Here is a 161667-nt window from a genome sequence, read left to right as displayed (position 1 = left end):
AGCTCAGTTGGTAGAGCAGTTGACTTTTAATCAATTGGTCGCAGGTTCGAATCCTGCACGACCCACCAATGTAAAAAGGCGCCCTAAAGGCGCCTTTTTGCTATCCATTTTCTGTGACTTTTCCTCGCAAATTCGCTATCTTGTTTAGTATACAAAACACAATTGCCGTGCGTTTTGCTATGTCATGCAAAAGAAAGGCAATATTGTTAAGCCAGTAAAACGAGAAGCCATAATGAGTGTGATGTTTGATCCAGAAAGCGCCATCTATCCTTTCCCACCGAAGCCTGTTCCGTTGAGCCTCGACGAAAAGCATTTTTACCGTGAGAAGATCAAACGTCTTCTAAAAGAGCGTGATGCGATGATGGTGGCGCACTACTACACCGATCCAGAAATCCAGCAACTGGCAGAAGAGACTGGCGGCTGCATCTCTGACTCACTGGAGATGGCGCGCTTCGGTGCAAAACATCCCGCCTCGACGCTCCTGGTCGCCGGCGTACGTTTTATGGGGGAAACCGCAAAAATCCTCAGCCCTGAAAAAACCATTCTGATGCCGACGCTCAATGCAGAATGTTCGCTTGATCTCGGTTGCCCGATTAACGAGTTCGGGGCCTTCTGTGATGCCCATCCAGATCGTACCGTTGTGGTTTACGCCAATACCTCAGCGGCGGTGAAAGCGCGTGCAGATTGGGTGGTAACGTCCAGCATCGCGGTTGAGCTGATTGAGCACCTGGACAGCCTGGGCGAAAAAATCATCTGGGCTCCCGATCGGCATCTGGGCAACTATGTCCAGAAGCAGACTGGCGCAGACGTTCTCTGTTGGCAGGGAGCCTGCATCGTTCATGATGAATTCAAGATGCAGGCACTTGCGCGTATGAAATCTCTCTACCCTGACGCCGCCATCCTGGTTCACCCTGAATCGCCGCAATCCATTGTCGACATGGCCGATGCCGTCGGTTCAACAAGCCAGCTCATTAATGCCGCCAGGACGCTGCCGCATAAGCAGCTTATCGTGGCGACCGATCGCGGTATCTTCTACAAAATGCAGCAGGCGGTGCCTGAAAAAGAGCTGCTCGAAGCGCCAACGGCAGGCGAGGGGGCCACGTGCCGCAGCTGCGCCCACTGTCCATGGATGGCGATGAACGGCCTGAAAGCCATTGCTGAGGGATTAGAAAACGGCGGCGCGGCACATGAAATTCATGTGGATGCCGCGCTGCGCGAAGGCGCGTTACTGCCGCTTAACCGCATGTTGGATTTTGCGGCTACACTACGTACTTAATTCAATACGCTCCGAGGAAAAGATGGATTTTTTTAGCACACAGAACATCCTGGTCCATATACCGATTGGTGCAGGTGGCTATGACCTTTCATGGATAGAAGCCGTTGGCACGGTGGCGGGTTTACTCTGCATCTGGCTGGCAAGCCTTGAGAAGATCGGCAATTACGCGTTCGGGTTACTTAACGTGACGCTGTTTGCGATTATCTTCTTCCAGATCCAGCTTTACGCCAGCCTGCTTTTGCAGCTTTTCTTCTTTGCGGCGAATATTTACGGCTGGTACGCGTGGTCCCGCCAGAACAGCCAGCAGGAGGCGGAGCTGCAAATCCGTTGGTTGCCTCTACCGAAAGCTATCGCCTGGCTGGTCGCGTGCGTCGTTGCCATCGGTTTAATGACCTTCTACATCAACCCGGTATTTGCCTTCCTGACTCGCCTGGCGGTCGCAGTGATGTCCGGTATCGGCCTCAACGTGACCCTGCCCGTTCTACAGCCGGATGCTTTCCCGTTCTGGGATTCCTGCATGATGGTGCTGTCGATTGCTGCGATGATTTTAATGACCCGCAAGTACGTAGAGAACTGGCTGCTGTGGGTCATTATTAACGTCATTAGCGTGGTGATTTTTGCGCTGCAGGGCGTTTACGCAATGTCGCTGGAATATCTCCTGTTAACCTTCATCGCCTTGAACGGCAGCCGTATGTGGATTAATAGCGCGCGTGAGCGAGGCTCTCACGCGCTTTCCCGCTAATGGTGATGATGGTGTGAGTCACCGGACTGCGCCTCGTTCAGGTGGCAGTCCGGTCCGCTACACGGCTGATACTCCATCTGAATGGTTGCGTGTGCTATTTCGTAGTGATGCTCAAGAAAGTGTTGAACGCGTTTAAGTAAAGCATCGTGGTCATGGGGGGGAACCACCTGGACGTGCAGGGTCATGATCGGTTTCTCACCCACCATCCAGACGTGAACATGGTGAACGTTTCGCACTTCAGGTATTGAACGACAGAGGTTCCGTTTCAGATCGCCGATGTTCAGTGACGTCGGTGCGCCCTCCAGCAACTCATTGACACTCTCTTTCAACAGATGCCAGGCGCTGCGTAAGACCAGACAGGAAACCAGCACCGAGAGAATCGGGTCGATAGGCGTCCAGCCGGTGCCCATGATGATGAGCGCAGCCACGATTGCACCGACAGAGCCCAGCAGATCGCCTAAAACATGAAGGGCGGCCGCGCGCACGTTTAAGTTCTTTTCACCGCTGCCGCGATGCAAAATCCAGAACGCCAGAATATTCGCAACCAGACCGGCGATGGCGATGACCATCATGGTTCCCCCGGCAACGGGCTGCGGGTGTCTAAAGCGCTGAATGGCCTCCCAGACGATAAGAATGGTGATCACCACCAGCGCAATCGCGTTAACAAACGCGGCAAGCGTGGTGAGTCTGAGCCAGCCAAACGTGTGGCGAGCATTGGGGGGGCGGTGGGCGAACTGAACGGCCAGAAGGGCAAAAAGCAGGGCGGCGGCATCGGTTAGCATATGCCCCGCGTCTGCCAGAAGCGCCAGAGAGCCAGACACTATCCCGCCAATGACCTCGATAACCATAAAGGTTGCCGTAACGCCGAAAGCCAGCATGAGCCGTTTTGCGTTGTCATCGCCGGAAGCGTGGGAATGGGGGTGGGAGTGCGCCATGTCATCTTTCCTGAAAGGTTATTATTTTTAGTGTAGCGTTTTTAAGCGCTTAAATAAAAAAGGAGAGCATAAGCTCTCCTTTAAATATATCAACAGTCTTTACTGGGTGGTGCCATCGGTTTTGGTATCGGCATCGCTACCCACTTTGTCGTTCGGATCCGGGCAACGACCGTCTTTACACATCGTGTTTTTATGAACCTCGTCGGTGGTCATACCGTCATGACTCATCGTGCCAGAATCGGTACCGTTCGGATGGAGCATCGTGCTGCCTGTAGCCGTATTGGTACTTCCGTTGTTGATCTGGTTATTATCAACGTTATTCGGGGCTACGTTCTGTTTCGCATCCGGGGCGACCTGGCCTGCGGCTGCGGCCGCATTTGCGTCACCGTTGCTATCAGATGTGCCCGTCTGCGCAGCAAGGACACTGCCGCTTGCCAGAGTCAGGGTGGCCGTCAGAAAGAGGGTTGCCAGTTTCGTCATTTTCATCATGCTGCTCCTGTTCTTATCGTTACGCTGGATAACATTCCAACAGTGCATCTCATTAGAAGGCGAAAGATTCCAGCATACGGACTTGCGTCAGTATGGAATCGCGTTTAATCACACAAAAATGGTTGTTACAGTTAAAAAGCTTAGTGTGGATCTCATTTTTCGCTATTTTGTGGCGATTTTTAGGCTAATTCCAGGAATTATCTGCGTGAAGTGTAAAAGCCCGTTTACACTTCCAGGCCGACAAGTTAGATTGAAAGCATTGCATTCATTACTAAAGATATGGCAGAGCTGGAACGAAAATGAATTATCAGAACGACGATTTACGCATTAAAGAGATCAATGAGTTATTACCTCCTGTAGCGCTCCTTGAAAAATTCCCCGCCACTGAAAATGCTGCAAATACGGTGTCCCATGCCCGCAAAGCGATCCATAAGATCCTGAAAGGCAGTGACGATCGTTTGCTGGTGGTGATTGGGCCGTGCTCTATTCACGATCCTGCGGCGGCGAAAGAGTATGCGGCCCGTCTGCTAAGCCTGCGTGAAGAGTTGCAAGGCGAGCTGGAAATTGTGATGCGCGTTTATTTTGAAAAACCGCGTACGACGGTTGGCTGGAAAGGGTTAATTAACGATCCGCACATGGATAACAGCTTCCAGATCAACGACGGCCTGCGCATTGCGCGCAAACTGCTGCTGGAGATCAACGACAGCGGTCTGCCCGCTGCCGGTGAGTTCCTCGACATGATCACCCCACAGTACCTGGCGGACCTGATGAGCTGGGGCGCAATCGGCGCACGTACCACTGAATCTCAGGTTCACCGCGAGCTGGCCTCTGGCCTTTCATGCCCGGTTGGATTTAAAAACGGTACAGATGGCACCATCAAGGTGGCCATTGATGCTATCAATGCCGCGGGCGCACCACATTGCTTCTTGTCCGTGACCAAATGGGGTCACTCTGCCATCGTGAACACCAGCGGTAACGGCGACTGCCATATCATTCTGCGCGGCGGTAAAGAGCCAAACTACAGTGCAAAACACGTTGCAGAAGTGAAAACCGGCCTGGAAAAAGCGGGTCTGTCACCGCAGGTAATGATTGACTTCAGCCACGCCAACTCCAGCAAGCAATTCAAAAAGCAGATGGAAGTGGGTGACGATGTCTGTCAGCAGATTGCCAACGGCGAAAACGCGATAATCGGTGTGATGATCGAAAGTCATCTGGTTGAAGGTAATCAGAATCTGGAAGGCAGCGAGCCGCTGGTTTACGGTAAAAGCGTTACCGATGCCTGCATTGGCTGGGAAGACACTGACACGATCTTGCGTCAGCTGGCGAATGCGGTAAAAGCGCGTCGCGGTTAAGACCGAATCAGGTAATAAAAAAAAGCGTGGATTGTTCCACGCTTTTTTATGGCTGGCGAAAATTATTTCGCTTTACCCTGGTTCGCTACTGCCGCCGCTTTCGCCGCGATTTCATCAGCGTTACCCAGGTAGTAGTGTTTGATAGGTTTGAAGTTTTCGTCAAACTCATAAACCAGCGGAACGCCCGTAGGGATGTTCAGCTCAAGGATCTCGTCTTCACCCATGTTGTCCAGGTATTTCACCAGCGCACGCAGGGAGTTACCGTGAGCCGCGACGATCACGCGCTCACCGCTTTTCAGGCGTGGCAGAATGGTTTCGTTCCAGTAAGGCACAACGCGATCGATGGTCAGCGCCAGGCTTTCAGTCTGCGGCAGTTCTGCCTCGGTCAGTTTCGCGTAACGCGGATCGTGGCCAGGATAACGTTCGTCATCTTTAGTCAGTTCTGGTGGGGTGACCGCGAAGCCGCGACGCCATTGCTTAACCTGCTCATCACCGTATTTTTCTGCGGTTTCCGCTTTGTTCAGACCCTGCAGCGCACCGTAGTGACGCTCGTTCAGTTTCCAGGATTTCTCAACCGGTAACCAGGCCTGATCCAGCTCGTCCAGAACGTTCCACAGAGTGTGGATGGCACGTTTCAGCACAGAGGTGTAAGCAAAATCAAAGCTGAAGCCTTCATCCTTCAGCAGTTTACCTGCTGCTTTAGCTTCGCTTACGCCTTTCTCGGACAGATCAACGTCGTACCAACCGGTGAAGCGGTTTTCGTTGTTCCACTGACTTTCGCCGTGGCGCACCAGAACCAGCTTAGTAATAGCCATCTCTTACTCCTCAAGCATTTTTAGAATGATAACAATTCTCATTATATTGCTGTGGCCGTGCCATCAGCAACGCTTAACCCTAACCATAGCGAAAATAGTCCCGGAGTGTAAGATGCATGTGAATGCGTGGTTATGATTTTGTCTGCGATCGGCGGTATTTTCAGCAAGGCGAGGAGAAAAAACCCTCCGAAAGGAGGGCTGGATGTTAACGAGGAATAAAATGATATTCCGTCACGCTAATGTACTCTTCACCTGGGCGCAGCACGCAGTCCGGCTGTGGCCATTCAGAATGGTTAGGGCTGTCAGGCAGGAATTCGCTTTCCAACGCCAGACCTTGCCAGTCGCTGTACGCGTCATGTTCGCGAGCCGCCGTGCCGCCAAGATAATTGCCTGAATAGAACTGCAGGGCAGGGGCGGTGGTGTAGACCGTCATCTGCAGCTTTTCATCCGCAGACCAAACCTTCGCGGCAGGTTGCGTGACATCCCCTTTGGCTTGCAGAAGGAACGCATGGTCATAGCCTTTCACCTTGCGCTGATCGTCATCGCTCAGGAAATCCCGGGCGATGGTTTTTGCCTCGCGAAAATCGAAGCTGTTGCCGCTTACGGATTTCAGCCCCTGATAAGGAATGCCCATTTCATCCACCGGCAGATACGCATCTGCGAGGATCTGAAGCTTGTGATTACGCACGTCGCACAGATTACCGTCCAGGTTGAAATACGCGTGGTTGGTCAGGTTGACCGGACACGGCTTATCGACCGTTGCACGGTATTCAATGGCAATGCGGTTATCGTCGGTCAGCGTAAAGCGAGCGGTGGCGGTAAGATTACCTGGGAACCCCTGATCGCCATCGCGCGAATCCAGCGAGAAAAGCACTTCCACGTCATTTTGCTGAACTATCTTCCAGCGACGTTTATCAAACCCTTCCGGGCCACCGTGCAGCTGGTTTTCACCCTGGCTCGAAAGCAGGGAATAGCGGACGCCGTCGAGTTCAAAACGGCTTTTCGCGATGCGGTTTGCATAACGCCCTACAGACGCGCCCAGGTAGGCGGCCTGAGTAACATATTGCTCAGGCGACGCGCAACCGAGCAGGGTTTCACGGACGCTGCCGTCAGGCATAGGGATACGTGCGGAAAGCAGCGTTGCGCCCCAGTCCATTAGCGTAACCACCATCCCGGCGCTGTTACGCAGGGTCAACAGGCGATACGGCAAACCATCCGGTGCAAGGGTTGGCGTTTCGTTTAGCACTGTCCGGCTCCTTGTGACGCTTTACAAACATAGAAGGTTTCTTTGATGCCGGTTTTGGCTTCGTACTGTTTCGCGACCGCATCCTGTACGGCCGGGACGAGCTCTTCAGGAACCAGCGCGACGATACAGCCGCCAAAGCCTCCACCCGTCATACGAACACCGCCTTTATCACCGATGGTCGCTTTGACGATGTCGACCAGCGCGTCAATGTGCGGAACGGTGATTTCAAAGTCGTCGCGCATGGACGCATGAGATTCCGCCATCAGCTCGCCCATCCGTTGCAGGTCACCTTCTGCCAGAGCCGCAGCCGCTTCTACGGTACGCGCGTTCTCTGTCAGCACATGACGAACGCGTTTCGCCACTACCGGATCCAGCTCGTGGGCGACGTTGTTAAATTCATCGAGCGTGACGTCGCGAAGCGCCGGTTGCTGGAAGAAACGAGCGCCGGTTTCGCACTGCTCGCGGCGCGTGTTGTACTCGCTGCCCACGAGCGTACGCTTGAAGTTACTGTTGATGATAATCACCGCCGCGCCTTTTGGCAGAGGAACAGCTTTGGTGCCCAGCGTACGGCAGTCAATCAGCAGGGCATGCTCTTTTTTACCGAGCGCGGAGATCAGCTGGTCCATGATGCCGCAGTTGCAGCCCACGAACTGGTTTTCCGCTTCCTGACCGTTAAGCGCGATTTGCGCGCCGTCCAGCGGCAAATGATACAGCTGCTGGAAAACGGTACCCACCGCCACTTCAAGGGACGCCGACGAGCTTAAGCCTGCCCCCTGCGGTACGTTGCCGCTAATCACCAAATCGGCACCGCCGACGTTCTTATTACGCTTCTGCAGATGCTTTACCACGCCGCGGACATAGTTGGCCCACTGCTGGCTGTCGTGAGTGACAATCGGCGCATCAAGGGAAAATTCGTCAGTTTCGTTGCCGTAATCGGCGGCAATCACGCGGACTTTACGATCATCGCGCTTTGCGCAGCTGATGACGGTTTGATAGTCAATGGCGCAGGGCAGCACGAAGCCGTCGTTATAGTCAGTATGTTCACCGATCAGATTAACGCGGCCTGGCGCCTGAATAACGTGGGTGGCAGGGTAGCCGAATTTTTCAGCAAACAGGGATTGTGTTTTATCTTTCAGACGCATTTATTAGACTCCTGATTCGCGATAATGGACGTCGCTAACGGCACGCAGGCGTTCTGCCGCCTGTTCTGCCGTCAGGTCACGCTGGGTTTCGGCCAGCATTTCATAGCCCACCATAAATTTACGTACCGTCGCGGAACGCAGCAGCGGCGGATAGAAATGGGCATGCAGCTGCCAGTGTTGATTTTCTTCCCCGTTAAACGGTGCACCGTGCCAGCCCATCGAATAGGGGAAGGAGCACTGGAACAGGTTGTCGTAACGGCTGGTCAGCTTTTTCAGCGCCAGAGCAAGGTCGTCTCGCAGCGCATCGCTAAGGTCGGTAATGCGCAGCACGTGCGCCTTCGGCAGCAGCAGCGTTTCGAACGGCCAGGCTGCCCAGTACGGCACAACTGCCAGCCAGTGTTCTGTTTCAACTACGGTACGGCTGCCATCGGCCAGCTCGCGGCGGGTGTAATCTACCAGCATCGGTGATCCGTTCTGCGCGAAATAGTCTTGTTGCAGGCGGTCTTCACGCTCGGCTTCGTTTGGCAGGAAGCTGTTCGCCCAGATCTGCCCGTGCGGATGCGGATTAGAGCAGCCCATCGCTGCGCCTTTATTTTCAAACACCTGTACCCACGGGTAGGTCTGGCCCAGCTCCGCGGTTTGTGCCTGCCAGGTGCTGACCACCTCTTTCAGCGCCTCAACGCTCAGCTCCGGTAGCGTTTTGCTGTGGTCGGGCGAGAAGCAGATAACACGGCTGGTGCCGCGCGCGCTTTCGCAGCGCATCAGCGGATCATGGCTGTCCGGCGCGTCCGGCGCGTCCGGCGTATCGGTCATCAGGGCGGCAAAATCGTTTGTGAAAACGTAGGTGCCCGCGTAGTCCGGATTGGTATCGCCGGTGACGCGGGTGTTGCCCGGGCACAGGAAACAGTCCGGATCGTGCTGTGGAAGCGTCTGCTTGGCAGGCGTCTCCTGCGCGCCCTGCCAGGGGCGCTTGGCGCGATGCGGAGAGACCAAAATCCACTGCCCGCTTAACGGGTTAAAACGACGATGTGGGTGATCGACAGGGTTAAATGGAGTCATGACAGATCCTTAGTCCGGATAACCTTGCGGATGGCGTGACTGCCAGTGCCAGGTATCCTGTGCCATTTCATCAAGCGTGCGGGTGACACGCCAGTTAAGCTCTTTATCGGCTTTGGTTGCGTCGGCCCAGTAAGCAGGAAGATCGCCGTCACGGCGTGGTGCAAAGTGATAGTTCACCGGCTTACCGCAGGCTTTGCTGAAGGCATTCACCACGTCCAGCACGCTGCTGCCGATACCGGCACCGAGGTTGTAAATATGAACGCCCGGTTTTTCTGCTAGCTGCTGCATGGCGGCCACATGACCGTCGGCCAAGTCCATGACGTGGATGTAGTCACGCACGCCGGTGCCATCTTCGGTCGGGTAGTCGTTACCAAAAATCGCCAGCGAATCACGACGACCCACCGCTACCTGAGCAATATACGGCATCAGGTTATTTGGAATACCCTGCGGGTCTTCCCCCATATCACCGGATGGATGCGCGCCGACCGGGTTGAAGTAGCGCAGCAATGCGATGCTCCACTCAGGCTGTGCTTTTTGCAGATCGGTCAGGATCTGTTCCACCATCAGCTTGCTTTTGCCGTACGGGCTTTGCGGCGTACCGGTTGGGAAGCTTTCAACATAAGGGATTTTAGGCTGGTCGCCATAAACGGTCGCAGATGAGCTGAAGATAAAGTTTTTGACGTTTGCCGCACGCATTGCGGAAATCAACCGCAAGGTACCGTTGACGTTGTTGTCGTAATACTCAAGCGGCTTTGCCACCGATTCGCCGACGGCCTTTAGGCCCGCGAAGTGGATAACCGTCTCGATGGCGTGGTCATGGAGGATCTCGGTCATCAACGCTTCATTGCGGATGTCGCCTTCCACAAAAGTCGGCTGTTTACCGCCAAGACGTTCAATCACAGGCAGCACGCTGCGCTTACTATTGCACAGGTTGTCGAGGATGATGACATCATGACCGTTTTTCAGTAGCTGCACGCAGGTATGACTACCAATGTAACCGCTACCACCTGTTACCAGAACTCGCATATTTCGCTCCATTGGGCTTATGGTATGTAATAACCATAGCATAACAGAGACGCGAAAAGTGTGACATGGGATAAATTAGTGGAATCGCTTACACTGATTTTCAAACGCCGTTTTGGACTGCCTATGAGCATTCTAGATCAAAGAGATAGGGAAGTAATGCTGCAGGTTATCTGAAAAAAGGAGGGTAGCGCCCTCCAGGGTTAATCGATTTTGCTCAGCAGGTAACGGTAGCGTTCGCCGTCAGGGACGAATTCAAGCCGATGGGTGATACAGGAAGGGGCATCTTCAGCATGATGTGAAACGAACAGCAGCTGCGTTTCGCCTTCGCCGATCAGAACATCCACAAAGCGGCGAATCAGCTGGCGGTTAAGGGGATCCAGGCCCTGAAGGGGTTCATCGAGAATCAGCAGCGTCGGGTGTTTTACCAGCGCACGAACGATCAGCGCCAGGCGTTGTTGTCCCCATGACAAACTGTGAAACGGCGCATCGGCAATCCGGTTGTCCATCCCCAGAATATCCAGCCACCGCTGTGCAAGCTTGTGCTGTTTATCCGATACCGCCTGATAAATGCCGATGGAATCAAAATATCCGGACAAGATCACGTTGCGCACCGTGGTGCTGACCCGATAGTCCAGATGCAGGCTGCTGCTGACGTAGCCAATATGCTTTTTAATATCCCAGATGGTTTCGCCACTTCCTCGACGACGGCCAAAAAGCGTCAGATCGTTACTGTAACCCTGCGGATGATCGCCGGTGATCAGGCTCAGCAGCGTTGATTTCCCCGCCCCGTTGGGCCCCGTGATTTGCCAGTGTTCGCTCGAGTTTACCGTCCAGCTCAGCTGGTTAAGGATTGGAAGATCGTTATAAGACACCACGCCGTTACGCAGCACAATCCGCGGCTGATGGGGATCTAAACCGTGGCGAGCAGAAGGGCCGTCGGGTTCCGGGAGGGTAATCCCGTCGAGCTTTTCGCTGTGCGCCAGCTGGGCAATGAGCGCCTGGTTCAGCAATACCGCTTTCTCACCGGTTTCGGTCAGGCTGCAGTCGGCAAGCACGCCTGCGTTCTGGACAAAATCCGGGATTTCATCAAAGCGGTTAAGCACCAGCACGATAGTGTATCCCTGCTGGTTGAGGGTGCCTAGCAGCGCAGCGAGCTGGGCGCGAGACTGTACATCAAGCCCGTCGAAGGGCTCATCCAGGATCAGCAGTTCCGGCTGGTTCATCAGCGCCTGACACAACAGCGTTTTTCGCGTCTCGCCGGTTGAAAGGTATTTGAAGCGCCGCTCGAGCAGGGCGGTGATGCCGAACTGTTCAGCCAGATGCTGGCAGCGGACGGGATCTTTCACGTCGTCCTGAATAATGTCGGCCGTGGTGCGGCCGGTATCTTCTTCGCCCGGGCTGAGTAAATCGGTGTTGTTGCGTTGCCACTCTTCGCTTACCAGCTTTTGCAGCTGTTCGAACGAGAGGCGCGTCAGGCGAGTAAACCCGCACTGGCGTTTACCTTTAAGCTGGATGAGTTCCCCGGCCAGCGCGCGGGCCAGCGCGGACTTGCCGCTCCCGTTGGTTCCTACGAATGCCCAGCTTTCCCCGGCGCGTAATGTAAGATCGGGCAGGGCCAGCGTTCGGGTATCGCTAAGACGAAACGTGCCTTGCGAAATATGCAATGATGACATGACGTATCCCATTTTTTGCAGCAATAGATCTCAGGAATACGCACAGTTGGCACGCTTGTCAATGCACTTAGCACAATGTGGCGATGATGACCCGGTCTGCATTGAAATATGCGGTAACGACAGTGCCTTTTTCTAATGTGCGCGCCTCGCTAACCGGAACGGTCGCGCACAGGTGTTGCCCATCCGGCAGCGTCATCAGGACTTCGCACTGCTCATCACCGCGCTCAATATGGCAGATGGCGCCGTGCAGCTGGTTATCGGCTGCTTTAGCAACCTCGGGATTCGCGGTGACGTTAACCCATGGCGCTTTCAACAAAACCAGCACCTCTTTGCCCTCGTCCAAGCCGAGACGCTGCCCGCTCTGTGCGGTAATGGCCGCTTTCAGGCGGGTGGTGCCATCGGCAAGCAGGATCTCAATATGTTGCTGTACCTGAGAATTATCGCGTGCGGTTACCGTACCAAACCACTGATTGCGCGCGCTGGTCTGTAGAGAGAAGCGAGAAATGGCGGCCAATAGGCTGTCCAGCGGGACATTGTCGTCATCACTCAGCACGTCAAAGGCTTTTTGCTGAATCTGGGCCAGCAGATCGTAAAGCTGAATCAGGCGTTGACCGTAACGCGTCAGGAGCGCGCCGCCGCCGCCTTTACCGCCTGTAGCCCGCTCAACAAGCGTTTGCTCGCTCAGGGTGTTCATTTCGTTGATGGCATCCCAGGCGCTTTTATAGCTAATGCCGGCATTTTTTGCCCCCTGGCTAATTGAGCCAGTTTGTTCTATCTGTTTAAGCAGGGCAATACGGCGTGGATCGGCGAAAAGCTTCTGCTGAAGTCGTAAGGTGAGGAGAATTTCGGCCTGCATAACAGTGTCCTGGCAAAAAGTGTATTGTGGCCCAAATGGCGCAGGGCGCAAAGTGTACCGCACAAAAGGGGATGTTTTTCTCACTTTTCAGGGTAGAATAAGCCGTTCACAAAATCTGGAGAAAGCCATGTTAGAGTTGTTGAAAAGTCTGGTATTCGCCGTAATCATGGTACCAGTAGTGATGGCTATCATCCTCGGTGCCATCTACGGCCTGGGTGAAGTGTTTAACGTCTTTTCGAACATTGGTCACAGAGACCAGCCTAAAAAGCAGCAATGATTCCCTACAAAACGCCCGGCTTGCCCGGGCGTTTTGCTCTCAAGTTTTTCTTCCTTTCGCCGATATCTCATTCTGTAGCAGGTATATTTAATCATTAATCGGTACGATTAATCGCTAGGATATCCTTACAGGTTTCGTTATATTTATTTTTATATAACGGTACTTACAGGAGCTACAGATGGCACGTACATGGTTACGCCTTTTCGCAGGAGCAACGTTGACGCTTTCTTTCGTCGGCCACGCGCTGGCAGATGAAGGTAAAATCACGGTTTTTGCGGCAGCATCGCTGACCAATGCGATGCAGGATATCGCAGCGGCGTATAAGAAAGAGAAGAATGTTAATGTTGTCTCCTCTTTTGCCTCTTCTTCAACGCTGGCGCGCCAGATTGAAGCGGGCGCACCTGCGGATCTGTTTATTTCTGCAGACCAGAAGTGGATGGATTACGCGGTCGAGAAGAAATCGATTGATACGTCAACCCGCGACACGCTGCTGGGTAATAGCCTGGTTGTCGTGGCACCCAAAGCCAGTGCGCAGGGCGATATCACCCTCAGCAAAGCGACAAACTGGACCCGCCTGCTTAACGGTGGGCGTCTGGCGGTAGGCGACCCAGAGCACGTTCCGGCAGGGATTTACGCCAAAGAAGCGCTGCAAAAGCTGGGGGCGTGGGAGACATTGTCGCCAAAACTGGCTCCAGCTGAGGACGTTCGCGGCGCGCTTGCCCTGGTTGAACGTAACGAAGCCCCGCTGGGGATTGTCTACGGCTCGGATGCCGTTGCCAGTAAAGGCGTCAAAGTGGTTGGTACGTTCCCGGAGGATTCCCACAAGAAAGTGGAATATCCTGCCGCGATTGTTGATGGACATAAAAATGCGACCGTGACGGCCTTCTATGACTACCTGAAGGGGCCAGAAGCGTCTGCAATCTTTAAACGTTACGGATTCACGACTCACTAATGATATTGACCGAACCCGAATGGCAGGCAGTGCTGCTGAGCCTTAAAGTCTCTTCCCTGGCGGTAGTGCTGAGTTTACCTTTTGGGATCTTCTTTGCCTGGCTACTGGTTCGCTGTAAGTTTCCAGGCAAAGCCCTTCTGGACAGTGTGCTTCATCTTCCCCTCGTTTTACCACCCGTGGTCGTTGGCTATCTGCTGTTGATTGCGATGGGCAGGCGCGGTTTTATCGGCGAAAAGCTGTATGACTGGTTTGGCCTGACGTTTGCGTTTAGCTGGCGCGGCGCGGTGCTGGCGGCAGCGGTGATGTCATTTCCGCTGATGGTGAGAGCAATCCGCCTGGCGCTAGAAGGCGTCGATATAAAGCTAGAACAGGCGGCCCGTACGCTGGGTGCCGGCCGTTGGCGCGTCTTTTTTACCATCACCTTGCCGCTGACCCTGCCGGGCATTATTGTCGGCACGGTACTGGCCTTCGCCCGTTCGCTCGGCGAATTTGGTGCCACCATTACCTTTGTGTCTAACATTCCCGGCGAAACGCGGACGATCCCGTCAGCCATGTATACCCTGATTCAGACGCCGGGCGGTGAAGGCGCGGCGGCACGGTTGTGCATTATTTCGATTGTATTGGCGCTGGCATCGCTGCTGGTGTCCGAGTGGCTGGCGCGAATCAGCCGCGAGCGAATGGGGAAATAGTTATGCTGGAACTCAATTTCACCCAGACGCTGGGGAACCACTGCCTGACGCTCAATGAAGCGCTGCCTGCGAGCGGCATTACCGCCATCTTTGGCGTGTCCGGTGCGGGAAAAACGTCTCTCATAAATGCCATAAGCGGCCTGACGCGACCGCAGTCGGGCCGCATCGTACTGAATAATCGCGTCTTACATGACGTGGAGAACAAGATTTACCTGTCGCCGGACAAACGGCGTATTGGCTACGTGTTTCAGGATGCGAGACTATTTCCACACTACAGCGTGCGCGGCAATCTGCGCTACGGTATGGCTAAAAGCATGGTCGCCCAGTTTGACAAGCTGGTGGCGCTTCTGGGGATAGAATCGCTCCTTGACCGACTGCCATCCTCCCTTTCCGGCGGTGAAAAACAGCGTGTGGCGATAGGTCGTGCGCTGCTGACCGCGCCGGAACTGTTACTGCTCGACGAGCCGCTGGCCTCGCTGGATATCCCACGTAAACGTGAGCTGCTGCCGTATCTGCAGCGCCTGGCGCGTGAAATCCATGTCCCGATGCTCTACGTCAGCCATTCGCTGGATGAGATTTTGCATTTGGCAGACAACGTGCTGGTGCTAGAAGAGGGCAGTGTAAAGGCGTTTGGCCCGCTGGAAGAGGTGTGGGGCAGCAGCGTGATGCACCCGTGGCTACCCCAAGAACAGCAAAGCAGCATTCTGAAGGTCAGCGTGCTGGAGCACCATCCTCACTACGCGATGACGGCGCTGGCGCTGGGGGATCAGCACCTGTGGGTCAATAAGATCGACAAGCCGCTGCAGTCCGCGCTGCGGATACGCATTCAGGCGTCGGACGTCTCTCTGGTCTTGCAGCCGCCGCTACAGACCAGCATCCGAAATATTCTGCGCGCCAAAGTGGCGGAGTGTTTGGATGATAACGGCCAGGTTGAAGTAAGGCTGGAGGTGGGCAGCAAAACGCTCTGGGCGCGCATCAGCCCGTGGGCCAGAGATGAGTTAGGTATCAAACCTGGCCTGTGGCTTTACGCTCAAATCAAGAGCGTCTCGATATCGACCTGATTACAGCAGGTGGGTATAAATGTACTGCGCGATGCTGTCGGTGGTGTTATCACCAATGACCACGTTGGCGCGCGCTTTTACGGCATCATCGGCATTGCCCATCGCTACGCCCGTTCCGGCAGCTTCCAGCATGCTGATGTCGTTATAGTTGTCGCCAAAGGCAATCACGTCCTGCATCGATCCGCCCTGAGATTCGACAAACTGCGTCAGGCGTTTGCCTTTGCTGTTTCCTTTGCGCGCGATATCGACCTGGTCATGCCAGGACCATTCACATTCCAGGCCCAGCGTTTGCTCTACGTGCTTAGCAAAGGTATTCAGTTTGGCGGTGTCTTCATCGGTCAGGGCAAATTTCCAGACAGCCTCAACGTCCCGTGCCGCCTGGCGCAGGGATGATACCTGCGTAAAGACCGGACGTTGCGCTTCGGGCAAAGAGAGCGCCCAGTTGCTGGTGCGGGTCACATGGCCGGTGGGGCGTTCGTAGACCATCGCGTTATCGACATACATCAGGCCGTGAATGTCATGCTCATCCAGCAAATCAATTAATTGCAGCGCCTGAGGAACCGGCAACGGATCGGATTCTAAAACCTTTTTTGCATGATAATCATACAAATAAGTGCCATTACAACAAATTGCAGGTGTATCTAACGCCAGTGCCTGATAAAAAGGATGAATGGCAACGTGATGTCGACCCGTTACGATAAGGAGTTGATATCCCACTTCCTGCGCACGTTTAAGTGCTTCAAGGGAAGAGGGAAGCAGGGTTTTTTGCGGGGTAAGTAAGGTACCGTCTAAATCCAGAGCAATCACACGCGAGGTCATTTGTTTTTCCGGTTAAGATTGAATTTATGTTCTGATGGGATGGTACACCGAGAGGCGGATGCTTCAAAACTCCCGTCGACAATTCAGCATTCACCGTCAAAAGTTAACTACTTTCATGCGCAGTGAGGAGTGAGTATTCATGAAACAAACCGTTTATACCGCCAGTCCTGAGAGCCAACAGATCCACGTCTGGCGTTTAAATACCGAGGGTACACTCACGCTGGTTCAGGTTGTTGATGTGCCGGGACAGGTTCAGCCGATGGTGATCAGCCCGGATAAACGTTTCTTGTACGTTGGCGTGCGCCCGGAATTCCGCGTACTTGCCTACCGCATTTCTCCGGATGACGGCGCCCTGACTTACACAGCAGAAGCCCCGTTGCCGGGAAGTCCAACCCATATTTCAACCGATCGCAAAGGTCACTTCGTCTTCAGCGGCTCTTATAACGCGGGCAGCGTGAGCGTGACGCGTCTGGAAGACGGCATTCCCGTTGAAACCGTGGACGTGGTCGAAGGGCTTGACGGCTGCCACTCGGCAAATATCTCCCCGGATAACCGTACGCTATGGGTACCTGCGCTGAAGCAGGATCGTATCTGCCTGTTTACCCTGAGCGATGATGGACACCTGGTGGCGCAAAATCCGGCTGAAATTACCACCGTAGAGGGTGCAGGGCCACGTCATATGGTCTTCCATCCAAACCAGCAGTACGCCTATGTAGTGAATGAACTCAATAGCTCTGTGGACGTCTGGGAGCTGAACGATCCTAACGGTCAGATTGAATGTGTGCAGACGCTGGATATGATGCCGTCTGACTTCTCTGACACCCGATGGGCAGCGGATATTCATATTACGCCGGACGGCCGTCACCTGTACGCCTGCGATCGCACTTCCAGTCTGATTACTGTGTTCAGCGTTTCTGAAGACGGCAGCGTGCTGGCGATCGAAGGCTTCCAGCCAACGGAAACCCAGCCGCGCGGCTTCAATATCGATCACAGCGGTAAATACCTGATTGCGGCGGGGCAGAAATCCCACCACATCGCGCTGTACGAAATTAAAGGCGAGCAGGGGCTGCTGGAAGAAAAAGGGCGCTATGCCGTTGGTCAGGGCCCAATGTGGGTGGTGGTTAACGCACACTAAGCGGCTGAAAACAAAAAACCTCGCCAATGCGAGGTTTTTTTATGCCCTGAGACACTGCGTTTAGCGGGATCTGGGGCGAATAGGCCGGGTAAGGCGAAGCCGCTACCCGGCACAAGAGCACATTACTGCTTCGGTTCAGCGACCACTTTGCTGCCCAGACCGCGGTTGTTGAACTCCCACATGCGGTTGAAGTTAGCGTCGTTCAGGTTGCGCTGCACGTTGCCTTTATCATCCACCGCACCGGTATTGCCGGAGAACGGACGTTTGGAGACGGCGGCATCCGCCCACGGTTTCGCCATGTTGAAACCTTCGTTGATCACGCTGTCGCGGATCACCACCTGGCCGTTGGTGGTAGAGTCGACATCCAGAGAGCGGCCCAACTGCGCAACGCCGTCACCGGCAGCATTAAAGCGGCTGTTTACGGCCAGGAAGCCGTAGAACAGGTTGGACTGAGTTGCCGGCGCAAATACGTAGCCTTCCTGCTGGGTACGTGAGTTCACCACGCGGAAATCGGTGTTATCAAACACCACAGCACCACGACCGGACACCAGATCCACGTCGCCTTCAACGTAGCTGTTCGTCACCAGAGTACGGGTCAGACGGTTGTTTTGCAGGGTGTTCTGCACGCCGCTGTTGGTCACGAAGAAGGTGTTCTGGCGGCCGAGGATGTTCACGTTGTTAATCTGAACCTGGTCGCCATCGCTACGCAGCGCTACCGCCTGATGGTTACCTGCATCCACGCTGTCACCCAGGGTGTTCTGGATAGTTAGATTCTGCAACTGCAGACCGTTGTTCTGAGACCAGAACACCGCGGAGCACATCACGCCAATGGTCGCGGTACGTTTGCTCTGGCAGTTATCAAACATATACCAGGCTGGTTTACCCGGCATGTATTTACCCGCCGGATTCACCAGGTGACGCCAGGTGGTGCTGTCGATTTCAGAATCAATCGCCAGACCAATTTTCACGTCGATCGCTTTTTCGCCCAGACCGTACAGGGTAATGCTTCCCGGCGCCGCCGGCACGTAAACGGTACCTTCATATTCACCAGGCAGGATCGCGATGTACTGACGTGACGCGCTGTGCTTGGTGATAGCGGCGTCAACGGCAGCCTGAATAGATGTATGGGTTACGCCCTGCGCGCCTGCCGGGCCAACAACGAAGTTTGGCTGTTGCGGCAGGTTAATAGAAGAAGGGGTCCATGGCGCAGCGTTCGGATCCATTGTTGTGAAGTAACGCGCCTGGCTGAAGTTCTTCGCTTCATCGGCTGACAAAATTGGACGGGAGGCGGTACCCGGCGCAACCTGCTCAGAAGGGCGCTGATCCGGTGGTGTTGAACTGCATGCGGATAATGTCACGCCAAAGGCAAGTGCTAACGCCAGACGGGAAATCCTGGAAATGTTCAAGGTGAAGCTCCTGGGTATGCAAGTCTTAACGAGAGAGACGAAATAGCCTGCTTTTTTATACTAAGTTGAGCGAAACGGGAAGATAAAAAGGGTAAAAGTTGCATTTTTCACCCAGGGACGGCGGGGAAGCGATCACAAAAAAATAACATTTTCTACAAAGTCGGTTGACAGTAGAGAACAGATGAAAATAAATGTCTATACAACCCATGACAAGTGGAATGCCCATGCAGCAGCTTCATCCCGACGATGTACTCTGGCGAAATGCGCGCCTGGCGACAATGGTTACAGACGCACCTGAGCCTTATGGCCTGACAGAACGCAGCGCCATCGTGGTGCGCGGCCAGGCGATCCTGGCCGTCGTGCCTGAGTCAGCGCTCCCTTCCGGGCATCGCAATAGCGTTGATCTTGGCGGTCGCCTGGTAACCCCCGGCCTTATCGATTGTCATACTCACCTGGTGTTTGGCGGCAATCGCGCGGCCGAGTGGGAGCAACGGCTGAAGGGGGTATCCTATCAGGCAATTAGCGCGCAGGGCGGTGGGATAAATGCCACCGTAACCGCCACTCGCAACAGTTCAGCGGAGGCGTTGCTTCAGTTGGCGCAGCAACGCCTCCAGCGTCTGATGAATGAAGGGGTGACCACAATTGAAATCAAATCGGGATACGGGCTTAACGCCGAGACCGAAGAGAAGATGCTCCACGTCGCGCGTCAGCTCGGTCTTAACAATCCAATCGACATCAGCCCTACGCTGCTGGCGGCGCACGCCGTACCCGTGGAATATCGACAAGACCCGGATGCTTACCTTTCGCTGGTCTGCGAGGAGATCATGCCTTCTCTGTGGCAAAAAGAATTTTTCGAAGCTGTAGATGTGTTCTGCGAAAACGTCGGCTTTACGCCAGCACAGGCTGAGCGCCTTTTCCTGGCGGCGACTGCGCTGGGTATTCCTGTGAAAGGGCACGTGGAGCAGCTTTCTAACCTGGGCGGCGCGGCGCTGGTCAGCCGCTTTAACGGGCTATCTGCCGATCATATCGAATATCTCGACGAAGCGGGCATTCAGGCGATGGCGCAAAACGGCACCGTTGCCGTGCTGCTGCCCGGCGCATTCTATTTTCTGCAGGAGCGCCAGCGTCCACCGGTTGAACACCTCAGAAAGCAGGGCGTCCCGATGGCGGTGGCCACCGATTACAATCCCGGCACCAGCCCGTTTGCGAGCCTTCATCTGGCGATGAACATGGCCTGCGTGCAGTTTGGCCTGACGCCTGAAGAGGCCTGGGCTGGCGTGACGCGACATGCCGCCCAGGCGCTGGGCCGTGGCGCGACGCACGGACAGTTACGGGCCGGGTACGTGGCTGACTTTATCGTCTGGGATGCGGACCATCCGGTCGAAATGGTCTACGAACCGGGCCGTAATCCGCTGTATCAGCGTATTTTCCGTGGAGAAGCAGCATGAGGTTATGGCATCCCGTTGCAGAGACGGTCTGGCAGGGGCGCGACGACAGCGCCGAGGCCAGCAACGCTAAGCGTATTTTTCAGACCCTGCGGCAGCAGGCTCAGTTTGTCCCCGCGTCATCAGGCATTGCCCTGATCGGATTTGCCTGCGATGAAGGGGTAAAACGTAATCATGGCCGGCCGGGGGCGGGGCAGGCGCCGGACGTGCTGCGCAAGGCGCTGGCGAATATGGCCAGCCATCAGGGGCATGAACGGCTTGTCGACATGGGTACGGTTCACGTTGAGGGCGACGACCTTGAGGCTGCCCAGCAGGCCCTAAGCGATGCCGTGGCGTCGTGCCAGCAGTCCGGCATGCGTACGCTGGTGTTTGGCGGCGGGCACGAGACCGCATGGGCGCACGGTCGCGGTATACTGGACACGTTCCCCAACGAGCGGGTAGCGGTCATCAATCTTGATGCACACCTGGACCTGCGTAAAGCTGACCGCGGGACGTCTGGCACCCCGTTTCGCCAGCTGGCACACTATTGCAGCGAAAGTGCGCGAGAATTCCACTACGCCTGTTTTGGCGTAAGCCGTGCGGCCAACACGCAGGCGCTGTGGGATGAAGCCGAGCGGCTGAACGTCACGCTGGTGGACGATCTTCACTTCCGTCGCGATGCGTTAGCTTCGCTGGAAAAGGTGCTGGCCCTGGCCGATCGTATCTACCTCACTATCGACCTGGACGTCTTGCCTGCCGGGGAAATGCCCGCCGTTTCTGCGCCCGCGGCGTTAGGCGTACCGGCGCTGGATCTGCTGGCGATAATTGAACGAATTTGTCGCAGCGGAAAACTGCAGGCGGCCGATCTGGTCGAATTTAACCCGCATTACGATCGGGACGGACAAGGTGCGAAGCTTGCTGCCCGTCTGGCCTGGCAAATTGCTCACTGGTGGGCATAACAAAAATGAAGGAGTCATGATGTTTTCACGCTCACCCCAGCCACAATCCAGTCCGCCAGCCCCTTTTTATGAAAAGGTGAAGCAGGCGATCGGTGAAAAAATTGCTAGCGGCGTCTGGCGACCGCACGACCGCATTCCGTCGGAAGCCGAGCTGGTCGCACAGTTTGGCTTTAGCCGGATGACCATCAATCGCGCCCTGCGGGAGTTAACTGATGAAGGACTTCTGGTGCGTCTGCAGGGGGTTGGGACGTTCGTGGCGGAACCAAAGGGACAGTCGGCGCTGTTTGAAATCCGCAGCATTGCCGACGAGATAGCGGCGCGTAACCATCAGCACCGCTGCGACGTGCTGGTGCTCGAAGAAACGCAGGCCAGCGCCGAGCAGGCTGTTGAGCTAAACGTCAAAGAAGGCACTCGGATTTTCCATTCCGTCATGGTGCATTTTGAGAACGACGTTCCGGTGCAGATTGAAGATCGCTGCGTCAACGCGATAAGCGTGCCGGAGTATCTATGCCAGGATTACACCCAAACCACCCCACACGCCTATCTCTCGCTTGTCGCACCGTTGACGGAAGGGGAGCACATCGTGGAAGCGGTGCGCGCCACGCCTCAGGAGTGCGAGCTGTTGCGCATTAAAGAGCACGATCCCTGCCTGCTGATCCGCCGCCGCACGTGGTCATCGTCGCAAATTGTGTCACATGCAAAGCTGCTGTTCCCGGGTAACCGCTACCGGCTGCAGGGCCACTTTATGTCATAAGTTTTAAAAGCGTGATAGCTAACGCAATATAACAAAATTGTATCTTTTTTGTTAAATATGACCTTGTGTGTGCTTGTCTATACAAGTATATCTTAATGCACTATCTGTCCCGTATGAGGAGCACACAATGTCGTCAGGTAAATACCGCCAGCAGGATGTTCGCGCCGCGCGCGGCACCATGCTTACCGCTAAAAGCTGGCTCACCGAAGCACCGCTGCGCATGTTGATGAATAACCTTGATCCTGAGGTGGCGGAAAATCCCCACGAGCTGGTGGTCTACGGCGGCATTGGCCGCGCCGCGCGCAACTGGGAGTGCTATGACGCCATTGTCGAATCCCTCACCAACCTGGAACATGACGAAACCCTGCTGGTGCAATCCGGCAAACCGGTTGGCGTGTTCAAAACCCATAAAAACGCACCGCGCGTGCTGATTGCCAACTCTAACCTGGTTCCGCACTGGGCGACGTGGGAGCACTTCAACGAGCTGGATGCCAAAGGGCTGGCGATGTACGGCCAGATGACGGCGGGAAGCTGGATTTACATCGGCAGTCAGGGGATTGTGCAGGGCACGTATGAAACTTTTGTGGAAGCCGGTCGTCAGCACTATAACGGTTCGCTGAAAGGCCGCTGGGTTCTCACCGCAGGTCTGGGCGGAATGGGCGGCGCGCAGCCGCTGGCCGCGACCCTGGCGGGTGCCTGCTCGCTGAACATTGAATGCCAGCAGAGCCGCATCGATTTCCGTCTGCGTACCCGCTACGTTGACGAGCAGGCCGGCAGCCTGGATGACGCGCTCGCGCGTATCAAAAAGTACACGGCAGAGGGGAAAGCGATGTCGATTGCCCTGTGCGGTAACGCGGCGGATATTCTTCCTGAGCTGGTTGCCCGTGGCGTGCGCCCGGATCTCGTCACCGATCAGACCAGCGCCCATGACCCGCTGCATGGCTATCTGCCAACGGGCTGGACGTGGGAAGACTACCAGCAACGCGCTGAAACCGATCCGGAAGGCACGGTGCTCGCGGCAAAACGTTCGATGGCCGATCACGTCTCTGCCATGCTGGCCTTCAGCCAGATGGGGGTTCCGACCTTCGATTATGGCAACAATATTCGTCAGATGGCGAAAGAGATGGGCGTAAGCAATGCCTTTGACTTCCCCGGCTTTGTGCCCGCCTACATTCGTCCTCTGTTCTGTCGCGGCATTGGCCCGTTCCGCTGGGTGGCCTTGTCCGGCGACCCGGAAGATATCTACAAAACCGATGCCAAAGTGAAAGAAATTGTCGCGGACGACGAACACCTGCACCGCTGGCTGGATATGGCGCGAGAGCGCATTAACTTCCAGGGCTTGCCGGCGCGTATCTGTTGGGTAGGGCTGGAGTGGCGACAAAAGCTCGGCCTGGCCTTCAACGAAATGGTGCGCAGCGGTGAAGTCTCGGCCCCGATTGTGATTGGCCGAGACCACCTTGACTCCGGCTCCGTTGCCAGCCCGAACCGTGAAACGGAAGCCATGCGCGACGGCTCTGATGCAGTGTCCGACTGGCCGTTACTGAACGCGTTGCTGAATACCGCCAGCGGCGCGACCTGGGTGTCGTTGCACCACGGCGGCGGCGTGGGGATGGGCTTCTCCCAGCATTCGGGCATGGTTATCGTGTGTGATGGTACCGATGAAGCGGCTGCGCGTATCGCTCGTGTGCTGCATAACGATCCGGCAACCGGCGTGATGCGTCACGCGGATGCTGGTTACGAGATTGCGATTGACTGTGCTAAAGAGCAGGGACTTAACCTGCCGATGATCCCTGCCACGCAAGGAAAGCAATAATGAACGCATTAACACTTATGCCTGGCTCACTGACGCTAAAACAGTTACGCAGCGTCTGGCGTCAACCGGTCACGCTAGCGCTGGATGAAAGTGCGCATAGCGCAATTAACGACAGCGTTGCCTGCGTTGAGGCCATCGTGGCAGAAGGGCGTACCGCCTACGGTATCAACACCGGGTTTGGCCTGCTGGCGCAGACCCGCATCGCGACGCACGATCTTGAAAATTTACAACGTTCGCTGGTGCTGTCGCACGCGGCGGGCGTAGGTCAGCCGCTGGATGATGAGATTGTCCGTCTGATGATGGTGCTCAAAATTAACAGTCTGGCGCGCGGTTTCTCCGGTATTCGCCTGAGCGTGATCCAGGCGCTGATGGCGCTGGTGAATGCGCAAGTCTATCCGTGGATCCCGGCGAAAGGATCTGTCGGCGCATCCGGAGATTTGGCTCCGCTGGCGCACATGTCGCTGCTGCTCCTCGGCGAAGGGCAGGCGCGCTGGCAGGGCGAGTGGCTCCCGGCGAAAGAGGCGCTGAAAAAAGCCGGGCTATCGCCCATCACGCTGGCGGCGAAAGAGGGGCTTGCACTGCTCAATGGCACTCAGGCCTCAACCGCCTTTGCGCTGCGCGGCCTGTTTGAGGCCGAAGATCTGTTTGCGTCAGCGGTCGTGTGCGGTGCGTTGACGACCGAGGCCGTGCTGGGCTCACGTCGTCCGTTCGATGCCCGTATTCATGCCGTGCGCGGTCAGCGCGGGCAGATAGACGCAGCGGCGATGTACCGCCATTTGCTGACGGAGACCAGCGGTATTGCTGACTCTCATCACAACTGCGAGAAAGTGCAGGATCCGTATTCGCTGCGCTGTCAGCCGCAGGTGATGGGCGCATGCCTGACGCAGCTGCGCCAGGCCGCAGACGTGCTGCTGGTTGAAGCTAACGCGGTGTCCGATAACCCGCTGGTGTTTGCCGTGGAGAATGACGTGGTTTCCGGCGGTAACTTCCACGCCGAACCGGTAGCCATGGCGGCGGATAATCTCGCGCTGGCGATTGCCGAAGTGGGGGCGCTGTCCGAGCGACGCATCGCGTTGATGATGGATAAGCATATGTCTCAGCTGCCGCCGTTCCTGGTGCGTAACGGCGGGGTGAACTCAGGATTTATGATTGCGCAGGTCACCGCGGCGGCGCTGGCGAGCGAGAACAAAGCGCTGTCGCATCCGCACAGCGTGGACAGCCTGCCAACGTCCGCAAACCAGGAAGATCACGTCTCAATGGCACCGGCCGCCGGGCGTCGCCTGTGGGAGATGGCCTCTAACACCCGCGGCGTGCTGGCGGTGGAATGGCTGGCGGCGTGTCAGGGCATCGATTTACGTGAAGGACTGAAATCCAGCCCGCTGCTGGAGCAGGCGCGACATGCGCTGCGTGAGCATGTTACCCATTACGATGACGACCGCTTCTTTGCGCCGGATATTGATAAGGCGATGCAGCTACTGGACGAAGGGCGTTTGGTAGGGTTGTTGCCTTCGGTGCTGTGATTTGTTTGCCCTCACCCTCACCTTCTCCCACCGGAGAGGTTCGGGCGAGGGCATCAGCCCGCACTATTATGAATACATCGCGGTAATCGACGCGCTGCCAAGCGAATGGAAATGCACGTTAAAGCCCACCATCGCGCCGCTGGCCCCTTCATCCACCTCAATCTTATCCACATCCAGCGCATGCACCGTGAAGATATAGCGGTGAGTTTCCCCTTTTGGCGGAGCAGCACCGCCATAGCCGGCTTTACCAAAATCGGTTCGGGTCTGGATGGCACCGTCAGGCAGGGCGACCAAATTGGAGCCTGAGCCCTGCGGCAGAACGCGGGTATCTGCTGGCAGGTTGGCAACAATCCAGTGCCACCAGCCGGAGCCGGTTGGTGCATCCGGATCGTAGCAGGTCACGACAAAGCTCTTGGTTCCGGCGGGAACGTCGTCCCACGCCAGATGCGGAGAGAGATTATCCCCCTGATAGCCCATGCCGTTGAATACGTGACGTTCTGGCAGTTTTTCGCCGTCGCGCAGATCTTTACTGATGATTTTCATACGGTTTCCCCTTGTTAATCACGCGTACGGAAAGTGTAACCCATGGGGTTAAATCGTGAAATGCGCGGGAATATTCACGGCTTTCACAACCGCGGCAGTGAGCTTACGTAGCTGAGCCTGGCTAATCATGTACGGCGGCATCAGGTAAATAAGCTTGCCGAAGGGACGTACCCACACCCCTTGTTCAACAAAGAAGCGCTGCAGCGCGGCCATGTTTACCGGATGGGTGGTCTCAATCACGCCGATCGCGCCGAGCACGCGCACGTCCGCCACGAATTCAGCCCCCGACGCTACGTTCAACTCGTGCCTGAGCTGCGTTTCAATCGCCGCAACCTGCGTTTGCCATTCCCCGCTTTCCAGAATGGCGAGGCTTTCGCTCGCGACCGCACAGGCCAGCGGATTGCCCATGAACGTCGGACCGTGCATAAAACAGCCCGCCTCGCCGTCGCTGATCGTGTCGGCGACGTGGCGCGTCGTCAGCGTCGCCGAGAGCGTCATGGTGCCGCCGGTCAGCGCTTTGCCCAGGCACAGAATATCCGGCGTAATACCCGCATGTTCACAGGCGAACAGCTTTCCGGTACGGCCAAAGCCGGTCGCGATCTCATCGGCAATCAGCAAGATCCCCTCGCGGTCGCACATCTTACGAATGCGCTTGAGCCACTCCGGGTGATACAGGCGCATTCCGCCAGCGCCCTGCACGATGGGCTCGAGGATCACCGCGGCAATCTCGTGACGATGCGCCGCCATCAGCCGCGCGAAGCCCACCATATCCATTTCGTTCCACTCGCCGTCGAAGCGGCTTTGCGGGGCCGGGGCAAACAGGTTGTCCGGCAGATAGCCTTTCCACAGGCTGTGCATCGAATTGTCTGGATCGCACACCGACATCGCGCCGAAGGTGTCACCGTGATAGCCGTTGCGGAAGGTGAGGAATCGCTGACGGGAATCTCCCTTTGCATGCCAGTACTGCAGTGCCATTTTCATCGCTACTTCTACGGCCACGGAACCGGAGTCGGCGAGAAACACGCACTCCAGCGCCTCAGGCGTCATCGCCACCAGACGGCGGCACAACTCCACCGCGGGCTGATGCGTAATGCCGCCGAACATGACATGCGACATTTGGTCAATCTGCGCTTTCATCGCCGCGTTCAGCCGCGGGTGGTTGTAACCGTGGATGGCCGCCCACCAGGAAGACATTCCGTCTACCAGCGCTTCGCCGTTGGCGAGATGCAGCTCGCATCCATGTGCTGATGCGACCGGATAGACGGGCAGGGGATGGGTCGTGGAGGTGTAGGGGTGCCAGATATGCTGCTTGTCGAAGGCGAGATCGTCCTGGGTCATAATCGACTTGTAAACCATTTTGAAAAGATTTAGGTTTACAAGTATAAACCGAACCGACAATTAACAAAACCCTTTGGAGAAGCCCGATGGCTCACCACGCACGCTGGACAATGTCGCAAGTCACTGAATTATTCAACAAACCTTTCCTGGAACTGATGTTTGAGGCCCAACAGATACACCGTCAGCACTTCGATCCGCGCCACGTTCAGGTCAGCACGCTGCTGTCGATCAAGACCGGTGCCTGCCCGGAGGACTGCAAATACTGTCCGCAGAGCGCGCGCTATAAAACCGGGCTTGAAGCCGAACGCCTGATGGAGGTCGAGCAGGTGCTCGACTCCGCGCGCAAGGCGAAGAACGCCGGCTCGACCCGCTTCTGCATGGGGGCGGCGTGGAAGAACCCACACGATCGCGACATGCCGTATCTGGAGCAGATGGTTAAAGGCGTGAAGGAGATGGGCCTCGAAGCCTGCATGACGCTGGGTACGCTAAACGAGGAGCAGGCGCAGCGCCTCTCGTCGGCAGGGCTGGACTACTACAACCATAACCTCGATACCTCGCCGGAGTTTTACGGCAATATCATCACTACGCGTACCTACCAGGAGCGTCTGGACACGCTGGATAAAGTCCGCGAGGCCGGGATCAAGGTCTGCTCGGGCGGGATTGTCGGCCTGGGCGAAACGGTGAAAGATCGCGCCGGACTGCTGCTTCAGCTGGCCAACCTGCCGACCCCGCCGGAAAGCGTGCCGATCAATATGCTGGTGAAGGTGAAGGGGACGCCAATGGCCGATAACGACGATGTGGATCCGTTTGACTTCATCCGCACCATCTCCGTTGCGCGCATCATGATGCCAACGTCCTTTGTTCGCCTGTCTGCCGGCCGCGAGCAGATGAACGAGCAAACGCAGGCCATGTGCTTTATGGCCGGGGCCAACTCCATCTTCTACGGCTGCAAATTGCTGACCACGCCAAACCCGGAAGAGGACAAAGACGTCCAGCTGTTCCGCAAGCTGGGGCTGAATCCGCACCAGACCGAGGTATTGACGGGCGATAATGAGCAACAGCAGCAGCTGGAGCAGCAGATTTTTAACGCTGACACCGAACAGTTCTACAACGCGGCGTCCGTATGACCTGGCAGGCACGTATCCATTCCGCCCTCGACGCGCGTCGGGCGCTCGATGCTTATCGCGAGCGCAGGGTTGTAGAAAACGGCGCGGGCCGTTTTCTCACCCGTGAGGGGCAGCAGTTTTGTAATTTCTCCAGCAATGATTATCTCGGTCTGAGCCAGCACCCGCAGATTGTGCATGCCTGGCAGCAGGGCGCTGAGCGTTACGGTGTGGGGAGCGGGGGTTCCGGGCACGTCAGCGGCTACACAACGGCGCACCAGGCGCTGGAAGAGTCGCTTGCCGACTGGCTGGGCTATCCGCGTGCGCTGCTGTTTATTTCCGGTTTTGCCGCCAACCAGGCGGTCATCGCCGCGATGATGGGCAAAGACGACCGTATCGTCGCCGACCGCTTAAGCCACGCCTCTCTGCTGGAAGCGGCAAATCTGAGTCCGGCTCAGCTGCGTCGCTTTGCCCATAACGAGGCCGCCCAGCTTTCAGCGTTGCTGGACAAACCCTGCGCCGGGCAACAGCTGGTGGTGACGGAAGGGGTGTTCAGCATGGACGGTGACAGCGCGCCGCTCCGTGCGATCTACGATGCGGCGACGCAGCATAATGCCTGGCTGATGGTGGATGATGCCCACGGTATAGGTGCGTTGGGTGACGAAGGGCGCGGGAGCGCGCATGAGCAAAAGGTAAAGCCCGAACTGCTGGTGGTCACCTTCGGCAAAGGGTTTGGCGCGAGCGGTGCGGCCGTGCTGTGCAGCGATGCTGTCGCCGAGTATCTGCTGCAATTTACGCGACATCTGATTTACAGCACTAGCATGCCACCGGCCCAGGCCGTAGCGCTGTCAGCGTCACTGGCGGTGATTCGCAGCGCAGATGGCGCGGAACGTCGCGCCCGTCTTGCCCATCATGTGCACCGTTTTCGTCAGGGCCTGCATCATCTTCCATTCCAGAGCACCGATTCCCTCAGTGCGATTCAACCGGTAATCGTGGGTGAAAACGGCCGGGCGCTTGCGCTGGCGCAGAGTCTGCGCGACAGGGGAATATGGGTCACTGCTATTCGTCCGCCAACCGTGCCTGCGGGTACCGCGCGGCTACGCTTGACGCTCACCGCAGCGCACGAAGACCAGGATATCGATGCACTTCTGGAGGCACTGCATGTTGCCAGTCAATAAGCAGGCCATCGCGGCCGCGTTTGGCCGGGCGGCGCAGAGCTATTCCCGGCACGATGAATTGCAGCGCCAAAGCGCGCAGGGGCTGCTTGCCACGCTTGGCGAGAACACGTTTTCCAGGGTGCTGGACGCGGGCTGCGGGCCGGGAAGTAACAGCCGCTACTGGCGAGGAACAGGGAGCCACGTTACGGCGATGGACCTCTCAGACCTGATGCTTGAGGAGGCGCGTCAGCAGCAGGTTGCGGATGGCTATCTTCTGGGGGATATCGAAGCAATACCGCTGACGGATGCGCAGTTCGACCTGGTCTGGAGCCACCTGGCGGTGCAGTGGTGCAACAGCCTGCCGCTCGCGCTGGGCGAGCTTTATCGCGTGGCGCGTCCGGGTGGCAAAGTGGCGTTTACCACTTTGCTTGAAAGTTCTCTGCCAGAGCTTAATCAGGCGTGGCAAGCGGTAGATACACAGCCGCATGCCAACCGATTTTTATCGTATGACCAGGTCACGCAGGCGCTGGCCGGCTTTCGTTATCGCAGCGCGGTACAGACCATCACGATCGGCTTTAACGATGCGTTAAGCGCCATGCGCTCCTTGAAGGGCATTGGGGCCACGCATCTGCATACGGGGCGGGAGAAAAGACCGCTCACCCGTGGGCAGCTGCAGCGTCTGGAGCTGGCCTGGCCTCAGCAGCGAGGCGACTACCCGCTCTCTTATCAACTTTTTCATGGGATTATCGAACGTGACTGAACGTTATTTTGTCACCGGAACAGATACTGAAGTCGGTAAAACGGTGTCCAGCGCTGCGCTATTGCAGGCTGCGCGTTTAAAGGGAAAAACCACCGCCGGGTATAAACCTGTCGCCTCGGGCAGCGAGATGACGCCGGAAGGATTACGCAATACCGACGCGCTGGCGCTGCAGCGAAACAGCACGCTTGAGCTGGCCTATTGCGCAGTGAATCCATACACCTTTGCCGAGCCGACCTCACCGCACATCATCAGCGCAGACGAAAGGCGTCCCATTGATTTTAGCGTACTGTCAGCCGGGTTGCGGGATCTTGAAAGGCAGGCTGAGTGGGTGCTGGTGGAAGGGGCAGGCGGCTGGTTCACACCGCTTTCAGATGAGCTGACGTTTGCTGACTGGGTGCAAGCCGAGCAGCTGCCGGTCATTCTGGTGGTCGGCGTGAAGCTGGGCTGTATCAACCACGCCATGTTAACCGCGCAGGCTATTCAACAGGCCGGGCTACGCCTGGCGGGCTGGATAGCGAACGACGTGGTTGCGCCGGGTAAACGTCATCCCGAGTATCTGGCAACGCTTAAGCGCATGCTTTCTGCGCCGTTCCTTGGGGAGATCCCGTGGCTTGCCGACGATGCAGAACGGGCTGAAACCGGGCAGTACCTGGATCTTAGCGCCATGCATCCCGCGACATCCAGTGCGCGATAAGCTCATCGTCCAGCGCGTTAACGTGGCCCTGCGCCACGTTGCGCCCGCGGTACAGCATGCAGAAGCGGTCCGCGACCCTGCGGATAAACGACAGCTGCTGCTCGGCTAACAGTACCGTCATCCCTAGCTCCCGATTTAGCCGCACCAGCAGTTGCCCCAGCTTCTGGGCGAAGCTGTGCCCTGCACCGTACAACGGTTCATCAAGGATCAGCACGCGCGGGCGATTGACCAGCGCGCTGGCTAATGCCAGCTGATACTGGTCGTCTGTCGACAGTCCGTTAGCACGGTTTTTTCGCAACATGTAGAGTTGCGGAAACAGGTCATAAACGTCGCTTTTCGCCGCCGCATCCGACGTTCCCATCGCCCGCATCGCGACATGCAGGTTCTCTTCAATGGTCAACTGGGAAAAGATCCGTCTGTCCTGTGGAACATAGCCAATACCCAGCGGAGAGTGCTGTTCAGGGCTCTTGCTCAGAAGATTGCGCGGCGGGGCGCCAGCTTCATGCCAGACGATTGTCCCGCTTTCTACCGGCAAAACACCGGTGATGCAGTTCATGAGGGTGGTTTTGCCCATGCCTGGCAGACCAATTACCCCTGTGCACAAGCCCTGTGGTAAATCCAAGTCGACATTCCATAGCGTATGTTGGCTTCCGTAAAACTGATTGACTGCACGCAGACTCAACATCTTTCTCTCCTTAAAAATGTATTGGGGTGATGCCCATTCTCGAGTGTGCAAATCTCCTGCCAGAACCATTAAGCCGATAAAAAAAGCGTCTTTTTAGGATTTGGCTGGAGAAAAACGGCGACATTCTGGCTTGAATGCACATTCGCAGTGCTGGCGGTGGTGGGTTGTGGTGCAGGGGAGAAGGGGGAAATCGTGAGCAAGGTCTCACCAATGGGTTATGAATAGCTCAACTGATGATCATCAAAAAAGAGCTATAAAAATTTTTTACTGCCGCTTTGTGGGAAAAACCGGGAATTTGCCGAGTGGCGGTCTGCACGGGCTGGAAGCAGTTATCCACTATTCCTGTGGATAACCATGTGCATTAGAGTTAGAAAACACGCGATAAGCGAGAGAATACGCGGGTTACGACCAAATTGGTGCGAAACGCGGCTTTTGAAAATATCGCTTATTTATTAATTTGTTAGATAAAAGCAATTGCTGTCATGAAACGGTCATCCGTTGCCACAAAACTATCATGACCTGACTTGACAAATGTTAAATAAGAAAAAGTTCTGGGGATAACCCGAGGTTGCTGGTGTTTTATTTTGTTACCGTCTACGTTTTGACCCGAATTACGCTAATCTTCCGCGCGCTACGCTGAATATCCTGATGCGCCACTGGTTTTACATCCAGTGTTTTTTACTGGCAATCCTGGCCACAACGAGTAAAATTACTCACCTGCCGCTTTTTACGTCATCAGGTTGTCGCCCATGAGTAAACCGTTCAAATTGAATTCTGCTTTCCGTCCTTCAGGGGATCAACCTGAGGCGATCCGCCGTCTCGAAGAAGGGCTGAAGGACGGTCTGGCGCACCAGACGCTGCTGGGCGTGACCGGCTCGGGTAAAACGTTTACCGTCGCCAACGTGATTGCCGACCTGCAACGCCCGACGATGGTGCTGGCCCCGAATAAAACCCTGGCCGCGCAGCTGTACGGGGAGATGAAAGAATTTTTCCCGGATAACGCGGTGGAGTATTTCGTCTCTTACTACGACTACTACCAGCCTGAAGCCTATGTCCCGAGCTCTGACACCTTCATCGAGAAAGACGCCTCGGTGAACGAACACATTGAGCAGATGCGTCTGTCGGCGACCAAGGCGCTTCTCGAGCGTCGCGACGTGGTGGTGGTCGCTTCTGTTTCTGCCATCTACGGTCTGGGCGATCCGGATCTGTACCTGAAGATGATGCTCCACCTGACGCAGGGGATGATCATCGATCAGCGCGCCATTGTGCGCCGTTTGGCCGAACTGCAGTACGCCCGTAACGATCAGGCATTCCAGCGCGGTACGTTCCGCGTGCGCGGCGAAGTCATCGACATCTTCCCGGCAGAATCGGACGACATGGCGCTGCGCGTTGAGCTGTTTGACGAAGAGGTTGAGCGCCTGTCGCTGTTTGATCCGCTTACCGGGCATATCGAGTCGGTGATTCAGCGTTTCACTATCTACCCTAAAACGCACTACGTGACGCCACGCGAGCGCATCGTGCAGGCGATGGAAGAGATCAAAGTGGAGCTGGCCGATCGCCGTAAGGTGCTTCTGGCGAACAATAAGCTGCTCGAAGAGCAGCGCCTAAGCCAGCGTACCCAGTTCGATCTGGAAATGATGAACGAGCTGGGTTACTGCTCCGGTATTGAAAACTACTCGCGCTATCTCTCCGGGCGTGGCCCCGGCGAGCCGCCTCCGACGCTGTTTGACTATCTCCCGGCGGATGGTTTGCTGGTGATTGATGAATCCCACGTCACCATCCCGCAGATCGGCGGGATGTACCGCGGTGACCGGGCGCGTAAGGAGACGCTCGTGGAGTACGGCTTCCGGCTGCCGTCGGCGCTGGACAACCGTCCGATGAAGTTTGAAGAGTTTGAGGCGCTGGCGCCGCAAACCATCTACGTCTCGGCGACGCCGGGCAACTACGAGCTGGAGAAATCCGGCGATGACGTTGTGGACCAGGTGGTGCGCCCAACCGGATTGCTTGACCCGATTATCGAGGTGCGTCCGGTCGCCACTCAGGTGGATGATTTACTTTCTGAAATCCGTACCCGTGCCGCCATCAACGAGCGCGTGCTTGTCACGACGCTGACCAAGCGTATGGCGGAAGACCTGACGGAATATCTTGAAGAGCACGGCGAGAAGGTGCGTTACCTGCACTCCGATATCGACACCGTAGAGCGTATGGAAATTATCCGCGATCTGCGTCTCGGCGAGTTTGACGTGCTGGTCGGGATTAACCTTCTGCGAGAGGGTCTGGACATGCCGGAAGTTTCGCTGGTCGCCATTCTGGATGCCGACAAAGAGGGCTTCTTGCGTTCTGAACGCTCGCTGATCCAGACTATTGGCCGCGCCGCGCGTAACGTTAACGGCAAAGCCATTCTCTACGGCGATAAGATTACGCCGTCAATGGCGAGAGCCATTAGCGAAACGGAGCGCCGTCGGGAGAAACAGCAGGCTTACAACGAAGAACACGGCATTACGCCGCAGGGTCTGAACAAGAAGGTGGTGGATATCCTGGCGCTGGGGCAGAACATCGCCAAAACCAAAGCGAAAGGCCGCGGCAAGGCGCGTTCAATAGTGGAAGAAGATACCGTAGTGCTGACGCCGAAAGCCCTGCAGCAGAAGATCCACGAACTGGAAGGGCAGATGATGCAGCACGCGCAAAATCTGGAGTTCGAAGAGGCGGCGCAGATCCGCGACCAGCTTCATCAGCTGAGGGATCTTTTCATCGCCGCATCCTAGGTATCCTGGTAAAAGCAAAATGGCAGCCAGAGCTGCCATTTTGAGAATTTGCGCCCTTTCCTCCAGGAGAGGGCATCAGGCCGCACTAAACAACCCTAACCCAGCTCCTGAATCGCTTTTTCCAGCGCCTCACGCAACAGATGGCGGTCGTGGCGATATTTAATGTCTGTCGCTTCCAGCGGCTCCTGAATCACCACCCGATCGCCAATACCGGACACATCCACTTTTGGCCCCACGACCACGCCGTCGATGATCTTCTTGCCGACGTACTGTTCCATCAGCATCAGTTTGTCCGCAAGCGACAGGCTTGCCGCCGCCGGGCTCAATTCACGCCCTAAATTCCCGATATACACCATTGGCGCAGGCGTTCTGCGCAGCGCCTGCGCCAGCTCTTTCACCAGCAGAATCGGCATCAGGCTGGTATAAAAACTGCCCGGTCCAATCAGGATAAGATCTGCTTCTCCGATCGCTTCCACCGCTTCTCGCGTGGCAGGGACACTCGGATAGGTCATCAACTCTGTCGGAGGTAAAATGAGCTGGTCAATATTCACTTCACCGTAAACTTCATGCCCTTCGGCATCAATTGCCATCAGGTCAACCGGTTGTTCGGACATGGGGATCAGGAATGCATCCACCTTAAGCAGATTACGGATTAAATTTATGGCCTCCAGAGGCCGCACGCTCAGGTGATCCAGCGCCTTCAACATCAGATTACCGAGGTTATGGCCGGAAAGCTCACCGTTACCGCCAAAACGATATTCAAACATCGCGGAAGCAACGCTCGGTTCGGTGATGAGCTGGTTGAGACAGTTGCGCATATCACCCCAGGCGATGCCGCCTTCGGCACGCCGGATCCGCCCCGTCGAGCCTCCGTTATCGGTCGTTGTGACTATCCCTGTTAATCTGGACCCCAGGGACGATAATGACGACATTACCCGTCCCAGGCCGTGGCCTCCGCCAAGAGCGACCACACGGTCAAGATCCGCAAAAGTGCGACTGCGCATACCCATTCCTTATTTCATTCGAACTGCGTAACAGTAACCTAACTACCCCTAAAAGACGATGCCTCACCCGGCGCAAAATGACGTATATCAATGCGAAAGTGTGGTTTTTGCGTATTCTGTTGTGAAACTGCACGATTAGCTCGTTATGTATCTAATTATATAGCGGAAAGCGGTAATGGCGAAGTGATGAGTTACGCGCTACTATCGCCTTAACCACGTTTTCGAAACTGAAAACATACACTCTAGCCTTTGTGCCTGTGTCGAAAGATATGGCGCTCTGGCCGTGGCGGATTTGCCACCAGGGTACAGAAAGAAATGACTGTGCCTCCCGTATCTGGAAAGGTGTACATGGCTTCACAACTTACTGATGCTTTCGCGCGTAAGTTTTTTTACTTACGTCTGTCGATTACCGATGTGTGCAATTTCCGTTGCACCTATTGCCTGCCTGAGGGCTACAAGCCGGGCAGCGTCACCAATAACGGCTTTCTTTCCGTCGATGAAGTGCGCCGCGTCACGCGTGCCTTTGCTGAGCTCGGAACAGAAAAGATCCGCCTGACCGGCGGTGAACCCTCTTTGCGCCGGGACTTCCCGGACATCATTGCGGCTGTCCGCGAAAACCCACGTATTCGTCAAATAGCGGTCACCACCAACGGCTACCGTATGGCCCGTGACGTGGCAAACTGGCGCGAGGCTGGCTTAACCGCGATCAACGTCAGCGTGGACAGTCTCGATGCTCGCCAGTTTCACGCCATCACCGGGCAGGACAAGTTCCAGCAGGTGATGGACGGTATCGATGCGGCATTTGCTGCCGGTTTCGACAAAGTCAAAGTGAATACTGTGCTGATGCGCGATGTGAATCATCATCAGCTCGACACCTTCCTGGCGTGGATCAAGCCCCGCCGCATTCAGCTGCGTTTTATCGAACTGATGGAAACCGGCGAGGGCAGTGAGCTGTTCCGTCGTCACCATATCTCCGGCATGGTGCTGCGCGACGCGCTGCTGAAACGCGGCTGGATCCATCAGATTCGTCAGCGCAGCGACGGCCCGGCTCAGGTCTTTTGCCACCCGGATTACGAAGGGGAAATTGGGCTGATCATGCCCTATGAGAAAGACTTCTGCGCCAGCTGTAACCGCCTGCGCGTCTCCTCCGTCGGCAAGCTGCATCTGTGCCTGTTTGGCGATGGCGGCGTGGATCTTCGCGATCTGCTGGAAGACGACGCGCAACAGGACGCCCTTGAAGCGCGCATTTCCGAAGCGCTGACGCATAAAAAACAGACCCACTTCCTGCATCAGGGCAATACTGGCATCACTCAAAACCTGTCCTACATTGGCGGGTAATCAGTCTTAAGAAGGAATCAGAAGATGAGTCAGGTAAGTGCAGAATTTATCCCGACACGAATCGCTATTCTTACCGTTTCAGACCGCCGTGATGAAGAGGATGATACCTCCGGCCACTGGCTGCGCGATGCGGCACATGACGCTGGGCACCAGATAGTTGATAAAGCTATTGTTAAAGAGAACCGCTACGCCATTCGCGCTCAGGTCTCTCAGTGGATTGCCAGTGATGAGGTACAGGTGGTGTTGATTACCGGTGGCACCGGCTTTACCGTAGGCGATCAGGCGCCAGAGGCGCTTATCCCGCTGTTCGATCGCGAGGTGGAAGGCTTCGGCGAAGTGTTCCGTATGCTCTCCTTTGAAGAGATTGCTACCTCCACGCTGCAGTCTCGCGCGGTGGCTGGCGTGGCAAACAACACGCTGATTTTCGCCATGCCTGGCTCGACGAAAGCCTGCCGCACCGCATGGGACAATATTATTGCCCCGCAGTTGGACGCCCGTACCCGTCCCTGTAATTTCCATCCCCATTTAAAGAAATAAGCTATGTCACAACTGACCCACATTAATGCCGCTGGCGAAGCCCATATGGTTGATGTTTCGGCTAAAGCGGAAACGGTGCGCGAGGCGCGTGCCGAAGCGTTCGTCACCATGCTGCCGGAAACCCTGGCGATGATTATCGACGGCAGTCACCACAAGGGTGATGTGTTTGCTACCGCGCGCATTGCAGGGATTCAGGCCGCGAAACGCACCTGGGACTTAATTCCCCTTTGCCATCCGCTGATGCTCAGCAAGGTGGAAGTGAATTTGCAGGCGCAGCCCGAGCATAATCGCGTGCGTATCGAGTCGCTGTGTCGCTTAACCGGTAAAACCGGCGTGGAGATGGAAGCCCTGACGGCGGCATCCGTCGCGGCGCTGACCATCTACGATATGTGCAAAGCCGTGCAAAAAGATATGGTGATTGGCCCGGTGCGTCTGCTGGCTAAAAGCGGCGGCAAATCGGGTGATTTTAAGGTGGAAAGCCATGATTAAGGTTCTCTTCTTTGCACAGGTTCGCGAGCTGGTCGGGACTGACAGCCTGACGCTGGACGCCTCCTTTGAAAACGTTGCCGCGCTGCGCACCCATCTGGCAGCACGAGGCGACCGCTGGGCGCTGGCGCTGGAGGAAGGCAAGCTGCTGGCCGCCGTGAACCAGACGCTGGTCGAGCTGACGCATCCGCTGGTGGCAGGGGATGAAGTGGCTTTCTTCCCGCCTGTGACAGGGGGCTAAGATGGCTGACACGCGAATTCTGGTCGGTCACGAACGCTTCAGTGTCGGTACAGAATATGATTGGTTGGCCGAGCGCGATGAAGACGGTGCCGTGGTCACCTTCACCGGCAAAGTACGAAATCACAATCTTGGCGACAGCGTGAAGGCATTAACGCTGGAGCACTATCCGGGGATGACCGAGAAATCGCTTTCGGCGATTGTCGAAGAGGCGCGGAGCCGCTGGCCGCTCGGCAGGGTAACGATTGTTCACCGCATCGGTGAAATGTGGCCGGGCGACGAGATTGTGTTTGTCGGGGTGACCAGCGCGCACCGTGGCAGCGCGTTTGCGGCAGGGGAATTCATTATGGATTACCTCAAGACCAAAGCGCCTTTCTGGAAACGTGAAGCGACGCCGGAAGGCGAGCGGTGGGTTGAGTCGCGCGACAGCGACAAACAAGCTGCCAGTCGTTGGTAGTCGGTTTACGTGGATGTGTTAGTCTTAACGTGTGTGTCAACTTAACCAGGAGTGAATCATGGACCGATTTCCGCGTTCCGATTCGATAGTACAGCAGACCCGTAGCGGCCTGCAGACGTATATGGCTCAGGTGTATGGCTGGATGACGGTCGGCCTGTTGCTTACCGCGTTTATTGCGTGGTATGCCGCAAATACCCCTGAACTGATGATGTTTATCTTCTCCAGCAAAATCACCTTCTATGGGCTGATCATTGCTCAGCTCGCGCTGGTGTTTGTCCTGTCCGGAATGGTGCAAAAGCTCAGTGCAGGCATGGCGACCACGCTGTTTATGCTCTATTCGGCGCTTACCGGGCTGACCCTTTCCAGCATTTTCATCGTCTATACCTATTCCTCTATCGCTAGCACCTTCGTGGTGGCGGGCGGGATGTTTGGTGCAATGAGCCTGTACGGCTACACCACCAAGCGTGACCTCAGCGGTTTAGGCAGCATGCTGTTTATGGGGCTGATTGGGATAGTGCTGGCTTCGCTGGTGAACCTGTGGCTGAAGAGTGAAGCGCTGATGTGGGCTGTGACCTATATCGGTGTGGTGGTCTTCGTCGGGTTGACGGCGTATGACACGCAGAAGCTGAAAAATATCGGCGAGCAGATTGATGTACGCGACAGCTCAACGCTGCGCAAATACTCCATCCTGGGCGCCCTGACGCTGTATCTGGACTTTATCAACCTGTTCCTGATGCTGCTGCGCATTATGGGCAACCGTCGTTAAGGTCGTTTTGCCGGGTGGCGGTGCGGTCTGACACCCTCACCCTGACCTTCTCCCACGGGAAAGGGAACAAACATTAAAAACGGCAACGAGGTTGCCGTTTTGCTTTTATTTTGCCATCGCCTTCTCATTCTTTGCCCGCAGCTTCTTCGCCCGACTCTCCAGCACCAGATAACACACCGTTGCCAGCGCCAGCGGCAGGAAGTAATAAATCATGCGGTACGCGAGCAGGGCGGCGATAATTGTGCCCTGAGAAACGTGCTCACCGGCAAGCAGCGCAATAAACACGGCCTCCAGCACGCCTATCCCGGCCGGAATATGCACAATGACCCCGGCAATACTGCTTACCAGCAGCACGCCGAGCACGAAGAAGTAATTCACCTCCTCGCCAATCAACAGCCAGATAATCGCCCCCATCGCCATCCAGTTGGCGCTGGAAACCGCCATCTGCAGAAGGGCGAATTTCCACGTGGGCAGCACCAGCTTTTGCCCTTTGATGGTCATATGGCGACGTTTGGCAAAGGCGCAGGCCCACAGATAAACGGCGATAATCAACAGCAGCGCGATACCCAACAGCCGTAACGTGGTTTCATCGATATACCAGTGCGCGGGCAACTGCACGACGCCAACGGTAAATATCACCCCGCCGAGCAGAATATAACCCAGCCAGTTGGTGGTGATGCTTAACGAGAAAATACGTGTGATTGTCCCGCTCGGCAGGCCAAGGCGGGAATAGAGCCGGTAGCGCATGCCTATTCCGCCAACCCAGGTACTGAGCGTCAGGTTAAAGGCGTAGCAAATAAACGACACCAGCATCACCTGGCGCTTTGCCAGCTTATGCCCGCAGTAAGCACGCCCCAGCAGGTCGTAGCAGCCGTAAATCAGGTAGCTCACAATAACCAGCCCAACGGCACCCAACAGCACCGTTCGGTTGTAATTGCGGATAACCTTCCACACCTCTTCCCAGTCGACTTTCTGCGCGTAAACCACCAGCAGGACCGCGACGGCAATAAAGAACAGCCAGGTGAGGATTTTCTTTGCCAGCCGCCAGCGGGAATGCGATTTTGACATCAGGTTTTCCCTCCATCTTGCGCTTCAACGCGATCCTGGGTTTCCATTTCGGGTTGCACCGGGGGTTCCACCTGCGCCAGCTTCGGCGTATGGGCGGGCAGCCAGCCGACCATGGCCGGGAAATGGCGCAGGAAGTGGAACACCACCACGCCGATGCCCAGGTTCCACCAGGTGCGTTTTGGCACCATGGATTCGTCTACTCGCACGCAGTCGTTGACGATGAGTCCCTGAAGGTTGTCGCGCAGGGTCTGGTTAAACTGGCGATCGTGGATGATAAGGTTCGCTTCCAGATTGAGCGACAAGCTCAGCGGATCGAGATTGCTTGAACCCACGGTCGCCCAGTGATCGTCCATCAGAGCGACTTTTCCGTGCAGCGGTCGACGGCGATATTCATATATCTGTACGCCGCCCTTCACGAGATAGTTATAGAGCAGGCGCGCACCGACTTTGACAATCGGCATATCCGGCTCGCCCTGCACGATCAGTTTTACGCGCACGCCGCGCCGGGCAGCATTACGCATCGCGTGCAGGATGCGATAGCCGGGGAAGAAGTAGGCGTTGGCGATAATCACCTCGCGCTTCGCGTTTGCCAGCATCTTCAGATAATGACGTTCAATATCGTCACGGTGTTCACCGTTATCGCGCCAGACGAACAGCGCCTGCGCTTCCCCCGGCTTTCGGTTCTCTTCCGGACGATGGCGACGCTTCCACCAGCGACGGGCGGCCTCTTTGCCCGGCAGATTTTCCAGTTCAAAGAGTAAAATATCCTGAACGACCGGCCCTTCAATGCGAATGGCGTAATCCTGTTTGGCTTCTGGCCCGTAATCCGACATATGTTCGGCGGAATAGTTAATGCCACCGACGAAGGCCACCTTCTCGTCCACCACCACAATTTTGCGGTGCATCCGACGGAAGAGGTTAGTGCGCATGCCGAACAGGCGAGGACCGGGATCGTAATAGCGGAACACCACGCCTGCAGAGGTAAGCGCATTGACGAACTCATCGCTTAAATCGGGCGAGCCGTAGCCGTCGAGCAACACTTCTATCGTTATGCCACGCTGCGCTGCCCGCAGCAGCACGCTGTGCAACTGCTTGCCTACCTCATCGTCGAACCAGATAAAGGTCTCAAGGATGACTTTCTGCTGTGCGTGGTCAATTGCGTCAAACACGGCTGGATAATACTCATCGCCATTTTCCAGCAGCGTAATGTGGTTACCTTCCTGCCATGAACATTTCATAAGTGAATCTCCGCGCTCAGCGGGGCATGGTCTGAGAGATGTCGCCAGTTAAGCAGCGCCAGCGCGGTTGGGCTGCTGGCGTGGGCATTTTTTACGTAGATGCGGTCGAGACGCAGCAGCGGAAAGCGCACCGGAAACGTCCGCGCCGGTCTACCGTGGGCGCGAGTGAATATCTCCTCCAGCCCGGCTTTCATCTTCAGGGGATGATTGGCCCGCTGTCGCCAGTCGTTGAAATCGCCGGCTACCACCACGGGTTCGCCTTCGGGCAAGGCATTACTCCATTCAGCCAACATCTGCAGCTGCGCCTGCCTGTGTGCTTCACGCAGGCCGAGATGCACGCAGCCTACATGAATGGGTATGTTGAGGTCAGGCGGGGCGATGCGACAGTAAAGCAGTCCGCGCTTTTCGCTTTCACCGACGGACACGTCGCGGTTCTCGTAGTGTTCAATGGGAAAACGCGACAACACCGCATTGCCGTGATGCCCTTCCGGATAGACCGCGTTGCGACCGTAGGCATAGTCGCTCCACATGGTATCGGCCAGGAATTCGTAGTGGGGCGTGTCGGGCCAGTTTTCGACGTGCATCGGATGTACCTCGTGCGCGCCCATGACCTCCTGCAGACAGACGATGTCTGCGCTGACGGTACGCACGGCGTCGCGCAGCTCGGGTAAAATGAAGCGGCGATTAAATGCTGTGAAGCCTTTGTGAATGTTAATTGTCAGCACTTTTAGCGAGAAATGCTGCGTTTTATGGGTCATAAGCACCTTCCAGGGTCACTATCCTGATGAAAATAAAGTGTAGTAGGCGTCACAAAAAGATGCGGTGTTACGGAATTTTCCGTAAAGTGCGGTAGTCTGAACTAGCAGATAAAAATCCTTCAGGAGAGAAGCCATGAAGTGGCAACAACGTGTTCGTGTCGCAACGGGTCTTAGTTGCTGGCAGATAATGTTGCATTTACTGGTCGTGGCCGTACTGGTGATGGGCTGGATGAGCGGTACGCTGGTGCGTGTCGGCTTAGGGCTGTGTGTCCTCTACGGCGTCACCGTACTGGCGATGTTGTTCTTACAGCGCCATCATGAAGCGCGCTGGCGTGAGGTGGGTGATGTGCTCGAAGAGCTCACCACCACCTGGTATTTTGGTGCAGCGATGATCGTTCTGTGGCTGTTGTCACGCGTGCTGCAAAATAACCTGCTGCTGGCCCTGGCCGGTTTGGTCATTCTTGCAGGGCCTGCGGTTGTCTCGTTGCTAACCAAAGAGAAAAAACTACGCAATGTTGCGTCTAAACATCGCGTAGGCCACTGACCCTGTCGTGGCCGCGATGACCAGTAGCGGCCACAAACTTCCCCAGACAATATCCAGACTCGCATCCTTCAGATAGATTTGCTTGGTGATATCCGTAAAGTGACGAATCGGGTTTATCCATGTCAGATCCTGTAACCACACCGGCATGTTCTCCACGGGTGAAACATATCCCGAGAGCAAAATTGCCGGCATCATAAACACAAATACCCCGATAAACGCCTGCTGTTGCGTGGAGCAGAGCGCCGAGATTAGCAGCCCGAAGCCGACCAGCGATAATCCGTAAATCACCATCGTGAAATAAAACAGCGCCAGCGATCCGGCAAAGGGGATCTGATAGGCCCAAATCCCTATCCCCAGGACGATGGTGGCCTGGAAGGAGGCGACAATGAGTGCCGGAACCGCCTTGCCGACGAAAATCTGCCAGGTGGCGAGCGGGGAGACCAGAAGCTGATCGAGCGTGCCTTGTTCGCGCTCCCGCGCCACCGACAGCGAGGTGACGATCATAACGCCGATGGTGGTGATCATGGCGATCAGCGACGGCACCACAAACCATTTGTAGTCCAGATTCGGGTTGTACCAGTTCCGCACCACCAGCTCGCTGTTGTTGGGCTTAGGTTTGCCCTCCATCAGCTCCTGCTGATAATCCTTCACTACCTGTTGCAGGTAGTTGGCCGCGATCTGCGCGCTGTTAGAGTTACGTCCGTCAAGGATCAGCTGCATGGGCGCGGTCTGGAAGGTGTCCAGATTACGGGAAAAATCTGCCGGAAAGCGCACCAGCAGCAGCGCCTTTTGCGTGTCGATGGTGGGCTGGATCGCCTGCGGGCTTTTCAGCAGCAAAATGTGGGTAAAGGCCTTTGCGCGGGCAAAACGCTGCGTCAGTTCGACGGAATGCTTGCCGTTGTCTTCGTTATAGATGGCAATGGTGGCGTTGGTCACCTCAAGCGTGGCGGCAAACGGGAACAGCAGCACCTGGATCAGCACCGGCAATACCAGAATGGCGCGGGTTTGCGGTTCGCGCAGCAGCGATTGCAACTCCTTGCGTATCAATGTCCATAAACGGTGAAACATGTGCGCTCCTTAATCTAACCGCCGTTTGGTCTTCATCCACGTCAACCCAATAAACATCACCGCCGACGCCATCAAAAACAGGGTATTGACGATCAGCACCACCGGAATATTCCCCGCAAGAAAGAGGCTTTGCAGCGTGCTCACAAAATACCGTGCCGGAATAATGTACGTTACGGCGCGGATCACCGCGGGCATGCTGTCGATCTGGAAGATAAACCCGGAGAGCATGATCGAGGGTAAAAAGGCGGCGTTAAGCGCGACCTGAGCAGCGTTAAACTGGTTTCGGGTAATGGTGGAGATAAGCAGCCCCATACCCAGCGTGCTCAGCAGAAACAGGCTGGTGATAAAGAACAGCACCAGCAGCGAGCCACGGTAAGGAACGCCAAGGATAAACACCGACACCAGCATACACAGCAGCATGGCCAGCATGCCGAGGAAGTAATAGGGGATCAGCTTGCAGAGCAACAGCTCAACGCGCGTCACTTCGGTAGAGAGCAGCGCCTCCATGGTGCCGCGCTCCCACTCGCGGGCAATCACCAGCGAGGTCAGGATTGCGCCAATCACCGTCATGATGATGGTTACCGCGCCCGGAATAATAAAATGCTGGCTGATGGCCGCAGGGTTGAACCAGTAGCGCGTTTGAACGTCGATCAGCGGCTCGAACGTTTCTCCCCGATCATCCGCTCGCTGCATTTGCCAGAGCTGCCAAATGCCTTCTACGTAGCCCTGGACAAAGTTTGCTGTGTTAGGCTCGCTGCCGTCTGTGATGACCTGAAGGGGGGCATCGGTTTCAGCACGCGCCATATTGGCCGCGAAATCTACCGGGATCACCACCAGCCCGCGAATTTGCCCGGCCTGCATTTTTTGAATCAGCGCCTGCCGGTTGTCGCTGATAGTGGCATCAATGTAAGGCGAGCCGGTCATCGCATGGGTAAAGTCCAGCGCCTCTTCGCTCTGCTGTTCCAGCAAAATGCCTATCCTGAGCTTGCTGGAGTCGAGGTTAATCCCGTAGCCGAAGATAAACAGCAGCAGAAGGGGGATCACCACGGCAATCAACCAGCTGCTGGGGTCGCGCACGATCTGGCGCGTCTCTTTGATACACAGCGCGCGCACCCGGCGCCACGAGATGACACTATTTCGCATGCGCATTCTCCTTATCCCAGTCGTGGATGAGGGTGATAAAGGCCTGCTCCATGGTCGGGTCCGGAACCTCTTCGTCAGCGGCCTGCTCTTTCAGGTCATCCGGCGTGCCGTGGGCAATCAGCTTGCCGCGATAAACCAGGCCGATACGATCGCAATACTCTGCCTCGTCCATAAAGTGGGTGGTCACCATCACCGTCACCCCTTTTTCCACCATGCTGTTGATATGCAGCCAGAACTCACGACGGGTGAGGGGATCAACGCCCGACGTGGGTTCATCCAGAAACAGAATATCGGGCTCGTGCATCAGCGAGCAGGCCAGCGCCAGGCGCTGCTTAAAGCCGAGCGGCAGTTCATCGGTGGCGTGGGACGCAATTGCGGTTAAGCCGAACGCGTCGCTCATGCGGCTGATTTTCTCGTTCTGGGCCCGCCCGCGAAGGCCGTAGACGCCGGAGAAAAAGCGCAGGTTCTGCTCGACCGTCAGGTTGCCGTACAGCGAGAATTTTTGCGCCATATAGCCCAGATGCTGACGCGCTTTGCCGGAACTGACCTTCAGATCCATATCCAGCACCAGCGCTTTGCCGGAGGTGGGCACCAGCAGGCCGCACATCATTTTAAAGGTGGTGGATTTCCCCGCACCGTTCGGCCCGAGCAGGCCAAATATCTCACCGCGCTTCACGGCGAAGTTGACGTTATCGGTCGCGGCGAAATCACCAAACTTTTTGGTCAGGGATTTTGCTTCAATCACCGTTTCGCCCGGCGTGCCTTCTACCGTGTGCAGAATGGCCGCCAGCGGAGATTCCGAGGTGCCCGCGCCGCCCAGCAGGTCGATAAACGCATCTTCAAAACGGGGCGCGGTCTCTTGCATCTCAATCTCAGGCATGCCGGGTGTGCGACGGATGTCATCGAGGTTGGCCTCTTTTTTAAGGATAACCCGCACCGAACGCCCCTGAATCATGCCGTCACTGACCTGCGGAAGCTTCAGCACGCGCTGCAAGAGCTTGCGGTTGGACTCCTGCGGGCTGTGGAGCAGAAAGCTGCGCCCGGCCATGCTTTGCGTCAATTTGGTCGGTTCACCCTGATAGAGCAGTTCGCCCTCGTTCATCAGCAACACGTCGCGGCACTGTTCTGCCTCGTCGAGGTAGGAGGTGCTCCAGAGGATCAGCATCCCGTCACCCGCAAGCTCGTGCACCATCTGCCACAGTTCGCGGCGCGAAATGGGGTCAACGCCGACGCCGGGTTCATCCAGCAGCAGCACGTTTGGCTCGCCGACCAGCGTACAGGCCAACCCCAGCTTCTGCTTCATCCCGCCTGAGAGCTTGCCCGCCAGCCGGTTGGTGAAGGGGCCAAGCGAGGTGAACGCCAGCAAACGCGCGAAGGTTTGCTGGCGGGTTTCGCCGGTGACGCTGCGCAGATCGGCATACAGATTCAGGTTCTCCATTACCGTCAGATCTTCATACAGGCCAAACTTCTGCGGCATGTAGCCGAGCATGGCGTGCAGCGCGCCGTCGTCTTTGATGGGATCGAGGCCAAGCACGCTGGCAGTGCCTTCATCTGGCTTGAGCAAGCCTGCCAGCATTCGCATCAGCGTGGTTTTACCCGCGCCGTCCGGGCCAACCAGCCCGGTCACGTAGCCTTTCTGAATGGTACAGTTCAGCGGGGCGACGGCGGGTTTGTCCATCCCCGAAAAGCGTTTTACCAAATTGGTGAGCTGGATAACCGCATCATTCATGTCGTTCCCCATTGCTGACGGTGACGGTAACCGGCATGCCCTGACGCAGCGCGTCGTCCGCATCGGTCACGATGATGCGCAGGCGGTAAACCAGGTCGGTACGCAGATCCGGCGTTTCAACCGTTTTGGGGGTGAATTCGGCGGTCGGAGATACAAAGCCCACTTTGCCGTGATACGGCTTGTCCGGGCGGCCGTCGGTATAGAGCAACAGCTCACGACCGGGCTGCATCTGGCCAAGATTGGGTTCGTCGATGTAGGCGCGTACCCACACCGGACGGGTCAGGGAGAGCGTGAGAACGGTACTGCCCGCGCTTAACATGGTGCCCGGCTCCACGGCGCGGGTCATCAGCGTGCCGTCAGACGGCGCAATCAGCGTGGTGTCATGCAGATCCAGCTCCGCCTGCGCCAGCTGCGCCTGCGCCTGTTCAAGGCTGGCTTTTGCCTGCGCAATGTCCTGCGGGCGGTTACCGGTGCGATACTGGCTTAATTTATCCTGTGCCGATTTCAGCGTCGCCTGGGCCTGGTCACGCGATGAACGCGCATTTTCCAGGTCGTTCGCGGATAGGGTGCGGCTTTTCCACAATCCCTGTTGGCGATTATAGAAATTCTGCGCATAGTCATAGGCTGCTTTTGCCTGTTTAACCGCGGCGGCTGCCTGCGCGATCTCTTCGTCGCGGTAGCCCGCACGCATCAGGTCATACTGCGCCTGTGCAACGGAAACGCCGGCCTTGGCCTGCATGAGCGCGTTCTCATACGGAGCTTTATCCAGCATCCCCAGCGTCTGCCCGGTTTTAATAGCATCGCCTTCGTCTACGGTCAGCGATGCCAGACGGCCGCCGACGCGGAAGCTCATATTAACGGTACGAATATCAACGTTGCCGTACAGCGTCAGGCCTTTGTCCTGATGGCTTTGATACCACAGCCAGCCGCCGATTCCCGCAGCAAGCAACACAACAACCACCAGAACGATGGCGACAGGTTTTTTCATGACTTCAGGCTCCTTTGCGTTAAGCCTTGCAGGATCAAATCAACGTGACAGGTGATGACCTGGCTAATTTGCGCGGCTTTATCCTCATCGAATTGTGTCCAGCCGGTGCGTAACAGGATGGTTTCCCGGCCCAGACGGAAGGCGAGCACTTCACCCAGCAGGGCATGGGTATGCAAAATACTTTCCGTGTCGTTTCCCTCGCGCCCGGTATAGGCAGCGATAAGCCGGGTCAGGTGGGTATGCATCGGGTCAATCACCTGATCGTGCACCAGCTGGTAGGCGGCAGTGGGGGAGAGCTGCTCGCGAGAGATAAACTTGCTCAGGTTCAGCGTATCGTCGTGCGTCAGCAGACGGATCATATTGTGGCAGGCGTTGAGGATTAGCTGGCGGATTTCGGTCCTGTCAGGTGACGGCTGGCTTAACAGGGCAGTGGCCTCTTCAACGTGTGGGCGAAAATTCGTGCCAATAAAATCCGCAATCCACTGTGCACACGCGAGATATAAATCTTCTTTTGAGCCAAAATAGTAAGTGATGGCCGCAATGTTTTGCCCGGCCTGTGCGGCGATGTCCCGCGTGGTGGCATGCAGCCCATACTCGCCAAACTGCGCCAGCGCAGCGGCAATAAGCTGGCTTTTTGCCTGTTCTCCTTTAGACGTGGTTGGGATGGTATTCATGGCAGCTCTAAAAATTAATCAATCGATTGATTAAGATTATGCTTCATTCACGCGTTCGTCGAGGGATGACTGAGGGATATTTTATGCGCCACGTCACAAAAGCTGCTACACTCCGCTGCTTCGCGACATTGTGGTTTTTGTCCTCCCCTATTCGTTATATCTCCCTGAAAACTACACCTGTGATGGTCGGGGCGGTTCGGAGTTTTTATGTCTTTTGATTCCCTTGGCCTGAACCCAGAAATTCTGCGTGCGATCGCAGAACAGGGCTACGTTGAGCCAACCCCAATCCAGCAGCAGGCGATCCCCGCTGTCCTGCAGGGCCGTGACCTGATGGCTAGCGCCCAGACCGGCACCGGTAAAACCGCGGGCTTTACGCTGCCGCTGTTAGAGCTGCTGGTAAAAAACCAGCCGCATGCGAAAGGCCGTCGTCCGGTCCGTGCGCTGATCCTGACCCCAACCCGTGAGCTGGCAGCGCAGATTGGCGAGAACGTGCGTGAGTACAGCCGCTATCTCAACATTCGCTCTCTGGTGGTCTTCGGCGGGGTCAGCATCAACCCGCAGATGATGAAGCTGCGCAGCGGCGTCGACGTTTTGGTTGCTACCCCGGGACGCTTGCTGGACCTGGAACATCAGAACGCGGTTAAGCTGGATCAGGTTGAAATCCTGGTGCTGGACGAAGCCGACCGTATGCTGGATATGGGCTTTATCCATGATATTCGCCGCGTGCTGGCGAAGCTGCCGTCACGTCGCCAGAACCTGCTGTTCTCCGCGACCTTCTCTGACGAGATCAAGGCGCTTGCTGAAAAGCTGCTGCATAACCCGCTGGAAGTGGAAGTGGCGCGCCGCAACACCGCGTCCGAGCAAGTGACGCAGCACGTGCACTTCGTTGATAAGAAGCGTAAGCGGGAACTGCTCTCCCACATGATTGGACAGGGCAACTGGCAGCAGGTGCTGGTCTTTACCCGTACTAAGCATGGCGCTAACCATCTGGCGGAACAGCTGAATAAAGACGGCATCCGCAGTGCGGCCATCCACGGCAACAAGAGCCAGGGCGCACGTACCCGCGCGCTGGCTGAATTCAAGTCCGGTGATATCCGCGTGCTGGTGGCAACCGACATTGCTGCGCGTGGCCTGGACATTGAAGAGCTGCCGCACGTAGTGAACTACGAGCTGCCAAACGTGCCGGAAGACTATGTTCACCGTATCGGCCGTACCGGTCGCGCGGCGGCCACCGGTGAAGCGCTTTCACTGGTCTGTGTGGATGAACACAAACTGCTGCGCGATATCGAACGTCTGCTGAAAAAAGAGATCCCACGCATCGAAGTCCCGGGCTATGAAGTGGATCCGTCCATCAAAGCCGAGCCGATTCAGAACGGCCGTCAGGGCGGCGGCGGTGGTCGTGGTCAAGGAGGCGGCGGCCGCGGTCAGCAACCGCGTCGTGCTGAAGGTGGCGCGCCAAAATTATCAGGCAAACCGCCGCGTCGTAACAACGACGCAAAACCGGCGGGTGAAAACCCGTGGCGCAGCGGCGAAGGGAAACCGGCAGGGGAAGGCCAACGCCGACGCCGCCCGCGTAAACCTGCCAGCGCGCAGTAATCTGGAAGCCCGGTCGTAAAGCCGGGCTTTTCTTTTTGCGACAACCCAAAGAAAGTGCCACAATAGTGGCTGTTTATACAGTATTTCAGGTTTTCCGATGGCTTTAACCGCAGCGCTCAAAGCGCAAATTGGTGCCTGGTATAAGGCACTGCAACAGCAGATCCCCGACTTTATCCCCCGAGCGCCGCAGCGGCAGATGATTGCCGACGTGGCTAAAACGCTTGCCGGGGACGACGGGCGACATCTGGCGATTGAAGCGCCAACGGGCGTCGGTAAAACCCTTTCGTACCTGATCCCGGGCATTGCCATTGCGCGGGAAGAACAAAAGACGCTGGTGGTCAGCACCGCGAACGTGGCGCTGCAGGATCAAATCTTCAGCAAAGACCTGCCGCTGCTGCGCAAAATCATCCCCGACCTGCGGTTTACGGCGGCCTTTGGTCGCGGGCGTTACGTCTGCCCGCGCAACCTGGCGGCGCTTGCCAGCAGTGAACCCACTCAGCAGGATCTGCTGGCCTTTCTGGATGATGAACTGACGCCCAATAATAAGGCCGAGCAGGAGCAGTGCGCGAAGCTAAAGGTCGATCTCGACGGCTACAAATGGGATGGCCTGCGCGATCACACCGGTCACGCAATCAGCGATGACCTGTGGCGCAGGCTCAGCACCGACAAAGCGAGCTGCCTGAACCGCAACTGCCACTACTATCGCGAGTGTCCGTTTTTCGTCGCGCGGCGTGAAATTCAGGAAGCCGAAGTGGTCGTCGCCAACCATGCGCTGGTGATGGCGGCGCTGGAGAGCGAGGCCGTACTTCCTGAGCCTAAAAACCTGCTGCTGGTGCTGGATGAAGGACATCATCTACCCGACGTGGCGCGGGATGCGCTGGAGATGAGCGCGGAAATTACCGCCCCGTGGTTCCGCCTGCAGCTGGATCTGTTCTGCAAGCTGGTGGCGACCTGCATGGATCAATTCCGCCCGAAAACGCCACCGCCGCTGGCCGTGCCCGAGCGCCTGAGCGAGCACTGCGAAGAAGTCTATAGTCTCATTTCGTCGCTGAATAACATTCTGAATCTCTATCTTCCTGCCACTCAGGAGGCAGAACACCGATTCGCGATGGGGGAACTGCCGGGCGAGGTGATGGAAATATGCCAGCAGCTGGCGAAGCTTCTCGAAAAGTTGCGCGGGCTGGCGGAGATGTTCTTAAACGATCTCAGTGAAAAAACCGGCGCTCATGACGTGGTGCGTCTGCACCGTATCCTGCTGCAAATGAACCGCGCGCTGGGCATGTTTGAATCGCAAAGCAAGCTCTGGCGTCTGGCGTCCATGGCGCAGGCTTCCGGCGCGCCGGTGACCAAATGGGCGACCCGTGAAGTGAAGGATGGGCAGGTGCACTTGTTCTTCCACTGCGTGGGGATTCGCGTCGCTGACCAGTTAGAAAAGCTGATCTGGCGCAGCGTGCCGCACGTGGTGGTGACGTCTGCCACGTTGCGATCCCTGAACAGTTTCTCAAGGCTACAGGAGATGAGCGGCCTGAGGGATAAAGCCGGGGATCGTTTCGTCTCCCTTGACTCACCGTTTAACCACTGCGAGCAGGGCAAGCTGGTGATCCCGCGGATGAAGTATGAGCCGCTGATGGAAAACGAAGAGCAGCACATTGCTGAAATGGCGGCCTATTTCCGGGAGCAGCTAGAGAGTAAAAAATATCCCGGCATGCTGGTGCTGTTTGCCAGCGGGCGCGCGATGCAGCGTTTTCTGGAGCATGTAACCGATCTGCGTTTATTGCTGCTGGTGCAGGGCGATCAGCCGCGGTATCGGCTGGTGGAGCTGCATCGTAAACGTATCGACAGCGGCGAGCGCAGCGTGCTGGTGGGGCTACAGTCGTTTGCGGAAGGTCTGGATCTGAAAGGGGATTACCTCACGCAGGTGCATATCCATAAAATTGCCTTCCCGCCGATCGACAGCCCGGTGGTGATCACCGAAGGGGAGTGGCTAAAAAGCCTGAATCGCTATCCGTTTGAGGTGCAGAGTTTGCCTGCTGCGTCGTTTAACCTGATTCAACAGGTTGGACGTTTGATTCGTAGCCACGGCTGCTGGGGCGAGATTGTCATTTATGATAAACGTCTGCTGACCAAGAATTACGGCCAGCGGTTGCTGAATGCGCTGCCGGTGTTCCCGATTGAACAGCCAGAAGTGCCAGAAGTGAAAAAACGCCCGGCAAAACTGGCCGCTGGGCGTAAAAAAAGCCTCCGTACTAAGGGACGCGGTCCTACTGGTAAGTAAAAGTGGCCTGCACAACGCTGCTGAAGGTGCCCGCCGTGACCGGCATGGAGGTGGCGTAGTAGCGCGCGGCCATCGGGAAATCTGCCGTGTGGGTTTGGGTATCAATCACAGCGTTAAAGCTCGCCTGTGGCGCAAGGACGATCGTATCTGTACGGTCTGCCAACTCTAACGCCACGCCTGTTGCTGTTCCCGTATTGGCGAATTTGAAGGGGTGAAGCGTATCGCGCTGGCCGTCAACGGTGATGGTGGCGAGCGAGAGCGTAGGCGGACAGTTTGACAGCTTCAAATCGAAATTGACCCAGGAGCCGGTATCCCCCACTGATTTAAAATCGCCTGAAATTGCCTGCCCTAAATTCACGACCATATTCTGGCTGGCACTGTCTACCTGACAGGTAGTGTCATAAATATTGCCTTGGATATTTAGCGTCACGTTGGTCGCATGCGCGAGTCCGCAGGCCATCAGCAGTATGCATATCAGTATTCGTTGCATGGGGTTATTCATATTCCATATCGATAGTCATGATGGTGTTGGCCTTTCCCGCCGTAACGACGGCATCGGTTTGGTAATACTGCACAGAAAAAGGGATCGCCATCGGGATATTGGCTTCTAACGGTGCGCCAATAGGGATTGGGTAATCGTATTTCAGGTCAACCCCGTCAATCAGCATCCTGACGCCAACGCCGTTTGCGCTGTCGCTTCCTGGCGTGAGGTTGATGACATCAGCATAGTGGCCATTCACGCCGTTAGCGCTGGTGACGGTTGCCGTTAGTCTGGCGCTACTGTCACAGGTGGCATTGATGTTGAATGACTTCCAGCCAGTATGGCTCCCCACGTTTGTGAACTGACTCACCGGAAAGTCGCCCAGCGTGACGGTCAGACTCAGCGGGTCGATAGCGCAGGTGGTGGCCGTGGCGGCTATCGTGGCGCTGTAGGTACTGGTATTGCTTGTAGCCAGCGCCGTGCCGTTTACCACGGCAAAGCCAAATCGCGTTTTTGCTTGCGTCAGCGAACCGCTGTTCACCTGCGTCGCCGTTTTCACTAACTGCACCGCGTAGGTGAAGTTCAGGTTGCCGCTACCCTCTATGGCCCCCATTGGGGAAGAAGAGGAGTCACAGCTGCTGGATGTCCCTCTTATCACCTGCCCGTTGCGGTTCAACACTTCTATGCCTACGCCGGCAATCCCCGTTTCATATACGCCAGGGTAGCCTGGCACTTCTGAACCTGAACCGGTGTAGCAGGCGGTGATGGCGGTATTGGCTGGCACATCGGTGCACGTGCCTTTCACGCTATGCGTCTGCGTTGAGCCGGGTATGACGCTTCCGACGGAGAGGCTTGATGAAACGGCTAGATTCCCTGCATTCATGGTGTAGGGCAGATCGCTGGTGCTACAGCTTGCGGCCTCAGCCTGAGGCATAAACAGGGCGCCTGCCGAGAGTAAAATCAGTAAAAATGGATAGCGTAAGGTATTCATGCCGCTCTCTTGTGTGGTGGTCAGACGCACTGGGCGGTGACGTTAATGATGTGGTCATCACTCGCCGACGGCAGGTGATATGAGGCGGAGCAGCGGCTGTTCGCTTCTTTGCCCCAGCTGACAGTGACCGTTCCATTAGCATGCATCCCGGTCAGATAGACCTCTCCACCGTCGCCAACGATAAATTCACCATCTTCATGCGCTTGCGAAGCGGTTGCGCCAAACGGGATTGGACGTCCGTCGGCGCGCTGCAAGGTCATCAGGACGCGGCTGCCCACATGGGTAGCGTAACGCGCGCGCACTACCGCTCCGCGTGTGGGCGTGACGGTTTTTGCCGCCTGGTCTATGTCGGCGTTACCCGGCAAGGTTTCGGTATTCAGGGCGAGCGTGTTGTGGCGATAGGGCGAGACGTAGGGCACGATGGCGTAGCCGCGAAAATCGGTACTCACCCCGGTCTGGTTGGTGATGCGGGTGCCGCTTGCACCCGGTGCCTCAACCAACGACACGGTTTCGCCCATTGGCTGTCCGAGGGTGATGCCGTGAGCGTGGACGAGCGCGCTGCCCTGCAGGCCGACGTTAACCTGCTGCTGGGTGTTGTCCTGCGAGTATCCGGCATTCACTTCCCCGTAGGTGCCTTTGTAATCGGCATTCAAATTCGTGCTGTATCCGCTGCTCTGGCTATGTCCTTGCTGCACGCCCCAACTGAGGTTGTTGCCTGCCAGCGCCGTTCCGTTCAGGCCCACGCTTTGCGTGGTGTCGTGTTTAGAGGTGTTAAGGCTATAGTTGGCCCAGGTATTGCTGAGCCAGCGATCCAGAGGCACCGAGACGTTGAAGGCGATGGTCTGCTCGCTGGTTTTTTCGTTATCGCTGTCGCTACCGTCACGGGTATTTTTATCGAGGCCGTAGCTCAGGCCATAGCTGATGCCGTGCCACGAGTTGGTATAGCCCAAATTCATGGAGGTCATGCTTTGATTGGTGTTCCAGTAGTCCTCTTTCACCAGGCTTAAGGTCAAGGAACCGAAAACATTGCCCAGAGACTGATCGAGGGTGGCTTCTTCACGGCTGCGGCGGGTATCGGGCGCTTCCCAGTCATCATTATGCGTGTGCGAATCCAGGGTGTCCTGTAGGGTATAAAACCCTTTGCTGTTATAGCGATAACCGGCAATCGCAAAATGGGTTCCCGTGGTGGCGAAATCTTTGCTATAGCGAACGCGCCACGATTGCCCCTGGGTTGTGTCCCGAGCCTGCATTTGCGATTTAGCGTTGGTCACGTCAACGGAGAAGGCACCGAAATCGCCAATGTTTTTACCTACCCCGAGCGCCAGCGCATCATAATACTGGCTGGCCTGAATACCGCCGTAGGCCGTAAAACCATTAGGCAGCCCGTAGATGGCGGTACCTTGCATGAAGGGCGTTTTTTTAACGTCATTATCGTAGCTCCGATAACGCCCGGCCGTCAGGCTATACTTGAGGCGGCCTTCGCGCTGCAGCACCGGTACGGAGGCGTAGGGCACCACGAAATGCTGCTCGCTGCCGTCCGTCTCTTTCACGGTGACGTCTAAATCGCCGCTGCCGCCAGTAGGGTAGAGATCGTTAATCTCGAACGGGCCGGGGGCGACATAATTCTGGTAAATCACATACCCATTTTGACGCGCAATAACCTGCGCGTTGCTGTGCGCGGTGCCGCGTATCACAGGTGCAAAACCTTTCATGCTGTCCGGCAGCATGTCGTCATCCGAAGCAAGCTGCGCGCCAGTGTAGGAAATGCTGTCGAACACATCAGAAGGCGACGAGCTTTGTCCGAAGGTCAGCTCTCCACCTAAAGGCGCGATATCGCGTTGGGCGTAGGTATACACCGAGGAGAAATCGCTTTGGGTATCGCTATTGCTGCTGGTCTTGCTCCAGGTTGAATAGTTGCGAAAGCGCCACGCGCCGAGGTTAAGCCCCGGACGAAGATTGAGAAACTCGCTGCGCTGATTGGCGCCATTTTCTCCTTTCCCGCGGTTGTCTCCGGCAGTAAAGCTGTAGTTCAGCAGTAAGGCGGTAATGCCCTCGTCGAACTCCTGCGAGTCGACGTAATCTCGCGGCACCTGCGTAATGGCAGACTGAGGAATACTGAGCAGCAATTGCTGCGGGTTCACGTGGAACGTTGCGCTGGCCGAGGGGATGACGCTCAGGTCGACACACTGCGCGTTTTTATCCTGCGTAAATTTTTCGCTTTGAATGCCAAAGCTTTTTAGCTGTGCACTACTCAGACAGGGCTGAAGGCTCGATTTCCCGTTGGCGTCTTTTTGTAGCGTAAATTCAATTTCTTTATTGGCCACTTTATTATTGTTTACATAGACATCGACATGATATTTACCCGGGGCCTGGCCTGGGCCAATCTCATAAATACTGAGATCGGTTTTTCCCTGCTGCGGATTATCAATATCCAGGAGCGCCGGGTTAAAATAGTCTTCGGCAAGAACCTTTTGTACACAAATACCCAGCAGGGTACAGCCCAGTGCAATAAGCATTGAGCGTCCGTGCTGCTTTGGCGGTTTTGTTGTGTATTCCCAGGCCATACTGAATTCCGTTCTTTATTGCAGGATTATTTAATCTGTGCAGACCATGACTGAGTGATACCGCCGAAGTCATTAATGATCTTCCAGCTAACGGTATGTGCGGAGATATTGCCTGGCAGGGCAAAATGGGTCTCTTTTTTAGGACTGGCGTAGGTGACGTTATCGATTTTTTTACCGTCCAGCTTAACTTCCTGGAAATTCATATAAAACGGCGTTGGGTTATCGACGAACAGTTGATTCCCCTGCGTATGCCAGGTTAATTGTGAGGCGACATCTTCTGGCTTACCGGTAATACTCTCTGGGCGATACAGTAATTTAATTCGAGTCTTGATCGCGATTTGCAGAGTATTGCTATTCTCATTGCGGCTGGATGAAGGAATCGATTTAATATTTAGCCAGAATAATGATTCACGATCTGCAGGTAAGTTACCGCCGGTGCGGATGATGCGCAGAACGTTATCCTGTTTCGCATCAAGGCGGAACAGAGGCGGTGTCATCAGAAACGGTGCTTTCTCGCGCACGTTATCTTCGGTTTCGACCCAGGACTGGACCAGGTAATCGAGGTTGTCCGGGTTAGTGATACCAATGGAGGATTCTTTTTTATTTTCCGGATATACCACGCGCGTACCGCCAATAGTAATACCCGCATGGGCGAAAGAGGTAATAAATAATAATGAAGAGACCAAGAGGCATTTGCGCATAGCGTTACCGTAATAATGAGATAACAGATATTAGCCACGCAGATGACTAATATCCGTTTTATTAGTTATAAACGATCGTGAATGTGGATACCGCATTTGCAGGACCAGCCGTAATGCTGCTACCGGTCTGAATATAACGGGCACCAAATTGCAAATCATTGGTCGTGGTTCCCGAGGTAAGCGTATACGCAGCAGACGCCGTATATAAGCTCAACGGGCTTTCTGTTTTATCGAGTAACTGAATGCCGACACCAGTTGCAGTGCCCGAACCCGATGTGACAGCCAGGACATCGCTGTCGTTACCATCCGGATTACCGCCAAAGGTCACCGCTGCGCTGGTGACCGTTTCAGGACAATCCTTAAGTTGGATGCTAAAACGGGTGGTTGATGTGGTCGATCCAGATCCTGTAAATGCCGATTTCGATACCTTACCTAATGAAACATCAAGTGGGTTACTCAATCCATTCACCACGGTGCAGGCTGAATCAATAATTTCACCCGTGAAATTGATTTGGCCTTCACCGCCTGAAGCAAATACAGAAACGGACGCACATGCCATCCCGGCAGCGATACCCGCAATAATACATTTTTTCATTGTGTTCCTCTGAATGAAATTGTGTGACAAGTGGCTTTAATCATCACTGGGGGTGATTAATTCGAGAGGAACTATCGCTGATAGCTATTTTTTGTTCAATTTAACTCCCGACCATTTTTATTCTCTAAGAAGATATACACACGCAGTCAGGGAAGGCGGGAAAATGATTACCCGCTCGACATTTAACAGGGCTATAGTATTTGCAAAGAGCCGCAAGGAGAGACGTCGTGGATTATCGTAAAATTATCAAAGAGGTAGGGCGGGGTAAAAACCATGCCCGCGACCTTGATCAGGAGACAGCTCGCGCGCTGTATACCCATATGCTCAACGGTGATGTACCCGAACTTGAGATGGGCGGTATTCTGATTGCGCTGCGTATTAAAGGTGAAGGCGAAGCGGAGATGCGCGGCTTTTATGACGCGATGCAGGCGGAAACGCTGCGCTTAACGCCACCCGTCGCCAAACCTATGCCAATTGTTATCCCTTCCTACAACGGCGCGCGAAAGCAGGCTAACCTCACGCCGCTACTGGCGATTTTGCTGCATAAGCTTGGCTTCCCGGTAGTGGTGCACGGCGTGAGTGAGGATCCCACGCGCGTGTTGACGGAAACGATCTTCGAGCTGCTGGGCATTGAGCCAACGCTGCATGCCGGGCAGGCGCAGGCGAAGCTGGACGGGCACCAGCCGGTCTATATTCCGGTGAAGGCGCTGTGTCCACCGCTCGAAAAGCAGCTTGATATGCGCTGGCGCATGGGCGTGCGCAATAGTGCGCATACGCTCGCAAAACTGGCGACCCCCTTTGCGGAAGATGCCGCACTGCGTCTTTCCAGCGTCTCTCACCCGGAATACGTATCGCGAGTCGGGACGTTTTTTGCAGAGATTGGCGGGCGGGCGCTGCTGATGCACGGGACGGAAGGGGAAGTTTACGCAAATCCTCAGCGCTGCCCGCAGATAACGCTGATTGATGCTTCCGGCACGCGCGTTGTGCTTGAGCGCGGAGAAGAAAACGGTGATGTGAACCTGCCGCTGGCAAAAGATCCGCCGACAACCGCGCGCTGGATTGAACAGTGCCTTGCCGGGAATGTGCCCGTGCCGCATTCCCTTAAGCTGCAGATGGCCTGCTGCTTACTGGCCACAGGTGAGGTAGAGACGCTGGATGCCGGACTGGAGCGCGTCGCGCAGACGTTTTAGGCAAAAAAAAGCCCGTCCAGTGGCGGACGGGCAAACAAAGGGTAACAACAACAGGGTCAATGAGGGTTGGAGCATCTCACCAGAGGGGGTGGCGAGGGTGGAGCATAATTCGTTTGGTTATTTGTAGATAACCGCGGTACCGCTCAGCTTGTTATTGCCGTTTGCAGAGGTGATGGTGTATCCGCTTGCACCGGCAGCTGCCGCTTTCTCAGCCAGTTTGGCTTCCAGACCGTCCAGGGTGGTTGCGCCGTCAGCACTTACCACACCCATTTTGTTCATGTTTTGTGCTTGTGCAGAAGAAACAGACTCTGCGGCGAATGCGCCAAAAGACAGAGCAGTAAGGGCAACAGCAGCAACAGCATATTTAATGGTTTTCATCGTTAATCTCTCGCAGGTAATGTTGTTAGGAAGACGATGTTCCGTCGATGTGATGAGTATCACGTTTTTTTACGCGAGATAAAATCGAAGAGAATTGACGTGGTTAATCAAAAAAATTGAATGACAAATAACTTATTGAATATTAATAAATTCAAAGTGCCGATTTACACTTCTTGTCGCTTCACTTTACAGAGCGTTAGCGAAGCGCACATTTTGCAACGTGCGGGTCAAAAAATCGTGAGCGTAAAGGAAAGCGCTTGCGCGGTTATCTTAGGTAAAGGAAAGTCAACGTAACTGGCTATCTTTCGATCCTCTACGATTATATCCCGAATGTGAAGCATTTTTTGAATCTTTATCCTGCTGGCAGGTGATGCATAACCGCACGCCGGAAATGGCTTTACGCCGCGCTTCAGGAATAGCCTCACCGCACTCCTCGCAATCATGCAGGCTTTCGCCGCGCGGAATTTCACCGCGAGCGCGGGCAACGGCATCTTCAATTGTACTGTTGATCTGTTCATTAACGGCGTCATCATTCGCCCAGCCGGAAGCCATTTCACCCTCCTGAGAGATAGTCGGACCCTACTATGAATATGGGGTTAAAAATCGTACAGTCAAGGCGGGGGAGATCAACTGCATCTGTCAGACAGATGCAGTCTGGTGGTCGTAAGAAAGGTTATTTGTAGATGGTGGCTGTGCCATACATGTGGTTATCCCCGCCGGCAGCGTTCACCACAAATCCTTTTGCACCTTCCTGGCGGGCTTTTTCAGCCAGTTTATCCTGTAGGTCGTCAAGGTTGCTTGCACGGCTAACCGACACAGTACCGGCAGGACGCAGCTGGCCTGTATCTGTGCCGTTAGTCAGGGGCTCAACCGACCAGGCTGAGAATGAGGCGGTTGCGACTGCACCCGCAAAGACAGCAAGGGCTAGATATTTCTTCATAATCACATCCTCTGGAGGAACAACGGGTCATACCCCTTAAGTTTAGAAGCTAACGGAGTGTGATTTAGCGCAAAAATTTGATGATGATCTGCTTATTTTTTGAACGATAAAAGTTGACAATTTGCTGACAGATCATAGACATAAAGGTTGTTGATTTGTGACGTTTTTTTGAGCATCGAAGAGAGATATTTACCGTAGCGCCTGCAAAGGGTATCTTACGCCGCTGTTTAAAGGAGAACGCCATGACTTCCCAAAAGCCGGGATTGCACCCACGAAATCGCCACCGCAGCCGCTATGATATGGATGTGCTGTGCCTTAGCTGTCCAGAGTTACAGCATTTTATCGTCCAGACGCCCGCCGGTGAACCCTCGGTTAATTTTGCCGATCCTCAGGCTGTCAAAACGCTGAACAAGGCGCTGCTGGCCCATTTCTATGGTGTGGCACACTGGGACATCCCTGAAGGTTTTCTCTGCCCACCGGTGCCTGGCCGCGCGGATTACGTCCATCATCTCGCAGACTTACTGGCTGAAGATAATAATGGCGTGGTTCCAAAGCAGGCGACCATTCTGGATATTGGCACCGGAGCGAACCTGATTTATCCGTTAATTGGTGCCCATGAATATCAGTGGCGCTTTACCGGGAGTGAAATTGGTGCAGAGGCGTTTTCCAGCGCGCAGGCGATTATTAACGCAAACCCGGGCTTAAGCAGGGCGATCCGCTTGCGTCGTCAAAAAGACGAAGCCTCTATCTTCAACGGTATCATCCACAAAAATGAGCAGTACGATGCCACCCTGTGTAACCCGCCGTTCCACGATTCTGCGGCCGCAGCGCGTGCCGGGAGCGAGCGTAAGCGTCGTAACCTGGGCCAGGCTGAAGATGCTGCGCTGAACTTTGGCGGTCAGCAACACGAGCTGTGGTGCGAGGGCGGCGAAGTGGCGTTTATTCTGCGCATGATTGCGGAAAGTAAAGCGTTTGATCGTCAGGTTAAATGGTTCTCAACCCTGGTGTCTCGTGGTGATAATCTGCCGCCGCTGTATCGTGCCCTAACCGAGGTTGGCGCCGTAAAAGTGGTGAAAAAAGAGATGGCGCAAGGCCAGAAGCAGAGTCGCTTTATCGCCTGGTCGTTTATGGACGACGTAAAGCGTCAAAAGCCGGTCAGATAAACCGCAGGCCCGGCAGGCGCAGCGCCGCCGGGCAAAAGACTACAGCGTCGGTTCCTGAGGCGGCAATGGCGCTGCTGGCCCAGGCAACACCTGGTACGTTTGTACCGGCATCCTCACATCCGCTAAATCAAAGTGCTTTTTCACCATGCTGTCGAGGGCAAAGCGCACCGTCCATTGCTTAAGCGGCTGGGTGGTGAATGACACGCGCAGGGTAAAGGCGGTGTTCGTCAGCCCGACGATCCCGGCAAAGGACGGTTCGCCAATCACCAGCCCGCGAATATCCTCCATCGCCATCAGCTCTTCTACTGCATCCCGCAGCGCCTTCTTCGCTTTATCCGCATCCTCGTGGCGATCGACATCATAATTTGCCACCACCGAACCTATCCCCCTGACAAAGTTGGCAAAGGTCGTAATCGATGACCACGGGATAATATGGTACGCCCCGGTGTCCTGGCGCACGCCGACGGAGCGGATAGACATCCGCTCGACCGTTCCGGTGAGCGGTCCTATGGTCACCAGATCCCCCGTGTTCATGCCGTTTTCAAACTGGATAAAAATACCGGTGATGATGTCCTTCACCAGGGTTTGCGAGCCGAAGGAGATCGCCAGCCCCAGGGCACCCGCACCCGCCAGCAGCGGGGCGATATTCACGCCGATCTCTGAGAGGACAATCATGATGGTAATGGTGCTAATAATGACCGCCAGCGCGTTACGAAACAGGGTTAACAGCGTTCTTGCCCGCGCGCTGGGCAGCGGCCTGCCGTGAATATCAGACACCAGACGATTTTCAATCAGGCTTGCCAGCAGCGTCCAGCCCACGGCGGAGAAGAACAGAATCAGCGCAATACGAATCAGAATATCAACGGTCTTTTCCCCCGTACCGTTGTGCAGCCAGTTCCAGAAGTCGAACAGCCCCCAGGCGTTAAGCAGCAGCATAATTGCCACGCAGACGGTGAGAATGCGCGCCACTTTTAGTGACGCTGACATCCAGCCGTTGACCCGTTTTTGCAGCTCCGGATAGCTGCGCTGGGTTTGGGGCGATAGGGTGATAGTTTTCGAAATCCAGCGCGAAAGCAGGCCTGAGACAAAGGCCGCGATGCCGATAATGGCCAGGCTTTTGAACGTCGCCCCCATCATAAACTTGAGGCTATTACCCGGATCGAACAGCGAGAAGAAGCAGAGCACAATAAAGTAAGCGCTCGCCAGCCAGTGCCACACCAGCGCGAACGCGCGAATAAACAGGCTGAAGAATGAAAGGGAGCGGTCGGCCAGATGCAGCAAACTGTCGGTGATAGCCCTTTTATTGTGGAAAATAAGGTACAGCGCCCAGACGGTGATGCAGAGCATAATCAGCACGTTTGCCAGCGCGCCAAACTGCACGTTAACCTGGTTAGAAATAATCGGTACGGCAACCAGCAAACCGTAACCAATCAGGCTGCTGAGCACGCTTAAGCGCAAGGCCCAATACTTAGCACGGTTATCTTTGATCGCGAAGGGGCGAAGCTCGGGCACGCGCGGGCAAAAGATGAGGCGCAGGAGTGCCTTAAAGAATTCAATCAACGCAAAAGCGTTCAGGAACAGCGCCTGCTGAAAGGCGATCGTTTTATTGCCCGCGTTGAGAGTGTCGGCCAGCACCTGCCCGACAAACAGCGTCAGGGCCAGCAGCAGTAAATCAATGATAAAAGCCCCGGCAATCATTGCGGGGAGATGCAGCCAGCTGCTTTTTAGCTGATTTTTTTTGCGTCCCCAGTGGCCCATTTTTCGGTACAGCGGCCAGGCGCACAGGCGTACTAGCCAGTAAAAAATAAAAACGGCCCCCGCCAGCATTAAAAACTGCGTAGCGGCAGCGGAGAAGGTTTGCGGATTAAAGGATTTGTGTGGTGAACCAATCAGATTGCGATAAAGCTGGGCAAATCGAGAGGAGAGGGCTTCGCCATACTGGCGGCTCACGTTGGTGACATTCTCCAGCACCGTTTTTTGCTCTTCCACGTCCGGTGGGGTAATCGTAGGGACCGGTTCCTGCGGCGGCGTGGCTGCGACTTTGCGCAGTTGGCCAATCAACTCCTGCCGTGAGGTGTCGTTTTCAAGCACATCGGCAAGAGCGCTGTAGGCCGCTTTTTTTTGCTCGACGTCGGGTTCGGGAGGCGGCGTTTTTTCCTGCGTCGACGTGGTTCCGGTGGTGACGCCGGGGATCGCGACGGCAAACGATGGTGCACTAAACAGGCTCAGCAACAGCAACAGGATCCACGGCACGGCGCCCTCCGATAAAAATGTCTAACAAAATGATAAGTATAGAGGGCGAGGAGCGCAGGGGGATTTTTGGGAACAATCTGGCGTAAAAAAGCCGGGCGTACCCGGCTTCGCGTTGAGTCGTTTATCAGGAGACGTGCTGCAGGAACTCCTGCAGGCGCTGGCTCGGCGGGTTGGCGATCAGCGACTGCGGGTTACCGTCTTCAGCGATACGGCCTTTATCAATGAAGATCAGGCGTGATGCCACTTTCTCGGCAAAGCCGATTTCATGGGTCACGATCACCATCGTCATCCCTTCTTCTGCCAGATCCTGCATCACTTTCAGCACTTCATGACGCAGCTCCGGATCCAGGGCAGAGGTTGGCTCATCAAACAGCATCATTTTCGGTTTAACGGCCAGCGCGCGGGCGATAGCCACACGCTGTTGTTGACCGCCCGACAGCTCGGAGGGGTAGTGATGCGCGCGTTCAGCCAGACCGACCTTCGCCAGCAGATCTTTTGCCAGCGTCTCAGCCGCCGCTTTGCTTGCGCCGCGCACGCGCAGCGGACCAAACATCACATTTTCCAGCGCCGTCAGGTGCGGGAAGAGGTAAAACTGCTGGAACACCATGCCCGCTTCCTGACGAATCAGGCGCTCATCCACCTTTGGATCGTTCACTTTCAGACCATCGACGATCAAATCGCCGCTGGTTATCTCTTCCAGCTTGTTAATGCAGCGCAGCAGGGTGGATTTACCAGAACCGGATGGCCCGATAATGACCACCACTTCACCCTGTTTGATGTTCAAATCGATATTGTGCAGCACCTGGGTTGGACCAAAGTGCTTGGAAACGTTTTTAAATTCAATCACAGGATTTTCATCCTTCTTTCAAGACGACGCAGAACGAAGCTCAGAACCAGAGTGATGATCAGGTAGACAACGGCTACCGCACTCCAGATTTCCAGCGCGCGGAAGTTGCCAGCAATGATCTCCTGGCCCTGGCGGGTCAGTTCAGCAACGCCGATCACAATGAACAGCGACGTATCTTTAATACTGATGATCCACTGGTTGCCCAGCGGCGGCAGCATGCGGCGCAGCGCCAGCGGTAGGATCACATGGCGGATCGTTTCGCGACGAGACAGGCCTAACGCCAGGCCGGCTTCACTGAAGCCTTTATGAATTGACAGGACCGCACCACGGGTAATTTCCGCGATGTAAGCACCTGAGTTAATCATAATGGTCACGACGGCCGCGCTGAATGGGTCAATGCGCAGGTCGTTGAAGGCCATTGGCAGGGCAAAGTAGATGAACATGACCTGTACGACAATGGGGGTGCCGCGGATCACTTCGATGAAAACCAGTGCGACGTGGTTTGCAATCCAGCCACCGTAGGTGCGAGCGAAACCGGCGACAAGACCGATAATCAACCCGCCAACCAGACCGAGGACCGAAATCCACAGGGTCATTTTGGCGCCTTCAAGCAAGAGAGGAATGGCAGGCCAAATGGCGCTCCAGTCAAACTGCATGATGTATTCCTGTATACCGTGGTGAAAAACTAAAAATGTAAGCCCGGTAATCGCAAGCGCCACCGGGCGTTACAAACCTGAATTCAGGCTGAATTATTTTGGTTCAGTACCGAACCATTTTTTGTAGATTTCGTTATAGGTGCCGTTTTCTTTCAACGTTTTCAGCGCACCGTTGACCTTATTACGCAGCTCGTCGCTGCCTTTCGGGAACGCAATACCGTACTGCTGTGCTTCCAGAGAGTCACCTACGGCCTTGAACTTGCCGTTGCCCGCCGTTTTGATGAAGTACAGGATATTTGGCGTATCGTGAAGCACGGCATCAGCACGGTTGGTGCCGAGTTCCATATACGCGTTATCGATATTCGGGAACTGACGCAGGTCTTTCGTTTTGATGTTTGCTTTAGCGTAATCAACGGAACCGGTGCCGCCTTTAACCGCTAGCACTTTGCCGTCAAGATCTTTCACGCTTTTTACGTCGTTATTGTCGGCTTTGACCATCACCAGCAGGCCGCTTTTGTAGTAACCGTCTGAGAAGTCGATGGCCTTTTTACGTTCTTCGGTAATGGTGATCCCCGCTAGCGCCAGGTCAACGTTTTTGGTCTGCAGTGCCGGGATGATCCCGCTGAAGTCCATAGGCTTCAGGGTGTAGTCCAGTTTGAGTTCTTTTGCGACAGCAGCCCACAGATCCACGTCAAAACCAACGTATTTATCACCCTGTTTGAATTCAAACGGAACGAACGCCGTGTCGGTCGCCACAACCAGTTTATCGGCGGCCTGAGAAGACACCGCAAAAGCCAGGGTAAGTGCAGCCAGTGAAACTTTTAATACAGACTTCATAGCATTTCCTTTTATATCCACGGGGCGATCCCCTGCGAGAACGTCAGGCACAATGAAAAAATCATGCCAACTTTTCAAGTTGTTGTTTTGCAAAGGGGATGATGTCATGCGTTGCACAATAAACGTGGCAATAGCGTTTTGTTGCACCATGATGAAGCACCGTTTTGGTGCGCTTCATTAAGGTCCGCTGACGGGGTGATATTTAGCGCAGATTCTGACGAAAAAACAATCTCCCATTAACGGTTGTGTGAGGTGATTATTACATTTTGTTTACTTTTGCAGGTGTGCAGACAAAAACTGTGCACCATAAATGTGCAAAACCCCCGCCAATGGCGAGGGTATCATAGACAATCGTAGGGATTACTCGATGTTAGATTCGATAAACCACAGGAATTGATCCAGGTCGCGAGACGCGGCGGTAAGAATATCCGCGGTGTCTTCGTCTTTGGCTTCACCGATCGCTTTGCGTACGTCGTTTGCCACAATGGCGTAACGGTCCGCCAGTTCTTTCAGATGATCCTGAACGGTATGGATATCCAGCGGATAGCTTTTAAGCGGAGTTTTGCTGTTGATCACCTGCGTGGTACCCAGTGCCACTCCCCCTAACTGCACGGCACGTTCGGCCATAGTGTCAAGGTGGGTAACCAGTGCTGTGCGGAAGCCATCCAGCATTTCATGAACGGCAATAAAGTTTGCACCGCGCATATTCCAGTGGGCCTGTTTGGTGATCAGCGAAAGATCGATGAACTGGATCACCTGGCGATTCAGCAACTCAATGGTCGCTTTTTTGTCGCTATCCGATACATCGTTACGGGTATAAAGCAGATTAGACGCTTTCGTTTTCACCAGTTTAGCGGTACTCATAATCTCATATCCTCTTGATGTTAGTGTCCCAGGTAATTACGAAACTAAGTATAGCACCGGTTTTTTTGTTTGCGGTTTGGTGCTGCCTATCGGTTTAATAGCAAGAAGGAGGTTGAATGTGTAATGACCTGAAAAACAAAGTATTTTTAAAAATTGATGTGGATCAATCTTAATTGTGACGTGCGTGTGAAATATCGGGGAAATAGGGCGGAGGAATGATAAAGATTGTAAGAGAGTATTTTAAGAAAATATATGGCCTTTATTCTGCATGGCAGTAACGCCATGCAGAATATACCGCATTAATTGATGTCAACTTTCTCGACTTTGGGTTCTGGGCGCATCGTGAGCGTTGAACCCATAGAGGCTGCAATGATCGAGCACAGCGCAAGCGTCTGGGTGAACGTCAGCGTCTCACCGAGAAACACCATGCCGGAAATCGCAGCCAGCGCTGGCTCCATGCTCATTAACGTGCCAAAGATACGCGTTGGCAGGCGCGTCAGAGCAATCATTTCAAGCGAATACGGAAGGGCGGTTGAGAGAATAGCGACGCCCAGACCAACCGGTAAGATTGACCATTGCCATATTGATTCCGTGGCCTGTGCCATGCCGAGCGGAACGAAAATGACGGCGGCAATCAGTGAGCCCAACGCAACGGTTGCCGGGCCGTGCTCTTCGCCTGCCCGCTGTCCGGTCAGAATATAAACTGCCCAACAGGCTCCCGCCCCCAGCGCCAATGCCGCCCCCGTTAAATCAACCTGCGCAACGCTTTGGCCCAGCGGTAGCAGGAACCATAACCCCAGAACGGCTAATATTACCCAGATAAAGTCTACCGGACGGCGGGAAGAGAATAGCGCTACGGCCAGCGGGCCGGTGAATTCAAGTGCGACGGCAATCCCCAGAGGAATGGTCTGGATAGAGAGATAGAACAGATAGTTCATCGCTCCGAGCGACAGCCCATAAAAAAGCAGAGGTAAACGCTGCTCTTTTTTGAAGCGCAGACGCCAGGGTTTGAAAATGATGACTAGAATTGCGGTGCCCAGCGCGATGCGCAGAGCGGTGACGCCAGGCGCGCCTACCAGCGGGAAAAGCGTTTTTGCCAGCGACGCGCCACTTTGTATGGACAGCATGGCGATAAGTATTACAGCAACCGGCATCCAGACCGACGCTTTGCGGGATAGCCCAGGCATCCTTTCTCCTGTCAATTTCTGTCAAAGGGGGTAAAGTTCGCAGTGTAATGGAAATAAGCTGCTACGGTTGAGGCTCCGTTGAAAAAAAACCAGGGAAATTCCGTAAAATAGTTAAGGAGTGGTGCATTTATCGCCAGTCAGATTAGGAATAATCTGGATGAATGTCGCTGCGTTGACGCGCAAAATTAGCGTTAATAAGTGGAAAATCTGCGGGATTTGAACGAGATAGCGTAGTCTGGAAACGTTCTGTTACAGGAAAGGCTTCATTAGACATTACGAATCTCAAAGAGTTTCACAATAATTTTTGATATATTTAAAACTTACGGACTTACTTGAAGCACATTTGAGGTGGTTATGAAAAAAATTGCATGTCTTTCAGCACTGGCTGTTGTTATGGCCGTTTCCGCAGGTACTGCAGTAGCTGCGACTTCTACCGTTACCGGTGGTTACGCTCAGAGCGATTATCAGGGCGTGATGAACAAAGCTAACGGTTTCAACCTGAAGTATCGTTACGAGCAGGATAACAACCCACTGGGCGTGATCGGTTCTTTCACCTACACCGAAAAAGATAGCTCTGAAAACGGCCTGTACAACAAAGGTCAATACTACGGCATCACCGCAGGTCCAGCTTACCGTCTGAACGACTGGGCAAGCATCTACGGTGTTGTAGGTGTGGGCTACGGTAAATTCCAGCAGACTGCAAACGACTCTGCTGACCGTACTGCAAGCAACAGCGACTATGGTTTCTCTTACGGCGCTGGTCTGCAGTTCAACCCAATCGAAAACGTTGCTCTGGACTTCTCCTATGAGCAGAGCCGTATCCGCAACGTTGACGTTGGCACCTGGATTGCAGGCGTAGGTTACCGCTTCTAATCACTTCGGTGAGCCAGTAAAAAATCCGCCCAATGTGGCGGATTTTTTTTGTCTGTGCTCTCTGGTCGCACCCATCACTGACTTTTGATATCAAAAATATCCGTGCCCAGATGGGTATAGTCAACTTTCTGCAACTTGAAGTTGGTAATGTACACTGGTGGCCCTTTCTTACCGGAGACAAACGGGTAATCATTTTTTATCTGCTGTGCCGCAATCCCCGTCCACTGTGAGAAGAATTCCAGAAAATCATTCGCGGAGCGACGCGCTTTAATAATGCGATGCTTTTTGTCGTCACTTGAGAGCACCATAAACGGCACCTGGAAATTCTGCTGAAACTTATCATCGTGCGCCAGGTACTGCACCGCTTTACCGCGCTCTTTAAACGCCAGCCCGTGATCCGAGAAGTAGACCATCGAGAAACTGTCGCCCGTATTGCGTAGCTGCGTGTACAGCTTGCTGAGCAGTTCATCAGTTTGCGTCATGGTGTAGAGATAGCAGGAGGTTTCCTTAGACTGCACAAACTCTGCGTATTTTCCCTGTGTACGATCGCAGGCCTGCGGATGCGAGCCCATCAGATGCAGAACAATCAGCTGAGGTTCGGTACGCCGCGTGGCAAAAACCTGAGCGGTCATTTTCAGCAGCGCATCATCTTTAGTGTTTTTATCGGCTTCAAAGTCGCCGCTTTTCAAGAACTGAACCTCGTCGGCACGTTTTGCGATGCTGGCGATGGCCGTATCGTATTCGCCAATTTGACCCTGATTAGAGAACCACCATGTCTGGAAGCCCGCGCGATTGGCCAGGGTAACAAAGTTATCCTGATACTGAGGTTTACCGTCTACCACGCGGTTGAGCGTCAGGCCGAGTGATTTCTGCGTGGAACCGCTTGCGGCAACGTAGTCGGTAAACAACGTGCCGTTAACCGTGCTGGCAAACGGCGTGTTATCCCAGTGGCCACCAAAAGCGCCCAGCGCGTCGCGGCGCGCGCTTTCACCGATGACCACCACGTAGGTGTGATACTTCGGCTTCACGGCCAGCACGTTCCAGGTGTCTTTCATATTCGAAAGTTCAGCCATGCGTGCCTGCTCGTCGAGTACTTCCTTGTTATTGACCACCACGTCTTTCACAAATCGGAACACCGGATAGCCGGTATCCTTCAGCTTAAACACACCGCCCCAGGCCAGGTTTTGTACCGGCGCAACGAAAAAGGTGACGATACTGAATGCCAGACACAGGCTTTCAATCCTGCCCCACATTTTTTTCGCTTCCACTTTACGGCGAACCGCAATCACGCCAAGCGCAAAGATAAAGAGACCGACCACATAGCTGTACCATGGGAAGATCGTCATGATCTCCGTCGACTCTTCCATATTGGTCGAGTGCATCGCCAGTAGGGTATTAAAGTTTGGCGAGCCGTAGGCCTGACCAAACGGGAAATAGAGGGCAGCGACTAACGAACAGATTCCCACCAAGACTTTCTGCGCGCGCGGTGCGCTGCGCCACAGTAAATGGAGAATGCAGGTAAAGGCGACGGCATAAAGCAGGCTAAAAGGATAGCCAAGCGCGTAGTTAATCAGCAGCGATTGCAAAAAGTAGAACCCCGTCCACGGGCTTAAGGCCCGACTGCGGGTTACAACGGTGTCTAACAGGGTTAAATTCATAGGTCACTATCATGCATGAAAACGCCATGTGCTCACCCTGGCGCCAAGGGTCAAAGCCTGCCTGACAGTGCGTGGAGAGGGAATGAGGGTCCGCTTCAGCGAGCCGCAAATTGTGCAGGGCTGCAAGAAGATAGTGCGAGCGCGTAATAAGGTCAACAGTTGCTAAACAGATGTTTTGCGAAGGGGATTACAAATCCGCGAAAAAGATCGGGAATTAGGCGGCCGTAGGCCAGTTTACAGGGGGAATGTGACGAAAAAAAGAAGCGGCGTACCGCGACGCCGCTTAGTGGGAGGGTTTGTCGTCCTGGTGCGGTTTGTTGCTAAACATATCGCAGAGCATGTTCAACAGCATCAAGCGTACTTTAAAGGGAGAGTGGGTAAACACGTTCATACACCTCTTGAATTCGTTCATGTGACCTCCTGATACTTGATCCCTTCGATCCGTGAAGGGTGACTGCATTGTATACAGATATAGCACAGGCTATATTTTATAGCTATGGCTAATTCGTTAATTTTTTGTGCTTGTAGAGCTATGGTTTACAATGTGCGCTCCGTTACAGGGCGCTGGAAGCGTCATCCCCATTGAGGAAGCACAATGAACCGTCGCGCAGGTAAGCCAACAACTAAAAAAACGACGCAACTGGTGAATGTTGAAGAGCATGTCGAGGGTTTTCGCCAGGTTCGTGAAGCGCACCGGCGTGAACTGATTGATGATTATGTCGAACTGATTTCCGATTTGATTCGGGAAGTTGGGGAAGCGCGTCAGGTTGATATGGCCGCCAGGTTGGGCGTTTCGCAGCCTACGGTAGCCAAAATGTTAAAGCGTCTGGCTTCTGTGGGGCTGATCGAAATGATCCCGTGGCGCGGCGTTTTCCTTACCCCTGAAGGCGAAAAACTGGCGCAGGAGAGCCGCGAGCGCCATCAGATTGTCGAAAACTTTTTACTGGTGTTGGGCGTGAGCCCTGAGATTGCTCGCCGGGATGCGGAAGGAATGGAGCATCATGTCAGCGAAGAGACGCTGGTGAGATTCCGTGAATTTACCCTGAAGTACGGTACCTCCGCTGAATGAAAATCCCTGGACTGCAGGCCCTGGCACGCGATCGTTTCTTTCATCTCTTATTAATCATTGGCGCAGGATTAAGCTGTTTTGTGCCGTTTGCACCGAAGACCTGGCCCGCAGCTATCGACTGGCGCACCATCATTACCCTGAGCGGCTTAATGATGCTCACCAAAGGGGTTGAGCTCAGCGGCTACTTTGACGTGCTGGGGCGCAAAATGGTGCGTCGTTTTGCCACCGAGCGAAAGCTGTCCCTGTTTATGGTGTTCTCCGCCGCCGTGCTGTCGACCTTTCTCACCAACGATGTGGCGTTGTTTATTATCGTGCCGCTGACGCTGACGCTGCGTAAGCTTTGTGAGATCCCGGTCAGTCGACTGATCATCTTTGAAGCGCTGGCCGTCAACGCGGGTTCCCTCTTGACCCCTATCGGCAACCCGCAAAATATCCTTCTTTGGGGGCGTTCCGGGCTGTCCTTTGCCGCATTTACCTGGCAGATGGCACCGTTGGCGCTGGTGATGATGGCATCGCTGCTGGCGGTTTGCTGGTTCGCTTTCCCCGATAAAAAACTGCAGTACCACAGTGGCGTAACAGGCCCGCAGTGGCAGCCTCGCCTGGTCTGGAGTTGCCTGGCGTTTTATATCGTTTTTCTCGTGGCGCTGGAGCTCAAGCTCGAGATAGCAGGCGTGCTGCTGGTTGCCGCCGGCTTTTTAGTGCTGGCGAGACGCGTGCTGGTGAGCGTCGACTGGACGCTGCTGCTGGTCTTTATGGCGATGTTTATCGATGTGCATTTGCTAATCCAGCTTCCTGTTCTGCAAAACGTCCTGCATGGCGTCAGCGGCCTCTCCGAACCGGGCTTGTGGCTGACAGCCATTGGCCTCTCGCAGTTTATCAGCAATGTGCCTTCTACGATTTTGCTGCTCAACTATGTTCCCCCCACGGCGCTCCTGGCCTGGGCGGTCAACGTGGGGGGATTTGGCTTGCTTCCCGGCTCGCTGGCAAACCTGATTGCCCTGCGAATGGCCAACGAACGCCGCATCTGGTGGCGCTTCCATTTATGGTCTATCCCGATGCTGGTTTGGGCCGCGGCAGTAGGTTTCGGATTATTCCTTCTCATATAGTGCGCTATTTGTCAGTTTTTCCTGGTAAATGTATAGCAACGTCCTAGCTTTAGTGAACGGCATAGTGTGATGCCGCTCACTGACAGGACCGTTGCTGACCTATGGCTGAAGATCAAAATCCGCCTGCTGACGAGCAGGAAACCAACAAGAAAGAACGTAAACGCCCGGGTAAAAAACCGTTAATTATCCTGGGCATTGTCGTGGTGGTGATGGTCATCGTAGCGCTGGTCTGGTGGTTTTTAACCCGCAATGAAGAGACCACCGACGATGCCTTCACCGATGGCGACGTGGTGACGATTGCCCCCAAGGCGGCGGGCTATGTCACCGAGCTGCGCGTGCGTGACAATCAGCGTGTTAAAAAGGGCGACCTGCTGGTGGTGATCGATCCACGCGATAGCGCAGCGCAGCGCGACCAGGCCAAGGCGCAACTTGGCCTGGCCATCGCTCAGCTGCACCAGGCGCAGGCGCAGCTGGCGCTCTCGAAAGTGCAATATCCCGCTCAACGCGACGAAGCCAAAGCCCAGGTATTAAAGGCGCAGGCGGATATGGCTAACGCGCAGGCAGAGTATCGCCGCCAGCGCGGCGTTGACCCTCGTGCAACCACGCAGCAAAGTATTGATTCCGCGAATGCTCAGCTCCGCAGCGCCCAGGCCGGACTGGCAAGCGCTCAGGCGCAGCTGGAAGTGGCGGAGCAGGTTCAGTTACAGATCCGCCAGCAGGAGACGAACGTTGAAGCGCGCGAACGTCAGGTCGACCAGGCCAAAGCTCAGCTGGAAACCGCGAACCTGAATTTCGCCTATACGGAAGTGCGCGCCCCCTTCGACGGCTTTGTCACCAAACGCAACGTTCATCCCGGCACGCTGGTGCAGGCAGGGACGGCGCTGTTCTCGCTGGTCTCGCCTAACGTATGGGTGGTGGCGAACTTTAAAGAGTCGCAGCTTGAGCGCATGAAGCCCGGCAATAAGGTCACGGTCTCCGTCGATGCCTGGCCTGATATGACGCTGGAAGGGCATGTCGACAGCATCCAGCAGGGCAGCGGCTCGCGCTTCTCTGCATTCCCGTCAGAAAATGCCACCGGTAACTTTGTCAAAATTGTGCAGCGCGTGCCGGTAAAAATTGTGATTGATAAGGGGCTGGATCCCAACCATCCGTTGCCTCTGGGGCTGTCGGTTGAGCCGAAGGTCACGCTGGAATGACGGATCACAGCCACGATAACTGGAAGCCTGCCAGCAATCCGTGGGCGGTGGCGATTGTGGTCACGCTGGCGGTATTTATGGAGATCCTCGATACCACTATCGTCAACGTGGCGCTGCCGCACGTGGCCGGGTCGCTCTCGGCCAGCTACGACGAATCCACCTGGGTATTAACCAGCTATCTGGTGGCGAACGGGATAGTGTTACCTATCTCAGCCTTTCTGAGCCGGGTGTTTGGTCGCAAGCAGTTCTTCCTGATTTGTATTGTGATGTTCACCATCTGTTCGTTCCTGTGCGGGATTGCCACCGAGCTGTGGCAAATCATTCTGTTCCGTGTGATGCAGGGCTTTTTTGGCGGCGGGCTGCAGCCGACGCAGCAGTCGGTCCTGCTCGACTACTTTAAGCCGGAGGACAGGGGTAAAGCCTTTGGGCTTTCGTCCATTGCCATTATTGTGGCCCCCGTGCTTGGCCCGACGCTGGGCGGCTGGATCACCGATAACTACTCCTGGCGCTGGGTATTTTTTATCAATATTCCAGTGGGGATAGTGACGGTGCTGGCGATCTATCAGCTGCTTGAAGATCCGCCGTGGGAAAGTAAATCAAAAGAGACGCTCTCTATTGACTGGACGGGGATCGGCCTGATCGCGCTGGGCTTGGGCTGTCTGCAGGTTATGCTCGACCGGGGAGAGGACGAGGACTGGTTTAATTCGAACTTCACTCGTACCTTCGCGGTACTCACGCTGGTCGGGATTATCGGCGCGATATACTGGCTGTTATACGCCAAAAAGCCGGTGGTGGATCTGCACTGCATGAAGGATCGTAACTTCGCCGTATCCAGTCTGCTGATGGCGGGCATGGCGATGATCCTCTACGGCAGTTCCGTGGTTATCCCTCAGCTTGCGCAGCAGGATCTGGGCTATACCGCCACCTGGTCGGGGCTGGTGCTTTCACCCGGCGCGGTGTTGATCGTGTTAACCATTCCGCTGGTTCTAAAGCTGATGCCCGTTGTCCAGACTCGCTGGATTATTGCGTTCGGGTTTAGCTGCCTGGCGGTGTCCTTCTTCTGGTCGCGCACGCTGACGCCGGATATCGATTTTGAAACGCTGGTGCTGTTCCGCAGCGCCCAGTCGATAGGCCTGGGGTTCCTGTTTGTGCCGCTGACCACTATCGCGTTTATTTCTATTCCGAGGCGGCTGAATGCCGATGCTGCGGCGTTGTTCACGATGTTCCGCAACGTCGCGGGTTCAATCGGAATTTCGCTTTCCACCGCGGCAATCACGGAACGCTCGCAGGCGCACAGCGCTCATCTGGCCTACCACGCCTCGCCGTTTAACGAACAGTTCCAGCGAGCAATACGCGAAAGCGCCCAGGCGATTCAGAACTTCACCACCCAGGTAGGCGACCCCACCGGTATTGCTACCGGGCGTATGTACCAGACCATGATTGAGCAATCGCGCTTTCTCGCCTACATCGACGTATTCACCCTCCTGAGCGCGGTGGCCTTTTTACTGATTCCGTTTTGTTTGTTGCTCTCGCCGGTTAAGAGCGAGGGGAGTGCAGGAGCACACTGATGATACACAGACGTTTACACCCTCTGATGATAATGATGCTGCTGGTGGGCTGCGCCGTGGGGCCGGATTATCAACAGCCCACGCAGCAGACCCCGGCCCGCTGGAACGACCCGGGGGACGGCAGCGTGAAGTCAAAAACGGCCTCCGCGGCGATCAACACGCGCTGGTGGACAACATTCGGCTCGCCGCAGCTTGATAGCCTGGTCGAGCGCGCTATTGCGGGAAACTTGTCCTTGCAGCAAACGGTGCTGCGTATTGCCGGCGCGCGCGAGCAAATTAACCAGGCTGGCGGGGCATTTTATCCCTCGGTTAACGGCAATCTCCAGGCAACGCGCCAGCAGCTTGGGCTGGAAGGTGAACTGAAATCACACGGTGTGTATGACCAGCTTGATAACGTCGATCCTCAACTTAAGGGGGCGTTAGGTTCGCTCACTCAGCCGATCAATCTTTACCAGGGCAGCTTTGATGCGCAGTGGGAAATTGATTTGTGGGGCAAGGTTCGCCGTCAGGTTGAAGCCGCCGAAGCGCAGCAGAAAGCGGCCATTGAACAACGTAACGACGCGCTGGTGTCGCTGGAGGCGGAAGTGGCCCGCGCCTGGCTACAGCTGCGCGGTGCTCAGAGCGTTATCGCAACGCTGAAAACACAGATTGAGAGCGCGCAGCAGACGCTGGCGTTGACGGAAAGCCGTCAGCGTGGCGGGCTTTCACCGCAGATGGACGTGGAGAATGCCCGCGCACAGCTGGGCAATCTTGAAGCGCAGCTGCCGCAGTATCAGGCGCAGGCGCGTCAGGCGATGAATGGCCTCGCAATTCTGCTCGGCAAGCCGCCGGGGGCGCTGGATGCAGAACTCCAGTCCGCGCAGCCGATGCCTGCGCTGCCGGATGTCGTGCAAACGGGTATACCGTCCACGCTGGCGCGCCGCCGTCCGGACGTGCGCGAAGCGGAGGCAAATCTCCATGCCGCGACGGCGCAAATCGGCGTTTCAGTGGCTGAGCTATTCCCGAGCTTCACCCTTTCGGGGCAATTTGGCCTGCGCAACAGCGAAACCAACTGGCTCACCGACTGGAGCAGCCACTTCTACAGCGTTGGTCCCCAGGTCTCCATCCCAATTTTCCAGGGGGGAAGGCTGGTCTCCAGCGTGAAGGTCGCGCGTGCGCAGCAGGGGGCGGCGGTGCTGGACTATCGCCAGACGGTACTGACGGCGCTCGGTGATGTCGAAAACGCGCTGGTCAGCTATCGCACCGACCAGCAGCGCGAAGCGGGGCTGGCGAAAACCATCGATGCGCTGCAAAACGCGTTTGATCTGGCAAGCGACAGCTACCGGCAGGGGATCGCCAGCTTTATCGATGTGCTGGACGCCCAGCGACAGCTCGCGCAGGCCGAGCAACAGCGTGCCCAGGCGCAGGTGCAAAGTGCGCTCGATCTTGTGGCGCTCTACAAAGCGCTCGGCGGCGGCTGGGAGCCTTATCAACAGGTGCAGTTGCCGGATTACAAGGTCTTTGGCGATGCCCCGCGCGGGTAATGTTCAGAGGATTGGGCAAGAAACGGACAGGAACACCCCATTCACGATGGCTTTAGGGCAGGTATAACTATTGGGTACCCCATCGACATGCGAGGATTAACTTATGCGTTATCAAAAACTGGGCAATACCGGACTGTTTGTTTCTGAACTCTGCCTCGGCACCATGACGTTCGGTGGTGAAGGCGGCATGTGGGGCAAGATTGGCCAGCTCCAGCAAAATGAAGCCGAGCAGCTGGTGGGCCGCGCGCTAGACGCGGGCATCAACTTCATCGATACCGCCGACGTCTACTCTGAAGGCCGCTCGGAAGAGATCACCGGGCAGGCGCTGAAAAACCTGAAAATCCCGCGTGAGAATGTGGTGGTTGCCACCAAAGTGTTCGGCGAAACGGGAACGGCAGGAGTGAATTCGCGCGGCAGCTCGCGCTATCACATCATTAGCAGCGTGAAGGAGAGCCTGCGCCGCCTGCAGCTCGATCATATCGATCTCTATCAGCTGCACGGTTTCGACCCCGCAACGCCGATTGAAGAGATGCTGTATGCCCTGGATAACCTGGTGCAGCACGGCCACGTGCGCTATATCGGCGTTTCAAACTGGGCGGCGTGGCAAATCACCAAAGCGCTCGGTATTTCTGAACGTCTCGGCCTTGCGCGTTTCGCATCACTCCAGGCGTATTACACCATCGCCGGACGCGATCTGGAGCGCGAACTGGTGCCGATGATGCAGAACGAAGGCGTCGGGCTGATGGTTTGGAGCCCGCTGGCGGGTGGCCTGCTGAGCGGAAAATATGGCCGCGACGGGCAGGGCGAAGCCGGTGGTCGTCGTCTGGAGTTTGACTTCCCACCGGTGGATAAAGAACGTGCCTTCGACTGTGTGGATGTGATGCGCATCATTGCCGAGCGTAAAGGCGTCTCCGTGGCGCAAATCGCGCTGGCGTGGCTGCTGCATCAAAAAGCGGTAACCAGCGTGATCGTTGGCGCGAAGCGCGTCGATCAGCTAGATGACAACATTGCCTCAACTGAGATTCGTTTAAGCGAAGACGAGCTGAAACAGCTTGATGCCGTAAGCGCGCTGCCGCGCGAATATCCGGGCTGGATGCTGGAGCGGCAGGGCGAGTACCGCCGTAATCAGCTCGCGCAACAATAACCTTCCTTTCCCCGGAGGCGCTTCGCTTACCGGGGCTTTTTTCCCGCGCTGCTCACAAAAAACGATCCTTCTCTTTGATTGATTTTTCATCTTCACCTATATGACTAGTCATAAAATTTAAATGACTAGTCATATAGGGAGAGAGCATGAATCAATCATTACCGACCAACTTTTTGTGGGGTAACTCGGTTTCCAGCATGCAGACGGAAGGTGCATGGAATGAGGGCGGGAAGGGGATGACGGTATACGACATTCGTGAAGCAGGGGAGAACATCTCTGACTGGAAAGTCGCGACCGATTCTTATCATCGCTATCGGGAAGATTTCGACCTGATGCAGGATCTGGGCATGAACTGCTACCGCTTCCAGATTGCCTGGAGCCGCGTGTGCCCGCAGGGTGACGGCGATTTCAACGACGAGGGGATTGCCTTTTACGATCGCTTTATTGACGACCTGATCGCCCGTGGCATTGAGCCGATGATCTGCCTCTATCACTTCGATATGCCGCTGGCGCTGGCGCAGGAGTACAACGGTTTTAGCGATCGCCGCGTGATGGACGCCTTTATCCGCTACGGCAAAAAGATGATCGACTGCTACGGCGATCGCGTGAAGTACTGGCTGACCTTTAACGAGCAGAATATCTTTCATATGCCGGAGGCCTTCCGTATTTCCGGCTATATGGAAGGGGAGAAAACCCTGCGCGAGCTGTATGAGTTACAGCACCACACAATGGTGGCGCACATGGCCCTGACCGAGTATCTCCACCAGACAAAACCGGGGCAACTGATGGGCGGAATGTTGGCGCACCAGCTGGTCTATCCAGCAACCTGCAAACCGCGCGATATCTTCTGCGCCCAGCAGTATGACGAATTTCTTAATCAGAACCTGCTGCGCGTCTTCGCAGGGCAGGGTTACAGCCCGGCCGTGATGGCGGTGGTGGAGCACGAAGGCTTTGGCGATATCTATCGCGCCGAGGATTTAGCGCTGTTTGAACGTACCAAAAACGACTATATGGCCTTCAGCTACTACGCCAGCAAAACGCTGGACAGCGATGCGATCCCGGAAGGCACCCCGGTTAATGACTACCTGCTGCACGGCGAAAAAAACAACCCGTACCTGAAAGCGACCGAGTGGAACTGGCAGATCGATCCGCTCGGTTTTCGCACCATCATCACGCGCTATGCCAACGACTGGCGCCTGCCGGTCTTCCCGATCGAAAACGGTATTGGCGTCATTGAGTCCTGGGACGGCGTGAATCCGATCGACGACACCTACCGTATCGATTACCACCGGGCGCATATCGAGGCCATGAAAGACGCCATGTTTGAAGATGGCGCAGAGGTGATGGGCTATCTAGGCTGGGGTTTAATCGACATTCTCAGCTCTCAGGGGGACATGCGTAAGCGCTACGGCGTGGTCTACGTCAACCGTGAAAACCATGACCTGAAAGACCTGAAACGCGTGCCGAAGAAAAGCTACGCGTGGCTGAAACAGGTTATTCATTCCAACGGACGCGAGATGTAAGCCGTACGCTGCCGGGCCGTTTTTGTGACTGATTGATGGGAAATATCCGCTATGTCTGAAACAAAAATCACACCGCATATGCAGTCCTTTGTCGACAGATTTGTAGAGTTCTCGGCGCGCCTGGCAAACCAGGTGCACCTTCGCTCCCTGCGAGATGCCTTCGCCACGGTGATGCCGATCTTCATCCTCGCCGGGTTAGCGGTGCTGGTGAACAACGTGGTGTTTCCGTGGGTTTTCGAAGGCGATACCCTGACGCAGTTTAAGGTCTGGGGCGAGGCGATTATCAACGGTACGCTGAATATTGCCGCACTGCTGTTGGCCCCGATGATCGCCTGGTCGCTGGCGCGCAATAAAGATTTCGACAATCCGGTCTCGGCAGTGGTTATCGCCGTTAGCAGTTTTATCATCATGATGCCGATGCGCTTACAGCTCACGCCCGTCGGCAGCGACGCCACGGTGAACGTGACGCAGGTTCTCACGTTCGCCAATATCGGCTCTACCGGGATTTTTGCCGGTGTGCTCATTGGCCTGCTCTCTACGGAGGTGTTTATCGCTCTTTCCCGTCTGAAAGCATTGCATATTTCACTGGGTGAAAACGTGCCGCCGGCGGTCAGTAAGTCCTTTACCGCGCTGATCCCGACGATCCTGACGCTCTCTTTGTTTGCCATTCTGGCGGCAGTGCTGGCGAACGTCCTGCACACCGATTTGATTCATTTGATCACCACCTTTATCCAGCAGCCGCTGCGGCTGATCAACACCAGCCTGCCGGGTACCCTTTTTATTTACAGCTTTGGCAACTTCCTGTTCACGCTGGGCATTCATCAGTCAGTGGTTAACAGCGTGGTGCTGGAGCCTTTCCTGCTGATTAACACCAACGAGAACATGCTGGCCTTTGCCAACGGACAGCCGATCCCGCACATCATCAATAATATCTTTGTGCCAACGTTCGGTATGGTTGGGGGTACCGGCAGCACGCTCTCGCTGCTGATTGCCATCTTTATCTTTTCACGGCAAAAATCGGCGAAACAGGTGGCCCGTCTGTCGCTGGCGCCTGGGCTATTTAACATCAACGAGCCGGTGATTTTTGGGCTGCCTATCGTGTTTAACCTGCCGCTGATGATCCCGTTTGTTCTGTTGCCCGCTATCGGTATTTACTTTGCCTGGCTGTGCACCACCCTGGGATTAATGTCGCGTTGTGTGGTGATGATCCCCTGGACAACACCGCCGATTCTGAGCGCCTGGCTGGCAACGGCGGGGGACTGGCGGGCGGTCGTGGTGCAGTTGGCAATCATTGTATTTGGTGTATTCTTCTACCTGCCTTTCCTCAAAATTGCCGAGAGAGTGGCATTAAAAAACAGCGGGATAGAACATTAACGAAAGGAAAGGACGATGGCGGCGAAGTACATCACCATAGCGCGGGAAATTAAAAAACGCATTATCAGCCAGCAGTATGCCGCCAATGAACCCCTGCCGGACCAGTTTGCGCTGGCAGCGGAGTTCAGCACCAGCCGGATGACCATTCAGCAGGCAATGCGTCAGCTGATAGTCGAGGGACTGGTCTATACCCGCCAGGGGCAGGGAACATTTATCCGTAAAAATTTCTTGCAGCTCTCGCAGTGGGATCTCTCCGGCAGCGATTACTTTGGTGCCACAAAAACCTGGGCGCATCTGGGTACGGTCACGAGCCAGGTGGTGCATTTCGAACTGCGTTTTCCGAACGAGAAAGAGCAGGCATCGCTGATGATTAATGCCGATACGCCGGTCTATGACTTCATTCGTCTGCGTCTGCTCAATAATGAACCTATGTCGCTGGACTCAACGGTGATGCCGCTCAACCTGGTGCCAGGGCTGAACAAAAGCCATCTCGAAAGCTCGGTATTTCAGTACGTGCAGGAGACGCTGGGCCTGAAGATCATGGGGTCGTATCGCGTGGTGCGAGCGCTCAAGCCCAACGCGCTGGATATGCAGCATTTAGTGTGCGAGCAAACGGACCCGGTGCTGGAGGTGGAGCAGGTCATCTATCTGGAGGACGGTACGCCGCTGGAGTATGCCCACTGCCACTATCGGTATGACCACGGCGGAATTGTTATTGTGAATAATGGATAAAAAAAAGCGGGCATGTTAGCCCGCTTTTTTACGTGTATCGCGATCAGTTCAGACGCACTGGCATACCTGAGCGGTTCTGAACGGCCTGGTCAACAACGGCGGTTTCCACATCAGCCTGAGACGTGACGGACTGTACCGCACTGTTCAGCGTGATGGGGACGATTTCGTTATTGTTGATCTGGTCTTCGCTGGTGGACAGCGGGTTGTGCACTTCAATGTAACGGCTGCCGTCCGGTTCAGAGGTCGCTTTTACCGGTTCATTGATGAACTGGACGCGTGTACCAACCGGCACGTTCTCGAACAGGAATTTGATGTCGTCGTTGCGCAGACGTACGCAGCCGTGGCTGACGCGCAGGCCGATACCGAAGTTGGCGTTGGTACCGTGGATGGCATACAGACGGCCAATGTACAGCGCATACAGACCCATTGGGTTATCCGGGCCTGCCGGAACAACGGCTGGCAGCGGCTCGCCTGCAGCAATGTACTCGGCGTGCATTTTCGCCGTTGGGGTCCAGGTTGGGCCGGCTTTCTTACGCTCAACTTTGGTGGTCCAGTTCAGCGGGGTATCTTTACCCAACTGGCCAATACCGATTGGCAGCACGATAACCGTGTTGGTGCCTTTAGGGTAGTAATACAGACGCATTTCCGCGCTGTTGATGACGATACCTTCATGTACCGTATCTGGCAGGATCAGCTGCTGAGGAATGTTCAGCACCGTACCCGCTTTTGGCAGATACGGGTCAACGCCCGGGTTAGCTTCGATCATGTTTGACAGACCAAGCTGGTACTCTGCTGCAAAATATTCCAGCGGCTGCGAGTTGCCTTCAGGCACGATCACCACCTGATTCTGACCCACCAGACGGCTACCGTCTGTCGGCAGCGGATAAGTCACCGCAGAAGCGGTTTTGCAAAAACCTACTACGGCTAACGCCGCCGCAAAAAGCGTTGTTAATTTCATGTTCATGTTGTGCGAGGTATCTAGGCCACTCTGGCGATTGGTTGATAAGTCTGAATCTGTGATGGGAGCGCATTATATGTGCATTCCCGCTAACAGGGAATTCAGATGTGTACGAAATCACATTTTTTTCGATTTTGTTAAAGTTTAGTGGAGAGTTGCAACACGGGATCTCAATTCGGAATTGTGGCATAATGCCGTGTTTATCACACTTTTCGCAGGAATCTCTCCGTGTTAGTTACCAGCAACGTCACTATGCAGTTTGGCAGTAAGCCGCTGTTCGAAAATATTTCCGTCAAATTTGGCGGCGGCAACCGTTACGGCCTCATTGGTGCCAACGGTAGCGGTAAATCCACCTTTATGAAAATCCTCGGCGGCGATTTAGAGCCGACGCTTGGCAACGTTTCGCTCGATCCTAACGAGCGTATCGGTAAGCTGCGTCAGGACCAGTTCGCCTTTGAAGAGTTCACCGTGCTTGATACGGTGATCATGGGACACGGAGAGCTGTGGGAAGTGAAGCAGGAGCGCGATCGCATTTACGCGCTGGCTGAAATGAGCGAAGAAGATGGCTACAAAGTGGCCGATCTTGAAGTGCTGTACGGTGAGATGGACGGTTACTCTGCCGAATCGCGCGCGGGTGAGCTGCTGCTGGGCGTAGGTATTCCTGTTGAACAGCATTACGGCCCGATGAGCGAAGTCGCGCCAGGCTGGAAACTGCGTGTGCTTCTGGCGCAGGCCCTGTTCTCTAACCCGGACATTCTGCTGCTCGATGAACCCACGAACAACCTGGACATCGACACCATTCGCTGGCTGGAGCAGACGCTGAACGATCGCGACAGCACCATGATCATCATTTCGCACGACCGTCACTTCCTGAACATGGTCTGTACGCACATGGCGGATCTGGACTACGGCGAGCTGCGCGTTTATCCGGGTAATTACGACGAGTACATGACCGCGGCAACACAGGCGCGTGAACGTCTGCTTGCCGATAACGCCAAGAAAAAAGCACAAATTGCGGACCTGCAGTCCTTTGTTAGCCGCTTCAGCGCCAACGCTTCTAAATCGCGTCAGGCGACCTCGCGCGCGCGTCAGATTGATAAGATCAAACTCGACGAAGTTAAAGCCTCTAGCCGTCAGAACCCGTTCATCCGCTTTGAGCAGGATAAGAAACTGTTCCGTAACGCGCTGGCAGTGGAAGCCCTGTCTAAAGGTTTCGAAAGCGGCCCGCTGTTTAAAAACTTCAACCTGCTGCTGGAAGTGGGCGAGAAGATTGCCATTCTGGGTGCCAACGGCGTGGGTAAATCCACCATGCTGAAAACCTTTGTCGGGGAGCTGCAGCCGGATAACGGTACGGTTAAATGGTCTGAAAACGCGCAGATTGGTTATTACGCGCAGGATCATGAATACGAGTTCGAAAACGACCTGACGGTGTTCGACTGGATGAGCCAGTGGAAGCAGGAAGGGGACGACGAGCAGGCCGTGCGCAGTATTCTGGGGCGTTTGCTGTTCAGCCAGGACGACATCAAAAAGCCTGCGAAAGTGCTCTCCGGTGGAGAGAAGGGCCGTATGCTGTTCGGCAAGCTGATGATGGAAAAACCCAACATCCTGGTGATGGACGAACCGACCAACCACCTGGATATGGAATCTATCGAATCGCTGAACATGGCGCTGGAGATGTACCAAGGCACGCTGATCTTCGTCTCTCACGACCGTGAGTTTGTTAGCTCGCTGGCAACCCGCGTGATCGAAATTACGCCAGAGCGCGTGGTGGACTTCACCGGTAACTACGAAGATTATCTGCGTAGCAAAGGTATCGAAAATTAAAAAAAGCCGGGTGGCGGCTTCGCCTTACCCGGCCTACGTTCTATTCCCTCTCCCTGCGGGAGAGGGTTAGGGTGAGGGCATCAGGCCGCACTACACCACCCACTCCTCCCCTTCAACCCCATTCACCCGCAGCGTGCGTTTTTCCCCCGCCAGTAACGACACCTTCAGCGTTTTCCACGCCGGACGATAATCCCCGTGCGCGTTGACCTTCAGGTTGATAGTTGCCCCGTCGCACACCATCTCCCAGGTGATCCACAGCGCATTGCCGTTCTGGTAGCCCCAGCTTTCGCCATCATCTTCAAACAGCAGGCCGGAAGTGGTGCCTACGCCTTTCACCGGGAACAATTTCAGCTCGCGGGTCGTGTCTTTTTCGGCACTCACGTGCGTGATGCGTTCGCTGAGCGGCAGGCCTGCACCGGCGCGAACCAGCAGCGGCAGTTTTTCCAGCGGTGCATCGAGGACAATCCATTGCCCGCCGGAGAACCATGCGTGGGTATAGAAATCATACCAGCCTGTTTCGTTATCCGGCAGCCAGACGCGACGTTCGCGCTGCCCGGCCTCGACCACGCTTGCGACCAGCACGTCGCGCCCCAACAGGAAGTCATCACATTCTTCGAAGGTCTGCACATCGTGTTCATGATCGAGGAACGTCGGGCGCAGCATCGGTTCATCGTCGGCATGCGCCTGCCAGAGCAGGGTGTAAAGATACGGCAGCAGGCGATAGCGCAATTCAATGGCACCCCGAATGGCCGGGGTTACGCCCGGATACATCCACGGCTCGTTCACCGTGTGGTCATCATTCCACGAGTGGATCGTAAAACGAGGATGCATCACGCCGTTCTGCACCCAGCGGACAAACAGCTCGGCGTCCGGCTTATCTCCGGAGAACCCGCCGACGTCATGCCCGACGTTAAACAAACCGGACAAGCTCATCCCTAGCCCCATGCGGATGTTATAGCGCAGGGTTTCCCAGTTGGTGCGGTTATCGCCGCTCCAGGTCTGTACGTAGCGCTGCATACCGGCACAGCCGGAACGGGAGATCAGATACGGCCGCTTCTCCGGCGCAAAACGCTGCTGGGCCTCCAGCGAGGCGCGCATCATCAACAGCGGCATCACCGGACGAATGTGCTTGATGGCAATCTCCTGACCGAAGCCATAGCATCGGGCTTCACCGTCCCACACTTCATACTCGTTATTGTCGTTCCAGGTGGAATCGATCCCCATTTCCAGCAACTGCGTGGTCACGCCTTCCTGCCACCATTGCACCGTCTTAGGGTTGGTAAAATCGAGGTGGGAGCCTTCGTCATCCCAGAAGCTGGAACGTTCTGGCGCATCGGTTTCTGAATCACGGATGAACAGGCCGCTTTCTGCCACTTCGTTATAGCGCGGGTGATCCTGCAGCAGGCACGGCTTGATGTTTGCCGCGAGTTTCAGCCCCGCATCGTGGAAGGCCTGGCTCATGACCTTCGGCTGCGGCACTTTGTCGTGGTTCCAGTTAAAGACGTAGCGCTTGCCGTTGATCGAGGTGTAGCCAGAAGAGAGCTGGAACGAATCGCACGGAATCGCATGTTCTTCGCACAGGCGAATAAAGTGCATCAGCTGGTTTTGTGCGTCGGGTGCGTCGGTGTAGTGCATGGTCGAGCCGCTATAACCTAGGCTCCATTTTGGTCCGAACAGCGTTTTTCCGGTCAGGCGCACAAAGGCTTTCGTGACGTCCAGCACGCGCTTGCCGGTAAAGATGTAGTAATCGACATCGCCTGCTTCCGCCTGCCAGCGGCGATAGGCGGTGTGGTAGTTGTCAATCTCGTTGCCCAGATCCAGCCAGCAGCTGCTCAGGTTGTCGTAGAACAGCCCGTAGCTCACGTCATCGCGGCGGGCGATAGTGAAGGGAATATGCTTGTACAGCGGATCGGTGCTGGAGGCGTTGTAGCCCATTGCATCAAGATTACGCATCTCGTAGCGTTTACCGTTGCGCTGCAGATCGCCTGCTTTCTCACCCAGACCGTAGAAACGCTCGTCCTTGCGGCGACTCAGATAATGCGCCACGCCGTCACCGTGGGCGTTAAGCAGATAAGCGCTGGTCGGACGGTCGTTGACCAGCGCCTGCCACTCACCGGCATCGTTGCGGTAATGCCACTCCAGCCACAGCGGCTGGTGCACGGTGACGCGCAGCTGTTCGGTCGCGATCGTCAACACATCGTTCTGCTGCGTCAGCGTCCATGCCGGGCAGGAGAAACCGCTCAGATCGTCGCGACGGCGGCCTTCCCACGGCACATCTTTATCCGGGGCGATGCTCCAGGTGCGGTCGAGCGTCAGTTCACCTTTGCGTTTAATCAGCACGCGGAACAGATTCTCTTCCAGCACATACAGGCACAGGCGGTGCTGATTATCGACCAGCAGTTCCAGATGGTTCGCCGACTGCTTTTCTACGGACCAGTTTTTCAGGGTTTTCATATGCAATACATCCACTATCAGGCGCGCTTGGCGCGACGTTCAGCAATAAATGCTACCAGGAAAACAGCGCCAATCAGGTCAAAGAACCCCATGGCAATGAAGAGCGGGTTAAAGCCGATTTTGTCGGCGGTCACACCAATCAAAAGGGAGAACAGGAAGCTGGCGATCCACGCCGCCGAGCCGCGCATGCCGTTGACGGTAGCCATTTGGCCTTTATCAAACGACTCCACCACCAGGGCGCTTAGCATGCAGGAGATAATCTGATGCCCGAAACCGCCGATGGAGATCAGCACGATGGTGATATACGGGTCGCGGGTAATGGCCACGATGCCTAATGAGATCATCAGGAACGCGCCGGTCACGGAGCTTGCTACCACCGAGTTGACGCGGGAGCAGCCGAACCACCGAGTATAGAGACGGGTGAGGTAGCCACTCGCAACGCTACCAAGGTCGGCGGCGAGGAACGGCAGCCAGGCAAACATCGCAATTTGCTTCAGATCCATGCCGTGCTCTTTGGCAAGATACAGCGGCACCCAAAAGCTCAGCACGGCCCAGGCCGGTTCAGCCATGAAGGCCGGAATGGCGATACCGTAAAAACGTTTGTTCTTCGACACCGTTTTCAGCGCGGTGAGGAAGGGCAGTTTGACCGCAGGCGGTTCGTTATCCTGCTGGATAAACGCCAGCTCGTCTTTGCCCAGGTTCGGGTGCTGTTCCGGATTGTGATAGAACGCCCACCACAGGATCACCCACAGCAGGGCCAGCACGCCGGTAAACATAAACGCGCCCTGCCAGCCAAAGGAGGCGTGCGCGAAGTAGATAATAGGCGGGGCCAGCATCGCGCCAATCGAGAAGCCGACGCCTGCCCAACCGGCCGCCACGGGACGTTCCGATTTCGGGAACCATTCGCCAATCGTCTTCGCGTTCGCCGGTGTGGCGGCCGCTTCAGAGGCACCCATGAAGAAGCGCAGGATCGCCAGGTGCAACCATGTTCCGGCTCCGGCATGGAAAATACACATCAGCGCCCAGAGGCTGGCGCAGACCATAAAGCCAATCTTCAGACCAATGACGTCGATCAGCCAGCCGCATAGCGGCTGGAAAATGGTGTAGGCAATCTGGAACGCGCCGACGATCCAGGAGTATTGCTCGGTGGTGATCCCAAGGCTCTCTTTCAGCTCCGGGGCGAGAATACCTAACGAGTTTCGGGTGATGTAGTTAACGGTCACGCCCAGTAAAAACAGCACCAGCACGTACCAGCGCAAATTTTTAATGACGCGACGGGTTTTGCTTGTCGCAACAGTGTTATTGATGTCCTGACTCATTTTACTCTCCACAAGACGGACGGTAGGGGACGAAGGTTCAGGTGTCACACAGACGTTTATGGCTTTGATAGTTATCTGTTTTAATGCGTCAAGTTGATATACAACTAGTATGGAAGTTGTGTGACAAGTTCACCTTATGAGAGAAAATGAGTGGGCAATAGTCGTTTTTGTGCAAACTTTCTCATTACAGACGTTATTCATTTGGCATGATGGCCGAAATGCCAGCTATTGCCTGATAGGTACGCTATGAAAATTTTGTCATTTCGCAAATGGAGCCAGATCACAAAATGGACAAAAGGCTAAAAATCACCGAAATTGCCGCCCGCACACACCTCTCAATCAGTACCGTTTCACGCGTGCTGGCGGGAAAGGCAAATACCAGTGAAAAAGCACGGACAAAAGTGCTGGCGTGCGCACGAGAGCTGGGCGTTATGGACGCAATGGCGGCGGGCCGCTTGCTGCTAAACAGCCTGGTTGTCTTTGCCCCCCAGCGGGCCTTTGACGAGCGGTCCGACATCTTTTACTACCGGGTGATCCAGAGCGTGAGCAAAGGCCTTGCCTCGCATGACGTGCGGCTTCGTTATTGTGCGCTGGGGGAGAATGACAGCGACGCGCAGCTGTTTCTGACGCGAATGAATGAGGTGGACACGCAGGCGGCTATTCTTCTCGGTATCGACGATCCGCATATCCACGATCTGGCGGTGGATGTCGGTAAACCCTGCATGCTGATTAACTGTCGCGACCGGCACATGCGCCTGCCAGCCGTCACGCCCGATCATCGTGCCATTGGCGAGCGGGCAGCGGAATACCTGTTTGAAATGGGGCATCGCGAGGTGATGACCGTGCTCTGCCTGCGGCGTTACACCATGGAGCTGCGCCTTTCGGGGATCCGCGATGCGTGGCAGGCTCATAACCTGAGGTTCTCTGACAAACGCGATCTGCTGGTGGTGCCAAGCTTCAGCGCGCGCGAAACGGAACAGCTGGTCAGCGAATGGCTGAGCTTGCGGCAGGACAGAGACTTGCCCACCGCATTTCTGGTCGGCGGCGATTTTATGGCGGCGGGCACCATCAGCGCATTGCAAAAGCAGGGGCTGCGGGTGCCGCAGGATGTCTCGGTGATGAGCATTGACGGTTTTAATCTGGCGGCCATCCAGGATGTGCCGTTGACGGCGGTGCATGTCCCACGCGACGAGCTGGGTACCGAAGCGGTGCATATGCTCCAGCAGCGGCTAATGCGCCCGGATGCGCCGGTGGGGACGCTGTTGCTTAACGGCACCTTGACCGTGCGAGAGTCCGTGCGGCGGATACGTCAGGGAAAACGACGCACCGCCGTTGAACGGGAAGGGCTATACGACAGTTAGATCATGCCCAGCGCACGCTTGCCGTGGATGTTGAGATCGTTCACGGTAAAGCGATTCTGCCAGGTTGTTTCGTAATCTTCACGCGGGAAATCGCCAGGCGATGCGCCCGTTTCCAACGCGATTTTTACCTTCTTCGCGTAAGCGAGGTTCTTCTCACACATCGGCGCGGCAGGGATGTACATCACGTTGCCCCAGCCCTGCTGATCCTCAACCGGCGCGACGGAGTGGATCACGTCGCAGTGCCACCACACGGAATCGCCCGCTTCCAGCGCCGGGATGCTGGTTAACGCTTCGATTAACAGCGGATGCCATTTTTCCGAAATCGGCAGTACGCGCCCCGGTGCTACGCCGCACAGCTCGTCTTCCGGCACATCATCCAGCAGCGGACGCAGCAGAATGTAGGCCATCGCTTCCGGGATGGGCACCACGTGCAACAATCCCTGGCCCGGAATCATATCTGACAGCGCCGTCCAGCCCTGGAAGGTGCGGAATACGGAGCACTTAGTGGTGTTATCCACGGTGTACTCTTCCACCTCGGTACGGTGCGCGGCGTTCCAGGGATCGTATTTATCGATATTGCCGTCAAACACGCGGGCGAAGACCTGCTGATACGCTGGCAGCAGCCAGCGTTCCAGCGCACCGGAATCGGTATGTGCACCCAGCCCTTTAGAGGTGGTTCCTGGCGGACGGCGGCGAATACGATCGGGATAAATCACGCTCACGTCCGGATTGAACCACTGCTTACCGTTGCTTTCGAACGTCCACAGCCGGTTCAGGAACGACTGAACTTGAGCCATCTCTTCGCTCTGGCGTGCCTGCATTTGCGCCTGCGACCAGTAGATCGGATAAATCTCCGGGCGGGAGGCCGTTAGGGTACCAAAGAAGTTATCACCCGGCCCTTTATAGACCTCATCAAACTGGTTGAGATCGAGGTAGTCGAGCATCGATTGATCCCACGCCAGCGCCTGTTCTCGCGGGAAATGACCTTTAATAACCGCGCAGCCCCGGCGCTTAAGCGCGTCGCGTTGTTCAGCACTAATCGCACCGTTTTTGACATCGGCAAACGGAATGACTGGCCAGACATCTGCCCCTTTATTTTTCAGGGCGTTGATTTCTGCCACGCGGGTCGCGATTTTATCGCTAAGTGTGTCGAAAACGGCCTGAACGTCTCCGATCTGCGCACGTAAGTCGCGCTTCATCTGCCGAATTGCCGCCTTGTGGTCAGCTGGCAACGTTTCACTGGTAAAGGTCATAACCGCCTCGCATCTTTCATTCGAAAGTAAAATTGTCTACAAGTGATACTTTAAGTTAAAAATAAGTTAATGCAAGTTTAAAAACTTGACGGGTAGCACAGGATGGAAAAAGAGGGAGAAGCCGGAGCGGGGCTCCGGCGAGGGAAGGTTATGCGTCGAACGGAGAGTGGTTGTCGAGCACGGCCTGAATCACATTCAGCGCACCCTGATGATTGTTGTCGTCGGTGCTGTAGCGGCTAATTTCTTTGATGCTCTGCGCCGCATTGCCCATGGCAAAGGAATATTTCACCAGCTTAAGCATCTCAGCGTCGTTACCGCTGTCGCCAATGGCCACGCACGCTTGCGGGGAGATTTTCCAGCGTTTCAGCAACCGGCTGATGCCGTTGGCTTTGTGCAGGCCAGGAATAATTAAATCAACAAACCCAAAGCCGCTGGTGACCGGCTTCATAATGCCGTCCAGCGACACGTGCAGTTTGTCGATCAGATTCGGGATATCGCTGTCCGGCAGGTTGAGAGAGAACTTGAACAGCACATCGTCAATTTCCCGGTAATCGCTGATGCGCTTCAGGCGGTGATAATGTTTCGACATCAGGTTCACGAACGCGTCCGGTGCTTTATCGCTGACATACGCGCTCTCCAGCCCGCAGGCCACAAAGTTTAGCGCGTTGTCCTTCAGCAGTTCACCAATCACGATTTGCGATTCATGCTGCGTGAGCTCGCCGTGGAAAACCTGTTCACCGTGGTCGAATACCAACGCGCCGTTTTCCGCCACGAAGGAGATTTGCTCTTTCAGTTCCGGGAAAAAGGAGATGAGCTGGTAATACTGGTTGCCGCTGGCGACAACGAATTCAATATCACGGGCTTTTAGCTGCTCAAACTGCGCCTGAAAGCGGTCGCGATCGTACTGCTTGGCGTCATCAAGGAAAGTTCCGTCCATATCGGTGACGATAACTTTTACGGTCATACATTGCGCTCCTGGGCCACTGCGTTTTGAAACATTCTAATAACAAGGTGACCGAGAGCACAAATTTAATTTCATTCGAAAGTAAACGCAAAACGGCAACCAGGGTTGCCGTTTTCGTGTTTTTTCTCTCTTCCTCAAGGAAGAGGGGATATATCGTTAAAGCGTATGCTCAGTACGCGCAATAATATCGTCCTGCGCATCCGGCGACAGGGCGGTGAAGAAGGCCGAGTAACCCGCGACGCGCACCACCAGGTCACGATACTGGTCAGGGTGTTTCTTCGCTTCCAGCAGTGTTTCGCGCGAGACGATGTTGTACTGAATATGCCAGCCTTTGTGCACCTCGAAGAAGGTGCGCAGCAGCACCATCAGTTTCTGGCGATCGCTGTCATTTTCCAGCGTCGACGGGTTCAGCTTCTGGTTAAGCAGCACGCCGCCCAGAATCGCCTCGGTAGGCAGTTTACCCACGGAGCCAATCACCGCTGTCGGGCCGAGATGGTCCGTACCGGATGCCGGGCTTGCGCCTTCTGCCAGTGGGGTGTGCGCCCTACGTCCGTCTGGGGTAGCCATCGTCGCCGCACCAAATGGCACGTTAGCGGAAATGGAAGAGGTGCCTGCGTAGTAGTTACCGCCAATCGGGCCACGGCCGTAGCGCGGGTTGTGGTATTGCTTCAGCTCTTCAATGTAGGTCTTATAAGCGCGGGTCAGCAGCATGTCCACGCTGTCGTCATCGTTACCGTACTTCGGCGCGCCGTTGATCAGACGCTGACGCAGCTGCTCGTGAGTCAAGCCGTCGAAGTCATCCGCCAGTGCGGCGGCCAGCTGCTGCTGACCAATCGTGCCCTGGTCGAAGACCAGCTTTTTCACCGCCGCCAGGCTATTGCCGAGGTTGGCGATCCCCACCTGCAGACCGGAAACCCAGTCGTATTTCGCGCCGCCCTGCTTAATGCTTTTCGCGCGTTCGATGCAGTCGTCTACCAGCGCCGAGCAGAGAATATCCGGCACGTTCTCTTCCAGCATGGTGTCCACCACGTATTCAATCTCGATGGATTTACGGGTGTAGTAACGAATCTGGGTATCCCAGGCCGCCATCACCTCTTCAAAGTTATCGAAATTACCGGCAGAGAGAGCTTTCTCCTGCGGCAGGAACACCTTGCCGCTGGTGGCGTCACGGCCGCCTTCCATTGCCGCCAGCATCACGCGGGCGAAGTTAATGAAACTCATGCCGGTGCAGCGATAGCCCCACTTGCCGCCAACGGCGGTTTCAATGCAGCCGATGGCGGCATAGTCATAGGCGTCTTCTTTCTCGATGCCGAGCTTGATGAATTCCGGGATCACGATTTCATCGTTATTGAACGCCGGCATCCCGAAGCCGCAGCGGATCACCTGCACGCAGGCGTCGAGGAAGTCGTTGCTCATGCCCGCATGGTAGCGCACGCTCAGGTTTGGCTGGGTGGAGCGCAGGCGGCCGCAGGACTCCAGAATGGCATAGGAGAGCGGATTCACCGCGTCCATCGGTTCACCTTTCACCAGCTTTTGGCCGCCGATGGTTACGTTCTGATACAGCGGGCTGCCAGCAGAGGCTTTTGAGTGCGAGCCGGAGCGGATCTTGTTCACTTCCAGCAGCTTAAGCCAGCAGCTGTGCAGCAGTTCAATGGCGTGTTCACGATCGAGGCTCTGCTTCAGCTCCACGTCGCGGCGATAGTACGGATAGAGGTATTGGTCCATACGCGCAAACGATACGGAGTGGCCGTTAGACTCAATCTGCAGGATCAGCTGAATGAAGTAGCACAGCTGCAGCGCCTGCCAGAAGGTTTTTGGCGGTTCGTGGGCGATAACGTCACAGTTTTCAGCCATTGCCAGCAGTTCGTCGCGGCGGCTTTCGCGGGTTTCGGTGGCGGCCATTTCGCGTGCCAGAGCGGCGAAGCGTTCAATGTGCAGGCTGACCGCGTCCAGCACGATATCGATCGCTTTTAGGAACTGGTCGCCGTGGAGATCTTCCAGCACGGTGAGATTGATGCGTGAACGACGTTCGGCCACCTTAGCGCGCATGCCGTCGAGCCCTTTTTCCAGCAATAGCGGGAAGTTGACTGCCAGGTGCGCATCGCCGGAGGTCATATTGCCTTCGGCTTTAATGATGCCGGTTTCCAGCAGGCCTTTCTGCTCGTCGGTGAACATGCCGTAGCAGCGATCCTGCACCGTCTGGCCGCGCCACCACGGGCAGATATCGTGCAGGACGCGTTTGTTCTCTTCGCTTACCGCAAAGCCCGCGCCCGGACGGTCGGCCAGATCGTCGATCTCTTTCTCAATCCAGGAGACGGTGTATTCCGGGAAGATTGGCGCGGCGCGCACTTCGCTTGCCTGATTCCCGACGATCAGCTCATCGTGCTTGATCCAGATTGTCCGCTCGGCCAGGTGGTGCGCCAGCGCCAGGGCACGACGCACCGGGATCGGTTTGTCCATATGCTGCTGATACATTTCGGTGTAATGCTGCGCGCGTTCGGTACAGACCGGTGGCTTAACGATATGCACCAGGGCCATTTTATGCGCTTTGATGCGCTCGCTGAGGGTGTTGAGATTCAGTGTCGTCATAATTTTATCCTCGTAAGGTCGCGGTTAACCCTTTCTGGCAGGCGTACTGCTGTGCAAAGTCCAGCAGCGCGGGGTTATCCAGCGGTTTGTCAGGGGCAGAGTAAGGTTGGCCGAGCAGGGTGTATTTGTTCATGCCCAGCGTGTGATACGGCAGAAAATGAATGTCATGGACGTTCAGTTCATCGGCGGCGAAGTTGGTAATGGCGGTAATGGAGGCTTCATCGGCGTTAAAGCCCTGGATTAGCGGCACGCGGATGGTGATTTTCTTCCCAGCGGCGGCCAGGCGTTTCAGGTTGTCCAAAATTCGTTTTGCCGAGCCGTCCGTCCACTGTTTGAAAACGTCACCGTCCACGTGTTTCAGGTCGGCGAGGAACAGATCGATATAGGGTAATGATGGCTCGATATAGTGCCACGGCACGTGAAGACAGGTTTCAACGGCGGTATGAATACCTTGTTCATGGCTTGATTTAAACAGGGCATGTGCAAGCTCGGGGTTCATAAAGGGCTCGCCACCCGAGAGGGTGATCCCGCCGCCGCTGCGATCGTAAAAGGGTTTGTCGCGCAGCACGGTTGCCATAATGTCTTCCACCTGCTGCGCTTCACCGCAGACGGTGAGCGCCTGCGTCGGGCAGCAGTCGGTGAGGGCGTCGAGCGTCTCTTCGCACAGTTTCTCGCGGTGAATCACCAGCCCGTTCAGCGCATGTTCAATACACGTTGGCGCTGCCTGCTGGCACAGATCGCAGCCTTCCAGACACAGACGGGTATCAAACAGCACGTCCCGGGTGCGGGAGCGGCTTTCCGGGTTCTGGCACCAGCGACAGCCCAGCGAGCAGCCTTTCAGGAACACCACGGTACGAATGCCGGGGCCGTCATGGGTAGAGTAACGCTGAATATTGAAGATCATTTTTTCGCCCTCTGATTGCATACGAAGATTAAATTACTTTCGAATGAAAGTTATCTTGATATGGGTCAACTCTTGAGCAGGTTTTCTCGTGATAGGGTAAATGCAGGCTAATTTTGAGGGTTACATCATGGAACTTTATCTCGACACATCCGACGTTGCGGCAGTCAAAAAGCTGGCGCGTATTTTTCCGCTGGCAGGCGTGACCACCAACCCCAGCATCGTGGCGGCAGGTAAAACCCCGCTGGACGTGTTGCTGCCAGAGCTTCACGAGGCGCTGGGCGGCAAAGGCCGTCTTTTCGCGCAGGTGATGGCAACCACTGCCGAAGGGATGGTGGAAGACGCGCGTAAGCTGCGCGCTATCATTAACGACCTGGTGGTGAAAGTGCCGGTCACCGCAGAGGGGCTGGCAGCGATCAAGATGCTGAAAGCGGAGGGGATCCCGACGTTGGGTACGGCAGTGTACGGCGCAGCCCAGGGGATGCTGTCGGCGCTGGCGGGCGCAGAGTATGTCGCCCCGTACGTTAACCGCGTGGACGCGCAGGGCGGAGATGGGATCCAGACGGTCGTGGAGCTGCAGCAACTGCTGACGCTGCACGCCCCGCAGTCAAAAGTGCTGGCCGCGAGCTTTAAAACGCCGCGTCAGGCGCTGGACTGCCTGCTGGCAGGCTGCGAATCCATCACGCTGCCGCTGGACGTGGCGCAACAGTTTATTACGTCACCTGCTGTGGATGCGGCGATTGTGAAGTTTGAGCAGGACTGGCAGGGGGAGTTTGGTCGGGCGTCTCTCTGATGCGGTTGCCGGGTAAGCGTCGCCGCCACCCGGCGTTTTTATTGACTACACACCTCACAGCCCGGATTGCGCATCAGCTTCATCTCGCGAAACTGGCAGGTCATCGCGTCATACATCACGATTTTCCCCGCCGCGGGCGTACCGTAATGCGCCAGCACTTTGATCGCTTCCATCGCCTGCATCGAGCCTATCACGCCAACTAATGGCGCCATCACGCCCGCTTCCACGCAGGTGAGCGCATTTTCACCAAACAGGCGGCTCAGGCAGCGGTAGCACGGCTCGCCTTCAGCCCAGGTAAAGACACTGATTTGCCCTTCCATGCGGATTGCCGCGCCGGAGACCAGCGGCGTTTTGTGCGCAAAACAGCCTGCGTTGAGTTGATGACGGACGGCCACGTTATCGGTGCAGTCCAGCACCAGATCGTGCAGCGCGATCTGCGCAAACAGCATCTCGTCATCCAGCGCGGCATTTATGAGAGTGAACTGAACGTTGGGATTCATACGCGCCAGGGCTGCCCGGGCGGATTCCACCTTCGGCTGGCCGATCGTTGCGTCGCTGTGTAAGGTCTGGCGCTGCAGGTTCGATACCGACACGGTATCAAAGTCCAGCAGCGTCATCTTGCCCACACCCGCCGCGGCAAGGTACTGCGCGGCAGCACAGCCAAGACCGCCAAGACCGACGACCAGCACGCTGGCCGCTTTAAGCGCTTCCTGCCCTTCGAAATCGAAACCGCGTAAAACAATCTGGCGGTTGTAGCGCATCATTTCCTGGTCGCTCAGTTCCACCGTCATATCAGCCTCCGAACAGGTGGTTAAAGCTTTCCACTTCAACCCATTCGCCCGGCTCAACGTTGCCGCGCTCGCGCTCCAGCACGATAAAGCAGTTGCCCTGGCTGAAGGAGCTGAAAATGTGCGATCCCTGGTGTCCGGTGGTGCTCACCTCCAGTTCGCCATCGGCGTTGCGCGCCAGAATGCCGCGCTGGAAATCGAGACGGCCCGGTGATTTCTTCAGGCGGGTGGCTGTCCGCACGCGCTGGCGTACCGGTAGCGGACTGGCGTTGTTGCCTGAAAGCTTCGCCAGCAGCGGTATAACAAGCTGATAGAAGGTCAGCGCCGCTGAGACCGGGTTGCCCGGCAGGCCGCAGAACCAGCTGCGATCGAGCTTGCCGAAGGCGAAGGGTTTGCCCGGTTTGATGGCCAGCTTCCAGAAGGCGATTTCACCCAGCTCTTCGAGCAGCGTTTTGGTGTAATCCGCTTCGCCGACGGAGACGCCGCCGGAGCTGAGCACCACATCGGCGGAGCTGTCCGCTTCAATAAATGCCGCGCGCAGTTTTTCAGGATCGTCGGGAATAATGCCCAGGTTAATCACTTCACAACCCAGCTGTTCGAGCATCAGATGCACGGCCAGGCGGTTGGTGTCGTAAATCTGGCCGTCTTTCAGCGGCTGACCCGGAAGCTGCAGTTCATCCCCGGTGGAGAAAAGCGCCACGCGAATCTTACGGATGACGTCGATCTCGGCGATGCCGAGCGAGGCCAGCACGGGCAGTTCGGCCGCGGTGAGCTTTTGCCCGGCGGAAAACACGGTCGCGCCAAGGGTAATATCTTCTCCGGTACGGCGGATGTTTTGACCCGCCTTCACGCTGGCGGTAAAGCGCACGCCGCTGTCAGTCTGCTCTGCCTCTTCCTGCATCACCACGGCATCGCAACCCGGCGGAACAGGTGCACCGGTCATGATGCGTATGCAGGTGCCCGCAGGCCATTCAGCGTTAAAGGGCTGGCCAGCGAAGGCCTTGCCCGCTACCGGCAGCGCCTGTCCAGTCTGGATATCCGCAAGACGCACCGCATAACCGTCCATCGCCGAGTTATCGAATCCCGGTACGTTAAGCGGGGAGACGATATTGCGCGCGGCAATACGGCCAAAACAGCGCACTAACGGCAGCGTCTCAACGTCATGCAGCGGGGTGATGCGGTCAAGCATCTGCGTGAGTGCCGTCTCAAGCGGCATTAGTCCGGCAGTAAAATCCATGGGTGGCTCCTGCTAAATAGCAACGAAAACGCCCATTATGGCAGAAAAGTGCCACTAACTGTATGACCTGATGGGCGTACGCTTTACATCACCCTTGCGTCTTTCTATATTCAAAAATCATCTGAAGTTTCATCGACGATAATGATATTTATAGAAAAAGCCGTCATCGGGCTGACGGGTGAGTGAAGGCATGCACCGCGCGTGGCGTTATGCCGGGGAGCTATCGTGAAAAAGAGGGCAAAACGTGCCGCACAGTGAAGAGCTGGACAACCGTGAAGTGCTGGCTGTCCATCAACTGAATATTGCGTTTCAGGAAGAGCGGCAGTTCATTCCCGCAGTACAGAATTTATCGTTTTCGCTCCATCGCGGCGAAACGCTGGCTATCGTCGGCGAGTCGGGTTCAGGCAAGTCGGTGACCGCGCTGGCGCTGATGCGTTTGCTGGAACAGACGGGCGGGCAGATCGCTTGCGACAAAATGCTGCTCCGCCGCCGTAATCGTCAGGTGATTGATTTACCCGAACTGAGCGCCGCGCAAATGCAGGGCGTGCGCGGGGCCGATATCGCGATGATATTCCAGGAGCCGATGACGTCACTGAATCCCGTCTTTCCGGTGGGGGAACAGATTGCCGAGTCTATCCGTCTGCATCAAGGATTGAGCGGCGATGAGGCGCTCCTTGAAGCAAAACGGATGCTGGAACAGGTTCGCATTCCCGAGGCGCAGGCGATTTTAGGGCGTTATCCGCACCAGCTTTCCGGCGGGATGCGCCAGCGGGTGATGATTGCAATGGCGCTGTCGTGCCGTCCGGCGGTGCTGATTGCCGACGAGCCGACGACGGCGCTGGATGTGACCATACAGGCGCAAATCCTACAGCTGATCAAAGTGTTACAGCAGGAAATGGACATGGGTGTGATTTTCATCACCCACGATATGGGCGTTGTGGCCGATATCGCCGATCGCGTGCTGGTTATGCATCAGGGCAATGCCGTGGAAATGGGCAGCGTCGAACAGATTTTCCATGCGCCCGTACATCCCTACACCCGTGCACTGCTGGCGGCCGTTCCGCGTCTTGGGGCGATGAACGGCAGCGATTTGCCGCGCCGTTTTCCGCTCATCTCTGCGCAGGAGTCTGGGGGGCAGGAAACCGAGCAGGATACGGTGGTGCAGGGCAAACCGATTCTGGAAGTGCGCGGGCTGGTGACCCGTTTCCCGCTGCGCAGCGGGCTGTTTAATCGCGTTAAGCGCGAGGTCCACGCCGTTGAAAACGTCAGCTTCGATCTCTGGCCAGGCGAAACGCTGGCGCTAGTGGGGGAATCGGGGTGCGGGAAATCCACTACCGGCAGGGCGTTGCTCAGGCTGGTGGAGTCGCAGGAAGGAAGCATCACCTTTAACGGTGAGCGTATCGATACGCTGTCCGACAGCAAGCTCCAGGCAGTGCGCCGGGATATTCAGTTTATCTTCCAGGATCCCTATGCTTCCCTCGATCCGCGCCACACGATAGGCTACTCAATCATGGAGCCTCTGCGGGTACATAACCTGCTCGACGGTGAGGCTGCACAGCGTCGCGTGGCCTGGCTGCTGGAGCGCGTCGGCCTCAAACCGGAGCACGCATGGCGTTATCCGCACGAATTTTCCGGCGGCCAGCGCCAGCGTATTTGCATCGCGCGCGCGCTGGCGCTGAACCCGAAAGTGGTGATCGCCGATGAATCCGTTTCGGCGCTGGATGTCTCTATCCGCGCGCAAATCATTAATTTATTGCTCGATTTACAGCGGGATATGGGCATTGCGTTCCTGTTTATCTCGCACGATATGGCGGTGGTTGAGCGCATCAGCCACCGCGTGGCGGTGATGTACATGGGGCAAATTGTTGAGATTGGCCCACGGCGGGCGGTATTTGAAAACCCGCAACATCCGTACACCCGCAAGCTGATGACCGCCGTACCGGTTGCCGATCCAGCGCATCGCCACGCCCAGCGCGTGCTGCTCCAGGATGAAATGCCGAGCAATATCCGTAAGCGGGGCGAAGTCATGGAGCGCGTCACACTGCGTGAAGTTGGCCCCGGTCATTTTGTCGCCCCACCGCGTCAGGACAATGCATTCTCGCGGTTATAACCTAAAACAGGCAGGAGAACACAATGGTTAACTATGTTGCTCGTACATGGCTAATAGCCGCGAGCGTGACGGCAGCCCTGGCCGCCGCCCCCGCGTTCGCTGCCAAAGATGTGGTGGTCGCCGTCGGCTCTAACTTCACGACTCTGGACCCGTATGACGCTAACGACACGCTTTCGCAGGCAGTCGCTAAATCTTTCTATCAGGGGCTGTTTGGCCTGGATAGGGAGATGAAGCTGAAGAATGTGCTGGCGGAGAGCTACACGGTGTCGGACAACGGGCTGGTGTACACCATTAAGCTCAGAACCGGGGTCAAGTTCCAGGACGGCACTGACTTCAACGCGCAAGCGGTGAAAGTGAACCTTGACCGTGCCAGTAACCCGGAAAACAGCCTCAAGCGCTACAATCTCTACAAAAACATCGCCAGCACAGAGGTCGTTGACCCGGCGACGGTGAAGATCACGCTGAAAGAGCCTTTCTCGGCGTTTATCAATATTCTGGCGCACCCGGCGACGGCGATGATTTCGCCTGCGGCGCTGAAAAAATACGGCAAAGAGATCGGTTTCCACCCGGTCGGGACCGGTCCGTATGAGCTGCAGACCTGGAACCAGACCGACTTTGTGAAGGTGAAGAAATTCGCCGGTTACTGGCAGCAGGGCTTGCCGAAGCTCGACACCATTACCTGGCGCCCGGTGGTAGACAACAACACCCGCGCCGCGATGCTGCAAACCGGTGAAGCACAGTTTGCCTTCCCGATCCCCTATGAGCAGGCGGCCATTCTGGCGAAAAACAGCAAGCTGGAGCTGGTGGCTAGCCCATCCATCATGCAGCGCTACATCAGCATGAACGTCACGCAAAAACCGTTTGATAACCCGAAGGTGCGTGAGGCCATTAACTACGCGATTAATCGCCAGGCGCTGGTGAAAGTCGCCTTTGCCGGCTATGCCATCCCCGCCACCGGCGTGCTGCCGCCCGCGATTGCCTATTCCCAGCACTATCAGCCATGGCCGTACGATCCGGCCAAAGCGCGTGAGCTGTTAAAAGAGGCAGGCTTCCCGAACGGATTTAGTACCACCCTGTGGTCGTCGCATAATCACAGTACGGCGCAGAAGGTGCTCCAGTTCACCCAGCAGCAGCTGGCGCAGGTTGGTATCAAGGTGCAGGTCACCGCCATGGACGCCGGACAGCGTGCAGCAGAAGTGGAAGGTAAAGGGCAGAAGGAGAGCGGCGTGCGGATGTTCTATACCGGCTGGACGGCATCGACAGGGGAAGCCGACTGGGCGCTGTCGCCGCTGTTTGCCTCGCAGAACTGGCCGCCGACCCTGTTCAATACCGCGTTCTACAGCAATCCGCAGGTGGATAAAGACCTTGCCGATGCGCTAAAAACCACGAAGCCGGAAGAGAAAGCGCGTCTCTACAAGGATGCTCAGGATATCATCTGGAAAGAGTCACCGTGGGTGCCGCTGGTCGTTGAAAAACTGGTTTCTGCGCACAACAAAGCGCTGACCGGGTTTTACATCATGCCGGATACAGGCTTTAGCTTTGACGATGCGGATTTAAAATAACACTCATGCTGAATTATGTTTGTAAACGCCTGCTGGGGCTTATCCCGACGCTGCTGATTGTCGCGGTTTTGGTGTTTTTGTTTGTTCATATGCTGCCGGGCGATCCGGCTCGGTTGATTGCAGGGCCCGAGGCGGATGCGACGGTCATTGAACTGGTGCGTAAGCAGCTAGGGCTTGACCAGCCTTTGTATCTGCAGTTTCTGCATTACATTGGCAACGTCCTGCAGGGCGATTTTGGCATCTCGATGGTGTCGCGTCGCCCAGTGTCGGAGGAGATCGCCAGCCGTTTTATGCCGACTCTCTGGTTAACCCTTGCCAGTATGGCCTGGGCCGTTGCGTTTGGTCTTGGGGCAGGGATTGCCGCCGCCGTCTGGCGCAACCGCTGGCCGGACAAGCTCGGTATGGCGCTAGCCGTGACCGGTATCTCCTTCCCGGCCTTTGCTCTGGGGATGCTGCTGATGCAGATCTTCTCCGTGAAATTAGGCTGGTTGCCGACCGTTGGAGCCGATACCTGGAAGCACTACATCCTGCCTTCGATGACCCTTGGCGCTGCCGTTGCGGCCGTCATGGCGCGGTTCACTCGTGCCTCGTTTGTTGACGTGCTGAGCGAAGATTACATCCGCACCGCGCGGGCAAAAGGGGTGAGTGAAAAATGGGTCATCCTCAAGCACGGTTTTCGTAATGCGATGATCCCGGTGGTGACCATGATGGGGCTGCAGTTTGGCTTTCTGCTGGGCGGCTCTATCGTGGTTGAAAAGGTCTTCAACTGGCCGGGGCTTGGACGTCTGCTGGTCGATTCAGTCGACATGCGTGACTACCCGGTCATTCAGGCCGAAGTCCTGCTCTTCTCGCTGGAGTTTATTCTTATTAACTTAGTGGTGGATGTGCTTTACGCCGCCATTAACCCGGCCATCAGGTATAAGTAAGATGCGATTGTTGAACTGGCGTCGTCAGGCGGTGTTAAACGCTATGCCGGGACTAAAACCGGACTCTATCCGCACTCCGTGGTTTGAATTCTGGCGGCGTTTTCGCCGTCAACCGGTCGCGATGACGGCCGGACTGTTTGTGCTGCTGCTGATCGTGGTAGCCGTTATCGCACCCTGGGTCGCCCCCTTTGATGCGGAAAACTATTTCGATTATGACCGTCTGAATGACGGGCCATCGATGATGCACTGGTTCGGCGTGGATTCACTCGGGCGCGATATTTTTAGCCGCGTGCTGGTAGGGGCGCAGATATCCCTGGCCGCAGGGGTGTTTGCCGTTCTGATCGGTGCAGCCATTGGCACCGTGCTCGGTCTTATCGCCGGGTACTACGAAGGCTGGTGGGATCGTATCATCATGCGCATTTGCGACGTGCTGTTTGCCTTTCCCGGGATCCTTCTGGCGATTGCGGTTGTCGCGATTATGGGCAGCGGTATGGCAAACGTCATTATTGCGGTGGCGGTCTTTTCGATTCCGGCCTTTGCCCGTCTGGTGCGCGGCAATACGCTGGTGCTTAAGCAGCAAACCTTTATCGAGTCGGCCCGCAGTATGGGGGCCAGCGATGCAACGATCCTGTTCAGCCATATCCTGCCGGGCACGGTGTCGTCCATTGTGGTCTACTTTACGATGCGCATTGGCGTGTCGATCATCTCGGCGGCCAGCCTGTCGTTTCTGGGATTAGGGGCACAGCCACCGACGCCGGAGTGGGGCGCGATGCTGAACGAGGCAAGGGCGGACATGGTGATTGCGCCACATGTGGCAGTATTCCCGAGTCTGGCGATATTCCTGACCGTACTGGCGTTTAACCTGCTGGGAGATGGGCTGCGCGACGCGCTGGACCCGAGGATTAAGGGGTAGGTTTTTGCCCCTCGCCCTTTCCCCTCAGGGAAGAGGGCGAGGGGAAAGATTAAACCCGGCTACCCCACAGGTCATATTCGTCGGCGTTTTCAACTTTCACGCGAACAATATCACCCGGTTTGACTTTGGTTTCACCGTTCAGGTAGACCGCGCCGTCGATCTCAGGGGCATCCGCCATGCTGCGGCCAATCGCGCCTTCTTCGTCCACTTCGTCGACGATCACCAGAATTTCGCGGCCCACTTTTTCCTGCAGACGTTCAGCAGAGATCTGCTGCTGGAGCTGCATGAAACGGTTCCAGCGCGCTTCTTTCACCTCTTCAGGCACCTGATCCGCCAGCTCGTTGGCGGTTGCGCCTTCGACCGGGCTGTATTTGAAGCAGCCTACGCGGTCCAGACGCGCTTCCTTCAGGAAATCGAGAAGCATCTGGAAGTCTTCTTCGGTTTCACCCGGGAAGCCAACGATAAAGGTTGAGCGCAGGGTCAGCTCCGGGCAGATTTCACGCCACTGCTTGATGCGCGCCAGCTGGCGATCGACGGAGCCAGGGCGTTTCATCAGCTTCAGAATGCGCGGGCTGGCGTGCTGCAGCGGGATATCCAGGTATGGCAGGATTTTGCCTTCCGCCATCAGCGGGATCACATCGTCAACGTGCGGATAAGGGTAGACATAGTGCAGACGCGTCCAGATACCCAGCTTCGCAAGCTGTTCGCACAGGCCAACCATGCTGGTTTTCACCGGCTCGCCGTTATGGAAACCGGCGCGGTGCTTCACGTCCACGCCGTATGCTGAGGTATCCTGAGAGATGACCAGCAGCTCTTTTACGCCCGCGTCGGCCAGACGTTTAGCTTCAGCCAGTACTTCGCCAATCGGACGGCTCACCAGATCGCCACGCATGGACGGGATGATGCAGAAGGTGCAGCGGTGGTTACAACCTTCGGAAATTTTCAGGTAGGCATAGTGGCGCGGCGTCAGCTTCACGCCCTGTTCCGGCACCAGACTCAGGAACGGATTGTGCTTTGGTTTTGGCACATAGTGATGAACATGTTCCAGCACCTGCTCGTAGCTGTGCGGGCCGGTGATCTCCAGCACCTTCGGATGCACTTCGCGGATTTGATCCACTTTAGCGCCCAGGCAGCCGGTCACAATGACTTTGCCGTTTTCCGTCAGGGCTTCGCCGATGGCTTCCAGCGACTCCTGCACCGCGCTGTCGATAAACCCGCAGGTGTTGACAATCACCATGTCGGCGTTGTCGTAGCTTGGCACCACGTCATAGCCTTCGGTGCGAAGTTCGGTCAGGATGCGTTCAGAATCCACCAGGTTTTTCGGGCAGCCCAGGGAGACAAAGCCGATTTTCGGCTGGTGCGTAACATTGCTCATAGGTTAAAAATTCATCAATTATGGAGTTATCAGGGCGGGATTTTACAGCGTATCGCGGGGGATTTATACACTCTTTGCAGGGCAGATGATTCAGCCGAAGGTTGTAACATTGTAAAGAATGTTAATCAGTTACGATTTATTGATCTCTGGCATCGAATTGTACAAAAAATAACCTTATTCTGAATGTGCAACATGGCTGACAGAGGAGGAAATAGCATGTCCGTTGACAGACTCAAACGCGATCTGCTTAACAAGCTGATCAACGCCCGAATCGACCTTGCTGCATATCTGCAGTTGAGGAAGGCAAAAGGGTATATGTCAGTCAGCGAAAGCGAACATCTGCGTGATAATGTCTTTGAACTGTGCAATTTCATGCGTGAAAAAGCACCTGTTCTGAAAGCAGAATATGGTGAAAGCGAGCTGATGGCTCTACGCCGCGCCGCTGAGGTGCTTTCCATTGCAGGGGTATGTCTGATGACCGGACGTCACGACTGCCCGAATTTTATTGCTGTGAACGCAGAGAAGCTCGAAAACTGCCTGACGACGATCTCTCTTTGCATCATGTGTCTGAACCAGCACGCCAAGCTTGAACAGCACTGAGCCCGGGGGAGGAAACTCCCCCTTCTGATTAAGCTTTTGTAAAAGTGGTAACGCGACGGGGTGCAGTGGCTAATCTTTAAGCCATATACCGATAAAGGAGCGCGTTATGCATCGATCCTCGCTGATTTTCCTTCCTGTCTTGTTTTTTCCCGTGACGCTGCTCGCCGCGCCTGAACCGGTAAAGGTCGACGTGTTACAAACCAAACTCGATTACCCGTGGTCGCTGGCTTTTTTGCCTGATAATAAAGGGCTGCTGATAACCTTGCGAGACGGGCAGCTCAAACACTGGCAGGCAGGAAAAGGGCTGTCCGATCCAATTGTTGGCGTACCTAAAGTCTGGGCGAGCGGTCAGGGAGGACTGCTGGACGTGGTGCTGGCGCCGGATTTCGAGAAATCGCGCCGGATATGGCTCAGCTTTGCCGAAGTCGGGGATGACGGTAAAGCGGGCACGGCGGTGGGCTATGGGCGCTTAAGCGACGATTTCTCCCGCATCAATGCCTTCCAGGTGGTGTTCCGCCAGATGCCTAAACTCTCCACGGGCAACCATTTCGGTGGACGTCTGGTATTTGATGGCAAAGGCTATCTATTTATTGGCCTCGGCGAGAATAATCAGCGCCCGACGGCGCAGGCGCTGGATAAGCTGCAGGGCAAGGTGGTCCGCCTGACGGAGGACGGGAAAGTACCGCCCGATAACCCGTTTGTGAACACGGCCGGCGCGCGGCCGGAAATCTGGTCCTACGGCATCCGCAACCCTCAGGGGATGGCGATGAATCCGTGGAGCGACGCGCTGTGGCTGAACGAGCATGGCCCGCGCGGTGGGGATGAAATCAATATTCCGGAGAAAGGCAAAAACTACGGCTGGCCGCTGGCGACGCACGGCATTAACTACAGCGGCCTGAAAATTCCCGAGGCCAAAGGTGAGCATGTGGAGGGAACTGAAAAACCGCTGTTCGTCTGGAAAGTCTCACCCGCGGTGAGCGGCATGGCGTTTTACAACAGCGACGTCTTCCCGCAGTGGAAAAATAAACTGTTTGTCGGCGCACTGAAGGAAAAGGACGTTATCGTGCTAAGCGTGAAGGGCAATCAGGTAAGCGAGGACGGACGTATTTTGGGGGACAGAGATCGGCGTATTCGCGACGTGCGCGTTGGGCCGGACGGTTATCTGTACGTTCTGACCGATGAAACGGACGGGCAGCTGTTGAAAGTCAGCCCGTCCGCCGGCTAATCAGGTGACCGGGATCATGACTACGTTACGGTACGCCGGGCGGTCGCTAAGCTGCTGGAGCCAGCGCTCAAGATGAGGGCGCGGTGCCCACGTCAGGCCCATGTTGGTCAGGTTCCAGACGAAAGGCGCTACGGCAATATCCCCTACGCCGAATGCACTGCCGGAGAACCATTTGTGCTTAGCCAGCTCGTCGTCCATCAACGCAAACAGATTTTCACACGCCTTCTGCGCGGCGTGGATGGCGGGATAATCGCGCTCGGCTTCTGGCGTTCTGATCAGCCCCATCAGGATCACGCGGTGGGTGGGTGAGAGCGTCTGGTTTGCCCAGTCCATCCATTTTTCACCCTGAGCGCGCTGCGCCGGGCTATCTACCCACAGGCGACTCTGGCCATACTGTGCGGCCAGATAACGTACAATGGTATTGGACTCCCACAGCGTCGCGTGGGTCTCTTCATCGCGCAGCAGGGGCACCAGGCCGTTGGGGTTCATGGCCAAATAGTCCGCCTCTTTGTTAACCCCAAACTCCAACCCTGCCATCACTTGATGATACGGTAAATCCAGCTCTTCCAGCGTCCAGAGCACTTTCTTAACGTTGGTCGAATTGTTCCTGCCCCACAGCGTAATCATGTTAACTCCCAAAATAGTCAAACAACCTGAGATGTGAATCAGAGCCAGCGAAATGCCATGGTGAGATAAACCTAACAATTACGCAACAGAAGACAAAAAAATCGCCCGAATCAAAGCGTATCCGGCTGTTATTGCATAAACTTTAAAAACTTTACCTGGTTTAGGTTTCTTTAACAGATGTAGTGCGCTATTACTCATCGCTTCTTGCGACACGGTGATGTGACGTAATTTTTTGAATGGACACTCGGGTGGCATTTATGACGCGAAAAATGACTTCTCTGCGCAGCCTGGCGGCAGGTTCTGCGCTCCTTTTCCTGTTTGCACCAACTCTTTATGCAGCTGAACAAGTTGCGCCAGAAGCGCCTCCGGTCGACGCGCGCGCCTGGATCCTGATGGATTACGCCAGCGGTAAAGTGCTGGCAGAAGGCAATGCTGACGAGCAGCTTGACCCGGCGAGCCTGACCAAAATCATGACCAGCTATGTGGTCGGGCAGGCGCTGAAAGCGGGCAAGATCAAGCTTGATGACATGGTTACCATTGGGAAGGATGCCTGGGCAACCGGGAACCCGGCGCTGCGCGGGTCTTCAGTGATGTTCCTGAAACCGGGGGATCAGGTTTCCGTCTCCGACCTGAATAAAGGGGTCATTATCCAGTCGGGTAACGATGCCTGTATCGCGCTGGCAGATTACGTGGCGGGCAGCCAGGACTCCTTTATTGGCCTGATGAATGGCTACGCGCAGAAGCTCGGTTTAACCAAGACCACGTTTAAAACCGTCCACGGCCTCGATGCCCCGGGCCAGTTCAGCACCGCGCGCGATATGGCATTGCTCGGTAAGGCGCTTATCCACGATGTGCCTGACGAATATGCCATCCACAAAGAAAAAGAATTTACCTTCAATAAGATCCGCCAGCCTAACCGCAACCGACTTCTGTGGAGCAGCAACGTCAACGTCGACGGCATGAAAACGGGCACGACGGCGGGGGCAGGCTACAACCTGGTGGCTTCCGCGACCCAGGGCGATATGCGCCTGATCTCGGTTGTGCTGGGAACTAAAACCGATCGTATTCGCTTTAATGAGTCGGAAAAGCTGCTGACCTGGGGCTTCCGCTTCTTTGAAACCGTGACGCCGATTAAGCCCGATGCCACGTTCGTGAGCCAGCGCGTCTGGTTTGGCGACAAGAGCGAAGTCAATCTGGGGGCCGGTGAAGGGGGGTCAGTGACCATTCCGCGCGGTCAGTTGAAAAACCTGAAAGCCAGCTTCACTCTGACCGACCCGCAGCTGACCGCGCCGCTGAAAAAAGGCCAGGTGGTCGGAACCATCGATTTCCAGCTGAATGGCAAATCGATTGAACAGCGTCCGCTGATTGTGATGGAGGCGGTAGACGAGGGCGGCTTCTTTAGCCGGATGTGGGATTTCGTGATGATGAAATTCCACGGCTGGTTTGGAAGCTGGTTCAGTTAGACCTTGTTGCTTTCGCCCTCTCCCATGGGGAGAGGGCCGGGGGGCGGGCATCCGCCCGGACCCCACTCAGTACATCAATTTCACCTGCTGCGCCTTCGCATATGCCACATACTCGTCATCCGGGCGGCAGTCGCTGACGATAGCATCAAACTGCGCCAGTTCACCCATTCTTGCCGACCGTACTTTGCCGAACTTGCTGCGATCGACCACCAGCACGTGGTACTGCGCGGCGCTTAATGCCCAGTGCTTCACCGGTAACTCTTCCAGATTAAAGCAGGTAGCGCCCTGGTGGATATTCACGCCTGCCGCCGAATAAAAGGCGATATCCGGGCACAGGTTGCTGAGGGTATCCTGAAGATTCAACGGCTTAAAAATGGCGTTGCTGGCGTGGAATTCGCCGCCGCAGAGGATCACCCGGCACTCGGGTTTCTCCTGGAGCGCCAGGAATGTGTTCAAGGAATAGCAGACTGCCGTAAAAGGAATGCTGCTGTCTATCGCTTCGATGATCCACGGCGTGGTGGTCCCGCAGTCAAAAAAAAGCGTTTGATGCGGCTGGACCAGAGAGACCGCCAGACGTGCGGCTTTGCGTTTCTCTTCCACCAGGCGGGTCTTTTGATCGTTGATCAGATAATGGCTGGCGCTACGTGGTTCCAGCACAATGTACCCGCCCAGTAAGACGACAGGGGCGCTCTCGCTGCTCAGGTCACGACGAATGGTCATCTCAGAGACGCCGAGGAGGGTAGCGGCTTCTTTAAGATGCAGCTTATCAGTGCGCTTCAGCGCCTGTAGCAGCTGAGCAATGCGGTCATCGCGACGTGTTTCCATAGTTCCTCGGGGTAAAAAAGTGAGCCCCCGCAGGGCGGGGGCTCAAGTGTAACCTGTCAGGCTGGGGTTAGTCACGTATCCAGCCTTTGCGGATCGGGATGGCAAAAACGGTACGATACAGGTGAGACAGCCCACGGTAAATCGCCTGACCGAAGAGGCTCCACAGGATCGCCGCGCTCACGCAGCCGATCAGCCCAACGAGGAATCCCCCTACCATATCCAGCGGCCAGTGGACGCCGAGATACACGCGGGACCAGGCAATGGCTGCCGCGACTACCATCAATACCGCACCAGACCACAGGCGGTGCCAGAACACGAATGCCAGCGCGAAGGTGAAAATCACCGTACCGTGATCGCTCGGGAAGGAGTCATCTGGCGCATGATGCAGGAAGTTATACCCAACGTGGTTAACGAACGGGCGATCGTGCGGAAACATGTGTCCGAGAATGTAGCTGAACAAGACGCTAACGCCGAGCGCCATCGCCACTTTAATCACCAGATGGCGCTGTGCTGTGACCTGCTCGCGCGGGCCCCATAACCACAGAATCACCGCCAGCACGGGAACGATGCTGATCAGATCTTTTGCCAGAAAGGTAGCAATATCTATCATCCATTCCGGCGAGGCGGGCGTGGCATTGATCAAATAAAACAGCGTGTAATTCAATTGTTCTAACATAATGTCGTTACTCTTTAGCAAACCGGGTGGACACAAGGCCGTAGACCGCCACCTGGGAAAACCAAACCCACCACCCGGCCCACAGGTTGTGAGAGAAAAAATGTGCCCCGCGCATTACCTGGCCGTATCCCATCGCCAGGCCGAGTACGACGCCCAGCAGTACAAAACACCACGCCCGGCGAGGGCGCTCGCGCCAGAAGGCAAAAAACAGGCCCATGACCATAAAGCCGCTGGAGGCATGACCGCCGGGGAAACAACGCCCGGGGCCGCTGTCTGCAGGAGAGGCGCTGAACAGAGGGTAAGAGACCGCCCTACCGCCATATTGCACCAGGTCCCACGGACAGCTGTGATGGCTCATGCTTTTCAGCACGCCCACAACCAGCGCGCCGAGCCCCATCAGCAGCGCCGCCGTCACCAGCCTTGCATTGCGCTTATACGCGCCGTAAAACAACGCCGCAGCCCCCAGCGTAATAGCGATGTACTTCGCCAGCCTGTGGTTCAGCAGATCCAGCAGATGGTTTTTCTGTAGCGGAAAACTCTGGGTTGCCGCGTCATACCAAAAGCCGGTGATCCATTTATCGAGCGTTTCATCGCGCGATAGCCAGGTGAATACCACCGCAAGGACGATCAGTACGAAAAGCTGATAACCATAAAAGCGGGCCGGCAAACGGTAAAGTTGTTTTGGCTTATTTGTCGGTAACTTAGACAATTCTGAACGGCTGGACATAGGGGCCATAATCGTGTTCGGTGACAGGAAATAGGGCTATCATAAAAGTGTCAACTTAAGGAAACCTTAAACAACATCGATAAGTGCTTTATTTCTGTTTCCTTTCGATAATTTGCTATCTCAGGCTGCGGCAATTCATTACACTCATCGCGATTTTTTCATCATAAAGAGATTGCATGTTAAACCGTTCTTCTTCAGGTACGCGTCTGGGTCGTCAGGCGTTACTTTTCCCTCTGTGTTTGGTGCTCTACGAATTCTCTACCTATATCGGCAACGATATGATCCAACCCGGTATGCTGGCCGTGGTGGAGCAGTACAACGCAGGTATTGAGTGGGTACCCACTTCAATGACCGCCTATCTGGCTGGCGGCATGTTTTTACAGTGGCTGTTAGGGCCGCTGTCGGATCGTATTGGTCGCCGTCCGGTGATGCTGACCGGCGTGGTGTGGTTTATTGTGACCTGTCTCGCCACGCTGCTGGCGCAAAACATTGAACAATTCACGCTGCTGCGCTTTCTGCAGGGGGTCAGCCTGTGCTTTATCGGTGCCGTGGGCTATGCCGCAATCCAGGAGTCGTTTGAAGAGGCGGTGTGCATCAAAATTACCGCGCTGATGGCAAACGTGGCGCTGATTGCGCCGCTGTTGGGGCCGCTGGTGGGTGCCGCGTGGGTGCATGTTGCGCCGTGGGAAGGGATGTTTGTGCTTTTCGCCGTGCTTGCCGCCATCTCTTTCTTTGGCCTGCACCGCGCCATGCCGGAGACCGCGACCCGTCTGGGCGAGAAACTGTCGCTGAAAGAGCTGGGCCGTGACTATAAAGAAGTGCTGAAAAACGTCCGCTTTGTGGCGGGCGCGCTGGCAACGGGCTTTGTTAGCCTGCCGTTGCTGGCGTGGATTGCCCAGTCGCCGGTGATTATCATCAGCGGCGAGAAGCTCAGCAGCTATGAATATGGTTTGCTGCAGGTGCCGATTTTTGGCGCGCTAATTATCGGTAACCTTGTACTGGCACGCCTGACCTCTCGCCGTACCGTACGTTCGCTGATTATCATGGGCGGCTGGCCGATTGCGGCAGGGTTAACCGTGGCAGCAGCTGCGACGGTCGCGTCGTCTCACGCTTACCTGTGGATGACGGCAGGGTTGAGTATTTATGCGTTTGGTATTGGTGTGGCGAATGCCGGGCTGGTACGTCTGACGTTGTTCGCCAGCGACATGAGCAAGGGGACGGTGTCAGCGGCGATGGGCATGCTGCAGATGCTGATCTTCACCGTCGGCATCGAAGTGAGTAAACACGCTTACGCGTTTGGCGGCAACGGTCTGTTCAGCCTGTTTAACCTCGCCAACGGCGCGCTGTGGGTGGGTTTGATGGTGATATTCCTGAAGGACAAACGCGTCGGAAGCGCATTGCAACCGTAAAACGTATTCCCTCTCCCTTTGGGAGAGGGGGCCAGACCGCACGCGGTCAATGAAACGGTGCTTCCCTGTTCAGTACTTTATCAATCACATCCAGTACGCCTTCGTTATTATTGTGCGGCGCTTCAAAGCGGGCAACGGCTTTAATATGCGGTCTGGCATTGGCCATCGCAAAGCTAAAACCGGACTGACGCAGCATTTCCACATCGTTCCCGCTGTCGCCAAAGGCCACCACTTCACTGTCTTCAATGCCCCAACGCTTTTGAAGGATCCGCAGGCCGTTGGCTTTATGTACGCCGGGGATAATCAGGTCGATACTGCCGTGTCCGGTGGTGACGGGCACCATAATATCGCCTAGCTTTTCGTGCAGTAGCGCCTGAATACGCGGGATCTCCTCGTCAGAAACGTTAAGCCCAAACTTGAAGAAAATATCGTTCAGTTTGTCGAAATCGCTTACCATTTCGAGACGGTGATAATACTTCGCCGCAATATCCTTAAAGATGTCGTCATAGGCCTTCAGCGTGTAGGCGCTGCCTTTTCCGCAGGCGATAATCTCAATGCCAGGAACATCGCTTAACACCGCAGCGACGGTGTCGAAATGGTCCTTCGACAGTTCGCCATTAAAGACATCTTCACCGGCGCTGACGACCCAGCCGCCATTTTCGGCAACGAAGGCAATCTCATGGGCGATTTCAGGGAAGAATGAGATCAGCTGGTAATACTGGTTACCGCTGGCAACCACGAAGCGAATGCCTTGTTCCTTCATGCGCGCGTACTGCGCCAGAAAACGTTCGCGATTGTAGGTTTTCGCATCGCTCAGGAAGGTCCCATCCATGTCGACTGCAATCAGTTTAACGCTCATATCCCTTCTCCATTGACGTTTGCTTTGCTTCTGGTTTTGCCACCGCGTGCGCCACCAGCGCCGCGATAATCACTAACGCTAATACCACCAGCATGGCGCTGCGCAACCCATAGTGTTCACCCAGGAACCCAAGCAGCGGCGGCCCAACAAGGAAGGCGAGGTACCCGGTGGTTGCTACCACGCTGACGCGCGTAGGTGCATCCGGGCCCGTATCGCTTGCTGCAGAAATGGTCAGCGGGAAGCCGAGCGAAGCGCCCAGCCCCCAGAGAATCACTGAGACGCCCGCTATCCAGTCCACGTCCACAAAGATGATCATCGCAATCCCGATTCCGCCAAGCAGAGCGCTGGCACGCACGACCGCCACGCGGCTGTAACGGTCGATAAACCAGCCGCCGGTAAAGCGCCCGACGGTCATCCCCAGCGTAAACCCAGCGTAGATAAGCGAGCCAGAGGTGGGGCTAAAACCGTGGCCGTCCACCATCAGCAGCGGTAGCCAGTCGTTGGCGGAGCCTTCGGCAAAAGCCATCGCCAGCACCACGACGCCGATCAGCATCAGCTGCATATCACGGTAGAACGGCAGCCCTTTTTCAGCCGATTTTTGTTCGTCAGAGGTGTTCTGGCCCGTGCCGTGCGGAATGGCTTTGATTCCTGTGAGGACAGGAATAATGCAGACCAAGGCTGCCAGTAAAATATGCAGATTTGCGGCAATACCCAGCGCCGTCAGCGCCATTCCCACGCCCGCACCGGCCAGCGTGCCAAGGCTGTAAAAGCCATGCATCATTGGCAGGACGGTTTTATTTATCTCGCGCTCAACCGCTGCACCTTCCACGTTAATGGCGACTTCCGCCGCACCAAAGCTGCCCCCGAACACCGTCAGTCCCAGAGCAAACAGAACCGGTGAGGCGAACCACAGCGCGACGCTCAGCACTATCATCCCGAATACCGCGCAGCACATGGTGGTGCGGATAACCGCCCGTGTGCCAAAGCGCTTCACCAGCCAGGCCGAGCACAGAATACCGCTCATGGAGCCTATCGACAGGCCAAACAGCACAATGCCCATCTCCGCGGTTGAGACGGATAAAATATCGCGGATTGCCGGGGTACGCGTGGCCCAGGAAGCCATCAGCAGTCCTGGAATAAAGAAGAACATAAAGAGCGCCCACTTGCGTAGCTGCAGGGCTTTATGGGGAGAGGTCAGCGTCATTGGGGTAGCACCAGAAGTACATCAGTAGCGACAACACTAGCAAGTTTGTGTACATTTGTACATAAATCACATGAGGCATTTATGAGCAGACCACCGAACGACCCTTATCGCCGGGAGAAGATCCTTCAGGCGACGTTGGACACCATCGCTGAGCACGGCATCCACGACGTTACGCACCGTAAAATCGCCAGCTGCGCGGGGGTTCCGCTGGGGTCGATGACCTACTATTTTGACGGCATGGAGTCGCTCCTGGAAGAAGCGTTTACGTGGTTTACCCAACAAATGTCACAGCAGTATCGCGATTTTTTTGCGGGCGTAACCAGCTCAGAGATGGCGTGCGAATCCATTACTACCTTGATCCACAGCTCGCAAGTCACGACGCCGCACAACATGGCGCTGATGTACCAGCTGTACACCTTTATGCATCGCAGCACGGCGCTCAAAACGGTGATGCAAGACTGGATGAAAATGAGCCAGACCACGCTGGAGCAGTGGTTCGATCCTGTTACCACTCGCGCGCTGGATGCCTTTATCGAAGGGATGACGCTGCACTTTGTCACGGACAGGGAGCCGTTAACGCGGGAGGAGATCCGGGCAATGGTGGGGCGGATTGCGGGAATTTAAGACAACAAAAAACCCATCAACCTTGAACCAAAACGGCGGGGTTGATGGGCTCCACAAATTGGGGACATCAAAGAAAAGCAGTGGCACTAATTATGACTGCGCCCCATCAGAAAAGTTCTGCGCATAACGAAAATTTTTTCCGCGATGCGCAAACTTGAGATTTATCCGAGGCCTGGCCAGATGATGATAATCAATGTACCCGCCAGGGTAAGCAGCACGTTGGCAATGGCGTAGGTGCCCGCATAGCCCAGCGCAGGAATGTTGCTGCGCGCGGTATCGCTGATGATTTCCATCGCCGGAGCACAGGTACGCGCGCCCATCATCGCTCCGAAGAGCAGGGCGCGGTTCATGCGCAGCACGTAAGCACCAAACAGGAAGCAGATGACGACCGGCACCAGGCTGACGATAAGTCCGGAAACCAACATTTGCCAGCCGACGGCACCCAGGCTGTGGCCAATACCGGAACCGGCGCTTAAGCCCACGCCCGCCATAAAGACCATCAGACCAAACTCTTTCACCATGTTCAGCGCACCCTGCGGAATATAACCGAAGGTCGGATGGTTCGCTCGCAGGAAGCCCAGCATGATCCCGGCGAAAAGTAGACCGGCAGCGTTGCCGATGCCGAAGCTAAAGTTGCTGAACTGGAAGGTGATCATCCCAATCATCAGGCCCACGATAAAGAAGGCGCAGAAGGCCAGCAGGTCGGTGACTTGGCTGTGAATGGAGATAAAGCCGATGCGGTCGGCAACGGTTTTGACGCGTCGGGCGTCGCCGCTGACCTGCAGAACGTCGCCTTTATTGAGCACCACGTTGTCGTCGATAGGCATTTCAATCTGGCTGCGGATCACGCGGTTCAGGAAGCAGCCATGATCGGTCAGCTTCAGCTGCGCCAGACGGCGACCCACGGCGTTGTGGTTTTTCACCACAATTTCTTCGGTGACGATACGCATGTCGAGCAGATCCCGGTCGAAAACCTCTTTGCCGTTACGGAAGCTTGGGTCGAGGCGGGCGTGGGCATCTGGATAGCCCACCAGCGCGATGTCATCACCCATCTGCAGCACCGCATCGCCGTCCGGGTTTGCCAGAATGCCGTTGCGGCGAATACGTTCGATATAGCAGCCCGTCTGACGATAAATCCCCAGCTCGCGCAGATTTTTACCGTCGGCCCAGGCAACCAGCTCTGGTCCTACGCGGTAAGCACGAATAACCGGCAGATAGACTTTACGTTTGGAGTCGGTATCCAGACCGCGCTCGCGGGCAATCGTCTGCGCGCTGGTCTGCAAATCCTGATGCTGAAGTTTTGGCAGGTAGCGCGCGCCAACAATCAGGCTCACCAGACCAATCAGATAGGTCAAGGCATAGCCGAGGCTCAGGTGGTCAAGCGCCGTGGAGAGCTGCGCACCCGCCATTCCGGAATGGCGCAGCGTATCACCGGCACCCACCAGTACCGGGGTGGAGGTCATCGCACCTGCCAACATGCCGGCCGTTAACCCGATATCCCAGCCAAACAGTTTGCCCAGACCTAATGCGATAAGCAGGGCGCTGCCGACCATCACCAGCGCCAGCATCAGGTAATTTTTGCCGTCGCGGAAGAAAATTGAAAAAAAGTTGGGTCCCGCTTCCACGCCAACACAAAAAATAAACAGCATGAAGCCTAAGTTGAGCGCATCCGTGTTAATGCTGAAATGCTGCTGCCCTAATAATAAGGAGACGACTAAAACGCCAATGGAATTACCAAGTTGAACTGAACCCAGGCGTAATTTACCCAGACAAAGGCCCAACGCCAGTACCACAAATAATAACAGGATGTAATTCCCATTTAACAAGTCTGCGACGTTTATATTCACGGAGGCTAACTTCTTGTTTACCAGTAAGTTGTTGATTGAAAGGACTATTTGGGCTACTGTTTTCGAGGTCAGGGAAAGGTTTCAACGCTCCCTGCACCCTAATTTATTCCCTAAAACAATAGCAAGCGGATAGTTTAATCGTATTGGCTACTGACAGCTACCTATTATCGCATCATCGCGTGCGTGCTTTGGCAAGGATTGCCAAATTGCTTTATCTGACTGGGCGTCCGCCGGACGAAAGTGTATTTGATAGAGATGAAGTCAGGAGGATAGTTTGAACATCAAGCGAAACTGGGCTGGCGTGGTCAGCTGTTTTTTGCTGTTTACGGTCGTCTGTATGTCATTAGCCTTTAATGTGAAAGGGGCGTTCAGAGCCTCCGGCCATCCTGAGCTGGGCTTGCTCTTTTTCACCCTTCCCGGGGCTGCTGCCAGTTTTCTCTCCCGAGGCGGGGAGGTGGTACGGCCATTGCTGGGGGCGATGCTGGCAGCACCGTTGTGTTTGCTCTTGATGCGGCTGGTTTTTGTTACGTCGAGAAGTTTCTGGCAGGAACTGGCGTGGTTGTTAAGTGGAGTATTCTGGTGCGCTCTGGGAGCACTCTGTTTTCTGTTTGTGCGTAGCGTCGTTATGCACCGGCGGCGGCACAAATAAAAACGCCCTCCAATTGAGGGCGTTTTGACGTGACTTACTGAGCTGCGAACAGGCCCAGGTTTTCTTTGGCGTAAGCTTCAAAATCAGTGCATCCGCCAATGTGTTTCTGATCGAGGAAGATCTGCGGTACGGTTTCAACCGGTTTACCCACGGTTTTTTCCAGATCCGCTTTGCTGATGCCTTCCGCGTGGATATCCACATAACGGAAGTTGAAGTCATCGCGTTCTTCGGTCAGTTTCTCTGCCAGCTCTTTAGCGCGCACACAGTAAGGGCATCCTGGACGACCAAAAATTACTGCAAACATTTCTCTCTCCTCAAAAACAAGCCTGACGGCGAATAACACCTAGTGTGCACGATAACCTGCCGTCATGGAAAGAAGGTTTCACCTGTCGCTTTAATACCTCCGAGCTATGTTTCGCCAATTACAGGCTCTGCATCTTTGCCTATACTGGCTGCCATATTGCATAAAGACTGACAAAGAGAGACAAGATGACGCCAACGATTGACCTGCTCCGCTCCCACCGTTCAATCCGCCACTTCACCGATGAGCCGATTACTCAGGCGCAGCGTGAGGCGATTATTGACGGTGCGAGAGGCACATCCAGCTCTAGCTTCCTGCAGTGCTCGTCCATTATCCGCATTACCGATACGGCAATGCGCGAACAGCTGGTCACCCTGACGGGCGGACAAAAACACGTTGCGCAGGCCGCCGAGTTCTGGGTGTTCTGCGCCGACTTTAATCGCCATTTACAGATTTGCCCTGAAGCCGAGCTGGGGCTGGCAGAACAGCTGCTGTTGGGCGTGGTCGATACCGCGCTGATGGCGCAAAATGCCTTTACCGCAGCGGAATCGCTGGGGTTAGGTGGCGTTTATATTGGTGGGTTGCGCAATAATATTGGAAGCGTCACCGAACTGCTGGAGCTGCCGAAGCATGTCCTGCCGCTGTTTGGCCTGTGCCTCGGCTGGCCGGCAGACAACCCAGATCTGAAACCGCGTATCCCGGCGGCAATGCTGGTGCATGAGAATCACTACCAGCCGGTCGATCAGGATGTCCTGGACCAGTACGACGAAGAGCTAGCGAACTACTACCTGACGCGAGACAGCAATAACCGTCGCGATACCTGGACTGACCATATTCGCCGCACCATCATCAAAGAAAATCGTCCGTTTATTCTCGACTATCTGCATAAACAAGGCTGGGCGACGCGATAGTGCATTCGGTATGATACGCAGGCTTTTCCCATGTCTTTAGAGAGGTGCAGGGTGAAAATTGCCATTTTGTCCCGGGATGGAACGCTCTATTCATGCAAACGCCTGCGAGACGCGGCGGCCAAACGCGGGCATCAGATTGAAATCCTCGATCCGATGTCCTGCTATATGAACATCGACCCTGCGGCGTCGTCGATTCATTACAAAGGCCGCAAGCTACCGCACTTTGATGCGGTGATCCCCCGCATTGGTTCCCAGATAACCTACTACGGTACGGCCGCACTGCGTCAGTTTGAGATGCTGGGCAGCTATCCGCTTAATGAGTCTGTCGCCATTTCACGCGCGCGCGATAAGCTGCGCTCGCTCCAGCTCCTTGCCCGTCAGGGCATTGATTTACCCGTCACCGGGATTGCCCATTCGCCGGACGACACCAGCGATCTCATCGACATGGTGGGCGGCGCGCCGCTGGTCATCAAGCTGGTGGAAGGGACTCAGGGTATCGGCGTCGTGCTGGCGGAGACGCGCCAGGCGGCAGAAAGCGTGATTGATGCCTTTCGCGGGCTCAATGCGCATATTCTGGTGCAGGAGTATATTGAAGAAGCCAAAGGGCGTGATATTCGCTGCTTTGTCGTGGGCAATGAAGTGGTTGCGGCCATTGAACGTCAGGCCAAAGAGGGTGACTTCCGCTCCAATCTCCATCGTGGCGGTGTGGCGCGCGTTGCCGATATCAGCGAACGTGAGCGCGAGATAGCCGTGAAGGCGGCGCAAACTCTGGGGCTGGACGTTGCCGGTGTCGATCTGCTTCGGGCAACGCGTGGGCCGCTGGTGATGGAGGTCAATGCGTCACCGGGGCTGGAAGGTGTGGAAAAAACCACTGGGATCGATATTGCGGGTAAAATGATCGCCTGGATCGAGCGTCATGCGACGCCGGGCTACTGTCTTAAAACGGGCGGTTGAATGGATCACGCGGCGCTTTTTGCGTAATCTATGCGGAGTTTTTATTTAAGAGGCTGCACAGCGATGGATTTACAGGTCGTTCCTACACTGGATACGTTACGTCAATGGCTTGATGATGCCGGTATCACCTTTTTCGAATGCGACTCCTGCCAGGCGCTGCATCTGCCTCACATGCAAAATTTCGATGGTATTTTTGATGCCAAAATCGATCTGATTAACGATGTCATTCTTTTCTCTGCGCTGGCCGAGGTGAAACCCTCTGCGCTGCTGGCGCTGGCGTCCGATCTGTCCGCCATTAACGCCAGTTCTTTGACGGTAAAAGCATTTCTCGACATACAGGATGATAATCTGCCAAAACTGGTCGTTTGCCAGTCTTTATTCTCCGGGGCCGGGCTGTCCTTCAAGCAGTTTGCCTGGTTTATGCGTATGAGTGAAGAGCAAATTTCCATGGTCATGATGGAAGCCAACGCACATCATCTGCTGTACAGCACCGAAGAGGATGCAGAGAATAATGATGCATCTCCCAATTTTCTTCACTAAGCCTGTTTGACTTTTACGCAGTCGCGACCAGAGCGACTGCATAACGCCATTTATTCTGCTGCTTTTAACCTTTTCTTAAAGAATATTTCACCTCCTCAGAGGCCATTTCGGCTTATCCCGTAGACGTAACTTGCATAAAAAATTGATAAAAGGCGTTTTTTCGTCTGGGCTATAGCCGGAGACACGGGCTACAGTTATTCTTGCGATGCTTCAAAGAGCGAGCGGATCCTGCCGGGTAAAGCGGTTTATTTTATTTTCGGGCAGAGCGACAAACTATGCATGAATATTGCATATCTTCAGATTGCACAGTTTTAGTTCGTTTGTTAACGAGCTTTCAGAAGGAATAACGATATGATCGCCTTGAATAAAAAATGGTTATCGGGTCTGGTTGCGGGTGCTCTGATGGCCGTCTCTGCCGGCACGCTCGCTGCGGAACAAAAAACGCTGCACGTTTATAACTGGTCTGACTATATAGCGCCGGATACCGTCGCGAATTTTGAAAAAGAGACCGGCATTAAAGTGGTTTACGACGTGTTCGATTCCAACGAAGTGCTGGAAGGAAAGCTGATGGCGGGCAGCACCGGGTTTGACCTTGTGGTGCCTTCTGCAAGCTTCCTGGAGCGCCAGCTTACCGCAGGTGTTTTCCAGCCATTGGATAAAAGCAAGTTATCGAACTGGAAAAACCTCGATCCTGAAGTACTGAAGCTGGTGGCAAAGCACGACCCGGACAACAAATACGCCATGCCGTACCTGTGGGCGACCACCGGTATCGGTTACAATGTGGATAAAGTCAAAGCGGTGCTGGGTAAAGACGTTAAGCTGGACAGCTGGGACGTGGTGCTGAAGCCGGAAAACCTTGAGAAGCTGAAAAGCTGCGGCGTCTCCTTCCTGGATGCGCCGGAAGAAATTTTTGCCACCGTCCTTAACTACCTCGGCAAAGACCCGAACAGCACTAAAGCCGATGATTACACCGGCCCGGCAACCGATCTGTTGCTGAAGCTGCGTCCGAATATCCGCTACTTCCACTCCTCTCAGTACATCAATGATCTGGCAAACGGCGATATCTGCGTGGCTATTGGCTGGGCGGGGGACGTATGGCAAGCCGCTAACCGCGCGAAAGAGGCGAAAAACGGCGTGAATGTTTCTTACTTCATTCCGAAAGAGGGCGCGCTGGCGTTCTTCGACGTCTTCGCTATGCCGGCAGATGCAAAAAATAAAGACGAAGCCTATCAGTTCCTCAACTACCTGATGCGCCCGGACGTGATTGCGCACATTAGCGACCACGTATACTACGCCAACGGTAATAAGGCTTCCGTCCCGCTGGTCAGCGAAGAAATCCGTAACAACCCGGCTATTTATCCGCCAGCGGATGTGTTTGCCAAGCTGTTCACCCTGAAAGTCCAGGATCCAAAAATTGACCGCGTGCGTACCCGTGCGTGGACGAAAGTGAAAAGCGGTAAATAACGATGTGTTGTAGTCCGGGCAGGCGCGATCGCTGCCCGGCGATACGCACCCAAATGGTGCGTTTGCACCTGTTTTGATTTCTGCCGGAGAGCACCCCGTGAATGACGCGATCCCCCGCCCGCAGGCGAAAGTCCGTAAAGCGCTGACCCCGCTTCTGGAAATCCGTAACCTCACTAAATCCTTCGACGGCCAGCATGCCGTGGACGACGTTAGCCTGACGATTTATAAAGGCGAAATTTTTGCCCTGCTCGGCGCATCGGGCTGCGGTAAATCTACCTTGCTGCGCATGCTTGCCGGTTTTGAACAGCCGACTACCGGGCAGATCGTGCTCGACGGTGTCGATCTTTCGAGTGTGCCACCGTATCAACGTCCTATTAACATGATGTTCCAGTCCTACGCGCTGTTTCCGCACATGACGGTGGAGCAGAATATCGCCTTCGGCCTGAAGCAGGACAAGCTGCCGAAAGCTGAAATTACCGCCCGCGTGACCGAAATGCTGAGTCTGGTGCACATGCAGGAGTTCGCGAAACGTAAACCGCACCAGCTTTCCGGCGGCCAGCGTCAGCGCGTGGCGTTGGCGCGAAGCCTGGCCAAACGCCCGAAACTGCTTTTGCTCGATGAGCCGATGGGCGCGCTGGACAAAAAGCTGCGCGACCGTATGCAGCTGGAAGTGGTGGATATTCTTGAACGCGTGGGCGTGACCTGCGTCATGGTCACCCACGATCAGGAAGAGGCCATGACCATGGCCGGGCGTATTGCGATCATGAACCGCGGTAAGTTCGTGCAAATTGGCGAGCCGGAAGAGATTTACGAGCACCCGACCACACGCTACAGCGCGGAGTTTATTGGCTCGGTGAACGTGTTCGAAGGGCTGTTGAAAGAACGTCAGGAAGACGGGCTGGTCATTGAATCGCCGGGGCTGGTACATCCGCTGAAGGTCGATTCCGACAATTCCGTGGTCGACAATGTGCCGGTCTATGTTGCCCTGCGCCCGGAAAAAATCATGCTCTGTGACGAGCCGCCGGCCGATGGGTTCAACTTTGCCGTGGGCGAAGTGGTACACATTGCCTATCTGGGCGATCTCTCCATCTACCATGTTCGCCTGAAAAGCGGGCAGATGCTCAGCGCCCAGCTGCAAAACGAACATCGCTATCGCAAGGGACAGCCGACCTGGGGCGACGAAGTACGCCTGTGCTGGGATGCAGACAGCTGCGTCGTACTGACGGTATAAGGAGCGATCATGAGCACACTTGAACCTCCAGCCCGCGTCAAAAAACCGGGCGGTTTTGCGCCCTGGCTGGCGCGCATGAAAATGCATCATGGGCGCAAGCTGGTCATCGCCATGCCGTATATCTGGCTGATCCTGCTGTTCCTGCTGCCGTTTCTGATCGTCTTTAAGATCAGCCTGGCGGAAATGGCGCGGGCGATCCCGCCGTACACGAATTTACTGGACTGGGCCGACGGGCAGTTAACCTTGACGTTAAACCTCGGCAACTTCCTGCAGCTCACCGACGATCCGCTCTATGTCGAAGCCTATCTGCAGTCGCTGCAGGTGGCGGGGATCTCGACGATCTGCTGTCTGCTGCTGGGTTATCCGCTGGCATGGGCGGTGGCGCACAGTAAATCCTCAACGCGAAACATTCTGCTGCTGCTGGTGATTTTACCGTCGTGGACCTCCTTCCTAATCCGCGTGTATGCCTGGATGGGGATCCTCAAAAACAACGGCATCCTGAATAACTTTCTGCTCTGGCTGGGGGTTATCGATCAGCCGCTGACGATCCTGCACACCAACCTTGCGGTCTATATCGGGATTGTTTACGCCTATCTGCCGTTTATGGTGCTGCCGATTTATACGGCGCTGACGCGTATTGATTATTCGCTGGTGGAAGCCTCGCTGGATTTGGGGGCCCGTCCGCTGAAAACCTTCTTCAGCGTCATCGTTCCGCTGACCAAAGGTGGGATTATCGCCGGATCAATGCTGGTCTTTATCCCGGCGGTGGGCGAGTTTGTGATACCGGAACTGCTTGGTGGCCCGGACAGTATCATGATTGGTCGCGTGCTGTGGCAGGAGTTCTTTAACAACCGTGACTGGCCGGTAGCCTCGGCGGTGGCAATCGTGATGTTACTGCTGCTGATCGTGCCGATCATGTGGTTCCACAAACATCAGCAGAAACAGATGGGAGATCATGGATGAACAACTTACCGGTGGTACGCTCCCCGTGGCGAATTCTGATTCTGGTGATAGGCTTCACGTTCCTCTATGCCCCAATGCTGATGCTGGTGATTTACTCGTTCAACAGCTCAAAACTGGTGACGGTGTGGGCGGGCTGGTCGACACGCTGGTACAGCGAGCTGTTTCACGACGATGCGATGATGAGCGCCGTGGGGCTCAGTCTGACCATTGCGGCACTGGCGGCCACCATGGCCTGTATTCTGGGGACGATTGCCGCGCTGGTGATGGTGCGCTTCGGACGTTTTCGAGGCTCAACCGGCTTTGCGTTTATGATCACCGCTCCGCTGGTTATGCCGGACGTTATCACCGGGCTGTCGCTGCTGCTGCTGTTTGTGGCGCTCGCGCACGCCATTGGCTGGCCGGCCGATCGCGGTATGCTCACTATCTGGCTGGCGCACGTCACCTTCTGTACGGCATACGTGGCGGTGGTGATCTCCTCGCGCCTGCGCGAGCTGGATCGCTCCATTGAAGAGGCGGCGATGGATCTCGGCGCAACGCCGTTGAAGGTCTTTTTCATTATTACGCTGCCGATGATCATGCCCGCAGTAATCTCTGGCTGGCTGCTGGCGTTCACCTTATCGCTGGACGATCTGGTTATCGCGAGCTTCGTTTCCGGCCCGGGCGCGACGACGTTGCCGATGCTGGTCTTCTCTAGCGTACGTATGGGAGTCAATCCGGAGATCAACGCTCTGGCCTCCATCATCCTCGGCGTCGTCGGAATTGTCGGATTTATCGCCTGGTATTTGATGGCGCGCGCGGAAAAACAGCGTGTGCGTGATATCCAGCGTGCAAGACGCGGCTGAAGGAATTAAAATTTCCAGTGAAGTGCCGCGCATGACGCGGCACTGTTTTTCAGGGAAGTAAAACATTGGGATTCTTTCAAAAAACACGTCATTCGCACGCTCGCCCGAACGTTCCTGCACTGGTGCAGGTGGCGGCGCTCGCCATCATTATGATCCGCTGTCTTGATGTGCTGATGATTGTTAACACGCTGGGCGTGCGCGGGATAGGTGAATTCATTCACCGCAGCGTGCAAACGTGGAATCTGACGCTGGTCTTTATGAGCAGCCTGATGCTGGTGTTTATCGAGATCTACTGCGCGTTCTCGCTGGTGAAGGGGCGCAACTGGTCGCGCTGGGTCTATCTGCTCACGCAGGTGACTGCCGCCAGCTATCTCTGGGCTGCCTCGCTGGGTTACGGCTATCCGGAACTGTTCAGTATTCCCGGCGGGTCCAGACGTGAGATCTTCCACTCGCTGGTGATGCAAAAACTCCCGGATATGCTGGTGCTTTGCCTGCTCTTTGTTCCTGCTTCGAGCCGGCGGTTCTTCCGCCTGCAATAATGTGTATAATCGCAGCCCTCGTTATTCTTAAGGTTTTCATATGCAGTGCGCACTCTATGACGCCGGTCGCTGCCGCTCCTGTCAATGGATAGAGCAGCCGGTCTCACAACAACTCACCGCCAAAATGTCCGACCTGCAACAGCTGCTGGCTGACCGCGCGGTGGGTGAATGGTGCGCGCCCGTCAGCGGGCCGGAGCAGGGCTTCCGTAACAAAGCCAAAATGGTGGTCAGCGGCAGCGTCGAAAAACCGCTGCTGGGCATGCTGCACCGCGACGGCACGCCGGAAGATTTAACCGACTGCCCGCTTTATCCCGCCTCCTTTGAGCCGGTATTTGCGGCACTGAAGCCCTTCATTGCCCGTGCGGGCTTAACGCCCTATAACGTGTCCCGCAAGCGCGGCGAGCTGAAATATCTTCTGCTGACCGAAAGCCAGATCGACGGCGGGATGATGCTGCGTTTCGTGCTGCGCTCGGACGCTAAGCTGGAACAGCTTCGCGCGGCGCTGCCGGGATTGCAGCAACAGCTTCCGCAGCTGAAGGTGATTACGGCAAACATTCAGCCGGTACATATGGCAATCATGGAAGGGGAGAAAGAGATTTTCTTCACCGACCAGCATGCGCTGGCCGAGAGCTTCAACGGCGTGCCGCTGTGGATCCGCCCGCAGAGCTTCTTCCAGACGAACCCGACCGTGGCGAGTGCGCTGTATGCCACCGCGCGCGACTGGGTTCGTGCGTTGCACATCAATCATATGTGGGATCTGTTCTGCGGCGTCGGCGGTTTTGGACTGCACTGCGCCACGCCTGAGATGCAGCTCACCGGCATTGAGATCTCCGCGGAGGCCATCGCCTGCGCTAAGCAGTCTGCCTCGGAGCTGGGGCTAAGCAATCTGCGTTTTCAGGCGCTGGACTCCGCGCAGTTTGCCACCGGGCAGGGCAACGTGCCGGAGCTGGTGCTGGTGAATCCGCCGCGCCGTGGCATTGGACAAACACTGTGCGACTACCTGAGCCAGATGGCACCGGAATACATCGTGTATTCCAGCTGTAACGCGCAGACAATGGCGAAAGACATTGCGCTTCTGCCGGGCTACCGCATTCAACGCGTTCAGCTTTTCGATATGTTCCCCCACACCGCACATTATGAAGTGCTGACGTTGCTCGTAAAATCTTAAACAAAATGTGAACTCTTCCCCCCGGCGAAATCAGGTAAGCTTAAGGCATAAGAATTGAATTAAGGCTTACCGATGAAGCAAATCCTCCTGGTGGAAGATGACAACGATATCGCGGCGCTCCTGCGTCTTAATTTAGAGGACGAAGGCTACGCCATTACCCATGAACCGGACGGTGGAAGGGCGATACAGCGCCTGGAAACGCAGCCCTGGGATGCGGTGATCCTCGACCTTATGCTTCCCAGCGTGGATGGCCTTGAGATTTGCCGCCGTATCCGCCAGATGACCCGCTACCTGCCGGTGATCATCATCAGCGCCCGCAGCAGCGAAACCGACCGCATTACCGGGCTGGAAACGGGAGCCGATGATTACCTCGCTAAACCCTTTTCGGTGCAGGAGCTGATTGCGCGCATCAAGGCGCTGTTCCGCCGCCAGCAGGCAATGGGGCTGGCGCAAACCTCAGGACATATTCAGGCTCACGGCCTGACGATCGATCCGCTGGCGCGTACGGTGCGTCTTAACGGGCAACACGTCGACCTTACGCCACGCGAATTCGAGCTGCTCTATTTCTTTGCCCGCCATCCCGGTGAGGTGTTCTCGCGCCTGGCGCTGCTGGAGCAGGTCTGGGGCTATCAGCATGAAGGCTACGAACACACCGTCAACACCCACATTAATCGCCTGCGTATCAAGATTGAAAAAGACGCCGCCGAGCCGGAAATCATTCGTACCGTCTGGGGCAAAGGCTATAAATTTGCGGAGCTGAACCATGATGCGGCGCTTTAGTCTGAGCCAGCGTCTGACGCTGCTGTTCGTCCTGCTGCTAATGCTTTGCGCCATCATTGCCTGCGCGGTGCAGCTTTACAGCAGCATGCAGTACGGTAACGCGATGGTGCAGCGGCTGTCCGGCGGCCTGGCGCAACAAATCGTCCAGCGCGAACCGATTCTGGATACGCAGGGCAGGGTAGACCGCAGCGCCCTAAAACCGCTGTTCGATCGGCTGATGACCTTTAACCCGAGCGTCGAACTGTATGTTATCTCTCCTGATGGCGATATTCTCGCGGACGCCGCGCCTCCGGGCCATATCCAGCGACAAACCCTCGATCTGGCGCCCATTCACACCTTCCTGAGCGGGACAGCGATGCCGGTGCTGGGTGACGATCCGCGTAGTCAAAATAAAAAAGTCTTCAGCGCGACGCCGCTGCGTCAGGACGGCGAGCTGAAAGGGTATTTGTACATCATCCTGCAGGGCGAAGAATCGAACGCGCTGGCGGAGATGGCCTGGCACAAAGCGCTGTGGAGCACGGTGCTGTGGTCGTTGATGTGGGTTGCACTGTTTGGCCTACTGGCAGGACTGCTGATTTGGTACTGGGTCACCCGTCCGGTGAAAAAACTGACCGTTGAAGTCGCCGGGCTGGAGCAGGACAGCATAACCGCCATCAAGCAGCTGGCAGCCCAGCCGCTGGAGCCCGCAGTGAATGACGAGGTGGCGTTACTGCGCAATGCCTTTATCGAGCTGGCGCGCAAAATCATCTCCCAGTGGGATCAGCTGGCTGACGGCGATCGTCAGCGTCGGGAATTTATTGCCAATATCTCGCACGATTTACGCACCCCGCTGACCTCGCTGTTGGGCTATCTGGAAACGCTGTCGCTTAAATCCGCCACGCTGACGCCGCAGGAGCACCAGCAATATCTCGCCACCGCACTGCGGCAAGGGCAGAAAGTGCGTCATCTGTCACAGCAGCTGTTCGAGCTGGCGCGCCTTGAACATGGCGGCATTAAGCCACAGCGGGAACGTTTTGCGATGGGGGAGTTGATTTCTGACGTGGCGCAGAAGTTTGAGCTGACGGCACGCACGCGAGAGCTGAATCTGCATATTGATGTGCCGGGGCCGCTGCCATTAGTTAATGCCGATGTCTCCATGATCGAACGGGTGGTCACTAACCTGCTGGATAATGCCATACGTCATACGCCGGTTGGCGGCGAGATCCGCCTGGCGGTGTGGCAGGAGAACGAACAGCTGCAGGTTGAGGTGGCAGACAATGGCTCGGGCATCGATGCGGCGCTGCGCGACGATCTGTTCCAACGCCCTTCGGCGTTGAATACCCAGGCTTCAAGAGAGAACCGCGGTGGATTAGGGCTGTTGATTGTGCGACGAATGCTGGAGCTGCACGGCGGCGGCATCAGGCTGATGGAGTCGGTGAGCGGGGCGCGTTTTCGCTTCTTTGTGCCGTTATAGAATTGCCGGATAGGCCCAGCCTACAGACTCCCCCCGTAGGCCAGGCCACCCGGCAAAAGATCTTACTGCGGGAACCACTGCTCGCTGATTTTCTGGTACGTACCGTCAGCTTTAATCGCTTTCAGCGCGCCGTTCAGTTTTTCCAGCAGGGCTTTGTTATCCGGACGCACCGCGATACCCAGGCCCGTACCGAAGTACTGAGGGTCGGTGACTTTCTCGGTTGCCGTCCCCAGCTGCGGATTGGTTTTCAGCCACTCGTTGACCACCGCAGTGTCACCAAATACGCCGTCGATACGACCATTTTTCAGGTCGATAATCGCATTCTGATAGCTGTCATAGGCCACGGTTTTTACTTCAGGATGTTTGTCCTGAAGGTATTTCTGGTGCGTGGTGCCGTTTTCCATCCCGATGCGTTTGCCTTTCAGCTGGTCAAAAGAGGTATAAGCCCCTTTTTTCGCAATCACGACCGCCGAGTTAGCGTAGTACGGGTCGGTGAACGCGACCTGCTTGCTGCGCTCCGGGGTGATATCCATACCCGAAATAACCGCGTCGTATTTTTTGAATTTCAGAGACGGGATCAGGCTGTCAAACGCATGGTTGGTGAAGGTGCAGTCGGCCTGCATCTGTTTGCACAGCGCCTTTGCGAGATCGATATCAAAACCCACGATTTGATTGCTTGCATCCAGCGATTCAAACGGTGGATAGGTAGCAGAAACGCCGAAATTGATTTTATCTGCGGCTGATGCGCCAGCGGCGAAAGTTGCCAGTAATGCGGCCAGAACTAACTTTTTCATTTTACGACTCCCGTCTGTCTATCTTGTCATTATGCGCCGTGTCTGCGGCATGGATGTACAATGCCAGTGAATGAATTTATATGCAATAAAAATGATTAAGTATTGTTTAGGGTGTAAAAAAAAGCGGATAACCCATTAGGTTACCCGCTTCATGACTACAGTTTTATGCATTCGCGTGGTTAATTTCTGCGCTCAAACGCCAGCGCTTTACGTTCAATTAAACGCATCATCAGCGTCAGCAGACCGTTCACCACCAGATACACCAGGCCTGCGGCACCGAACACCATCACGTCATAGGTGCGCCCATAAAGCAGCTGCCCGTGGCCCATGACTTCCATCAGGGTGATAGTGTAGGCCAGCGAGGTACTCTTAAACACCAGCACCACTTCGTTCGAATAGGAGGAGAGGGCGCGCTTAAAGGCGTACGGTAGCAAAATCGCCAGGGTGTCTTTCTTGCTCATGCCCAGCGCGCCGCAGGACTGCCACTGGCCTTCCGGGATGGCGCGGATAGCCCCGTGGAACAGCTGGGTGGTATAGGCCGCACTGTTCAGGGAGAGCGCAATCAGGGCGCACAGCCACGGCTCAGAGAGCAGATGCCAGATAACCGGATACGCCTGCAGCGTCGGGAACTGGCCCGGGCCGTAGTAAATCAGGAAGATCTGCACCAGCAGCGGCGTGCCGGTAAACAGGGTGATGTAGGCGCGCACGATCCACACCAGCACCGGCGTTTTCAGCGTCAGGATGATGGTGAAGATAAGGGCCAGGATCAGCGCCACGATGATGGACGCGACGGTCAGCGTCAGGCTGGTATGCAGCCCTTTCATCAGCTCGGGTAAATAGTCCAGCATCAGCCTGGTCTCCGTTCAAAACGCGTCGCACGCAGGTCAATACGCTTGAGGATGTACTGACTTAGCAATGTGATTACCAGGTAGATAGCCGCTGCCACAATGTACCAGGTAAACGGCTCCTGGGTGCGGGTGGCGATGCTTTTGGTTTGCAGCATCAAATCATTCACGCTAATTAGGCTCACCAGCGCGGTGTCTTTCAGCAGCACCAGCCACTGGTTACCCAGGCCCGGCAGAGCGTGACGCCACATCTGCGGCATCACCAGACGGAAGAAAATCGCCGCTTTCGACATTCCTAACGCCTGGCCGGATTCCCACTGCCCCTGCGGCACGGCTTTCAGCGCGCCGCGTAGCGTCTGCGAAGCGTAGGCAGAATAGAGCAGGGAGAGGGCAATCACGCCGCACAGGAACGGGCTGACGTCAAAATTCTCAATCTGCACCTGTACCGGGATCTGCGCAAAGCCGAGATTAATGGTAAAGCCGTCCGACAGCGTGAGCAGCAGCTGCGAGGAACCGAAATAGATGAACAGGACCACCAGAATCTCGGGTAGCCCGCGCAGCACGGTCACTAGTGCTGAGCCCGTCCAGGCGACGGGGAACCATTTTGCTGATTCCCATACCGCAAAGAACATCGCCAGCACGAGGCCGATAATAAGTGCACAAACGGCAAGGCCGACGGTCATCCCGGCGGCGCTTGCTAAAGGAAAAATTTCATTCATCAGGAATTACTTCTGGAACCATTTTTGGTAGATGGTTTCGTAGGTGCCGTCTTTCTTCACTTTTTCCAGCGCAGCGTTGAATTTCTGCTGCAGCTCGGTGTTGCCCTGACGCACGGCAATACCCAAGCCAGTACCGAAGTAGCCTTTATCCGTCACTTTCTCGCCTACTGGCGCCAGCTTGTCGTTCGCTTTCAGCCATTCGGTGACGACCGCGGTATCACCAAATACGCCGTCAATACGGCCGTTCTGCAGATCCAGCTTCGCATTTTGGTAGCTGTCATAAGGAACGGTGGTGATTTCCGGATGTTTGTCCATGATGAATTTCTGGTGGGTGGTGCCGTTCTGCACGCCGACTTTTTTGCCTTTCAGCTGGTCAATCGAAGTGAATTTCCCTTTCTGACCAATAAACAGCGCGGAGTTGTCATAGTAAGGCGTAGTAAACAGAACCTGTTTTTCACGCTCTGGCGTAATATCCATACCTGCCATGACCGCATCAATACGACGGAACTTCAGGCTTGGGATCAGGCTGTCGAAGGCCTGGTTGCTGAAGGTGCAGGTCGCGTCGATCTCTTTACACAGGGCATTTGCCAGGTCCACGTCGAAACCAACAATTTTGTTGTTGGCGTCGATAGATTCAAACGGAGGATAAGACGCTTCAGTCGCGAAACGAATGGTCTGGGCTGCGGTAGCGGAAAGGCTGACGCTAGCAAGCAGCGCGGCAATCAATACTTTTTTCATTATCATTTTCCCTAGCACAATCAGTGAGATAAGTAATTTTTGAAGGCGTCGGTTTGCGGGTTTGTGAAGCAGCTCGCGTCACCTTGCTCAACGATATACCCGTTTTCCATGTAGACCACGCGGCTGGCGGTTTTGCGCGCCACTTCCACTTCATGGGTTACGATGACCTGAGTAATGTTGGTTTCCGCCAGCTCGCGAATAATGCTCACAATCTGGGCGGTAATTTCTGGATCCAGCGCCGCCGTAGGTTCATCAAACAGCAGCACCGCAGGCTCCATCATCAGCGCACGGGCAATCGCCACGCGTTGCTGCTGGCCGCCGGAAAGGTGCAAAGGGTAGCGGTCGCTGTAGGGCTTAAGGCGCAGACGTTCCAGCAGCTTTTCCGCGCGCGCCATCGCCTGATCCTTGCTTAAACCGAGCACGCGGCAGGGCGCTTCAATCAGGTTTTGCACAACGGTCAGGTGCGGCCAGAGATTGTATTGCTGGAAGACCATGCCGACGTTTTGACGCAGTTCGCGAATGGCTTTATCAGACGGCGTTTTCGCAAAATCAAAATGGTTACCGGCAATGGCCAGCGTTCCCGAACGGGGCATTTCAAGCAGATTAAGGACGCGCAGAAGAGAGCTTTTACCCGCGCCGCTTGGGCCAAGCAAAACCAGCGTTTCGCCCTCTGGGCAGTTCAGCGTGATGTCGAACAGCGCCTGGTGTGCGCCGTAGAAGCAGTTAATGCCGTTTAGTTTAATACTCATCGGGGCAGTCTTTACTCATCCAGGCAATCTATAGCAATTGAGGCCGCAGATAGTACCGTTGACAGAATAGTTATGCAATATTTCTGCGTTAAAAGTTATATGTAACCCGTAATACTCTCTAAACATAGCACAAAATAGCGAAGGCCAATGGCGGCGAGTATAAATGTCGGCATTCCGCATGAAATGCCGGACATTTTACGGGGTTAACATTTAATTAACGGATGAGTTAGCGGTTCTCAATCGACTGCCGGAGCGTGCCGGCCGGGGCATGAACGCTGCCGCCGACGTAGCGCACGTCGTCTACCGCCCAGCACTGGCCTTCACGGATCATCAGCACTTCGTCCTGCCAGGTCTGGGTGCCCTGGGCCAGTTTTACGCGCAGTGGGATGTTTCGCGCATCCGTATTTGGGATGGTTGACGCACTGGCCACCTCGGCGCTGTCTGGCAACGTGGTACGGCTGGAGAACGGATCGGATTTCAGCAGGGCGTTATGTTGCGGATCGCGGGTCGCATCGTTAAGCAGTTTCGCCAACCCGTCGCTCAGGTAAGGACGCAGGCCGGTGAGATCGTTGCTGCGGTGCTGAATACGATAATCGTAGAACTGCTGCGCCACAGTATCCGGGCCGCCATCAATACATGGGCCGCTACGGGTTCCGATATCCTTAAAGGCTGGCGTGACCGGGGTGGTACAGGCGCTGAGCACCAGCGCGCAGGGCACTAAAAGCGTTAAAGCAGAGTAGCGCATGTTGATTTCCTTATTTGTTAACTATCCTTTCAATCATAGCGTAACGAACCGATAATGCTGTTGAAGTTAGGGTCTAAGGCATTGAACGCTAAAGAAGGAGAGAAGCTATGCAATTTTCAACAACCCCAACCCTGGAAGGGCAACCTATTGTCGAGTATTGCGGCGTGGTGACGGGCGAAGCTATCCTCGGGGCCAACATTTTCCGGGATTTCTTTGCAGGGATACGCGACATCGTTGGCGGGCGTTCTGGCGCCTATGAAAAAGAGCTGCGCAAAGCCCGTGAAATTGCTTTTAAAGAGCTGGGCGAGCAGGCTAAGGCGATGGGCGCGGATGCTGTTGTCGGGATTGATATCGATTACGAAACGGTCGGTAAAGATGCCAGTATGCTGATGGTGAGCGTAAGCGGAACGGCGGTGAAAACCCGTCGATGAAGCGTTCGCTCACATCCCTCCTGCTGGCGCTGTTGCTGGCAGGCTGCGCCACGGAAAAAGGCGTGGTGGATAAAGGCGCCTATGAGCTGGATACCCGTCATCAGGCGCAGGCGGCGTACCCGCGTATAAAGGTGCTGGTTATCCACTATACCGCCGATGATTTTGACACGTCGCTGGCCACGCTGACGGACAAAAATGTCAGTTCTCACTATCTGATCCCTGCTAATCCTCCCGCGCCGAATGGCAAGCCGCGTATCTGGCAGCTGGTACCGGAGAGCGAGCTGGCCTGGCATGCGGGCATCAGCTTCTGGCGCGGCACCAACCGTATTAATGATACGTCTGTGGGTATTGAGCTGGAAAACCGTGGGTGGCAAAAAACGGCGGGCGTTAAGCATTTTACCCCGTTCGAGCCCGCGCAAATTGCCGCGCTGATCCCGCTCGCCAAAGACATTATCGCCCGCTATAACATCAAACCAGAAAACGTGGTGGCGCATTCGGATATTGCCCCGCAGCGTAAGGACGATCCCGGTCCGCTGTTCCCGTGGCGCGAGCTGGCGCAGCAGGGCATTGGCGCATGGCCCGATCCGTCGCGTGTCGATTTCTATATTAACGCCCGGCCGCGTTATCAGCAGGTTGATACCGCAGCATTACTCGATTTGCTGGCTCGCTATGGGTATGAGGTGCCGCCCGATAGCACCCCCGCGCAGCAGAAACGCATCATCATGGTGTTCCAGATGCATTTCAGACCGCAGTTATGGAATGGGATAGCAGACGTTGAAACGATGGCCATCGCAGAAGCACTTTTAGAGAAATACGGGCAGGGGTAATCCTTCAGGAATACCCCCGAATGCGTAGATTTTCATGATTAATCATCAGATTAATCTTAAGTACATTCTCAATTCATTTTAAGTTAATTGATTTAAAATTGCCCTCAATTAAGATGGACTCATCGATTCACTCCATGAATCAAATTAAAAAGAAAGTTCTCGTTTGGTTTTTTAGTTTTAAAAGAAACAGACTTTATTTTACGACAATAACTGTATTTGTCGGGCGATTTCTCATTCAAACATCTTAATCGGGTATAATAATGTTAAGCATTTTCGGTAAAAGCACGCGTCCTCATCATGAAATGGATTCCATTATTGCCGCAACCGCGGGATATGAAGAAAAGACGTTAAAGAAATGGCAGAAAATATCAACGGCCAATTCGGATAATATTCATATCATTGTTAGCGGTGAAGTTGAGTTCCGCCGCACCTCTGACGATTTGTGCATGTTTACGCTGCAGGGACAGTGTATTTTCGGTCTCTCCGCCATTTTTTATAACTCATCTCATATGCACGGTGTTGTGCGCAGCAATGCTATTGTTCGCACCATCAATAAAGACGCATTTCACCGTTTAATGAATGAACGGGGTTTATGGCCTGATTTAACCAAAGTGCTGGCATGGTATATTTGCATGTTGAGTAAACGTGATGACGTTTTAGTGGCCCGCAGCGCGTATTCCGTGGTTCGCGAATTCTTAATCGAAATTAATGAACTTATTGTTCAGCACCAGCGCGATATCAATATTTATGATTATATTCAGGAATACACCAACCTGGCGCGCAGTACCATTATAAAAATCCTCTCTGACCTGAAAAAAGGTCAATATATTGTGGTGGAAAAAGGGCGACTGCTCAGGCTGACGACCTTACCTGAAAAATATTAGTCTCCCCCGGCGTCTCCTTTTAGCATTGAAGGGGACGCCGCCTGCGTTTCATCGACCGGTGGCGCGGGCACTTTCCCCTGTGAAATATCCTGCTGCTGTTCTTTCAACGCCTGCATAAACAACGCTTTTAACGAAGCGTCATCGTCGGAGCCGGTTGCCTGCGCGTGTGCTTCGGTGCCGGGTAAGGTATCGCGCGACGTATCGTGCGTGACCGGGCTATCCGGTAGTGCGCCATCGGGTGCCTGCTGCCAGTCATTCTCATTATTCATCGGTATATTCCCCATCGGCGGTAAATCATGCTGCACGTTCACCGACTGCGGTTTGGGCTGCGGGTGCGGGAACGGCTTCGTCACGTAGACGTAATGCATGTCCGACAGGCTCGTATCCAGCTTCGCGACGCTGACTTTTTTCATCACCGGAGCGGGATGGCGCAAGTTCCAGTACACATGCGCGTAAAGGCCGGCGACGATCAGCGCGCACAGCCCCAGACACCAGAGCGTGGCAACGCTGACTATTTTGCTGAACGACGGTAATCGCCAGGAAAACCAGACCGGTTCCCCGGTGGTATAGCTGCGCTGGGCAGCGAGACAAATGGTAGACATTATGCGTGCTTCTCTTGCGTGGTCGGGGTGGCCTGCGAGGCCTGGATCTGGACGCTCGGTACGGTATGGGTTTCGCGCATCAGCTGCATCAGCGTGTCTTCACCCGGAATACCGTCGACGTGAAGATGCATCTTTTCCTGGAAATCGCGGGTGCGCTTCATCAGCTCCGCCGTCCAGCTTTTATCGTGCGTTGCGCTTTCGCCCAGCGCCAGGCTCAACTGCTGATCCAGCCATTCCAGATCTTTTCCGTCGCTGGCGGCGGTGATTTCATCTTTACCGGACGGCGTCAGGCGGTGGAGGAGGGTGTAATCACCGGTGGCATGCTGGTTATACCAGGCGCGGCTCACCTGCCAGGTCCGGTTGTTCATCAGCAGATCCAGCGACGTTTTGCCTGCGCGGGCCACCACGGCGTAGTTAATGTGATCGCCCGTTTTAATTTCACTGACCCACGGATACCCTTCGGTTTCCAGCGTCGCCAGCGCGGCATTTCCCTGCTTACACGTCAGGTTGACTTTTGCCGCATTCTGGCAAAGCGCATCTTCAGCGGACGCGTCGTACCCCCACATGGCGTAAAGCTGATGCATGGCGTCAGGCTGGTTTACCACTTCATGTTCGATGATCGGCAGCACCGGCGCGTCTGGCGTTTTGATCTGCTGTTTCCAGCTGGCCGGCACCGGCAGGGCAACCGGCAGTTTTGCCGTGATGGTTGAGGTCATCATCCAGCCGCAGGCGGCAAAGAGTAAGGAGGCGAACAGCCCGACCGAGGTCAGCGCCTTGCCGCGTTTTGCTGCCGGAAGCACTTCGCCGGTGGCCAGCCGCAAATGACGTGGACCGACGTTCGGCGCGCGTTCGGTCCACGCGGCCAGCATGGAAAGATGCGCCAGCGCGTTTAGCTTGCAGATGTTACCTTTGGTAAGGGCGTGGATTTTTTTCACGCGAGCAGGCGTCAGCGGCGACGTCTCTGCGCCGTGCTCCTCGCACTGGGCCTGTACATAGCTCAGGTATTCGCGACGGACCAGCCCGCGCAGGGTATGGCAGGTCAGCACGAATTCCTGCAGTACGGACTCTTTCAGCATCGCTTCCCGATCTTCACTGCCCATCAGGACGATCGACACACGCACCTCCAGCTCCCGAGCACGGGTGAGCAACATACCCAGCACGTCATAGCCGCTGGCTTTCATCGCCTGCGCGTGAGTGATAACCAACACCTTGTGCGACGCGCGAGCGTCGCGCCACTGGCGCAGCACGGCATCCACGGCCTGCAGCTTATTTTTGCTCTCTTTCGCTGTCGGATTGAGCTTATAAAGGAGGCTGCTGGCGCTCAGCTTTGGAAATGCATTAACTGATATGACGGCACTGCTGCTGGCCTTCAGCGCATCGCTGAACTGCCCCAGCAGTTCACTGTCGTGGTAAAAGAGCCCGGTGATCCCTGCCTGCTGGCTTTTTTCTGTCAGAAGATTGAACACATCCTGATGATAAGGCACCAGAAAATCGCCCGCCTTACGGGTGATGTTTCTGAACGGAGGGGTACTGAACTTAAAATGGCTCTGATACATAGCGACTGACCGTCTCTTCTCTTTAATAGCAATGGACGGAAAGTAAGGGAATGGCTCACCCTGGTCAATTTAACACCAGAGTAAAAATAACCTGCTGGTGACATCTAACATTCGTCTTTTTTCGGGTCAATCATTTTCTTCATTAAAGTTAATAGCGAAGAAGCTGGTCGCTTATTCGCAGGCTCATTATTATTTGCTCACCAAGACATGCAGCACGCCGCTGCTTATTTCTGCTTTGCTAAAGGCCAGGTAAATAATGAGGAACGCATTCCTTTCCAGGTTAATGACGCCCTGCATCATGCTTGTTATGTTGATTTTTTGCAGCCAGCAGGGCTATGTCGTTTATAAAAATTATAAGAAGGTTACGAATACGTTAGCGAATGCTGAAAAGTCTCCGCGCAAAAAACGTGACGCTGAAAAAGACTTCGGGCTTTTTACCGCTGCAGTGCGTCAAAGCGACATGCCTGCCGCCACAAAAGCGCCTCTGTCCGCCGAAATTGAGGGCATCATCCGCAGCGATGAGTCCTGGCTGTCGTTTGCCGTGATCAAGACCCCTACCGGGCAGCAGAGCTACCGGGAAGGAGAACCACTGGTGGGATTTGATAACGCATATGTGGATGAAATTAATAAAGATAATGTGGTTGTGAAGTACCAGGGGGCGGCGCAGACGCTGGCCCTTAAGCAACCTGCGTATTTTAAGGGGGGCGTAGAGAGCGGCCCGGTTACAAAATCGAAAAAAGATGCGGGCGCAGACAGCCTGCATCTCGATGATTATCTGGTGTTAAAACCGTTAATCGATAAGGGCCAGCTGGAAGGCTTTAATATTAATCCACGGAATGCGTCTCCTTTTTACCGCAATACAGGGCTGAAACGGGGCGATGTGGTAGTAAAAATTAATGACGTCGATATGACGAAAGAAGCGCAGGCGAAAAATATCATCGTCAACTGGTCGAAAATGAAAGAAGCGGAGGTCGTCGTCAGACGGCACGCTCACCTTGAAAATATTCGGGTTAATGTTCTAAACAATTAACAAGTGTACATCATGAAGAAATTTCCATGGGCGTGCGTGGCGCTGACCGCATTGTCGTTATATTCCGGTTCGCTGCTTGCAGCCAACTTTAGCGCCAGTTTTAAAAATACTGATATTCGCGAATTTATCGATACGGTAAGTCGCAATCTGAATAAAACTATTCTCGTCGACCCGTCCGTTCAGGGCACCGTGTCGGTCAGAACCTATAACGTGCTGTCGGAAGATGAATATTATCAGTTCTTCCTGAGCGTGCTGGATCTCTACGGTTTGTCGGTCATTCCGATGGATAACGGGATGGTGAAGGTGGTGCGCTCCAGCGTGGCGCGTACCGCCGGTGTGCCGGTAGCCGACAGCAAAAATCCGGGCAAAGGGGATGAGATCATCACCCGCGTAGTGCGCATGGAAAACGTGCCGGTGCGCGAGCTGGCCCCGCTGCTGCGCCAGCTGAACGATGCTTCGGGCATCGGCAACGTGGTGCACTTTGAACCTTCCAACGTGCTGCTGTTAACCGGTAAAGCCTCGGTGGTGAACCGCCTGGTGGATCTGGTTGAGCGCGTAGACCGTTCCGGCATGCAGCGTCGTGAAATTGTGCCGCTGCGCTATGCGTCCGCCAAAGCGCTTTCCGACATGTTGAACAACCTCAACAACGAAGAGCAGAAAGGGCAGAACGCGCCGCAGCTGGCGACCAAAGTGGTGGCTGATGATGAAACCAACAGCCTGGTGATCAGCGGCACCGAAGATGCGCGGGCGCGTACCCGTACGCTGATTGGCCAGCTCGATCGCGAGCAGAATAACGAGGGCAACACCCGCGTCTTCTACCTGAAATACGCCAACGCCTCGAAAGTGGTGCCGGTGCTGACCGGTATTGGCGAACAGCTGAAAGACAAAGCCGGGACGCCGAAGAGCAAAACAGCCCCAACGGCAAGCGACCTGAATATTACCGCCGACGAGTCGACCAACTCGCTGGTGATCACCGCCCAGCCAAACGTGATGAACTCGCTGGAGAAGGTGATCGACAAGCTGGATATTCGCCGTCCGCAGGTGCTGGTGGAAGCCATCATTGCTGAAGTGCAGGACGGTAACGGCATGGATTTAGGCGTGCAGTGGACCGGCAAGCACGGCGGCGTGCAGTTTGGTTCGACCGGTCTGCCAATCAGCCAGATCAAAAACGGCACGATCAAAGGCGCCTCGTTTACGGGCCTGGCGACCGGCTTCTTTAACGGCGACTTTGGTGCGCTGATGACCGCGCTGTCGACCACCGGCAAGAACGACATTCTTTCCACGCCAAGCGTGGTCACGCTGGATAACAAAGAAGCGTCGTTCAACGTCGGTCAGGATGTGCCGGTGCTGTCCGGTTCCCAGACCACCAGTGGCGACAACGTATTTAACTCGGTTGAGCGTAAAACCGTCGGTACCAAGCTGAAGATTGTTCCGCAGATCAACGATGGGGACATGATCCACCTGAAAATTGAGCAAGAAGTGTCCAGCGTTGACGCCAGCGCCACCGAGGACGCCAGCCTTGGTCCAACCTTCAACACCCGCACCATCAATAACGAAGTGATGGTCCACAGTGGACAAACGGTCGTGCTGGGTGGGTTGATGGAAAACGTCAACAAACAGAACGTCTCGAAGGTGCCGCTGCTGGGCGACCTGCCGCTGGTGGGCCAGCTGTTCCGCTACACCTCGCAGGACACGTCGAAACGCAACCTGATGGTGTTTATCCATACGACCGTGCTGCGTGATGACGACAACTACAGCGCGGCGACGAAAGAGAAATACGATCAGATCCGCGCACGTCAGCAGCAGCGTATGGAAGAGCAAAAGCTCGGCATTCTCGAAAACTCGGATAACCCTGTTCTGCCGGCTTATCCGAAGCAGAGTCATGCGACGCCCGCTGGCGTAACCGCGACGTCCGCGTCCCGCAACCCCTTCAAAGAGTAAGCGGAGGTGATGCGTGGATGAACTGACGAAACAGCTTTGCACCAGCAGCTTTGCGAAAGACAACGGCATCCTGTACTGGAACGACGTGGTCTATATCCGTGAAGACGTGCCCGCGTTCGCCCTGCTGGAGATGCGCCGGGTGCTGGGGCGCGCCTTTGTGCCCGAGACGCTGAGCGCCGAAGCGTTCGATGAAATGCTGGCCAAAATCTGGCAGCAGAACAGCGGCGTTTCGCAGCAGCTGGTGGACGACATGGATGCGGATATCGATCTGATGGCGTTAACCGAGGAGATCCCGGACAACGAAGATCTGCTCGATAACGACGAAAACTCGCCGGTGATCCGCCTGATCAACGCCATTCTCGGCGAAGCGGTGAAAGACGGCGCATCGGATATCCATATCGAAACCTTTGAGCGCACGCTGAGCATCCGTTTTCGCGTTGACGGCGTGCTGCGCCCGGTGCTGCAGCCTGCGCGTAAACTGGCGCCGCTGCTGGTGTCGCGTATTAAAGTCATGTCGAAGCTCGACATTGCCGAAAAGCGTCTGCCGCAGGATGGGCGTATTTCGCTGCGCATTGGCCGTAAAGCGATCGACGTGCGCGTGTCGACCATTCCTTCGCAGTACGGCGAGCGCGTGGTCATGCGTTTGCTCGATAAGAGCAACCTGAAGCCGGATATCAATAAGCTCGGACTGATTGATGAAGAGCTGGAAAAACTGAAAGGGCTGATTGGTCGCCCCCACGGCATTATCCTGGTCACCGGGCCGACAGGCTCCGGTAAAAGTACCACCCTGTACGCCATTCTGTCGGCACTCAACGGGCATGAACGCAACATTCTGACCGTCGAAGATCCGATTGAGTACGAGCTGGAAGGGGTGGGGCAGACGCAGGTCAACCCGCGCGTGGACATGACCTTTGCCCGCGGCCTGCGCGCCATTTTGCGTCAGGATCCGGACGTGGTGATGATCGGGGAAATCCGTGACGGCGAAACCGCGCAAATTGCGGTGCAGGCGTCGCTCACCGGTCACCTGGTCATGTCGACGCTGCACACCAACAGTGCTGCGGGGGCCATCACCCGCCTGCGGGACATGGGGCTGGAGTCCTTTTTGATCGGTTCGTCGCTACTCGGCGTCATTGCCCAGCGTCTGGTGCGTCGGCTGTGTCCGCACTGCCGTACCACCAGTCCGCTGGATGACAATGAAAAAGCGCTGTTTAGCTTTATGGATACGCCACCGAAGGCCATCTATCGCGCCGTCGGCTGCGAGCACTGCCGCCAGAGCGGGTATCAGGGACGCGCGGGCATTCACGAGTTTCTGGTGGTCGACAGCACCATGCGCCGCGCCATTCATGAAGACAAAGATGAAATGTCCATTGAAACCGAGCTTTTCAAACAGGCCTACAGCCTGCGCGAAAACGGCCTGATGAAAGTCATCAGCGGCATCACCTCGCTGGAAGAGGTGATGCGCGTGACCGCCGAGCGTGGAGGCGATGAATAATGGCTTTCTACGTGTGGACCGCCACCGATGCCGCCGGGAAAACCCAGCGCGGCACGCTGCAGGCGGAAGGGCCAAAGCAGGTGCGCCAGACGCTGCGCGAGCAGAAGCTGATGCCGCTCACCATCACCGAAACCCGTGAAAACGCGGCCAGCACAAAAGCCAAAACCGGGGCCAAACTCTCTGTGCCGGTGCTGTCGATGTTTACCCGTCAGCTGTCGACGCTGGTCAATGCGTCGCTGCCGCTGGAAAGCGCCCTGAAGGCGATTTCGAAGCAGACGGAAGACAAAAAGCTGGCGGCGATGGTGGTCGAAATCCGCGAGAAAGTGGTGGAAGGCCATACCCTTTTTGACGCCTTCAGCCAGTTCCCGCGCACCTTCGACAAGCTCTACTGCACGCTGGTGATGGCCGGGGAGAAAACCGGCCACCTCGGCGATGTGCTGGAGAAGCTGGCGGAGTACAACGAGCAGCGTCAGAAGATGAAAAGCAAGCTGACGCAGGCGATGGTTTACCCGATTACCCTGACGGTGGTCGCCGTAGCGGTCATCAGCATCCTGCTGGTGGCGGTGGTGCCGCAGGTGATCGAGCAGTTTGTGCATATGAAGCAGCAGCTGCCGATCACCACCCGCACGCTGATCGCGGTGAGCGATTTCCTGCAGGCGTACGGGATCTACATTGCGGGTGGTTTCTTTGGCGCGGCTGTGGGCTTTAAGGCGTGGGTGAAGAAAAAAGCAAACCGTTTTCGCTGGAACAGCTGGCTGGTGAACGGCTCGCCGATCAAAAAGCTGGTCTGCGCCATCAACAGCGCGCGCTATATCCGCACGCTCAGCATTCTGCAGGCCAGTAGCGTACCGCTGCTGGAAGGGATGTATATCGCGATGGACGGGATCGAAAACCTCTATGCCCGGCAGGTGCTGGAGCAGGCGGCGGATACCGTCCGTCAGGGCGCGTCTCTGTATAACGCGCTGGACCAGGCGAAACTCTTTCCGCCAACCATGCTGTACATGATTGCCTCCGGCGAAGAGAGCGGGGAATTGGGTTCATTAATGGATCGCGCCGCGGAAAACCAGGAATCGGCATTACAGCATCGAATTACTTTAACACTGTCGGTATTTGAACCGGCACTGGTGGTAACAATGGCGACAGTCGTCTTATTTATCGTGCTGTCAATATTACAACCACTTCTTCAGCTCAATAATATGGTGGGTTAACTATGTCTTTAAAACGAAATAGCCTGAAGCGTCAGGCCGGGTTTACTTTGCTCGAATTAATGGTGGTCATCGTTATTCTTGGCGTCCTCGCCAGTATGGTGGTGCCAAATTTAATGGGTAACAAAGAGAAAGCGGACAGCCAGAAAGCGACCAGCGATATCGTGGCGCTGGAAGGTTCGCTGGATATGTACAAGCTGGATAACCACCGTTATCCCACCACCGAACAGGGTTTACAGGCGCTGGTCACCAAACCTGAAATCGCGCCGATCCCGAAAAACTACCGTGACGACGGCTATATTCGCCGCCTGCCGGAAGATCCGTGGGGCAATGATTATATTCTGGTCAGCCCGGGTGAACATGGCGCGGTGGATGTTTTCTCTGCGGGTCCGGATGCCGAAGCCAATACGGCTGATGATATTACCAACTGGTCTTTAGATAAGAAAGAGAAGTAATGAATAAGCAACGTGGGTTTACTTTGCTGGAAATTATTCTGGCGCTGGTGATATTTGCCAGCTGCGCCATGATGGTCGTTTCGACTATTCCCTCGCGCAGCGGTGCGGATATTTTCGGTCAGCAGTTAAAAGCCCTCGTTGAATATGGTTCAGACCGCGCGGTGATGGACGGAAATATCGTCGGACTGGTGGTCACAACATCTGAATATCAGCTGGTTGCCTGGGCCGAAAAAGACGGCGAGCGTCACTGGGAGCCGTTGACCGCCGGGCGCATTGTCACCCACGGCGCGTTCCCGGAAGAGATGCACGTCTCGCTGTCGCCGCAGCGCATTGCTGCCACAACGGACGCGACGCCGCAGATAGTCTTTTTACCGGACGGGGAGATCGGCCGTTTCAGGCTTGGGCTGCAGAGTTTCGACAAAAAGCAGCGCTTTAGCGTGGTGTCGCAGGGCGCATCACCAGTGTCGGTAGAGAACGATGACTAAACGCAAAGAACAGGGGATGACCCTGCTGGAAGTGATGGTCGCGCTGGTCATCTTCTCCACCGCTGCGCTGGCGCTGATGAACTCCGTCTCGCTGAATGTGCGTTTCACCCATGGCCTGGGCGACTCGCTGCAGGCGAGCTGGGTGGCGGAAAACCAGCTGGCGGAGGCAAAACTGAGCAACACGCCGTTCCCGGATGCCCTGCAAACGGGTACGGAAACGATGGGCGGCAGAAACTGGACCTGGCGCAAGCAGCGGGTAAAAACCGCGGAAAATCGCTTTGCCGATGAGGTGCAGGTGTACGCCGAGGGCGATGAAGATAAACCGGTGATTACCCTGCAGGTGATGGAACCCGGAGAGGCGAAATGAGTAAGCACACTCAGCGTCAGCAGGGCTTTACGCTGCTGGAGATCATGATTGCGCTGACCATCTTTGCGGTCATCAGCTTGCTTGCCTGGCAAATCCTTGACGGGGCGATGCGCACGTCTAACGCCACCGACGTGGCGGCCACTCGGTTAAACCAGCTTCAGCGCGCCTATAACCTGCTGGAGCGGGATTTCTTCCAGCTTCAGGCGCATGCCCCGCGCAACGAGCCTGATGTATTTGTTCTGGGTAAAGACGGCCTGGAACTGACCACGCTGAACGGCGTGAGCGGTCAGGTTCAGCTGGAGCGCGTGCGCTGGCGGTTAAAAGATAAAACGCTGTGGCGGGACATCTGGCCAGTCATCGACGGCCCAGCAGATGCGAAGCCGGAAGAGGTGCCGATCCTCAGCGATATTAAAGAGATGTCGTGGCGTTTCTGGAAAGCAGGCTGGCAGAGCAAATGGACCGATACGGCGCACCAGCCGGACGGCGTAGAGCTGCTGCTGACCATGGAGAACGGCGATACCTGGCGCTGGGTGTTCACCACACCGGGGGATCTGCCGGACGCGCCAGCGGCGCCGACCGATGCGGCGACGCCTGCGCAACCGCAGCCGGTTCCCGCCCCGTCAGGAGAGAATAAATGAGCGGAAAATCGGTTCGGAAACAGCGCGGTGTCGCGCTGCTGGTGGTGCTAATTTTGCTGGTCATGATGTCGGCCCTGGCGGCCAAAATCAGCCAGCAGTTCTGCCGCAATCTGCAGAAAACCCGCTATCAGGTGAGCCAGCAGCAGCTGCGCTGGTCCATTCAGAGCCAGCAAAAAACGATTGAAGATCGGCTCCAGACCTACGCCAGCGGCGAGAGCAAAGGGCTGTCGCCGAAGGGCGAATGGACGGAGCCGGTGGAGACCAGGGGGGAAAACTACACCGTGGTGAGCCAGGCTGAGGATGCCCAGACCTGCTTTAACGTCAATAACCTGCTGGCGGCAGATCAAATGCCAGCGGTACAGACCGCAGGTGCCCTGCCGGAAAAACCGGTGAAAGAACGCATCGTCGAGCAGCTCCTGGCCGACAGCGGCATTTCCGCGGGTGACGCTGAAGAGATTTACCAGCAGCTGCTGGACTATCTCGACGGCGATACCGCGACGGCAAAAGAGGGGCTGGAGACGGATGCCTGGGCTGGCGTGCAGCCAGCGCGCCAGCCCGCGAATCAGATGATGCGCACCCCGGGCGAACTCAAGCTGTTGCCCGCGTTTCCGGCGGCGGCCTACGGGAAGGTCAGCAAAGTGCTGTGTGCCTTACCCGACAGCGCCAGCAAGGTGGACGTGAATACGTTGACCAGGGAACAGGCGCCGCTGCTGGCCGCGTTGTTTATCGGCTCGCTGAGTGAGGACGAGGCCGCCCGGCTTATCGCCTCCCGCCCGGAAGAGGGCTGGGAGTCGATGGAGGCGTTCCTGAAAGAGCTTGAGACAAATTATCCGCAGACCAAAGACGCCCTCAAGCAGGTTCAGGCGTTGCTTGCGGTGAACAGTAGCTATTTCCGGGTCAACAGTACCGGCAATACCGACGATTTAACGCTGCGCGTCGTCAGCCAGCTTCATGTTGATAATGAAGCCGGGAAGGTTATTACCTGGCAACGCCGCTACCGAATGGTTGAATAACACAAGACGAACTCTATGAAACAGGTGCTTTTTATTCGTCCCGACACGCACGAGGACGGGAACATAATGTGGTGCGAGTCCGGTCGCGAGCATGTGGAACAACGGCAGGGGCTGGCATCCCTGGCGGACCTCGCGGATAACCCGCTGGCCGCCAGAGTGTGTCTGTTACTGCCCGCCAGCGAGACGATCTTCCGCCACTTCACGCTGTCCAAAAAAGGGGGCGCAGAATTTTCGTGGCTGGCAGAAGAAACGCTGATTGGCGACGTGGACAACCTCCACTGGACTGTGCTCAACAAGAAAGGGCGGGAAGTGGACGCCGTTGCTATCGATGCCGACCGCCTCCGTTACTGGCTTGACCGCTGTGCCGATGCCGGGCTGACGGTGGTGCAGGTGCTGCCGGATGCGATCCTGCTGCCGGTGGCCGAGGGCGGGAGCACGCTGGTTTCCACCGACAGCGGCTACTGGATGCGCTACTCACCGTTTGGTGCCTGTGAAACCGACGCCGCGCTGCTGCCGCTGCTGCTGAGCCAGCAGTGCACAGGTGACATCGTCAGCTACGGCGATGCGCCAGCGGGCGTTCAGGTGGATGAGCAGCTGGCCTGGCAGCATCCGCTAGTGCTGATCCAGCCGCAGTGGAAAAGCTGCAAAGCCAATCTGCTGCACGGTGATTTTTCTGCCAAAGGCGAGAGCGCCGGCTTCCGCTATGCGAAATCGGCCATCGCCGCCGTGGCGGTGCTGAGCCTGGGGCTGCTGATTGGCCCCCGCGTCGGCATGGCCTGGATGCTGACCAACCAGGAAAACCTGGCACAGCAGCAGATGGTTGAGCTGGCCCAGCACTACTTCCCGACGCTGCGCCAGACCACCAACCTGAAATACCACTTCGGGCAGAACATGAAGAAAGAGAAGAAAGGATTCTTTCTTCAACTGGACGCGTTGGATCAGATTAAGCAAACGCTCCCTTCTGTCGAGCTGAGCGAAGTCGGATACGACGACACGCAGAATCAGCTCACGCTGAACATCAGCTCAATGGATCCCACGGCGTTGAAGGCGTTCGTTAATAAGGCGAGTGACACCTTCGACTTTACGCTGCAGCCGGTATCCAGTGAAGCGCCTTATACCGCCATCCTCACAGGGAAATATAAATGAAAGAGAAAATGGGACAATTAAAGGCGCGTTATTTGCGTTACAGCCCGCGCGAGCGAAATCTGTTTAAACTGTGCGGCACGGCGCTCTGTTGCGCCTTTATCTGGTACGGGGTGATGACCCCGCTGGATGGCATTATAAAAAACGAACAAAGCACGCTGCAAAAACAAAAACAGACCCTGAACTGGATGCGCGAAGAAATTAATAAAAACCATCTTCAGGCCAAAGTATTAAAAACCAGTAACCCACGAAGCGTGGTGGAAGAGAGCGCCAAAGAGATCCATGTTGCGCTGAGTAATATTCAGCAGGATGGTCAATCCATGTCGTTTAATATCGACCGGATAAACGTGTATGAACTGAAGGGCTGGCTCAGGGAGGTGAATTTAACCTCCGGTGTGCGTCTGGAAAAAATGGATCTTACCCCGGTGGATCATCTCAGCGACGTTAAGGCGCAGATTAAGCTCTCGTGGGCGAAAGCGGCATGAACTCATTGACGCTGCTTCAGGGCAGCCAGATGCCCGCCCTGTGTCTCCTGAGCGGTGCGCTTGGCGGCATTCTCGGCAGCTTTCTTGGCGTGGTGGTCGAACGCATACCTCCGCTCATCAAAGAAGAGGAGGGGGCCGGGAATCTGCTGTTTCCGGCATCCCACTGCCCGGGGTGTTCCCATACGCTCTCCTGGTGGGAAAATATTCCTGTTCTGAGCTGGTGCTGCCTGCGCGGGCGCTGCCGGTGCTGTCAGACTGCGATCCCGCTGCGCCTGCTGTTACTTGAGCTTTCCAGTGCCCTGTTTTTTGCCCTGACGGCGGCGTATGCCCCGTCTGCGGCCGCGCTGATTTCGCTGTGGGTTCTCTGGTGCGGGCTGTTGCCGCTGGCGGCGATAGACGCGAAAAACCTGCTGCTGCCGGATTGTCTGACGCAGCCGCTGCTGTGGGCAGGGCTGTTAAATCATGCGTTTTTTCAGACCTTACCGCTGTCGGATGCGCTGTACGGCGCGGCGGCGGGTTACCTGTCGCTGTGGCTGATCTACTGGGCATTTCGCCTGACCACCGGTCGTGAGGGATTGGGCTACGGTGATTTCAAACTGCTGGCCGCGCTGGGGGCGTGGTGCGGCTGGCAGGCATTGCCTTCATTATTGCTGGCAGCTGCATTGAGCGGTATCGCATTGTATTTTCTTTTTTATAAAGCTGTTAAAGAAAATAGCGTTATTCCGTTTGGTCCGATGTTGTCACTGGCTGGATTGACTATTTTTATTCTCCAGACGCTGCAATTCACATTCTGATTTGCGCGGTCAAGTTTTTTTTAAAATTTTTTCGATAAGGGAATGGAAGGATTTAATTTAATTCCCGGCGTATTGTAAGAAGCATAAGCTGTAAGGATTATCGCTCATGTCTTTTTATGGAGGATATTTTAGCGTACTACATGTTTTTCACAATTAAGTATTATCCGCAGTTTTATTGAACTGACTTATTCACGACTCGCCCATGTTATATGGAATACATGGTTATTTTAATTTTCACAAATAATGTTATCAGGAATTAATAATGAAATTTATGAAGCCTAAATATCTGGCCCTTTTTGTTGCGGCTGTCTCCGGCTCCGCATTCGCCGCAGCGCCAGGTACGCCTTCAATTAGCAGTGGTAATGATAAGTTTGCCCTCGTTGAAGTAGACCAGGCCGCACAGGATTACGGCACGCTCGTTAAAGTACACAACGATGGTGTGGACGTGAAGGTTGAGTGGAACGTCTGGAGCGGCGATGCGCCAACCTCCGGTAAAGTTCTGCTCGACGGTCAGACCGTGTGGTCAGGCGCTGCCGGTGCGTCCGGTTCCGCGACCTTCAAGGTAAAAAAAGGTGGCCGCTATCAGGAACAGGTTGAACTCTGTAACACCAGCGGATGCGCCAAAAGTGCAAGCAAGCTGGTTATCGTTGCGGATACCGACGGTAGCCACCTGCTGCCGCTCAACGGTGCGATGCAGGAGAACAACAAAACCTTCGCGAAGCACACCGATAAAGTGGTCGGCGCATACTTCCCGGAGTGGGGCGTATATGGCCGTAACTTCCCGGTTGATAAAATCCCGGCCGCTAACCTGAACCATATCCTGTATGGCTTCATTCCAATCTGCGGCGGTGACGGCATTAACGACGGTCTGAAAACCGTTGAAAACGGCAACAGCTTCGCCGCGCTTCAGCGCGCGTGTGCTGGCCGCCAGGACTTCACCGTGGCGATCCACGACCCGTGGGCGGCGCTGCAGAAACCGCAATCCGGCGTCTCTAACTGGGACGACCCGTACAAAGGTAACTTCGGCCAGCTGATGGCGCTGAAAAAAGCGCATCCAGACCTGAAAGTGCTGCCATCTATCGGCGGCTGGACCATGTCCGATCCGTTCTTCAAAATGAACGATCCGGCTATCCGTGCGCGCTTTGTCTCCTCAGTGAAAGACTTCCTGACAACCTGGAAATTCTTCGACGGCGTGGATATCGACTGGGAATTCCCTGGCGGCGGCGGTGTGAACGAAGCGCTGGGCAACGCACAGCAGGATAAAGCAACCTATACCGTACTGATGCACGATCTGCGTGCCATGCTGAACGAACTGTCAACACAAACCGGTCGTACCTATGAGCTGACTACCGCAATTGGTTCCGGTAAAGATAAGATTGAAGACGTGGACTACACCACCGTCCAGCAGTACCTCGACCATATCTTCCTGATGAGCTATGACTTCTACGGCGCATGGAGCAACACCGAACTGGGTCACCAGGCGGCGCTGCACGCACCAGCATGGCGTCCGGATACCAACTACACCACCTCTAACGGCGTTGACGCGCTGCTGGAGCAGGGCGTTGACGCGCTGCTGGAGCAGGGCGTACAGCCAGGCAAAATCGTTGTCGGTGCGGGCATGTATGGCCGCGGCTGGACAGGCGTTCACGGCTACACCGGCAACAACCCGTTCACCGGCACCGCGACTGGCGCAGTGAAAGGGACCTGGGAACCGGGTGTGGTTGACTATCGTCAAATTGTGAACGAGTACAAAGGCAAGCCGGGCTGGGAATCCGGTTATGACGCGGATGCGGAAGCACCGTACGTCTTTAACAAATCCACCGGCGATCTGATCTCCTATGAAGATGCCCGTTCGACTACCGCTAAAGGTAAGTATGTCGTGGCGAAAAATCTGGGTGGTCTGTTCTCCTGGTCTATCGACTCCGATAACGGCGACATCCTGAACGCCATGAACGAAAGCCTGATGGGTGGCTCAACGCCGGTTGAACCGGTTGTGACTAACCATGCTCCAGTTGCTGTGGCGGTCGATCAGTCCGTGATGGGTCCTGCAATCGTCACCCTGGATGGCTCAGCGTCTACCGATCCTGATGGCGATGCAATCACCTACAAATGGACCCAGATCTCTGGTCCATCCGTCACGCTGACCAACAGCAACAAAGCGAAAGCGACCTTCTCCGTTGGCGCTGTCACCAGCAATCAGACGCTGGCATTCCGTCTGACCGTGACCGATGCGAAAGGGCTGAGCAGCACCGCTGACGTGCAGGTTCTGAACAAAGCACCTAAGGCTAACCAGGCACCGGTTGTGAACCAGATGCAGGCCGTGACCCTGGAAGCTGGCCAGTCTTATGCGCTGAACGTGCAGGCTGCGGATCCAGACGGTGATGCGCTGACCTATACCTGGAGCATTCCATCCGATATGCACGCCACCGGTACCAATACCTCAAGCGTACAGATCACTGCACCAGAGGTTACCACTGACTCAAGCTATACCCTGAGCGTGGTGGTGAGCGACGGTAAAACCAGCGTACAGTCCAACGTACAGGTTACCGTGACGCCGAAAGCGACCCCGGTTGTGCCTGATGAAGAGACTCCTCCGGCTGACGAAGGTACCAACCCATCTGACGAAGGCACCAGTCCATCTGACGAAGGGACTGCCACAGGCAGCTGCGACAACCCGGCTGATGCCAACGCCAGCAAATATGCTGCGTGGGAATCCAGCAAAGTCTACAACAATGGCGATCTGGTAAGCGCTGATAACCTGGTCTGGAAAGCGAAGTACTGGACTCAGGGCAACAAGCCAGGCTTTGGTGCAGATGCATGGGAACTGGTCAGCCAGGTGAAAATGAACTGGCGCGCTGACACGGTCTACAACGGCGGCGACAAGACGACCTACCAGGGCTTCGAGTACCGTGCGAAGTGGTGGACCCAGGGTGATAAACCAGGTAACAGCGATGTATGGGTAAAAGAAGGCGCGTCAGCTGACTGCAAATAATCTTCTGAGCCTGAAATTGTGGGTGTGATATCCGCCCACAATCACAGACCACACCCCGCTTCGGGTGTGGTCTGTAACTAAAATATTTAACAGGACGTGTTTGAGGAGAAATAAAACGTACCACCGCAGGTGAATGATGAAGCGATTACTGTTGCTGTTATTGATATTAAGCCAAAGCGCATTGGCGAACTGCTGGGATAAGGCGGCGCATTATTATCATGTTGACCCTTATTTACTTTATGCCATTGCGAATGTGGAATCAGGAATGAATCCCTACGCTGTCGGGAAAAATCATGATGGCACAATTGACGTAGGATTAATGCAAATTAACAGCTCGCACTTTTCGGAGCTTGAACGACGCGGTATCAGCGAACGTAGACTTATAACAGAACCTTGTACTTCTATTATGGTGGGCGCATCGATTCTGTCAGGCATGATTAAAGTCTACGGATATAACTGGGAAGCCGTCGGTGCCTATAACGCCGGGATTAAAAAAGAAAATTATCCAAAGCGTATGGTGTATGCCCATAAAGTCTGGGCGAAGTATCAGCAATTAAAATCTGCTGCACGCGAAAGAAATGACTGGTGAGTTTTTTCTTTTTTGAAGTGTACCCCTAAGTACTCTTCAGAAAATGAAAAGCAGCTGTCTGGAGTTTATTTATTAATGGATTAATAAATAAACTGGGATTTTATTAACTAACACAATCGTATTTAACAGGAACAATCGAGATGAATAAAAGGACATTACTGAGCGTACTGATTGCCGGTGTCTGCGTAGCACCGATTATGGCTCAGGCCACCATGCTGAAGGCAGAAAGCACCACGCCTTACACCATGAAAGCCAGCGATCTGGCGAAAAAGGAGAAAGAGCTTACAGATTTCCCACTGATGCAGTCTGTGAAGGATACCATCCGCACGCTGGACAACGCTCAGGTTGAGCAAATTGAGCCAGGCCGTGCGTCAAATCCGGCTAACGTCAAGCGCGTTGAAGGGATCCTGAAAGAGAGCGACTGGGAATACCTGTTCCCACTGCGTGCAAAGGATTACAGCTACAGCAACTTCCTGAAAGCGGTGGGTAAATTCCCGGCGCTGTGCGACACCTACAAAGACGGCCGCGACAGCGACGCCATCTGCCGTAAAGAGCTGGCAACCATGTTTGCCCACTTTGCGCAGGAAACAGGCGGTCACGAAAGCTGGCGTCCGGAAGCCGAATGGCGTCAGGCGCTGGTCTATGTGCGCGAAATGGGCTGGAGCGAAGGCCAGAAGGGCGGCTATAACGGCGAATGTAATACCGACGTCTGGCAGGGTCAGACCTGGCCGTGCGGTAAAGACAAAGACGGTGACTTCCTGAGCTACTTCGGCCGCGGCGCGAAGCAGTTGTCCTACAACTATAACTATGGTCCGTTCTCCGAAGCGATGTACGGCGACGTGAAAGTTCTGTTGGAAAAACCCGAGCTGGTGGCGGACACCTGGCTGAACCTGGCCAGCGCCATCTTCTTCTTCGCCTATCCACAGCCGCCAAAACCAAGCATGCTGCAGGTTATCGACGGCACCTGGCAGCCGAACGATCACGACAAGGCTAACGGTCTGGTCTCCGGCTTCGGCGTAACCACCCAGATCATCAACGGCGGCGTAGAGTGCGGTGGCCCGACTGAAATTGCGCAGTCTCAGAACCGTATTAAGTACTACAAAGAGTTTGCTAACTACCTGAAAGTGCCTGTTCCGGCTAACGAAGTGCTTGGCTGTGCCAACATGAAGCAGTTCGACGAAGGTGGCGCGGGCGCCCTGAAGATCTACTGGGAACAGGACTGGGGGTGGAGCTCGGATACACCTGATGGCAAAACCTATTCTTGCCAACTGGTGGGCTACCAGACGCCATTCAGCGCGTTCAAAGACGGCGACTACACTAAGTGTGTACAGAAGTTCTTTAACGTGAACATCGTGAATGACGACGGTTCCGCGACCACGCCGGATGAAACGTCGGTAAACCCAACGCCAACGCCGTCTGAAGATGAAACCCCGGTTACCCCGACGCCAACGCCGGACGAAACCCCGGCAGAGCCGGCAGCCGTCAACCATGCGCCAGTGGCGCAGATCGCCGGTCCAATCGGTGCGGTTGAAGCGGGTGCGCAGGTCTCTCTGAGCGCAGAAGGCTCCAGCGATGAAGACGGTAACAAACTGACCTATACCTGGCGTTTACAGGATGGTCAGACCGTGACTGGCGAAGACAAAGCGGTTGTTACCTTCAGTGCGCCTGAAGCGGCAACAGCACAGCAGTACGAAGTGAGCCTGACCGTCAGCGATGGCGAGCTGAGCAGCACCACGTCCTACCTGCTGAACGTGAAGGCGAAAGAAGCGGCGCCGTCTAATGACGAAGGCTCTTCTGGCTCTTACGCGGCATGGAGCGCGAACAACAAGTACAAGGCCGGTGATATCGTGAACAACCACGGTAAACTGTTCCAGTGCAAACCGTTCCCGTACAGCGGCTGGTGTAATAACGCCCCGGCATACTATGAACCGGGCGCAGGTCTGGCATGGGCTGATGCCTGGACGGCTCTGTAAAATCATAACGGCAACCTTCGGGTTGCCGTTTTCGTGTTTACTCTTTCCCTCTCCCCTTTGGTGAGAGGGGACAGATCGGCGTCGTAGATTTAGCGGTGCAATTTCCCGTGATCCCGCAGCCATGCCGCCGTGCGTACTATCCCGTCATCCAGCGTCACAAGCGGTGTATATCCCAGTTCATTCTCCGCGCGGGAAATATCCAGCGTGAAATCGAAGTTGAGTTTTGACACGCCGTAATGGGTTAGCGCAGGCTCTTTGGCTGATTTACTGCCAAAGCGCTCCATGCTGCGGGCGATCATATCCAGCATCGGATAAGGCACCGAACGGATGCGGCAGTCGATCTGCAGCTCGTCGATCAGCCGCTGGACAATGCTGCGAAGCGTGCAGGGTTCGCCATTGGTGATGTTATAGGCGCGTCCAGAGACCAGATGATTGCTATCCGGCTGGCTTGCCAGCCACATGGCGTGAACGGCATTTTCGTAGTAGGTCATGTCCACCAGCGCATCGCCGCCGCGCGGCAGCAGCACGCTGCCGTAGTGGTGCATCATCTGCGCCAGGCGTGGAATAAACACTTTATCATGCGGCCCGAACAGGCTCTGCGGGCGCAGAATCGTAAACCGCGTGTGCGGGTTCGACTGTGCTAAAAGGTCTATCACCTCCTCGCTGGCGGCCTTGCTGCGGGCAAACTCGCAGGCAAAGCGTGCAGGGCGGAAATCTTCCTTCACGTCGCGGTGGTGGTGATAGTCGAAATAGAGTGACGGGGATGAGATATGAATAACGTTACGCACGCCCCAGGCAACGGCCCACTCGCCCAGGCGGCGCGTGGCGCGCACGTTGGCGAGGTCGAACGCTTCCTGCGTGCCCCACGGGGAGGTAAAGCTGGAGCAGTGCCACAGGGTGTCGATACCGGCGAGCATCACTTTCGCCTGAGAAGAGACCAGCTCCGTCAGGTCGGCATGGACAAATTCTGCACCCATTTTTTGCAGCAGCTTACCCATCGCCTCGTTGCGACCGGTTGCCCTGACGCTGATGCCCTTGTTGCGCAGAAACTCGACCGCATTTCGGCCTAAGCCGCTGGTCGCCCCGGTAACCAGTACCTTCATATCAATCCACTGTGTTGAAAAAGAATTTCGTGCGCATTCTTTCGTGAATTACGGCGGTATGCAATGGGAAAGGTGAAAGAATAAGAGTTTTATTTAGATCTTTTCCGTCTTTTGTTCTGCCAGATGCGCAATACGTTTTGCCATCCCCTGGAAGATAAAAAGATGCGCCGGGATCATCAGCAGCCAGTAGAACAAACCCGGCATGCCGTGTGGATGCCACCAGGCGCGAACGTCCAGTTCCCGATAATCACCTTGGTCTTTGAGGGTGAAACACAGCCGCCCCAGGCCCGGGGCTTTCATGCCAAACAGCAGCGCCAGCTGCTTTTCAGGTTCGACAACGATCACCTTCCAGCTGTCGACCGTATCACCCACTTCAAGATACGGGCGAGCAGGGCGGCCTTTTGCCAGTCGGTGCCCCACGAGCAGATCCATCGCGCCGCGCGTTTTCCAGAGCACATTGCCGAAGAAATAGCCCTCTTTGCCGCCGATCTGGTTTACCACCTCCCACAGCGCCTGCAGGCTGGCGGACGTTTTCACCGTGCAGCCCGCCTGTTTCGGGAAATAACCGTACTCCGGGCGCCAGCGGGCAAACGCCTGGGCGTCGTAGCCCCAGTCGCTGGAGTTCACCAGCTTCTCTTCTTCTTTCAGGGTATTGCGTACCGCATCGTCAAAGCGGATCAACTCCTGCGGGATCAGCGCGCGCAGCGCGCGGTCGTCTGCCAGCAGATCGTGTTTCAACCCCTGAATCAACGCCTTCGCCGTGGTGGGGGGCACCGACGTAATGACGTTCAGGAACCAAACCGAAATCCAGCGAGTCGGGAAGGGGATCGGCAGCAGCCAGCGTCGGCGGCCGCTGACGCGCATGAAATGCTCAAACTGCTCCTGATAGCTCAGCACGTCGGGGCCGGCGGCCTCCAGTACGCGATGCTGATCAGAGGGGTGTTCCAGCAGCGCTATCAGGTAATGAAGTAGATTCTCCAGCGCAATGGGCGTGGTGCGTGAACGGACCCAGCGTGGAGGGGTGAGCACCGGCAGGTTATAGACCATGTCGCGCATTACTTCGAAGGCGGCTGAACCCGCGCCAACGATGATCCCGGCGCGCAGTTCGGTGACGGGAATGTTGGCATCACGCAGGGTGTCAGCCGTCAGCTGGCGCGCGCGCAGATGGTCGGACTGCTCGTTTTCGGGAGCCTGTAGCGAGCTTAAGAAAATCACCTGCTTAACCGGCGTTTGCAGCAGGGCGTCGCGGACGTTCATCGCCACCTGACGCTCGTGGGCGATAAAATCGCCGCCTTCACCCATGCTGTGGACAAGATAGTAAAGCGTATCGACCCCGTCCAGCAGCGCAGGCAGCGCGACAGGCCAGTTGAGATCGACGTTGTGACAGGTCACGCCCGGAAGGTTTTGCTTTTGCAAGCGCTCAGTGTTGCGTGCCGCTGCCCGCACCTGATTTCCCTGCTGGCTTAACGCTGTGGTCAGATGCTGGCCGATGTAGCCGCTGGCACCGAGCACCAGAATACGTTGCGACACGTTATGCTCCTTAACGCTGTAAAAACGCCTGCCAGTGTTTCACCACGTCAGCGAGCTGCTCGCGGTTGACGTCGAGATGCATCACCAGACGCACGACAGGAGAAGCGTTGATCAGTACGCCACGTTCCTTCATAAATTCGCCAAGCGAAGCGGCGCGATCGTCGCCTACGCGCACGAACAGCATGTTGGTGTCGTGACGCATCACGTCGGCGCCAATCTCGCGCAGCTGCGCCGCCATCCACGCGGCGTTGTCGTGATCGTCCTTCAGGCGCGACACATTATTTTTCAGCGCATACAGCCCGGCTGCGGCCAGAATCCCGGACTGGCGCATGCCGCCGCCCGTCATCTTACGCCAGCGGTTGGCGCGCTTGATGTAGTCCGCATTGCCGACCAGCAGTGAGCCAACCGGCGTCCCTAAGCCTTTTGAAAGGCAAATGGTGAACGAGTCGCAATATTGCGTGATGTCTTTCAGCTCGCAGCCATAGTCCACCACGGCGTTGAAGATGCGCGCGCCGTCCACGTGCAGGCCCAGATTGCGCTCGCGGGTAAATTCCCAGGCGGCGTTAAGGTAGTCGCGCGGGAGCACTTTGCCGTTATGCGTGTTCTCCAGGCTGAGCAGCTTTGTACGGGCGAAATGAATATCGTCGACCTTAATTTTTGCGGCGACTTTATCAAGCGGCAGGGAACCGTCCGGTGCGGCGTCGATAGGCTGCGGCTGAATGCTACCGAGCACCGCGGCACCGCCCGCTTCGTACAGATAGTTATGCGCGCCCTGGCCGACGATATACTCTTCACCACGCTCGCAATGGCTGAGCAGCGCTACCAGGTTTGCCTGGGTGCCGGTGGGTAGAAACAGCGCGGCCTCTTTACCGCTCAGCTCTGCCGCGTAGCGCTGTAGCGCATTAACCGTTGGATCATCGCCGTATACGTCGTCCCCGACCGGGGCGGCCATCATCTCTTCGAGCATGGCGCGACTCGGGCGGGTTACGGTATCACTGCGTAAATCAATCATGGCATGTCCTTATAATGTTAAAGGCGATGCCAGATGTTTTACCTGAGCCAGTTGGTTTTTGCCAGTTCGATCACTTCGTCACCGCGTCCGCTGATAATGGCGCGCAGCATGTACAGGCTAAAGCCTTTGGCCTGCTCCAGCTTGATCTGCGGCGGGATCGCCAGCTCTTCTTTGGCGACAACCACGTCGACCAGCACCGGACCGTCGATGGAGAAGGCACGCTGCAGGGCTTCGTCCACCTCCGAGGCTTTCTCCACGCGGATCCCGGTGATGCCGCAGGCTTCAGCGATGCGGGCAAAGTTGGTGTCATGCAGCTCGGTGCCGTCCGTGAGGTAGCCACCGGCCTTCATCTCCATCGCCACAAAGCCCAGCACGCTGTTGTTAAAGACCACGATTTTGAGTGGGAGCTGCATTTGCACCACGGAGAGGAAATCCCCCATCAGCATGCTGAACCCGCCGTCACCGCACATCGCCACCACCTGACGTTCCGGTGCCGTGGCTTTCGCGCCCAGCGCCTGCGGCATGGCGTTTGCCATCGAGCCGTGGTTGAACGAGCCGAGCAGGCGGCGTTTGCCGTTCATTTTCAGATAGCGCGCGGCCCAGACGGTTGGTGTGCCGACGTCGCAGGTAAAGATGGCATCGTCGTCGGCGAAATGGCTAATTTGCTGTGCCAGATACTGCGGATGAATGGCCTTATCGCTGGGTTTAGCGAGATCGTCCAGCCCTTTACGCGCGTCGCGATAATCGCTCAACGCTTTATCGAGGAACGTGCGGTCCGTTTTTTCTTCCAGCAGCGGCAGCAGGGCCGCAAGGGTCGATTTGATATCGCCGATCAGCGCCATATCGACTTTGCTGTGCGCGCCGATGCTGGCCGGGTTGATATCGATCTGAATGATTTTGGCATTTGCCGGGTAGAACGGGCGATAGGGGAACTGGGTGCCGAGCAAAATGAGCGTGTCGGCGTTCATCATGGTGTGGAAACCGCTGGAAAAACCGATCAGCCCGGTCATACCCACATCATAGGGATTGTCATATTCGACGTGTTCTTTGCCGCGCAGGGCGTGGACAATCGGCGATTTTAGCTTACCGGCAAATTCCAGCAGCTCTTTATGCGCTCCGGCACAGCCGCTGCCGCACATCAGGGCGATATTGCTGGAGTAACGCAGCAGCTGCGCCAGCTTTTTAAGCTCTTCTTCGGCAGGCGTCACCACGGGCTGAGGCGCGTGATACCAGTGGGTGCTGGCCCCTTCCGGAGCCGCTTTGAGCGCTACGTCGCCCGGTATTACCACCACCGATACGCCGCGGTTCAGCACCGCTTTGCGCATGGCAATCGCCAATACCTGAGGGATCTGCTCGGGCGACGAGACCAGCTCGCAGTAGTGGCTGCATTCACGGAACAGCTCCTGAGGATGCGTCTCCTGAAAATAGCCGCTGCCGATTTCAGATGAGGGGATGTGCGCCGCTATTGCCAGCACCGGGACGTGATTGCGATGGCAGTCGAACAGGCCGTTAATCAGGTGCAGGTTTCCTGGCCCGCACGATCCGGCGCAGACCGCCAGCTCGCCCGTCAGCTGTGCTTCGGCACCTGCGGCAAAAGCAGCCACTTCTTCATGGCGGGTGGGCATCCATTCGATGGTTTTCATCTTATTAAGGCTATCGCTCAGTCCGTTCAGGGAATCGCCGGTTACGCCCCAGATACGCTTCACGCCAGCCTGTTCAAGGGTCTTCGCTATGTATGCAGCCACAGTTTGTTTCATGGGTGTCCATCTCCTTTTTGTGATATCGCTTACAAGCTTAGAAGAAAGTCCCTGTCTTGCCTGCTTTACCCCCTCATTAAAAGGTGGATTTCAAATGTAACTCTTCGGCATACTCTGGCTGAACATTGGGTGAAAACAGGAATCATTTCAAATGGTTAAATCATTGTTAATTGCTGTTAATGAAAAGCTATCGTGCGACGATCTCGGCAAACTCTTGTTACGACTTGCCGTCGGCGGGCTGATGTTATTTCATGGGTTGCACAAATTATTGGGTGGTGTGGGGTTCATCAGCGGCATGCTGGTGGAAAAAGGGTTACCGGGGTTTATTGCCTATGGTGTGTTAATAGGTGAAGTGGTGGCACCCATCCTGATTGTTATCGGCCTCTTTACGCGGCCTGCGGCGCTGGTGCTGGCCTTCACGATGATCGTGGCATGGCTGATGGTAGGCACGGGGAAAACTTTTGCGCTCGATGCCGTCGGCGCGTGGGCAATTGAAAGCCTGGTGTACTTCTTTATCGGTGCGCTGGCGGTCGTATTTTTAGGGGCAGGGCGTTACGCGGTGGGGAAAGCGCCGGCGTGGCGGTGACGGTTTGAAGGCCCGGTAAGCGTTATCGCCACCGGGCATTTTTATCAGGCAATAACCAAATCACCCTGTGGATGGCAAGAACACGCCAGCACGTATCCTTCAGCAATTTCCGCTTCCGTTAGCGTCATGGTGCTGCTGACGGTGTAGTTGCCTTCAACCACTCTCGTCTTACAGCAACCGCATACGCCTGCGCGGCAGGCCGCTACAACCGGCACCTTGTTGCTTTCGAGCGCCTCCAGCAGCGTGGTGCCGACACGGCCAAAGAAGGTCTGCGCGGGCTGCAGTTTAGTGAACTGAATCCCGCTGGTTGCCGCTTCCGCCACAGGGGTGAAGAACTGCTCTTTGAAGAAGCGGGTCACGCCCAGGGCTTTCACTTGTTCTTCCACGACATCCATGTACGGTGCCGGGCCACAGGTCATCACGGTACGTTGAGCAATATCCGGCACGCTTTGCAGCAGCTCGCGGCTCAGACGCCCCGCGACAAACCCGTGCGTCGCGTTGTGTTCTGCCACCAACGTCACCGGATAGTTGCGCCATTCATCAGCAAAAATCACGTCATCCGGAGAACGCACGCTGAAGATCACCTGCACGTCGGCCTGAGGGCGGTTTTTGGCCAGCCAGCGGCGCATGGACATTATCGGCGTTACGCCACACCCGGCCGCCAGCAGCAGGTATTTATCTTCCGTCTTATCGTCACAGGTGAAATCACCCTGCGCGTCAGACAGCCAGATGTAATCTCCGCGCTTCACGTCACGCGTTAGCCACTGGGAGCCTGCGCCATCGTCAATGCGACGGACGGTGAGCGTAATGTACTCGCTCACGCCCGGGGTAGAGGAAATCGTGTAGGCGCGCAGCGTGTCCGCCGCGTTGCGGACGCTGACCAGCGCATATTGCCCTGCGCGGTAGGGGTAATAGTCATGGCACAGCAGTGACAGCGTCCACACATCCGGCGTCTCCTGATGGATGTGATGAACCTGCATCCGCCACGGACATTGCGAGGTTGGCATGGTCATGAATCGCTCCTTACGCGCTCAGCAGCTGCTGCATATCTTCTTCGACCGTGGTCACGGAACGAAGACCGAATTTCTCGTTTAGCACGGCCAGCAGGTCCGGCGTCAGGAAGCCTGGCGCCGTTGGGCCGGTCACGATATTGGTCACGCCCAAAGAGAGCAGGGTCAGCAGGATGACAATCGC

General features: G+C 55.7%; 153 protein-coding genes and 1 riboswitch (1 of these 154 running past the window's edge). Of the genes, 82 read left to right on the top strand and 71 right to left on the bottom strand.

All coding sequences use genetic code 11. From position 1 onward, the window contains the following. Window positions 1–232 precede the first annotated feature (232 nt). Together nadA and pnuC are read left to right on the top strand one after the other, a co-directional pair. Window positions 233–1276 carry a quinolinate synthase NadA gene (gene nadA, locus V5P19_RS10095; protein ID WP_334402700.1) on the top strand — a complete coding sequence of 348 codons (1044 nt, stop codon included), beginning with the start codon at window positions 233–235 and terminating at the stop codon, window positions 1274–1276. Window positions 1277–1298: 22 nt separating this feature from the next. Continuing rightward, complete coding sequence (gene pnuC, locus V5P19_RS10090) at window positions 1299–2018, top strand: nicotinamide riboside transporter PnuC (RefSeq protein WP_334402697.1); 720 nt, start codon at window positions 1299–1301, stop codon at window positions 2016–2018. Here the strand turns inward: pnuC and zitB are convergent. Both zitB and V5P19_RS10080 read right to left on the bottom strand, forming a co-directional pair. Then, window positions 2015–2953: a CDF family zinc transporter ZitB gene (zitB, locus tag V5P19_RS10085; RefSeq protein WP_334402695.1), complete on the bottom strand. Its 939-nt coding sequence runs from the start codon at window positions 2951–2953 to the stop codon at window positions 2015–2017. The two genes, pnuC and zitB, sit on opposite strands and share 4 nt — an antisense overlap. 99 nt (window positions 2954–3052) lie before the next feature. After that, window positions 3053–3439: a protein YbgS gene (locus V5P19_RS10080; protein ID WP_334402762.1), complete on the bottom strand. Its 387-nt coding sequence runs from the start codon at window positions 3437–3439 to the stop codon at window positions 3053–3055. A gap of 302 nt (window positions 3440–3741) precedes the next feature. Between V5P19_RS10080 and aroG the strand changes: the two genes are divergently transcribed. Beyond that, the gene (gene aroG, locus V5P19_RS10075; protein ID WP_334402693.1) at window positions 3742–4794 is read left to right on the top strand and encodes a 3-deoxy-7-phosphoheptulonate synthase AroG; all 1053 of its coding nucleotides are present in this window, start codon (window positions 3742–3744) and stop codon (window positions 4792–4794) included. Between the two features lie 62 nt (window positions 4795–4856). On the opposite strand, the gene gpmA is transcribed toward aroG, so the two are convergent. The 7 genes from gpmA to modE all read right to left on the bottom strand — a co-directional run bounded on the left by gpmA (window position 4857) and on the right by modE (window position 12611). Beyond that, a complete protein-coding gene (gene gpmA / locus V5P19_RS10070) occupies window positions 4857–5609 on the bottom strand; it encodes a 2,3-diphosphoglycerate-dependent phosphoglycerate mutase (RefSeq protein ID WP_334402691.1) in 753 nt (250 codons plus the stop codon). 205 nt (window positions 5610–5814) lie between these two features. Next, window positions 5815–6855 carry a galactose-1-epimerase gene (gene galM, locus V5P19_RS10065; RefSeq protein ID WP_334402689.1) on the bottom strand — a complete coding sequence of 347 codons (1041 nt, stop codon included), beginning with the start codon at window positions 6853–6855 and terminating at the stop codon, window positions 5815–5817. Continuing rightward, complete coding sequence (galK, locus tag V5P19_RS10060) at window positions 6849–7997, bottom strand: galactokinase (protein ID WP_334402687.1); 1149 nt, start codon at window positions 7995–7997, stop codon at window positions 6849–6851. The genes galM and galK overlap by 7 nt, the downstream gene beginning before the upstream one ends. A 3-nt stretch (window positions 7998–8000) precedes the next feature. Beyond that, window positions 8001–9056, bottom strand: coding sequence for a galactose-1-phosphate uridylyltransferase (gene galT / locus V5P19_RS10055; protein WP_334402685.1), 1056 nt, complete (start codon window positions 9054–9056; stop codon window positions 8001–8003). A 9-nt stretch (window positions 9057–9065) separates the two neighbouring features. Continuing rightward, window positions 9066–10082, bottom strand: a complete 1017-nt coding sequence (gene galE, locus V5P19_RS10050; RefSeq protein ID WP_334402684.1) for a UDP-glucose 4-epimerase GalE — start codon at window positions 10080–10082, stop codon at window positions 9066–9068. A 200-nt stretch (window positions 10083–10282) separates the two neighbouring features. Further along, window positions 10283–11755 carry a molybdate ABC transporter ATP-binding protein ModF gene (gene modF / locus V5P19_RS10045; RefSeq protein ID WP_334402682.1) on the bottom strand — a complete coding sequence of 491 codons (1473 nt, stop codon included), beginning with the start codon at window positions 11753–11755 and terminating at the stop codon, window positions 10283–10285. Window positions 11756–11822: 67 nt separating this feature from the next. Further along, a complete protein-coding gene (gene modE / locus V5P19_RS10040; protein WP_334402680.1) occupies window positions 11823–12611 on the bottom strand; it encodes a molybdenum-dependent transcriptional regulator in 789 nt (262 codons plus the stop codon). Window positions 12612–12738: 127 nt separating this feature from the next. Between modE and V5P19_RS10035 the strand changes: the two genes are divergently transcribed. From V5P19_RS10035 to modC, 4 genes are all read left to right on the top strand, one after another. Further along, window positions 12739–12888 (top strand): AcrZ family multidrug efflux pump-associated protein, encoded by a 150-nt coding sequence (locus V5P19_RS10035; RefSeq protein ID WP_042321036.1) that lies wholly within the window; start codon window positions 12739–12741, stop codon window positions 12886–12888. A gap of 178 nt (window positions 12889–13066) precedes the next feature. Then, the gene (gene modA / locus V5P19_RS10030) at window positions 13067–13840 is read left to right on the top strand and encodes a molybdate ABC transporter substrate-binding protein (protein WP_334402678.1); all 774 of its coding nucleotides are present in this window, start codon (window positions 13067–13069) and stop codon (window positions 13838–13840) included. After that, window positions 13840–14529: a molybdate ABC transporter permease subunit gene (modB, locus tag V5P19_RS10025; protein WP_334402675.1), complete on the top strand. Its 690-nt coding sequence runs from the start codon at window positions 13840–13842 to the stop codon at window positions 14527–14529. The genes modA and modB overlap by 1 nt, the downstream gene beginning before the upstream one ends. A 2-nt stretch (window positions 14530–14531) precedes the next feature. Then, window positions 14532–15590, top strand: coding sequence for a molybdenum ABC transporter ATP-binding protein ModC (modC, locus tag V5P19_RS10020; protein ID WP_334402673.1), 1059 nt, complete (start codon window positions 14532–14534; stop codon window positions 15588–15590). Here the strand turns inward: modC and V5P19_RS10015 are convergent, their stop codons facing one another. Then, window positions 15591–16409, bottom strand: coding sequence for a pyridoxal phosphatase (locus V5P19_RS10015; RefSeq protein WP_334402671.1), 819 nt, complete (start codon window positions 16407–16409; stop codon window positions 15591–15593). A 139-nt stretch (window positions 16410–16548) separates the two neighbouring features. On the opposite strand from V5P19_RS10015, the gene pgl reads away from it, so the two are divergent. Next, window positions 16549–17544 carry a 6-phosphogluconolactonase gene (pgl, locus tag V5P19_RS10010; protein ID WP_334402669.1) on the top strand — a complete coding sequence of 332 codons (996 nt, stop codon included), beginning with the start codon at window positions 16549–16551 and terminating at the stop codon, window positions 17542–17544. 122 nt (window positions 17545–17666) lie between these two features. Here the strand turns inward: pgl and V5P19_RS10005 are convergent, their stop codons facing one another. Next, a complete protein-coding gene (locus tag V5P19_RS10005) occupies window positions 17667–18950 on the bottom strand; it encodes a putative acyl-CoA thioester hydrolase (RefSeq protein ID WP_334402667.1) in 1284 nt (427 codons plus the stop codon). 224 nt (window positions 18951–19174) lie between these two features. On the opposite strand from V5P19_RS10005, the gene hutI reads away from it, so the two are divergent. From hutI to hutH, 5 genes are all read left to right on the top strand, one after another. Next, entirely contained in the window at window positions 19175–20398 is a 1224-nt protein-coding gene (gene hutI, locus V5P19_RS10000; RefSeq protein WP_334402760.1) for an imidazolonepropionase, read from the top strand. Further along, the gene (gene hutG / locus V5P19_RS09995; RefSeq protein WP_334402666.1) at window positions 20395–21333 is read left to right on the top strand and encodes a formimidoylglutamase; all 939 of its coding nucleotides are present in this window, start codon (window positions 20395–20397) and stop codon (window positions 21331–21333) included. The genes hutI and hutG overlap by 4 nt, the downstream gene beginning before the upstream one ends. 19 nt (window positions 21334–21352) lie before the next feature. After that, window positions 21353–22087 carry a histidine utilization repressor gene (locus tag V5P19_RS09990; RefSeq protein WP_334402758.1) on the top strand — a complete coding sequence of 245 codons (735 nt, stop codon included), beginning with the start codon at window positions 21353–21355 and terminating at the stop codon, window positions 22085–22087. Between the two features lie 127 nt (window positions 22088–22214). Continuing rightward, window positions 22215–23900 (top strand): urocanate hydratase, encoded by a 1686-nt coding sequence (hutU, locus tag V5P19_RS09985; RefSeq protein WP_334402665.1) that lies wholly within the window; start codon window positions 22215–22217, stop codon window positions 23898–23900. Beyond that, window positions 23900–25420 carry a histidine ammonia-lyase gene (hutH, locus tag V5P19_RS09980; protein WP_334402664.1) on the top strand — a complete coding sequence of 507 codons (1521 nt, stop codon included), beginning with the start codon at window positions 23900–23902 and terminating at the stop codon, window positions 25418–25420. The genes hutU and hutH overlap by 1 nt, the downstream gene beginning before the upstream one ends. A 66-nt stretch (window positions 25421–25486) precedes the next feature. On the opposite strand, the gene V5P19_RS09975 is transcribed toward hutH, so the two are convergent. Both V5P19_RS09975 and bioA read right to left on the bottom strand, forming a co-directional pair. Next, window positions 25487–25963, bottom strand: coding sequence for a kinase inhibitor (locus V5P19_RS09975; protein ID WP_334402662.1), 477 nt, complete (start codon window positions 25961–25963; stop codon window positions 25487–25489). A 48-nt stretch (window positions 25964–26011) separates the two neighbouring features. Beyond that, entirely contained in the window at window positions 26012–27319 is a 1308-nt protein-coding gene (gene bioA / locus V5P19_RS09970) for an adenosylmethionine--8-amino-7-oxononanoate transaminase (protein WP_334402660.1), read from the bottom strand. A 68-nt stretch (window positions 27320–27387) separates the two neighbouring features. Between bioA and bioB the strand changes: the two genes are divergently transcribed. Genes bioB through bioD form a run of 4 tightly spaced genes read left to right on the top strand, consistent with a single transcriptional unit; the run spans window position 27388 to window position 31015 of the window. Continuing rightward, on the top strand, window positions 27388–28428 hold the full coding sequence (bioB, locus tag V5P19_RS09965; RefSeq protein ID WP_334402659.1) for a biotin synthase BioB: 1041 nt from the start codon (window positions 27388–27390) through the stop codon (window positions 28426–28428). Next, complete coding sequence (gene bioF, locus V5P19_RS09960; RefSeq protein ID WP_334402658.1) at window positions 28425–29582, top strand: 8-amino-7-oxononanoate synthase; 1158 nt, start codon at window positions 28425–28427, stop codon at window positions 29580–29582. Before bioB ends, bioF begins: the two co-directional genes overlap by 4 nt. Continuing rightward, window positions 29566–30321: a malonyl-ACP O-methyltransferase BioC gene (bioC, locus tag V5P19_RS09955; protein WP_334402656.1), complete on the top strand. Its 756-nt coding sequence runs from the start codon at window positions 29566–29568 to the stop codon at window positions 30319–30321. The genes bioF and bioC overlap by 17 nt, the downstream gene beginning before the upstream one ends. Continuing rightward, complete coding sequence (gene bioD, locus V5P19_RS09950; protein WP_334402654.1) at window positions 30314–31015, top strand: dethiobiotin synthase; 702 nt, start codon at window positions 30314–30316, stop codon at window positions 31013–31015. The genes bioC and bioD overlap by 8 nt, the downstream gene beginning before the upstream one ends. On the opposite strand, the gene V5P19_RS09945 is transcribed toward bioD, so the two are convergent. Continuing rightward, the gene (locus tag V5P19_RS09945; protein WP_334402652.1) at window positions 30978–31700 is read right to left on the bottom strand and encodes an ATP-binding cassette domain-containing protein; all 723 of its coding nucleotides are present in this window, start codon (window positions 31698–31700) and stop codon (window positions 30978–30980) included. The genes bioD and V5P19_RS09945 overlap by 38 nt on opposite strands. A gap of 749 nt (window positions 31701–32449) precedes the next feature. On the opposite strand from V5P19_RS09945, the gene uvrB reads away from it, so the two are divergent. Further along, the gene (gene uvrB / locus V5P19_RS09940) at window positions 32450–34465 is read left to right on the top strand and encodes an excinuclease ABC subunit UvrB (protein WP_334402650.1); all 2016 of its coding nucleotides are present in this window, start codon (window positions 32450–32452) and stop codon (window positions 34463–34465) included. Between the two features lie 95 nt (window positions 34466–34560). Here uvrB and yvcK read toward each other — a convergent pair whose 3' ends face one another. Next, window positions 34561–35469, bottom strand: a complete 909-nt coding sequence (yvcK, locus tag V5P19_RS09935; RefSeq protein WP_334402648.1) for a uridine diphosphate-N-acetylglucosamine-binding protein YvcK — start codon at window positions 35467–35469, stop codon at window positions 34561–34563. Between the two features lie 226 nt (window positions 35470–35695). After that, window positions 35696–35830: riboswitch (molybdenum cofactor riboswitch) on the top strand. Here yvcK and moaA point away from each other — a divergent pair. The 6 genes from moaA to V5P19_RS09905 all read left to right on the top strand — a co-directional run bounded on the left by moaA (window position 35818) and on the right by V5P19_RS09905 (window position 39291). After that, entirely contained in the window at window positions 35818–36807 is a 990-nt protein-coding gene (gene moaA, locus V5P19_RS09930) for a GTP 3',8-cyclase MoaA (RefSeq protein ID WP_334402646.1), read from the top strand. It overlaps the preceding riboswitch by 13 nt. 24 nt (window positions 36808–36831) lie before the next feature. Next, window positions 36832–37344: a molybdenum cofactor biosynthesis protein B gene (gene moaB, locus V5P19_RS09925; RefSeq protein WP_334402644.1), complete on the top strand. Its 513-nt coding sequence runs from the start codon at window positions 36832–36834 to the stop codon at window positions 37342–37344. A 3-nt stretch (window positions 37345–37347) separates the two neighbouring features. Further along, on the top strand, window positions 37348–37833 hold the full coding sequence (moaC, locus tag V5P19_RS09920; RefSeq protein WP_006809528.1) for a cyclic pyranopterin monophosphate synthase MoaC: 486 nt from the start codon (window positions 37348–37350) through the stop codon (window positions 37831–37833). Continuing rightward, complete coding sequence (gene moaD, locus V5P19_RS09915) at window positions 37826–38071, top strand: molybdopterin synthase sulfur carrier subunit (protein ID WP_334402642.1); 246 nt, start codon at window positions 37826–37828, stop codon at window positions 38069–38071. The genes moaC and moaD overlap by 8 nt, the downstream gene beginning before the upstream one ends. Window position 38072: 1 nt before the next feature. Next, window positions 38073–38525 carry a molybdopterin synthase catalytic subunit MoaE gene (gene moaE / locus V5P19_RS09910; protein ID WP_334402640.1) on the top strand — a complete coding sequence of 151 codons (453 nt, stop codon included), beginning with the start codon at window positions 38073–38075 and terminating at the stop codon, window positions 38523–38525. Between the two features lie 58 nt (window positions 38526–38583). Beyond that, a complete protein-coding gene (locus tag V5P19_RS09905; protein ID WP_334402638.1) occupies window positions 38584–39291 on the top strand; it encodes a Bax inhibitor-1/YccA family protein in 708 nt (235 codons plus the stop codon). A 105-nt stretch (window positions 39292–39396) separates the two neighbouring features. Here V5P19_RS09905 and V5P19_RS09900 read toward each other — a convergent pair whose 3' ends face one another. From V5P19_RS09900 to V5P19_RS09890, 3 genes are read right to left on the bottom strand one after another with little or no spacing between them, the layout of a single operon-like run. After that, window positions 39397–40359 carry a YbhN family protein gene (locus V5P19_RS09900; protein ID WP_334402636.1) on the bottom strand — a complete coding sequence of 321 codons (963 nt, stop codon included), beginning with the start codon at window positions 40357–40359 and terminating at the stop codon, window positions 39397–39399. Then, window positions 40359–41597, bottom strand: a complete 1239-nt coding sequence (gene clsB / locus V5P19_RS09895) for a cardiolipin synthase ClsB (protein WP_334402634.1) — start codon at window positions 41595–41597, stop codon at window positions 40359–40361. Before clsB ends, V5P19_RS09900 begins: the two co-directional genes overlap by 1 nt. Further along, window positions 41594–42355, bottom strand: coding sequence for an endonuclease/exonuclease/phosphatase family protein (locus V5P19_RS09890; RefSeq protein WP_334402632.1), 762 nt, complete (start codon window positions 42353–42355; stop codon window positions 41594–41596). Before V5P19_RS09890 ends, clsB begins: the two co-directional genes overlap by 4 nt. A 133-nt stretch (window positions 42356–42488) precedes the next feature. Between V5P19_RS09890 and V5P19_RS09885 the strand changes: the two genes are divergently transcribed. Next, entirely contained in the window at window positions 42489–42899 is a 411-nt protein-coding gene (locus V5P19_RS09885; protein ID WP_334402629.1) for a YbhQ family protein, read from the top strand. Here V5P19_RS09885 and V5P19_RS09880 read toward each other — a convergent pair. Genes V5P19_RS09880 through cecR form a run of 5 tightly spaced genes read right to left on the bottom strand, consistent with a single transcriptional unit; the run spans window position 42861 to window position 48501 of the window. Next, window positions 42861–43967 carry an ABC transporter permease gene (locus tag V5P19_RS09880; RefSeq protein ID WP_334402626.1) on the bottom strand — a complete coding sequence of 369 codons (1107 nt, stop codon included), beginning with the start codon at window positions 43965–43967 and terminating at the stop codon, window positions 42861–42863. The genes V5P19_RS09885 and V5P19_RS09880 overlap by 39 nt on opposite strands. A 9-nt stretch (window positions 43968–43976) precedes the next feature. Next, window positions 43977–45110 carry an ABC transporter permease gene (locus tag V5P19_RS09875; protein ID WP_334402624.1) on the bottom strand — a complete coding sequence of 378 codons (1134 nt, stop codon included), beginning with the start codon at window positions 45108–45110 and terminating at the stop codon, window positions 43977–43979. Further along, entirely contained in the window at window positions 45100–46839 is a 1740-nt protein-coding gene (locus V5P19_RS09870; protein ID WP_334402620.1) for an ATP-binding cassette domain-containing protein, read from the bottom strand. Before V5P19_RS09870 ends, V5P19_RS09875 begins: the two co-directional genes overlap by 11 nt. Then, complete coding sequence (gene hlyD / locus V5P19_RS09865) at window positions 46832–47827, bottom strand: secretion protein HlyD (RefSeq protein ID WP_334402618.1); 996 nt, start codon at window positions 47825–47827, stop codon at window positions 46832–46834. The genes V5P19_RS09870 and hlyD overlap by 8 nt, the downstream gene beginning before the upstream one ends. Beyond that, on the bottom strand, window positions 47824–48501 hold the full coding sequence (cecR, locus tag V5P19_RS09860; protein WP_334402616.1) for a transcriptional regulator CecR: 678 nt from the start codon (window positions 48499–48501) through the stop codon (window positions 47824–47826). The genes hlyD and cecR overlap by 4 nt, the downstream gene beginning before the upstream one ends. A gap of 207 nt (window positions 48502–48708) precedes the next feature. Between cecR and rhlE the strand changes: the two genes are divergently transcribed. Continuing rightward, entirely contained in the window at window positions 48709–50097 is a 1389-nt protein-coding gene (gene rhlE, locus V5P19_RS09855; protein WP_334402613.1) for an ATP-dependent RNA helicase RhlE, read from the top strand. A 97-nt stretch (window positions 50098–50194) separates the two neighbouring features. After that, window positions 50195–52372: an ATP-dependent DNA helicase DinG gene (dinG, locus tag V5P19_RS09850; protein WP_334402611.1), complete on the top strand. Its 2178-nt coding sequence runs from the start codon at window positions 50195–50197 to the stop codon at window positions 52370–52372. Here the strand turns inward: dinG and V5P19_RS09845 are convergent. The 5 genes from V5P19_RS09845 to V5P19_RS09825 all read right to left on the bottom strand — a co-directional run bounded on the left by V5P19_RS09845 (window position 52359) and on the right by V5P19_RS09825 (window position 57704). After that, complete coding sequence (locus V5P19_RS09845) at window positions 52359–52862, bottom strand: fimbrial protein (RefSeq protein WP_334402609.1); 504 nt, start codon at window positions 52860–52862, stop codon at window positions 52359–52361. The genes dinG and V5P19_RS09845 overlap by 14 nt on opposite strands. Window positions 52863–52866: 4 nt before the next feature. Beyond that, a complete protein-coding gene (locus V5P19_RS09840) occupies window positions 52867–53844 on the bottom strand; it encodes a fimbrial protein (protein ID WP_334402607.1) in 978 nt (325 codons plus the stop codon). A 20-nt stretch (window positions 53845–53864) separates the two neighbouring features. Further along, window positions 53865–56408, bottom strand: a complete 2544-nt coding sequence (locus tag V5P19_RS09835; RefSeq protein ID WP_334402605.1) for a fimbria/pilus outer membrane usher protein — start codon at window positions 56406–56408, stop codon at window positions 53865–53867. 26 nt (window positions 56409–56434) lie between these two features. Next, window positions 56435–57109 (bottom strand): molecular chaperone, encoded by a 675-nt coding sequence (locus tag V5P19_RS09830; protein ID WP_334402602.1) that lies wholly within the window; start codon window positions 57107–57109, stop codon window positions 56435–56437. Between the two features lie 61 nt (window positions 57110–57170). Next, entirely contained in the window at window positions 57171–57704 is a 534-nt protein-coding gene (locus tag V5P19_RS09825; RefSeq protein ID WP_334402600.1) for a fimbrial protein, read from the bottom strand. A 227-nt stretch (window positions 57705–57931) separates the two neighbouring features. Between V5P19_RS09825 and ybiB the strand changes: the two genes are divergently transcribed. Next, window positions 57932–58894 (top strand): DNA-binding protein YbiB, encoded by a 963-nt coding sequence (gene ybiB, locus V5P19_RS09820; RefSeq protein WP_334402598.1) that lies wholly within the window; start codon window positions 57932–57934, stop codon window positions 58892–58894. Window positions 58895–59011: 117 nt separating this feature from the next. Here the strand turns inward: ybiB and ybiJ are convergent, their stop codons facing one another. The 3 genes from ybiJ to mcbA all read right to left on the bottom strand — a co-directional run bounded on the left by ybiJ (window position 59012) and on the right by mcbA (window position 60212). Then, complete coding sequence (ybiJ, locus tag V5P19_RS09815; protein ID WP_334402596.1) at window positions 59012–59272, bottom strand: DUF1471 family protein YbiJ; 261 nt, start codon at window positions 59270–59272, stop codon at window positions 59012–59014. A gap of 285 nt (window positions 59273–59557) precedes the next feature. Continuing rightward, window positions 59558–59824: a DksA/TraR family C4-type zinc finger protein gene (locus V5P19_RS09810; protein WP_334402594.1), complete on the bottom strand. Its 267-nt coding sequence runs from the start codon at window positions 59822–59824 to the stop codon at window positions 59558–59560. 121 nt (window positions 59825–59945) lie between these two features. Then, window positions 59946–60212: a DUF1471 family periplasmic protein McbA gene (mcbA, locus tag V5P19_RS09805; RefSeq protein ID WP_334402592.1), complete on the bottom strand. Its 267-nt coding sequence runs from the start codon at window positions 60210–60212 to the stop codon at window positions 59946–59948. Between the two features lie 242 nt (window positions 60213–60454). On the opposite strand from mcbA, the gene rlmF reads away from it, so the two are divergent. Further along, window positions 60455–61375, top strand: coding sequence for a 23S rRNA (adenine(1618)-N(6))-methyltransferase RlmF (gene rlmF, locus V5P19_RS09800; RefSeq protein WP_334402589.1), 921 nt, complete (start codon window positions 60455–60457; stop codon window positions 61373–61375). A gap of 39 nt (window positions 61376–61414) precedes the next feature. Here the strand turns inward: rlmF and ybiO are convergent, their stop codons facing one another. The 6 genes from ybiO to rhtA form a co-directional block, all read right to left on the bottom strand. Beyond that, window positions 61415–63628 carry a mechanosensitive channel protein gene (ybiO, locus tag V5P19_RS09795; RefSeq protein WP_334402587.1) on the bottom strand — a complete coding sequence of 738 codons (2214 nt, stop codon included), beginning with the start codon at window positions 63626–63628 and terminating at the stop codon, window positions 61415–61417. Between the two features lie 124 nt (window positions 63629–63752). Next, a complete protein-coding gene (gene glnQ / locus V5P19_RS09790) occupies window positions 63753–64475 on the bottom strand; it encodes a glutamine ABC transporter ATP-binding protein GlnQ (RefSeq protein ID WP_334402585.1) in 723 nt (240 codons plus the stop codon). Continuing rightward, entirely contained in the window at window positions 64472–65131 is a 660-nt protein-coding gene (gene glnP / locus V5P19_RS09785; protein ID WP_334402583.1) for a glutamine ABC transporter permease GlnP, read from the bottom strand. The genes glnQ and glnP overlap by 4 nt, the downstream gene beginning before the upstream one ends. 93 nt (window positions 65132–65224) lie before the next feature. Continuing rightward, window positions 65225–65968, bottom strand: coding sequence for a glutamine ABC transporter substrate-binding protein GlnH (gene glnH, locus V5P19_RS09780; protein WP_334402581.1), 744 nt, complete (start codon window positions 65966–65968; stop codon window positions 65225–65227). 360 nt (window positions 65969–66328) lie between these two features. Continuing rightward, window positions 66329–66832, bottom strand: a complete 504-nt coding sequence (dps, locus tag V5P19_RS09775) for a DNA starvation/stationary phase protection protein Dps (RefSeq protein ID WP_334402579.1) — start codon at window positions 66830–66832, stop codon at window positions 66329–66331. 299 nt (window positions 66833–67131) lie between these two features. Then, window positions 67132–68019: a threonine/homoserine exporter RhtA gene (gene rhtA / locus V5P19_RS09770; protein WP_334402577.1), complete on the bottom strand. Its 888-nt coding sequence runs from the start codon at window positions 68017–68019 to the stop codon at window positions 67132–67134. A 354-nt stretch (window positions 68020–68373) separates the two neighbouring features. Here rhtA and ompX point away from each other — a divergent pair, with 354 nt between their 5' ends. Continuing rightward, window positions 68374–68892 (top strand): outer membrane protein OmpX, encoded by a 519-nt coding sequence (gene ompX / locus V5P19_RS09765; protein WP_334402574.1) that lies wholly within the window; start codon window positions 68374–68376, stop codon window positions 68890–68892. Window positions 68893–68966: 74 nt separating this feature from the next. Here the strand turns inward: ompX and V5P19_RS09760 are convergent, their stop codons facing one another. After that, on the bottom strand, window positions 68967–70550 hold the full coding sequence (locus V5P19_RS09760) for a phosphoethanolamine transferase (protein WP_334402572.1): 1584 nt from the start codon (window positions 70548–70550) through the stop codon (window positions 68967–68969). Window positions 70551–70833: 283 nt separating this feature from the next. Next, complete coding sequence (gene mntS / locus V5P19_RS09755; protein ID WP_042321071.1) at window positions 70834–70962, bottom strand: manganase accumulation protein MntS; 129 nt, start codon at window positions 70960–70962, stop codon at window positions 70834–70836. Window positions 70963–71145: 183 nt separating this feature from the next. Between mntS and mntR the strand changes: the two genes are divergently transcribed. The 9 genes from mntR (at window position 71146) to V5P19_RS09710 (ending at window position 81785) form a co-directional block, all read left to right on the top strand. After that, window positions 71146–71619 carry a manganese-binding transcriptional regulator MntR gene (gene mntR, locus V5P19_RS09750; RefSeq protein WP_334402568.1) on the top strand — a complete coding sequence of 158 codons (474 nt, stop codon included), beginning with the start codon at window positions 71146–71148 and terminating at the stop codon, window positions 71617–71619. Next, window positions 71616–72725 carry an anion transporter gene (locus tag V5P19_RS09745; RefSeq protein WP_334402566.1) on the top strand — a complete coding sequence of 370 codons (1110 nt, stop codon included), beginning with the start codon at window positions 71616–71618 and terminating at the stop codon, window positions 72723–72725. Before mntR ends, V5P19_RS09745 begins: the two co-directional genes overlap by 4 nt. A 101-nt stretch (window positions 72726–72826) precedes the next feature. Further along, on the top strand, window positions 72827–73921 hold the full coding sequence (locus tag V5P19_RS09740; protein ID WP_334402563.1) for an HlyD family secretion protein: 1095 nt from the start codon (window positions 72827–72829) through the stop codon (window positions 73919–73921). Next, window positions 73918–75489, top strand: coding sequence for a DHA2 family efflux MFS transporter permease subunit (locus V5P19_RS09735; RefSeq protein WP_334402561.1), 1572 nt, complete (start codon window positions 73918–73920; stop codon window positions 75487–75489). The genes V5P19_RS09740 and V5P19_RS09735 overlap by 4 nt, the downstream gene beginning before the upstream one ends. Further along, window positions 75489–77012: an efflux transporter outer membrane subunit gene (locus V5P19_RS09730; RefSeq protein WP_334402559.1), complete on the top strand. Its 1524-nt coding sequence runs from the start codon at window positions 75489–75491 to the stop codon at window positions 77010–77012. The genes V5P19_RS09735 and V5P19_RS09730 overlap by 1 nt, the downstream gene beginning before the upstream one ends. Before the next feature lie 103 nt (window positions 77013–77115). Then, window positions 77116–78156 carry an aldo/keto reductase gene (locus V5P19_RS09725; RefSeq protein WP_334402557.1) on the top strand — a complete coding sequence of 347 codons (1041 nt, stop codon included), beginning with the start codon at window positions 77116–77118 and terminating at the stop codon, window positions 78154–78156. A gap of 146 nt (window positions 78157–78302) precedes the next feature. Next, a complete protein-coding gene (locus tag V5P19_RS09720) occupies window positions 78303–79679 on the top strand; it encodes a glycoside hydrolase family 1 protein (protein ID WP_334402556.1) in 1377 nt (458 codons plus the stop codon). Between the two features lie 51 nt (window positions 79680–79730). Further along, on the top strand, window positions 79731–81053 hold the full coding sequence (locus tag V5P19_RS09715; RefSeq protein WP_334402555.1) for a PTS transporter subunit EIIC: 1323 nt from the start codon (window positions 79731–79733) through the stop codon (window positions 81051–81053). A gap of 15 nt (window positions 81054–81068) precedes the next feature. Next, window positions 81069–81785, top strand: coding sequence for a GntR family transcriptional regulator (locus V5P19_RS09710; protein WP_334402554.1), 717 nt, complete (start codon window positions 81069–81071; stop codon window positions 81783–81785). A gap of 43 nt (window positions 81786–81828) precedes the next feature. Here V5P19_RS09710 and ldtB read toward each other — a convergent pair whose 3' ends face one another. Beyond that, the gene (gene ldtB / locus V5P19_RS09705; protein WP_334402553.1) at window positions 81829–82749 is read right to left on the bottom strand and encodes a L,D-transpeptidase; all 921 of its coding nucleotides are present in this window, start codon (window positions 82747–82749) and stop codon (window positions 81829–81831) included. Between the two features lie 222 nt (window positions 82750–82971). Between ldtB and V5P19_RS09700 the strand changes: the two genes are divergently transcribed. Then, a complete protein-coding gene (locus V5P19_RS09700; protein ID WP_334402552.1) occupies window positions 82972–84567 on the top strand; it encodes an ABC-F family ATPase in 1596 nt (531 codons plus the stop codon). A 90-nt stretch (window positions 84568–84657) separates the two neighbouring features. Here the strand turns inward: V5P19_RS09700 and V5P19_RS09695 are convergent, their stop codons facing one another. Together V5P19_RS09695 and V5P19_RS09690 are read right to left on the bottom strand one after the other, a co-directional pair. After that, complete coding sequence (locus V5P19_RS09695) at window positions 84658–87021, bottom strand: glycoside hydrolase family 31 protein (RefSeq protein ID WP_334402551.1); 2364 nt, start codon at window positions 87019–87021, stop codon at window positions 84658–84660. Between the two features lie 17 nt (window positions 87022–87038). After that, window positions 87039–88340 carry an MFS transporter gene (locus V5P19_RS09690; protein ID WP_334402549.1) on the bottom strand — a complete coding sequence of 434 codons (1302 nt, stop codon included), beginning with the start codon at window positions 88338–88340 and terminating at the stop codon, window positions 87039–87041. 287 nt (window positions 88341–88627) lie between these two features. On the opposite strand from V5P19_RS09690, the gene V5P19_RS09685 reads away from it, so the two are divergent. Beyond that, a complete protein-coding gene (locus tag V5P19_RS09685) occupies window positions 88628–89701 on the top strand; it encodes a LacI family DNA-binding transcriptional regulator (protein ID WP_334402547.1) in 1074 nt (357 codons plus the stop codon). On the opposite strand, the gene V5P19_RS09680 is transcribed toward V5P19_RS09685, so the two are convergent. From V5P19_RS09680 to V5P19_RS09665, 4 genes are all read right to left on the bottom strand, one after another. After that, window positions 89698–90954 (bottom strand): DUF1479 domain-containing protein, encoded by a 1257-nt coding sequence (locus tag V5P19_RS09680; RefSeq protein ID WP_334402545.1) that lies wholly within the window; start codon window positions 90952–90954, stop codon window positions 89698–89700. The two genes, V5P19_RS09685 and V5P19_RS09680, sit on opposite strands and share 4 nt — an antisense overlap. A 148-nt stretch (window positions 90955–91102) precedes the next feature. After that, window positions 91103–91918 carry a Cof-type HAD-IIB family hydrolase gene (locus V5P19_RS09675; RefSeq protein ID WP_334402543.1) on the bottom strand — a complete coding sequence of 272 codons (816 nt, stop codon included), beginning with the start codon at window positions 91916–91918 and terminating at the stop codon, window positions 91103–91105. A gap of 156 nt (window positions 91919–92074) precedes the next feature. Further along, window positions 92075–94507, bottom strand: coding sequence for a formate C-acetyltransferase/glycerol dehydratase family glycyl radical enzyme (locus V5P19_RS09670; protein WP_334402541.1), 2433 nt, complete (start codon window positions 94505–94507; stop codon window positions 92075–92077). Between the two features lie 4 nt (window positions 94508–94511). Further along, entirely contained in the window at window positions 94512–95411 is a 900-nt protein-coding gene (locus V5P19_RS09665; RefSeq protein WP_334402539.1) for a glycyl-radical enzyme activating protein, read from the bottom strand. A 127-nt stretch (window positions 95412–95538) separates the two neighbouring features. On the opposite strand from V5P19_RS09665, the gene fsa reads away from it, so the two are divergent. Further along, complete coding sequence (gene fsa / locus V5P19_RS09660) at window positions 95539–96201, top strand: fructose-6-phosphate aldolase (protein WP_334402537.1); 663 nt, start codon at window positions 95539–95541, stop codon at window positions 96199–96201. A gap of 38 nt (window positions 96202–96239) precedes the next feature. On the opposite strand, the gene moeB is transcribed toward fsa, so the two are convergent. Together moeB and moeA are read right to left on the bottom strand one after the other, a co-directional pair. Further along, window positions 96240–96992 (bottom strand): molybdopterin-synthase adenylyltransferase MoeB, encoded by a 753-nt coding sequence (gene moeB, locus V5P19_RS09655; protein WP_334402535.1) that lies wholly within the window; start codon window positions 96990–96992, stop codon window positions 96240–96242. A gap of 1 nt (window position 96993) precedes the next feature. Further along, window positions 96994–98226, bottom strand: coding sequence for a molybdopterin molybdotransferase MoeA (moeA, locus tag V5P19_RS09650; protein ID WP_334402533.1), 1233 nt, complete (start codon window positions 98224–98226; stop codon window positions 96994–96996). A gap of 244 nt (window positions 98227–98470) precedes the next feature. Here moeA and gsiA point away from each other — a divergent pair, with 244 nt between their 5' ends. The 4 genes from gsiA to gsiD are packed head-to-tail and all read left to right on the top strand — an operon-like array spanning window position 98471 to window position 103737. Beyond that, on the top strand, window positions 98471–100336 hold the full coding sequence (gene gsiA / locus V5P19_RS09645) for a glutathione ABC transporter ATP-binding protein GsiA (RefSeq protein ID WP_334402531.1): 1866 nt from the start codon (window positions 98471–98473) through the stop codon (window positions 100334–100336). Between the two features lie 23 nt (window positions 100337–100359). Further along, window positions 100360–101898, top strand: coding sequence for a glutathione ABC transporter substrate-binding protein GsiB (gene gsiB, locus V5P19_RS09640; protein ID WP_334402528.1), 1539 nt, complete (start codon window positions 100360–100362; stop codon window positions 101896–101898). A gap of 5 nt (window positions 101899–101903) precedes the next feature. Next, window positions 101904–102824, top strand: coding sequence for a glutathione ABC transporter permease GsiC (gsiC, locus tag V5P19_RS09635; protein WP_334402524.1), 921 nt, complete (start codon window positions 101904–101906; stop codon window positions 102822–102824). 1 nt (window position 102825) lies between these two features. Next, window positions 102826–103737, top strand: coding sequence for a glutathione ABC transporter permease GsiD (gene gsiD / locus V5P19_RS09630; protein WP_334402522.1), 912 nt, complete (start codon window positions 102826–102828; stop codon window positions 103735–103737). Window positions 103738–103786: 49 nt separating this feature from the next. On the opposite strand, the gene rimO is transcribed toward gsiD, so the two are convergent. Next, window positions 103787–105112 carry a 30S ribosomal protein S12 methylthiotransferase RimO gene (rimO, locus tag V5P19_RS09625; protein ID WP_334402520.1) on the bottom strand — a complete coding sequence of 442 codons (1326 nt, stop codon included), beginning with the start codon at window positions 105110–105112 and terminating at the stop codon, window positions 103787–103789. Between the two features lie 216 nt (window positions 105113–105328). Here rimO and bssR point away from each other — a divergent pair, with 216 nt between their 5' ends. Both bssR and V5P19_RS09615 read left to right on the top strand, forming a co-directional pair. After that, window positions 105329–105712, top strand: a complete 384-nt coding sequence (bssR, locus tag V5P19_RS09620; protein ID WP_334402518.1) for a biofilm formation regulator BssR — start codon at window positions 105329–105331, stop codon at window positions 105710–105712. Window positions 105713–105818: 106 nt separating this feature from the next. Beyond that, window positions 105819–106937, top strand: coding sequence for a PQQ-dependent sugar dehydrogenase (locus tag V5P19_RS09615; RefSeq protein WP_334402516.1), 1119 nt, complete (start codon window positions 105819–105821; stop codon window positions 106935–106937). Here V5P19_RS09615 and V5P19_RS09610 read toward each other — a convergent pair whose 3' ends face one another. Then, window positions 106938–107564 (bottom strand): glutathione S-transferase family protein, encoded by a 627-nt coding sequence (locus tag V5P19_RS09610; RefSeq protein ID WP_334402514.1) that lies wholly within the window; start codon window positions 107562–107564, stop codon window positions 106938–106940. A gap of 257 nt (window positions 107565–107821) precedes the next feature. Here V5P19_RS09610 and dacC point away from each other — a divergent pair, with 257 nt between their 5' ends. After that, a complete protein-coding gene (dacC, locus tag V5P19_RS09605) occupies window positions 107822–109027 on the top strand; it encodes a serine-type D-Ala-D-Ala carboxypeptidase (protein WP_334402512.1) in 1206 nt (401 codons plus the stop codon). 66 nt (window positions 109028–109093) lie between these two features. Here the strand turns inward: dacC and deoR are convergent, their stop codons facing one another. The 3 genes from deoR to V5P19_RS09590 all read right to left on the bottom strand — a co-directional run bounded on the left by deoR (window position 109094) and on the right by V5P19_RS09590 (window position 111264). Next, a complete protein-coding gene (gene deoR, locus V5P19_RS09600) occupies window positions 109094–109852 on the bottom strand; it encodes a DNA-binding transcriptional repressor DeoR (protein ID WP_334402510.1) in 759 nt (252 codons plus the stop codon). A gap of 67 nt (window positions 109853–109919) precedes the next feature. Next, on the bottom strand, window positions 109920–110528 hold the full coding sequence (ybjG, locus tag V5P19_RS09595) for an undecaprenyl-diphosphate phosphatase (RefSeq protein ID WP_334402508.1): 609 nt from the start codon (window positions 110526–110528) through the stop codon (window positions 109920–109922). A 7-nt stretch (window positions 110529–110535) separates the two neighbouring features. Then, window positions 110536–111264: a phosphatase PAP2 family protein gene (locus V5P19_RS09590; RefSeq protein ID WP_334402506.1), complete on the bottom strand. Its 729-nt coding sequence runs from the start codon at window positions 111262–111264 to the stop codon at window positions 110536–110538. Between the two features lie 167 nt (window positions 111265–111431). Between V5P19_RS09590 and V5P19_RS09585 the strand changes: the two genes are divergently transcribed. Then, window positions 111432–112664, top strand: coding sequence for an MFS transporter (locus V5P19_RS09585; protein ID WP_334402503.1), 1233 nt, complete (start codon window positions 111432–111434; stop codon window positions 112662–112664). Window positions 112665–112710: 46 nt separating this feature from the next. Here V5P19_RS09585 and V5P19_RS09580 read toward each other — a convergent pair whose 3' ends face one another. Together V5P19_RS09580 and V5P19_RS09575 are read right to left on the bottom strand one after the other, a co-directional pair. Beyond that, window positions 112711–113523, bottom strand: coding sequence for a Cof-type HAD-IIB family hydrolase (locus tag V5P19_RS09580; RefSeq protein WP_334402501.1), 813 nt, complete (start codon window positions 113521–113523; stop codon window positions 112711–112713). After that, a complete protein-coding gene (locus V5P19_RS09575; protein WP_334402499.1) occupies window positions 113513–114727 on the bottom strand; it encodes an MFS transporter in 1215 nt (404 codons plus the stop codon). The genes V5P19_RS09580 and V5P19_RS09575 overlap by 11 nt, the downstream gene beginning before the upstream one ends. An 81-nt stretch (window positions 114728–114808) precedes the next feature. On the opposite strand from V5P19_RS09575, the gene V5P19_RS09570 reads away from it, so the two are divergent. Beyond that, window positions 114809–115351 (top strand): TetR family transcriptional regulator, encoded by a 543-nt coding sequence (locus V5P19_RS09570; RefSeq protein WP_334402497.1) that lies wholly within the window; start codon window positions 114809–114811, stop codon window positions 115349–115351. 161 nt (window positions 115352–115512) lie between these two features. Here the strand turns inward: V5P19_RS09570 and V5P19_RS09565 are convergent, their stop codons facing one another. Beyond that, window positions 115513–117198 (bottom strand): aspartate:alanine antiporter, encoded by a 1686-nt coding sequence (locus tag V5P19_RS09565; RefSeq protein ID WP_334402495.1) that lies wholly within the window; start codon window positions 117196–117198, stop codon window positions 115513–115515. 274 nt (window positions 117199–117472) lie between these two features. On the opposite strand from V5P19_RS09565, the gene V5P19_RS09560 reads away from it, so the two are divergent. After that, window positions 117473–117847: an inner membrane protein YbjM gene (locus V5P19_RS09560; RefSeq protein WP_334402493.1), complete on the top strand. Its 375-nt coding sequence runs from the start codon at window positions 117473–117475 to the stop codon at window positions 117845–117847. A 34-nt stretch (window positions 117848–117881) separates the two neighbouring features. On the opposite strand, the gene V5P19_RS09555 is transcribed toward V5P19_RS09560, so the two are convergent. Continuing rightward, the gene (locus V5P19_RS09555) at window positions 117882–118151 is read right to left on the bottom strand and encodes a GrxA family glutaredoxin (protein WP_014069504.1); all 270 of its coding nucleotides are present in this window, start codon (window positions 118149–118151) and stop codon (window positions 117882–117884) included. A gap of 185 nt (window positions 118152–118336) precedes the next feature. On the opposite strand from V5P19_RS09555, the gene nfsA reads away from it, so the two are divergent. The 11 genes from nfsA to V5P19_RS09500 all read left to right on the top strand — a co-directional run bounded on the left by nfsA (window position 118337) and on the right by V5P19_RS09500 (window position 128993). Next, on the top strand, window positions 118337–119059 hold the full coding sequence (gene nfsA, locus V5P19_RS09550) for a nitroreductase NfsA (protein ID WP_334402489.1): 723 nt from the start codon (window positions 118337–118339) through the stop codon (window positions 119057–119059). Window positions 119060–119110: 51 nt separating this feature from the next. Beyond that, window positions 119111–120013: a 30S ribosomal protein S6--L-glutamate ligase gene (rimK, locus tag V5P19_RS09545; protein ID WP_334402487.1), complete on the top strand. Its 903-nt coding sequence runs from the start codon at window positions 119111–119113 to the stop codon at window positions 120011–120013. Window positions 120014–120076: 63 nt separating this feature from the next. Next, window positions 120077–120553, top strand: coding sequence for a YbjN domain-containing protein (locus V5P19_RS09540; protein ID WP_334402485.1), 477 nt, complete (start codon window positions 120077–120079; stop codon window positions 120551–120553). 351 nt (window positions 120554–120904) lie between these two features. Beyond that, entirely contained in the window at window positions 120905–122017 is a 1113-nt protein-coding gene (gene potF, locus V5P19_RS09535; protein WP_334402483.1) for a spermidine/putrescine ABC transporter substrate-binding protein PotF, read from the top strand. A 97-nt stretch (window positions 122018–122114) separates the two neighbouring features. Then, complete coding sequence (gene potG, locus V5P19_RS09530) at window positions 122115–123248, top strand: putrescine ABC transporter ATP-binding subunit PotG (protein WP_334402481.1); 1134 nt, start codon at window positions 122115–122117, stop codon at window positions 123246–123248. 9 nt (window positions 123249–123257) lie between these two features. After that, window positions 123258–124211, top strand: coding sequence for a putrescine ABC transporter permease PotH (gene potH, locus V5P19_RS09525; protein WP_334402479.1), 954 nt, complete (start codon window positions 123258–123260; stop codon window positions 124209–124211). Beyond that, window positions 124208–125053: a putrescine ABC transporter permease PotI gene (potI, locus tag V5P19_RS09520; RefSeq protein WP_334402477.1), complete on the top strand. Its 846-nt coding sequence runs from the start codon at window positions 124208–124210 to the stop codon at window positions 125051–125053. Before potH ends, potI begins: the two co-directional genes overlap by 4 nt. Before the next feature lie 65 nt (window positions 125054–125118). After that, window positions 125119–125592, top strand: a complete 474-nt coding sequence (locus tag V5P19_RS09515; RefSeq protein WP_334402475.1) for a YbjO family protein — start codon at window positions 125119–125121, stop codon at window positions 125590–125592. A gap of 40 nt (window positions 125593–125632) precedes the next feature. Further along, window positions 125633–126760 carry a 23S rRNA (uracil(747)-C(5))-methyltransferase RlmC gene (gene rlmC, locus V5P19_RS09510; RefSeq protein WP_334402473.1) on the top strand — a complete coding sequence of 376 codons (1128 nt, stop codon included), beginning with the start codon at window positions 125633–125635 and terminating at the stop codon, window positions 126758–126760. A gap of 72 nt (window positions 126761–126832) precedes the next feature. Further along, the gene (locus V5P19_RS09505) at window positions 126833–127540 is read left to right on the top strand and encodes a response regulator transcription factor (RefSeq protein WP_334402471.1); all 708 of its coding nucleotides are present in this window, start codon (window positions 126833–126835) and stop codon (window positions 127538–127540) included. Next, window positions 127524–128993: an ATP-binding protein gene (locus V5P19_RS09500; RefSeq protein WP_334402469.1), complete on the top strand. Its 1470-nt coding sequence runs from the start codon at window positions 127524–127526 to the stop codon at window positions 128991–128993. Before V5P19_RS09505 ends, V5P19_RS09500 begins: the two co-directional genes overlap by 17 nt. A gap of 62 nt (window positions 128994–129055) precedes the next feature. On the opposite strand, the gene artJ is transcribed toward V5P19_RS09500, so the two are convergent. The 6 genes from artJ to V5P19_RS09470 form a co-directional block, all read right to left on the bottom strand. Next, the gene (gene artJ, locus V5P19_RS09495) at window positions 129056–129787 is read right to left on the bottom strand and encodes an arginine ABC transporter substrate-binding protein ArtJ (RefSeq protein WP_021240923.1); all 732 of its coding nucleotides are present in this window, start codon (window positions 129785–129787) and stop codon (window positions 129056–129058) included. Window positions 129788–129966: 179 nt separating this feature from the next. Further along, window positions 129967–130635, bottom strand: a complete 669-nt coding sequence (artM, locus tag V5P19_RS09490) for an arginine ABC transporter permease ArtM (protein ID WP_334402466.1) — start codon at window positions 130633–130635, stop codon at window positions 129967–129969. After that, the gene (gene artQ / locus V5P19_RS09485; protein ID WP_334402464.1) at window positions 130635–131351 is read right to left on the bottom strand and encodes an arginine ABC transporter permease ArtQ; all 717 of its coding nucleotides are present in this window, start codon (window positions 131349–131351) and stop codon (window positions 130635–130637) included. The genes artM and artQ overlap by 1 nt, the downstream gene beginning before the upstream one ends. A gap of 6 nt (window positions 131352–131357) precedes the next feature. Beyond that, on the bottom strand, window positions 131358–132089 hold the full coding sequence (gene artI / locus V5P19_RS09480) for an arginine ABC transporter substrate-binding protein ArtI (protein ID WP_334402463.1): 732 nt from the start codon (window positions 132087–132089) through the stop codon (window positions 131358–131360). 20 nt (window positions 132090–132109) lie between these two features. Beyond that, window positions 132110–132838, bottom strand: coding sequence for an arginine ABC transporter ATP-binding protein ArtP (gene artP / locus V5P19_RS09475; RefSeq protein ID WP_148388102.1), 729 nt, complete (start codon window positions 132836–132838; stop codon window positions 132110–132112). A 226-nt stretch (window positions 132839–133064) separates the two neighbouring features. Continuing rightward, entirely contained in the window at window positions 133065–133583 is a 519-nt protein-coding gene (locus tag V5P19_RS09470) for a lipoprotein (protein WP_334402457.1), read from the bottom strand. 107 nt (window positions 133584–133690) lie between these two features. On the opposite strand from V5P19_RS09470, the gene V5P19_RS09465 reads away from it, so the two are divergent. The 3 genes from V5P19_RS09465 to V5P19_RS09455 all read left to right on the top strand — a co-directional run bounded on the left by V5P19_RS09465 (window position 133691) and on the right by V5P19_RS09455 (window position 135725). Beyond that, entirely contained in the window at window positions 133691–134014 is a 324-nt protein-coding gene (locus V5P19_RS09465; protein ID WP_334402455.1) for a heavy metal-binding domain-containing protein, read from the top strand. Beyond that, on the top strand, window positions 134011–134841 hold the full coding sequence (locus V5P19_RS09460; RefSeq protein ID WP_334402453.1) for an N-acetylmuramoyl-L-alanine amidase: 831 nt from the start codon (window positions 134011–134013) through the stop codon (window positions 134839–134841). Before V5P19_RS09465 ends, V5P19_RS09460 begins: the two co-directional genes overlap by 4 nt. Window positions 134842–135101: 260 nt before the next feature. Beyond that, entirely contained in the window at window positions 135102–135725 is a 624-nt protein-coding gene (locus V5P19_RS09455) for a helix-turn-helix domain-containing protein (protein ID WP_334402451.1), read from the top strand. On the opposite strand, the gene V5P19_RS09450 is transcribed toward V5P19_RS09455, so the two are convergent. Both V5P19_RS09450 and V5P19_RS09445 read right to left on the bottom strand, forming a co-directional pair. After that, window positions 135722–136327: a hypothetical protein gene (locus V5P19_RS09450; protein ID WP_334402449.1), complete on the bottom strand. Its 606-nt coding sequence runs from the start codon at window positions 136325–136327 to the stop codon at window positions 135722–135724. The two genes, V5P19_RS09455 and V5P19_RS09450, sit on opposite strands and share 4 nt — an antisense overlap. After that, a complete protein-coding gene (locus V5P19_RS09445) occupies window positions 136327–137883 on the bottom strand; it encodes a peptidoglycan-binding protein (protein WP_334402447.1) in 1557 nt (518 codons plus the stop codon). Before V5P19_RS09445 ends, V5P19_RS09450 begins: the two co-directional genes overlap by 1 nt. A gap of 298 nt (window positions 137884–138181) precedes the next feature. Here V5P19_RS09445 and gspC point away from each other — a divergent pair, with 298 nt between their 5' ends. The 15 genes from gspC (at window position 138182) to V5P19_RS09370 (ending at window position 154485) form a co-directional block, all read left to right on the top strand. After that, a complete protein-coding gene (gene gspC / locus V5P19_RS09440) occupies window positions 138182–138913 on the top strand; it encodes a type II secretion system protein GspC (RefSeq protein ID WP_334402756.1) in 732 nt (243 codons plus the stop codon). A gap of 12 nt (window positions 138914–138925) precedes the next feature. Next, complete coding sequence (gspD, locus tag V5P19_RS09435; RefSeq protein WP_334402445.1) at window positions 138926–140854, top strand: type II secretion system secretin GspD; 1929 nt, start codon at window positions 138926–138928, stop codon at window positions 140852–140854. Between the two features lie 13 nt (window positions 140855–140867). Beyond that, the gene (gene gspE / locus V5P19_RS09430) at window positions 140868–142346 is read left to right on the top strand and encodes a type II secretion system ATPase GspE (protein ID WP_134349276.1); all 1479 of its coding nucleotides are present in this window, start codon (window positions 140868–140870) and stop codon (window positions 142344–142346) included. Next, complete coding sequence (gene gspF / locus V5P19_RS09425; protein WP_334402441.1) at window positions 142346–143554, top strand: type II secretion system inner membrane protein GspF; 1209 nt, start codon at window positions 142346–142348, stop codon at window positions 143552–143554. Before gspE ends, gspF begins: the two co-directional genes overlap by 1 nt. A gap of 2 nt (window positions 143555–143556) precedes the next feature. Beyond that, window positions 143557–144006, top strand: a complete 450-nt coding sequence (gene gspG / locus V5P19_RS09420; RefSeq protein ID WP_042716894.1) for a type II secretion system major pseudopilin GspG — start codon at window positions 143557–143559, stop codon at window positions 144004–144006. Beyond that, the gene (gene gspH / locus V5P19_RS09415; protein WP_334402438.1) at window positions 144006–144491 is read left to right on the top strand and encodes a type II secretion system minor pseudopilin GspH; all 486 of its coding nucleotides are present in this window, start codon (window positions 144006–144008) and stop codon (window positions 144489–144491) included. Before gspG ends, gspH begins: the two co-directional genes overlap by 1 nt. Then, window positions 144484–144858 carry a type II secretion system minor pseudopilin GspI gene (gene gspI, locus V5P19_RS09410; protein WP_134349273.1) on the top strand — a complete coding sequence of 125 codons (375 nt, stop codon included), beginning with the start codon at window positions 144484–144486 and terminating at the stop codon, window positions 144856–144858. The genes gspH and gspI overlap by 8 nt, the downstream gene beginning before the upstream one ends. Continuing rightward, window positions 144855–145496 (top strand): type II secretion system minor pseudopilin GspJ, encoded by a 642-nt coding sequence (gspJ, locus tag V5P19_RS09405; RefSeq protein WP_334402434.1) that lies wholly within the window; start codon window positions 144855–144857, stop codon window positions 145494–145496. The genes gspI and gspJ overlap by 4 nt, the downstream gene beginning before the upstream one ends. Continuing rightward, a complete protein-coding gene (gene gspK / locus V5P19_RS09400; RefSeq protein WP_334402432.1) occupies window positions 145493–146509 on the top strand; it encodes a type II secretion system minor pseudopilin GspK in 1017 nt (338 codons plus the stop codon). The genes gspJ and gspK overlap by 4 nt, the downstream gene beginning before the upstream one ends. A gap of 15 nt (window positions 146510–146524) precedes the next feature. Continuing rightward, the gene (gene gspL, locus V5P19_RS09395; protein WP_334402429.1) at window positions 146525–147655 is read left to right on the top strand and encodes a type II secretion system protein GspL; all 1131 of its coding nucleotides are present in this window, start codon (window positions 146525–146527) and stop codon (window positions 147653–147655) included. Beyond that, a complete protein-coding gene (locus V5P19_RS09390) occupies window positions 147652–148137 on the top strand; it encodes a type II secretion system protein M (protein WP_134349269.1) in 486 nt (161 codons plus the stop codon). The genes gspL and V5P19_RS09390 overlap by 4 nt, the downstream gene beginning before the upstream one ends. Then, entirely contained in the window at window positions 148134–148931 is a 798-nt protein-coding gene (locus V5P19_RS09385) for an A24 family peptidase (protein WP_334402423.1), read from the top strand. The genes V5P19_RS09390 and V5P19_RS09385 overlap by 4 nt, the downstream gene beginning before the upstream one ends. Before the next feature lie 262 nt (window positions 148932–149193). Then, a complete protein-coding gene (locus V5P19_RS09380) occupies window positions 149194–151923 on the top strand; it encodes a glycosyl hydrolase family 18 protein (RefSeq protein WP_334402421.1) in 2730 nt (909 codons plus the stop codon). Between the two features lie 136 nt (window positions 151924–152059). Next, window positions 152060–152512 (top strand): type III secretion system invasion protein IagB, encoded by a 453-nt coding sequence (iagB, locus tag V5P19_RS09375; protein WP_334402754.1) that lies wholly within the window; start codon window positions 152060–152062, stop codon window positions 152510–152512. A gap of 140 nt (window positions 152513–152652) precedes the next feature. Continuing rightward, window positions 152653–154485, top strand: coding sequence for a glycoside hydrolase family 19 protein (locus tag V5P19_RS09370; RefSeq protein ID WP_334402419.1), 1833 nt, complete (start codon window positions 152653–152655; stop codon window positions 154483–154485). 89 nt (window positions 154486–154574) lie between these two features. Here V5P19_RS09370 and V5P19_RS09365 read toward each other — a convergent pair whose 3' ends face one another. The 4 genes from V5P19_RS09365 to poxB all read right to left on the bottom strand — a co-directional run bounded on the left by V5P19_RS09365 (window position 154575) and on the right by poxB (window position 159887). Then, the gene (locus tag V5P19_RS09365) at window positions 154575–155588 is read right to left on the bottom strand and encodes an NAD(P)-dependent oxidoreductase (protein WP_334402417.1); all 1014 of its coding nucleotides are present in this window, start codon (window positions 155586–155588) and stop codon (window positions 154575–154577) included. A 93-nt stretch (window positions 155589–155681) separates the two neighbouring features. Beyond that, the gene (locus V5P19_RS09360; protein WP_334402415.1) at window positions 155682–157118 is read right to left on the bottom strand and encodes a DUF2867 domain-containing protein; all 1437 of its coding nucleotides are present in this window, start codon (window positions 157116–157118) and stop codon (window positions 155682–155684) included. Between the two features lie 10 nt (window positions 157119–157128). Beyond that, window positions 157129–158130, bottom strand: coding sequence for a low-specificity L-threonine aldolase (ltaE, locus tag V5P19_RS09355; RefSeq protein ID WP_334402413.1), 1002 nt, complete (start codon window positions 158128–158130; stop codon window positions 157129–157131). Window positions 158131–158168: 38 nt separating this feature from the next. Continuing rightward, window positions 158169–159887, bottom strand: a complete 1719-nt coding sequence (gene poxB / locus V5P19_RS09350) for a ubiquinone-dependent pyruvate dehydrogenase (RefSeq protein ID WP_334402411.1) — start codon at window positions 159885–159887, stop codon at window positions 158169–158171. Window positions 159888–160038: 151 nt separating this feature from the next. Between poxB and V5P19_RS09345 the strand changes: the two genes are divergently transcribed. After that, window positions 160039–160473, top strand: coding sequence for a DoxX family protein (locus V5P19_RS09345; protein ID WP_334402409.1), 435 nt, complete (start codon window positions 160039–160041; stop codon window positions 160471–160473). A 44-nt stretch (window positions 160474–160517) separates the two neighbouring features. Here the strand turns inward: V5P19_RS09345 and hcr are convergent, their stop codons facing one another. Beyond that, window positions 160518–161486 carry an NADH oxidoreductase gene (gene hcr / locus V5P19_RS09340; protein ID WP_334402407.1) on the bottom strand — a complete coding sequence of 323 codons (969 nt, stop codon included), beginning with the start codon at window positions 161484–161486 and terminating at the stop codon, window positions 160518–160520. 10 nt (window positions 161487–161496) lie between these two features. Then, window positions 161497–161667, bottom strand: partial view of a hydroxylamine reductase gene (gene hcp / locus V5P19_RS09335; RefSeq protein WP_334402406.1) — the 3' portion only. 1482 nt of this gene lie beyond the right edge of the window; 171 of the gene's 1653 nt are visible here — the last part of the coding sequence; its start codon lies off the right edge, out of view; its stop codon occupies window positions 161497–161499.

Origin of the sequence: Enterobacter sp. UNJFSC 003, assembly GCF_036903355.1 — a bacterium.
GTDB lineage: Bacteria > Pseudomonadota > Gammaproteobacteria > Enterobacterales > Enterobacteriaceae > Enterobacter.
Note: the sequence above shows the minus strand (reverse complement) of the source record. Positions and strands in the feature narration are given on the sequence as shown.

Bases quoted from the DNA above. Each gene is read 5' to 3' on its own strand.
- V5P19_RS09990 (WP_334402758.1), top strand. From the start codon at position 21,353: ATGTTTTCACGCTCACCCCAGCCACAATCCAGTCCGCCAGCCCCTTTT.
- gspL (WP_334402429.1), top strand. From the start codon at position 146,525: ATGAAACAGGTGCTTTTTATTCGTCCCGACACGCACGAGGACGGGAAC.
- gspI (WP_134349273.1), top strand. From the start codon at position 144,484: ATGACTAAACGCAAAGAACAGGGGATGACCCTGCTGGAAGTGATGGTC.
- V5P19_RS10080 (WP_334402762.1), bottom strand. From the start codon at position 3,439: ATGAAAATGACGAAACTGGCAACCCTCTTTCTGACGGCCACCCTGACT.
- deoR (WP_334402510.1), bottom strand. From the start codon at position 109,852: ATGGAAACACGTCGCGATGACCGCATTGCTCAGCTGCTACAGGCGCTG.
- rlmF (WP_334402589.1), top strand. From the start codon at position 60,455: ATGACTTCCCAAAAGCCGGGATTGCACCCACGAAATCGCCACCGCAGC.
- V5P19_RS09615 (WP_334402516.1), top strand. From the start codon at position 105,819: ATGCATCGATCCTCGCTGATTTTCCTTCCTGTCTTGTTTTTTCCCGTG.
- V5P19_RS09665 (WP_334402539.1), bottom strand. From the start codon at position 95,411: ATGATCTTCAATATTCAGCGTTACTCTACCCATGACGGCCCCGGCATT.
- V5P19_RS09465 (WP_334402455.1), top strand. From the start codon at position 133,691: ATGCAATTTTCAACAACCCCAACCCTGGAAGGGCAACCTATTGTCGAG.
- hutH (WP_334402664.1), top strand. From the start codon at position 23,900: ATGAACGCATTAACACTTATGCCTGGCTCACTGACGCTAAAACAGTTA.
- modC (WP_334402673.1), top strand. From the start codon at position 14,532: ATGCTGGAACTCAATTTCACCCAGACGCTGGGGAACCACTGCCTGACG.
- V5P19_RS09590 (WP_334402506.1), bottom strand. From the start codon at position 111,264: ATGGCCCCTATGTCCAGCCGTTCAGAATTGTCTAAGTTACCGACAAAT.
- V5P19_RS09905 (WP_334402638.1), top strand. From the start codon at position 38,584: ATGGACCGATTTCCGCGTTCCGATTCGATAGTACAGCAGACCCGTAGC.
- ltaE (WP_334402413.1), bottom strand. From the start codon at position 158,130: ATGATTGATTTACGCAGTGATACCGTAACCCGCCCGAGTCGCGCCATG.
- glnH (WP_334402581.1), bottom strand. From the start codon at position 65,968: ATGAAGTCTGTATTAAAAGTTTCACTGGCTGCACTTACCCTGGCTTTT.
- potI (WP_334402477.1), top strand. From the start codon at position 124,208: ATGAACAACTTACCGGTGGTACGCTCCCCGTGGCGAATTCTGATTCTG.
- moaD (WP_334402642.1), top strand. From the start codon at position 37,826: ATGATTAAGGTTCTCTTCTTTGCACAGGTTCGCGAGCTGGTCGGGACT.
- V5P19_RS09825 (WP_334402600.1), bottom strand. From the start codon at position 57,704: ATGAAAAAATGTATTATTGCGGGTATCGCTGCCGGGATGGCATGTGCG.
- V5P19_RS09500 (WP_334402469.1), top strand. From the start codon at position 127,524: ATGATGCGGCGCTTTAGTCTGAGCCAGCGTCTGACGCTGCTGTTCGTC.
- V5P19_RS09830 (WP_334402602.1), bottom strand. From the start codon at position 57,109: ATGCGCAAATGCCTCTTGGTCTCTTCATTATTATTTATTACCTCTTTC.
- aroG (WP_334402693.1), top strand. From the start codon at position 3,742: ATGAATTATCAGAACGACGATTTACGCATTAAAGAGATCAATGAGTTA.
- V5P19_RS09685 (WP_334402547.1), top strand. From the start codon at position 88,628: ATGGACAAAAGGCTAAAAATCACCGAAATTGCCGCCCGCACACACCTC.
- cecR (WP_334402616.1), bottom strand. From the start codon at position 48,501: ATGAATACCATCCCAACCACGTCTAAAGGAGAACAGGCAAAAAGCCAG.
- V5P19_RS09680 (WP_334402545.1), bottom strand. From the start codon at position 90,954: ATGACCTTTACCAGTGAAACGTTGCCAGCTGACCACAAGGCGGCAATT.
- bioF (WP_334402658.1), top strand. From the start codon at position 28,425: ATGACCTGGCAGGCACGTATCCATTCCGCCCTCGACGCGCGTCGGGCG.
- V5P19_RS09900 (WP_334402636.1), bottom strand. From the start codon at position 40,359: ATGTCAAAATCGCATTCCCGCTGGCGGCTGGCAAAGAAAATCCTCACC.
- gspJ (WP_334402434.1), top strand. From the start codon at position 144,855: ATGAGTAAGCACACTCAGCGTCAGCAGGGCTTTACGCTGCTGGAGATC.
- V5P19_RS09945 (WP_334402652.1), bottom strand. From the start codon at position 31,700: ATGTTGAGTCTGCGTGCAGTCAATCAGTTTTACGGAAGCCAACATACG.
- V5P19_RS09380 (WP_334402421.1), top strand. From the start codon at position 149,194: ATGAAATTTATGAAGCCTAAATATCTGGCCCTTTTTGTTGCGGCTGTC.
- V5P19_RS09610 (WP_334402514.1), bottom strand. From the start codon at position 107,564: ATGATTACGCTGTGGGGCAGGAACAATTCGACCAACGTTAAGAAAGTG.
- V5P19_RS09675 (WP_334402543.1), bottom strand. From the start codon at position 91,918: ATGACCGTAAAAGTTATCGTCACCGATATGGACGGAACTTTCCTTGAT.
- V5P19_RS09390 (WP_134349269.1), top strand. From the start codon at position 147,652: ATGAAAGAGAAAATGGGACAATTAAAGGCGCGTTATTTGCGTTACAGC.
- V5P19_RS09370 (WP_334402419.1), top strand. From the start codon at position 152,653: ATGAATAAAAGGACATTACTGAGCGTACTGATTGCCGGTGTCTGCGTA.
- moaC (WP_006809528.1), top strand. From the start codon at position 37,348: ATGTCACAACTGACCCACATTAATGCCGCTGGCGAAGCCCATATGGTT.
- V5P19_RS09760 (WP_334402572.1), bottom strand. From the start codon at position 70,550: ATGAATTTAACCCTGTTAGACACCGTTGTAACCCGCAGTCGGGCCTTA.
- gspD (WP_334402445.1), top strand. From the start codon at position 138,926: ATGAAGAAATTTCCATGGGCGTGCGTGGCGCTGACCGCATTGTCGTTA.
- V5P19_RS09555 (WP_014069504.1), bottom strand. From the start codon at position 118,151: ATGTTTGCAGTAATTTTTGGTCGTCCAGGATGCCCTTACTGTGTGCGC.
- uvrB (WP_334402650.1), top strand. From the start codon at position 32,450: ATGAGTAAACCGTTCAAATTGAATTCTGCTTTCCGTCCTTCAGGGGAT.
- V5P19_RS09835 (WP_334402605.1), bottom strand. From the start codon at position 56,408: ATGGCCTGGGAATACACAACAAAACCGCCAAAGCAGCACGGACGCTCA.
- hlyD (WP_334402618.1), bottom strand. From the start codon at position 47,827: ATGAAAAAACCTGTCGCCATCGTTCTGGTGGTTGTTGTGTTGCTTGCT.
- V5P19_RS09695 (WP_334402551.1), bottom strand. From the start codon at position 87,021: ATGAAAACCCTGAAAAACTGGTCCGTAGAAAAGCAGTCGGCGAACCAT.
- V5P19_RS09580 (WP_334402501.1), bottom strand. From the start codon at position 113,523: ATGAGCGTTAAACTGATTGCAGTCGACATGGATGGGACCTTCCTGAGC.
- galE (WP_334402684.1), bottom strand. From the start codon at position 10,082: ATGCGAGTTCTGGTAACAGGTGGTAGCGGTTACATTGGTAGTCATACC.
- potH (WP_334402479.1), top strand. From the start codon at position 123,258: ATGAGCACACTTGAACCTCCAGCCCGCGTCAAAAAACCGGGCGGTTTT.
- V5P19_RS09725 (WP_334402557.1), top strand. From the start codon at position 77,116: ATGCGTTATCAAAAACTGGGCAATACCGGACTGTTTGTTTCTGAACTC.
- moeA (WP_334402533.1), bottom strand. From the start codon at position 98,226: ATGGATTTTACTGCCGGACTAATGCCGCTTGAGACGGCACTCACGCAG.
- galT (WP_334402685.1), bottom strand. From the start codon at position 9,056: ATGACTCCATTTAACCCTGTCGATCACCCACATCGTCGTTTTAACCCG.
- potF (WP_334402483.1), top strand. From the start codon at position 120,905: ATGATCGCCTTGAATAAAAAATGGTTATCGGGTCTGGTTGCGGGTGCT.
- ompX (WP_334402574.1), top strand. From the start codon at position 68,374: ATGAAAAAAATTGCATGTCTTTCAGCACTGGCTGTTGTTATGGCCGTT.
- V5P19_RS09745 (WP_334402566.1), top strand. From the start codon at position 71,616: ATGAAAATCCCTGGACTGCAGGCCCTGGCACGCGATCGTTTCTTTCAT.
- V5P19_RS09570 (WP_334402497.1), top strand. From the start codon at position 114,809: ATGAGCAGACCACCGAACGACCCTTATCGCCGGGAGAAGATCCTTCAG.
- hutI (WP_334402760.1), top strand. From the start codon at position 19,175: ATGCAGCAGCTTCATCCCGACGATGTACTCTGGCGAAATGCGCGCCTG.
- zitB (WP_334402695.1), bottom strand. From the start codon at position 2,953: ATGGCGCACTCCCACCCCCATTCCCACGCTTCCGGCGATGACAACGCA.
- V5P19_RS09460 (WP_334402453.1), top strand. From the start codon at position 134,011: ATGAAGCGTTCGCTCACATCCCTCCTGCTGGCGCTGTTGCTGGCAGGC.
- clsB (WP_334402634.1), bottom strand. From the start codon at position 41,597: ATGAAATGTTCATGGCAGGAAGGTAACCACATTACGCTGCTGGAAAAT.
- V5P19_RS09740 (WP_334402563.1), top strand. From the start codon at position 72,827: ATGGCTGAAGATCAAAATCCGCCTGCTGACGAGCAGGAAACCAACAAG.
- V5P19_RS09730 (WP_334402559.1), top strand. From the start codon at position 75,489: ATGATACACAGACGTTTACACCCTCTGATGATAATGATGCTGCTGGTG.
- fsa (WP_334402537.1), top strand. From the start codon at position 95,539: ATGGAACTTTATCTCGACACATCCGACGTTGCGGCAGTCAAAAAGCTG.
- moaA (WP_334402646.1), top strand. From the start codon at position 35,818: ATGGCTTCACAACTTACTGATGCTTTCGCGCGTAAGTTTTTTTACTTA.
- V5P19_RS09720 (WP_334402556.1), top strand. From the start codon at position 78,303: ATGAATCAATCATTACCGACCAACTTTTTGTGGGGTAACTCGGTTTCC.
- hutU (WP_334402665.1), top strand. From the start codon at position 22,215: ATGTCGTCAGGTAAATACCGCCAGCAGGATGTTCGCGCCGCGCGCGGC.
- V5P19_RS09870 (WP_334402620.1), bottom strand. From the start codon at position 46,839: ATGAATGATGCGGTTATCCAGCTCACCAATTTGGTAAAACGCTTTTCG.
- rimO (WP_334402520.1), bottom strand. From the start codon at position 105,112: ATGAGCAATGTTACGCACCAGCCGAAAATCGGCTTTGTCTCCCTGGGC.
- modF (WP_334402682.1), bottom strand. From the start codon at position 11,755: ATGTCATCATTGCATATTTCGCAAGGCACGTTTCGTCTTAGCGATACC.
- V5P19_RS09670 (WP_334402541.1), bottom strand. From the start codon at position 94,507: ATGACGACACTGAATCTCAACACCCTCAGCGAGCGCATCAAAGCGCAT.
- nadA (WP_334402700.1), top strand. From the start codon at position 233: ATGAGTGTGATGTTTGATCCAGAAAGCGCCATCTATCCTTTCCCACCG.
- artQ (WP_334402464.1), bottom strand. From the start codon at position 131,351: ATGAATGAAATTTTTCCTTTAGCAAGCGCCGCCGGGATGACCGTCGGC.
- dinG (WP_334402611.1), top strand. From the start codon at position 50,195: ATGGCTTTAACCGCAGCGCTCAAAGCGCAAATTGGTGCCTGGTATAAG.
- gspC (WP_334402756.1), top strand. From the start codon at position 138,182: ATGCTTGTTATGTTGATTTTTTGCAGCCAGCAGGGCTATGTCGTTTAT.
- nfsA (WP_334402489.1), top strand. From the start codon at position 118,337: ATGACGCCAACGATTGACCTGCTCCGCTCCCACCGTTCAATCCGCCAC.
- artJ (WP_021240923.1), bottom strand. From the start codon at position 129,787: ATGAAAAAGTTAGTTCTGGCCGCATTACTGGCAACTTTCGCCGCTGGC.
- gsiD (WP_334402522.1), top strand. From the start codon at position 102,826: ATGCGATTGTTGAACTGGCGTCGTCAGGCGGTGTTAAACGCTATGCCG.
- bioA (WP_334402660.1), bottom strand. From the start codon at position 27,319: ATGGTTTACAAGTCGATTATGACCCAGGACGATCTCGCCTTCGACAAG.
- gspG (WP_042716894.1), top strand. From the start codon at position 143,557: ATGTCTTTAAAACGAAATAGCCTGAAGCGTCAGGCCGGGTTTACTTTG.
- galK (WP_334402687.1), bottom strand. From the start codon at position 7,997: ATGCGTCTGAAAGATAAAACACAATCCCTGTTTGCTGAAAAATTCGGC.
- gsiC (WP_334402524.1), top strand. From the start codon at position 101,904: ATGCTGAATTATGTTTGTAAACGCCTGCTGGGGCTTATCCCGACGCTG.
- V5P19_RS09875 (WP_334402624.1), bottom strand. From the start codon at position 45,110: ATGCGAAATAGTGTCATCTCGTGGCGCCGGGTGCGCGCGCTGTGTATC.
- yvcK (WP_334402648.1), bottom strand. From the start codon at position 35,469: ATGCGCAGTCGCACTTTTGCGGATCTTGACCGTGTGGTCGCTCTTGGC.
- V5P19_RS09690 (WP_334402549.1), bottom strand. From the start codon at position 88,340: ATGAGTCAGGACATCAATAACACTGTTGCGACAAGCAAAACCCGTCGC.
- iagB (WP_334402754.1), top strand. From the start codon at position 152,060: ATGAAGCGATTACTGTTGCTGTTATTGATATTAAGCCAAAGCGCATTG.
- V5P19_RS09890 (WP_334402632.1), bottom strand. From the start codon at position 42,355: ATGACCCATAAAACGCAGCATTTCTCGCTAAAAGTGCTGACAATTAAC.
- V5P19_RS09385 (WP_334402423.1), top strand. From the start codon at position 148,134: ATGAACTCATTGACGCTGCTTCAGGGCAGCCAGATGCCCGCCCTGTGT.
- V5P19_RS09450 (WP_334402449.1), bottom strand. From the start codon at position 136,327: ATGTCTACCATTTGTCTCGCTGCCCAGCGCAGCTATACCACCGGGGAA.
- V5P19_RS09880 (WP_334402626.1), bottom strand. From the start codon at position 43,967: ATGTTTCACCGTTTATGGACATTGATACGCAAGGAGTTGCAATCGCTG.
- V5P19_RS09470 (WP_334402457.1), bottom strand. From the start codon at position 133,583: ATGCGCTACTCTGCTTTAACGCTTTTAGTGCCCTGCGCGCTGGTGCTC.
- moaE (WP_334402640.1), top strand. From the start codon at position 38,073: ATGGCTGACACGCGAATTCTGGTCGGTCACGAACGCTTCAGTGTCGGT.
- gspK (WP_334402432.1), top strand. From the start codon at position 145,493: ATGAGCGGAAAATCGGTTCGGAAACAGCGCGGTGTCGCGCTGCTGGTG.
- bioC (WP_334402656.1), top strand. From the start codon at position 29,566: ATGTTGCCAGTCAATAAGCAGGCCATCGCGGCCGCGTTTGGCCGGGCG.
- rhlE (WP_334402613.1), top strand. From the start codon at position 48,709: ATGTCTTTTGATTCCCTTGGCCTGAACCCAGAAATTCTGCGTGCGATC.
- bssR (WP_334402518.1), top strand. From the start codon at position 105,329: ATGTCCGTTGACAGACTCAAACGCGATCTGCTTAACAAGCTGATCAAC.
- hutG (WP_334402666.1), top strand. From the start codon at position 20,395: ATGAGGTTATGGCATCCCGTTGCAGAGACGGTCTGGCAGGGGCGCGAC.
- V5P19_RS09715 (WP_334402555.1), top strand. From the start codon at position 79,731: ATGTCTGAAACAAAAATCACACCGCATATGCAGTCCTTTGTCGACAGA.
- gsiB (WP_334402528.1), top strand. From the start codon at position 100,360: ATGGTTAACTATGTTGCTCGTACATGGCTAATAGCCGCGAGCGTGACG.
- V5P19_RS09735 (WP_334402561.1), top strand. From the start codon at position 73,918: ATGACGGATCACAGCCACGATAACTGGAAGCCTGCCAGCAATCCGTGG.
- mcbA (WP_334402592.1), bottom strand. From the start codon at position 60,212: ATGAAGAAATATCTAGCCCTTGCTGTCTTTGCGGGTGCAGTCGCAACC.
- dacC (WP_334402512.1), top strand. From the start codon at position 107,822: ATGACGCGAAAAATGACTTCTCTGCGCAGCCTGGCGGCAGGTTCTGCG.
- V5P19_RS09445 (WP_334402447.1), bottom strand. From the start codon at position 137,883: ATGTATCAGAGCCATTTTAAGTTCAGTACCCCTCCGTTCAGAAACATC.
- V5P19_RS09455 (WP_334402451.1), top strand. From the start codon at position 135,102: ATGTTAAGCATTTTCGGTAAAAGCACGCGTCCTCATCATGAAATGGAT.
- modB (WP_334402675.1), top strand. From the start codon at position 13,840: ATGATATTGACCGAACCCGAATGGCAGGCAGTGCTGCTGAGCCTTAAA.
- V5P19_RS09505 (WP_334402471.1), top strand. From the start codon at position 126,833: ATGAAGCAAATCCTCCTGGTGGAAGATGACAACGATATCGCGGCGCTC.
- moaB (WP_334402644.1), top strand. From the start codon at position 36,832: ATGAGTCAGGTAAGTGCAGAATTTATCCCGACACGAATCGCTATTCTT.
- gpmA (WP_334402691.1), bottom strand. From the start codon at position 5,609: ATGGCTATTACTAAGCTGGTTCTGGTGCGCCACGGCGAAAGTCAGTGG.
- mntR (WP_334402568.1), top strand. From the start codon at position 71,146: ATGAACCGTCGCGCAGGTAAGCCAACAACTAAAAAAACGACGCAACTG.
- moeB (WP_334402535.1), bottom strand. From the start codon at position 96,992: ATGACGGTGGAACTGAGCGACCAGGAAATGATGCGCTACAACCGCCAG.
- glnP (WP_334402583.1), bottom strand. From the start codon at position 65,131: ATGCAGTTTGACTGGAGCGCCATTTGGCCTGCCATTCCTCTCTTGCTT.
- ybjG (WP_334402508.1), bottom strand. From the start codon at position 110,528: ATGTTAGAACAATTGAATTACACGCTGTTTTATTTGATCAATGCCACG.
- V5P19_RS09840 (WP_334402607.1), bottom strand. From the start codon at position 53,844: ATGAATACCTTACGCTATCCATTTTTACTGATTTTACTCTCGGCAGGC.
- modA (WP_334402678.1), top strand. From the start codon at position 13,067: ATGGCACGTACATGGTTACGCCTTTTCGCAGGAGCAACGTTGACGCTT.
- bioB (WP_334402659.1), top strand. From the start codon at position 27,388: ATGGCTCACCACGCACGCTGGACAATGTCGCAAGTCACTGAATTATTC.
- V5P19_RS09575 (WP_334402499.1), bottom strand. From the start codon at position 114,727: ATGACGCTGACCTCTCCCCATAAAGCCCTGCAGCTACGCAAGTGGGCG.
- artM (WP_334402466.1), bottom strand. From the start codon at position 130,635: ATGCTGGACTATTTACCCGAGCTGATGAAAGGGCTGCATACCAGCCTG.
- V5P19_RS09365 (WP_334402417.1), bottom strand. From the start codon at position 155,588: ATGAAGGTACTGGTTACCGGGGCGACCAGCGGCTTAGGCCGAAATGCG.
- artP (WP_148388102.1), bottom strand. From the start codon at position 132,838: ATGAGTATTAAACTAAACGGCATTAACTGCTTCTACGGCGCACACCAG.
- ybiJ (WP_334402596.1), bottom strand. From the start codon at position 59,272: ATGAAAACCATTAAATATGCTGTTGCTGCTGTTGCCCTTACTGCTCTG.
- mntS (WP_042321071.1), bottom strand. From the start codon at position 70,962: ATGAACGAATTCAAGAGGTGTATGAACGTGTTTACCCACTCTCCCTTT.
- gspF (WP_334402441.1), top strand. From the start codon at position 142,346: ATGGCTTTCTACGTGTGGACCGCCACCGATGCCGCCGGGAAAACCCAG.
- pgl (WP_334402669.1), top strand. From the start codon at position 16,549: ATGAAACAAACCGTTTATACCGCCAGTCCTGAGAGCCAACAGATCCAC.
- pnuC (WP_334402697.1), top strand. From the start codon at position 1,299: ATGGATTTTTTTAGCACACAGAACATCCTGGTCCATATACCGATTGGT.
- V5P19_RS09710 (WP_334402554.1), top strand. From the start codon at position 81,069: ATGGCGGCGAAGTACATCACCATAGCGCGGGAAATTAAAAAACGCATT.
- V5P19_RS09810 (WP_334402594.1), bottom strand. From the start codon at position 59,824: ATGGCTTCCGGCTGGGCGAATGATGACGCCGTTAATGAACAGATCAAC.
- ldtB (WP_334402553.1), bottom strand. From the start codon at position 82,749: ATGAACATGAAATTAACAACGCTTTTTGCGGCGGCGTTAGCCGTAGTA.
- V5P19_RS09975 (WP_334402662.1), bottom strand. From the start codon at position 25,963: ATGAAAATCATCAGTAAAGATCTGCGCGACGGCGAAAAACTGCCAGAA.
- V5P19_RS10015 (WP_334402671.1), bottom strand. From the start codon at position 16,409: ATGACCTCGCGTGTGATTGCTCTGGATTTAGACGGTACCTTACTTACC.
- gspH (WP_334402438.1), top strand. From the start codon at position 144,006: ATGAATAAGCAACGTGGGTTTACTTTGCTGGAAATTATTCTGGCGCTG.
- dps (WP_334402579.1), bottom strand. From the start codon at position 66,832: ATGAGTACCGCTAAACTGGTGAAAACGAAAGCGTCTAATCTGCTTTAT.
- V5P19_RS09345 (WP_334402409.1), top strand. From the start codon at position 160,039: ATGGTTAAATCATTGTTAATTGCTGTTAATGAAAAGCTATCGTGCGAC.
- poxB (WP_334402411.1), bottom strand. From the start codon at position 159,887: ATGAAACAAACTGTGGCTGCATACATAGCGAAGACCCTTGAACAGGCT.
- V5P19_RS10035 (WP_042321036.1), top strand. From the start codon at position 12,739: ATGTTAGAGTTGTTGAAAAGTCTGGTATTCGCCGTAATCATGGTACCA.
- artI (WP_334402463.1), bottom strand. From the start codon at position 132,089: ATGAAAAAAGTATTGATTGCCGCGCTGCTTGCTAGCGTCAGCCTTTCC.
- modE (WP_334402680.1), bottom strand. From the start codon at position 12,611: ATGCAGGCCGAAATTCTCCTCACCTTACGACTTCAGCAGAAGCTTTTC.
- V5P19_RS09845 (WP_334402609.1), bottom strand. From the start codon at position 52,862: ATGCAACGAATACTGATATGCATACTGCTGATGGCCTGCGGACTCGCG.
- rhtA (WP_334402577.1), bottom strand. From the start codon at position 68,019: ATGCCTGGGCTATCCCGCAAAGCGTCGGTCTGGATGCCGGTTGCTGTA.
- V5P19_RS09885 (WP_334402629.1), top strand. From the start codon at position 42,489: ATGAAGTGGCAACAACGTGTTCGTGTCGCAACGGGTCTTAGTTGCTGG.
- V5P19_RS09540 (WP_334402485.1), top strand. From the start codon at position 120,077: ATGGATTTACAGGTCGTTCCTACACTGGATACGTTACGTCAATGGCTT.
- rlmC (WP_334402473.1), top strand. From the start codon at position 125,633: ATGCAGTGCGCACTCTATGACGCCGGTCGCTGCCGCTCCTGTCAATGG.
- V5P19_RS09585 (WP_334402503.1), top strand. From the start codon at position 111,432: ATGTTAAACCGTTCTTCTTCAGGTACGCGTCTGGGTCGTCAGGCGTTA.
- hcr (WP_334402407.1), bottom strand. From the start codon at position 161,486: ATGACCATGCCAACCTCGCAATGTCCGTGGCGGATGCAGGTTCATCAC.